This window comes from Cupriavidus sp. F041, assembly GCF_057814235.1.
The window spans coordinates 503597-731407 of sequence record NZ_JBVASY010000002.1; the positions used below are offsets into that span (position 1 = coordinate 503597).

Consider the following 227811-nt stretch of genomic DNA (forward strand, 5'->3'; position numbering starts at 1 on the left):
TCACCGGTTTCGGCGCGACCTGCGAGAGCTATTCGGTGTCGGGCAGCTTTGGCGGCTTCCTCGACCGGCAGCTTGGCCTGGCCTTCTACAAGGACTTGCTGAGCCGCACCAGCAGCATGGATTCGAAGACCGTGCTCGACCAGGCCATCAAGGCGGCGCGTCCGGACTCCGGCTTCGACCAGGAACTGTTGCGCTGGGCCGTCACCAGCAACTCGCTGATGCCTGCGGCCTCTTCGCCGGCGCGCTACGGCTACCCGGCCCGCGTCGACGGCGGCTTTACGCTGCCGCTGATCGATCCGGACCTGGCTAAGTACCGCTCGGTGCGCAAGCTGCCCAGCGCGGTCGCCGCCACGCTGCAGCCGTACGGCAGCTTCCCGGTAGTCCGCGGCAATGTGGGCGCGACGTACAGCGAAACGGTGCGCGTGCCGGCTGGCACCACGCTGTCCGTAGTGGTGTACTGATACTGAACGCGCAACGCGCGGACACGCCGGATCCGCTCCGGCGGCCCCCGGGCGGCGGCATCCGCCGCCCGGCCTGCCAAGCCATCGAACCTCATGCACCGAATCCTGATCCTGATTGCCGCACTGTCCGTTGTGCTTGCCGCGTGCGTGCATGCGGTGCCCGCCGGCAGGTCCATTGCGCTGACGGGCACGGTCATGGTCAAGGGCAGCGCGCTGTTCCAGCAGCCTGTGCTGGTTACCGCCGACGGCGAGGCATGGGTTCTCGAAAAATTCCCCGTGGAACAGGCCCAGGCCCTGGGAAGCCAGCGGGTGACCGTAACCGGCGTGGTGCTGCGCGCAAACCAGCCAGGCACCTGGGCGCCGGCCATTCGCGTCGAACATGTGGACGCCGCGCCGGGCGCGCCTTCGCGGTAGGCGGACGCCGGCAAGCTGCGAGATCCTGATGGCGCATATGAAGTCTTTTGACTGACTCGCACAAAGCACGTCTCCCCCGTGCCGGCGCGGCAACGCTATCCTTGCCGCTGTCTTTCCGCGCCTCCCAGCCTCATGCCCTTCGTCGTTACGGATGCCTGCATCCAGTGCCGCTACACCGACTGCGTCGAGGTCTGCCCCATGTCGTGCTTCCACGAAGGGCCGAATTTCCTTGTGATCAATCCCGACGAATGCATCGATTGCTCGATGTGCGTGCCTGAGTGCCCCGTGGGCGCGATTTACTCGGACGAGGATCTGCCAGCCGGCCAGCAGCATTTCCTGGCCCTCAACGCTGAACTCTCGCGCCAGGCTGGCTGGAAGCCGCTGCTCAAGGCCAAGGGCCCGCTGCCCGGGCACGAACAATGGGCCGGACAGGACAACAAGCTGCCCATGCTGCTCAAGGATGCCGCGCAGTCCTAGCCCTGGCGGCGTCCCCCGGCGTCCTCGGGAAAGGCTTCATCCAGCGTCAGTACCGTGCCGGTCAAGCTGCCGTCGTAGCCGGGCAGGGCATCTACTACCTGCCGGAAGCTGCCGCTCCTGAGCGCCGCCACGGCGCCGGCAAGCGCCGGGCTCTGCAGGCGCTCCCGCTCGATCGCAAAGAAATACCGCTCCTTGAGCACCGGCACGAAATCCAGCCCGAAGCGCCGCGCCGCCGTTTCCACGCCGAACCCCGCATCCGCCATGCCACTGCCGATATAGGCAGCCACCGCCGCATGGGTGAACTCGCCATTGCTGTAGCCCTCGATCCGGCTGCTGTCGATCCCGCGTGCTTCCAGGATCAGATCCAGCAACAGCCGTGTGCCGGAACCAGTCTGCCGGTTGACGAAGCGCACATCGGCGCGGCACAGGTCCTGCAGCGTGTTGACCTGCAGCGGATTGCCGGGGCGCACGAAGATGCCTTGCGAGCGCACCGCCAGGTGGATCAGCAGATGCGTCTCCGGGCGGATCCACGTGGCGAAGCGATCCAGCGTCTTTTGCTCGAATTCGCCGATCGGGACATGAAAGCCCGCAATATCGCAAGCGCCCTGCGCAAGTGCCGCTACCGCCTCAAGGCTGCCGCAATACTTCAGGTCGTGGCGAACCTGGTGCGCATCCAGGAAATCGTGCAACGCGGCCACCGCGAATCCATGACTGGCGTGCAGCCGCAGCGTGGGGCCTGACTGGTCGACCAGCTTCTTCAGCTCTATCTCCAGTTCCGACGCCAGGCTTTCCAGCGTGGGGGACAGCCGCGCGGCAATGCGTTTGCTGGCCCATACCAGTTGCTGGGCCAGTGGCGAGAGCGCGGTGCCGCGGCCCCGTGTCTTGGCAATCAGCGCGCCGCCGAACAGCGCCTCCGCATCGCGCAGGATGCCCCAGGCGTAGCGGTAGGACAGCCCGGTTGCCTGCGCCGACTGGCTGATGCTGCCGGTGCTTTCAATCAGGCCCAGCAAGGCCACCAGGCGGGACACGTCGAGTGCCGGGCCGGCGCCTTGCTGGTCGTCGCGAATTTGCAGATGGGGCAGGATCGAGATGCGAATCATATGAGAAAAATAGCATATTGCTCGAACGCGGCCAACTGCCTATAGTCCGCTGAAAGAGGCAGATCAACCGAAAAAAGCCAGCTGAAACAGCAAGGCGACATGGCTAATGCCCGTTTAGACCCCCGAGATATGAAAAAAATAGCATATATAGCGGCATCCGGAAACCGGTTTGCCGCGCCCCGCAGCAGTTCCTGGCCAGACGCGCAAGCCAATGCGCCACACCGTCTGCCCCCGGCCCCGGACTTTGGGTCCATTTTTAGCGCCGGGCAATGCTGCGTCACCAGGAGACCCGATGTCCTCACCAGCTGCTGAAGCCCGGCGCGACCGGATCGCGCACATCGTAGCCACGCGCCGCGACATGCCGGGCGCCTTGTTGCCGATCCTCCACGAGATCCAGGACGCGGTAGGCTATGTGCCCGCCGACGCCCTGCCCGAGATCGCCCGCGCGCTCAACCTGTCGCGCGCCGAGGTACACGGCGTGGTCACCTTCTACCATCACTTCCGCGACAGCAAGCCGGGCCGGCATGTGATCCAGGTCTGCCGTGCCGAGGCGTGCCAGTCGGTCGGCAGCGAGGCGCTTGCCGACCACGCCGAGCGCGTGCTGGGCTGCGGGTTTCATGAAACCACCGCCGATGGCGAGTTCACGCTGGAGCCGGTGTATTGCCTGGGCCAGTGCGCCTGCGGCCCGGCCATGATGGTCGGCGAGCAACTGGTGGGCCGCGTTACGCCGCAGCGTTTCGATGCTTTGGTCAAGGCTTGCGCGGATGCGTCGCAGGATCGGGCAGCGGAGGTGCAGGCATGAGCGTGACCGTCTTCGTTCCCCGGGATTCCAGCGCGCTCGCCATGGGCGCCGACGACGTGGCGCGCGCCATCGCGCGTGAAGCCGCGGCGCGCGGCGCCACCGTGGAGATGGTGCGCAACGGCTCGCGCGGCATGTTCTGGCTGGAACCGCTGGTCGAGGTGCAGACTGCCGCCGGACGCGTGGCCTATGGCCCGGTCACGCCGGACGATGTCGCCGCGTTGTTCGACGCCGGCTTCCTGACGGGCGGGGCGCACGCGCTGGCGCTCGGCCCCACCGGGGAGATCCCTTTCCTCAAGGGGCAGGAGCGCCTGACCTTCGCCCGCATGGGCATTACCGATCCGCTCTCGCTGAATGACTACATCGCGCATGAGGGCTACGCCGGCCTGACCCGCGCGCTGGCGCTGGACGGTGCGCAGATCGTGCGCGAAGTGACCGATTCCGGACTGCGCGGCCGCGGCGGCGCAGCCTTTCCCACCGGCATCAAGTGGCAGACCGTGCTGAACGCGCAGTCGCCCACCAAATACGTGGTTTGCAACGCCGACGAGGGCGATTCGGGCACCTTCTCCGACCGCATGGTGATGGAAGGCGACCCCTTCATGCTGATCGAGGGCATGACCATCGCCGGCCTCGCGGTGGGTGCGCAGCACGGCTATATCTACGTGCGCTCGGAATATCCGCACGCTATTGCCATGCTGGAAGCGGCCATCGGCATCGCCCATGCCGCCGGGTGGCTGGGCGACGATATCGGCGGCAGCGGCCGGCGTTTCCGCCTGGAGGTGCGCAAGGGCGCGGGCGCTTATGTGTGCGGCGAGGAAACGGCGCTGCTGGAGAGCATCGAAGGCAAGCGCGGCGTGGTGCGGGCCAAGCCGCCGCTGCCGGCGATCGAAGGCCTGTTCGGCAAGCCCACCATCATCAACAACGTGATCTCGCTGGCCACCGTGCCGCTGATCCTCGCACGCGGCGCGCAGTTCTACCGCGACTACGGCATGGGCCGCTCGCGCGGCACGCTGCCGTTCCAGATCGCGGGCAATGTGCGGCAGGGCGGGCTGGTGGAGAAGGCCTTCGGCGTGACCCTGCGCGAGCTGCTGGAGGATTACGGCCAGGGTACGCGCAGCGGGCGGGCGATCCGCGCGGTGCAGGTGGGCGGTCCGCTGGGCGCCTACCTGCCGGTTTCGCGGCTGGATACGCCGATGGACTACGAAGCGTTCGCGGCCTTTGGCGCGGTGTTGGGTCACGGCGGCATCGTGGTGTTCGACGACACCGTCGACATGGCGAAGCAGGCGCGCTACGCGATGGAATTTTGCGCCATCGAATCCTGCGGCAAATGCACGCCGTGCCGGATCGGCTCGACGCGCGGCGTCGAAGTGATCGACAAGATCATCGCGGGCGACCAGCCGGTCAGGCACGTAAAGCTGGTGCGCGACCTGTGCGACACCATGCTGGGCGGATCGCTGTGCGCCATGGGCGGCATGACGCCTTACCCGGTGCTGTCGGCGCTCGACGAATTTCCGGAAGACTTTGGCGTGGCCGTGCCAGCCAAGGCTGCCTGAACGCAGCGCTACGGCATACCGAACCGGCGCTGCCTCTGCGCCCTCTGAATCACCAGTACGCGGCCTGCGGCCGCAGCGGGAGTCCGCCTTGAATACACGAAACGAAATCGATTTCGGCACGCCGGCCAGCGATTCGCAACAGCAGGTCACCCTTGAGATCGACGGCGTCGACGTCACCGTGCCTGCCGGCACCTCGCTGATGCGGGCCGCCGTGCAGGCGGGCGTGAACGTGCCCAAGCTGTGCGCCACCGACAGCCTCAAGTCCTTCGGCTCGTGCCGCCTGTGCCTGGTCGAAATCGAAGGCCGGCGCGGTTTCCCGGCCTCGTGCACGACGCCGGCCGAAGCCGGCATGAAGGTGAAGACGCAGACCGACAAGCTGGCCGACCTGCGCCGTGGCGTGATGGAGCTGTATATCTCCGATCACCCGCTCGACTGCCTGACCTGCCCCACCAACGGCAACTGCGAACTGCAGGACATGGCCGGCGTGGTGGGCCTGCGGGAAGTGCGCTACGGCTACGACGGCGCCAACCACCGTGCCGAGTCCAAGGACGAATCCAATCCGTACTTCACCTACGATCCCTCCAAGTGCATCGTGTGCAACCGCTGCGTGCGCGCCTGCGAGGAGACCCAGGGCACCTTCGCGCTCACCATCAGCGGCCGCGGCTTCGACTCGCGCGTGACGGCGGGGCAGGGCGACAGCTTCATGGATTCCGACTGCGTGTCGTGCGGTGCCTGCGTGCAGGCCTGCCCCACCGCCACGCTGGCCGAAACCTCCATCATCCGCATGGGGCAGCCCGAGCACAGCAAGGTCACCACCTGCGCCTACTGCGGCGTGGGCTGCGCCTTCAAGGCGGAGATGAAGGGCAATGAAGTGGTGCGCATGGTGCCGTACAAGAACGGCCAGGCCAACGAGGGCCACTCGTGCGTGAAGGGCCGTTTCGCCTTTGGCTACGCGACCCACAAGGACCGCATCCTGAACCCGATGATCCGCGCCAGGATCACCGACCCGTGGCGCGAAGTGTCGTGGGAAGAGGCGATCAGCCATGCGGCCTCCGAGTTCAAGCGCATCCAGGCCAAGCATGGCCGCGACTCCATCGGCGGCATCGTGTCCTCGCGCTGTACCAACGAGGAGGGCTACCTGGTGCAAAAGCTGGTGCGCGCCGCCTTCGGCAACAACAACGTCGATACCTGCGCGCGGGTTTGCCACTCGCCCACCGGCTACGGCCTCAAGCAGACGCTGGGCGAATCGGCCGGCACGCAGACTTTCCGCTCGGTGGAGAAGGCCGACGTCATCATGGTGATGGGCGCCAACCCCACCGATGGCCATCCGGTGTTTGCCTCGCGCATGAAAAAACGCCTGCGCGCCGGCGCCAGGCTGATCGTGATCGATCCGCGCCGCATCGACCTGGTCGACTCGCCCCACGTGCGCGCCGACTTCCACCTGCAACTGCGCCCGGGCACCAATGTCGCCGTCGTGACCTCGATGGCGCACGTGATCGTAAGCGAAGGCCTGATGGCCGAATCGTTTATCGCCGAGCGTTGCGAGGACCGTGCCTTCCAGCAATGGCGCGACTTCGTCATGCTGCCGGAGAACTCGCCGGAAGCCATGGCCGGGATTACCGGCATCCCCGCCGAACAACTGCGCGGCGCGGCGCGCCTGTATGCCACCGGCGGCAACGCCGCGATCTATTACGGCTTGGGCGTGACCGAACACGCGCAGGGCTCCACTACCGTGATGGGCATCGCCAACCTGGCCATGTGCACCGGCAATATCGGCCGCGAAGGCGTGGGCGTGAATCCGCTGCGCGGCCAGAACAATGTGCAGGGCTCCTGCGATATCGGCTCCTTCCCGCACGAGCTGCCGGGCTACCGCCATGTATCGGACTCCACCACGCGCGGCCTGTTCGAGTCCGCGTGGAACGTGGAGATCAGCCCGGAGCCGGGCCTGCGCATTCCCAACATGTTCGAGGCCGCGCTGTCGGGCAGCTTCATGGGCCTGTACTGCCAGGGCGAGGACATCGTGCAGTCCGACCCGAATACGCAGCACGTGGCAGCCGCGCTGTCGTCGATGGAATGCATTGTGGTGCAGGACATCTTCCTCAACGAGACCGCCAAGTACGCGCACGTGTTCCTGCCGGGCTCGTCCTTCCTGGAAAAGGACGGCACCTTCACCAACGCCGAACGCCGCATCTCGCGCGTGCGCAAGGTGATGCCGCCCAAGGCGCGCTATGCCGACTGGGAAGCCACCGTGCTGCTGTCCAACGCGCTGGGCTATCCGATGGACTACAAGCATCCGTCCGAGATCATGGACGAGATCGCGCGGCTGACCCCCACCTTCAGTGGCGTCAGCTACCAGCGCCTGGAGGAACTCGGCAGCATCCAGTGGCCGTGCAACGACGCTGCGCCCGAGGGCACGCCCACCATGCATATCGACGCATTCGTGCGCGGCAAGGGCAAGTTCATCATCACGCGCTACGTGCCCACCGCCGAGCGGGTGAATCGCAAGTTCCCGCTGATCCTCACCACGGGCCGCATCCTGTCGCAGTACAACGTGGGCGCGCAGACGCGGCGCACCGACAACGTGATGTGGCACGACGAGGACCGGCTGGAGATCCATCCGCACGACGCCGAGGAACGCGGCATCAAGGACGGGGACTGGGTTGGCGTGCAAAGCCGCGCGGGCGAAACGGTGCTGCGTGCCATCGTGAGCGAGCGCATGCAGCCGGGCGTGGTCTATACCACCTTCCACTTCCCCGAGTCCGGCGCCAACGTGATCACCACCGACAACTCGGACTGGGCCACAAACTGCCCCGAGTACAAGGTCACCGCGGTGCAGGTGCTGCCGGTGGCGCAGCCGTCCGAATGGCAGCGGCAGTACCGTGACTTCCACGAGCAGCAGATGCAGTTGCTGCAGGCGGCCAGCGCCGAGGCGGGTTCGGCATGACGGCCTGCGAACTCGCCATGGCCAGGCCCGATGCGGTGGCGCCTTTCACCGATGCCGAGCCGCCTACTCACAGCACCTTCGCCGTCAATCGCTGCCGCCTGGGCGAGCTGGCGCTGGAGGACGACGAGATCGCCGAGGAGGTGCCGGTCGCGCTCGAGTACAACGGTATCTCGCATGCGGTCATGCTGGCCTCGCCGGCCGATCTCGAAGACTTCGCGTTGGGCTTCAGCCTGAGCGAAGGGCTGGTGGCCAGCCCGCGCGACGTTTATGAGATTGAGACTGAGGTCCGTCCCGAGGGTATCGCGGTGCAGTTGCGCATTGCGGCGGAAGCCTTCGCCGCGCTCAAGGATCGGCGCCGCGCGATGGCGGGCCGCACCGGCTGCGGGCTGTGCGGCACGGAATCGCTGCGGGAAGTCATGCGCGCGCCGGCGCCGGTCAGCAGCAGCGCGAGCTTCAGCGACGCGGTGCTGTACGCCGCGTTCGGGCAGTTGCAGACGCGCCAGGAACTGCTGCGCCATACCGGCTCCACGCACGCCGCCGCCTGGCTGCGCGCTGACGGCCAGGTAGCATTGGTCCGCGAAGACGTGGGCCGCCACAACGCGCTTGATAAACTGATCGGCGCGCTCGCACGCACCGGCGAGGACCGCTCGCGCGGCGCCGTGCTGGTCACCAGCCGCGCCAGCTACGAAATGGTGCTGAAGACCGCCAGTGCCGGCGTTGGCGTGCTGGCCGCCGTCTCAGGCCCGACCGCGCTGGCGGTGCGCCTGGCGCTCGATGCCGGCGTCACGCTGGCCGGCTTTGTGCGCGCCGGCCGCCACGTGGTCTACTCTCACCCCCAACGTTTGCACAGCAGGACGGAACAGGCATGAACTCCGACAACCTTGTCAAGATGGCGAACCAGATCGGCACCTTCTTCGAGGCCATGCCGGACCGCGAGGAGGCGGTGGCGGATATCGCCAGCCATATCAAGCGCTTCTGGGAGCCGCGTATGCGGCGCGCGTTGCTGGCGCGGATGGACAGTGGTGAAGACGCGGGATTGGACGAAATTGTTTTGCTGGCGGTGACGCGGCATCGGGGGGTGTTGGAGTGATGGGGGAGGTTGTTGGGGGGTGGTCGCTGTTTCTGTGATCGGCGATGGCATCTTGGACCCCAAAGCCATACGACATCGCCCTGCTGGGTTGGTCGCTGTTTGTTTGAGCGGTGGGTGCAACAACCATCGCCGCTCAAACAAACAGCGACCAATCCCACGCGAGCAGAGCAATAGGGCTCCCGGATATCGGGGGGTTCGTCGCACGCCCAGAGCGCATGCGCGCTTCCGCTGGTATCGGTTTGACCAGCCACGAACCAGCCCCAACCCAAAACACCAATCCATCACCTACTTCAACCTCAACGGCTCCAACAACGCCGCATCATATTCCCCTCTCCCAATTCTCCCCAACTCCATCATCCGCAACAAGATATAAGCCTGCCGCTGCCGCGCCCGCCGGGGATTCACCACCGGATTATTCGCCGAAGGCGCCTTGGGCAACCCGGCCAGCATCGCGCATTCAGCCAGCGTCAGCTTCGCCACCGGCTTGCCAAAGTAGGTCTCGGCCGCTTCGGCAAAACCATAAGCTCCCTGCCCAAGGTACACCTTGTTCATATAGACCTCGAGGATCTCGTCCTTGCTCAAGGCATGCTCGATGCGATAGGCCAGCAGCACCTCATACAGCTTGCGCGTGTAGGTCTTCTCCCGCGAGAGAAAGAAATTGCGCGCCACCTGCATGGTGATCGTGGAAGCGCCCTGCGAGAGTTCATCCGACAAATTGGCCACGCCGGCGCGTATCACGCCGACATAGTCGATGCCGTCATGCAGGTAGAAACGCTCGTCCTCGATGGCCACCACCGCCTGCGGGAGCTTGGGCGGTATCTCGCCGATGGGCACGTAGCCTGGCGACTGGCGGAAAGCGGTGAGCGCGTCCAGCGTGGGCAGCTGGCGCTGAGCGACGAGTACGGCGAGCGTGCCGAGCAGGGCTGTGCCTAGTGTCAGCAGCAGCACCAGCTTGAGAAAATTCGACCAGAGACGTTCCATGGGCAGTATTGTGCCAGCACCGGCCCGGCACCAGCCCGGTGCCGGAATCAGCCCGCCGGCGGCGTCACGCCCAGTTCCTTCGCCAGCGTCTCCAGGTTGCGCCAGATCGCCGGGTTGACCTCCAGGTGCGTGGTGGTGAGCGCCCGGTTGGCGGCTTCGAACTCGCCGGGATATTGCACGCCGCCGAAGCCGGGAGCGGGTGGCGTGTCGTGCAGGTAATTGACGAACGCCTCCACCTCGGCGCTCTGCCAGCTCAGCCCCAGGTCCAGTTCCGGATTCATCAGCAACGCGAACATATTGTTGGTGGCCACGCCGCCGCGCGGGTTTTCCGGCTGGATGGTGCCGCCGCCGGAGAGTACGCCAGCGAGCAGTTCGGCCACCACGCCCAGCGCATAGCCCTTGTGCCCGCCGAAGGGCAGCAGCGCGCCCGGATGCTCGCCGAACATGGTGGAGGCATCGGTGGTGGGGTTGCCGTCGGCATCGATGATGCTGTTCTCCGGCGCCGGCTCGCCCTTCTCCGCCAGCACGCGCGCCTTGTTGATGGCGATCGCGCTGGTGGCGATATCCACTACCAGCGGCGGGCGGCCGTTGGGCATGGGCCCGGCGAAGCACAGCGGGTTGGTGGTCAGCCGCGCCGCGCGGCCGCCATAGGGAGCCACCGCCGGCGCGCGGTTGATCACGTTGGTGAAGCTCAGCAGCACGAAGCGTTCCTTCGCCACCATCTCGCCGAAGTGGCCCATGCGGCCGAGATGGTGCGAGCGGCGCAGCGTGACGATGCAGTGGCCGTGCTGGCGCACCCGTTCGATCGCGGTCTCGATGACGGTCTTGCCCACGTGCTGGCCGAAGCCGCCGTTGCCGTCGAACACCAGCAGGCTGCCGCGGTCGAGCACGCATTCGGCGCGGCCGGCGGGGTTGACGTTGCCGCCGGCGAGCGAGCGCCGGTAGTTGGGCAGGATCGACAGGCCGTGGCTGGTATAGCCGCAGCGGTCGGCTTCGACCAGGTGTTCGGCCACGTCGTCGGCGATATCGGCCGGCACGCCTTGCGCTGCCAGCAGGTCGCGGGCGAGCTGTAGGGCGGATTGCAGTGTGATTTTCGTCATGCGTTCTGTCTCTTCAGATCCAGCCCAGCCAGCGCCAGTAGGTGGCGGCGAACAGCAGCATCATGGCGTAGCCGATCAGCGTGACGGGAATGCCGACCCTGGCGAACTGCTTGCCGTTGAAGGTGTCCGTGCCCAGGCACACCATGTTCTGCGGCGCGTTGATCGGAAGGATAAAGCCGAAGCTCACGGTGAAGCCGAGCAGCATCGTCAGCCCGATCTTGTTGATATCGCCCGGCAGCGTCTGCAGCACCGAGATCAGGATCGGCAGCAGGGCTGCGGTGAGCGCGGTGGCGCTGGCAAAGCCCAGGTGGATCAGGATCAGGAAGGCCGCAAGGATCGCGAACACCAGGATCGGCCCCTGCGTGGCGAGCCCGGAGTGCGTCACCACGAATTTGCCCAGCCACTGGCCGGCCTGCGTGGTGAGCAGCGCGGTGCCCAGGCTGATGCCCACGCCGAACACGATCAGCGTGCCCCACGGCGTGCGCTGCTGCATGGTCTTCCAGTCCATCACGCCGATGCGCGGCATCATCAGGATCACCAGACCGACGAAGGTGACGGTGGCGGTGTCGAACTGATGCAGCTTGCCTTCCGTGGCCCAGAACAGGAGCAGCCCGATGGACACCGCGGCGAGCCGCTTCTGCGGGCCGGTCATCGGGCCCAGCCCGGCTAGTTCCTTTTGCACGGCCTCCTTGCCGCCGGGGATGGCCTCGGTTTCGGCAGGCAGCAGGAAGCGCACCAGGAAATACAGCACCACCGACATCGCGACGGCCCACGGCGCGCCGGCGATCAGCCATTGCAGCCAGGTGATGCGCTCGCCCAGCAGCTTGTCCATGAAGCCGACCGTCAGCAGGTTCTGCGCGGCGGCGGTCTGGATGCCGACGTTCCAGATGCTGGTGGCCATGGCCACCGTGATCATGATGCCGGCGGCGATGTTCGATTTCTTGTCGACCCCGAAGGCCGCGATGATGCCCATCATGATCGGCACCACGCAGGCGCTGCGCGCGGTGGCGCTCGGCACCACCAGCGACAGCAGGATGGTCACCGCGATGCTGCCGATCAGGATGCGCCGGGTGCTGGTGCCGATGGCCGACAGCGTCACCAGCGCGATGCGCCGGTCAAGCCCGGTCACGGTCATGGCCGCCGAGATGAACAGCGCGGCGGCAACCAGCGCCAGCGCCGTATTGGAGAAGCCGGCCAGCGCCATGCCGAGGGCGCGCGATGTGCCATATTGCGTTGACGGGTCCGTCACCGTGGGCGCGAAGCCGATCAGCGCGGCCATCAGCGACGTGATCATGATGGCGCTGGCTTCATAGGAGACTGCTTCGGTGATCCACACCACGATGGCGAAGGCGAGGATGGCCAGCATGCGATGGCCCGCCACCGGCAGGTCCGCGGGCAGCGGCAGGGCAAGGATGCCGATCAGCACCACGGCGGCGGCGTAGAGCCCCCATGGTGTCTGCTTCTTCGGCGTGGCTTGCGGTGTGGCAGGCACGCCGGGCGCGGAGGGGACGGTCTGGGTCGGAGTGCGCGAGTCTGTCATCGCTTTCCCTTGGTTTGTCTTGTTGATCGTTGGCTCAACACGGGATGGCGGACGTCACGCGCGGGCAAGAATGCTAGCCGGTGACTGGCTTGATGGCGGCGTCGTTCGTTCGGTCTTCCGTGAAGACTGGCGGATGCGCAGGCCGGCTTTTGACCGGGCTGCAGCGTTCGACATGGGGAAATTATCGTGCCGGCCAACAGCGTATGTCGAGGCCGGATCACGGCGCGCATGATCAGGATCAAGGAGAGAGCTCGCGCCGGGAAATTACCGTGTGCCGTGGGGTCCTACTTTCAGATCGTTGCAGTGCAAGGGCGGGCAGGCGCAACGCCCGCCTGCGCGGTGATCTGAAAAATATGGAGCACATGATGAAGGTTTTAGTGAGAGGGCTACGTGCCGGAGTCGACGCAGCCAGGCTGCGTGAAGCGCTGGCCGCTTACGTGAGCGTCAAGGACGTCGAGCTGATCTGTGAGGGCGATGGCTCACATCCCTGGGCCTGGGTCGACCTGGACCTGGACGATGTGGACCCGATGAGCGTGTGGAAACTGGTGGCAATGCTCGATCGCCGTTATATTGCTGGCTGCCATACGCGCTGGCATGTGCCGGCCTATCGTGCGCGATGAGACGCGCGCAACCCAACCACAGGGCAGGGAAACAATGCAGGGATTGTTCGCGTGGCGCCGCCACGCCATCATGGCCGGCGCGCCATCACTAGGTGCCGGCGTGCCCGGCACCGCACCGCTGGTGCTGGAAAACGTTGTCAATATCCGCGATCTCGGCGGCCTTCCCACGCGGGACGGCCACCGCGTGCGCGCCGGCAAGCTGTTTCGCAGCGGCAACCCGGGCCTGGCCAGCGCCGCCGACATGGAGCGGCTGCGCGCCTTGCAACTGGACGCGGTGATCGATTTCCGTTCGCCCGGAGAAAAATCGGCCGCGGAAAGCCCCTTCGGCCAGGCCTTCCGCTGGGTGGCCACGCCGGTGCTGGAAGGCAGCATGTCGATGGCCGAACTGATGCCGCGCCTGCGCGAAGGCAGCGCGGCACAGACGGAGGCCTTCATGCTGGAAGTCTACGGTGATTTCCCGCGCAAGTACCAGGCTGCCTTCGGCGGCTTCCTGAAGCTCGCGGAGCAGGGCGGCAACCTGCTGTACCACTGCACCGCGGGCAAGGACCGCACCGGCTTTGCCTCGCTGTTGCTGCTGGCGGGCCTGGGCGTGGAGCGCGACACCATCATGGCCAACTACCTGGAGTCGAATCACCGGAACCAGGGCTTCAACCAGAAGATGAGCGCCGGCGCGGCGCAGTTCGGCGTCGATCCCGCGGTGATGTGGCCGTTGCTGGAGGTGAAGGCGTCTTACCTGGACGCGTCCATGCAGGCCATCGAGCAGGACTATGGCGGCATGGACGCGTACTTGGGCGAAGTGCTCAACGTGGATGCGGAGCGTTTGCGGCAGGCTTACCTGGTGCGGGCGTAGCGCATTCCCGGCGCGGAGGCGCTACGTCCCCGCGCCTTGCTCCTTCATGATCCGCGCGGTATTCAGCGCGATCATGCCCTCCTCGTCGGTGGGCAGCACCAGCACCGGCACACGGCTGTGATCGCGGCTGATGCGCTGCCGGTTCTCCCCGTTCGCGCCGGCGTCCAGGCCGATGCCGAACAGGTCCGCCAGCCGCGCGCAGATCTTCTCGCGCACCGGCGGTGAGTTCGCGCCGATGCCGGCAGTGAACACCAGCGCGTCGAGGCCGCCCAGCGTGGTGGCGAGCTTGCCGATCTCCTGCGCCGCGCGGTACGCATAGAAATCGATGGCCAGGCGCGCGCGCGGCGTGTCGCTGTCCAGCAGTGCGCGCATATCGCTGCTGACGCCCGACAAGCCCTTGAGCCCCGATTCCTGGTACAGCATGGTCTCGATGTCCTTGGTGCTCATGCCTTGCTGCGACAGCCACAGGATGGCGCCGGCATCGATGGCGCCGCAGCGCGTGCCCATCGGCAGGCCGTCGAGCGCGGTCAGGCCCATGGTGGATTCCACGCTGCGCCCCTCGCGCATGGCGCACAGGCTGGCGCCATTGCCCAGGTGCGCCACGATCACGCGGCCGGCGGCCAGGTCGGGCGCTATCTGCTGCAGGCGGCGCGCGATGTATTCGTAGGACAGGCCATGGAAGCCGTAGCGGCGGATGCCGCGCTCGAAGTATTCGTAGGGCAGCGCCAGCAGTTGCGCCAGCGTATCGTGCCCGGCGTGGAAGGCGGTGTCGAAGCAGGCCACCTGCAGCAGCGACGGCGCGGCGGCGCGCACCGCGCGGATCGCCGTCAGGTTGTGCGGCTGATGCAGCGGCGCCAGCGGCACCAGCGCTTCCAGCTTGCCGATCACTTCGTCATCGATCTTCACCGCCGCGGAAAAATCCGCGCCGCCATGCACCACCCGATGGCCGATCGCTACCGGCGGCGCGTCGCGCAGGCCGATGCTGAGCACCAGCCGGATCAGGCGGAAGGCAGCGTCGTGATCGGCGACCTGGTCCACCGGGAAGCGTTCGTCGGCCACCATGCGGCCGTCCGCCATCTTCGCGGTCAGGCGGGGCGAGACGCCGATGCCTTCGATCTGCCCGTGCGCGCTGAGCACCGGGTTGATGTCGGTGTTGGCGTGCGCCGCCTCGGGTACTGCATAGACGGAGACCTTGACGCTCGACGAGCCGGCGTTGACGACCAGGATGGTGGGGTGGGTGACACTCACGCGGGCATCTCCTGTGCAAAGGAATGGTTGGACGCTCAGATCGCCGTGGGCATCCCGACGGTGCGGCGCGCATGCGCCAGCAGCACGGCAATCGCGCAACTGGCGATGCGCGCGCGCACGGTGTCGGCGCGGCTGGTGAGGATGATCGGCACGCGCGCGCCCAGCACGATGCCGGCCGCCTCGGCGCCGGCCAGGAAGGTGAGCTGCTTGGCCAGCATATTGCCGGCTTCGAGATCGGGCACCAGAAGGATGTCGGGGTCGCCCGCCACCTCGGAGACGATGCCCTTGGTGGTGGCGGCTTCGCGGCTGATGGCATTGTCGAAGGCCAGCGGGCCATCGAGGATGCCGCCTTCGATCTGGCCGCGCCGGCTCATCATGCACAGCGCGGCGGCGTCGATGGTGGAGGGGATCTTGTCGGTCACGGTTTCCACCGCCGACAGGATCGCCACCTTGGGCCGCTCGATGTCCAGCACGCGCAGCAGGTCGATCGCGTTGCGGCAGATATCGGCCTTGTCGTTGAGGGTGGGAAAGATATTGACTGCGGCGTCGGTGATGAACAGCGGCTTGTGATAGGTCGGCACGTCCATCGCAAACACATGCGAGAGGCGGCGGCCGGTACGCAGCCCCGTTGCCGCGGCGGTGACTTCCTGCAGCAGTTCGTCGGTGTGCAGGCTGCCCTTCATCAGCAGTTCCGCCTCGCCGGCGCGTATTGCCGCGACGGCGCGCGCGGCGGCGGCGTGGCTGTGTGGTGCGTCGATCAGCACGGCGTTGCCAAGGTCCAGCGCGTTAGCGTCAGCTACCTGGCGGATGCGGGCCTGGGGCCCGACCAGCAGCGGCACGATCAGGCCGAGGCGCGCGGCCTCCAGCGCGCCGCCGAGCGACGAGGCGTCGCAGGGATGCGCCACCGCGGTGGGAATGGCTGGCAGGTCTTGGCAGCGGGACAGCAGGACGGCGTACTTGTCGAGAGTCTGGGTCATCGGCTTTCCAGTGCGTCGGGTTGCGGTGCGGCGGCGCGGCGGACATGCTGCGCCGCGCAAAAACAAAGCCAAGTATAGGCCATGTTTCCGGCAGCACGGTGACAGCTGCGCCGCGGCTTGTGTTGGGTCATGGCATTGCGGATCCGCCCATGCAGCGGGTTGTCAAGCGGGTTGAGGACTGGTAGATTGCGTCGTGCTGCAGGGCAGCAATTCCATGCCGCTGCGTGGAAATGCCCGCCTCCAACGCCACACCGTAGAGGGGAAGCCGAGTGAACGCACGTGTACCCGCCACCCAATCCGGCACCGCTGCCGCCAGTCAGTTGCCGTCCGCCAGCGACATGCCGCCGCTGTTGTCCGATGCGTTTTCCTACACGCTAGATGCCTGGCAGCGCGCCATCCTGTTGCTCGATATCCTGCGCGAGCGCGGCAACCAGACCTTCGAGCACGAACGCGAAGGCATGCCGCCGGTGCTGGTCTTCGAGCACGAGGTGGTGATCGACGGGCGCACGCTGGAGCAGCCCGCCAACTACGCCTTGCTGCGCATCCTGCCGCCCCCGGGCATGGCCACCGACGACACCAAGCGGCCCTTCGTGGTGATCGACCCGCGCGCCGGACATGGTCCCGGCATCGGCGGCTTCAAGATCGACAGCGAGATCGGCATCGCGCTGCGCAGCGGCCATCCCTGCTACTTTGTCACCTTCTTCCCCGTGCCTTGCCCCGGCCAGACCATCGAATGCGTGGCGCGCGCGGAGGCGGTGTTCCTGCTCACCGTGGCCGAGCGCCACCCGCAAGCGCAGGGCAAGCCGTTCGTGATCGGCAACTGCCAGGGCGGCTGGGCACTGATGATGCTCGCGGCCGCCGCGCCCGACCTGGTCGGGCCGATCCTGCTGGCGGGGTCGCCGCTGGCCTACTGGTCCGGCGTGCGCGGGCGCAACCCGATGCGCTACAGCGGCGGCCTGCTGGGCGGCTCCTGGCTGTCGTCCTTTACCGCCGATCTGGGCAACGGCCGTTTCGACGGGGCATGGCTGGTACAGAATTTCGAGCAGCTCAATCCGTCCAACACCTACTGGAAAAAGCTCTATGACGTCTACGCGCGGGTCGATACCGAGCGCGAGCGCTTCCTGGAGTTCGAGCGCTGGTGGGGCGGCCACTTCCTGCTCAACCGCGCCGAGATCGACTGGATCGTGCAGAACCTGTTCGTCGGCAATCATCTCACCGCCGGCGAGGTGCGCAGCGCGGACGGCAGCGTCGCGGTGGACCTGCGCAATGTGCGCTCGCCCATCGTGGTCTTTGCCTCCTGGGGAGACAACATCACGCCGCCGCAGCAGGCGCTGAACTGGATTCCCGATCTCTATGCCAGCGTCGACGAGGTCGTCGCCAACGACCAGGTCATCGTCTACTGCCTGCACGAGAAGGTTGGGCATCTCGGCATCTTTGTCTCGGCCGGCGTGGCCAACCGCGAGCACACGGAGTTGTTCTCCGCGCTCGACCTGATCGATGTGCTGCCGCCCGGCCTGTACGAAGCGCGCATCGAGGACATCGCGCCCGGCACCTCGCACCTGGATCTGATCGAAGGGCGCTACCTGATGCGCTTCGAGCGCCGTACCATCGACGATATCCTGGCGCTGGACGATGGGCGCGACGACGAGCGCCCCTTCGAGGTGGTGCGGCGCGTGGCCGAGATCAACCAGCGCCTTTACGACACGTTCGCCTCGCCGGCGGTGCAGGCCATGTCCAACGAACTGGGCGCATACGCCATGCGGCAGATGCATCCGGCCCGTCTCGAGCGCTCGCTGGCGTCGGACGCGAATCCGTGGATGGCGTGGCTCGCCGCCTTCGCCCCGGCGGTGCGCGAGGCTCGGCAGCCGGTGGCGCCGGACAATCCCTTCGTCACGCTGGAGCGCGCGGTCTCCGACACCATCGTGCGCACGCTCGACGCCTGGCGCGACCAGCGCGATGCCCTTTACGAGCAAACCTTCGAAGCGCTCTACCAATCGCCGTGGCTGTCCGCGCTGGTCGGCTTCTCGCCGGGCGCCGAAAAGCGCGGCCCGCCGCCACTGAGCGCGGCGCTGCGACAGGAACTGGCCGCGCGGCGCATCCATGAGGCGGAAGCCGGGATTGAGCAGGGCACTGCGCTGGACGCCTTCATGCGCATCCTGGCCTATGTGGCGGACGAAAACGCCAGTATCGAGGAGCGCCCGTTCAACCTCATGCGGCAGATGGCGCGCGAGCACCTGCAGCAGCAACCTGACATTGCCACGGTCAAGGCCGCGGTCAGGCGGCAGAGCTTTATCGTCGGCCTCGATGCCGGGCGCGCGGTGGCCGCGTTGCCGCTCCTGGTGCCGGACAGCACGCAGCGCCATCGCATCATGATGGCGATCCACCGCATCCTTACCATAGCCGGACCGCTCGATGGCGGCCGCCTGGCACGCTATCGCGAGGTGGCGGGCGTGATGGGCACCGACCATACGCTGCGGCAGGCGGCGGCGGAGGCCGCGCCCGCCGTGGTTCCCGTGGCGCCCGTTGTTCCGGTTTCGCCGGCTTTGCCGCTTGCGCCGGAGGATCCGCCAGCAGTTGCGGCCCCCCGCGCGGTGCGCAAGCCGGCATCGCCCGAAGCCGCGGCACGCACGCGCAAGGCAAGCGCCGGCCCGGCCGGCGCCGCCAGGCAGGCAAGAACCGTCAAGGCCTTGCCGCGGCGCGGCGGCAAAAAGGGAAGTTAAGCCAGCGCCAGCGGCGCGCATTGAACTGAGAGCGAGGGACATCATGGTGCAAGTACCCAATCCTCCATTGCTGGGCGCGCGCGTGCTGGTGGTCGGCGTGGCCAATGCCGAGTCCATCGCGTGGGGCTGCGCGCGGGCTTTTCGCGAACTCGGCGCCGAACTGGCGATCACCTATCTCAACGACAAGGCCTATCCGCATGTGGCGCCGCTTGCCGAAGCGGTGGGCGCGACGATCCTGATGCCGCTCGACGTGGAGGTCGCCGCGCAGGAGCAGGCACTGTTCGAGCGCATCGCGCAGCAATGGGGCCGGCTTGACGCAATGGTGCACTCGATCGCCTTCGCACCCAAGGCCGACCTGCGGGGCGGATTGCTGAACTCGTCCGCAGACGGCTTCGCGCGCGCCATGGATGTGTCCTGCCATTCCTTCGTGCGGCTGGCCCGGCGCGCGGTGCCGCTGATGAGCGCGGGCGGCAGCCTGTTCGCGATGAGCTACGAGGGCGCCAACCGGGTGGTGCCCAACTACAACCTGATGGGGCCGGTCAAGGCAGCGCTCGAGGCTTCGTGCCGCTACCTGGCGCACGAACTGGGTCCGGGCGGCATTCGCGTGCACGCCATCTCGCCGGGGCCGCTCAAGACCCGCGCGGCATCCGGCCTCAAGGATTTCGAGCAATTGCTGGCGGACGCCGCGGGCCGGGCCCCGGTGGGCGAGTTGGTCGACATCATGGATGTGGGCTTTGCCACCGCCTACCTCGCCACGCCCTACGCGCGGCGGATTTCCGGCAACACGGTCTACGTCGACGGCGGCATGCACATCATGGGCTGAGGCGCCGGGCCGGACCAATTGCCCATGGGCTGGCCACGACCCGCCACGGGCCGCCTACAATGAGCTAAACAACGGAGGCCTGTGCCGCCCGCCACGTGCGCGCTGCCTCATATCGGGAGCCAGACATGAAGGTACTCATCCGGGGCCTACACCGCGATGTGACCGAACAGATGCTGCGCGACAAGCTGGCACCCTACGCGCCGGTCAAGTCCGTGGAGCTGGTGCGCGAGGGCGATCCGGAACATCCGTGGGCCTGGGTCAACCTGGATGTCGATCCCTTTACCGCGTGGCGCCTGCTGCGCCAACTCGATCGCCAGTATTTTGCCGGCAGCATGATGCGCTGGTACATCCCCGCCCACCAGGGCTGACGCAGAACGCCGCCTGGCGCCGCCCGCGGGCCTTTGCATTAAGATAAGCGGCTTCTGCCACTCTGCTGCGCTCCTACAGGGTAGCGCCCTCCCGCATGCTCGAACTCGACGGCGCGATCTGGTTCCGCTCAGGCTCCCAGGACTGGGGTGGCCGCGAACGTATCGCCCTGCTGGCCGCGATCGGCGAGCATGGCTCGATCACGGCGGCGGCCAAGGCGGTCGGCCTGAGCTACAAGGCCGCCTGGGACGCCATCGACGCGATGAACAACAGCGCCGGCGAGCCGCTGGTGGTGCGCGCCGCCGGTGGCAAGGGCGGTGGCGGCACGGTGCTCACGGAGCGCGCCGCCAGCCTGATCCGCACCTACCGCGCGCTGGAGCAGGAGCACCAGCGCTTTATCGCCCACCTTGGCCACCTCGGCGAGACCGCGCAGGATGACCTGCACCTGATGCGGCGCTTCATGGTCAGGACGAGTGCCCGCAACAAGCTGTTCGGCACCGTCGCGGCGATCCGCGGCGGTGCCGTCAACGACGAGGTCACGCTGGCGCTCGCGGGCGGCCAGCAGGTGGTTGCCACCATCACCCATGAGAGCGTGGAAACGCTGGGCCTCGCGCCCGGCATCGAAGCCTTTGCCCTGATCAAGGCTTCATCGGTCCTGCTCGGGCTGCCCGACCCCACGCTGCGGCTGTCGGCGCGCAACCAGCTGCCGGGCACGGTGAGCCGGGTGCTGCCTGGCGCCGTCAATGCCGAGGTGGCGCTTGAACTGGACGGCGGCGGCACCGTGGTGGCCGTCGTCACCAACGAGAGCGTTGGCGCGCTGGGGCTGGCCGATGGCAGCCGCGCGCTTGCCATCTTCAAGGCGTCGAGCGTGATTCTCGGCATCATGGGCTGAGCCCTGCGCGCCTCAGGCGGGATCCAGCGGCTTGCCCAGCAGTACCGTGGTGAAGCCGCTGTGCCAGCTTTCGTCGGGGTAGAATTCCACCTCGGCATAGCCGTGGCGCTGGTAGAAGGCGCGGCTCCCCACGTTGAAGGTATCCGTCTCGAGCCTGGCCTGCCGATGACCTGCCGCTGCCATCGCGGCTTCCGCGTGCGCCAGCAGCGCGCTGCCCAGTCCGCGTGCCTGCCAGCGTGGCGACACGTGCAGCGCCCAGACGAAGTCGTTCTCCCAGTCCACCATGCCGGCCACCGTGCCGTCCACGCAGGCGAGGTGGAACTCTTCCAGCCGGCTGCGGACATAATCGCCGATCTTGTCGCCCTGGGCGAAGCGCATTGTCGCCTCGGGCGTGAGCTGCGGCTTCCACGTGGTGAGATAGGTTTCGGTGAGGATGGTGGCGACGGCCTGGGCATCGGACGGGCCGGCGCGCCGGATCTGCGGGCTTGAGTATGGTGTGTGCATGCCCGCAAGGATAGCCGGACCGCCGCGTGAAGACCACGGGCAGGCAGCCAACACAAGAAAACCAGAAACATCAAAAGCACAATAAACAAACCAACGATGCACAGGAATCTGCACGAAGCAAACCGGTTGTCGTGGAATGCCTCCTCGGTAGCCCACAACAGCCACAAGGGCGCCCAGGCGGCCTTCTTCCGCGCTGGCGGATGCACGCAGTTTCCGGAGGAACTGGCGCAGCTGATGTCCGGCCTGGTGGCCGCAGCGAGGGGTTGAGCATGGACGCCGCCATCGCGGGCTTTAGCCTCGGCCTGTCGCTGATCCTTGCCATCGGCTCGCAGAATGCCTTCGTGCTGCGCCAGGGCCTGCGCCGCGAGCATGTGTTCTGGGTTTGCCTGGTGTGCGCCATGTCGGATGCCGCGCTGATCCTGATGGGCGTATCGGGGTTTTCGGTGCTGATGCGCAAGCTGCCCTGGCTGGGCGACGCCATGCGCTACGGCGGCGCGGCTTTCCTGCTGTGGTACGGCGCGCGCAGCTTCTGGACGGCGTGGCGTACGTCCGGCGTACTCGCGCCCAGCGATGCCGAGCCCAGGCCGCTGGCCGCCACGCTGGCGGTATGCCTGGCGCTGACCTGGCTCAACCCCCATGTCTACCTCGACACGGTGATGCTGATCGGTTCTGTATCGACCCAGTTCGCGGGCCACACGCAAGCCTTCGCGGCGGGCGCCGTGGTGGCCTCCTTCATCTTCTTCTTCGCGCTCGGCTATGGCGCGGCCTTGCTCCGGCCGGTGTTCGCCAAGCCATCCGCATGGTGCGTGCTGGAGATTGTCATCGGCATTACCATGTGGGTGATTGCCGCCAGGCTGCTGTTGTCCTGAGCGGCATACAGCCTCTACACCGGAAATACCGCATGCCGAGAAACATAGAGATCAAAGCGCATATCGCCAGCGTGGACGCGCTGGTGCCCCTGGTGGCGCCGCTGGCCGACCATGGCCCCGAGCTGATCTTGCAGGACGACACCTTCTTTGCCTGTCCCAACGGCCGGCTCAAGCTGCGTGCCTTCCCGTCCGGCGAGGGCCAGCTGATCTTCTACGCGCGTGCCGACCAGGCCGGGCCCAAGGAGAGCCACTACATCATTTCGCCGGCCGGCGAGCCCGACACCCTGCGCGCGGCGCTGGCCGCGGCCTGGGGCGAGCAAGGGCGCGTGCGCAAGGCCCGCACCTTGTTCCTGGTGGGCCGCACGCGGGTGCATCTGGACCGCGTGGAGGGGCTGGGGGATTTTCTCGAACTGGAAGTGGTGCTGGCGGACGGGGAACCCGCCGAAGCCGGCGTGGCCGAGGCGCATGCGCTGCTGGGCAAGCTGGGCGTCGCGCAAGGGCAATTGATCGAGACGGCCTACGTGGATCTGCTGCGCACGGCCGCCGCGGGGAACTAGCCGGGCGCGCCGGCGCGTTCAGACGACGTGCGCGGAAGCCGGCGCGTACACCTGCGGATGCCCCTTGACCGGGGCGGCACCGAAGATCCGGCCTTCGCGCACTTCCAGCACGTGGTCGCCGAGCGCTTCCACGTCGTCGGGGTCGTGCGAGATCACCAGCATCGGTACTTCCAGGCTCGCCTGCAGCGCGCGCAGCTCGGCGCGCATGCGCACGCGCAGCGCCGGGTCCAGCGCGGAGAAGGGTTCATCGAGCAGCACGATATCCGGCTGCGCCACCAGCGCGCGCGCCAGCGCGGCACGCTGCTTCTGGCCGCCGGAGATTTCGCCGGGGTAGTTGCCCGTAATCGCGCCCAGGCCGAAGGCGTCGATCCAGCGCCGGGCTTCCGGATGGCTGGCACCGCGGCGCGGGTTGCGCCAGCCGCGCGCCAGCCCGAAGGCGATGTTCTGCGCGACAGTCAGATGCGGGAACAGGGCGTAGTCCTGGAACAGATAGGCCACGCGCCGCTCCTGCGGGCGCACATTGATGCGTGCCTCGCTGTCGAACAGCGTGCGGCCGTTCAGTACGATGCGGCCGCTGTCCGGTGTCAGCAACCCGGCGATGGCCCGCAGCGTCAGGCTCTTGCCGGCGCCCGAGGGCCCGAACAGGGCAATGCGCCGGCTGTCCGAGTCGAACGCGATATCCAGCGCGAAATGGCGGTCCGCTGAACCGAGCTGCTTGCGTACGGTGACTTGCATGGTCATGGCGGGTCTACCGGAACGCCTTGCGCGTGGGCGGCACGAGCCGGCCGGCAGCCACCAGCAGCACCACGCAGGTGACAGAGGTGACCAGCACCAGCAGGTTGGCGGTGTTGTCGTCGCCGGCCTGCACGGCCTCGTAGATAGCAACGGACAAGGTCTGCGTGCGGCCGGGCAGGTTGCCCGCCACCATCAGCGTTGCGCCGAATTCTCCCAGCGCGCGGGCGAAGGCCAGCAGCACCCCGGCAATGATGCCGCGCGATGCCAGCGGCAAGGTCACGCGAAAGAAGATGCCGGCCTCCGGCGTGCCGAGCACGCGCGCGGCGTCTTCAAGCTGGGCGTCCACGCCTTCGAAGGCGGCGCGCGCCGACTTCAGCACCAGCGGGAACGCCACGATGGTGGAGGCCACCACCGCGCCTTGCCAGGTAAAGACCAGTTCGATGCCGAGCCGGCCGAGCCATTCGCCGAAGACGCCACGGCGCCCGACCAGTACCAGCAGGTAGTAGCCGAGCACGGTGGGCGGCAGCACCAGCGGCAGCGTCAGCAGGGCGTCCACCACGTCGCGCGCGGCCGATTGCCAGCGCGACAACGCAAAGGCCGCGCCCACGCCGAGCACGGCATTGAGCACGGTCGCCCAGCCTGCCACCTTCAGCGACAGCGAGAGCGGTACCCAGACAGCTTCCAGGGTGGTCATCGGGATTGACGCCTGCCGGCGAGGCCGGGCAGGCGGTGCAGTGAGTTCGGGTTGACGGCGGCGCGCGAAGGTTCAGGGCCCAAGGTTCAAGGCTTGAGGAATCCGTACCTGGCCAGCACCGCCTGGCCTTCCGGCGACAGCACATAGCTGAGGAACGCCGCGGCTTCCGCTGGCTGCTTCGAATTCGCAGTGACGGCGATCGGATAGGTCACCGGCTGGCGCGTCGCCACCCGCAGCGCCACCTTGACCTTCTCCGGCATGATGGCCGCATCGGTGGCGAACACGAAGCCGGCATCGACCTCGCCGCGCGCCACGTAGTCCAGGCTCTGGCGCACGTTTTGCGCCATCACGCCCTTGGCCGACACGGCATCCCACACGCCCGCGGCTTCCAGCGCGCCCTTGGTATAGCGGCCCACCGGCACCGATGCCGGGTTGCCGAAAGCCACCCGCTTGAATTCGGGGCGGCCCAGGTCCTGCAGCTTGCCGACTTCCAGCTTGCTGTCCGCCGGCAGGATCAGCGCGAGCTGGTTGGCGGCGAAATCGCGGCGCGAGGCGGGCTGCACCACGCGCTCGGTCACGGCCTTGTTCATCGCGTCCTGGTCGGCCGAGGCAAACACATCGGCCGGCGCGCCATTGACGATCTGCTGCATCAATACGTCGGAAGCGCCGAAATTGAGCACCACCTTGGTCTGCGGGTGGGCGCGTTCGTAGGATTCGGCGAGCGACTTGAAGGCATTGGTCAGGCTGGCCGCGGCGGACACCACCAGGTCGGCGCCAAAGGCGGCCGGCGCGGACAGCGCCAGCGTGGCGGACAGCAGCAGGCCGGCCGCCAGCGAGGCGGTGCGGCGGGCGCCGCGCGGGAGGCGGGACTGGGCAGGCAGCGGAGTGGCGGGCAGTTGCATGGGCATGGTGGTGGCGGCGGTTGGATAGCAGGCCAGGCAAGCAAATGCCGTCTGCCAAAAGCGCAATATATGACGGTATATAACGCGGCGTCAATGACACGTTCTGTCAGGACTGGGCATCGTGAATGGTTCGCCCCGGTCCGCGCCCGCCGTCACAGCGGCGTAACGCGCGCGTCACTCTGCTGCCATTTGCGCTCGGGACAATGTCCGGCTCCAGGCACAACAAGAAAGAAGGGAGCCACAAATGACCAGCAGTCCGACCGTCGCCACGCGAGCGCGTGCCGTCATCGCTTCGTCCCGGATCTCCGGCGTCTCCAGGCTTTCCGCCATTGCCGCCGCCGTGGCCGCCACCGCGCTGCTGGCCGCCTGCGGCTCCGACGACAGCCCCGCCGGCACGGGCACCACGCCGCAGGGCGGCAGCGTCACGGCCGGCACCAAGGCCACGCTGGCCCTGCTGGAAACCACCGACCTGCACACCAATGTGCGCAGCTACGACTACTTCAAGCTGGCCGAGGACAAATCCTTCGGCTTCGAGCGCGTGGCGACCCTGATCAAGCAAGCCCGCACCGAATTTCCCAACACGCTGCTGCTGGACAACGGCGACACCATCCAGGGCACGGCGCTGGCGGACTACCAGGCCCAGGTCAATCCGCTCAAGTGCGGCGACACGCTGGCCATGTACAAGGTGATGAACGCCGCGAAGTTCGACGGCGGCGGCATCGGCAACCACGAATTCAATTACGGGTTGGGCTACCTGAACCAGGTCACGGGCAACCGCTTCAACGTCGACGGCTTGCCGGACCCGACCGTGCAGACGCCGTGCGCCGGCCCGGCCTTCCCGCAGGTGCTGGCCAACGTGTACAGCGTGCGCACGCGCGCGCCGCTGTTCCAGCCTTACACCATCATCACCCGCCAGATCACCGCCACGGGCCCCGACGGCAAGGCCGTCACGGTGCCGGTCAAGGTCGGCATCATCGGCTTCGCGCCGCCGGCCATCATGAGCTGGGACAAGCGCTGGCTCGACGGCAAGGTCTACACCGAAGGTGTGAAGGAAACCGCCGAGAAGTTCGTGCCGGAGATGCGCGCCAGGGGCGCCGACCTGGTGGTGGTGATTTCCCACGGCGGGCTCGATGCCTCGGCCTACTCGCCCGCGATGGAGAACGGCAGCTGGCATCTTGCCAGTGTCGCCGGCGTAGACGCCATGCTGATCGGCCACTCGCACCAGGTCTTCCCGGACGCCACCAGCACGGTGGCGCAGTTCAACCTGCCGGGCGTGGACAAGGTGCGTGGCACCGTCAACGGCGTGCCCACCGTGATGGCCGACTACTGGGGCCGCCGCCTTGGCGTGATCAAGCTGCAGCTGGCGCATGATGGCACCCGCTGGGTGGTCGACAAGAGCGCCACCACGGTGGAGGCGCGCTCGATCCAGAATGCCGACAAGAGCTATGTGGCGCCCGATGCCACCGTGGCGGCGGCGGTCGAGGCCGAGCACCAGGCCACCATCGCCTACGTGAAGACGCCGATCGGCACCACCGACTACCGCATGAGCACGTACTTCGCCGACGTGGGCGATCCCGGCGCGATCCAGATCGTCAACCAGGCGCAGGCCGCCTACGTGAAGGACTACATTGCCGCCAACCTGCCGGCGCTGGCCTCGCTGCCGGTGCTGTCGGTGTCGGCGCCGTTCAAGAGCGGCTTCGGCGGCGGGAATGACTTCACGGACGTGCAGTCCGGCAACCTCGCCATCAACAATGCCGCGGATCTCTACCTCTACCCCAACACCATCTACGCGGTGAAGGTCAGCGGCACCGATGTCAAGGCCTGGCTGGAGACGGCTGCCAAGCGCTTCAACCAGATCGATCCGGCGAAGACGGCGGACCAGCCACTGATCAGCAGCTTCCCCGGCTACAACTTCGACATGTTCACCTCGCCCGACCTGCAATACGAGATCGACGTGACGCAGCCCGCAGGCAGCCGCATCAAGAACCTCGCCTACAAGGGCGTGCCGCTGGATGCCAGCCAGCAGTTCATCGTCGCCACCAACAACTACCGCGCCAGCGGCGGCGGCAACTTCCCCGGCCTGGACGGCAGCAAGACGGTCTATGGCTCGCCCGACGCCAGCCGCGACGTGCTGATCGCGTACATCAAGAAGGCTGGCGCGATCACGCGCGCCGCCAACGGCGCCGCGCGCAGCTGGCGCTTCACCAAGGTAGCCACGGCCGGCAAGGTGGTGTTCGCTTCCGCCGCCAACCAGCTTGCGCAGGCGCAGGCAGCCGGGCTGGCCAATATCGCGCTGGAGCAGGCGGGCTACGACACCAACAAGAACCTGTCGCTGTACAGCGTCGACCTCAACCAGTAAGGCAACGATGACCACGATAGCGAATGGAACGATCACGCCGGCGCGCACGGCGCCCCGGCGCCGCCTGGGCCGTGTGCATCCGGTTATCGCCGCCGCGCTGGTGGCGGTGACGGTGGCGGCAGGTTGCGTGGGCGGGGCGTCGGCGTGGCGCGAGCACGCCAGCGCGCGGCGCCTGGAACTGGCCCAGTGGCAGACGCTGGCCGGCCCGGCCGGCGACGCGCAGGCGCTGGCGGCGTTGCGCCGCGCCGCGGCGGGCAAGGAGGCGGCGGCGCAGACTGCGCTGGGAGAGGCACTGCTGGCGCGAGCGGATGCGGCGCTGCGGGGGGAAGGCGTCGACTGGTTGCGGCAAGCGGCAGCGGCCGGGGACCCGCACGCGCATTTCCTGCTGGGCAAGGCGGCCTTCCTAGGGGACGGCGGTGGTGCCGGTGGCACGCCTGATGCCGCGGCTGCGTGGCAGCATTTCGCGTTCGCCGCCGCCGCTGGCAATGCCGGGGCCGCGTATTACCTGGGCCTGCTGCACCGCGGCGGCTACGGCCGCACGCCCGATGCGGCCGCGGCTGCCCGCTGGTTCGCAGTGGCCGCCGATGCTGGCGTGGCGCAGGCCATGTTCATGTTAGCCAATGCCTATCGCGAAGGGGCGGGCGTACCGCGTGACGAGGGGCGCGCGGTGGCATGGTATGAAGCTGCCGCCGAGCGGGAACATCCTGAATCGATTCAGGCGCTGGCCATGGCTTATCGGTATGGGGAGCTGGGGTTGAAGCGGGATGAGGGGAGTTTTCTCGCTCACCTGGGGGAGACTGCGCATGCGCTGAAGCATCCAGCGTTGAAGCCGTGAGTGGTCGTGGGGTGGGTACGCGGAGGGCTGTCGCGGTTTGCCGGTGTCGCATTCCTGGCCACGAACGCACCACAACCCCACCCCGATCTCACGCCGGGGGCGACCCATCCTTAAACGCGCTCTTCAGCATCTGCCGCAATTCAGGTCCGTCCTCATGCTTGTGCACCTGCACCGCATGCTGGGCAGCGACTTCAAGCAGTTCTTCCTCGCTGTCCGCACTGATAGCCACCGTGCACTTCGACTCACTCGGAAACTCGCGGCAATCGATATATTTGCGTCCCATGCTTTGCCTCCTGACGCGTAAGTCAATCAGGTCAATCAGGTCAATCGGGCAGGGTGCTTCTGGCACCCCGTGCAGGCGCTTACCCCGTGCGGCGCCCTGGCGCGGCGTTGTCCTCGATAGGCGGGGAAGGGTGGCGCCGCCGGGGTGGCGGGCGCCTGATTCAGTATAGGGCGCGCGGCGCGCCACGGAATGTCCGCGGCGCGCCAGCCGGATCGGTCCGTCAGAGTACCGGCGTGATCACTTTGCCGGTGCCGAGAAAGGCATCGAGATTCTCGAACACCAGCCCGGACATGGCGGCGCGGGTCTCGTGCGTGCCACTGGCCATGTGCGGCGCCAGCACGACATTGTCCAGCGCGAACAGCGCCTGCGGGGCCCGCGGCTCGTCGCGGAACACATCCAGCCCGGCGCCGCCCAGGCGGCCATCGCGCAATGCCGCCACCAGGGCGTCTTCGTCCACCACGCTGCCGCGCGAGACATTGACGAGAATGCCCTTGGGCCCCAGCGCCTCGATGATGCCGGCCGATACCAGCCCTTCGGTTTCCGGCCCGCCCACGCAGGTCACGGCCAGGAAATCGGCCCAGCCGGCCAGTGCCTTCAGGTCCGGCTCGTGGCGCCACGGCGCGCCCGCGCGCGGGCGGCGGTTGTGGTACGCGATGTCCATGCCGAAGCCGGCGGCGCGCTGCGCCACTTTTTCGCCGATGCGGCCAAGGCCCAGTATGCCCAGCTTCTTGCCCGACACGCGCGTGGTCAGCGGGAAGTTCTCTTGGCCCCACTTGCCGGCGCGCACGTAGCGGTCGCCGTGGGCAATGCCACGCGCGGCGTCGAGCAGCAGGCCGAAGGCGAGGTCGGCCACGCAGTCGTTGAGCACGTCGGGCGTGTTGCTGACCTGGATGCCGCGCGCGCGGGCCGCGTCCAGCGCGATCGAGTCATGGCCCACGCCGAAGCTGACGATGGCTTCGAGCCCGGGCATCGCGGCGATGGCTTCGGCCGTCATGCCGTGGCGGGCGGACGTCACCGCCACGCGCGCCTGCTGCGCATGCTCGCGCAGCCATGCCAGCGGGTCGGCCTGTTCCCACAGCGGGACGGCCTGGTATTGCTCCCGCAGGCGGGAGTTGATCTGCGGCGCAAGGGGGCCGATCTGGACGAGCGAGACTTGGGACATGGGAGGCTAGGCGAAGGAAAGGGTGCGGGATCCGGGAAGAGTGCGCGGAGCAGGGCGCAAGGCCGGTCGGCCGGGGGCGGTGCCTGTCCCCGCTCGTTGCGGTGTTCGATGCTAGCGCAATCATAACGTTTCCGGCAAGGCACTGCAGCGCCGGGCGCGGAGCGAGCCGGCTTCAGGCGCTGTCGCGCTGGATCACTTCGAAGCCGAGGTCGATGATGCGTTCGCCCACCTCGCGCCCGTCGATGCGCGCGAGCAGGCATTCGGCAGCGGTGCGGCCGATGGCCGGGCCGTCGATGCGCACCGTGGACAGCGCCGGGTAGGTGTGCGCGGCAAAGTTCAGATCGCCGAAGCCCATCACGGCGAGTTGCCCCGGCACCTGCAGGCCGCGCGCGCGGGCTTCCGACAGCGCGCCCTGCGCCAGCGTGTCGGAACTGCAGAACACCACATCGGGCTGCGCGCCGCCGTCGAGCAGCCGCGCCAGTCCCTCGCGGCCCAGCCCCAGGCTGGACGGCGCTGGCACGATGCTGCTCGGCACCTCGGTGATGCCGTGGCGGGCCAGCGCATCGATAAAGCCAAGCCGGCGCGACTCGGCGCGCTGGTCGCTGGCGGACAGGATGGCGGGCCGCCGGTAGCCGCGCGCATAAAGGAATTCGGCTACGGTCTGCCCCACCTTCTCGTGCGAGAAACCCACCAGCATGTCGATCGGCGTGGGCGTGATGTCCCAGGTCTCCACTACCGGCACGCGCGCGGCCAGCAGGCGGCGGCGCGTATCGGCGGTATGGGCGATGCCGGTCAGCACGATGCCGTCGGGGCGGCGCGAGAGGATGGCGGCCAGCAGGTCCTGCTCGCGCGTGGCGGCGTACCCCGACAGGCCCAGCATCATCTGGTAGCCCGCTTGCGAGAAACGGTCGGTGAGCGCCTGGATGGTATCGGCGAAGATCGAGTTGGCGATGGTCGGCACGATGGCCGCGATCAGGCGGCTGCGCCGCGAGGCGAGGCCGCCGGCCAGCAGGTTGGGCACATAGCCGGTGCGCTGGATGGCTTCCTGCACGCGCGCCACCGTGCGCGCCGAGACCAGCCCGGGCTGGTTGACCACGCGCGACACGGTGATCGGCGAGACGCCGGCGATCTTGGCCACGTCGGCCAATGTGACGCTGCCGGTGGCGCGGCCGGCAGCGGGGGCGGGCGCGGTGCGCGGGGTGGTTGGCTTGCGAGGCGGGGCCATTGAGCTCGAAGAAGGATGCGGGAATTGCCGGTCGGCCGCGCGGTGCGGCGGCGTGGGCGCCATGATAGCGCCGTCGCCCCTCGGCGGGCACCGGTGCCCGCCTGCGCGACGGGTTAACCCCGAGCACGCATGCGTTGTGAGAGACAAATGACAGCGCTATCATTTGTCTTCCCCGGGGACTGCGGGCACCGCTGCCGCACGCTCACGCAAAACAAAAAAAGACAGACGCCGCAACGGCGCCACCGATCAGAGGAGACAGCCCATGCCCACCGCCACCCCCGCGCCGGATGCGCGGCCCCGCAAGCGCCCCGAGGAACTGCGCAGCCACCGCTGGTACGGCGCCCACGACCTGCGCGCCTTCGGCCACCGTTCGCGCACTGCGCAGATGGGCTACAACCGCGCCGACTATGCCGGCAAGCCGGTCATCGCCATCATCAATACGTGGAGCGACATCAACCCCTGCCACAGCCATTTCCGCCAGCGCGCCGAAGAGGTCAAGCGCGGCATCTGGCAGGCCGGCGGCTTCCCGGTGGAGATGCCGGCGATGAGCCTGTCCGAACCGTTCCAGAAGCCCACCACCATGCTCTACCGCAACCTGCTGGCGATGGAGACCGAGGAGTTGCTGCGCTCCTACCCGGCCGATGGCTGCGTGCTGCTGGGCGGCTGCGACAAGACCACGCCCGCCTTGCTGATGGGCGCGCTGGCGATGGACCTGCCCACGATCTTCGTGCCGGCGGGGCCGATGCTGCGCGGCAACTGGAACGGCGTCACGCTGGGCTCCGGCTCGGATACGTGGAAGTACTGGGCCGAGTTGCGTGCGGGCAATATCACCGAGCAGGACTGGCAGGGCATTGAAGACGGCATCGCGCGATCGCCCGGCCACTGCATGACCATGGGCACGGCGTCGACCATGACGGCGGTGGTGGAAGCCATCGGCATGAGCTTGTCCGGCGCCTCGTCGATTCCCGCGCCCGATTCGCGCCACGCGCAGATGGCGTCGCTGTCGGGCCGGCGCATCGTCGAGATGGTGTGGCAGGACCTGAAGCCCTCCGAGATCGTCACGCCCGCCGCCATCGACAACGGCGTGCGCACCGCGCTGGCGCTGTCGGGCTCCACCAACGCCATCGTCCACCTGATCGCGCTGGCGCGCCGCGCCGGCTATGCGCTCTCGCTCGACCGCTATGACGAACTGGCGCGCTGCACGCCGGTGCTGGCCAACGTGCGTCCCTCGGGCCAGTACCTGATGGAAGATTTCTACTATGCCGGCGGCCTGCGTGCGATGCTCGCGCAGATGGGCGATCTGCTCGATACCGGCACGCTTACCGTCGACGGTCGCACCCTTGGCGAGAACCTTGAAGGCGCCCGCGTCTTCAACGACGACGTGATTCGCCCGCGCACCAATCCGCTGGTGGCTGGCGACGGCCTTGCCGTGCTGCGCGGCAATCTTGCCCCGGACGGCGCGGTCATCAAGCCGCCCGCCGCGCGGCAGGACCTGCTGCGGCACACCGGCCGCGCGGTGGTGTTCCGCGACTACAACGACATGGCGGCGCGCATCGACGACCCGCGGCTCGACATCGACGCCAGCTGCGTGATCGTGCTGCAGAACGCCGGCCCGCAAGGCGCGCCCGGCATGCCGGAATGGGGCCAGTTGCCGATTCCGCAGAAGCTGCTCAGGGAAGGCGTGCGCGACATGGTGCGCATTTCCGACGCCCGCATGAGCGGCACCAGCTATGGCGCCTGCGTGCTGCACGTAACGCCGGAATCGTATGTGGGTGGCCCGCTCGCCTTCGTGCGCGACGGCGACCTGGTCGAGCTGGATGTCCCTGCCCGCAAACTCAACCTGCTGATCGGCGACGACGAGCTGGCCCGCCGCCGCGCCGCGTGGGTGGCGCCAGAGCCAAAGTTCGAGCGCGGCTACGGCAAGCTTTACCTGCGCCACGTCAGCCAGGCGGACAAGGGTTGCGATTTCGATTTCCTGGAGCCTGTCGATGCCGCGGAGGGCGGCGAGCCGGAGATCCATTGAAGCACCGCACCCGTCTCGTAGCCGGGTGCGGACCCATCATCACAAGAACGACCGAGGAGACAACGACCCCATGAAACGCCAAGCCCTTGCGCTGCTGGCCGCCGCTGCCGCCGTAGCCGCAGCCGTACTCCCGCTGAACGCCTCCGCCCAGGCCAACTGGCCCAGCAAGCCGATCACCTACGTGGTGCCATTCCCGCCCGGCGGTACCACCGACACGCTGGCACGCCTGATCGGCCAGCGTCTCGGGCAGGCGCTTGGCACTACCGTGGTGGTGGAGAACCGCCCCGGCGCCGGCGGCAACATCGGCTCTGATTTCGCGGCCAAGGCGGCGCCCGATGGCTACACCATCCTCGGCGGCACCATCAGCTCGCACGCGATCAATGCCAGCCTGTATCCGAAGATGCCGTACGACGTGGTCAAGTCCTTCGCGCCCATCACCCTGATCGGCACCAATGCCAATGTGCTGGTGGTCAGTGCCGGCAGCCCGTTCAAGACGGTGAAGGACATCGTGGCGGAAGCCAAGGCCAGGCCGGATACGCTGGCGTTTGCCTCGGCCGGGAACGGGACTTCGCAGCATCTTGCAGGGGAATTGTTCAAGAGCCTGGCGGGCATCAAGCTGACCCACATTCCGTACAAGGGGAGCGGCCCGGCGATTCAGGATGTGATGGCGGGGCAGGTGCCGATGATGTTCGATACCACGGTGGTGGCTGCGCAGCATATCGATTCGGGCAAGCTGCGGGCGCTGGCCGTGACTTCGGCGAAGCGTATCAAGAGCATGCCGAATGTGCCGACGATGGCGGAAGCTGGGGTTGCCGGATATGAGCTGGAATCGTGGCAGGCGATCTTTGCGCCGGCCAATACGCCGAAGCCGATCGTGGATCGGTTGTATCGGGAGATCTCGGCGATTATCAAGACGCCGGATATGCAGGCTCGGCTGGAGAAGCTGGGGATGGAGCCTTCGGGGATGGCGCCGGAGCTGTTTGCGGGGTTTCAGCGTAGTGAGATTGGGAAGTGGGCGAGGGTGGTGAAGGCGGCGGATATCAGGATTGATTGAGGTGGGGGGCTTTGGTTGGGAGGGGTTGGTCGGTGTTTTTTTGAGCGGCGATGGTTGTTGCACCCAAGTGCATACGACATCCCCCTGCGGGGGATGCCGGTCACTTTTTGCGGTGTTGGCATCTTGGACCCAAGTGCGTACGACATCCCCCTGCGGGGGACGCCGTATTCCTTTGGGTGCAACATGCCACCACCGCTCAAAAAAAAACAGCGACCACCCCAGCAGGCCGATGTCAGTTCCACACGGCTACGGCGAATCGTTGCCCAAGCTGTTCACGTTGATCCCGAATCTTCAACTTAACCTCAAACCTTAACCTCGAACGGATAAGCTATGCGCCGCCAGCCACCAATCTCCGCCTGAAAATGAAAACCATTTACCTCGCCGGTTTCGACGTGTTTCGCAAGAACGCCATCGCCTATGGCGAGACGCTGAAGGCGCTTTGCACGCGGCACGGCTTCCACGGTTTGTATCCCCTCGACAAATCGGCTCCGGCCGGCTTGTCCGGCCCCGACACTGCCCGCTGGATCTACGAAGCCAACATCAACCTGATCCGCCGCGCCGACATGGTGATGGCTAACCTCGACGATTTCCGCGGGCCGGGTGAGCCGGATTCCGGCACGGCGTTTGAAGTGGGATTTGCTATCGCGCTGCAAAAGCCGGTCTGGGGCTACAGCAGCGATCCCGGTACCTTGCTCGACCGTGCCGCCGTGGCGTCAGGCGACAAGGGCGAGCGGCTCGATGCGCGCGGTTTCGTGGTGGAGGATTTCGGCCTGGGCAAGAACCTGATGCTGGCCTGTTCGGTGAAGCTGGTGGCAGGCGATGCCGAGGCTTGCCTGGCGGTAATGGCGGAAGCGGAGCGGCGGCGCAGTTGCCGGGGGAACGGCGCGCCGGCCGAGGACTGAGGGCGGTGAGGGCGGGACTGGCGTCCCGCCGCATCGCCTTGCGGCCGTTCAGCGGCGCAGCGATTCCACGCCGGCGGCGATGTCCCCCGCCGTGTTTGCCACGATCTGGCGATAAGCCGCCACGACGCCGTCGACCGCGCCCGGCGCCGGCAACTCGGCCTGCGTGCGGCCGGCGTTGACCTTGCCGTCAGGCAGGCGGCGCACGGTCCAGTTGATGACGGCGCCGGCGCGCTGGCCGACTTCGGCGTCCAGACGGACCACTTCGGTGGTGATGCGGTACACCGGTTCCACTTCCGACAGGCCTTGCTGGTAGGTATCGACCGCGCCCAGCCTGGCTTGCAGTTGCTGCGACAGTGCGTCGCGCAGCTCGTCGGGCAGGGGCGCGGACCAGCGCGACAGGTCCAGCAGCTTCAGTTCGCCGCCGTCCTTGCCGTCGCGCACGACCAGTTGCGGGCGGTTCAGGCGCTCGGGCACGCGCACCGGCGCAACCTCGATCCACACCGGTTGCGCCTGGGCCGCACGCGCCGGCGTGGCGGCCTGTCCGGCAGCGGGCACGGTGGCGTCGGGCCCCTGGGCCAGCGTGTAGTAGCGCGGATCGGGCGAGGCGCAGCCGGCCAGCAGCGCGGCGGCCAGGGCGAGCGGCGGCAACAGGGGCAGCATCAGGTTCGAGCGGGTCATGATTATTTCTCCGGCTTCCCGCGCACCAGCGCTTCGGGATGGCGTTCAAGGTATTCGGTCAGTGTGCGCAGCGACACCGCGGTGCGTGTCAGTTCCTGCATCATGCGGCGCGTGTCTTGCTGCAGCGGCGCATCGGAGGCGAGCGTGCCGTTGGCGGCGCCCAGCGTCTTGCGCGCGTCCTGCAGCGCGGCCAGCACCTGCGGCGCCACGTCGCCATTGAGCTGCGTCACCAGCTTGTCGGCGCTGGTCATCATGGTGTTGAGCGTCGCCATCGACGTGCGCAGGTCCTGGCCGATCTGTTCGAACGGCACCTTGTCGATCTTGTTGACGATGTCGCCAAGCTTGGCCTGCAATTCGTCGAAGGCACCTGGCGTGGTGGCCAGTTCAGGCAGCGCGCCATCCAGGTTGACGCTGGCCGGCGGCGCCTTGGGGAAGAAGTCGAGCGCCACGTAGAGCTGGCCCGTCAGCAGGTTGCCGGTGCGCAGCTGCGCGCGCATGCCGCGCTTGATCAGGGTCTGGACGATGTTGCGGGCCCGGTTGATGTCCTCTATGTCCTGCGGGCGGAAGCCCATGCGCGAGGGATACAGCTCCACCACGACCGGCAGGCGGAATGCTTTCTTCGCACTCTGGTATTCGATGCCGATCGAGCGCACTTGGCCCACCACCACCCCGCGGAAGTCCACCGGCGCGCCGGGCGACAAGCCGCGCACCGACTGATCGAAGTTGAGCACGGCGAGCGAGGGCACGAGTTCCTCGGGCTCCTTCATGGCCTCGGTCTGGTCGCTGGCCAGCAGGAACTGGGTGTTCTCGTTGGCGGCGTCGGCCGCCTTGGAATCGTCCGGCGCCTGGAAGGCAACCCCCCCCAGCATCACCGTGACCATCGATTGCGTATTGATCTTGAGGCCGCCGGCATCGAGCTTGATGTCCACGCCGCTGGCATGCCAGAAGCGGGAGTCGGCGGTGACCAGCTTGTCGTAAGGCTTGTTGATGAACACGCGCAGCGAGAGATCGCGCCCGTTGGGTTCAAGCTGGTAGGCCACCACCCGGCCCACCTGCACGCGGCGGTAGTAGACCGGCGAGCCGATATCGAGCGAGCCGAGATCGGCTGCGCGCAGCACGAACTGCTTGCCGGAGGCATCGGTAGTGACCGCGGGCGGTACTTCCAGGCCCGTGAACACGCGCACACGCTCTTCCGACTTGCCGGCGTCAACGCCGATGTAGGCGCCGGACAGCAGGGTTTCCAGCCCGGAGATGCCGCTGGTGGCAAAGCGCGGGCGTACCACCCAGAAGCGCGTGTCCTTGGTGGAGAAGCTCTCCGCATCCTGGGTCAGGTCGATCTTGGCGATCACGTGCGAGCGGTCCGACGCCAGCCGGACCGACTTCACCAGGCCGATGTCCACGTCCTTGTAGCGCACGGGCGTCTTGCCCGGGACCAGGCCCTCGGCGGTGCGGAATGTGACCGTGATTTCGGGGCCGCGCTCGGAGAGCGTGCGGATCAGCAGCGACAGGCCAACCACCGCCGCCACGATCGGAATCAGCCATACCAGCGAGGGCAGCCAGCGCGCGCGGCGCCGCCGCTCGGGCGCGGGCGGTGGGGAGGAGGAGGAGGACTGATCAAGGTCGGGCATCTTTTGTATCCAGCGAATCCCACAGCAGGCGGGGGTCGAAACTTAGCGAGGCCATCATGGTGAGCACCACCACGGAGCCGAAGGCGACGGCGCCGGCTCCGGGGATGATGGTGGCGAGCGCCCCGGCCCGCACCAGAGAAGCCAGCAGCGCCACCACGAAAATATCGAGCATCGACCAGCGGCCGATCACTTCCACCAGTCCGTACAGCCTGGTCTGCTGGCGGATCCGCCAGGTCGAGCGGAAGTGCACCGAGAGCAGCAGCATGGTGAGGATCATCATCTTCAGCAGCGGCACCACGATGCTGGCGATCAGGACCACGATGGCCAGCAGGTTGGAGCCGGACAGCCAGAGGTAGATCACGCCGGACAGGATGGTGTCCCGCTGCGTGCCGAGGATGGACTGCGTCACCATCACCGGCAGCAGGTTGGCGGGGATATACAGGATGTAGGCTGCCAGCAGGAATGCCCAGGTACGGGTCAGGCTTTGCGGCTTGCGATGATGCAGGGTGGCGCCGCAGCGCGGGCAGGGCTCGCCCTCCAGCGTGCGCGGGCTGAGCGCATCGCAGGCGTGGCACGACAGCAGGCCCATCGAGGTGGCCGTGGGCACCTGCGCCAGCGGCTTGCTTTCGTCGTCGTCGGTCAGTTCCGCCACCACGTTGGCCGCGAGCCGGCGCGAGCGGGCCAGGCGGGAGTCCCTGAGGCCGGCGCTCTTGTCATTCGGCGGGACGCTCATCTGGGCGGCTCCTCGTCCAGGTACTGCCAGAGGTCGCGCGGGTCGAACGACAGCATCGCGGCCAGTACGACGACCAGCGCGGCGAACGACCACAGCGCGACGCCAGGCAGCACCTGGGCCATGGTCGATAGCTTCACCAGCGTCACCAGCACGCCGATCATGAAGACTTCGATCATGCCCCACGGCCGGGTTTGCCGGATACCGCGCACGATGCGCTCGAAGCCGGGCGGCATGCGGCGCCACGCCATCGGCACCAACAGGTAAAGCATCATCACCATCTCGGACAGGGGAAACAGGATGGTGGTGGCGAACACCAGGATCGCCACCAACGTCATATGATCCGCGTAGAGCGCCTGCACCGCGCCCCAAAGCGTGGTTTGGGTGCGCACGCCCTTGAGATCCATCTCGACGATGGGATAGGCGTTGGACACCAGGAACAGGATCAGCGCGGTGATCACCAGCGGCAGCAGCCGGGTATAGGCGCGCGAGTTTTCGCGGTAGAGCTGGCCGCCGCAGCGCAGGCACAGCGCACGCTCGCCCGGATCGAGCTCTGCACGCTGGTAGACCGCATCGCAATATTCGCAGGCCACCAGCCGGCTGAGGTCGGCCGGCGGGGCGGGCTCTGCGTGGTGCGGGTCGGAACGGCAGGCGTCGCTCATGCCTTGCCGGAACCCGCCACGTCTTCGGCGGTAGTGAGGGGCTTGCCCTGGGCCAGCGCGGGCGGCGGGTTGAGCAGGTGCTCCGAGCCGATGGTCCAGTCGCGCAGCAGCGCGTAGGCCACCGCCAGCAGGGTCGGGCCGATAAATACACCGAGGAAGCCAAACGCCAGCGCACCGCCGAACACGCCCAGCATCACCCAGATCAATGGCATGTCGGTGCCCTTGCTGATCAGCAGGGGCTTGATGACGTTGTCGGCCATGCTGACCACGCCCACGCCCCATACCACCATGAAGATGGCCCAACCCAGCGAGCCGGTGTGATACAGCCACAGTGCGGCGGGAATCCACACCAGCGGCGGCCCCACCGGGATCACGGACAGGAAGAAGGTGACGAAGCCGAGGATGGCGGCGCCGGGCACGCCGGCGATCCAGAAGCCGATGCCGGCCAGCACGGCCTGCACGAAGGCCGTGCCAAGCACGCCGTAGACCACGCCCTTGACCGTGTTGCCGGCCAGCGCCAGCAGGTAGTCGGCGCGCTCTCCCGCAATGCGGCGCATGCCGGCGCGCAGCCAGGCCACCGCGAATTCGCCGCCGGTATAGAAGAAGAACGCCAGCACGATGGACAGCGCCAGCTGGCCCAGCCCGGCGCCGATCGACAGGCCCGCGCCCAGCACCACATGGCCCACGGGCGCGATCAGCTTGCGCAGGTTGGCCAGCATTTCCGAGTCGGCGTGGATCAGCTTGTCCCAGGAGCTCTGCAGGTAGCTGCCCACATAAGGCAGGCCGGTGATCCATTCCGGCAACGGCGGCAGGCCATGATCCATGATGCGGTCGGCCAGGCCGGACAGCTCGTCGATATGCGCGGAGATGCTGGTGCCGGCATAGACAAAGGGGCCCAGCACGATCACCGCGGCCAGCAGCACGCAGATCACGGCGGCCAGGCTGCGCCGGTTGCCCAGCCAGCGCGTCAGCACGGTATAGGGGTACCACGAGCTGAAGGCCAGGATGGAGCTCCACAGCAGCGCGGTGGTGAAGGGCGCGAGCACCAGCAGCGAGCCACCGATCAGGACGATCAGCGCGAAAATCGCAGCGAGTTTCTCAATCAGTTTGCCGGAATTCATCGGGTGCATCTCCTGGACTGCCGGTGTGACTTGAACGCCGACAATATATAGGAAAACGCACGGGGTGCCGGAGGCGGGCAGCCGGGCAGGGCGGGAAAATGTTGCGTTGCGGCACGCAAGCGGCCGCCACCGTGGCCGCGGGACCTCGCCGAACGCCTCACGATGCCATGCCACGGAGACATCTTCCAGCGATGCCAGAAAGCGGTCCGGCGCCGGCAGGCCGTGGCCGCGGCAGTGCGCTCAACGCCCACGTCCGCGCCGACCAGGCTCAGCAACCGTTCCATTCCACCGCCGGGTTACGGGTCTGGAACAGCCGCATGGTGCGGGGGGCAGGGGGGCCGAACATCACGGAATCGATGATGCCGAAGCGCAGATAGTCCTCCAGCCCGTCGGCCACGATGCCGCCTGCCAGCTTATCCTGCTACCTGCTCCGGTCCACGCTCCAGCAACGCAGCGATCAGGTCCGATTGCGTGACGATGCCCAACAGCCGCTGCTGCGCATCCACCACCGGCATCTGATGCAGCCCGCCATCCGAAAACGCTCGCGCCAGCTCCACCATGGGCTGCTCGGGCCGGGCCGTAGCCATGCCGGTGTGCATCAGGTCGTCGGCGGTGCCGGCGCGCAACTGGCCCGCCGCCCCGGCGCGCGCGGCCAGCAGATCCGCCAGGCCGAGCATCCCGAGCAAGCGTCGCTGCCCATCCACCACCGGCAATGCCTGGATGCCGTGCCTGAGCAGCAAGGCCCGCGCTTCGCTCCCACTCTGTCCCGGCAGCACGGTCACCATGTCGCGCGACATGATATCCGCGCAACGCACGTCGCCAAACCGCCGCCGATACGCCCGTAATTGCGCGGCCACCAGGATTTCTTCCAGATCGTCTTCCTCGATGTCGAGAAATTCGCCGCGTGCCTTCAGTACTTCGTCAAGGTCGCTCCGGTTGAAACCCACGCGCTCGCTCGGCAGCGGATCGGCGGTGCGGTGCGGGTTGGCGTGCTCGGCCGGCCGGTGCGGATAGCGCCGCCGCAGCAGGTTGTTGAACAGCAGTGCCACCAGCAGCAACAGCATCGAGTTGACCGCCACCGGCACCACCACGAAGCCAAAGCCAAGCTGCGTCACCGCGGGGCCGCCGAACACCGCGGTGATCGCCACCGCGCCGCTGGGCGGGTGCACGCAATGCAGCTGGAACATGACGACGATGGCCAGTGCTACCGCCACCGCGGCGGCCAGTCCCTGTCCGGGAATCCAGCGGGCGCAGGCTACGCCGATCAGCGCCGCCACCAGGTTGCCGCCGATGATGGACCACGGCTGCGCCAGCGGGCTCGCCGGCACCGCGAACAGGAGCACGGCGGAGGCGCCCATCGGTGCGACGAACCAGGGGTTGAAGCCGCCAAGCAGGTGATGGCTGATCCACTCCGTCACCAGCAGGCCAAGCAGGGCGCCAAGACAGCTTTTGACGCGCTCGCGCTTGCCGGCGGCGATCGGCGTGGGAACAAACGCGCGCAGCCACGCGCGTGTGCGCTCCGGCGGGAACTCGGCTAGGGAAGGGGCCTGGGATGGGGGCATCGGTTCTGGGCCTGGTGTTGGTGGGGGCGGAAAGCGGAAAAGGGCAAAAGAGGAAAAAGAAGCAAAAGTGCAGTCTTCCCGCCTTGCGATCACATCCCGTCATCCAGCGCGCAAATATATCATGGCGTGATACATTTCGTTTCCCGCGGAAAAAGATCCACAGCCGATCCGCGCTACGCCCCCGCCCTTTGCACGAGCCTCACCATGCACTTTGAAAAACGCGATTATTCGGTCAGCCGCCGTCTGCTCTTGCTGGCCGCGCTGGCACCCGTCATCGGCGCCATCAGCACGGCGGCGGCGGTGCTCTTGCTGAACCTGATCCGGTTCTTCACCAATCTGTTTTTCTACCAGACGCTGTCGCTGGCGGACCGCTCGCCGGCGCAGCATGCGCTGGGGCCCTGGGTGATCGCGGTGCCGGTGATCGGCGGTTTGCTGGTCGGGCTGATGGCACGCTACGGCAGCGACAAGATCCGCGGCCATGGCATTCCGGAGGCCATCGAGGCGGTGCTGTTCGGCAAGAGCAAGATGTCGCCGCGGGTGGCCGTGCTCAAGCCGCTGTCCTCGGGCATCGTGATCGGCAGCGGCGGGCCGTTCGGCGCGGAAGGGCCGATCATCATGACCGGCGGCTCGATCGCTTCGCTGCTGGCGCAGTATCTCCATCTCACGGCGGCCGAGCGCAAGACGCTGCTGGTGGCGGGCGCGTGCGCAGGGATGACGGCGATCTTCGGCACGCCGGTGGCGGCGGTGCTGCTGGCGGTGGAGTTGTTGCTGTTCGAACTGCGCCCGCGCAGCCTGCTGCCGGTCGCACTGGCGTGCGCGGTGGCGGGCTTCCTGCGTCCGTGGGTGTTCGAACCCGGCCCCTTGTTCGCCCTGCATACCGAGCCGGCCACAACGGCGGCGCTGGGCTCATGCGTGATCGCGGGTCTGCTTTGCGGCGTGCTGGGCGCCTTGCTGACGCTGGCGCTGTACCGCACCGAGGACCAGTTCTCGAAGCTCAGGCTGCACTGGATGTGGTGGCCGGCGATCGGCGGGCTGGCGGTAGGCATCGGCGGCTTTTTCGAGCCGCGCGCGCTGGGCGTGGGCTATGACGTGATTGCCGATCTGCTGCATAACAGGATGGCGATCGGCGTGGTGGTGGCGTTGCTGACGGTCAAGGCGATTATCTGGGTCGCCGCGCTGGGCTCGGGCACCTCCGGCGGCGTGCTGGCGCCGCTGCTGATGCTGGGCGCGGGCCTCGGTGTGGCGCTGGCGCCGCTGCTGCCCGGCGGCTCGCCCGAGCTATGGGCGCTGGTGTGCATGGCGGGCGTGCTGGGCAGCGTGCTTGGCGCGCCGCTGACCGCCATCGTCTTTGCCTTTGGCCTGACCCATGACAGCAATGCCTTGCTGCCGCTGTTGCTGACCACGGCCGTGGCGCACGGATTCACGGTGCTGACCATGAAGCGCTCGATCATGACGGAAAAGATCGCGCGCCGCGGCTTGCACATCTACCGTGAGTACGGCGTCGATCCGCTGGAGCGCCAGCACGTCGCCGACCTGATGACCACTGCCGTGCTGAGCGTGGATGGCGAGCAGCCGGTCAGCGCGCTGTGGCGGCAGCACTTCGGCGAGCACGCGCCGCATCGCGGCTATCCCGTGGTGTGCGGGGGGCGTGTGGTCGGCATGCTGGAGCGCAATGCCCTGCGCGGGCGCGAAGCATCCATGCAGACAGGCCGCGCGCTGATGGCGCCGCTGCAGCCGCACCAGGTGTTGCTGCCGGCGCAGACCGCGCGCATTGCGGCCGGGCGCATGGCTGAACTCGGCGTCAGCCGCCTGCCTGTGGTGGCGGACCCGGAATCCATGCGGCTGGTCGGCGTGGTCTCGCTGCGCGACCTGCTGCGCCCCAGCGGCCAGGTGCTGCATGAGGAGACCCGGCGCGAGCGCCTGCGCGGCGCCGCAGCATGAAGACGCTGAAGGCGCTGAAGGCGCGCCTTCACAGCTTGTAGCTGGACAGCAGGATGCTGGTCTCCGTCGCGGCGATGCCGTCAATCAGGCGAATGCGGTCCAGCGTGCGGTCGAACGCTTCCAGCGAATCCGCGCGCAATTCGGCAATGATGTCCCAGCGCCCGTTGGTGGTGTGCATGGTCTGCACGTTCGGTTCGCCGCGCAGCGCCTGCAGCACCGCACGGGCTTTGTTGCCTTCCACGGCGATGGTCATCCAGGCGCGGATGCGGTGCGCCTCGGCTTCCGGCTTCAGCCGCACCGTATAGCCAACGATCAGCCCTTCCTTTTCCAGCTTGTCGATGCGGTTCTGCACGGTGGCGCGCGAGACGCGCAGCGCCTTGGCGAGCGTGGTAGCCGGCATGCGGGCGTTGTCGCGCAGCAGGGCGAGCAACTGGCGGTCGGTGTCGTCCATGGGGTTCCTGTGCGTCGCTTTGACGAGGCACGCTTCGGGGTTGGCGATTTGCTAATTTTAGCTGGCGATTTGAGAGGTGCGGCAAGCAAATTGCACACTTTGCTGGCTTTTAGTTAGCACCGCACTGCACCAGAATGCAGTCATTCACTGACCCCGCTACCAACCATCCCAAAGGAGCCAGCGTGACCAACCAGCCCACCATCCTGCTTGTCGAGCCCACCTACTACGATGTGTCCTACAGCATCAACCCGTGGATGGACCCCGGCCTCTGGGCGCGCGACCCGCGTGGCATGCACCGCGACGCGGTGCGCTCCTTCGCGTCCTTGCACGCGGCCCTGCAGGCGGCTGGCTTCGCGGTGGAGACCGCGCCCGGCGCGCCCGGCCTGCCCGACATGGTGTTTCCCGCCAATGCGGCCGTGGTGCTGGATGGCCACGCCGTGCTGGCGCGCTTTCGTTATCCGCAACGCGCGGGCGAGGAAGCGCCCTTTGCCCGCATCTTCGAAGGCCTGCGCGAGCGCGGCCTGATCGACTCCATCAGCCTGCTGCCCGAGGGCTGCTACCAGGAAGGCGCCGGCGACTGTATCTGGGACGCGGTGCGTGGCCACTTCTGGGCCGGCTTCGGCCCGCGCTCGTCGCGCGCTGCGGCCGATGTGATGGGCAGGGAATTCGGGCGCGAAGTGGTGGCGCTGGAGCTGGCCACCGAGCAAAGCTATCACCTCGACGTGTGTTTCTGCCCGCTGTCCGGCGGGGAGATCCTCTATTATCCGCCCGCCTTTACCCAGGATGCGCTGCGCACGCTCCGCGAGCGCGTGCCGGCCAGTCTGCGCATCGAGGCGAGCGAGGACGACCTGCGCCACTTCAGCGTCAATGCGGTCAACCTGCACGACCAGGTGGTGATGACGCGCACCACACCGCACCTGCGCGCCGAGCTGGGGCAGCGCGGTTATCAGTTGCGCGAGGTGGACCTGTCGCCGTACATGCTCTCCGGCGGCGGCGCCTACTGCATGACGCTGCGACTCGATCGCACCAGTACGGCGGTCCAGGCGAGCGGTGTCGCCGACGGCGCCGCGCAGGCCGCGGTCGCCGCATGAGGCCCGACGCCCGGCAAGAAGAATGGAACAGGACCGAACCACACAGGGAGAACACCATGAAGGAGATCGCCATGACCCGCTTTCTGGACGCCGCCGATGTCGCGGCGCTGGTGCGCGAGACGGGCGTCGCCAACGCCATCGCGCAGATGGCGCACCATATCCGCCAAGACTTCGCGCGCTGGGACGCATTCGATAAGTCCGCGCGCCTGGCATCGCACTCGGTCGACGGCGTGATCGAGCTGATGCCGGTGAGCGACGGCGTGCAGTATGCGTTCAAGTACGTCAACGGCCATCCGCGCAACGCGCAGAATGCCATGCCAACGGTAATGGCCTTCGGCGTGCTGGCCGAGGTGGCGAGCGGCTTTCCCTTGCTGTTGTGCGACATGACCCTGGCGACCGCGCTGCGCACCGCCGCCACCTCCGCGCTGGCAGCGCAGGCGATGGCGCGGCCGGGCGCCGCCACGCTGGCGCTGATCGGCAATGGCGCGCAGGCGGAGTTCCAGGCACTCGCCTTCCACGGCATGGTGGGCATCCGCGAGATTCGCGCCTACGACATCGACCCTGCCGCGACAGCACGGCTGGCGCGCAACCTGGCCGGCGTGCATGGGCTGAAGGTAGTGCCGGTGGACTCCGTGCGTGCGGCGGTGCAGGGCGCGGATATCGTCAGCACGGTGACCGCGGACAAGACGCGCGCCACCATCCTCACGCCCGACCTGGTCCCGGCAGGCGCGCATATCAATGCGGTGGGCGGCGATTGCCCGGGCAAGACCGAACTGCACCCGGACATCCTGCGCCAGGCGCGCATCGTGGTGGAGTACGCGCCGCAGACCCGCATCGAAGGCGAGATCCAGCAGCTTCCGCCGGATACGCCGGTGACGGAGCTATGGGAGATCCTGTCGGGCCGCGCGCCGGGGCGCACCGAAACGGGGCAGGTGACGGTGTTCGACTCGGTGGGGTTTGCGCTGGAGGATTACTCCGCGCTGCGCTGGTTATACGCCGCGGCGCACGCACATCACCGGGGCGGCCACGTGGAACTGGTGGCGACGCCGCCGGACCCGCGTAATCTCTACGGCTGGATGATGGATGCGGCGGTACGCCAAGCCGAACGGGAACCGCTCGCGGCGCTGGCCTGAGAGCGCACACGCAAAAACGCCGCAGTCGTCCGGTCACGAAACTGCGGCGTAAAGGCGTGCGGCATGGGGCGGGGCCACGCCCGGGGGTAGCGGGCCAGGCAAGCCGGGCGGCCGGATGATGGCCGGGCCGCTGCGCCGGGGCAGCGGCCTGTGCGATGCCTGGGCGGATCAGCCCGCGGCGCCGCGGGTCATCATCAGCTGGGCGCGCAGGAAGCCTTTGACTTCTTCCAGCGAGGGCGTCTTCAGGAAAACCATGATGCCCCATTGCTGCAGTGCGTCGGCCACGCCGTCATAGGCTTGCCGGTTGGTGATCACGGCAAAGATGACATTCTGGCGGGCAAAGAAATTCTGCAGCTTCTCGATGGTGGCCGACTCGGCATCGCTGAGTTCTTCCACGTAGTACAGCACCACGCGCGGATGCTGGCTGACCGAAGTAATGATGGTATCCACCACGTCCTCCACCACCACGCTTTTGAGGGGCAACCCCCATTTGCCGAGTTGCGCATGGATGCGCTGCGCTTCCTGGTGATTCGGGTGGAACACCACCAGGTCGAGTTCGTGCACCGATGGCAGTTCCTGCCCCACGCGCGTGGCCAGCAGGCGATGCACCGTCTCCTTGTGTATGCGGCGGTGGCCGCCGTTAGTCTTCCAGGCTCCGAGTTCGCCGCGTTCCACCATCTTCTGCACCGTGCCCAATGAGACATTGAGCAGCTTCGCGGCGGTACGCGTGCTGTAGTAAGGCTTTTCAGCCAGTTCTGAATCCAGTTTCATCCGTTCACCCGTTAACTAATAACACCGCACTGCAAGATAAACACGCAGCGACGGCGCGAACCTCCCGCGCCGGTTTGGACCCTGGCTATGAGACAACGCATGCAACGACGACGTCTGTCTGCCGGCACCATTCAGCCTCTAGCATGGCTTGCCCCGATAAATCGGGCGGCGGGAGCGGAGGCGCTCCCCGACCTTGCAATGGCGTGATCTATGTCACAGGTGCCATCTTCTCCCAACGGAAGATGCCGGGTTCCAATCATATGCGCTAACGAACATAAGCTGCCAGACGGCTTGGCAAATATTTCGAAATCGCCTCGAACGCTCCCACTTCTGTTCTTAAACGCATATTGCCGCGTTTTGGCAGACACGTGCGCCCCGGAATTTATCGCAAACATTGCAGACATCCGAAGCGCAACAGCAAGACAGACAGGACCGCCAGCGGCGCGCGGCAGCAAGCCAGGCGTTGCCCAGCACCGACCGCGCCAGCCATCGCGAAGACAAGAAGGCGCGCGGGAAGGGGTGAGCCCATGTTGGCGCGGCGCACGCGCCGCTTCGGTGCGGCAAATCACATAGCGGAGTGACGGGAACGCCGAGGGAGGGCGGCGAAGAGCAGAGAGCCCAAGGGAGATGCAGGTGCAGGTGCAGGTGCAGCCAGCCCCGAGGCTGGCCAGCCTTCAGAGCTTGTACTTTCGCACCTTATCGAACAAGGTGGTCTTGGCAATCCCCAGCGCATCGCTGGCCCGGCTCAGATTCCCCTCGTGCCGGCGCATGGCCTCGGCAATCATGGCCCGCTCGAACTGCTCCACCGCTTGCGCCAGCGGCAGCGCCGCAGGTTCCGCCGTCCCCTGGTTCGGGTTGCATCCCAGCCCCAGCACATGCCGCTCGGCCAGGTTGCGCAGTTCCCGCACATTGCCCGGCCACGGATAAGCCATCAGCGCGGCCAGCTCCGTCGGTGTGGCGGGCAGGGCCTCGCGCTCGAACCGCAGCGCCGCCTGTGCGACGAAATGCTCGAACAGCGGCGGCACATCCTCGCGCCGCTCGCGCAGCGGCGGCAGTTCCAGCGTTACCACATTTAGGCGGTAATAAAGGTCGGCGCGAAACTGCCCGGCCTGGGACAGCGCCTTCAGGTCCGCCTTGGTGGCCGCCACCACGCGGGTATTGACCGGCACCGGCGTGTTGGACCCGAGCCGCTCCACCACGCGCTCCTGCAGCACGCGCAGCAGCTTGATCTGCATCTGCATCGGCATGCTCTCGATCTCGTCGAGGAAGAGCGTGCCGCCTTCGGCGTGTTCGATCTTGCCGATGCGGCGCCGCGCCGCGCCCGTAAACGACCCGGCTTCGTGGCCGAAGATCTCGCTCTCGAACAACTGCTCGGGCAGCCCGCCGCAATTGATGGCGACGAAGTGGCGCGCGCGGCGCGAGCTGGCTTCATGCAGGCAACGCGCCACCAGTTCCTTGCCGGTGCCGGTTTCGCCGTGGATCAGCACGTTGGCGGCGGTATCGGCCAGGTCGGCGATCAGCTTGCGCAGGCGTTCGATGGATGGCGAATGCCCGATCAGGCGCGCGTCCAGCGTGTCGCGCCCGGCCAGCTTGCGGCGCAGTTCGGCAACTTCCAGCACCAGCCGGCGCTTTTCCAGGGCACGCTGCGCGACTTCGACCAGCCGCTCCGGCGAAAACGGTTTCTCGAGAAAATGGTAGGCGCCCGCCTTCATCGCCTGCACGGCCAGGTTCACATCGCCGTGGCCCGTCACCATGACCACCGGCAACTCGTCGTCGCGCGCCCGGAGCGCGTTGAGCAGCGTCATGCCGTCGATGCCGGGCAGGCGGATATCGCTGATCACCACGCCGGGAAAACCGTCGCCGACTTCGCGCAGCGCGGCTTCGGCGCTGGCCACGGCGCGCGTGGGGATACCTTCAAGGCGCAGGGCCTGCTCGCAGCCCAGGCGCACATCGGGATCGTCCTCGACGATCAGTACGGTCAGGCCCGTCGGGCTAGCCGCCATGGCTGCTCTCCTTGTTCGTATGCGGCGTCTGCGGCGTTTGCGGCCTCGCCAGCGGCAGCACCAGCGTGAAGCAGGCGCCGCCGTCGGGGTGATTGCTGGCGTCGAGGCTGCCGCCGGACTCGTCCAGGATGCCGGCCGACAGCGTCAGGCCCAGGCCCAGTCCCTGTCCTGCCGGCTTGGTGGTGAAGAAGGGCTCGAACAGGCGTGCGAAGGCTTCCTCGGACAGCCCGGGGCCGTTGTCGCGAATGGTCAGGCGCAGCTTGCCGCCGGCCAGGTGGCTGCGCAGTTCCAGGCGCGGACCAGCGTTGCCGGCAAGCGCATCGAGCGCATTGCCGATCAGGTTGACCAGCACCTGCTCCAGCCGGTTGGGGTCGCACGCCACCACCAGGCCCGGCTCGATCTGCCGGACCAGCTCGGGATGCACCGCCTGCAGGCGCGAATCGAGCAGGAACAGGGCGTTGTCGACGGCGTCGTCCAACTGCGCCGCGCACCCGCCGTTGCCGGGCTTGCGCGCGAACGACTTGAGCGCGCCGGTGATGCGCCCCATGCGCTCCACCAGGCCGATGATGGTGCCGAGGTTGGCCTGCGCGGTGGCGGTGTCGCCGCGCTCCAGGAATTTCTGGGTATTGCCCGACAGTGTGCGCAGGGCTGCCAGCGGCTGGTTGAGTTCGTGGGCGATGCCGGTCGACATCTGCCCCACGGCGGCCAGCTTGCCGGCCTGCAGCAGCCCGTCCTGGGCCTGGCGCAGGGTTGCCTCGGCGCGGATGCGCTCGCCGACTTCCGCCTGCAACTGCTGGTTGGCGGTGGACAGGTCGGCGGTGCGTTCCGCCACCTTGCGTTCGAGTTCGCCGTTGGCGGCCTCCAGCGCGGCGCGTGCGGCCAGCCGCTCGCCGGCGATGCGCCGGCGCACATTCCACGCCGCGCCCAGCAGCAGCACGAAGGCAGTCAGCACGCCCGCCAGCGCGGCCGTGTTGAGCGCGGCAACGCGCGCCTGGGAGGTATTCGATAGCAGCGTCAGGTGCCAGTCGGTGCCGACCAGTTCGGCCTCCTGCGAGAGCATGGGCGGGCCGCGCCGCAGGCGCACCAGGGCGTCGCTGTCGGACAGCTTGCGCACCGGCGTCAGCTCCAGCGGGGGCAGCGTGGCGCGGTTGTATTGCAGGTTGCGCAACAGCCGCTCGCGCAGTTCGGCCGCGAGCGGTTTGATCGTGGTTAGTTTCAGGGACGGGTCGGAAGCCAGGATCACCACGCCGTTCTCATCGGTCAGCAGCATCTGGGTATCGGCGCCTTGCCAGCGGTTCTCCAGGGGCTCCAGGCCGACCTTGACCACCGCCACGCCGATCGGGCGGCTGCGGTCTCCCAGTGGCGCGGACAGGTAGTAGCCGGACTCGCTGCGGGTGGTGCCAACCCCGTAGAAACGGCCGAGCTGGCCGTCGACAGCGTCGCGGAAGTAGGGCCGGAAGCTCAGGTCTTCGCCGAGGTAGCTGTCGGGACGCTGCCAGTTACTGGTGGCTAGCACGCGGCCGCGCGCATCGAGCACGAACACCGCGCGGGTGCCGGCGCGGGCATTGATGGCGGCCAGGTAATGGTTGGCGGCATCGACCCGCGCCGCGTCGCCGGGGCGGGCCAGCAGGGCGTCGATCTTGTCGTCCAGCGAGAGCAGGCTGGGCACGTAGTCGTAGCGTGCCAGCTCGCTCGTCAAGGCCTGGCCGTACAGGCGCAGCTGCACCTGGCCGCGTTCGCTCTGGCGAGCCAGCGCGTTGCCATAGCTGTAGCGGTAGCCCAGCGAGCCGGCCAGCCCGACCAGCGCCGCCAGGGCCAGCATCGCCAGCAGCGGTATCCACTGACGCAGGCGGCCGGCGCGGGGCGGGGTGGCTTGCTGGGCACCTTGCGGTGGTGCGTGCGAGGGGAGTGGGCCGGTCATGGGGCGGGCGGAATGCGCAAAGCGAAGGCGAAGAATCTCGGGTGCGGATAAGCGGGCGATGAATCGCGGGCAATGAAATCCGACGGGTTAAGACTGGAGGCGCGGGAAAAAGCGCACTTGTGCAAAAGTGCAGTGGCGGCGCCCGCGGCAACCCCGTCTTTTACCACACCGCGCAATCCGGGCGCCCGAAAGCAAAAAGGCCCGGCCACCTGATCGGTGGCCGGGCCTTGGCGCGCTGGCAGTGTTACTTGCCGGCCAGGACCTGAACGGGTGTCAGGCCGCGGTTGCCGTCGGCAGCGGGTTCATCCGCTTCTTCGGGCACCGGCGCGCCGATGGCGCCTTCGCTTTTGGCGACGACGGTTGTGGCAATGGCATTGCCAAGCACATTGGTAACGGTGCGGCCCATGTCCAGCACATGGTCGATGCCCAGCACCAGCAGGATGCCCGCTTCAGGCAGGCCGAACATCGGCAGCACGGCTGCGACTACCACCAGCGAGGCGCGCGGCACGCCGGCGATGCCCTTGCTGGTGACCAGCAGCACCAGCAGCATGGTGATCTGCTGCGAGAGCGACAGGTGGATGCCGTACACCTGCGCCACGAACAGCGCGGCGAAGGAGGTGTACATGATCGAGCCGTCCAGGTTGAACGAGTAGCCCAGCGGCAGCACGAAGCCGGTGATGCGCTCCTTGACGCCAAAGCGGCCCAGTTGCTCGATCACCTTCGGGTAGGCCGATTCGCTGCTGGCGGTGGCGAAACCGATCATCAGCGGCGCGCGCACCATCTTGAGCAGGCGGAACACATCGCGGCCGAGGAAGTAGTAGCCCCCGGCGATCAGCGCCACCCAGAGGAGCGCCAGCGACAGGTAGACCGCGCCCAGCAGCTTGGCGTACACGACCAGCACGCCCAGGCCTTCGGCGGTGATCACAGCCGCGACCGCGCCGAACACGCCGACCGGGGCGAAGGCCATCACGTAGTTGGTGATCTTCAGCATCACGTGCGAGAGGCCCTCGATGCCGGCCAGCACGGGCTTGCCCACGCCGTCCTTGAGCGTGCCGAGCGCAAAGCCAAAGAACAGCGAGAACACCACGATCTGCAGGATCTCATTGGTGGCCATGGCCTCGACGAAGCTCTTGGGGAACATGTGCGAGATGAAATCGCGCAGGTTGAGCGCCCCGGTCTTCAGGTTGGAGGCGGCATCGGCCGCCGGCAGCGCCAGGTTCATCCCGTCGCCCGGGCGCAGCAGATTGGCCATCACCAGGCCCAGCAGCAGCGAGGTGATGGAGGCGGCGATAAACCATGCCATCGCCTTCATGCCGATGCGTCCGACAGCCCTGCCGTCGCCCATGCTGGCGATGCCGCTGACCAGGGTGGCGAACACCAGCGGCCCGATGATCATCTTGATCATGCGCAGGAATACATCGGTGAGGATGGACAGGTTGTTGGCGATGGATTTGGCCGCGGCAGGGTCCGGCGCCAAGTTGTGGGCCGCCGTGCCGGCCAGCACGCCGAGCAGCATCGCAATGAAAATCAGGGTGGGCAGTCGGTTCAGTTTCATCAAAATTCAGGCCGATGCGTCCAGCCAGTGGCCGGACGGCTATTTTGCGGGGGGTGGCTGGCAGCCTTCTGGCATGGCGCCGCGGTCCCTGGGGGGGGGGGCGCCATACGGCCTCAGCCGGGAAAATCACCGAATCGGGGCGTCCGGGAATCCAGGCAAGCCTGGCATCCGGGGGCCACCCGATCAGCGGGGCAGTGCGTGCCCGGTGCCCGCCGCGAGGGCGGGCAAGATTGGCAAGGCGGGGTCTGACATTGTTTCCTCCATTGTTTTTGGCTCGGGGCGGCGCGGGGGAGCCGACCGTCAACCTGTATCGCCGCTTGGGGCGGGCGCATACCTCGCACGAGGCGTGCCAGGCCAGCGGTGCTGCCGGCATCGGCTAAGCCACTGAAAAACAAGGGGAAATTAATGTGATCCCGGCGCACGGTTCGGTTTTCCGTGCGTGCTGGCGCAAATCGCGTTCGGAAATCCGAACGCGGTCACGGGTGATAAGTGGTGCAGGACGCATGTGGCGGCGTGGGAGCCGCCGGCAATCCATCCGCACGAGTGATTTAGCCGTTATCCACCGGGTGGGTCGGGCAGCTTTCCAGGAACTGTTCCAGCGGCATCGGCCGCCCGATCACATAGCCCTGGGCGTAGTCCACGCCGATGGCGCGCAAAGCCTGCAGGGTCAGTTCGTCTTCCACGGATTCGGCCACGGTGAGCATGCCCAGGCGATGGCCGATGTCGTTGATGGAGCTGACGATCTCGCGGTCCACCGCGCTGCCGGCGAGATGCCGGATGAAGCTGCCGTCGATCTTGAGGTAGTCGACCGGGAACTGCTTGAGATAGGAGAACGAGGACAGGCCTGCGCCGAAGTCGTCCAGCGCGACGGTGCAGCCGGCGGTGCGCATTTCGGTCACCAGGCGATTGGCCGCCGCCATGTTGTTGATCAGCGCGGTCTCGGTGATCTCCAGCTGGATCCGGGTGGCCGGCAGCACCGATTCGTGCAGCTCCGCATGCAGGAACGGCAGCAGGAACGGCTCGCCCAGCGAGTTGGCGGACAGGTTGATGGCCACCGTGAGCGAGGGCACCGCGGCCAGGCGCTCGCCGAATTCGCATAGCACGTGGTGGATCACCCAGCGGTCCACGTGGCCCATCAGGTCGTAGCGCTCGGCGGCGGGAATGAACGCCCCCGGCATGACCAGCTTGCCCTGTTCGTCGACCATCCGCACCAGTATCTCGATATGGCCGCCTGGCGCGCTGTCATCCTGCAGTGCGCGGATCTCCTGCGCGAACAGGCGGAAACGGTTGGCGTCCAGCGCGGAGTGGATGCCGGCCGCGACCTGCAGTTCCTGGTGGTGGCGCTGGGCATCGCTTTCGTCGCGGCGGTACACCGAGACGCGGCTGCGCCCGGCCGCCTTGGCGGCGTAGCAGGCGACGTCGGCGCGGCTCATCAGTTCGCCCATCGGTGGCGTCTCGTCGTCGATGGCGGTGATGCCGATGCTGGCCCCCACATCGTAGACGCGCCCTTCCCAGGGGAAGCGCTGGCCGCGGATGGCATCGATGATCTTCTGGCACACGTGCTCGGCCTGGTCCACGGTGCAGTCCTTGAGCAGCAGCGCGAATTCGTCGCCGCCCAGGCGCGCGAGCAGGTCGTCGGGCCGCACATGGTGGCGGATCACATGGCCGAGCTCGCGCAGCAGCACGTCGCCGGCCGCGTGGCCGGCGGTGTCGTTGACGATCTTGAAACGGTCCAGGTCGATAAAGCACAGCGCGTGATGGCGTTGCTGCATGCGCGCGACTTCGCAGGCCTCGCGCAGCCGTTTCTCGAACCAGATGCGGTTGGGCAGGCCGGTCAGCGCATCGTGCGAGGCCGAATGGGCCAGCTCGCGCTGCAGCGCGCGGGCGCTGGTGATGTCCTGGAACACCAGCACCGCGCCGATGACCTCGCCGGACGCGGTGCGCACGGGCGCGGCCGAGTCCTGCACGTCGTGGCGGTCGCCGGTCAGGCTTTGCAACACCGCGCCGTCCTGCAGGTAGACCGGGCGCAAGGTCTGCAGGCACTGCGCTACCGGGCTCGGGATCGGCAGGTTGCTGTGCTCGTCGACGATGCGGAAGATGGATTCGAGGGGCTGGCCGGCGGCGGACTGCATGGTCCAGCCGGTAAGCTGCTCGGCGATGGGGTTCATGAACGTCACGCCCATGGCGGCGTCGGTGCAGATCACCGCGTCGCCGATCGAGCGCAGCGTGATATGCAGGCGCTCCTTCTCCTCGAACAGCGCGTCGGTGAGCCGGTGCTGTTCGGTGATGTCCCAGTTGGTGCCGATCATGGTCAGCGCGGTGCCATCGTCCTCGCGCAATACCATCGCCATGGCGCGGATATGCCGCACCTCGCCGTCGGGGAGCAGGATGCGGTATTCGGTATCGAAGGAGCGCACGCCACGCACGGCGTCGCGCATTTCGCTGCGCGCCTGCTCGACGTCCTCCGGGTGCACCATGGCGATCCAGCGCTTGATGTCCGGCGCGCCGCGCGCGGGATCGACGCCGTGCAACGCATGCATGCGCGCATCCCACTCGATGGCGCCGCTGGCGATGTCCCACTCCCAGATCCCCACGCCGCCTGCTTCCACGGCCAGCTGGGTCCGGCGCGACAGCGCCTCGAGCTTTTCCTGCGCGGTTTTGCGTTCGTCGATGTCCTCCACCTGCGAGATGAAATGCAGCGGCTTGCCGCTGACCTCGTCATGCACCAGGGACACCGCCAGCAAGGTCCAGCGGTAGCTGCCGTCCTTGTGGCGGAAGCGCTTTTCTATCCGGTAGGACTCAATCTCGCCGGCCAGCAGCCGCTCGACCTGGTGCATGTCGGGGGCGAGGTCGTCCGGGTGGGTGATCATCGGGAAGGGCAGTTCGGCGAGTTCGCCGGCCTCGTAGCCGAACAGGTCGCAGATGGCGCGGTTGACCTGCAGCCAGCGGCCGTCCAGCCCGACCAGCGCCATGCCGATGGCCGAGTGCTCCATGGCCTGGCGAAAGCGCCGTTCGCTGCCGCGCAGCTCGCTGCGGTCGCGCCGGTTCTGCTCCAGCAAGAAGGCGATGCAGACCGGGAACACCATGATCAGCGCGGTCGACAGTTGCACCGACTGCAACAGGAAGGGCTCGTTCGGGCCCTGCCCCAGCGAGGCCGTCACCAGCCCCAGCGCCACCGTGGCGCAGATCGCCAGCAGCGTGAGCAGCGCGGTAGCGAAGGGATTGGTCAGCAGCGCCGCCAGCACCAGCGGCAGCGCCATCACCACGAAGGGCTCGTTGCTCTTGTATAGCGCCACGGTGCCGACCGCCAGGCACAGCGCCAGCAGCGCGGCGAAGCGGGGCAACCGCGCGCGGCGGAAGGTATCGCCGACGCGCTCGCGCGTGACCGACACCATCAGCGGTAACAGCATCACGATGCCCATCGAGTCCGCCGTCCACCAGGTCCACCACACCGAGGCGAAGCCGCTGCGGTAGGCGGTGCTGATGGTTGCGGCGCCGATCGTGGCGCCTACCGCCGGCCCCAGCGTGCCGGCGGCGCCGAGGGTCAGCCCGAAGCGCGCCAGCGGACCTGGCCGGGATAGCGTGGCCCCGCTGGTCATGGCGCGCACCAGCCAGGCCGAGAAGGCGATTTCGGCCACGTTGCCCAGCGCCAGCGCCACCGCAATGGCGGGGGAGTCGCCCATGGTCGCATTGGCCAGCACGCCGGCCACCAGCATGCCGGCCAGCAGCCAGGGCGCATCGCCGTGTCGCTGATGCAGCAGGATGCCGAGGCCGAACGCATTGGCCAGCCAGAGCATGGCCACATTGCCCGGATAACGAGACACGGCAAGGCCGGCCAGGGCGAGCAGGAAGAAGCCGAGGGCGGCCAGCAACACACGCTGCCAGCGCGGGCAGTGAGTGGGCAAGGGGCGGACTTCCAAATCTGGCGTCATGTCGCGTCAGCCTGCAGCTGCGTTCTGAAAAGGGGAGCGATGGCGGGGTGTTGCGGCAAGTTGCACGCGCGGCCCAGCCTAATCGACCAATATAGCGGCGATATGCCGGGAGCACGAGGCGATAAGCCCAGGTGTGTTCCCGCTGTTCGCACTAGCGCGCCGCGCGGTTTTGCGGTATGCAAGCCGGCGCAGTGGCTCCCGAACGGCGCCGGCGGCCAGGCTGGCGCCGTGATGCATTGACCGTATCGTCCACGTCCTGCGGCTATTCAGGTTAATGCCTCCCCCTGAGGAGGGGTATCGCGAAGACTTCGTCCACGATTACCTCGCGCGTAATCGCGCACGACGCTGCGCGCGCCGATGATATGGACAGCTTCCTCACTCAACCCAAGGAGAACGCCATGTCCGAATCGGAACGCACCGCCGCTGCTGCTGCCACTTTCGCCGCCACCGACCTTGCCGCGCTGGCCGACCGCTATCTCGCGGCCTGGAACGAAAACGATGCGGCGCGCCGGCGCGCGCTGATCGGCAGCACGTGGACCGAGTCCGCCAGCTACGTCGACCCGCTGATGCGCGGCGATGGCCACGCGGGCATCGACGCCATGATCGCCGCCGTGCAGCAGCGCTTTCCCGGCTTTCGCTTTACGCGCGTCACGCCGGTCGATGCGCACGGTGGCAACCTGCGTTTCACGTGGGAGCTGGCGCCGGCGGGGGCGGCCGCGGTGGTGGCCGGCACCGACTTTGCCACGGTGGCGGCCGATGGCCGGCTGCAGAGCATGACCGGCTTTATCGATCGCGCGCCGGAAGGCCTGGCGTGAGCCAGCCTGCGCTGTCGCTGTCTGTCACGCCCTCACGCGCCTGCCCTTGGGCGGCGCGTGGCGAAGCGGCCGGCGAGGCGCCTGCCTGTTGCCATCGCCGGCAATTCCACCCAGCGATGCAGCAGCATGGCAAGGCCGAGCGCCAGCGCCGCGTCGATGGCGAAACGCGTGAGTTGCAGGCCCATTTGTTCCGGCGCCAGCTCCGGCATCAGCCGCTTCACGGCTTCGATCACCGTGGGATGGGTCAGGTAGAGCGCGTACGATAGCTCGCCCAGCCATACCAGCGAGCGCGGCACGCGCAGCAGGCCCGCGTGCTCGGCCGCCACCGCGCCGAACAGCAGCGCGCCCGCGGGCAAGCCGCGTCCCGCCAGGCTGAACTCCGGCTCCACCAGCCACAGCGAAAGGGCGAAGCTGCCCACACCGATTGCCAGCAAGGCGATGACCACGCGGCGCGTGAATCGATGGCGCGCGCGCCCGTAGACCCAGGCCAGCGCGCAGCCGAGCGCGAATTCCAGCACCAGCGGATTTGCGATCATGGCCACCCACGTCGAGGTGAATGGGTAGAGATGCGCCGGGTCGGGGTCCACCGCGCCGAAGCGCCACCAGGGCAACAACAGCGTGGTGCATCCCAGCACCGCGGCCACCACCAGCAGCGCCCGGCGCCGCGCCACCAGCAGGCCGAGCGCGAAGATCGCATAGAAGGCCATCTCGTAGTTGAGCGACCAGCCCACGTACAGCGCCGGATAGCCGAAATAAGGCGCGTCCTCGTGCGCGACCGGCAGGAAGGCCAGCGAACCGGCGAACACCGCCAGGCTCACCGGATTGAGCGTGAGCGCGTGCAGTGCCGACATGATCCAGTACGGCGGCGCAAGCCGGCAGGCGCGGCGGATGGAGAAGACCAGCGCCGGTTCGGGCTCGGTGCGCCCGAGCACCGCCACCCAGGCGATGATGAATCCGCTGATGACGAAGAACACATCCACGCCGACATGGCCGCGCTTGATCACATGTTCGGTGAGCCACGCCAGCAGCGGGAACTGTTCGCCGCCCAGGCGCAGGCCCGAGTGATAGACCAGCACGTAGGCCGCGGCCAGCCCGCGCAATGCCTGGATGCTGTCGAGCGTGGCGGGCGCCGCATCCGCCAGCGGGCGGCTGGCGCGCCTGGACGCCGGGCGTGCTGCGGCCGGGGCGGGCTCAAGAGGGTGCGGTCCGGAAGGCGGCATGGTGGTGGATGATTCGGGCACGAGTCTGGGCGTCCGTGTGGCTGGCTGCCGATAAGAAGCAGACTGCCGGCCTTGCAGCGAAGTTCGCTGCGTCCCTCGGGCCGGTGCCCCGTACTGCACGCGTACGCCCTTTTTGCACTATTCTCAGAAAGTTGTATGGCGCCCGCACCGAGGCATGGGCGGACGCCGCTCACCGGCCGCCGGCGGCCCGGTGCGGCGGGATTGAACCCGTGCACCATGCCGGGGCGGACCAGGGCAAACAGATCCAAGGAGCTTCCCCCATGACCACGCTAGTGTAGTGTTGCACTCTTGAATGAACGTATAATATTCGCATGCCTCCAAGGTTCCACTATGAGGCAGAGTGGAGAGAGTGAATGCGAGTTGCCCCTGAGATTGTGCTGACCGACGAAGAGCGCGCCGAATTGACGAGACTGGTTCGTTCGAAGCTGACCAGTGTGAGGCTGGTACAGCGTGCGCACATCGTGCTGCTTGCGGCTGAGGGGATGCAGAGCAAGGACATTGCCGCGCAACTGAGCGTGGGCCGGGTGCAGGTCTCGCGCTGGCGCGAGCGCTATGCCCAATCGCGGCTGGCGGGCATTGAGCGCGACCGTCCACGTGGCGCGCCGCCGGTCAAGGTGGACGTCTCTCGCCTCGTGACGCTGACCACCCAGAGCCAGCCCGAAGCGGCCACGCACTGGAGCACGCGCAAGATGGCCGCCGAGTTGGGCGTGAGCGCCAGCACCGTCATGCGCCATTGGCACGCCCACGGGTTGAAGCCGCACATCGTGCGCGGCTTCAAGGTCTCGCGCGATCCGAAGTTCGTCGAGAAGCTTGAAGACATCGTGGGCCTCTACATGTCGCCACCCGAGCACGCGCTTGTGCTGTGCTGCGATGAGAAGAGCCAGGTGCAGGCGCTGGATCGCACACAGCCCGGGCTGCCGCTGAAGAATGGGCGCGCGGCCACCATGACTCACGACTACAAGCGCAACGGCACGACCACGCTGTTTGCCGCGCTCAACGTGCTCGATGGCCAGGTCATCGCCCAGTGCCAGCAGCGCCACCGCCATACCGAGTGGTTGACGTTCCTGCGCAAGATCGACCGCGAGACGCCCAAGGACAAAACGCTGCATCTGATCGCCGACAACTACGCCACGCACAAGCATCCTGCGGTGCAGGACTGGCTGGCCAAGCATCCGCGATTCAACATGCACTTCACGCCCACCTCGGCATCATGGCTGAACATGGTCGAGCGGTTCTTTCGCGACATCACAACCGAGCGACTTCGCCGCGGCGTATTCACCAGCGTGCCGGAACTGGTCGCCGCCATTAACGAGTACATCGCTCACCACAACACCAACCCCAAGCCGTTCATCTGGACCAAGAGCGCTCGCGACATCCTGCAGAAGGTCATTCGCGCCAACCGCCGCTTAAGTTCCAAACAGAATGCAACACTACACTAGTTATCAACGGCAAGCCCGTGCAGGTAGACGTTGATCCTTCCACGCCCCTGCTGTGGGCGCTGCGCGACAACCTCGGCATGACCGGCACCAAGTTCGGTTGCGGCATGGCCGCGTGCGGCGCATGCACGGTGCACGTGAACGGCCAGGCCACGCGCAGCTGCGTGACGCCCATCTCGGCCGCGCAGGGCGGGCGCATCACTACCATCGAAGGCGTTTCCGGCGACAAGGTCGGCCGCGCGGTGCTCGATGCCTGGATCAAGCATGACGTGGCCCAGTGCGGCTACTGCCAGAACGGCCAGGTCATGAGCGCGATAGGGCTGCTGCGCACCAAGAAGCACCCGAGCGACGCCGACATCGACCAGGCGATGGCCGGCAACCTGTGCCGCTGCGGCACCTACCAGCGCATCCGCGCGGCCATCAAGGACGCGGCGCGCGCGCTGGCTTGAGGGGACAAGGGGACGACACCATGCGAATCAGACAACTCGAAGCGCTGGCCGGCGGCAACCGCCGGGACGCCGAAGCTGCCGGGGCCGCCGCCACGCTGGACCGCCGCAGCTTTCTCAAGCTGACCGGCTTTGCCGGCGGCGGGCTGGCGCTGGGCGTGCTGCCCGTGCCGGCCGCGCTGGCGCAGGAAGGCGGGGCGCCCAAGGCGCCGCCTTCGCCGCCACAGGCTTTCCTGCTGATCGCGCCGGACAATACGGTCACGGTAGCGGTCAACCGGCTCGAATTCGGCCAGGGCGTGCATACCGCACTGCCGATGGCGCTGGCCGAGGAACTCGACGTGGACTGGAGCAATGTGCGCGCCACGCTGGCGCCCGCCGGCGACGCCTACAAGGATCCCGCTTTCGGCATGCAGATAACTGGCGGCTCCACCGCGCTCAATCACTCCTTCCAGCAATACCGGGAACTGGGCGCGCGCGCCCGCGCCATGCTGGTATCCGCCGCGGCAAAGCAATGGGCGGTCGATCCGTCGAGCTGCGAGGTGACGCTGGGCGTGGTCAGCTCCGGCAGCCATCGTGCCACCTTCGGCGAACTGGCAAAGGCGGCCATGGCGCTGCCGGTGCCGCAGCAGGTGACGCTCAAGGATCCGGCGCAGTTCAAGCTGATCGGCAAGCCCACGCGGCGCCTGGACGCGCGCGGCAAGCTGGATGCCAGCACCGCCTTCGGCATCGACGTGCGCCTCAAGGACATGGTCGTGGCCGTAGTGGCCCGTCCGCCGCGCTTTGGCGGCAAGGTGAAGTCTTTTAATGCCGACAAGGCGCGCGCGATCAAAGGCGTGGCCGATGTGATGCTGGTGCCCGTGGATCGCGGCGGCACCGGCGTGGCGGTGGTGGCGGACGGCTACTGGCCGGCCAAGCAGGGGCGCGATGCGCTGGAGCTCGTATGGGAGGACGCCGGCTCCCGCGCTTCCACCAAGGCGCTGTTCGCGCAATACAAGACGCTCGCCGCATCGCCCGGCACGGTCGCGCTGCGGGGCGATACGGGCGCCATGTCGGGCGCCGCGCGCACCATCGAGGCGGACTATGAGTTCCCCTACCTGGCGCATGCGCCGATGGAGCCGCTGAACTGCACCATGCAGGCGGAGCTGACCGGCAAGACAGTGCAAAGCGTCAAGGTATGGGTGGGGTCGCAGTTCCAGACCGTGGACCAGGCCGCCATCGGGCGCGTGCTCGGGCTGCCACCGGCCAAGGTCACGCTCAATACCATGATGGCGGGTGGCGGCTTCGGCCGGCGCGCCGTGCCCACCTCCGACTACCTGGTCGAAGCCGCCAACGTCCTGCTGGCCTGGGTCAAGAACGGCCATGACGAGCCGCTCAAGGTGATGTGGAGCCGCGAGGACGATATCCGCGGCGGCTACTACCGGCCGCTGCATGTGCATCGCGCGCGCATTGGCATGGACGCGAAAGGGCAGGTGCTCGGCTGGCAACACACCGTCGTTGGCCAGTCGATCCTCGCGGGCACGCCGTTCGAGTCCTTCATGGTCAAGGGCGGGGTGGACGCGACCATGGTCGAGGGCATCGTCGAGAACGACTACGGCTTCCCGCTGCAGTTGTCGGTGCACCATCCGCAGGTGGACGTGCCGGTGCTGTGGTGGCGCTCGGTAGGCAACACGCATACCGCCTTCGTCAAGGAAACGCTGGTCGACGAAATCGCGGTGAACGCCAGGCAGGATCCGGTGGCGTATCGCCTTTCCCGGCTGGACGCGGCAAAGCACGCGCGCCATCGCGCGGCGCTGGAGCTGGCGGTGCAGAAATCCGGCTACGGCAAGCGCAAGCTGCCCAAGGGCCAGGCCTGGGGCGTGGCGGTGCACGAGTCGTTCAATACGGTGGTGGCCTATGTGGTGGAAGTGTCGCTGGTGAAGAACGAGCCGCGCGTGCATCGCGTGACGGCCGGGGTGCATGCCAACCGCGTGGTCAATCCCATGTCCGCCGAGGCACAGGTGCAGGGCGCGTGCGTGTTCGGACTGGCGATGACGCGGCCGGGCTTTGCCATCGAGATCGAAAACGGCGCGGCGAAGAACAGCAATTTCCCCGACTATCCGCCGCCGCGCATCACCGACGCGCCGGTGGTCGACGTGTTCTTCGTGCCCTCCGGGGATCCGCCCACCGGGCTGGGCGAACCGGGCGTGCCGGCCATTGCGCCGGCAGTGGCGAACGCGTTGTTCACGCTGACCGGCAAGCGCCAGCGGCAGCTGCCTTTTGTGCTGAGCTGAGCGCGCGCGGGCTCAGGGCGCGTGGCTGTCGCCGGCCGCGCGCCAGGCCTGCGTGAAGCGCAGCAAGTCGTCGGCAGAGGCATCGGTGACGGCAGCGTAGCGCATGCCGTCCGCGTCCCAGGTGGCGAGCTGGTAGCCGTTGCGTGCCGCCATCTCGGGCGGCGCGCGGTTGCCGCGAGCGCCGGTGTTTGTCCTGTCCGGTTTGTCGTCAGCCTGCAAAGGCAGCACGAAGACATCGAGGGGGTGCTGGTTGCGGCGGTAGACCAGCACGGCGACCGCCCTTCCGTGCACGTAGTCAAGCCGGCCCCCGGCCAGCGGAAAGCCTTGCGCGGCCAGATCCCGCACCGTCGGCGCGTAGTCGATCCTGCCGTTGAACCAGGGCTTGACCGTGTGCCGGTCCGACGAGGCGACATCGATCGTGTGCCCCGAGAGCAGCGCGCGCACATGGCTGCTGACCGTCTCGCCTTGCACCGATTGCTCGGGCCTGTCGTTTACGTTTAGTGCGTACTGAACCATGCCGATGCCCAGCGTCGCCACCGTGAGCGCCGCCATGGCGGCATTGGCGGCCGGGCTCCATTCGAAATAGCGCCGTATCCGTTGCCACCAGGCGCTGGCGTTGCCGGAGGATGCGCTGCCACCGCTGCCGGCAAAACGCGGCGCCGGCCCCGCGTGGCTGGTGGCCTGCGCCTGGGCCAGCGCGGCGTTAAGGCTCGCGCGCAGTGCCGGGCCGGCGCGATGGTAGGCCGCATGCGCGCGCAAGGCAGTGCCCAGTTCGCGCAGTTGGGCTAGTTCGGCGGTACAGCCCGCGCATTGCGCCAGGTGCCGTTCCAGACGCAAGGCATCGCCCGCGCCGAGTTCGCCGTCGGCACAGGCGTGCAGCAGCAAGCGCGCGTCAGTGCAGTTCATGGCCTGTCTCCCCGGCAGGTTGCGGCGGCGTTCCGTGCATGCCGGTTGCCGCGGCTGTCCTGCCCGTTGCCGGCGCGGCGGACAGGGTGTTTGCCGCGCCGGTGATGCCGCTGGCGGTTCGCATCCCCTGCGCGCGCAAGGCGATCACCGTCACCGCCAGCAGCTTGCGCGCACGGGCCAGTCGCGACATCACGGTGCCCAGCGGGATATCCGCGATGGTGGCGATGTCGCGATAAGGCAGATCCTCCAGTTCGCGCAGCACCAGGACTTCGCGGAAGGCCAGCGGGAGTTGCTCCAGCGCGAGACGCAGCAGGCGGACATCCTCGGCGCGCAACAGCCCTTCCTCCGGGCCGTCGCCGTGGCCGTCCTGCCAGCCGGGCAGGGGCGTGCCATCGTAATGCGCGTCATCGTAGCCCGCGCCGTCGCCCTGGCCAGGCTGATGCCGCTTGCGCCAGGCGGTGAACCAAGTATTGCGCACGATTGCCAGCAACCATGCGCGCGGCTGGTCGCCCCGGAAACTGTCGAAAAAACAGAAGGCACGCAGGCAGGCTTCCTGCACCACGTCATCCGCCTCGGCGGGATTGCCCGACAGCCAGCGCGCCAGGTTGTAGGCGGCGTCGAGATGCGGAAGCACCAGATCGTCGAATCTGCGGCGCCGGTCGGCTGCGTTCACGTCACTCCTTCGGCCCGACGGCCGGGCGGGCACATCGGTGCCGCTCGTCCTGCGTGCCTGCTTGTCAGCGTATACCTGGGACGCCCCGAGTTTATTCCTGATTGCCGTGCCCCACCGCGGAAAAAAATAATGCGGGCGGCGGGAATAAACGCGGCTTCGCTTCGGTATGACAGACATCCCCCCAAGCCACGGATGGAGCCAACATGAAGCGAGCATGGAAACGGCGCGATTTCCTCGGGCTTGCCGCCTGCGCCGGCGGTGCGGTATTTGCGTCAGCCTTGCCCGGATGGGCAGCCGGGCGCGATGAAGCTTTTTACTTTGTCCAGTTGTCGGACGCGCACTGGGGCTTCCAGGGGCCGCCCAACCCGGATGCGCGCGGCACCTTGCCCAAGGCGGTCGCGGCGGTCAACGCGCTGGCGGAGCCGCCGGATTTCCTGATGTTCACTGGCGATCTCACGCATACCACCGACGATCCCGCCGAGCGCCGCCGGCGCATGCGCGAGTTCCAGTCCATCATCGCCGCGCTCAAGGTACCGGTTGTGCACCTGATGCCGGGCGAGCACGATGCCAGCCTGGACGAGGGCGCCGCCTACCGCGAACTGTTCGGGCCCACGCACTATGTGTTCGACCACAAGGGCGTGCATTTCATCGTGCTGGACAACGTGTCGGATCCCGCCGGCCGGGTCGGCGCGGCGCAACTCGACTGGCTCGCCGCCGATCTTGCGCGGCAGCCGCAGTCGGCCCGGATCGTGGTGTTCACCCATCGGCCTTTGTTCGACCTCTATCCGCAATGGGACTGGGCGACGCGCGATGGCGCGCAGGTGATCGAGCGGTTGATGCCGCATCCCAACGTGACGGTCTTCTATGGGCACATCCACCAGGAGCATCACCATATGACCGGGCATATCGCGCATCACGCGGCGCGTTCGCTGATGTTCCCGCTGCCGGTGGCGGGGTCGCAGGCGCAGCGCTTGCCGCTGCCGTGGGATCCGGCGCAGCCTTATCGCGGGCTGGGGTGGCGAGAGGTGGAGGCGCGCCGCGCGTCGGGCGATCTCGGGATTGAGGAGAAGCCTGTCATGGGCTGAGGCGCGCTGGTCCGTCCATCGTGCCGGGCAAGCAATCAGGAGTGGATCATGCCAGCAACACTGACACTACGGGAAGGAATCAGCCGCAGGCGGGCGCTGTGCTGCCTGCTTGCCCTGGCGGGCAGCGTGCCGCTATTGCATGGCGCGGCTGCCGAGCCGCGGGTGATCAAGGTGCACGCGCGGAAGTTTGTCTTCACGCCGGATCGGATTGCGCTGCGCGCCGGTGAGCCGGTGGTGTTCGAGTTGACGGCGCAGGATGTGATGATGGGGTTTAGCGTGCCGGATTTCGGTATTCGTGCCGACTTGCCTCCCGGCACGGTGGTACGGGTTCCGGCGTTGGCGAAGACGGCCGGGACTTTCGGGTTCCTGTGCGACATCTTCTGTGGGTCGGGGCACGAGACGATGAATGGGGTGATTGAGGTGACGTAGGGTGGGCGACTCAACGTCAAAGGCATAAAGTCAAAGACCTGAAGCGAAAGGCAGTTTCCCCCCTGTTTTCTCGTCTTGCCAGGAAAGCGGGCAAAAGAATGCGCCCCAATACGGCCTGGTGAGTTCCACACGGCCGCCGAAGATGGTGTCGGCCAGCGCCGCGCCCATTGACGACACGCGGCCTGGCAGCCCGGACCAGTTACGCAATATTGCCGATTTGTGCGGTGCGGTAGTTCCTCCCATGAGGGCAGTGACGATCGTTGCGCGACCACGCGCCGGATCGCTTGCGCTCATCCCTCAGCCGCGGTTTGTGCGAGCGGGCGCGGCCTGTTGTAATCTTGTGTAATTGTGCGCCGGCATGCCCTAGCTGGTTGCTTTTGCCGCTCCTGCCGCGTAGAAAGTAGATGTCAGTCGGTCGCGGCGGGCGAGCTGCAGCAATCCCGACGGCCGGCGACGCACAATAACGATATCTGGACGACGAGCGGGAAGACGTGGCCATGGAGACCGATCAAGAAAGCACACTGACCTACGCGCTGCTGGCGGTGCCGGCGCGCGCCGCCATCTGCCGCGCGCTGCTGGATGCGGGCGACGCTGGCATGCCGGCCTCCGAACTGGCCGTCGTGGCCGGGCTGAGCCTGCCGCGCGCCAGTCATCACTTCCAGGAACTGACGCAGGCCGACGTGCTGGCGCTCATCATCCGGGACCGGCAGGTGATCTATGCCCTCAAGGCACGGCGCGCGGTGAGCCTGGCGCTGGAGTATCTCGACAGTAGCGGACTCTAGTCCCTCCCGGCCCACACCAGTTGTTCAGCCGGCACCGGTGAAGCTGTCCGGTGCAGGTTGGGTGCCGGATTCGCGCGCCGTCTCGCCGGCAAGCGCGTGCGGCGCGCTTTGGTTTTTTGTCTCGTTGTTTGTGTTGTTCCGTATTGAAATCAGGTATCTATGTCCGCACTGGAAAGTCTGTTTGTCGCCCTCGAAGAGCGGGGCTGGGCTGTTTCCGACGACCTTATCGACAGCACGCTGGCCGCGCGGCTGCATGACGAGAGCCGCGCTGCGTGGGAGGCCGGCCTGTTCCACCCGGCCCGGATCGGGCGAGGCGACGAGACGGCACGCGACGCCGGCATTCGCGGCGATTCGATCCTGTGGCTCGACGATGTGCCTGCCGGCACGGCCAGGCAGGATTTCCAGGCGTGGGCGGCGGCCTTTCGCGCGGACCTGAACGCCAGGTACTTCCTGGGTTTGAAGCGCGAGGAATTTCACTTCTCGCACTATCCCGTGGGCACGGCCTACAAGAAGCACGTCGACCAGCATCGCGCGACCCTGCACCGCAAGATTTCGCTGGTGCTGTATCTCAATCCGCAATGGGACGAGCACGACGGCGGCGAACTCGCGCTCTACGCCCAGGACGGCGATGCCGCGGAGCTGCACCGCGTGCTGCCGAAACGCGCGCGGCTGGTGGTGTTTCGCAGTGACCTGGTCCCGCATGAGGTGCTGCCCTGCCACAAGACCCGCTGGGCGCTGACCGGCTGGTTTCGCACCGATCCCGCGTAGAGCGCGCCTTATATTCCAAGGGCTGCCGTCCCGCCAGCAAGTGTCCAATCCGAGCCCATGCACATGAGCACACACCCGCAGTCGCACGAAGGCGATGCCGCCGCCAGCGGGCAGTTTTCCGCCGGGCTGGAAGCCCTGCTCACGTCGCATGCCATGCGCCGCCAGTTGGTGAAGGGCGAGGTGCTGTTCACCTACGGCTCCAACCCGGATGCGCTCTTCTGCGTCGAGCGCGGCGCCATCAAGGTCAGCAGCACGGCGCAAAACGGGCGCGAGGCTGTCCTCAGCCTGCTCGAAGCGGGGCAGTGGTTCGGCGAGGTCTCGCTGTTTATCGATGCGCATCGCGTGTACGACACCCGCGCCGCCGAGGCGAGCGAAGTGCTGGTGATTCCCGCAGCCACCTTCCATGCGCTGATTGCACGGGAACCGCGCTTGTTGATGGAATTCACGCAACTGATCTGCCGGCGCTACCGTAGCGCGCTGGAATGGATCGATGAGGTGATCCTGATGCCGTTCCCGGTGCGCCTGGCGCGGCGCCTGCTTGCCGTCGAACACGCGCATGCGCTGTCGGCGCAAGGCATGCAAACGCAGGGCGGGCGCCCCGCGCTGAAGCTGTCCCAGGAGGAACTGAGCCACATGCTCGGCGTGTCTCGCCAGAGCGTCAACCGGCAACTCAAGGACTGGGAGAAGCAGGGGGTACTGCGCCTGGAATACGGGCGCCTGATCCTGTGCGACAAAGCGGCGCTGCAGGCCATCGGCTGCGAGGCCGCGCCGGCTCCATAGGCGTGCGCGGCATGTGCGGTGCGCATTCGCAACCGGCGTCGCGCTTCGTCGCAACATTGAAATAACCGGCGGCTAAGATCCGGCGGGGCCAGCAGATACTTCTCCCTCACGGGGATGGCAGGTTTTTTGACGAAATCCGTGTCTGCCTGGCCCCGCCCTCCTTGCGGCTGCGCGCTATTTCGAAGTTGGGAATTGCGCGCCGGCCTATGTTGATCGTCCGCGGTCCCGGGATTGTTGCGTTTTCTGACGGTTGTTTTATTGCACCGCAAGATGAATCCCGTAGGCCTTTATATAACGCGAGACGGCATCCAGCGCCTATAATTATTGTGCGTCGCAGCAGTTCGCATGCGACTCTCGGAAGCCAGGATGGACCGCGGCACGAAGCCACTGGCTTTCCGTCCGCCCGGCTTGTTCATGCATGAGCGCATGGCCACTGCGCGCCATGGCAGTGCCGGCGTCCTGCGTGTGCGGGTTTCCATTTCCCATCGCCGCAAAGTGACGCCTGCCGGTCTCCACAAGACCCGTTCCGCGGCCGTGGCCGACCATCCGGACCTTGGCCGTCCATCAGCAATTAGCGCTCAACAATCAGCAAGAGGTGTGCAATGTTGCCGTGTGAGCGATGCGAGCGCCAGGCCGGCAGGCCAGGACACCTGCCGCCCCACCCGGACCTGGAGGCCGCGCGGACAGACGCGCCGGCGGTGGGTGGCGCGGCCTATGTCTATCGATGCCGCCAGTGCGGCCATACCATGGTGCTGCGCAGCCCCAGCCCGGAAGTGCCGGACTATTGGGCGCTGGGCGGCGACGAGGCGCGCTCCGCCTGAGCGCCTGTCAGCAGGGCCGCCGCTCATCCTGTTGTTGGCGCTGCGGCGCCGTGCCATCATCGCGCAGCCGCGGGCGATGTCCTTGCCGCGCTGCATTCAACTGCCTCTCAACTTCAAGGCCCGCAAATTCCGCAGATGGATTGGAGCGATATCAAAGTCTTCCTGGCGATTGCCCGGGCCGGCACCCTCGGCGGCGCCGCGCGCATGACCGGGCAGACCCAACCGACCATGGGGCGCAGGCTCAAGGCGCTGGAGGAAGCCGTCGGGCACGCCTTGTTCCAGCGCACCAGCGAGGGTTTCGTGCTGACCGACGAGGGCGCTGCCGTGCTCGCCCACGCGGAGCGCATCGAGGAGGAGGCCATTGCCTTCGAGCGCCAGTTGTCGGGCCAGGCGCGGGAACTCGATGGCATGTTGCGGATTTCGTCGTCGGACTGGTTTGGCGTGCACATGCTGACGCCAGTGATCGCGGACTTTATCCGCGCCCATCCGCGCGTCGCGGTGGAACTGGTGACCGATGCGCGCCTGCTTAGCCTGGCACGCCGCGAGGCCGACCTGGTGTTCCGCATCCGCGCTTTCGACGAACCCGATGTCGTGCAGCGCAAGCTGATGCAGATGGACTACGCGCTCTACTCGGCGCCCGGCGTGGCGCCGCCGCGCCCCGGCGATGGCGAAGGCCATGCCCTGCTGACGCTGGATACCGGCCTGGCCGACCTGCCCGACGTGGCCTGGATGCGCAAGCTCCTGCCCAGGGCCAGGGTCGCGTTCGGAAGCAACAGCCGCGAGGCGCAGGCAAAGATGTGCGCGGCCGGCGCCGGGCTGGCGGTATTGCCATGCCTGCTGGCCGAGCGCCTCGGCGGCCTGCAGGCCATCGACATGGGCGAGCCGCCCCCGCGGCGCGATGTGTGGGTCGGCTATCACCGCGACCTTCGCCGGCTCGGACGGCTGCGTGCCTTCCTCGACGCCACCATCGAGCGCCTCGGCGGTGGTTAGCGCGGCGCGCGCTCAGTCCTTCGCAATTTCCACCACCGGCTTGCCGCTGGCCGTACCGTTTTCGATGGCGTGGTGCGCTTCGATCGCGTTGCCGAGATGGAACTGGCGCGGGTCGAGCCGCACGGTGAGCTTGCCGGCTTCGGCCAGCCGGGTGGCTTCGCGCAGGATTTCGCCATGATGGGCGCGGCCCTTGCCGGTCAGCAAAGGCATCAGTGTGAACACGCCCGAATACGTGGCGGCGCGGAACGATAGCGGCGCCAGCGAGTGCGTGCCCCAGCCCAGGCAACTGACCACATGGCCGCCATAGGTGCGCGCGGCCCGGAAGGCACTGTCCAGCACCGCGCCGCCCACGGTGTCGTAGACCACGTCGAAGCCTTCGCCGCCCGTATGCTGATCGACATACTGCTCGACCGATGTCGCCGCGAAGTCGATCGCCGTGGCGCCGTAGCCTTCGATGATCTCCCGATGGCGGGCCGATCCGGTGGCATGGACCTGCGCGCCGAGAGCGCGGGCGATCTGTACTGCGATGTGCCCGACGCCGCCCGCACCGCCGTGCACCAGCACCTTCTGCCCGGCCTGCACCCGCGCCCGGTCGACCAGGCCTTCCCACGCGGTGATGAACACCAGCGGCAGCGCGGCGGCTTCGCGCATCGATAAATTGACTGGCTTGGCCGCCAGCAGGTCGGCGTCCACCGCCGCGTACTGCGCGAGCGAGCCTTGCAGGCCGCCCACGCCGCCGGTCATGCCATAGACCTCGTCGCCGGGGGCAAAGGCCGTCACACCCGGGCCGACGGCCTCGACCACGCCAGCCATATCCAGCCCCAGCACGGCGGGCAAGGGGTGGCGGGCGTGCGCCGCATTGCCGGCGCGGATCTTGGTGTCGAGCGGGTTGACGCCACTGGCCAGGATGCGCACCAGCACCTGGCCGGGGCCGGCCTCCGGCCTGGGCAGCCGGACGGTCGAGAACGGCGAGCCGGCGGCTTCGACGACGAGGGCCTGCATGGAGGCTTGTGACATGGTGAACTCCCGGAAGGAATGTCATGGGTTGGTGTCACCATTCTTGGTTATGCGAAAATTTTCGTAAATCAACTAATTTGCACATGTTTCATGCGAATCTGAATGACCGTGGGTGCGGCTCGGGGCTGAATCAGGGCATTGCCGCTCAATCTCACGTCTCCGGGCATAGCCTTGTGTGCCGAGGCAATCAATCGGACTTGCACAGGCATGGCTGATGCATCACCCGCGTACGTCCTGTCATTCTGTTGATCCCAATCAACCTGTCCCGCGTGCTGCCACCTACTGTTATCTTGCGGCGCGTCATTTCCGTGTTGCCCGCGGTGTTTCGGGGTCTGCTGATTCGCATTACAGTATCCGGGGGCGTGAATGGAGCAATGAGTGCAATGAGGATGAGGTTAGCGATTTGGCTCGTCGTGATAGCCGTTCTGTTGCCGGAGGGTGCCGTCGCCGCCGACTTCGGCAGCAAGGGCGGGCCTGAGCCTGCCAACATCGACCAACTGACCGATCTCCTTCGCGAGGATCCCTATGATCTGGAGTTGCTGATCAGCTTCGGCACCTCCAAGGGCGGGTCGGCCGGCCATCTCGCCTTGGCGATCCGGGACGATGCGCCTGGCGACGATCTGGTCTACTCGGCCAACTTCTATGCCGACCGTACACGTAAGCACCAGAGCGGCTTCTACACCTCGGATCTGATGGTTGGCATCCCGAAGAAAGAGTACTTGTTCAAGACTGTCTCCTCACTCGCGGAAACGGCATCGTTTGGACTGGACTTTGGCGAGATCTACAAGCGCTCGGTCATCGGCGTGCGCGTCCGTGGCATACCGGCCAGCGACAAGGGGGCCTTGGTGGCTTACTTCAGGCGCATCAATGACGACTATCACCAGCGCGCCAGGAATACCGAGTATCACCGCGGCGAGATCAAGTACGACTACATGCGGCTCAACTGCGCCAAAACCGTCGGCGCTGCATTCAAGTTTGGGGCGGGCTACAAGGACCTGGAGGTCACCAGCGCCAAGGTTCTGTCCGGACGGCGGGTGGTGGCGGCCGCCACGGCCAACCTCCCCACCGAGATGGCGATGAAGCTCATCAAGGAGTGGGGCAAGCGCGGGTACGGCATGGACGTGGTGCTGTACAAGAAATACGGCGGCTCGACCTATGTGGATCCGCACGAGGACGAAAAGGTGGCCTTCAAGGACCTGCTCAATCGTTTCCCCTCGGTCCTGTCTATGGATTTCCGCAGGGAGCAAGGCGCCTACGAGGACTTCGACAACCTCTTGGCCATGTATCTCCTCTACAACCTGGGCAAGTACAGCGTGCGCGTAAACGAGCAGACGATGCTGCTTGAAATTGAGAAGGACAAGCGTCCAATGGCCTACCCGGAGGCAGCCAGCCTTGCCGCCCAGAGCGCCAGGTCGGACAGCGAGAATTTCCGCCGCCACATCCCGTTCAGCCAGAGAGGTACAAGGATTGGGGAAACGCCGGATAACACGCACCTCTACGATTTCACTGACAAGGATGCAAGGACGACGAAGCCCTAGAGATTGAAGCCACAGTCAGTTCCGACGGCACGCGCCGCTTCAGCGGCTTTCAGCGCCTGACCGAGCGGGCCGCTGCTCACACCTGGGCGGGAGGCAGCACACGGGCCGGGCGGAGGCTCCACCACACCGACAGCAGGCCACCCAGCGCGCGCAGTGCGCACATGGGATGAACGGCACATTGCCGCACCTGCTCGCTGCGGGCTTTGCCATACAGGCACCAGGTACAGAAGTGCTCGCAGTTATTGCTGAGCAGGCGATAACGGCTTTCGCCCAAGCGCGAGCGCGCCCTTCTGATCGCCTCGATGCCACCATAGCGCGACCGAGGCTCGGCTCTTACCTCGAAGCCGTGGCCGGCAGCAAAGCCCTCCAGGCTTAGCTCTTCCACCGGCCCGGCGTGCGCGCCGCTGCAAAGGCCTGCGTAGTGCACCACGCGGCCACCGCCCACATAGATGCCATGGTGACTGTAGCCACGGCGCTGCGTAACCAGATGCGCGCCAGGCGGCGGCTCGCCGTCCTCCGCGAGCCGTCGCGGCGGTGCCTGCCGGCTTACAATGGCACTTCGGATGATGTTCTCGCTCTTCATGACGCACACTCAGAAATCAGGGTCGGATGCTGGCAGGAGGGGTAACTGCCTCTGAGGTGCACTATGAGAAACGGGCTTCACGCCTGCTTCGCTCAAATCTCAAATTTTCATCACGGGGCCGACGGCTCGGCTGCTTCCGGAAGGCGCGACAGGTTGGCATATCGACCCTTCAACAGGGCCAGTGTGAGGATGGTGGGGAAATTCACTACCATGACAGAGCAGGCGCCAAGCGGCTCGAGCTCGCACACAAAGGCAGCCGACGGTTGGTCTGGCGCCAAAAAAGATGTCGTTGCAAGATCCCTTGCGTTGATTCAACGGGTCTTCGTCTTGCCCCAGGGCCGCATCAGTGTGGTCCGGTCGCAATGGATCCGGCAACTGAATCCGGATTGGGAGCGGGCCCTTCCACATTGCGCGGGACGCCTGACCGGGTCAGGCGGTCCAACACCGTCTTGCGCTCGATTTCGGCCGCCGCGCGTGCGGTGAAGATCTGGTAGACGTAGCCAATCAAGACCTCTTCCTCATGCATTTTCCGGGTGTCGAGAAATGCCATATGTCCGATCACGCGGCGTTCGCTGTTCAGGATCGGTACGCCGTAGTAGCTTTCGAAATCCTTCTCGCGGGGAAACTGCCGGCCCAGTCCCTCGGGGTGAAAGGTGGGCAGGCCTTCGTTGAACACGGCTTCACAGGGGGTCCCCGCCAACTCATACTCGAAGTTGTCGCGAAAGCCATTCACGAACCAGAACGCCAGCGTATGGACCCGCCGCGGCGGCCATCCCGTGCATTCGGTCACGAAGGCACATGGCACGTCCAGCGCCGCGGCAAAGTGGCGTACCAGTGCCCGGAAGAAGTCGTCCCCGCAGGTTCCCGTAGTGCCCTCCACGATGTGCTTGAGAATGTCCTCGACCCGTCTGATGCGCGTCACATCGGTGTCTAACCCGACCAGCCGGCCGGGCTTGCCGTTGGCGTGGCGAATGGCACTGGCTAGTGAATCCACCGAGCGGTAGCGGCCATCCTTGTGCAATAGCCTGATCTGCTGCTGGTAGCGTGGTGTCGCTCCCTCCAGGTGCTGTGCAATCGCGGCTTCCACGACGGGCAGGTCGTCCGGATGCACGCGTTGCCGCCAGGCTTGCATGGTGTCCGGCAACTCGTCCTCGTCGAAACCAAGCATGCTCTTCCAGCGCTGCGACAAGCGAACGTCGCCCGTCTGGATATTCCATTCCCACATGCCGTCGTCGGCCGTGCGCATCGCCAGCGCGTAGCGCTCCTCGCTGGAGCGCAGCGCTACCTCGATCTGGGTGCGTTTTTCCGTGGCCAAGTCGAGCGCTTGTTGCAGTGTCTGGACACGTACCTGGAGCTGCGCGAATGCATCCTTCAATTGCGCGATTTCATCCGTGGCAAGGGGAGAGGACGGCACGGGCGATTTTGCCGACGCCTGCGTGCCGGTATGCAACAGGGTGCCAAGCGGACGCCACAGGAAGAGGTGTAAAGCCGCTGCCGCGGAGGCTAGCATCAGAGCCACGCCGCCGGCGGCAACCAATGCCAGTTCAGCACGCGTACCAGGCGCCCAACCGAAGGCCAGCCAGGTAGTCAGCAGCAGGCCGGTCAGCGCTGCCGGCAGGAGTAGCTTCCATCTCAGTCCCATGGCGGATTTTCCTGCGCGATCGAGCCAGGTGTGGTCTGCCTGGCGGTTGTCGATGTAAGTGTACTAAGCATCATGTCAAGAGGGTTATGCGAACGGCGTGCGGCCAAGCGATCGCCGATGCCGCACGGGCCATTCCCAACATAGCGCATGCGCCCATACGCAACCAGTACGGCCTTGATGACGGGCAAGCCGCACCAATCAGGTGTACACCCCGGGTGAACTCCCGGTTGAAATTCACCAGGCGAAATCCATTAACTCCGCGTGAGGGTTTCGTGATCTTTTCCGACCAAAGTAGCAGGAAGCACAAGGCGGCGGTAGCGGAGGTGTTTCGTGATGCAAGGTGAGATGAAAAAGGTTCCTTTCTCGACGGCGACCAATGACCCGGCGCGGGTCGGATTGGGGCTTCGCGCGCCGCATTACAGGCAGGTCCTGGCGGAGCGGCCTGCCGTCGGGTGGTTTGAAGTCCATAGCGAGAATTACTTCGGCGATGGCGGCCAGCCGCTGTACTACCTGCAGCGGATACGGGAAGCCTATCCTCTGAGCCTGCATGGCGTCGGCCTCGGCCTAGGCTCGACCGAGTCGTTGGACCGGGCTCACCTGCGGCGCTTGCGCGCACTCGTCGATCGCTTCGAACCCGGACTGGTATCCGAGCATCTGAGTTGGGGCCGCGTCCCGGGCCGGGCCCTGAACGATCTGCTGCCCCTGCCGTACACGGAGGAAGCGCTTGCGGTGGTGCGTGAGCACGTACATGAGACCCAGGATTGCCTGCGCCGCCAGTTGCTGGTGGAGAATATCTCGAGCTATCTGCAGTTTGCGCATTCGACCATGCCCGAAGCGGAATTCATTGCCGCGCTCGCCCACAGCACGGGCTGCGGCATCCTACTCGATGTCAATAACGTCTACGTGAATGCGGTCAACAATGGCATCGATCCGCTGGCCTTTCTCGACGCCATTCCAGTGGCGGCGGTGAAGGAGATCCACCTGGCCGGCCATGACCGTGTGGGCCAACTGCTGATCGATACCCATGGCCAGCGGGTCGCCGACCCGGTGTGGGCGCTGTACCAGTACGCAGTGGAGCGCTTTGGTGCGGTGCCCGCCTTGATCGAATGGGATACCGGGATTCCCCAGCTTGCGGTCCTGCTTGATGAAGCCGACATCGCCGCCAGCATCATGGAGACGGCCAATGCCTTCGCTGCATGAACTTCAGCGCAACTTCGCCGGCGCGCTCCTGTCGCGGGACCCAGCGCGGCTCAGTGCGGATCTCGTCGCGGGCGGCGCCGCGGCGCACGAGCGGATCGATATCTACATCAACAACTTTCACCACAATGCTCACGAAGCCTTGCGCGCGGTGTATCCGGTGGTAGAGCAACTGGTGGGCGAGGCGTTCTTTAACTACGCGGCGGATCAATACCTGCTGGCTTACCCGTCGACAAGCGGGGACATCCAGCAATATGGCGGCAGCCTGGCAACATTCCTTGCGCAATTTGGTCCGGCGGCTTCACTGCGCTACTTGCCCGATGTGGCGAGGCTCGAATGGCTGGTGCATCAGGTGTTCCATGCCGCCGACCACGGACCACTTGCCATCGAACGCCTGGCGGCCGTCGCGCAAGCCGATTGCACGACGCTGCGCTTTATCCTGCATCCGGCCAGCCGCTTACTGGCGTCTGCGTTTCCAGTCTCGCGGATCTGGCAAGCCAACCAGCCAGGCGCGCAAGACAGCCAGGATATCGACGCCGGCAGCGGCGGCGTCCAGTTGCTGGTCCGGCGCAGTGGCTATACAGTGGAACTGCTGCCGCTTGACGCGGTGGAGTTCGCGATGCTGCAAGCGCTTGCCGGCGGCCAGACGGTCGAACAGGCCTATGAATGCGCGTTGAGGGTCGAGCCCGCCTTCGCACTGGCGGACTTCATCCGGCAGCACATCATGGATGCCACCATCATCGGCTTTGAGACGGAATCGCCTGGCGTGGAGCGCATCGGCTAGCGTGGCGAAATCACTCGGAATGCAAAGATCATGAAGCTGACTATCCTCGGCTGCAGCGGCGGCATCGGTGCTGGCCTGCGTACGACCGCCATGCTGCTCGACGATGACGTGCTCATCGACGCCGGGACGGGCGTGGGCGACCTGACCCTGGACGAAATGGCCCGCATCGATGCCGTGTTTCTGACGCATAGCCACGTGGACCATATCTGCTCGCTGCCGCTGCTTGCGGATGCGGTGGGTGGGCGCCGCCAGGCACCTGTCACGATCTATGCGCTGGAGGCGACAATCGATGCCTTGCGTATCCATCTCTTCAACAATTGTCTTTGGCCCGACTTCAGCGTGCTGCCGAGCGTGGACGCTCCCTACCTGCGCTACCAGGTGGTTAAGCCTGGCGTGACCGTGCAGATCGGAAAGCGGCGCATCACGCCGCTGCCGGCCAGCCATGCTGTGCCAACAGTCGGATATTGGATGGACAGTGGCGCCGCCAGCCTTGTCTTCACCGGCGATACGGGACCCTGCGATGCGCTGTGGGAGGCAGTCAACGCGATCGGCAACCTGCGTTATCTGATTATCGAAACTTCCTTCCCCGAACAGAATTGCCATATTGCCAAGGTTTCGCGGCACCTGTGCCCAAGCCTGCTCGCCGGAGAACTGGCCAGGCTGCGGTTGCCAGCCGAGATTTTCATCACCCACCTGAAGCCGCACGACAGCGCGGCCACCGTGGCCGAGATCGGCCGCCTCCTGCCCGATCTGCCGGCCGATCGTCCATTGCGCATGCTGTCGCGAAGGCAGGTCCTTGCATTCTGAGACCTGGTATTGGTATCCGGGTGCGAACGATGGGGCGGCGAGTCAGGCCGGGGCCAGGTCCACAGTGAAGGTAGTGCCGCGCCCCAACTCGCTCTCGACGCGTATTTCCCCGCCGTGCAACTCCACGATGCGGCGGCTGATGGCCAGCCCAAGGCCGGCGTTGCCGGTGTTGCCAAACTCGCCGCGATCCACGCGGAAGTAGCGATTGAAGATGTCGTGCAACTCGTCGTCACCGATCCCTTTGCCGGTATCGCGCACCTTCAGTTCCACGCGTTCCCCGACGGGCGCAACGTCGACGCTGATCTCACCCCCTGCCGGGGTATAGCGCATGGCATTCTCGATCAGGTTCTCCAGTACCCGCTCGATCATGCCGATATCTGCCCTCACGGGAGGGCAATCCGCCCGGCATCGCGCGATCAGTGCAAGCTCGCGCTTCTGCGCCGCCAGCGCGAATTTCTGCACCACGTCCTGGGCCAGTTCCGCGAGCGGGAAGGTTTCGATCTGCGGCTGGACTTCGCACGCCTCCAGCTTGGTCAGGTCGAACAGGTCCTGTACCAGCTTTCCGAGCCGCTCGCAGTGCTTGGCTGCCACCTGTAGGTAGCGGTCTCTCTCCTCGGCCGACAACTCGTCCGACCGGATCAGCAGCATCTCGAGGTAGCCTTGCATCGAGGCGAGCGGCGTACGCAGATCGTGGGACACATTGGCGAGCAGCTCGCGCCGCTGCTGGTCTACCTGGGATAGCTGTGCCAGTAGCGTCACAATGCGCTCCGACATCTCCTGGAAGGCGGCGCTGAGCCGATCGATTTCATCGACCGGCTGTTCCGACGACACCAGTCGGACCGGTTGCGAGAAGCCTCCCGCGCGAAAGGCGTCGATGGACTCGGACAGAACGCGCAGGCGGATTGTCAGGAGCCGGAACACGATCAATGCGGCCAGCAGGCTGAACGCGACGGTGCCGATGATCAGGTCGGTGGCCAGCTCGAGCAGCCGTTGCGTCTCGAGCATCTTTTGCGAGGCGAGAATCATCATCGCGCCGATGGTGATGAACACCACCATCAGCACGGCCGCCAGCTTGCCATACAGCGTGCGGAACATGGTCAGGGCAGCGCTTTCGACGCGCTGCGGAACTTGTAGCCCACGCCCCACACCGTCTGTATGTATTCGGGCTCATTGGGATTGATCTCGATTTTGGCGCGCAGGCGGTTGATGTGCGAGCTCACGGTGTGCTCGTAGCCGCTATGGGTATAGCCCCAGACCTGGTCGAGCAACTGGCTGCGGCTGAAGACGCGTCCCGGGTTCTGCGCGAAATGCAGCAGCAGTTGGAATTCCTTCGCAGTCAGCGTGATGGGCTGTCCGCGTACAGCCACTTCGCGCTTTTCAATGTCGATGCGCAAATCCATTGCTTCGATCATGGTCTGGCCATCCACCGCCGGGTTTACCAGCGTTTCGACCAGGCGGAAGATGGCCTTCACCCGCGCGACCAGTTCCAGCACGCTAAAGGGCTTGGTCAGGTAATCGTCCGCACCCATCTCCAGCCCGAGCACCCGGTCCAGCTCAGTGGAGCGCGCGGTGAGCATCAGGATCGGCGTATAGCGCTGCTCGCTGCGCAGGCGGCGGCATATCTCCAGCCCATCCATGCCCGGCAGCATCAGGTCCAGGATAACGAGGTCGTAAGGTTGGCGAAGCGCCTCTTCCAGGCCGGTCCGGCCTTGGCTGGCAACCTTCACCTCGCATGACAACCCGGCCAGTTGCAGCTTGACCAGCTGGGCGATATCGGCGTCATCCTCGATCACCAGCACATGGCGCGACATGGTTTCTCCTCATCGTGCGGGAAGCACCTGGATGCAGCGTCAGCCACTCCCGTTTGACTCAATCATTCTAGTGCGGCGCGCCCGGCTATCCAACCATGCCAGCGGTGCATCGCGAACCCATGCGTGCCCATCTTCGTCGTGAAGAAAATTTGAGAATTTGGCGAGAGCTGCGTGAGGTCCGCTTTGCATACTGCAGCTCAGAGACAGGCATGACTCCTGTCCGATTCCCAACCTGAATACGGAGTGTGCATCATGAAAAACGAACGGATCATCCGCGGCGCGATCGCCAGCCTGCTGGCACTGGGTGTGGTCGGAACCAGCACCCACGCCATGGCCGCCGCCGGCGACAACGAAAAATGCGCGGGCATTGCCAAGGCCGGCAAGAACGACTGCGGCACCAGCAAGGGCTCTTGCGCCGCTACGGTGAAGATCGACCGCGACGCCGAGGCGTGGGTCCTGGTGCCCAAGGGGACCTGCGAGAAGATCGCCGGCGGTCACTTGCAGATGTCCGAGTTTGCCAAGCCCGGCGGCAAGAGCGGCGTGCTCAGCCCGGCCGCCAAGGCAGCGGGCGCCGCCTGATCCAAGGCCGGCGCCGCCGTGACCATGAGCGCGGCGGCGCTGGATCCAGCCTGCATGGCATGCAACCAGTCGAGGTAGCTCAAATGAAAACGTCATCCAACCCGTGCTCGAAGCCATGGGGCGCCGGCAGCGGCTTGCAGGGCAGGGCGATTGCCGCCGGCACTACGGCCATTCACGCGCTGGAATTCATGACCCCCGTGCTTGATCTGGGCATCCGCATTTTCGTGGGCCTGGTGTTCTTCCAGTCGGGCCTGACCAAGATCGCCAGTTGGTCCACCACGCTGGCGCTGTTCGAGAGCGAGTATGCCGTGCCCCTGCTGCCACCGGAACTGGCGGCGTACCTCGGTACCGCGGCGGAACTCTGCCTGCCCGTGCTGCTGGTGCTGGGTCTTGGCACGCGGGCATCCGCGCTGGCGCTGTTCGTCTTCAACGCAATCGCGGTGATTTCCTATCCGGGCCTCGGCGAGGTTGGCTTGAAGGATCACCAGTACTGGGGCCTGCTATTGCTGGTGACGCTCTTCCATGGACCCGGCCGGCTCTCGTTGGACTACCTCATCGGGCGCTATGTGTTCCGCTCGATGCCCCGGAGCTGGCGTGGCGTCACTGACCGTCACTGAGCGCCACTGACCCTATTCCATAGCAAGGAGCCGCCATGCGCGCCGAACAGAGAATATTGTGATCATCGGGGGCGGATTCGCTGGCACCACCCTGGCCCGGTCGCTCGAGAAGCTCGTGGAGCCCTCCACCTGCATAACACTGCTGAGCGAGGAGAGCTACACCACGTTCAATCCGATGCTGGCCGAGGTGGTAGGGGCATCGGTGTTCCCCGAACAGGTGATCGTCCCGATCCGCCAGATGGTCAAGCGCGTGAGGTTCATCATGGGCAGCGTCCAGGACGTCAACTACGCCCAGGGAAAGGTCTCCTGCACGACGCTTGCGGGACCGCGCGAGATACCGTTCGACCATCTGGTATTTGCCCTCGGCACCCGCGCGAGTCTCGCGCTTGTGCCGGGCATGGCCGAACACGCGCTGCCCCTGAAGCTGGTCGGCGACGCGCTGTTTATCCGCAATCGTGTACTGCGCCAGCTGGCCAGGATCGAGCTGGAATCGGATCCTGTCCTGCGCCGGCGGCTCGGCCACTTCATCGTGATCGGCGGCGGCTTCTCCGGCGTTGAGGTGGCGGGCGAACTTGCCGATTACATCCGCAGCGTGCGGCGCTTCTACAAGCGGGTCAGGGATGACGAGGTGGAGGTCAGCATCCTCCACGATACCGGCCGGCTCCTGCCGGAACTACCTGAATCGCTCGGTGTGGCCGCGGCGCGGCTGATGTCCAGGCGCGGCATCAAGGTCAGGCTGACAACGCGCGCGGCGGGGGTGGATGCGGACGGGGTCACCCTGGATTCCGGCGAAAGGATCGATGGGGCGACGGTAGTCTGCACCATCGGTACCAAGTCGAATCCGCTTTCCGAGACACTGGCTCGCCATCTCGGGCTTGCAACCCAGCGCGGCCGCATCGAGACCAACGCCGATATGTCGGTGTGCGGCATGCCGGGACTGTGGGCCATCGGCGATTGCGCGCTGGTACGAAATGCCGCGACCGGACAGTATTCGCCACCGACTGCCCAGTTTGCCGTCGCGCAAGCGCGCCAGCTGGCTGCCAACGTGGCCGGACAGATCGGGCAGCGGGGCAGTGAACCGTTCTCATACCAGAGCAAGGGGTCGATGGCGACCATCGGGCACATGAAAGGGGTCGCCTGCGTCTATGGCGTCAATCTGACCGGCTTGCCTGCCTGGCTCATGTGGCGCGCGCTGTATCTGATGCGGGTGCCTACGTTTGGCCGCAAGGTGCGGATCCTGGTCGAGTGGACGTGGGCGATGTTTTTCCACACCGACATCACGCACCTGCGCTTTACCCGTACCGGTGACGCGGACGAAGCGTCAACGGGTCCGGCCAGCGTCGCACGGGAAGCCCCGCAAGCTGATTCCGGCCCGCGCCACGCTGCCGCCGCCACCACGTCCCAGCACCGCCCCACGCTTGACACCGGCGTGCGGCACGCTGCTATCGAGCTTTGACGAACGCCGACGAACGCCGACAGGAGAAAACCATGCAGAAAGGAAAATCAACCATCGTCACCGGTTCAAGCAGCGGCATCGGGCTGGGTATTGCCCGGGCGTTTGCCGCCCAGGGCGCCGCTCACGGCCTGGTCGCCTCGCCGTTCAAGACGCCATATGTTGCCGCCAGGCATGGGCTGATCGGCCTATCGGAAACGGTCGCGCTAGAGGTTGCGGAGCACGGTATCACCAGCAACACGCTCTGCCCGGGCTATGTCAAGACGCCACTGGTTGAGCAGCAGATAACCGACCAGGCTCGGGCGCGCAAGGCCTTTGTCCGCATCGAAGAGCTCGCCGCGCTCGCGGTCGTTCTTGCCTCGGAAAACGCGGCATCGATGACGGCCGCCGCGCTCGCGATGGACGGTGGCTGGACACAACACTAAGGGGCGGGACATGTCTGCGAAACCAAAGAGATCGCCGGGCGGGGCGCAAAAATCCGTTGCGCTGGCCTTGCAGGGCGGAGGCGCCCACGGCGCCTTTGCGTGGGGCGTGCTCGATCGCCTGCTGGAGGACGGCCGCCTGGCGGTGGAAGGTGTCAGCGCCACCAGCGCGGGCGCGATGAATGCGGCGGTACTTGCCTATGGCCTGCTGGAAGGAGGGCCGGAGCGCGCGCGGCTGGCGCTGCACGACTTCTGGCGCGATATCGCCAGCGTGGCTGAAATGAGCAACCCGTTTCGCCTGCTGCCGTGGGAGAAGCTGATGCATGAAGGGTTCGGGCTCGATCATTCGCCCATGTACCTGATGACGGACATGATGTTGCGCGTTCTGTCCCCATACCAGTTCAATCCGTTGAATCTCAACCCGCTGCGCGACGTGCTCGGCAGACATGTCGATTTCGGGGCATTGAACAAGCACTGCCCGATCCAACTCTACCTTTGCGCTACCAACGTCGAGACTGGCACGGTCCGGGTCTTCTCCCGGGAGGACATATGCATCAAGGCGGTACTGGCCTCGGCCTGCCTGCCATTCCTGTTCCAGGCGGTCGAGATCGACGGGGAGCATTTCTGGGACGGCGGGTATGTCGGTAACCCGGCCATTTTCCCGCTGATCTACAACTGCGGCACGCGGGACGTGGTGATCGTGCATATCAACCCGATCGAGCGAAAGGGCGTACCGACCACGGCGGCCGAGATCTTGAACCGCATCAACGAGGTGAGCTTCAACTCATCGCTGATCCGCGAGCTTCGCGCCATCGCCTTTGTCACCACGCTGATCCAGGACGGCAAGATCGACCGCGCCGATATGAAGGAGATGCTGATTCATTCCATCCGCTCCGACGAGACGATGGGAGAGCTCGGTGTGTCCAGCAAGCTGAATGCGGACTGGGGCTTCCTTTGCTTCCTGCGCGACAAGGGCCGGGCAGAGGCGGACGCCTGGCTCGGCAGGCACTACGAATCGATCGGCCAGCGTTCAAGCATCGATATTCACAAGGAGTTTCTCTAGGCAGGAGCGCCATGCACGCATGACGGCCCTGCCTGGCCATTCCCAACCCAAGGAGATCATCATGAAGGTCCAGCACCAGTATCAACGCGCTGCGTGGCAGCGTGCCGCCGCCGGGGGCATGCTCGTTGTCGCACTGTCGCTCACGGCGTTTGCCGTGTAGGCGGGCGAGTGCCCCGGTGGCCAGAGAGTCGCCGACGGCCAGGGCCAAAAGCCCGGCCCCATGGCTCCCAAGGATGTAAGCGATGCCGTCCGCGCTTCGACCGACCTGTCGAAGGAGCCGGTGGCCTTGCCGGGGCGGCTGCTTCGCCTGCGCCAGTTGGACGTCAAGCCGGGCGGGATCGTGCCATGGCATAGCCATAACAACCGGCCTGCGATCATCTACATCGTCTCCGGGGAGATTGTCGAGTACGCCAGCAACTGCGCGGTACCGATCGTTCACAAGGCGGGCGAAGCAACCACCGAGAGGAACGGCACGTCGCATTGGTGGAAGAACGAAAGCAGTGCGCCGGTCGTGCTGCTGTCTTCGGACCTGTTTCCGGTAGAAACCAAGTCGGATGCGCACATGATGTAGTTAGTGCACTGATGCCCTCCGACATTCACCTGCTCTGGTGCGCTGGAGTGATCCGATCATGAACGCCATGCTGCTCAGCCTTGCTTATGGCATTGCCTTCCTCTGTGCCGGCGTGATGGGATTCGCCATCCAGCGCGGGGGCACCTGCACGGTGGCGGCGATGAACGAAATCATCGATACGCGCGGTTTCAGCCGGCTGCTCGCCATGATCGAGGCATCGGTCTGGGTCTGTGGCGGACTGCTGGTCGCGCAAGTGCTCGATCTGCTGCCCATCATGCCGGGCGGGTACCGCGCCGATAGCGTGACAGTGGCCGGAGGTGCCTTGCTGGGGTTGGGCGCGCTGATCAACGGCGCCTGCGTTTTCGGTGCGATCGCGCGCCTGGGCTCCGGGCAATGGGCCTACCTTGCGACGCCGCTCGGCTTCTATGCCGGCTGCCTGGGCTTCGCCGCTTGGTGGCCGTCACCCGCGTACCGGGCGCTGGAGACTGGCTCACCGGTATTGCGTGCGTCTTCAGGGGTTGCTGCGCTATTCGTCCTGTTTGTTGCCTGGCGGGTGATTCGCCCGTTCCTGCCTGGGCGCTCGGCCGGGGCTGTGGCGGGGCTGGCCACCCGCATCTGGCAACCGCATACCGCGACCACGGTGATCGGCATCACTTTCCTGCTCATGATGTTGCTGGCAGGTGCGTGGTCATACACGGACGTGCTTGCCGAGTTGGCCCGGGGGATGGCCAGTGGCATCGTTCCGCGCGGCGTGTTGGGGCTGGCATTGCTCGGCGGGGCTATGTTGGGCGGCATGACGTCGGGCGGCCTCCGCGCTACCTCGGTGTCGCTCGGGCAGATGGCCCGGTGCTTCCTGGGCGGTGCCATGATGGGGTGGGGCAGCCTGCTGATTCCCGGCGGCAATGACGGTCTCCTGCTGGTGGGGATGCCGCTGCTCTGGCCTTATGCGTGGCTGGCGTTCGCGGCAATGTGCCTTGCCATCGGCGGCGGCCTGCTAATCCGGCGCCTGCTGGGCGAACCGGCTACCCGAGGCGATGGCGGGTGACGCCAATCCAGCCGGCAGCCGTATGTGCAACACAGCTAAGGGAGGCCGTATGGGCCACAAGGCGGGAAACGCAACGGTCGTCTGCACCGTGATCGGTGCGGTGCTGATTGCGATCCAGCAGAACACGCACCTGCTGCCGGGGTCGAGGGGGGCTTTTGCCCTCGACAGGGAGCGCTGCTTTGGCGTGGTGCGTGCGGGAAGGAACGATTGCGGCACCGCGACGCATGCCTGCACCGGCCAGGCGCGCCGGGATGCGGCGGGCGCCGAATGGCTCATGTTGCCGGCTGGCACGTGCGTGAAGATTTCCGGCGGCGAGTTGAAGCCGGTTGCATTGTGAGGCGCGCCCAGGCGCAGCGCTCAGTGGCGGCCCGGCGCCCACTTGCAGCACGCGTGAGGAGCGCGATGGCTACGTATGGGCAACGGATGGCGGCGTGGCTTGGTACGGGCCGCAAAGGCATGCAGTTTCCGCCGCGAGTGCGGCTGGAACTGGAGCGCGAGCAATGTCACAGCGAGCTGCTTGTGACATCCGTTCAGCTCCTGATCGCGGCGCTGCTTGCCTTTCTTTACGTTGGTACGCCAGCGGGATTCTCGCCGGATGCGCCAATCCGGGCAGTGCCCCTGGGCTTGACGTCGTTCGTGGTGCTGGCGCTGGTCCGACTCTATCTTGCCGTGACGGGGCAACTCGCCCGCTGGATGGTGGGGCTTACCGTCGTTGCGGAAATGGCGGTGCTGATCTTCGTCATCTGGGCCTACCATCTCCAGTATGAGCAGCCTCCCCAGATCTTTTTGAAGAGCACGGAGTTTGCGTACATCTTCATCCTGATTGCCCTGCGTGCCTTGCGTTTCGAACCTGCCTGGGTGGCGCTGTCCGGGTTGACGGCGGCACTGGGCTGGCTGGTACTGCTGCACTACGCGCTGGCGCATGCAACCGGGAACCCCGTTACCTGGGACTATGTGACGTCCCTGCGTTCAAGCCAGATCCACTACGGCGGCGAGTTTGACAGGCTGCTCTCGATCACGATGGTCACGGCGGTACTGGCCCTTGCGCTGGCACGCGCCCGCAGCTTTGTCGTGAAATCGCTGAGAGGGCAGCAAGCCGTTGCGGACCTGTCGCTGTTCTTCGATGACTCCGTCGCGCATCGCATCACGGATTCGGAGTCGGCCGTGATGGCCGGTCACGGCGAACTGCGCGAGGCAGCCATCCTGTTTCTGGATATGCGAGGCTTTACCCGAGCATCTTCCATGCTGACCCCGGCCGAGCTGATCAGGCTGCTCGGCGAGTACCAGGGCTTGCTGGTGCCGATCGTCAAGGCGTACCACGGCAGCATAGACAAATTCATGGGCGACGGGATCCTGGCGAGCTTCGGCGCCGTCAGCCAGGACGAGCATTACGCCGCCAACGCGCTGCGCGCGATCGACGCCATCATGGCGGCGGTGGGCGAGTGGCGCGCACGCCGGCAAGCCCGGGGGCAGATCGCGCCGGATGTCGGGGCAGGTACGGCCAGCGGCCAGGTTCTGTTTGGCATCATCGGCCACGGCACGCGGCTCGAATATACGGTGATTGGCGATGCGGTGAATCTTGCCGCCAAGCTGGAGAAGCAAAACAAAGCCGAGGGCACGCGGGGATTGACCACGCGCAGCATGTACGAACGGGCTCTGGAGCAGGGCTACAAGGGGCAAAAACCGGTACGGTGTGGTCGCGCGATCGGCGGCGTGGTGGCGCCGGTCGATCTGGTTGTGCTGTCCGAGGGGGCCAACTCGTAGAGCGAACTGGGTTTCGCCACAAAAAGCTGGGCTGCGTTCAGCAACCAGCCGAGCCGTGTTGCCAGATCTTCTTGCGATCGCGGTGTCTGGCGATCTCGCGCAGTGAAATCCGAGTGCCCGGATGCCGGCGTCGAGTGCCCTGCATTATGGAGCCTGAATCACTCTTGTCTTCCGCCCGTTCTAGCGTGGGGGTCTAGTTCTATACGTGGGCGAACATCAGTTGCAGATCAACAGGCAGGACCGTGCTTCCTTTCGTATAAGTCCATGTATTTCATAGGAAATCCTGAGAATTTGGCCGCGCCCGTGGCTTGCGGGAGTTCGAAGCCAAGCGGACAAAGTTCAAGGTTGAGTGAATCTCGATAGCCGGAGGAAGGGTAAACACGTATCAAGTCGCTGACTTGAAAACGTAAACCCCCGTCCCTATAATTAGCACTCGTCGGGCATGAGTGCTAACAGGCCTCGTCCGGCGCACCAATTCTGCTGGCCGTTAGTGCTGGCGGCCAATTTTGTGAACCTGAAATCACTTTTTGTACCAAGGAGTCCGTATGAATCTGCGTCCTTTGCACGACCGCGTGATCGTCAAGCGTCTGGACAATGAAACCAAGACCGCTTCCGGCATCGTGATTCCCGACAATGCTGCCGAAAAGCCTGATCAAGGTGAAGTGCTGGCCGTGGGCCCCGGCAAGAAGGATGACAAGGGCGCCTCGATCGCTCTCGACGTCAAGGTGGGTGACCGCGTGCTGTTCGGCAAGTATGCCGGCCAGGCCGTGAAGGTGGATGGCCAGGAACTGCTGGTCATGCGCGAAGAAGACATCATGGCTGTGGTGAACAAGTAATCCACGCGCCCCATTCGTACAGATTTAGGAGATTCAGAACATGGCAGCTAAAGACGTAGTATTCGGCGACGCCGCCCGTGCCAAGATGGTCGAAGGCGTGAACATTCTCGCCAACGCAGTCAAGGTTACCCTGGGCCCGAAGGGTCGTAACGTTGTGCTGGAGCGCAGCTTCGGCGGCCCGACCGTGACCAAGGACGGCGTGTCCGTGGCCAAGGAAATCGAGCTGAAGGACAAGCTGCAGAACATGGGCGCGCAAATGGTCAAGGAAGTGGCTTCCAAGACCAGCGACAACGCCGGTGACGGTACCACTACCGCAACCGTGCTGGCCCAGTCGATCGTGCGCGAAGGCATGAAGTACGTTGCCGCCGGCATGAACCCGATGGACCTGAAGCGCGGCATCGACAAGGCTGTGGTGAACGCGGTTGAAGAGCTGAAGAAGCTGACCAAGACCACCACCACCAGCAAGGAAATCGCCCAGGTTGGCTCGATCTCCGCCAACAGCGACGAAGTGATCGGCAAGCTGATCGCTGAAGCGATGGACAAGGTCGGCAAGGAAGGCGTAATCACGGTTGAAGACGGCAAGTCGCTGGCCGACGAGTTGGAAGTCGTGGAAGGCATGCAGTTCGACCGCGGCTACCTGTCGCCGTACTTCATCAACAACCCGGAAAAGCAAGTTGTCGCCCTGGACAACCCGTTCGTGCTGCTGTTCGACAAGAAGATCTCGAACATCCGCGACCTGCTGCCGGTGCTGGAGCAAGTGGCCAAGTCGGGCCGCCCGCTGCTGATCATCGCTGAAGACGTCGAAGGCGAAGCCCTGGCGACCCTGGTGGTGAACAACATCCGTGGCATCCTGAAGACCGCTGCTGTCAAGGCTCCGGGCTTCGGCGACCGCCGCAAGGCCATGCTGGAAGACATCGCCATCCTGACCGGCGGCGCAGTGATCGCCGAGGAAATCGGCCTGACGCTGGAAAAGGCAACCCTGCAAGAACTGGGTCAAGCCAAGCGCATCGAAATCGGCAAGGAAAACACCATCATCATCGACGGCGCCGGCGACGCAGGCTCGATCGAAGCACGCGTGAAGCAAATCCGTGCCCAGATCGAAGAAGCGACCTCGGACTACGACCGTGAAAAGCTGCAAGAACGCGTGGCCAAGCTGGCCGGCGGTGTTGCAGTGATCAAGGTCGGCGCAGCCACCGAAGTCGAAATGAAGGAAAAGAAGGCGCGCGTGGAAGATGCACTGCACGCAACCCGTGCAGCCGTGGAAGAAGGCATTGTCCCCGGCGGCGGTGTGGCCCTGCTGCGCGCTCGCGCTGCCATCGCCAACCTGACCGGCGACAACGCTGACCAGAACGCCGGCATCAAGATCGTGCTGCGCGCCATGGAAGAGCCGCTGCGCCAGATCGTGCTGAACGCTGGTGAAGAAGCTTCGGTCGTCGTGGCCAAGGTTATCGACGGCAAGGGCAACTACGGCTACAACGCCGCCACCGGCGAGTACGGTGACCTGGTGGAAATGGGCGTGCTGGACCCGACCAAGGTGACCCGCACCGCGCTGCAGAACGCTGCTTCGGTTGCTTCGCTGATGCTGACCACGGATTGCGCCGTGGCAGAACTGCCGAAGGACGAGTCGGCTCCGGCAATGCCGGGCGGCATGGGTGGCATGGGCGGCATGGACGGCATGATGTAAATCTGCCGGCCTGCCAACCTGGCAGCCTGCTTTACCCGCATTACCCGTAGTAACAAAAACCCCCGCTGGCGCGAGCCGGCGGGGGTTTTTGCTTGTGGCGGCGCCTCGTGCCCGAATATCCAGATATGCCTGGCGCATGCCCTGGACTGATTTCCACATCGCGGTAGCCAGCTGCGATCCCTCGATGTTTCAGTGACGAATCATCCCTCCGGGGGATTTCTGTTTGGCGCCGGCAAGACTAAAAATGCAAGTAAGAAACCAGCCGGCAGCGCGCGAGAGCGTGGTGCCCGCGTGGGGCTCCTTGCCGGCAAGGGTAGCAAGCCAGGCGATTGTAGTCCACAGGGAAGCTGGTCCGGATTGTGGCCGTTCCGCCTGATTCTCTGATGCGTGAGAGTCGACTGTCATGTGATTTCAACCAGTGGTCGATGTCCTATGTCCAAATCCAGAACACAGAAAGCACGCGGCGTCATTCTCCCCATGGTCGGCCTGACCCTTGCAGTTCTGCTTGGCATGGCTGGACTGGTTATCGACCTTGGCGGGCTGTTCGTGGCGAAAACCGAGTTGCAGTCGGCTCTAGACAGTTGTGCACTCGCAGCGGCAGAGGAGTTGGACGGCGCGTCCGATGCGCTGGCGCGAGCCGCCAGTGCGGGGATCACTGCGGGAAACGCCAACCGCGTGAGATACCAGAAAGCATCCGCATCCATCGCCTCGTCGGAAATCGCCTTTAGTGACACGCTGACTGGCGCCTTCAGCGCCGGATTCTCGCCAGCAGCCAATGCCCGCTATGCCAAATGCAGCCACACGACAAGCGGCATCGTGGCCTATCTTATCCAACTGATTGGTGGCGCTTCCAGCAATGCGGTAGCCGCAGTGGCCGTGGCGACGCGTTCCCATGCGCAAAGCTCGTGCCCGATCCCCGTTGGTTTGCGGCCCAAGGCTGGAGGCACAGCGCCGGATTACGGCTTCCAGGTTGGCGAATGGGTGACTGTGCTGTACGACGGCACCAAGACCGCAAGCCCGGGAGAGATGGGATGGTACAACCTCGACGGCTCGACGAACGCCAACGAGACCAAGTCGGAGATGAGTGTGGGTTACTGCGGCTCCAGTCTCAACGATAAGGTCGGCACCCCAGGAGCAAAAGTATCCGTTGACGATCAATGGAATGCGCGCTTTGGCATCTACAAGAACAATGGAGATATCAGCACCATGCCCCCGGACTTTACCGGCTACGCTTATACCTCGGCAAACTGGACAAATGCCGTTCCGCAGAACGCATTCAGTGGCACGAAAGCGGCAGGCTCGGATCCCACTGCCGCCAATTTCAAAGCGAAGCGGCTGGCATATGCCAACTATGCGGATAATGGCACCCAGGTCAATGCGGGAGACAATATCACTGGACTGAATATGAAAGGGGGCTACAAGACGCTGGCCACGAATGGGTCGGGCGGTGAGCTCCAGACGTATGGGATGAGCCGCCGCCTCGTATTGGTGCCCGTGATCTCCGCCGCTTCCACAATCCAGGATTTTTCCTGCATGCTGATGCTGCAGCCAATCAGCGGGCCGACCGCTTCGGTCCAGTTTGAATATCTGGGTAACGCGGGCAACCTGAACAGTCCCTGCACAAGCAATGGACTGGCGGGGGGGAGCGCGGGACCCTTGATTCCTGTTCTTGTCCAGTAGGAGCGGATAATGAAGACCCGACAAAAAGGCGTGGCGCTGGTCGAACTCGCCATCACGCTCTCGTTGCTGCTGGCGATCACGTTTGCGATCACCGAGTTCGGCCGCGCAATCTACACTTACAACACCCTGGCCAAGAGCACGCGCGATGCGGCGCGCTACCTGAGTACGCAAGCCGCGGGTAACGCGTCGGCACGGACCACGGCGACGAACCTCGCCGTATACGGCAAGCCTACGATCAGCGGATCGCCAACGCCCCTGGTGTCTGGCCTGACACCCAGCATGGTTTCCATCTGCGACGCTTCCATGTCGGCGTGTACCTCCAATAAATTCCAGGGCAGCAATCCGGCGATCAACACGGTGACAGTCGCGATCACTGGCTATACATTCTCGCCCATACTGGATCTGCTGGGCTTTACCCGCTTCTATACCGGTGGCAATTCATCCATTGCCTCGATCTCCTTCGGGAACATCTCCGTGACTATGAGGCAGTCCTATGAATAGGCGACAAAGCGGCACGACAGCGGTGGAATTCGCCATTTGCGCGGCACTCTTCTTCACCGTGATGTTGGGGATACTGGAATTCGGACGCGTGCTCTACAACTGGAACGCCGTTGCCGAGGCAACACGCTGGGGCGCCAGGCAGGCAGTGGTCTGCAATGCTGGCTCGTCGTCGGTGCTGAGCAAGATGCAGGCGATCATGCCGGGCCTTACTGCCTCGAACGTGTCGGTGGACTGGTACGGACCTGGCGGGACCGTCAGTACAACCTGTGACAGCAGCAACTGTACCGGTGTGGCAGTCAGCGTTACCGGCCTGACGATTTCGCCGGTATCTCCGGTAGCCTGGATTGGCTTCTCAAGCCTGGCGGTGCCTGGCTTCTCGACCTATCTCCCGCGGGAAATCATGGGGCAGGACGCGGGAAGCAGCAGCGTTTGCGGTGCCTAGCCCGTTGCCCTGGGGGCTTTGATGGGCGGCACGGCGTCCTCGCTCGGGGACTGCTTGCGGCACGCTGGTCAGATTGCGATAGGTCGGGGACCTCAGATTTCGACGGTGAAGCACCAGTCGAATGCAGGATTCTCGGGGGCGCAGGTCTTGCGCCGCACGTAGCCGCGAGGGTTACAAACCACGCGCGCGTTGTCCAGGCAGTAATCGAAGCCGGTATGGGTATGGCCGTGGATCCACAGATCGGCTTGCGCCACCAGGTCCGGGCGTCGCGAAATGAATCCGCCTGAAACCAGGTCATGTGAGAAGCGGGGGTCCAGGCTGCCGAGATCGGGAGCGTGGTGGGTGACGACCACTGTCTTTCCCGCAAAGGGCTCGGCCAGCTGCGCGCCCAGCCAGGCACTGGCAGACTGATGACGCTCCAGGGCGTCGGCCGGGGTGAAGTGGCGCCGCCGGCCGTCAGTACCGGTGATCTCGATCAGACGATGATCCAGCATGGCGCCGGCGCAGGCAAGCATCGAATCGTCGCGTCGGTCGATGCCAAACAGCGTGTAATCAGTCCACCAAGTGATGCCGATCACGCGTACGCGTTCGCCCCCGGGGCTGCCAAAATCTGCGGTGGCGCCGTTCAGCAAGTGAACATGCGGCGCTTCGCGTGCGGCCTGGGCCATCTCCGTATCGACCTGCTCGAAGGCGCTTTCGTAGTATTCGTGATTGCCGGGCACATAAACCACCGGATCGCTGAACGTGCGCGCAGCCCAGTCTATGCCGGCGCGGCCATTGGCGATGTCGCCCGCCAGCACCACCAGATCGGCCGGGCAGGCCGGAATGACGTCGGGCAGGTCATGTTCGAGATGCAGATCGCTGAGGATGCGGATTCTCATGGGAACTCCAGGCCGCCGGACATGGTTGCCGCGAGCAGATGCCTAGCGATTCTTCAGAAAAGCCAGCGTCCGGTCAAGAGCCAGGGCGCCAGGCGGCCCTGCCTGAGCGCACTCAGGCAACACGGCTGCCCAGTCGTAACCGGGAGGGCCGGGCGGCAAGGCAGGCACTGGCCGTGCCCGCTGATGCCGCAGGCCAGAGCCGGGGGCACCTTGCCAGGATGCCAGGCTTGCAGCCGTGGCGCTTTGCCAGTGCCGTCAGCCGCTGTGCTCGCCAGCCTGCGCGCCCGGTGCCGGATCGCTGTCCTTGCGGGACGCATGCGCCAGCTCTTCACGCAACGCATCGAGTTCCCGGGCCAGGACGAGCCTGACGGTCTTGAGGCGGCGGATCTCATCGTCGCGTCGTCTTAACACCTGCAGTGCCTGTGTCAGGCGCCGTTGTAGATAGGCAAGCTGTTCTTGCTCCTTTCTCTGGGCTTCCAGACCGCATTTGACCAGTGCGCGGATCCGCTCCGCAAGTTCCGGGTAACGATTGTGAATGGTGGAATTGGATAGTGCCGCTTCTTCCGCAACCGCGGCAATGCTGAGTTCCCGATCTGCCGGAATGCGCACCGGCTTGCCCTCTAGGATACGGGTAATCGCAGCTTCTATTTTGCTACTTGTGGCTTTCGTGCCCATTGCTTGACTCCCCCATGCAATTTGTCTGTAGCAACATCGGCGACGCAGCTTCGGATCATGCTGCCTGGCAGTGCGCGGGATTTTATTTCTTGCCTTCCGCCTCGCGCATGAAGCCGTGCCACCAATCGAGACCTCGACCGCAACCTCACACCATCGCGCCTCCTTCCGCAGCGATCCTGGCATGCACGAAAAAAACCCGGGACGCGGCCGGGTAACGGGCTGTGCTCCGGCCGGAGCCGGGCGACATCCCGGGGGTCTGGTTATCCCACGGGTGGCATCGCGCTGCGCACCTCAGCCTCCCTGGCCCGCCATGGTTGGCAGCAGCACGCGGTAGATCTGGATGAATGCTGGTCCAAGCAGAACCAGCAACAGCGTCGGGAAGATCAGGAAGATCAGCGGAAACAGGAGCTTCAGCGCGATTTTCGCCGCCTGTTCCTCTGCGCGCATGCGGCGCTTGGTGCGCAACGTATCCGACAGCACGCGCAGCGATTCGCCGAGGCTGGTGCCGTAGCGGTCCGCCTGGATCAACATGGACGCAAATTTGTCGACATCTTCGACGCCGGTCCGCAGTGCGAGATTGGCCAGGGCCTTGTCTTTGGCAAAGCCGGACCGCAGTTCGAGCAGCATGAGCTGGAGCTCGTCTGCCATCACCGGGCAGCGCAGCTGGAGTTCGTCAGCCACGCGCATCAGCGCTGCATCGAGGCCGAGCCCGGCTTCGACGCAGACCGTCAGCAGATCGATCGCGTCGGGAAACTCCTCGAATACTGTCCGCTTGCGAATTTCGGCCTTTCGCGCCAGGAACGCGTTGGGCAGGTAATAGCCGATTGCGCACACAACCGCCAGCGTTGCCACCATCTCATATTGGCCCTTGATCAACTGGGTGCTGCCAAGCAGGCTCAGCGCCAGCAGGGGCAGGACGATCGCCAGCACGGTCTTGGCGGCGAAGTACACCGTGCCGGCGGAGGCAGCGCGCCAGCCCGCATTCATGAAGCGCACGCGCAGTTGCGAATTTTCCCAGCCTTCCTTCGGCAGAGAGAGGCGCGAGACCGGCTTTGCCCATTGCTCCAGCTTTCCCACCCAGGCATTGGGCTGCCCGGCACCTGGCGCCGTTCCTGGCGCGCCGGCAATCTGGCCGACACGGCCTTGCGCCCGGCTCGGCGAGAACAGCAGCAGCAGTCCCAGCGCTGCGCCAAATGCTGCCGCGAAGATAAGGGCCAGCAGCAGGAACTCCGCTTGATTGATGCCTTGCATGATCATTTCCCCCAGTAAGAATCGCCGCTCTTGTGTGATGCGCGGTTCGCCCTCAGACCCGGATCCGGATGATCTTGCGCATCCAGATCACGCCGAGGACCATCGAAGTAAGCGCCACACCGATCATCTTCAGGCCGATAGGGTCTGTCCAAAGCACCGCCATAAAGCCCGGATTCACGACAAGGATCAGGCCGGCGGTGCCGAAGGGCAGCAGTCCCAGGATCCATGCCGAAAGGCGGCCCTCAGCCGACAACACGCGGATCTTGTCGAACAGCTTGAGACGCTCGCGCACCAGTGAGCTGATGGTGTCGAGGATTTCCGCAAGGTTGCCGCCGCTCTCTCGCTGGATCAGCACCGCGATCACGAAGTAACGAAGGTCGCCGATGGGAACGCGCATGGCCAGATTGGTCAATGCTTCATCAAGGCCGACGCCATAGTTGATTTCGTCGAACGTCGTGCGGAATTCAGGCCCCATCGGTTCTTTCAGCTCATGTCCCACCGTGCCGATCGCACTGGAGAAAGAATGTCCGGCTCGCAGCGCGCGGCTTAGCATGTCGACGGCATCCGGCAATTGCGACTCCAGGCGCTTCAAGCGCTTGCTGCGCAGCGATGCCACCCGCCAGAGTGGCAGCAGCGCGGCCAGCAATGCAATCAACATCACCAACGTGAACGGCAGCGGGAGAAGCGGGCCAAGGGAGAGCGTGCATAGGGCAGCGAAGCCGCAGTACGCAAACATTTGTCCAACCGACCAGGTTGTACCGGATTGCTCGAGCCAGCGGTCGAGCGTGCCAATGCGTGGCAGCTTCATCAGCCAGCGCTGGAACAGCGGAGAATTGCTGAGCATGCGCTCCTTGAGGATCGAGAGCTGTTCCGGCCGCAGCTGCCCGCCTGCAGACAGCGAGCGTATCCGCGCCTCGATCCGCTTGGCGGCGGGCCCGTGGTAGTTATTCCACCACAGATAGATGCCCTCGATGCTGAGGACGACCGCAGCGAAGACTAAGATAGCGAAAGCATAGAAGACGTAGTTCATTTTTGCCGCTCCCCGAAATGGCTATTGCAGCCGGGCATGGCGTGGTGGCGCCATGGGAGTCCTGGCGTGGCGGCGCAGTGCTGCCGCGCCACCGGCCAGTCTTGCAAGGCAAGCCAGGACCCTTGCATGCTCACCAATGTGCCCACGCATGTTCAGGCTTCGAAGCGCCTGGCCGGATCAAACGTTTCGTCCGGCAGCCCGACTCCGAATACGCGCAAGCGCTCGGCGAACTTCGGATACACGCCGGTCGCGCGGAAATGGCCGCTGACGGTGCCGTCCTGCGCGACGCCGGTGCGCTGGAAGGTGAAGATTTCCTGCATATTGATGATCTCCCCTTCCATACCGGTGATTTCCTGGATACTGACGATCTTCCTGCGGCCATCGGTCATGCGCGCTGCCTGGACGATGACGGTGATCGCCGACGAGATCTGTTGCCGTATCGCTTTCGGGGGCAGGTTGAGGCCAGCCATGCTGACCATGTTCTCCAGGCGGGTCAGTGCGTCGCGCGGCGTATTGGCGTGGATGGTCGTCAGCGACCCTTCATGGCCGGTATTCATCGCATTGAGCATGTCAAGTGCCTCGCCGCCGCGCACTTCGCCCAGGATGATGCGATCCGGCCGCATCCGCAGCGCATTGCGCACCAGTGCGCGCTGCGTGATCTCCCCTTTTCCCTCGATGTTCGGCGGACGTGTCTCCAGGCGCAGCACATGTGGCTGGCGCAGCTGGAGTTCGGCAGCGTCCTCGATGGTGACGACACGCTCGGTCTCTGGAATGAAGCCCGACAGGACATTCAGCAAAGTGGTCTTGCCGCTGCCGGTGCCGCCTGATACCAGGACATTGACCTTCGCATGCGCCAGCGCCTGCAGCAGTTGCGCCATCGGTCCGGTCAGGCTCTTGAGTGCGACCAGGTCGGACACCTGTAGCGGTGTGACAGCGAATCGCCGGATCGACAGCAGCGGGCCGTCGATCGCGGAAGGCGGAATGATGGCGTTGACGCGCGAGCCGTCGGGCAGCCGGGCGTCCACCATTGGACTCAGTTCATCGATACGGCGGCCGACGCGGGAGACGATCTTTTCGATCACCTTCATCAGGTGGACGTCATCGTAGAAGGCGATGTCGGTCAGCTCGAGCTTGCCGCGGCGCTCGACATAGGTCTGCCTGGCGGTGTTCACCAGGATGTCCGATACCGTCGGGTCGTTCAGCAAGGGCTCTAGCGGGCCGAAGCCAAACATCTCATCGAAGATGTCGCCGATCAACTGGCGGCGTTCGTTATCGTTCAGCAGGATGCGTTCCTCGTCGACAATGCTGTTGACCAGTGTGCCGATCTCGCGTCGAACCTGCTCCTGGGGATACCTGGTGAGCCGTTCCAGTTCAACCCTGTCCAGCACCATTTCATGGACGCTCTTCTTTACGTCCCGATAGGCGGCCTGGCTGGACACGGCATGCAATGCCGCGTGGCCGTTCATGGTGACGGGCGGGTGTGCCGGCAGTGACAGTTGTTCGCGGATCGACATGATGGACTCCAATTCGGTAGGCAAGTCAGGCAATGTTGGCGGGCGTTGCTTTTGCCCGCAGGAACAGTCTGCGTAGCGGCGAGGTGTCGGCTGCTTGTACCTTGCGCTCGCCAGGCGCGGCCATGAGGGCCGTCCCCAGCGAGAGCAAGGCACGCGCGATCGCGCTGCGCTTATGCTCCTTGGTAACCGGGACGCCGTGGCTGATTGCCTGGTCCGCTACCGCGGGGTCGTCGGGCAACATGTGGAAGATCTTCATGCCGAACACGTTCTCAAGCGTGGCTCTCGGAAGTTCGTCCCGGCGCCCGTGGCGATTGACCACGATGCGAATCTTTTCGTTGCCGTAGTGCAGTGCGTGGAAGATGTCGAGCAGGCGCCGGCCAGTTCGGGCATAGGCGATACTTGGCTGCACCAGCATGCAGATGCGGTCGCTGCGGTCAAGTGCGGCGATCGATAGCGGGTTGACCGATTGCCCGATGTCGATGAGGATGAAGTCGTAGCGTGGCGAGGCGACCGACAGGATGTACTCGAGCTGTTCCTTGCGGATCTCGCCGGCCTTGATTGGATCGCTGGCGCCGGCAAGGATATCGAAGCCGTCGTGCACGCGTGTGAGACAGGCTTCGAGGAAGGCGTCGTCCATCCGTTCGATTTGTGAGCACACCTCGGGTAAGGTGGACGGCGGCGTCTTATCGCTGACGAGGTAGCTGGTGTCGCTGAACTGATTGTTCAGGTCGATCAGCAAGACACGCTTTCCCTCGTGGGCGCTCAGGGCGTAGCCTAGGTTGCTGGCAACGAAACTCGTGCCCGTGCCGCCTTTGCACGATATGAAGGAAATGATGCGCGTGGCATTCTCCGCCTGCAGCACGTGATTGGCTTCCAGGCGCGACAGTGCGCTGTGGAGTTGCGCCTTGTCCAGCGGCCAGGCCAGCACATCGCGCACGCCGGTGCGCAGCGCCCGGAGCAGCAGGTCGGGATGCGGCACGGACGTGACAAGGATGCAGGGCAGGTCGGGGTGCTGCTCGCGCAGGCTCTCGATGCCGTGCATTTGGGCTGCCCCGCTGCTCCCCTGGTCGATGATCAGGGCATTGGCGCCACGGAGCCGGTTAGCCTGCATGACCAGGCTGGCCGGCGAGTCCTGGTGGCGCATAAGCTGAACGTGACCGCAAGCAGCAGTCAGACGCGAGATCTCCGCCAGTCGTTCTGCGTCTTCGGACGCGATCAGGATCTTGAGCATGGCAATGTCTCCGAAGTCAGTCGTCTATCTGTGCAACTTGCGCCTGCCCGCGAGTGCGGGCAGGGCGCGGCGGTATCGCGGCAAAAGAGCAGTGTGGTAAGGGCAAGGGCACCGCGCCAAAGGCGCGTCAGCCAAGTCATGACGGCGCAGTGCACGGAATTGGCCGATGGCACGACACCTTGCTCATGTTGCTTCGCAGCTCAGGGCAGGTCAGCGCATGCCGCCTCCGTTGAGGCCGATACCGCCCATGCCGCCAAGTCCTCCGACGCCGCCGAATCCTCCGTCGCTGGCGCCATAGCCGCCGGAACTGCCCATGGGCAGGAGGATGAGCGAGCGGTCGTATTTGTTCATGGCGGCCACGGCTGACTTGCCGTCTCCGCCCTGCATGGGCGGCAGGCCGGCAGGCGCCTGCGGATTGATGATCTGCGCGCGGGTGACGGCGCTCACAGCTTCACCAGCGTGCTTGTCCCAGACCGGCGTGGTTGATATGCAGGCCGTCAACATGATGCAGGCCAGTGCGCCAAGGCACGCTATTGCGGGGCGGCGCAAGTGCTTCAGATTCGTCTTCATGACTGTTCTCCACTAGAGATCGGACCGTTCAGTTTGCGGCAGGGACAGTGGCCGGCTCGGCCGGGGCGCCGGTCGCCGCCACACTGGCCGGCGCCCGTTCGGCCCTGGCCCGCGCCAGGCGTGCGGCTGTGGCTTCGATGCGGGCGATGCGGGCGGCGGCATCGTTGGCCGGCGGCGCGGCGGCGGTGGGGCCTGCCGGCGGCGCAGCCGGCGCGTCCCCTGTCGGCTTGGCCGCAGCCGCCGGGGCCGCTTCGGCGGGGGCCAGCAAAACGGCCTCGGCCGGCTTGGTGGCAGTGCTTGCCGGTCGCGCAGGCGTGGCCGGCGGGATGGGTGCCAGCGCGCTGGTGCGTTCGGCCGGGGCACGCTTGGCCGGCGCTTCAGGTGCAGCCGGTGCCATGGCAGCGGGCTGCCCGGGTGCCGCAGGTGAAGTCGGCGCGGTCGGTGCAGTCGGTGCGGCAGCCGGTGTTGCGGCAGGGGCGGCCGTGGCCGGTTTGCCGGAGCCTTCCATATTGCCGTTCAGATAGACCAGCGCCGGGTTCGGCGTCGAGAAGCTGTCGGTGGGCAGCGGATACGGACCCGATGGCAACGGCTGGACCAGGCGCGGCGTGATGATGAACACCAGTTCGGTCAGGTCATGCTGGAACGACGTGCTGCGGAAGAGCGAGCCAAGCACTGGCAATTCCCCCACGCCAGGCAGTGCCTTGAGTGACCCCAGTACGTTGTCCCGCATCAGTCCGCCGATGGCGAAGCTTTCGCCATCGCGCATCTGCACCGTGGTCGAGGCACGGCGGGTTGTGATCAGCGGCAGGACGGTCGAGCCAACCTGGCCGGTGCTGCTCACCGTTGCACCCGTTGGGGACAGCTCGGAGACTTCCGGCATGACCTTCAGGTTGATCCGGCCGTTGGCCATGACCGTCGGCGTGAACTTCAGGCCCACGCCGAATTCCTCTTGCTGCAAGGTGATGGTGGCTATGCCGCCCACGCTGCTTTGCGCGACCGGAATAAAGATCTTTCCGCCAGCCAGGAAGCTTGCCTCTTGTCCGCTGAGCGTGACGAGATTGGGCTCGGCGAGGATCTTCACCAGCGAGTCATTGGCCTGGGCATCGATCTGGAACTTGAAGGGCAGATTGTTCGCCTTGTTAACGAACAGGTTGCTGGCCCCGCCGGATAACAGGTTGCCGACCAGGGCGCCGGTCCAGGAACCGAATCCTCCTTGAAGATTGAACGCGGCGCCAAGTTGGTTGAGGAGGGTCTTGGAGACTTCGGCGACTTTGACCTCGAGCATCACTTGCTGCGGTGCGTCTACCGTCAGCATGTTCATCACGTTGCCGCCCTTCTTGTTCGGGTCGCCCTGGCCGCTCCCGGCATAGGCACGTGCGATCTCCATCGCTTGCTGCGCTGCCTGCGGATTCGATACATTGCCGGTCAGGACAAGATTGTCGGCTGCCGTCGTCACGCGGATCTGGCGTTCGCCGGGCATCAATTGCGCGAGTGAGGTTTGCAGTCCGCCGGCATCCGCATTCACAACCACATTGATGATGCTGCAAGCCCCGCTGCGCCCCTGCACGATCATGTTGGTCGAGCCGATGCTCAGGCCGACCACGTAGAGCGTCTGCGGCGATACCATCGTGGCCTGAGCCACCACGGGGTTGCCGAGCGTACGGTTGCGAACCGGTTCGCGCAGCGGGATCAAGGATGACTTGCCCAGTGGCACCACCACATTGGTCTCGCCGGTGATCGCGCCGGTGCAATTCGGCCCGTGGTTCGCGGCGGCCGCGGCGGCCGCTGCACCCGCAGGAACCGGCGTCATGCTGATGGTCATCTGCACCGGACTACCGGCGGGAGCGGTCGTCGTGCGCAGTGCTGTCGCCGGGCCGGTGGTGGCATTGGCGATGGCTCCGCCTTCGACCATTGCCTGGGCCGCGGCCGCGATCGGCGCGCAGATTAGTGCCCCGGTCATGCCGGCCAGGATGATGGCACGCGCGTTGACGCGCAGCTCGGTTGCTTTGTCTATCGTTTTCATTTCTTCCCCCCGGGAGAATCTTCACGACTTTTCAAGATGAGACGGATCATTCAAGGCTTAGAGGTATTGGTGGCTCATCGTTTTGCTGCGGGTTGTCAGAAGCACTCGACGCTGCCACGGATGCCGGCCAGCACGCCCACGCAATCGCCTTGCCTGGCCGGTGCGGCAGCCATTGTCCTGACCCGTGGCTGCACGCGTGGCGTGCTTTGCACAGGCTCCACTTTGGCGGGCTGGACTGGCGCCGTCTTGCCCAGCAGCGTGATCTTGGTGGCGCCGCCGGTCGAGACCTGTGCCACGTCGACCTGATTGCGCAGCACCAGGGATAGCGTGCCCACGCTGCGCGCCACGTCCAGCTTTTCGGCCTGGTCAGGCGTGACCTCGAGCGTGACCGCGTTGACGACCTTGGGTTGTGTATCGTCCCGGCTGACTTGCTGGGCAACGGCCAGCACAAGGATCTTTTCAAGCACGATCTTCGAGATGCTGCCGGTCGCTGCGTCTTTCGCGCCGGGCTCGTTGGTGTTGACGATGACGTCGACGAGATTGCCCGGCAAGGCGAACCCGGCCACGCCAACGACGTCGTTGACCCGGACCGTGATGGCCCGCTTGCCCTCGCCGATGACCGCGGAAAGGCCGCCCTTGGTGCCGAGAGGGGCCAGCTTGGCGTCTAGGATTGGCTCGCCGCGCAGCAGGCTGGTACGTACGACCCGTCCCTCGAGCACCTTGGGATCCTCGAAGGTCCCTGGCGGCACGCTCGCGGCGGGCCAACTCACCAGACGGACCTGGTCGGCGGTCAGCGGCTGGCCGAGGTTCAGGTCATTCGTCGCCACGGCAACCTGCTTGAGTGAGCCGGAGGACTGCTGCATCAACCACCTGGATGCGGAAGCCACGGCGGCAATGCCGGCGGCGAGGGCCACCACCAACATCAGAACAGCACGCATGTTTTTCATGATGAAACCTCCAACTGTTGTCTATCGATGCGCCTAAGAAGCGCTCAACGGGTTGCCAACGTTTTTCCCTGCCACCCCGTTGCTGCGGTGGTGGAGACTTTCGGGCTAGAGTCCGAATGGCTGCCGAAGTAGCTGTGCCAGGCGTGGCGCAATGCTGCTTCGGTGACAACCGGCACCTCGCCGTGGTAGTGCACCTGCGATGCCACGAGCCGGAGCAGGTCGCGCGGGATGCAGGCAAGCAAGGGCATGTTGCCGTCAGGGTGAAGGCTGTCGACCAGAAAGTCGGTTACCGGGGCTGGCGTATACAAGCCCAGATCCCGGCACGCGCGGGCGTATATCTCGCGATAGTCCTCCGGCGACAATGGCCCCACATGCAATTTGCTGCCCAGCCGGCGCAGGAAGGCGGCATCGCACAGTTGGCCAGGGTCGAGGTTGGTCGAGAACACGGGCCACACGTCGAACGGCACCGTGAAGCGCACGCCGGTCTGCAGCGTAAATACGTCGATCTGCCGATCGAGTGGCACGATCCAGCGGTTCAGCAGTTCGGTGACGCCGACCAGTTGGCGGCCGAGGTCGTCGATGATGTAGATGCCGTTGTTCGCCTTCATTTGGGGCGGGGCCTGGTAGAAGCCCGATGCCGGGTCGAAGCGCATATCCAGCATCGACAAGGTCAGCTCGCCGCCCGAGAGCACCGCCGGTCTGTGGCAAATCGTCCAGCGACGATCAAGCGGGCGCCTTGCCATCTGTGCTTCGCCGTCGAAAGGGACATGCACCAGCGGGTCGAAGACCTGGATGATTTCACCGGCGACCGTGATGGCGTGCGGAACGGGAACCGCACCCGGCAACAAGGAGCCGAGCCGCTGCGCGAGGTAGGTCTTGCCGCTGCCGGCGGGGCCATACATCATCAACGCCCTGTGTGCATTGAGGGCTACGCCTGCTTCGTCGAGCAGGTGCGGGGGAATCGTCAGGTCGCCCAGCGCTGCGGTGACGTCGGCCTTGGAGACGCTGGCGCGGCTGATCGAATGCTGCTGCACCGCGTCGATATAGGCTTCAAGTGTGACCGGGGCGGGACCCACATAGCTGCAGCGCGCTGCGAACTCCGCGGCGCGCGCATAGCCGCCGTCGGTGAGGCGGAAGCGCACGTCCAGGTCGTTGGCGCCGCGATGGGCCACTTCCATCATGCGCTCTCGCACCGCGAGCGCCGCGATCTCATTCAGCACCGAGGCGGGCAGCTTGAGGGTCTCGGCCAGTTGCACGAGCGTGACGTTGCGATGCAGGTACGCGGCCTTCATGGTCAGCGCCACCAGCATCGATGTGTCGACGCCGGTGTCGGCCACGGTCTTGGGGGCGGAGTGCCAGGCAAGAGTCGAACTGCGCTCTTGCGCATCGTCTTTGCCAGGCCCCGCGACCGGCGTGAGAATCCGGTGAGCCGGACTCACCGAGGTGTGCTCAGTCATCATTTCCCCCGTTTCTGACTTGAAGGTCCTGCGTGCAGAAATGCAGGCTGGTTACGTTCAGACCGACGCGAACAGAACGCCGATCGTGCCTGCAGCGATAGCCGCGCCATAAGGCAGTGTTCCCACCGACCACGACGATTGGATGCCGTCACCTGTTAACTGCTGCCCGTCTTCTATGCGGCCGCGACTGAACAGCATCAGCTGCAGGTTGCCGCGCAGGCGGGCGAGACGCCCCAGCCGGATAGTGGCTGCAAGTGCCCACATGCCGCCCAGGAGGAAAGTCAGCACTGCGATCTCAAATGCCATCGCCGCGCCCAGCAGGGCACCGACGGCGGCCATCAGCTTCACATCGCCGGCGGCCATGCCGCGCAGCAGATAAAAGGGGAGCAAGCAGGCAAAGCCGGCGAGCCAGCCGGTTGTCCAGGCAAGCGCACCGTGGGCCGGGCCATGCATGGCCATCTGCAGCGGCAGCGCCAGCAGCCACGTGCCGAAGGTCAGCCAGTTCGGGATGCGACGGCTCTTCAGGTCCAGCGCGGCGGCGGCTAGCACCAGCACGATGGCGAATGGGCCGATCCATGGGTGCAATGTGAGTTCGCTTGACATGATTTGCTCCGGATTAGCTCTGGCTCGTTCGGCTTGGAACAGTCGCTCAGGGAAAGTCCGCGGCAATGCTCTGGAACATGCCAAGCAAGCTCTGGCCGACCGAGCTGACCGCGGCGATGATGACCACCGCAATCAGGGACGCGATCAGTGCGTACTCGATTGCCGTCACGGCGCGATCCTCACGAAGGAAGGTGTTCACGAGTGTGATCAGGTTTTGCATAACGCCCCCTATTTATCCTTAGCTCACCAATCGTTGAGCTGAACCTCAAAGGTTGTTTCCGATGGTTCCGGCCGGTTTCTTGGCTATTGGATATTGATCCAGACCAGGCGGTGCGGTGGCGCGGACAGGCCCGCTTGCCAGCAGGCCTATCCGCGCGAACGTGTGCCGCTTAGAGGTCGGTTGCGATATTGTTGAAGACCCCGCTCAGACTGGTGCCGACGGCCTTGACCGCGGCGATGATGAAGACAGCAATGAGCGCGGCGATCAGGCCATACTCGATTGCGGTCACGCCGTTTTCGTCACGGATGAATTGCTTGGTCTTTGCGATGAGGTTTTGCATGACAAACTCCTTAGGTTGGCAACAAGAGTGAAGCGTGAAGCAGCGTGAGAAACACCGGGGCGGCGGCCCGCACGCGGCGCATGCGTGGAAGGGCCATTGGCCGCCTTGATCCTTGTGACAGATGCGGAGGTCTGCAAGGGCTTGAGGAGCGGTGGGACGCCCCCGGCGCAGCATATTGATTGCTGTCGGAGTGAATGCCGGCGCGCGGTGTGCTTGAGCGCGATGGCCTGCATTGGCGGGCGCGGCATTCCGATGGCCAGGCTCGCTGCGGCAAGCTGTCAAGACATGTTGTCGGGTGGATGGCATGACATTCCGTCGTTCTGCAAGTCTTTCGTAAGGAGCCACCGCGTCGTGTCTTGGCGCTGGTCCCACCATCTCGTTGCATTCGCTGTGAGAGCTTGTGCTCGGCGTGTCTGTGAGGCAATAGGCAAGAGCCGGGCCACCCCCGCGCATTGCCTTGAGTATCAAGGGATTGCCGCCGACCGCACCAAGATTCGCCAGCTGGCCTCGGCCTGCTTTCCAGGCGTTGTTGCTGGCCGGAAACGTGGGAAATTCTGCCCTTGCGGGCCCGATAGCCGTAAGGGCTAGATGAATGAATGCCTCCTCGGAAAAAAGGATGAGGACATATGGTTGATTCGCTTTGCACCGGAAAACGTCTATCAGGATCTGACCGGCGGCTCTTTTTAGAGGGATTCGGGTACGCCACTAGATAGATTGGATGAATCGTGTTCCCTGCCTGGTTCAGGGGGCGACGTTGCAAGGCGGAAACGTTGCTTCCGTCAATTTTTGCCTGTCCGTGCCGGCGCCGTCTCCGGATATCGAGTCGGGGTGGGGCGAAACGCCGGAAAAGGTGCGTGATTCAATTTGGAAACATTGCATCCGTTGGCGCCCGGAGCGGCCGCCGGAGCGGGGTTGCCCTCGCCTCGCTTGCTTGTTTCTCCGCCGGAAATTGATAAGAATCGATCGTAGATGGACAGGAGCCAACGCGGCGGGCTGACAGGTAAAGCAAGCCCCCCGTCGCAACGGCAGCCAGGCTGCGGGGCGCGCGCGAATGCATCGGAGAGCAAGTCATGGGACTAAACGAGAGAACATTGGACAGATCTGCCAGTGTGCCGTCGCCGCATTGGATTGGCCGCGAGCGCATCAAGGTCTACAGTATCGCGATGCTGATCGTCTATGCCGTAGTGATCGCGATCTGGGCCTGGATGACCGATGGCTTCACATCGGACCGGATGGTCCGCCCGGGATCGGATTTTTCGGTGTTCTGGAGCACATCCTATGTGACCCTGCACGAGGGCGCGATCAAAGCGTATGACTTTGCTTCGATCCAGCCGGTTATCGCGGCGCAAGGCTCACTACCGGCGGATAAGAGTTTCTTCTTGCCATGGTTATACCCGCCGACATTCCTGCTCTTCGTTATTCCGCTGTCGCTGCTTCCTTATGCGCTGAGCTATGTGCTTTTTATGGGCTTGACTGGTACGGCGTATGTCGTCTCGATTGTGCGCCTGATCGGGCTGCGCGCCGGGGCGGGTCGTGTCGTCTGGCTGCCAGTCGTTTCCTTTCCCGCCATCTACTTTGCCGTATCGTTCGGACAGAATTCCCTTCTTACTGCGGCGCTGGCCTGCAGCGCGCTCGTATCGCTGAAGGAGCGGCCAGTCCTGGCTGGTGTGCTGATTGGCTTGCTGAGCGTCAAGCCGCAGCTTGCCATCCTGTTTCCACTTGCGCTATTTGCAGCGAGAGCGTGGAAGCCATTTATGGTCGCTGCCGTCACAGCCGCGCTGTTGCTGCTTGCCGCTATAGCCATCTTTGGATGGGATACGGTGCCCGCTTTCGTCGCCAACACAAAGTTCGCCAGGCAATCGATGCTCGAAAATGGGGAAGTGCTCTGGTACGCCATGCCGACAGTGCTGTCAGCCATGTTGCTTGCCGGCGCATCTTTCATGATTGCGATGGTGGCGCACGCCATGGTTGCCTTGCTGGCTGCTCTTGCCTTGTACTTCGTCTGGCGTAGAGATGCTTCCACTGGGTTGCGCGCGGCCTCCCTGGCCGTGGCGACGCTCATGGCGAGTCCATACCTGTGGTTTTATGAAATTACCTGGCTCGGCATCGCGATTGCCGGCATGACATGCGACGGGCTGCGCCGGGGGTGGCTGCGCGGGGAGCGTGAACTGCTGGTTGTGGCATGGATTCTGCCGCTTTATATGGGCTTGAACCGGGTGACGCACTTTCCGCCGATTGGCCCCATCGTGCTGGCGTTGCTGATGCTTGCAATCTTGCGCCGTGTACACGTCATTACGCGGCGGAATCCGGACTGGCTGCCGTGAAGCTGTTGCCGTTGAGCTTCCGGTGCCATGGCCGAGCCCGCGCACGGGGCGGAGTGTGCGTGATGGCTGTGGTTGCCCCGGAGGGGGACGAGACAGCGGAAGACACTGGGCGGGATGATCTGCCCGCGTGCCTGGCAAAGAAGAAGGAGTGAATCATGTTGGGTCGACAGGATGTCAAACTGCTCTCAGTAGTCGTGCCGTGCTACAACGAGTTCGATGTCATCGGGCACTTCTTTGCGCGGGTGATTCCGATTCTTGAGTCCATGGAAACCATGCGCTTTGAGATCGTATGCGTGAATGACGGCAGCACCGACGGCACGCTGGGAAAATTGATTGAAATGTCCAGGCATGACGGACGCGTACGCGTCATTGATCTGACTCGCAATTTCGGCAAGGAGGCCGCGTTGACTGCGGGAATCGACGAGGCGCTGGGCGACGCGGTCGTGCCCATCGATGCCGACCTGCAGGACCCGCCGGAACTGATTCCCGTACTGGTGGCGCGCTGGCGCGAAGGGGCCGAAGTGGTGCTGGCCCAGCGCGCCAGTCGGGCGTGCGATTCGTTGCCGAAGCGCCTCGCCGCGGCGGCATACTATCGTGTGCACAACTACTTGTCGGAACTGAAGCTGCCGGAGAACGTCGGCGATTTTCGTCTGATGGATCGCCAGGTCGTCAACGCGCTTAAGCATCTGCCGGAGCGGCGCCGCTTCATGAAGGGCTTGTTCGCATGGGTTGGCTTCAAGGCAGTGATCGTGCAGTACGAGCGTGAGGCGCGCGGTGCGGGAAAGTCGAAGTTCTCGGGATGGCGGCTGTGGAACTTCGCGCTGGAGGGCATTACCAGCTTCAGTACCTTGCCATTGCGGAGTTGGACTTATATTGGCGGCACCGTGGCGTTCGGTGCATTTTGGTATGGTTCCTTCATCATCGCCAGGACGCTGATTTTTGGCATCGAGGTGCCTGGCTACGCTTCGCTTCTGTCCGTACTGCTCTTCTTCGGCGGTATTCAGCTGATCGGGATTGGGATGGTCGGCGAGTATGTCGGTCGCATCTATGATGAAGCCAAGGGCCGGCCCATCTATCTCGTGCGGCACCGGTATCAGGAGCGGCGTCCGGTCGGTGAGCTTTCGGCTGGCAGGCGGGTGATTGAGCTCCATGGCATGCCGCGTTCACTGAGAGGTGGGAAATAGTGTGCGGGGCCAGAAGCCCAGGCGAGGATACGATCGGACGCGGCACCGCTGTCAATTCGTGCGGTAGCCTGGCAGGCGCGGCTCGCTGGTTCCGGGTGAGCAAGCGGGCCGGCGGTGCTGAGAAGAGCGTTGGCTTTCCGTGCGCGATCTCCCGGTAGCTTGCCGCCACGGGGGGGCACGCCTGAATGGATGCCGGGCTTGCAATGTGGCCGTCATTGGTGACAGCGCTTCGATGCGTTGAAGGGCGACGCAACAGCGGCGCCGGAGCAGGCTGGCGCTAGCGGCTCCCGCGATTCTCATACAGCGCCCAGCTGCCGGCCGATTTCAGCAGGATCACATCGGAGCGCTCGTTATTGAGTAAGGCCGATGGTACTGGAGTGCCTCGTACGAAGAAGTATCTGTACTCGTATGCATGGTGCTGTTCCCAATCGAACGATTGCGGAAATCTCTTCGCCGAAGAGGGATTGAGAGGCGGAAGCGCTGGCAGATGGTCCGGTCGGTACCGCACGATTTGCGGTAGGAACCAGGCAAAGTTGAAGTCGACAAGTCCCCTTTTCTCGGCCTGGTACCAGGCCGCGTAATGAACATAAGCGCCAGGGTGGCTTGCCGCGATGCTGCCGCCGTCGAAGATGAGCATCATGGCACGCTGGGCCGGCTCCGTTGCCGCGAGCAGGGTATCGAACTCCGCGCTTTCCGCCGCGAAATTGATGAGTCGTCTGGTATGGGTCCCAAGGAAGGTGATGCAGATGAGTATCAGCACCGCCTGGCAGAGTATCGAGCGATGCCGGGACAACGGCACGGGCGATGCCTTGGGCTGCGGTTGATGGAACATCAGGGCATAGCAGGGGAAGATGAAGAGGCCAAAGCGCTGATAGAGAAATGCCGTTTTCATCGCGAACTGCGGCACTAGTAGCCAGACCGCCAGGACGGCCAGCATCGGCACGCAAGCGGATGGGTTCCGCCAGTTCGGGCGCAGTCCGAGCAGCCAGGGGACTGCCAGCACAAGCATGCTATCCACAATGGCAAGGAATGCCTGCTGTGGCCAGGAAGTCCAGGGCGTCAGCAGGAACATGGCCAGGCGGCTCCAGTCCCACCCCCACAGGATGCCGGCAGACGCGTAGACCATGGCCGACTCCGCCTCACGCGCATTCAGCGCATAGATCAGGCACAAGATTCCGAGCAGTGCATATGGCGTCAATGCCGGAAGCGGGCGTCGCAGGTTGCCGGCTCGGAGAACGAGAAAGGTTGCCCCAATCAGGTTGGCAAAGCCGAAGATCAGGCCATGTGAGAAGAATAGAACCACGCCTGCGGTGAGCAGTTTCGCGCCAGCCTTCAGTGTTGGCCCTTCGGCGTACCGGTCTGCAAGCACGAGGAATAGCAGGCCCAGCGGGGCGGCAATGAGAAAGGTGAAGAAGCCCCACTCATAGGCGAAGCCGAAGTATGCCGGAACGAACAGCCAGTCTAGCCGCCCGTCGCCTTTAAGTTGGCGGCGAAGCAGCAGGCAGGCGCCGACAAAGCCATAGTAGCCCAGTGTCAGCAGGAGTTTGAGCGCGGTCGCGATGGGCATCATGAACGACAATAGCAGCGCAAGCCCATAGCCGATCAGATAGGGCGTGAACAGATTGATGCGCAGGACTTGGCGCCATGGCGAGTTGCCGGTCACCAGATCGTGCAAGGCGGCGACCTGGCCGGCATGTTGGGGCAGGTCGACCATCGGCGGGTGGGGCGCGAGCCAGATCATGGCGCCGCCATAGAGCACCACGGAGACGAAGAGCAGCCGTATGCCATCCAGATGGCGGGACAGGGAGTGTTGAGCGACACAACCATTCGGGGACTGCGCTCGCATGGATGGCTCCTGTGGTCAGGCGGTTATATCGTTTCCTCGATGATGAACCTGGGCCGTTGCTTGGTCTCTGAGTAGATCTTGGAGACATAGCCGCCGATGACGCCCAGGAAGAGCATCTGCAACCCGCCGAGGAAGTACATGGGAACGACGGTGGAGGCCCAGCCAGGAACGGACATATCCGTGAAGAGACGGATCGCCAGCGCCCACAAGCCGATGGCCAGCGATACCAGCGAGATAGCGGCGCCCACATGGGTGCTCCACAGCAAAGGCTTTGACGAGAAGGACGCAATGCCGTCGAAAGCGAGTGCGAGCATCTTCGGCAGCGGATACTTGCTGCAGCCGGCGAAGCGTGCGTGCCGCTCGTACGTGACGATGGCAGTGCGGAAGCCGAGCAGGGGGATGATCCCTCGCAGAAAGAGGTTGACCTCGCGGAAATCCCGCAAGGCGTTAATCGCGCGCCGGCTCATCAGACGGAAGTCGGCATGGTGTGGAAGCACGTCAACGCCGAAGCGCTGCAAGAGGCGGTAGTAGGCGTGTGCCGTAGCGCGCTTGAACAGCGTATCGGTATCGCGGCAGGAGCGCACGCCGAACACGATTTCCGCACCTTCGCGGTAGGCCGTCAGCATCCTGGGTATGGCATCCAGGTCGTCCTGAAGATCGGCGTCAAGACTGACCAGGACGTCGCCGGGCGCTGTGAGAAGTCCTGCCAGCAGCGCGTTCTGGTGGCCCTGGTTGCGCGTGAGCTTGATGCCGCGCACACGGGCATCACGTGCATGCAAGCCTTCTATCAACGACCAGGTTCGGTCGCGCGAGCCATCATCGATGAATGTGACCGCGCTGTCCGGATGGATCTCCTTGCGCTGGGTGAGTTCGTCCAGCAAGGCCAGCAATTGGGTACCGGTTTCGGGGAGCACCTGCTCTTCGTCGAAACACGGAACCACAAGATTCAGCATCATCATGATCTTTCTCCCTATTCTTCGGCGATGCGGGCCTCGGTCTCCGGCCGCTGGTCATGGTTCGGGAAGGCGTAGATGCGCATGCCGGCGTAGGCAAGCGCGGTGTACGCCACGATGCCGCAAGCCTGGCCCAGGAGGCTGCCGTGGCCGACGCGTGAGCCCAGCCAGATCACGATGGCGAGGTTGGCCGCGTAGGCGATGCCGCAGACCAGTGCATAGCGGCGCAGGGCCGGACCGACTGCGCCGCGGTGCCGGAATGTCCAGGTGCGGTTGAGCATGAAGCCCCAGGCGAAGCCCGCCGCGTAGCCGGCCGCGTTGGCCGCGGCATCGCCAAGCCCGAAGCCCCGCAGCGCGAGCCAGATCACGCCGAAGCCGATAACGGAGTTGGAAGCACCGACCAGCAGGAACGGCAGCGAGCTTTGCCGGAATTCGTTCATGGCCGGCTTGCGGAGACAAAATACTGCGCCGCGAGCGGAATGCTTCCCATCAATCGTTCCAGCGGCCTGGCGAAGGCGAGCGCATGCGGAAAGAAGATGCGGAAGGTGACCTTGCTCTGCTGCCACCCGGCAGCGAGGGTGCGGCCTTGAAGCACTCTGGCGCCGATCAGCCGCGCATTGGCATCAAACGGACAATTGCGTACGGCGGAAACCGTCAGGAAATTGAGCGGGTTATGCTCGAACACGATCAATACACCCCGGGGGCTGGTGACGCGGCGCAATTCCGCGAGCCACGAGACATGCTCTTCCTCCGGGATATGGTGAAAGACGCAGGCGGAGAAGACCAGATCGAATTGTTCATCCGGAAACGGCAGCCGATTGCCTGAGATTTCCGCGTAGGTCGCGTCGGCATGCGGGAAGCGAAGGCGGCTGATCTCGAGGCTTCGACTGGAGATATCCGCGCAAGTCAGCTCAGCGAGCGGGAATCGTTCCAGGAAGAACGGTATGGAGTTGCCCACGCCGGAGCCGAAATCCAGGATGCTGGCGGGGTCAAGGCCGCGCGATCGGGTTTCCCGCAGGGCATCGGCTACCTTGTAGCTTCCGAAGAACTCCGGCGATTCTCCGGATGCACGGATATTCGCCGCATGTTGGGCAAGGTACTCGTTGGCGAACAGATCGAATTCTGCTTTGTCCATGGTCGCGGAATCCTGATGGCTTGGTTGGGGGGAAGCCGGCGCTCTTTTCCGCACCAGGCGGGGAGGTGGCTCCGATGCATGATCATCTGGATTGCCCTTCTCCCGGCCGCTTCCCGGCGAGGTGCGATTGCATCGCTGCGCGCCGTCACCCCTGCAGGCAAACCATGCCCAGTTCGCCTTTCCTGACCTGCAGCCGATGCTCGCGCATCATGCGAAACAGCGTGACGCGCGATATGCCGAGTTCTTCGGCGACGTCGATCAGCCGTTCGTGATGCCGTTGCAATGCCGCCTTGATGGCATGCAGTTCGGCAGCTTCCCTGATCTCCGCCAGCGTGAGCGGGCGGGTCTCGGCGGGCGGCTCCAGGTCCAGGTCGGCCGGGTTGACGACGCCGTTCTCGCACATCGCGGCGGCGTGCCGGATGCGATTGAGCAACTCGCGGACATTGCCGGGCCAACTATGCACATTGATCGCGCGGATGGCCGCCGGGGAGAAGCCCTTGATCCGGTCGGGCGACTGCTTCCGGATGTCGTTCAGGATGTGTTCCGCAAGCAGGATGATGTCTCCGTCGCGCTCGCGCAGCGGCGGCTGCTTGACGCGCAGCACGCACAGGCGATGGTATAGGTCACTGCGGAAGCGCTCCGCCGCCACCGCGGCTTCCAGGTCGACATGCGTGGCGGAGACAATGCGGGCGTCGATGCTGATGGACTCCGTGCCGCCCAGGCGTTCGATGCGACCGGTTTCCAGGAATCGCAGCAGGCTGGTCTGGCTTTCCAGCGGCATATCGCCGATTTCGTCGAGGAACAAGGTGCCACCGTGCGCCATTTCGATGCGCCCGGGCTTGCGCTTGAGGGCCCCGGTAAAGGCGCCTCGCTCATAGCCGAACAATTCGGATAGCAGGAGGGTCGGTGGTATGGCCGCGCAGTTGACAGCGACGAACGGGCCACTGCCGCGTCGCGACGCGCTGTGAATCGCTTGTGCAGCTAACTCCTTGCCGGAGCCCGACTCGCCTGCGATCAACACCGGCGCATCCCATTTCGCGACTTTACCGATTGCGCGAAACAGGTCTTGCATCGCGTCGCAGCGTCCGATCATGCCGTGCGGTGCGGAAGAACGGAGCCCGGCGGTGCTGGCGTTGCTGTGGCGCAGGTGCGCCATGCCAAAGGCGTGACCTAGCGAACGGGCTACCGCCTCCATATCGCAAGGCTGTGTGTGGTAGTCGGCGAAGTGCATCCCGAGGAGTCTGCGGGGGCCGGCCGGCACAGAGTCCAGACTCGATACAAGGCCGACCCAGCCGATATGGCCGAGGCCGAACCAGGGCTCAAAAGCATCCAGGTCGTCCTCGTCAAAGCCGTTGTGCAGGTCCCACAGGCCGGCCATCGGCTGGTGGCTGAGTGGCAGCCTGTCGAGTTCCTCTCGGCTGCGGGCAAACAGGAGCTTCCAGCCCTGTTGCGTCAGGAACCGGCATAGTGCGGCATCATGCTGCCGCGAAAGGTAGAGTAGCGGACGGCTCTCGTATGCATTCATGATTTCCCCGTTTTTTTTCTTATGATGCAAATGCGCGAGTGCTGCCTGATCGCACACACGCTTCCCCAAGTTGTAATCAGCACGACCAATGTGGGAAATCCGACATGCCCCGAGCGGGGCCGGAAGATAGATGCTGTCGGCTCAGAACCGACGCCCCCCCGGACGCCACTGCAAAGACGAACCTCCCAGTCCCGTCTGTTTTCCAGGAACGCGCAATCTCCATGGTGGCGCGCTCCCATCCGGCGCGTTGCCGCTTGTCGCGGCTTGCGCACTTTTGTAAGGTGCGGCGGATCGGTTTTCCTCCTCCCCGAGGACCGATCCGCGCAGTAAAGTACTGCAACATCCTTTTCTCGCCGGGCCGGCGTGCCTTGGCATGCCGAACCAGCGGTGAGCCATGTAAGACAACCCGGCTGGCCCAACACCGCTTCCCCCCCGTAACGCGTGATTCACCTCGCAAAGCGCCTGAAGCGCATTATTTTCCGGTCGTGGCGCATAGTGGGTTCTGACCCTTTGCCCGATGCACCCTGGCCTGCCTGAGGCCACTCGGTTTATGTTGTAACAGGCATAAGAGCGACGACCGTGCCAAGGCGTATAAGTCCATGATTTATATGGAGATGCTTTATTGGCACTTGTTACATACCCGGGATTCTGTAACAGAATGTTTCTTCGTTGTAACTCTTTCGGTCTTCCGTTCGTTGCGATGCAGCATTGAGCGAAGAATAAAAGTGATGGGAAAAGTATCTGAAAACGGGAAATGTGATCTGTAGGCGGCGTGTCTTCCATTGCGCTCCGGCGCGCACCTGGCACGATGCGGGTTAGTACGAATAAGGACACCGCTGGTGGAGTCGGCGTCCCACACTCGCCAGAATGGTTGCATGCATGATACAACCTCACTTTAATGGTGTGTGCATTAATAAGCACCTTCAGACGGGGGCAGTGGCATATTCGCCGGGGCAAGCGTGCATTGCCTGCGCTTGCCAGACCAAAGGCGTAGCCCAGGCGGGTGATGGATTACTAATGATCCACTTTCATGGCCCGTGCATCTCGCCCAGTTGGATGAGGGAGGCATTTTCTACAGTGCCGACGCCCTGGAGGTCAAAGGGTTGCAATATTGAATCATTGCTGGCGGCTGCGGCAGGTCGCTAGTGGTCATCTCTGCCTGGCAGCATTCCTGGACAGAGGCTCTGTGAGAAACATCGCCCCTTTACGATTTTCATGGGAAAAGAAGATGCAACAAGACGACGGATTTCATCCATCCTTATTTCGCGAATCGCCCGCACCCGATGCCAGGCCCCGCCCCCTGCAGTTCGAGTTCATCGGCTCGGGCTCCGAATATTTCCGTATCTGGATCGTCAATGCCTTGCTGACCATCGTCACGCTGGGCATCTATTCGGCCTGGGCCAAGGTACGGACGATGCAATACTTCTACCGCAACACGCGGCTGGACGGCGCCAGCTTCGACTACCACGGCCGTGCCTCTGCCATCCTCAAAGGCCGCGCCATCGTGTTTGGCCTTGCCGTGGTCTTCCAGCTCAGCAGTCATGTTTCCCCTTTCCTGGCCGTGGCGCTGGGCCTGGCGCTGGCAGCGGTGTTCCCGCTGCTGCTGGTGCGCTCGCTGCGCTTTCGCATGGCCAATTCCAGCTACCGTGGCCTGCGCTTTGCCTTCACCGGCGGCGACGCCCAGGCTTACAAGGTGTTCCTGCTCTGGCCCGTGCTCAGCGTGTTCACGCTGTATGCGCTGGCGCCGCTGGCGCATCAGCGCTTCAAGCAGTACCAGCATGACAACACCCGCTTCGGCACGGCGCCCTTTGCTATTGACGCCACCGCGGGCGAATTCTATGGCGTCTATCTGCGCACGTTTGGCATGATGCTGGCCGTGGTGGCGGTGACGTCGATCGCCGGCGCTTTGCTTGGCAACGCGATAGGCGTGGCACATGGCGCGCCGTTCCTGGCCATCGGCATGGCCGTGATCGGCTTCTACGTGGCGCTGACGGCGGTCGGCCCGTTCTTCATGGCCCGCCTGCAGAACCTGGTGTGGAACCGCACCACGCTGGCGCCGCACGCGTTTCGTAGCGAGGTCAAGGCGAGCCGGCTGTTCTTTATCTTCGCAACCAACATGATCGCCAATGTGCTGACGCTGGGACTGTTCATGCCGTTCGCGCGGGTGCGTTCGATGCGCTACCGTATCGAGTGCATGACCATGCTCGCAGCCGCGCCGCTGGACGCCTTCGTGGCCGGCGAAACCCAGCAGGTCGGGGCGCTGGGCGACGCCGCGGTGGACTGGTACGACATCGACATCGCACTCTGAGCGCGCCGGACACCTTGATACCCCCCGGCCGCCATGTTCATTCCTACCACCCGGTTCACTCCGATCCCAGGACCCTGATGCAGGATTCTGCCCAAGCACCGGCCGCCGCTGCGGTTGCGGCTACTTACTTCGACGGCCGCTCGTCGCGCGCCCATGCGGGCATGCTGTCGATCGAAGGGCGCGACGCGGTGTTGCGCGAAGCGGATGGCACGGTGCTGCGCCGCGCGCCGCTGGCGGCGTTGCGCGTTTCCGAACGGGTCAGGCGCGCGCCGCGCCTGGTGACGTTTGCCGACGGCGCCTTCTGCGAGGTCACGGACCACGCCGGCTTCGCCGCGCTGCTGGCGGCCAGCGGCCACCGGGAGGGCTGGGTGGTGAGGGCGCAGAACAGCTGGCGGGTGGCGGCGCTGTCCGTGCTGGGTCTGGCCGCGGTGCTGGTGGCGGGGTATTTCGTGGTGTTGCCGTGGGTCGCCGGCGTGGTGGCGCGCAGCGTGCCGGCTGCGCTGGAGGCGCGGATCGGCGAGGCCACGCTGGGCAGCATCGACGGCGGCCTGCTCAAGCCCTCGGCCCTGCCGGTGGCGGAGCAGGAGCGCATTCGCGCCGGCTTCGCCGCGCTCAGGCGCCCGCCCGATCCGGACCACCAGTACCGCATCCTCTTTCGCCGGGGCGGCCGGCTCGGGGCCAATGCGCTGGCCTTGCCGGGCGGCACCATCGTGGTGACCGACGAACTCGTGAAGCTGGCCGGCCCGGGCGCCGGCCTGATGGGCGTGCTGGCTCACGAGGCGGGCCACGTGGCCCAGCGCCATGGCCTGCAGCAGGTGCTCCAGGCCTCGGCGGTGGGTGCACTGGCGGCGTATTTCTTCGGCGACTATTCCAGCGTGCTGGCGGGGGTGCCCGCCGCCATCCTGACCCTGCGCTATTCGCGCGAGCACGAGCGCGCCGCGGACGCGTACGCGGTGGAGGTCATGCAGGAGAACCGGCTGCCCGTGTCGGCGTTCGCCGACGTGCTGCAAGCGCTGGAGTCCGCGCATGAGCAGCAGGCGGAAGACGAGGCCGCCAAGGCCGGGTCCGGAGGGCAGGGCGGCGCGTCGGCCGCCTCCGCCGAGCGGGAAACCAAGCGGGAGCGGCGCAGCCGCCGCGCCGCGGAGGATGCCGGCAACGACGACGATGGCGGCAGCTTCTTCTCCACCCATCCGCTGACGCGCGAACGGATCGAAGCGCTGCGCGCTGCGGGGCGCTAGTCCCCGGAAGAGGCCGCCACCTGGCCTTGCAGCCAGCTGTGAAACTGCAGGATCGCCTTCTCGCGCGGATTGCCTTCGCGCCAGGTGACCCAGTAGTGCAGGCTGGACGGGATGCGGGTGGTGCCAAGCTGCACCAGTTCGCCGCTGGCGAGGTAATCGTGGGCCAGTTGCAGGCGGGCGGTGGCCGCGCCAAGGCCCGCCACCGCTGATTGCAGCATCATGCCCGCGTCCTGGAAGATCGGCCCGCGCTCGGGTTCGGTTCCGGGCAGGCCGGCGCTTTCCAGCCATTCGCGCCAGGGCCGCAGGGCGAAGCGCAGCATCGGCAGGCGCGGCAGGTCGGCCAGCGTGAAGCCGGGATAGCGCGCCAGCAGCGCCGGACTGGCGACGGCGATCACATGGTCCTCGATCAGGTTGTGGCAGGCAAAGCCGGGCAGGTCCACGCGCTGGTGCCAGATGCCGACATCCACCGAGTACGGATCGGGCGGCGTGATCTCGGCGTGCAGCCGCAGGTGCAGGTCGAGTCCCGGCTGCGCCGCATGCAGGCTCGGCAAGCGGCGGATCAGCCAGGCGTTGGCGAGATCGGCCATGACGCTGACCTCCAGCCGCACTACCTGCGGGGTGCCGCCGTTACTGGCCTCGCGCAGCCCGTCTTCCAGTTCGCCAAGCCCGTCGCGCACGCGCTGCGCCAGCCGCGCGCCCACATTGGTGGGCATCATCAGGTGACCGGTGCGCTGGAACAGCTTGGTACCCAGGTTGTCTTCCAGCGCGCGGATATGATGGCTGATGGCGCTGTGGGTCAGCGCGAGCTCCTCCGCCGCGCGCGAGAAACTGCGGTGACGGGCCGCTGACTCGAGCGCGCGCAAGGCCTGCAGCGCGGGCAGGTGAGGCAGGCGCTGGGCGCGGTGCGGCTCGGGCGGCGGGGCCAGTCCGGCGGGTTCGGCGTGCCCGGCGGGCTGGTCCGGCAGGCCGGCCTGGGAGGCTTTTGGGTGTCTGGGGGTCATTGCCGTCAAATTCTACTCACAATTGCGGCGGGTATCTTTCGTTGGCGTTGCGCCGGGCGACTGGCGACAATGCAGACATGACTTCTGCTTCCTCATCCTCTTCATCCTCCTCTTCCGTCTCTTCCGTCTCTTCCGCCTCCATGCGGGCTAGCGATCCCCCGTTAGCCGCCGCACGCTGGCGCGTGCTGTGCATTTTTTCGCTCGGTTTCCTGGTTTCCTATATCTTCCGGGGCGTCAACCTGGGCTTTGCGCCGCACCTGACCCGCGAGATGGGCCTGGGTGCAGCCGATCTGGGCCTGCTGACCAGCTTCTATTTCCTGGGTTTCGCCTGTGCCCAGTTGCCGGCCGGGCTGCTGCTCGACCGATTCGGCCCGCGCCGTACCGAGGCCGTGCTGCTGCTGGCGGCAGTGGCGGGCGCGCTGATATTCGCCTCCGCGCCCAATATGGCGGCGCTGGCGGCAGGGCGCCTGATGATCGGGGTGGGCGTTTCGGTTTGCCTGGGCGCCGCCATCCAGGCCTTGTCGATCTGGTTCCCGCTGTCGCGCATGCCCTTGCTCAATGGCGTGGTGATGGCGATTGGCGGCCTCGGCGCCGTAGTGGTCGGCGCGCCGCTGGCATGGCTGCTGTCCTGGACCGACTGGCGCACGGTCAGCTACGGCCTGGCCGCGCTGACGCTGGCCATGGCGGCGCTGCTGTGGTTCGGCGCCCCCGACACCAGCCGCGCCGGCAAGCAGCGCCTGGCGGATCAGTTGCGCGGCACCTGGCAGGTGTTCCGCAATGAGCGCTTCCTGCGCGTGGTGCCGCTGGCATTGCTGAACCAGGGCGTTTTCCTCGCGGTGCAGACCCTGTGGGTGGGGGCGTTCCTGCGTGACGTGGCCGGCTATTCGCCGGAGCAGAGCGCGCGCCTGGTGTCGGTCATCGGCTTTGCCATGATGGGCGGCTGCGTGTGTGCCGGTTGGGCCGCACGGCATCTGGAGCGCGCCGGCGTGAGCCTGTACACCTTCGCCGGCGCCGGCATGAGCGGGTTTATCGCGATCCAGTGCCTGATCATCGCCGGCGTGCCGCTGCCCCCGGCACTGACATGGGCGGCCTACGGCGTATTCGGATCGAGCGGTATCCTCGCCTACGCCGTGCTGGCGCGCAGCTTTCCCGATGCGCTGATTGGCCGCGCCACCACGGCGCTGACCTTGACCGTGTTCCTGGCGACGTTTGCCTGCCAGGTCGGGGTGGGGCTGGTGCTAGACCTGTGGCCGGCAACGGGCGGCCAATATCCCCGGCAGGCCCATCTCGCGGTATGGTGCGGCCTGGTGGCGCTGCAGGTGGCAGCGGCAATCTGGTATGCGATGGGCCGCAAGCGCGCAGCCGCCGGCCGCGCGGCGCCGGCGCAATGACCTCTATATAGAGACAGGCACAGGCGCCCCGGCGTTGCGCGCTGAGCGGGATGCGCCGCGCGCTACAGCATCACCGGCCGGTCGTCGAGTTCGTTGGGATTGGGCCGGTCGCCCGCGGGAAAATGCGCAGCCAGCAGCTGATGGATCTTCTCCACCGCCGCCAGCACGGGCCTGACCGACAGTTCCCGCGCCAGCCCGCTCGCCAGTTCGTTGCAGATTGCGCGCCAGGTTTCCGGGCCCACACGGGCATCGATGCCGCGGTCGGCCAGCAGTTCGACCGCGTGATCGGCCAGGTTGATATACAGCAGCACGCCGGTATGGCCTTCGGTGTTCCATACTTCCAGCGCACCGAACAAGGCGCGTGCGCGCTCGCGCGGGCTGATGCCCGAGAAGGCCAGTCCCACGGGCAGGCTGGATTCGATTACCACCCGCACTTCGCCACGATGCTGGCGCTCGCCGGCGCGTACCGCCTGCTGCAACTGTTGCTGGGCTTCGGCGGGGAAGTGCTTGCTGGCCGCGCCGGGGCGCGTGCCCAGGTGGCGCAGTGCGCGTTTGAAATGGGGCATATGCCGTTACCAGTTGCCGGAGGCGCCGCCTCCGTCGAAGCCACCGCCGCCGCCGCCACCGAAGCCGCCGCCACCACCATCACCGCCGCCTCCGCCTCCGAATCCACCACCGCCGCCACGTCCCCAGCCGCCACCCCCGAGACCGCCAAGGGTGCCGCCCAGTCCGCCGGCCGCAGCGTCCCAGCCGCGCCCGCGCGTCACGATGCGCGAGCCGCCCGAGCGCCGTGCCGCGGAGATAAAGAAGAACAGGATGATGGCAAGCGGGAACAGCACCGGCAGCCAGTCGGTCCACGAGCCGCTCTGGGCCGGCTTGCGCGCGGCCTGCGGGCCCGGCAGGGCCTCCTTGTCGATGGTGGCCTGGATGGCCGATACGCCGGCCGCGATGCCGCCGTAGAAATCGTTCTGGCGGAAATGCGGCGCCATCACGTCTTGCAGGATGCGCTTGGACATCGCGTCGGTGAGCGAGCCCTGCACGCCGCGTCCCACCTCCAGGCGCATCTTGCGCAGGCCGGGCGGATTGTCCTTGGCGATCAGCAGGATCACGCCGTCGTCGATGCCTTTGCGCCCGGCGCGCCAGGCGTCGGCCACGCGGATGCTGTAGGCGTCGATCGGCTCGGGCTCGGTGGTCGGCACCATCAGCACGAAGATCTGGCTGCCGCGCTGCTGCTCATACTCGGCCAGCACGTTTTCCAGCGCGCCGCGCTGGCTGGCGCTCAGCGTGCCGGTGAGGTCGGTGACCCGCTGCGTGAGCGCCGGCACCGCCACGAAGCCGTCGCCGGCGGCCATGGCGGGCGGCGCCAGCAGCGCGCACAGCCACAGCATCAGCGCCAGCATGGCGGCCGGCCAGCCACTGCGCTCAGGGAGATGCGGCATAGCCATCGGTCCGTATCAGAACTTCACCGCCGGCGGCGCCGAGATGGCTTTCTCGTTTTCCACCGAGAACGACGGCTTGACCGGGTATTTGAAGACCATCGCGGTCAGGTTGGTGGGGAAGCTGCGCGCCAGGATGTTGTAGTCGCGCACCGCGGCGATGTAGCGCTGGCGTGCCACCGTGATGCGGTTCTCCGTTCCTTCGAGCTGCGACTGCAGGTCGCGGAAGGAGGCATCGGCCTTGAGCTGCGGATAGTTTTCCGACACCGCGAGCAGGCGCGACAAGGCACCGCTCAGCTCGCCCTGGGCCTGCTGGAAGCGCTTGAACGCTTCAGGATCGTTGAGGGTCTCGGGCGAGACCTGGATGCTGGTGGCCGCGGCGCGGGCCTTGGTGACGGCCTCGAGCGTCTCGCGCTCATGCGTGGCGTAGCCCTTGACGGTGTTGACCAGGTTGGGGATCAGGTCGGCGCGGCGCTGGTACTGGTTGATCACCTCGCCCCAGGCCGCCTTGACGGCCTCGTCCTTGGCCTGGAAGTCGTTGTAGCCGCAGGCGGACAACAGGCTCGCGCACAAGGCCAGCATGAGCCAGCGAACGACGGACTGCCCGGAGGACAGGGACAGGGGAAGGGATACGCGCATCGAAGACTCCGGAATTCGTGGAATTACCAGTGTAGCGCAGGGGCCGGCTGCGCAATCAAAATGACTTGGGGGTCGCTTGACGGCGGCATTGCCGGGCCGGTAGATTGTCGTCTCTGCCGTGGTTGCGACGGCGGTGCCCGCCGGGCGCCGTGCCGCATCACCATCCAGCCCGAACCCGCAATGCGCGCTTTTTTGATGATTTCCGCTCCTGCTTCCGCTGCCTCGCAGCGGCAGGTGCCGGCGCGCGCCAAAGCCAAAAAACAGCCGCTCGTCTGACCGGGGCGCTGTTCCGTCAGATGAGCGACGGAACGGCACCTGCGCACAGGCGTACAGGGGGCGAGGCCAGGTTCATGCTTTCCCACTGTCCACGCGGGCTCATCTGCCACCCGGCGCACTTCTGCACGGTTTTATTGACCGGTCGTACAGGAGTGATCCGATGCAAGCAGTTCAACAAGCACAGCAGCAAGCACAACAAGTATTTTCTGGAGTCTGGCTGCCGCTGGTGACGCCGTTTGCCGGCGGCGCCGTCGATCATGGCGCGCTGGCCCGGCTGGTCGCGCGCTATGCCGGCAGCGGCATCGCCGGCTTAGTGGTGTGTGGCAGCACTGGAGAGGCGGCTGCCCTCGACGAAGCGGAGCAACTGGCCGTGCTCGACACCGTGCTGTCCGGCGCCGGCGCCTTGCCGGTGATCATGGGCGTGGCCGGCAGCCAGTTGAAGCAGGTGCAGGCGCGCGTGCGCCGCCTTGCCGAGCGACCGCTGGCCGGGCTGCTCGCGCCCGCGCCTTACTACGTTCGTCCGTCGCAGGCGGGCCTGCTGGACTACTTCCATGCGCTGGCCGACAGCGCCGCCGCGCCGCTGGTCCTGTACGACATTCCCTACCGGACCGGCGTAAAGCTGGAGACGGAAACCATCCTGGCGTTGGCTGCCCATCCGAATATCCGTGCCATCAAGGACTGCGGTGGGGACTACCACGGCACGCAGGCCTTGATTGCGGACGGACGCCTCGCCGTGCTGGCGGGCGAGGATCACCAGTTGCTGGGTACGCTGTGCCTGGGCGGCAAGGGCGCGATCCTCGCGTCGGCCCACCTATATCCGGAACTGTTCGCGGCGCTGGCCAGGGCAGTGGCCGGGCAGCGGCTGGACCAGGCGCGCCGGATCTTCCATGCCTTGATGCCGATGATCCGTCTGCTGTTCACGGAGCCCAATCCGGGCCCGCTCAAGGCCATGCTGACGCGGGAGGGATGGCTGCGCGATGAGTTGCGCGCGCCGATGACACCCGCCAGCGCAGGGCTGCAGGCGGCGCTGGCGCGGGCCTGCGAGCAGATCGGGGCGGCTGCGCCCGATCTGCTCGGCTGAGCCGCGCCCCGCCCCAGGGCGGGGCGGTCGCGGCCGGCGAACCCTCAGGCCGCGAAGGCCTTGCGGGCGGCGTCGATGGTGGCGGCCAGGATGGCGTCGTCGTGCTGCGCCGAGACGAAGCCCGCCTCGTAGGCGGACGGCGCCAGGTAGACGCCGGCTTCCAGCATGGCGTGGAAGAAGCGGTTGAAGCGGGCCGTATCGCACTGCGTGACTTCGGCGAAGCTGCCCGGCACGCCCTCGCGGAAGTACAGGCCGAACATGCCGCCGATGGCGTCCGCGGCGAACGGCACGCCGGCTTCGCGGGCAGCCGCGGCCAGTCCGTCGGCCAGCTTGCGGGTTTGCGCGGCGAGCCGGTCATGGAAGCCCGGCGCCTGGATCAGCTTGAGCGTGGTCAGCCCGGCCGCCACCGCCAGCGGGTTGCCCGATAGCGTGCCGGCCTGGTACACGCCGCCCAGCGGCGCCAGGCAGGCCATGATGTCGCGCCGGCCGCCAAAGGCCGCCGCCGGCATGCCGCCGCCGATCACCTTGCCCAGGCAGGTCATGTCCGGCGTGATGCCGTAGTGCGCCTGCGCGCCGCCCAGCGCCACGCGGAAGCCGGTCATCACCTCGTCGAAGATCAGCACCGCGCCGTACTTGGTGCACAGCGAGCGCATGGCTTGCAGGAAGGCATCGCTGGCGCGCACCAGGTTCATATTGCCGGCCACCGGCTCCACGATCACCGCGGCGATCTCGTCGGCATGCTTGATAAAGGCTTGCTCCAGCTGCTCGACGTTGTTGTATTCCAGCACCATGGTGTGCTTGGTCACGTCGGCGGGCACGCCGGCCGAGGAGGGCGCGTTCTTGGTGGTGTCGGCAAAGGTCAGCAGGCCGGACCCCGCCTTGACCAGCAGGCTGTCGGCGTGCCCGTGGTAGCAGCCCTCGAACTTGACGATCAGGTCGCGCTTGGTAAAGCCGCGTGCCAGGCGCAGCGCGCTCATGGTGGCCTCGGTGCCGGAGGAAACCAGCCGCACCTGCTCGATCGACGGCACCAGCTTGCAGATTTCCTCGGCCATCTCGATTTCGGCTTCGGTCGGCGCGCCGAAGGAGAAGCTGAGGCCAGCGGTCTCCTGCACCGCGCGCACCACCTCAGGGTGGGCGTGGCCGACGATCATCGGACCCCAGGAGCCGATATAGTCAATGTAGCGCTGGCCATCGGCGTCCCACATGTAAGCGCCTTCAGCGCGCGTGATGAAGCGGGGGGTGCCGCCCACCGAGCGAAAGGCGCGCACGGGCGAATTGACGCCGCCCGGAATGGTTTGCTGTGCGCGGTCGAAGAGCTGCTGGTTACGAGACATGGCTTTGCGTGAAATCAAAAGCGGGAGAAACGCGTTCTATCAGGCAGCAAGTTACGTGGAAAATGCCGGCAAAAGAGCCGAAATGCGAGGCATTTGCCGGGTAACGTGCGCGAACACGGCGTATTTGGCCCGAATCGTACTTGCCCTGCTGGCGCCGGCGGCGCCGATTCGGTACCATCTGGCCCTGAATTTTAATGGAGAGTGACTGTACCGTTATGGAATACAAGACCTGGATGTGCCTGATCTGCGGGTGGATTTACGACGAGGCCACCGGCGCGCCCGAAGACGGCATTGCCCCCGGCACCAAATGGGAAGACGTGCCCATCAACTGGACCTGCCCGGAATGTGGCGCGCGCAAGGAAGATTTCGAGATGGTGGCCCTGTAAAGCTGCCGCATCGTACCGCGCAAGCCGTACGTCGCCCGCCAGGTCAGGCCGGCCGGCGTGATTTGGCATTGCGGGGCCATGACGCGGCCGTGACGAACGCCGCCGGCCCGCCGTGCCGCGTCGCGTCAATGCGACAGATCGAGCGGGGGTGCCCCGGTTTCCGGATTGACGGCCCCACGGCGACTTGTCACACTCTGTTTCAAATTTGAAAATCCATCCCTTAGGGGGGTGGACCTTGGCAGGTGCGGGTACCACGCGCCGCCGTTTGCCGCGTACCGGGTCACCGGGCCGGCGCGTTTTCGGGAATCAAATCGTTTTTGTTTCGGGGGTCCGTCGGGGCAGGCAGCCTGCCCCGCGCGGAAGTTCTCAAGTGAATGCCGGCGCTTTCCCCCTGGGAAGCACGCTGGTCGCGGGAACGAGATGCGGGTCGCTCAACTACAAGAAAGCATTCGGGTCAACGCCGAGGTCAGCGGCGCGGTCGGAGCTGGCGTCAGCGCCAGCGGCGTTGCTGCGCCTGCGCGCCGCAAGGTGCTCGTCATCGACGATTCCAGCACCATCCGCCGCACCGCGGAGATCTTCCTGTCCCAGGCAGGCTGCCAGGTGCTGCTGGCCGAAGACGGCTTCGAGGCACTCGCCAAGGTCGGCGACATGCATCCGGACCTGATCTTCTGCGACATCCTGATGCCGCGCCTGGACGGCTACCAGACCTGCGCCCTGATCAAGAAAAGCCCCCGGTTCCATGCCATCCCGGTGATCATGCTGTCCTCCCGCGACGGCGTGTTCGACCGCTCGCGCGGCCGCCTGGTCGGCGCGCAAGACCATCTCGCCAAACCATTTACCCGCGAGTCGCTGCTGTTGGCGGTCGATGCCTGCGTGCCGCGCGCCGCTGCCGTGGCCAGCCCCTTGCCGGCTTGAGCGCATATCAAGGCGCATATCAAGGAATACTCATGACTATCAGCAAAATCCTTATCGTTGACGACTCCCCGACCGAAGCCCTGTTCATGTCCGACCTGCTCGGCAAGAAGGGTTTCAAGGTGTCGGTGGCCGGCAATAGCGACCAGGCCTTCGCCCGGCTCGAGAAAGAAGCCTTCGACCTGATCCTGATGGACGTGGTGATGCCTGGCCAGAACGGCTACCAGGCGACCCGCGCGATCAAGCGCGACGACCGCTTCAAGGACATTCCCGTGATCATGTGCACCAGCAAGGGCCTGGACACCGACCGCATCTGGGGCATGCGCCAGGGCGCGGCCGACTACATCGTCAAGCCGGTCGACAGCGAAGAACTGCTCACCAAGATCGCCGCGCTGACCCACTGAGCCAGGCGCCGGTCCTGCACCCGCTTCCCTCCCTGCCACGCCTATCACCCGGACCTCGACCATGAACGCGCCGCGCCAGGACCTCCGTGCCCGCCAGACCCGGCTGCAGGACTACCAGGCCATGCTGGCCCGCCGCCTGCGCGAGGCGCGCAACCTGCCGGCGGTGGACAGCTACCTGGGTTTGCAGGTGGGCCAGCGGCACTGGCTGCTGCCGTTGCCGCAGACGGGCGAGGTGCTGGAGATGCGCCAGCCCAGCCGCGTGCCGCTGACGCAGTCCTGGTACACGGGGCTGGTGAATGCACGCGGCAGCCTGCTGGGCGTGATCGATTTCGGCCAGTTCTGCGGCGAGGGAGCCACCTCGCTGCAGCCGGGCAGCAAGATCGTGGTGCTGTCGCGCCAGGTGGAGCGCGCTTGCGGCATTCTTGCCACGCGCGTGATAGGACTGCGCCATGCGGGCGACCTGTCCTTGCCGGCTGAGTCCGCGGCCGGGGCGCCGGCACGGCAGGAGGCAGCGCCGGAATGGGAGGGCGCCCGTTTTGCCGACCGCGACGGGCGTGACTGGCAGGTGCTCGACGTGCGCAGGTTGCTGGCGTCTCCGGCCTTCCTGCAGGTGGGCCGGCAGGCTGCCTGAGCGTCGCGCGGGCATGCCCGCTGCAACAAATCAAAATCGAAAAATAACGGACAGAGGGTGCTATGGGTTTCAAGATGTTCAACCTGGGTCGCCAGGCACAGGTGGCCAGTGCCGCCGAACCGGCGGTGAATGCCGCCGCAGCGCCTGGCACGCGTAGCACCCCGGCCCGGCGCTTCTCAGACAGGCTTTCGCGCCTCCCGTTTTCCAGCCAGCAACGCGCGCTGACCGCAGGTGTGGTGCTGTCGCTGACCGCCCTGCTGGCCTCGGTGTATTTCGATAACCGCGTAGCCAATAACGGCGCCGCGCAGATCGAGATCGCGGGCGACATGCTGATGCACTCCCAGCGCCTGGCCAAGGCAGTGCCGGTGGCCCTGCTGGGCAATGCGCAGGCCTTCACGCAGCTGCGCCAGTCCAAGAGCGAACTCGCCGGCGACTTGCAGGCGTTGCAGAGCGGCAGCGACGCCAAGCACGTGCGCGCCACTGGCGAGGCGGCCGCGCCGTTGCTGGAAAAGGCCATGGAGTCCTGGCGGCGCACCGAGAAGAGCGCTGGCGACGTACTGGCCCAGCAGCCCACCCTGACCACCATCGGCCAGACCCTGCAGATCTTCAACGCCTCCAACCCGGAACTGCTGGAAAGCGCCGAGCAGGTGGCGGCGATCAAGCTGCAGAGCGGCGCCAACGCCCGCGAGGTGGCTGCCTCCGCGCAGATGGTGATGCTGACGCAGCGCCTGGGCAAGAACCTCAACGAGTTCCTGGCCGGCGAAGGCGTCAATCCGGAAACCGCGTTCCTGCTGGGCAAGGACACCAATACCTTCCGTGAAACCCTGGACGGGCTGCTGAACGGCAGCGAAGCGCTTCGCTTGTCCGCCGCCGGCGATGCCGAGACCCGCGGCTACCTGCAGCAGCTGTCGCAGCGGTTCGACGCGGTGCAGAAGACCACCCAGACCATCCTGCAGAACCTGCCCGGCCTGATCGCCGCCAAGCGCGCCCAGCAGCAGATATTCAATGACAACGAGGCACTGCGCGGCGAGCTGTCCGCGCTGCAGGCCGCCTATGCCGAAGGCGCGCGCGTGCGCCCGCTGACGCTGGGCGCCACCATCGTCTCGGCCTTGCTCACGCTGCTGTTCCTGGCTGGCCTCGCCGCGCTGTACCTGCGCGACTCCCGTGCCCGTACCCTCGAAGCGGAGGCCCGCGAACGCGAGGCCGAAGCCCGCCGCCTGGACGAAAAGCGCAACAACGACGCTACCCAAAAGGCCATTCTGCAGCTGATGAATGAACTGCAGGACATCGCCGACGGCGACCTGACCAAGCAAGCCACCGTGACCGAGGACATCACCGGCGCCATCGCCGACTCGGTGAACTACACGGTGGAGGAACTGCGCGAACTGGTGGGCCGCGTGCAGCAGACCGCCGGCGAGGTGACGCAGGCTTCGAGCCAGGTGCAGGACACCTCGACCGAGCTGGTCGCGGCGTCGGAAGAACAATCGCGCCAGATCCGCCAGACCGGCGAATCGGTGGTGGAGATGGCGGACCGCATCACGCAGGTGTCGCGCGGCGCGGCGGAATCCGCCAACGTGGCGCGCGCCTCGCTGGCCGCGGCCGAGCAGGGCCAGCACGCGGTGCAGAACGCTATCGTCGGCATGAACGACATCCGCGAGCAGATCCAGGACACCTCCAAACGTATCAAGCGCCTGGGCGAATCGTCGCAGGAGATCGGCGAAATCGTCGAGCTGATTTCCGACATTACCGAGCAGACCAACGTGCTGGCGCTGAACGCCGCCATTCAGGCCGCATCGGCCGGCGAAGCCGGGCGCGGCTTCTCGGTGGTGGCCGAGGAAGTGCAGCGCCTGGCCGAACGCTCGGGCGAGGCAACCAAGCAGATCGGCGCGCTGATCCGCACCATCCAGACCGATACGCAGGATGCCGTGCACGCCATGGAGCGCAGCACGCAAGGCGTGGTGGAAGGGGCCAAGCTGTCCGACAATGCCGGCGCCGCGCTGATGGAGATCGGCCGCGTGTCGCGCCAGCTCGCCGAGCTGATCGAACAGATCTCGCAGACCACCTCGCACGAGGCGGGACTCGCCACCGCGGTGGCACGCAATATCGAAGGCATCCTGCAGGTGACCGAGCAGACTTCCTCGGGCACGCGGCAGACCGCACTGTCGGTGCGCCAGCTGACTCTGCTGACCGAAGAGCTGCGCAACTCCGTGCTGCGATTCAAGATCGCCTGACGGATTACGCAAGGGCCGCGCGAGCGGGCCACGGGCCGGCGCCACCACATTGGACGCATTGGAAGCAGTCATGTCATTGAATTTCCCTGTTTCGCGCGAGGCCGCCGGCTCCGATCCGGCCGTGCAGGATCCGCTAGCGCCGATGCCCTCTGCGGCGCGGGACCTGTCCATCGCCCCGCCCGCCGCGCCGGTATCGCGCGACCTTTCCGTACTGGCCTGGCTGGCGCCGAGCCTGCGCGCCGCGCTGGACGATGCTGCGGCCGAACTGGGTCATTACGTCGATGAAGTGCAGCAGGCGCCAGAAGCGCTGGGCGCGCGCGACACCACCTCGCTGCGCCTGGCGGGCCAGCATCTGCACCAGGCCGCGGGTGCCGTGCATATCGTTGGCCTGCGCGGTGTCGATCCGTATTGCCAGGCGTTGCGCCGGCTGCTGGAAGGCATCGACGGCGGGGCAGTCGCCGCCGACGCCCGGACCCTGGCCGCCTTCCGCCTTGGCGTGCAGGCGCTGGCCGAGTACGTCGATGACCTGATGGTCGGCGACGACGAAGATCCGGTGCGGCTGTTCTGCTCCTATGCCGACGTGCTGGGCCGGCTCGGCGAGGATCGCGTGCACCCTGCCGACCTGTGGGTCGACGAACTGCAGATGCTGCCCGGCATCCTGCTGCCGACGCGCATGGCCTCCACCGTGACGCGCGCGCGCCAGCGTTTCGAGGGCGCCTTGCTCAAGGCGCTGCGCCTGCCGGTGCCGTGCCTCGAGCCGAGCCTGCTGCGTGAAGCGTATCTGCCGCTGGAATCCGCGCTGGAAGACGTGCGCGCGAGCGAACAGGAGCTGCGCCGCGCCACCGATCACCCGGACCGCGGCGTATGGCACGTGCTGGCGCTGGTGTTTGGCGCGCTGGCCCACGGCCTGCTGCCGTCGGACCTGCTGGCCAAGCGGCTGGCGGGGCGCGCGCACCTGCTGCTGCGCCAGTACCTGCAGGGCCAGGTGCGGGTGCCCCAGGCGCTGCTCAACGATGCCGTGTATTTGCTGGTCACCACGAGCAGGATGCCGGCTGCCAGCGAGCCGGAGAGCGCGGCCGTGCTGGTGCTGCGCTCCGCCATCCGCGAGTGCCTGCAAGCCTTCCGCATCGACGTGGCGCATGCGTCGGCGCATGCCGATTTCCGCGTGCGCTACTACGGCTGGCTCGACCCGATCGATACGCACAATCTGCAGCAGGCAGCCGCCGCGCTCGAACGGGCGGCGGGCGCCGGCGCACAACACGGTGAATGGCAAAACGCGCTGGCGGTGCTGGCCGAAGCCGCGCAGCCGCTGGCCCAGCCGGCCTTGCAGCGCTGCCTGGATGCCGCCGCGCACCCCGCGCTGCAGGTCCATTCCGGCGATGACAATCTTGGCGGTATCGGCGCCATCGCGCTGTTCCTGGGGCGTGCGCTTGCCTTGCCGTGGCGTGTGCATGGCAGCACCGGCCATGCCGCGGCGGCTGAATTCGCGCACCGTTGCGATGAACTGGCCTTGCATCTCGGCGAGCGCCAGCGCGGCGACCAGGCGACGCCGCCCCCGCGCTGGCTCGCACAGATGGTGGACCAGGCGCGCGCGCAACGCTTGCGCGAGGCCGCGGTCGCGCAGTTGCGCGGCCATCTCGACAGCGGCGAATCGTGGCTCGATGCCTATGACCGCGACGTCGCCCGCGCCGAGGCCGGCGCACACCTGCGCGATGCCGAGCGCGCGTTCGCGGCGCTGGCCGGCACGCTGGAGCAATTGCGCGACGCCGGCGCGCTGCCCGACGCGCTGCGCACCGACGCGCAGGCGGTAGCGGTGGCATTGGAGCGGGTGATGCCAGCCCTCGAGTGGCTCGCTGGCGCCCGCGCCACGCAAGTCCCGGGCGATGCCGCTACCGGTCCGGGCAACGAGGCCGACGCCGCGAGCGAGCGCGCCGCCCGGCTTGCCGCGATCGCCGGCGAGCTTGGCGCAGTGCATGCCTTTATCGATGCGCTGGCTTTTGGCCGGAGCCCGGCGGCGGAGGTGCGGGACGAGGCAGCCGAGGCTGATGGCCAGGCCGTCCACAGCGGCGCCGTCTCCCACGCGGCCCTGCTTGCCAGGGCGCGCGCGGCTGCCAACGATGCCGTGCGGCACCCGGCCGCCGCCGACGCGCCAGAGGTGATGACGCTGCGCGCTGCGCTGCAGGCCATGAACGAACAGGCCGCCATCGACGATGCTGCCGGTTTGCGCCGCCAGGCCACCGAAGCCACCACCCAGTTCAATGCCTGGCTGGCCGGTTCCCACGGCGCGGCGGAGCGGCTGGTGGTGGCGCTGGCCGATGCGCTGCCGGCCGGTGCACCGGGCGCATCCGCGATGCCGGCTGGGGCCGGGGATGCGGAGAAGAGCGAGAAGCCCGAGAAGGCAGATGCGGCCGGCATCGATGCTGAACTGCTCGACATTTTCCTGAGCGAAGCCGTCGAGGTGCTGGGCGAGGTCGCCAGCGATCTCGGTGGCGGTCTGCCGGCGCTGCAGGATGCCGATACCATCAGCCGCCTGCGGCGCGCCTTCCATACGCTGAAGGGTTCCAGCCGGATGGTGGGCCTGCACCGCTATGGCGAGGCGGCCTGGGCCATCGAGCAGGTGATGAATCTGTGGATTGCCGAGGCACGCGCCCCCGCGCAGGTCCTGCTGGACCTGTTGTTGCGCGCCCACCAGGAGCTTGCCGGCTGGGCCCAGGCGCTGCGCGGCGATGCCCAGGCGGTGCACGATGCCGCCGGCCTGCTGGCCGCGGCACAGTCCGTGCGCGCGGGCGAACAGCTGGAGCCGGCATCGGGCCATGAACTTGTGGCGCCACAGTCCCTGGGTGAGCAGGGGGGGCAGGTGCAGCAAGGGCAGGCGGAGCCGGAAACAGAGCCGGAACAGGAGGCGCAGGCCGGTCTTCCGGCGGCCGGGGCCGGCGAAGATGCCAACGCCGGGGCGGATGCCAAAGTCATTCCCTTCCGTTTCGCCAGCACGCCCGCGGAGGAAAACGATCACTACAAGCTGATCGGCCCGGTGCGTATCAGCCTGCCGCTCTACAACGTCTACCTGCAGGAAGCCGACGATCTGATCCGCCAGTTCGCCACCGATGTTTCCGAGTGGCGCCACGAAGGCCGGCCCTGCCCGAGCGAGCTGGCATTGCGCGTGGCGCACACGTTGCAAGGCAGCGCGTCCACGGTCGGACTGGAGCCGGTGCGCGCGATTGCCGAGGTGCTGGAGCGCCTGATGCTGCAACTCGGCGCGCACCCGGTGGCGATGCACCCTGGCGACTTCCGCCTGCTGGAGCAGGCGGTCGAGCGCGTGCGCGGCATGTTGCACCAGTTTGCCGCCGGCATCTGGCCGGCCGCCGACGAAGCGCTCTGCCGCAGTCTCGCCGAGTTGGGCGAGCGTGCCATGGTGCGGCCGCGGCTGGCGATGCCGGCGGCGCCGGAGTTGCCGCCCGAGGCGGAGGACGCGCCGGTTGCGCTGTTGTTCGGCAAGCTAGCGCCCGCGGCCAATGCTGGCGCGCTGTACGATGCTGCCATCACGGTATTGGATACGGCGGGCGTGGATGCCGGTCATACCGACGCGGCCAACACGGGCGAAGCTTCCTTCGCCGTGCATGCCGACACCGGCCGGATCCCGCCGGCGCCCGGTGCCGCGGATGTGCATGAGACCGCGGGCACTGCGCACCCGCTGGCCGATGAGGCGGCTGCGGAAGAATCCCTCGATCCGGCGCTCGTCGAGATCTTCCTGGAAGAGGCGCACGGCAGCCTCCCCGAACTGGGCAAGCTGCTGCGTGGCTGGGAGACGGCGTCCGGCGATGGCCAGCACGCCAGCCACGCTGGCCTGATCCTGCGCGCCTTGCACACGCTCAAGGGCAGTGCGCGCATGGCCGGCGCGATGGCGCTGGGCCAGGCAGCCCACGAGATGGAGACCCTGCTCGACGCCGCCGTGCGCGCGGATCGCGTCGGGCCGGTGTTGTTCGTGCGCCTGTATGCCTGGTACGACCGCATCCTCGCGCATAGCGAGGCGCTGCAGGCTGGCCGCCTGCTGCCGGTGGACGATGCCGACCTGATCAACGCCATGACCGGGCTGAACAGCGCGCCGGCGGCGCTGGTCCCGGCGGGCATGGCCGGCACGCCGGTACCCGCGCAAGATGCACCACAAGATGCCCCGCAAGGTGGCGGCGAGGGCGGCCCGGCGCCGTTGGCGCGTTCCGCCGTACAGCCCTGGCTGCAAGCCGGGCCGGTGCGCCCCGTGGCGCCTGCGCCGGGCGACGCGCTGGCGCCGGCAGCGGACGCCGGCGAACGCCAGCGCGCGCTGGTGCGAGTCCAGGCCCGCACGCTCGATACGCTGATCACCGACGCCGGCGAAGTCGGCGCAACGCGCGCGCGGCTGGAAAGCGAACTGGATGCGATGCGCAGCTACCTGGGCGAACTCAACGACAACGTGGCGCGCTTGCGCGGCCAGTTGCGCGAGATCGAGATCCAGGCCGAGTCGCAGATGGCCTCGCGCATCGCCGACGCCCAGCACAAGCAGGAATTCGATCCGCTCGAGTTCGACCGCTTCACGCGTTTCCAGGAACTGACGCGGATGATGGCCGAGTCGGTCAACGACGTGGCCACCGTCGAGCAGAACCTGCAGCGGGGCTTTGACCGCGCCACTGGCGACCTCGATACGCAGGCCCGCCTCACGCGCGGCTTGCAGCGCAGCCTGATGCAGGCGCGCATGGTGCAGTTCGACGCGCTGGCCGAACGCCTGTACCGCGTGGCACGGCAGGCCTCCAGCGAGACCGGCAAGGACGTGCGCCTGCTGATCAAGGGCGGCACCGTGGAAGTCGACCGCTCGGTGCTGGACCGCATGGCCGGCCCGATCGAACACCTGATCCGCAATGCGGTGGTGCATGGCATCGAGGCCGCCGAGGTCCGCCGCGCCGCGGGCAAGCCGGCCGCCGGCGCGCTGACGCTGGAAGTGCAGCAGGAAGGCAACGAGGTGGTGCTGCATTTCGTCGACGATGGCGGCGGGCTTGACCTCGCCCGCATCCGCGCGCGGGCCATCGAGCGAGAACTGCTGTCCCCGGACGACGAGGCGGGCGATGCGCGGCTCACGGAACTGATCTTCGCCCCCGGCTTCAGCACGGCCGATAGCGTGTCGGAACTCGCCGGGCGCGGCGTCGGCATGGACGTGGTGCGCGCCGAGACCGTGGCGCTGGGCGGGCGCATCGCGCTGGCCACGCAACCCGGGCAAGGCACCCGCTTTACCGTGCACCTGCCGCTGACAACCGCCATCACGCAGGTGCTGCTGGTCACGCTGGGCGGCCGGCCGTTCGCCATCCCGAGCGGCATGATCGACCAGGTCCAGCAATTGCGCTCGCAGGGGCTGCTCGAAGCCTACAACCAGGGCAGCCTCGACGTGCCCGGCGGCGCGGTGCCGTTCCATTACCTCGGGACGTTGCTGGAGGAAACGCCGGCGATTGCCGCGGGCAAGAAGTATTCGCCGGTGGTGGTGGTGCGCAGCGGCGCCGAACGCATCGCCGTGCACGTGGACGAAGTGATCGGCAACCGCGAAGTGGTGGTCAAGCACATCGGCCCGCACCTGGCGCGCCTGGAAGGCATTGCCGGCGCGACCACGCTGGGCGATGGCGAGATCGTGCTGATCTACAACCCGGTGGTGCTGGCGCAGCGCTTCGTGCGCGAACGCGGCGAACCGGCGCGTCCGCAGATCGCCGATCTCACCTACCTGGCGCAACAACTGGCGCAACCGGCGCAGCTGGGCGCGGTGGCTGAACTCTCACACGGCGAAGCCGCGCCGGTGCACGGCCTGGGCACGCAGCCTACCGTCATGGTGGTCGACGATTCGCTGACCGTGCGCAAGGTCACGCATCGCTTGCTGACACGCGCGGGTTATCAGGTGGCGCTCGCGCGGGACGGCGTGGATGCGTTGCGGCAGTTGCAGGAGATGATGCCGGATGCCATGCTGGTCGATATCGAGATGCCGCATATGGATGGCTTCGACCTGACTCGCAATGTGCGGGCGGATAGCCGTACCGCGCATATGCCGCTGGTGATGATTACCTCGCGCACGGCGGAGAAGCATCGCCGCTATGCCGCGGAGATCGGTGTCAATGTCTACCTGGGCAAGCCGTATAACGAAGATGAGCTGCTCACTATGTTGCATCAGTTGCTGGGTGAGCGCGCGGCGGGGACGGCGGGGTCGGTGGCGCAGATGTTGGGGGAGGATGCGGGGAATTGAGGGAGGGGGGCTTTGGCGTCAAAGACTAAAAAGCCTAAAAGCCCCAAAGTCAAAGGCAGTTTCACCACCCCTGCGGGGCGGCGACCTACTTTCTTGTCTTGCCAAGAAAGTAGGCAAAGAAGGCGCGCCGGATGGGGCGACTTCCCCTCGTGATTCGACAAAAAGAGCGGCCGGGACCCAAACTCGCATCGCCTTAAGGCGATACTCAGACATGGGTCCCTCTTTTCCGCTCCTTTCGCCGAATCACGAGGCGCCCCATACGGCCTGGTACACCTTCACGGCTCGCTTCGCATCGCGGGGCCGTGTGGCCCGCCCCTCGGGCGCTCCACACGGCTACCCCCATCGTGTTCCGGCTCCATCGCTCTTCCTTGCCGCCGGTTGGCTCTTCCGCTTGCCGGAGAGGGGACGATGGAGAGGGCGGCGCTCGATGTGGCGCCCCCTCTCAGATTCCTACTTGTTCACCATTCGAGCCGGCACCGACAGCGTCAGCGCCGCGCCTACCACCAGACACACCGCCAGCAGATACATCCCGGAATCCGTGCTTTGCGTCAGGTCCTTCAGCCAGCCCACCGCATACGGGCTGATAAAGCCTGCCAGGTTGCCCAGCGAGTTGATCAGCGCAATACCGGCCGCGGCGCCGGTGCCCGCGAGAAATGCCGTGGGCAGACTCCAGAACAGCGGCAGCGTGGTCAGGATGCCGATGGTGGCCAGCGTCAGTCCGAGCAGTGCCAGCACTGTGTTGCTGTGCCATTGCACCGACAGCACCAGCCCAAGCGCGCCCGCCAGCGCGGGAAGGGCGATATGCCAGCGGCGCTCGCGCGTGCGGTCGGCGCTGTAGGCCACCAGTATCATGCCGACCACCGCGCAGCCATAGGGAATGGCGGTGAGCAGGCCGATGTCCAGCGGGCTCTTCACGCCGGTCTGCTTGATGATCGTGGGCAGCCAGAAGCTGACGCCGTACAGGCCCATCACGAAGCAGAAGTAGATCGAGCTCATCAGCCAGACACGCGGGCTGGTCAGCACCTGGCCGACCGGCGCGTCTTCCTTGTGCATGTCCTCGTTGGCGATATTGCGCTGGAGCAGGGCCTTCTCTTCATCGTTCAACCACTTGGCATGGACGATGCGGTCGTCGAGGTAGGCCAGCACCACCAGCCCCACCAGTACCGACGGGATGCCTTCGAGCAGGAACATCCATTGCCAGCCGGACCAGCCGTTGTGGCCGTCGAAGGATTGCATCACCCAGCCCGACAGCGGCCCGCCGATCACGCCGGCAAGCGCAACCGCAGTCATGAAATAGGTGGTGGTGCGACCGCGACGGTGCGACGGATACCAGTAGGTGAGGTAGAGGATGATGCCGGGGAAGAAGCCAGCCTCGGCGATACCGAGCAGGAAGCGCAGCACGTAGAACATCGTTGGCGTGGTGACGAACATCATCGCCGCCGAGATCAGCCCCCAGGTGATCATGATCCGGGCGATCCAGATGCGCGCGCCCACCTTGTGCAGGATCACGTTGCTGGGCACCTCGAACAGGAAGTAGCCGATGAAGAAGATGCCCGCGCCCAGCCCGTAGACGGTCTCGCTGAACTGCAGGTCGTTAAGCATCTGCAGCTTGGCAAAGCCTACATTGACCCGGTCCAGGTAGGCCACCACGTAGCAAAGCAGCAGGAAGGGAACGAGACGCCAGCTCACCTTGCGGTAAGTGGCATCCTCGAAGGTGGGGTCGGCCGCGCCGCTTTGTACTGCGGTTGTTGTCATGCTGTCTCCTCTGGGATTTACTCTCTCTGATTGCACGATACCGCTGGATGAGGGGCGCCGCTTGCTACACGCGGCCCCCCCGCGTTGAATGCGATGCCCGCACCGGTGCCACCGCCTTGCGCGGCAACGGTGCCGGGCTCATGTTGGAGCGTCCTCCTAGTGCGCGAACGGGCCGCGGCCGCGCAGCGCGTTGGCGACCATCATCAGCGCGAGCAGGAAGGGCAGGGCCACATAGAGGCACCAGTGCACGCGGTCGCCCACGGTGTTGCCCCACTTGCGCTTGAAGACCTGCAGGCGCGGCATGGCCGAGGGGTTGGTGGCGCGTTTATTTCTGACGTGCCATGCCATCCAGAAGAAGAAAATGGCGAACGCGACCGACAGGAAGTTGATATTACCCATGTTGTATGGCGATGGTTTTCAGTGTGGTGAATCCGTACAGGGCTTCGAAGCCCTTCTCGCGGCCGTGGCCGGACTGCCCGCTACCGCCGAAAGGCAGTTCCACCCCGCCGCCGGCACCGTAGTTGTTGATAAAGACCTGGCCCGCGCGCAGCTTGTGCGCCAGCCGGAGCTGCCGTGCGCCGTCGCGGGTCCAGACGCCGGCGACCAGCCCGTAGGGGGTGCCGTTGGCGAGAGCGATGGCTTCGGCCTCGGTGTCGAAGGGCGTTGCCGCCAGCAGCGGTCCAAAGACTTCTTCCTGCGCCAGCCGGTGCGCCGGCGGCACGTCGCGGAACAGCATCGGCACCTGGTAGTAGCCGGATTCCGGCGCTTCCGCCACGATCTGTCCTTGCGCCATCGCGGTAATGCCGGCGTGCTGCGCGTCGGAAACGAAGTCCCATACACGCTGTTGCTGCTTGCGGTTGATCAGCGGGCCGCATTCAAGGTCCAGCTCCGATGGACCCACGCGCAGGGACTCGAACACCGTGGCAAGGCGGTCGAGCACGGCATTGTAGAGCGGGCGTTCCACCAGCACGCGGCTGCCCGCCGAGCAGGTCTGGCCGGCGTTCTGCACGATGCCGTTGACGATGACCGGCACCAGCGCATCGACATCGGCGTCGGCGAACACGATCTGGGGCGACTTGCCGCCCAGTTCCAGCGTGACCGGCACGTGGTTCTCGGCTGCCATCTGCGCGATCAGCTTGCCGGTCTGCGGCGAACCGGTGAAGGAGATGTGGTTGATGCCGGGGTGGCGCGCCAGTGCCGCGCCGGCTTCGTGGCCATAGCCGGTGACGATATTGAGCGCGCCCTCGGGCAGGCCGGCCCCGGCCGCCAGCTCCGCCACCCGCAGCAGCGACAGGCAGGCGTCCTCGGCGGGCTTGACCACGCAGGCATTGCCCGTGGCCAGCGCCGCGCCGACGCTGCGCCCGAAGATCTGCAGTGGGTAGTTCCACGGGATGATGTGGCCGGTCACGCCATGCGGCTCGCGCACGGTCAGCACGGTGAAGCCCGGCTGGTAGGGAATGGTCTGCCCGTGCAGCTTGTCGGCCGCGCCGGCGTAGAACTCAAAGTAGCGCGCCACGGCGCGCGCGTCGGCGGCAGCCTGGCGCAAGGGCTTGCCGGTGTCGCGCGCTTCCAGCGCGGCGAGTTCGGCTTCATGCTCGATCAGCGTCAGCGCCACGCGGTTGAGCAGGCGTGCGCGCTCGGCGGGCGCCATGGCGCCCCAGGCGCCTTCGACGGCCTGGCGGGCGGCGTAGACGGCCACATTGATGTCGACCGCGTTGCCGCGGGCGATTTCGGCGAAGGGCTCGCCACTGGAAGGGTCGAATACCTTGATGCGCATGCCGGAATCCGGCGCGATCAGGCGGTTGGCAACGAAGTGCTGGGCGTGCATTGGATTGGCTCCGGCTGGATGCGACCGTCAGCCTGTGGCTGTTAGTGCGCCTGTCGATGCGTCATTGGGACAATTCGCCATTATCACTCACCGCGCGAGGCGCGCAAGGCACGTGGCGTCAGGCCCGGGTCAGCTTCGAACCGCTATAATGCCCGCCATCCTCAAACACAGGCATCTGGAGAGCAAGCATGAGCTTCAACCTCGTTTCCCCCGGCAAGGACATCCCGAACGATTTCAACGTCATCATCGAGATCTCCGCCCAGAGCGATCCGGTGAAGTACGAAGCCGACAAGGAAACCGGCCTGCTCTTCGTCGACCGTTTCATCGGCACCGGCATGCGCTATCCCGCCAACTACGGTTTTGTTCCGCAGACCCTGTCGGGCGACGGCGACCCCGTCGACGTGCTGGTGCTCTCGCCGTTCCCGATCCTGGCCGGCGCCGTCGTGCGTTGCCGCGCGCTGGGCATGCTCAAGATGACCGACGAGTCGGGTGTGGATGCCAAGCTGATCGCCGTGCCCCTGGACAAGCTGTCGCCGGCCACCGCCTTCATGAAGGGCCTGTCCGACGTGCCGCAGAACCTGCTGGACCAGATCAAGCACTTCTTTGAGAACTACAAGGCACTCGAAGCGGGCAAGTGGGTCAAGGTGGAAGGCTGGGCCGGCATCGAGGAAGCCCACAAGGAAATCACCGACGGCGTGGCCAACTACACGAAGTAAGCCTTCGCCGCCCCGGGCGGCGCGCCGCAGGGTCGGTCATGGCCGTTTCCCGCGCCTGGCTGAACCGCAGCTGAACGAACCCCGCCACGGCGGGGTTTTTTGTTGCGTCGGGCTTGATCGAAGCCAAAGACACCATGAAGCCTGTGGGTTAAGCTCCAATCACAGAACAACTCGGCAGGAAGACTGCCAATCCCCATGTACGTTACCACTTCGAAGCCATCCGCCACGGTTCGCTATTCCGGTCTGGCGGTCTTCTTCCACTGGGCGGTTTTCCTGCTGATTGCCACCGCGTATGCCGCGATCGAACTCAAGGGCTTTACCGCAAAAGGCAGTGCCGCCCGAGCCCTGTCGATGTCGGTCCACGAGTGGGCCGGCGCGCTGGTGATTGTGTTGGCCGTGCCGCGCCTGCTGTGGCGCCTGTTGGGCGGGGCGCCGGCGCCCGAGCCCGGCCCGCGCTGGATGCATCTGCTAGGCGGCGCCATGCACCTCGTGCTTTATCTGTTTATCTTCATACAGCCCGTGCTGGGCCTGCTGGCCCTCAACGCGGGTGGGCACCTGATGACGCTGCCGGGGCTCGGCATCGAACTGCCCTCGCTGGTGGCGCAGAACGCGGACCTGAAGGATACCCTGAAGGAAATCCATGAAACGCTGGGTACCGCCTTCTACACGGTGATCGGGCTGCATGCGGTGGCCGCGCTGTTCCACCACTACATGCTGGGCGACAACACGCTGCGGCGCATGTGGCGCTGACGCGGTAAGCCGGCCAGCCATGGCCGGCTTCAGCTGCGGGCAAACGGCGTGCGGTCGTTGAGTTCGTCCAGGTAGGCGTCGATGCCCTGGCGCTCGCGCACGAGGAAGCGCTCGACGGCATCGGCGAAGGACGGATGCGCCAGCCAGTGGGCGGAGCGGGTCGCGACCGGCAGGAATCCGCGCGCCATCTTGTGTTCGCCCTGCGCGCCGCCTTCGAAGGTGCGGATACCCTGCGCGATGCAGAATTCCAGCGGCTGGTAGTAGGCGGTCTCGAAGTGCAGGCATGGGTGGTGCTCAAGCGCCCCCCAGTAGCGCCCGAACAATGTGCTGCGTGCGGGGTCGCCGTCGTAGACCACCAGGGAGGCGGCGATCGGCTGGCCGGCACGCACGGCCACCACCAGCAGCAGGTTCTCCGGCATGGCGGCGCCGATGCGCCGGAAGAAGTCCAGGTTCAGGTAGGGCGTGGAATGATGCTCGCGGTAGGTCTGGCGATAGCAGCGGTGGAAGAAGCGCCATTCGTCGTCGCCGATCTCCGCGCCCCGCAACTGGCGGAAGGTGATGCCAGCTTCCGCCACGCGGCGCCGTTCGGCGCGGATGTTCTTGCGCTTCTTTTGCGAGAGCGTGGCCAGGAACGCCTCGAAGCTCTCATAACCCGGGTTGGTCCAGTGGAACTGCACGCCATGCCGCATCAGCATGCCGGCGTCTGCCATCAACGCGGCCTCATGCTCGTCCGGGAAGAGCACATGCAGGGATGACAACTGGCTTTGCTCCGCCACCGCCAGCGCGGTTTGCAGCAGGACACGGCGCGCGCCCACGTCCTCGGCCAGCAGCCGCGCGCCCTGGACGGGCGTGAAGGGGATCGCGGACAGCAGCTTTGGGTAGTAGGGAAGGCGGTGCTGCGCATAGGCGTCGGCCCAGGCCCAGTCGAACACGTATTCGCCATACGAGTGCGATTTCGCGTACAGCGGCATGGCCGCCACCAGGCGCTCGCCGCCGCCTTCGTGCGGTGCCCACAGGGTCAGGTAGCGCGGGCTCCAGCCGGTTTCGTCGCAGGCGCTGCCGCTGGCGTGCAGGGCGTGCAGGAAGGCGTGGCGCAGGAACGGCGTGGCGCCGGGCTGCGCCGCCACCAGGGCATCCCATGTGGCCGCCGGCAGCTCGGACAGATCGAAAACGATCTGCGTGCGATAATTCTCCATCCGCTCGTGTTCCTGTCCGCCTTGTGCCGCGGCCGTCCCTGGGGGGCTCGCGTCAGGGTGGTCCGGTCCCGGCTTGCAAGATTCAGACTGCATTGCGCTAGATCCGCTCATCATTTGCCTGCTGCCGACGCCTCGGTGGCGCCGGCCAGGGCCTTGTTCCGCCATGGCTGTCCGCGCCGCGCGAGCTTTGCACAGGCGGCAGGGCGGGTTGAGTCTACCGGAAATGGCGCTGTGCGGCAGGCAACATCCGGCAACCCGCCGGGCAGGCTAAACTCTCTCACTAACCAACGACTATATAAGGGGCCAAAATGAAGCAGATTACCGCCATCATCAAACCGTTCAAGCTGGACGAAGTGCGCGAGGCGCTGGCTGACGTCGGCGTGACCGGGTTGACGGTAACCGAGGTGAAGGGCTTTGGCCGCCAGAAAGGGCATACCGAGCTGTACCGCGGCGCCGAGTATGTGGTCGATTTCCTGCCCAAGATCAAGATCGAGGTCGTGGTTGCCGAGAACCAGCTCGATACCGTGCTCGACGCCATCGTCAAGGCGGCGCACACCGGCAAGATCGGCGACGGCAAGATCTTCGTCACCGAGATCGAGCGAGTGATCCGCATCCGCACCGGCGAGCAGGACGAGGCCGCCGTCTAAGCGCTCCGCCCAGGCAATTCAGCGCCGGCGGGCAATCCTGGCGGTCCCGGGGGAGGGGCGCACGGATTGCCCTGATTGCCCGGCTAGCTCGGCAGCTTCCAGCCGAAGCGCACGCATAGCAGGCGCGCCGCCGTGATGGTGATCGCGCCCGCGAGCAGGGCCAGTTCCTGCTCGGCCCGCACCCAGGTCAGGCCGACATAGACCCAGCAACCGACAAAGGCACAGGTGGCATAAGGCGACCTGTCGCGCAGGATCATCGGCACCTCGTTGCACAGCACATCGCGCACCACGCCGCCGAACACCGAGGAAATGATGCCCATCATGACCGCCACGGTAGGCGTCATCTGCGCCACCAGCGCGAGCGACGTGCCGGTGACGGAAAACAGCCCGAGGCCGATCGCATCGGCCGTGATCATGGTGCGCTCGGACGCCACCCGGCTGACTACCCGCAGCACGAACGAGGCGCCGAGGGACATGACGAAGATCAGGGTCACATAGCCTTCGTGGTCGACCCAGTAGAAGGGCCGGCGATCCAGCAGCACGTCGCGCACCGTGCCGCCGCCGAAGGCGGTGGCGAACGCCACCACGAACGTGCCCACGGCATCGAAGCGCTGCTTGCGCGCATCGACCACGCCGGAGACGGCGAAGGCGAGCACGCCCACCACTTCCATGACATGCAGGATCAGGGGCAGCCGCCCCATCAGGAGATCGAGCGGCAAATGCATCGCGCGCGCTCTCAGGCGTGCGGCTGGCGCAGCAGCACCATCAGCGCGCCCGCGCCACCCTCGGCGCCGCGCGCCTGCACGAAGGCCAGCACTTCTTCCTTCTGTACCAGCCAGCTGCGCACCTTGCCCTTGAGCACCGGCGTCTTGTCTGGCGAGCCATTGCCCTTGCCGTGGATCACGCGCACGCAGCGCACGCCGCGCTTGACCGAGCGCCGCACGAACTCGGCCAGCGCCTCGCGCGCTTCGTCGCTGCGCAGGCCGTGCAGGTCGATCTTGTCCTGGGGCACCCATTCGCCGCGGCGCAGCTTCTTGACCACGTCCATGCCGATGCCCGGCCGGCGGAACGACAGGGTTTCATCGGTATCCAGCAGGTTCTCGACGTCGAATTCGTCGGAAAGCGATGCGGCCAGCACGGCCTTGTCGTCCAGCTGGGTTTGTACCGGTACCGGCGCGGGGTGGCGCGGCGTGGGCGTGATGCGGTTACGGTCGCGCAGGGCGCTGACGTTGCCCACGCTGCTGCGGAAGACGTCGGCCTCCTCGCGTGCGCGCTGGGCGGCCGCTTCCGCCTCGCGGCGTTCGGCTTCGCGCCGCTCGGTGTCGGCCTTGAGGGATTCGCGCAGGCCAGCCAGGTCGGTCAGGCCGAAGCGCTTGGGCGGGCTGGCAGGTTTCTTTGCGCCGTGCGTCATGGAATTCTCCGGGGTGCTCGGCGTGATTATAAAGTGGGGGAGGTAGTGCAGGCGGGCGGGACTGGCGTCGCGCCCAAGGGCCCGCGCGGCCATTTATCCGGGCGCCCGCGGCACGGTGATCGCTGTGCGCAGCGAATCACAGTGCGGCAGGTGCCGGGGGCAGGCGCTTACTGCAGCGCTTCCACGTAACGCTGGGCGTCCAGCGCTGCCATGCAGCCCGTGCCGGCGCTGGTGATGGCCTGGCGGTAGATGTGGTCCTGCACGTCGCCGGCGGCGAACACGCCGGGGATGCTGGTAGCCGTGGCATCGCCGGCCAGGCCGGTCTTGGTCACGATATAGCCGTTGTGCATGTCGAGCTGGCCCTCGAACAGGTCGGTATTGGGCTTGTGGCCGATGGCGATGAACACGCCCGCCAGCTTGAGTTCTTCGGTCTTGTCGCCCTGAGCATCGCGCAGCTTGATGCCGGTCACGCCGGAATCGTCGCCCACCACCTCGTCCAGCACGGTGTTGTAGCGGATTTCGATGCGGCCTTCCTTCTCGCGCTGGAGCAGGCGGTCGACCAGGATCGGCTCGGCGCGGAATTTGTCGCGGCGGTGGATCAGGGTGACCTTGCTGGCGATATGCGACAGGTAGAGTGCTTCTTCCACCGCGGTATTGCCGCCGCCGACAACCGCGACTTCCTGATTCTTGTAGAAAAATCCGTCGCAAGTGGCGCAGGCCGACACGCCGCGGCCCATGAACAGTTCTTCCGAGGGCAGGCCGAGGTACTGGGCCGAGGCGCCAGTGGCGATTATCAGCGAATCGCAGGTGTATTCACCGGCATCGCCGACCAGTCGGATCGGGCGTTCGGTCAGCTTGGCGGTATGGATGTGATCGAAGATGATTTCGGTGTTGAAGCGCTCGGCATGCTCCAGGAAGCGCTGCATCAGTTCCGGGCCTTGCACGCCGTTGGCATCGGCCGGCCAGTTTTCCACGTCGGTCGTGGTCATCAGCTGGCCACCCTGGGCCAGGCCGGTGATCAGCACCGGCTGGAGGTTGGCGCGGGCCGCGTAGACGGCAGCGGTATAGCCGGCGGGGCCGGAACCGAGAATCAGCACTTTTGCGTGTTTGGCCATGATGCTTTCCTATGGCTGGTGCGCCTTGGTGCGCGCCAGCGTGAATCGAAACCAGCATTATAAGTGGACGGGCGTTTGCTCACTGTTGCAAATTCCAATGGGAGCGATAGCCCCGGCCAAGGTTAAAATGGCGGGCAAACCAATCTTCACACGGTAACCCAGACCCAGGCATGGCCCGAGCTACTACCACAACACGTACTGATCCATCCGCGCTGCCCTCGCGCATCGGCAAGCTGCTGGGCGAAGTGCGCTGGTTCCTGTTGCTGGCTGTCACACTGGCCTTCGTCTGCATCCTGGCCAGCTACAGCAAGGCGGACCCCGGCTGGTCGCACGCCAACCAGGTGGCCGACATTCACAACCTGGGCGGCCGCGTGGGCGCCTGGATGGCCGACGTGCTGTTCTTTATCTTCGGCTTCTCCGCCTACTGGTGGGCGGTGCTGCTGGTACGGCGCTGCTGGCGCGGCTGGCGCGCGCTGACCGCCGAGCTGCCCGAGCGCAACGGCGAGGCGCGCCAGGGGCTGGTGGTGAGCTGGATCGGCTTTGGCCTGTCGCTGATCGCCAGCATGGGCCTGGAAGCCATCCGCATGTATCCGCTGCGTTCGGCGCTGCCGCGCGCCCCCGGCGGCGTGCTGGGCGACCTGCTGGGCGGCTGGATGCAGATGGCGCTGGGATTCACCGGCGCGACCCTGCTGCTGCTGCTGACGCTGGCCATCGGCCTGTCGCTGTTCTTCCATTTCTCGTGGCTGTCGGTGGCCGAGCACGTGGGCGGCTTTGTCGAGAACCTCTTCCTCGGCTTCAAGGCGCGCCGCGAGAGCAAGCAGGACCGCATCATCGGCGAGGCGGCCAAGGTCGTGCGCACCGAAACCGTGGAAGTGCAGCGGGTCAAGATCGAGGAGGCGGCGCCGGTGCAGATCGTGCGGCCGCAGGCGGTGCCCAAGCACGAGCGGGTGGAGCGCGAGAAGCAACAGCCGCTGTTCGCCGATATCCAGGACTCCGACCTGCCGCCACTGGCGTTGCTGGACCCCATCCCGACGCACCAGGAAACCGTCAGCGCCGAGACGCTGGAATTCACCTCGCGCCTGATCGAGAAGAAGCTCAAGGATTTCGGCGTCGAGGTCAAGGTGGTGGCGGCCTACCCGGGTCCGGTCATCACCCGCTACGAGATCGAGCCGGCCACCGGCGTCAAGGGCAGCCAGGTGGTCAACCTGGCGCGCGACCTGGCGCGGTCGTTGTCGCTGGTTTCCATCCGGGTGGTGGAAACCATTCCCGGCAAGGTCTACATGGGGCTGGAACTGCCCAACCCCAAGCGCCAGACGGTGCGGCTGTCCGAGATCCTCGGCTCGCAGGTCTACAACGAGAGCGCATCAAACCTCACCATGGCGCTGGGCAAGGACATTGCCGGCAAGCCGATGGTGGCGGACCTGGCCAAGATGCCGCACTGCATGGTGGCCGGCACCACCGGCTCCGGCAAGTCGGTGGGCATCAACGCCATGATCCTGTCGCTGCTGTACAAGGCCAAGGCAGAGCAGGTACGGCTGATCCTGATCGACCCGAAGATGCTCGAAATGAGCGTCTACGAAGGCATCCCGCACTTGCTGTGCCCGGTGGTGACGGATATGCGCCAGGCCGGCAATGCCCTCAACTGGGCGGTCGGAGAGATGGAGCGGCGCTACAAGCTGATGAGCAAGCTCGGCGTGCGCAACCTGGCCGGCTACAACAAGAAGATCGACGAAGCCGCCGCGCGCGAGGAAAAGATCCCCAACCCGTTCAGCTTGACCCCGGACGCGCCCGAACCGCTCGATAAAGTGCCGATGATCGTGATCGTCATCGACGAGCTGGCCGACCTGATGATGGTGGTGGGCAAGAAGGTGGAAGAGCTGATCGCGCGTATCGCGCAGAAGGCCCGCGCCGCCGGCATCCACCTGGTGCTGGCCACGCAGCGGCCGTCGGTCGATGTGATTACCGGCCTGATCAAGGCCAATGTGCCGACCCGCATCGCCTTCCAGGTCAGCAGCAAGATCGATTCGCGCACCATCCTGGACCAGCAGGGCGCGGAGGCGCTGCTGGGCATGGGCGACATGCTCTACCTGGCGCCCGGCACCGGCTTGCCGATCCGCGTCCACGGCGCCTTTGTTTCCGATGAGGAAGTGCATCGCGTGGTCGAGAAGCTCAAGGAAGGCGGCGAGACCAACTATATCGAGGGAATTCTCGAAGGCGGCGTGGCCGAGGGCGACCTGGGCGGCGACAGCATGGGCGGCGGCGCCGGCATCGGCGGTGGCGGCGGCGAGGCCGATCCGCTCTACGACCAGGCCGTCGACGTGGTGCTGAAGAACCGCCGCGCGTCGATCTCCCTGGTGCAGCGCCACCTGCGCATCGGCTACAACCGCGCCGCGCGGCTGCTCGAGGACATGGAAAAGGCCGGCCTGGTTTCCGCCATGTCCGGCAACGGCAATCGCGACATCCTGGCCCCGGCCGGCACCGCCCGCGAAGAAGAATGAGCCGCCGCGCGTAACATGCTGTTACGCGCGAAGCACATGGTTGCGGAATCCGCCATGCGCCCAGAGCTCTAACCGGACAGGCGGCGCTGCCGCATTGGCGCCGCCCCCCTCCACCAAGCAAGGACAAACCATGCGAATCCGCATTCTCGTGTCGGCATGTGCCGCGGTAGCCATGCTGTCGCTGGCAGCAAGCGCGGCCATGGCTGCCGGCACCGACCAGCTCCAGGCCTTCGTCGCGGGCGTCAAGAGCGCCAGGGGCGAATTCACCCAGCGCCAGGTCAAAGGGCAGGGCGACAGCCTCAAGGTGGCCAGCACCTCCAGCGGCACTTTCGCGTTTTCGCGTCCGGGCAAGTTCACCTGGCGCTATGTCAAGCCTTACGACCAGTTGCTGCAGGCCGATGGCCAGACGCTCTACATCTACGACAAGGACCTGAACCAGGTGACCGAGCGCAAGCTCGACGGCGCCCTGGGTTCGAGCCCCGCCGCGATCTTGTTCGGCAGCAATGACCTGGAAAAGAACTTCGCCGTGAAGAATGGTCCCACCCGTGACGGCGTAGAGTGGATCGAACTGACGCCCAGGTCCAAGGACACGCAGTTCGAGCGCATCGGCATCGGCTTCAAGGCCGGCAACCTGGAGGCGATGGAATTGCGCGATGCCTTCGGCAATACGACGCTGCTGACTTTCAGCGCGATGCAGAAGAACCCATCGCTGCCCGCCGACACCTTCCGGTTCACGGTGCCCAAGGGTGCCGATGTGTTGAAGCAATGAGGCCTGCCATGATCCGAGCTTCCCTCTCCCGGCTGGCCCGGTGCCGTAGCGGCGCTGTCGCCGGCATCGCCGCGGCCGTGCTGCTCGCCGCCTGCGCGGGCCAGAACGGCGCCAGCAAGCATTTCGATGTCGATGCCTTCCTGCGCGCCTCCGACACTGCCTTGCCTGAAGTGCTCGCCAATCCGGATTTCCTCTCCGCCACGCAGGCAAGCGCCACCGATTGCGCCACGTTGCTGCAATCGACCAGCAGTGGCGTGCTGGAAGACCTCCATCCGACCGGCAGCGGCCGAGGACCGGCCTGGCTGCTGCATCCGGCGGGCGCCCCGGCCAAGGTCTGGCTGGTTGTCAGCAAGGGCAGCGGAGAACGGACCTGCCATGGGCCGCTGCCTGCCGATGCCATGAAAGCGCTGGTGGAGCGCGCCGGCGCCTGAGTCCGGGTGGCGGGGCGAGACACAATGGTGATGCCGCGTAACGATCCGGCCTGAATTGCCCCGCCCGGGGCCGTCCAACATTACAACGTTGTAACTTGACCTCCGAAATAGGAATGATTATTGTTCCTTGTTCGTCTTGCGTGAGGATGCGTCCACTGCACCTCCAGGGCGAAGCAGAACATCATCCAGGGGGAGAGTCATGATCGTATTCCGTCACTTGTTGCCGCGCGCCGCCGCGCTTGCCGTGCTGGCGCTGCCGCTCGCCGCGAGCGCACAGGAAAAAGTGCTGAACCTTTACACGGCACGCCATTACCAGACCGACGAAGCGCTCTACGCCGATTTCACCAAGCAGACCGGCATCAAGATCAACCGCATCGAAGGCCAGGAAGACCCGCTGCTGGAGCGCATCAAGAGCGAGGGTGCCAACAGCCCCGCCGACGTGTTCATCACGGTCGACATCGGCCGCCTGTGGCGAGCCCAGCAGGCGGGCGTGTTCGCGCCGCTCAAATCGAGCGTGCTGGACTCGCGCATTCCCGCCAACTATCGCGACCCGAACGGCGACTGGTTCGGTTTCTCGGCGCGGGCCCGCGTGATCGCCTACAACAAGGCGGTGGTCAAGCCTGGCGACATCAAGAGCTATGAAGACCTGGCCGATCCCAAGTGGAAGGGCAAGCTGTGCATCCGGTCCAGCGGGCACGTCTATAACCTGTCGCTGATGTCCAGCCTGATTGCCCACGATGGCGAGGCCAAGACGGAGCAATGGACGCGCGGCGTGGTGGCCAACCTGGCGCGCGCGCCCAAGGGCGGCGATACCGATCAGCTCAAGGCGGTGGCCGCCGGCGAATGCGATATCGCGGTCGCCAATACCTACTACATCGCCCGCATCCTGAAGTCGGCCAAGCCCGAGGACAAGGCCGTGGCGGAGAAGCTTGGCGTGGTGTGGCCCAACCAGGGCAGCCAGGGCGTGCATATGAACATCTCTGGCGGCGGCATGCTCAAGCATGCGCCCAACAAGGCGTCGGCGCGCGCGTTCCTGGAGTACCTGGCAAGCGACGAGGCGCAGCGCTATTTTGCCGATGGCAATAACGAGTGGCCGGTGGTGGAAAGCGTGAAGATCAGCAATCCGGCACTCGAAGCCATGGGCAGCTTCAAGGCGGACAAGATTAATGTTGCGGAGTTGGGCAAGTACCAGCCGCAAGCACAGAAGGTGGCGGACAAGGCCGGTTACAAGTAAGCGCGGCCTGCCTGGGCGGGACGGGAATGGCGGCGCGAGCCGCCATTTTTCATGCCGGGGCTTTCTGCTTCTGCAAGGCGCCCGCGGCCTTGTTTTCCGCACTTTCCAGGCGCCGGAAGCGCAGCTTTGCGCCGCGCTCCCTGTGCTTCTCGAAGGTCAGTTTCAAGTGCTCGCGCCGCCGCGTTCGCGAGTGGCCCAAGGTGCCATCCGCGTACGGCAGCTTGGCCACCACGGCACCTGCGGTCTGGCGTGCCAGCAGCACGTCCAGTGCTTGCCGCGCGCGCACCTGGGCGTGCAGCATCGCGTCGGAGGGATTGGCGCGGGCGCGCGCCTGGTCGTAAGGCAGCATGACCGGGCCGGCTAGCTGGCGCAGTGCCGCGCGGATGTGCGGGCTGTCCAGCCCGGCCTCATGGAGGACCCACGCAGCGTCATGGCGCAGCCATGGCTCGGGGTCGCGGAGCTTGCGCAGCAGGGCAAGCGAGATATCGGTCTGCAGGTAGCCGTGCGCGCGCCTTACCGCGTTGAGCGCGATGCGCCTGACATGGGAATTCTCGTGATCGAACAGGTCCGCCACCAGGCGCTCGACCATGCCTGGCTTTTCCAGTTGCTCTGCCAGTTGGCCCGCCAGGGCGATTTCCTCGACGGCGCTGATCCGGTCTTGCGGGTTCAGCCGGTTCAGCTTGAACACGAGCATGCGGTAACGAAGCTGCATAACACTCTCTGAAGTCGCTGCGAACAAGTGCCGGGCAACGATTGCGGGTGGCACAGTCATGATGCGGCGCGAAGCACGCCAGCGGCGGGGGCAGGCCGCCCGGCACGCGCGGGAAGGGGGCGGCGAGCCGGAGCGCAGCTTCGGACTAGTGAGATATCGGCAATACGTTGAAGAAATTTAGGAGTATTCGCGGCCTGTTTCCGCAGGCGATCCCTGTGGGCTACTCCCGCGCATCCCGCCGTATCGAGCGCGACAGCAGGATCACCGGCAGCAGGCCCACCGCCACGATCACCAGCGACGCCGTGGCGGCTTCGGCCAGGCGCTCGTCGGATGCCAGGTTGTAGGCCTGCACTGCGAGCGTATCGAAATTGAACGGCCGCATCACAAAGGTGGCGGGCAACTCTTTCATGACATCGACGAAGACGATCAGGGCAGCGGTCAGCAGGCTGCCACGCAGCATTGGCAGGTGCACGCGCCGCAACGTGGCGCCGGGTCCGTGCCCCAGGCTGCGCGATGCCGCATCCATGCCTGGGGTGATCTTGACCAGGCCAGCGTTGACGGTTTGCAGGGCCACGCCAAGGAAGCGGACCAGGTAGGCATAGACCAGCGCGGCAATGCCGCCGGTCAGCAAGAGCCCGGCCGACCATCCGAGCTGCTGTTGCAGCCAGGACGACACGGCATTGTCCAGCCGCGCCACCGGTACCAGCACGCCCACCGCCACCACCGAGCCGGGCAGGGCATAGCCCATGCCGCACACCCGCGTGAGCGCGCGCAACAGCCAGCCCCGGCCGGCGGCAATGCCACGTCCCGCATAGCCGATCAACAGCGCAGCCAGCACGGCTACCAGCGCGGTGACGCTGGCCAGCAGGAAGCTGTTGCGCACCAGCCCGATAAAGCGCGGGCCGAACTGCGCGTCGCCCTCGGCCAGCGCCATCTTGCACAGCATCAGCGCCGGGATGGCAAAACCCAGCAGCACGGGCAACACGCACACTAGTAGCGCCAGCGCGGCCCGCCAGCCATGCAGCCGGTAGGCCGGAGCGCGGCGCTGGCCGCCGTGCACGCGGGCACGGCCGCGGCTGATGCGCTCGGCCAGCAGGATGCCGATCACGAACACCAGCATGAAGGCGGACAGCTGGGCCGCTGCGTTCTTGTCGCCCAGCGAGAACCACGCGCGGTAGATGCCGGTGGAAAAGGTCGGGATGCCGAAGTAGGCCACGGTGCCGAAATCGGCCAGCGTTTCCATCAGCGCGAGCGCGGTGCCGGCGACGATGCCGGGGCGCGCGAGCGGCAGCATGATGCGCCATACGCTGCCCCAGGTGCCATAGCCAAGCAGACGCGCCGCCTCCAGCGTGTTCAGGGTTTGCTGCAGGAAGGCCGCGCGCGCGGTCAGGTAGACATAAGGATAGAGCACCAGCGTGAACAGCACGATGGCGCCGCCCAGCGAGCGGATATCCGGAAACCAGTACTCGCGCGCGCGCCAACCGGTCAGCTCGCGCAGCCAGCTTTGCACCGGGCCCGCGAACTGCAGCGCATCGGTATAAGCGTAGGCGATGACATAGGCCGGCATCGCCAGCGGCAGCACCAGGGCCCATTCCAGCCATGCCCGTCCGGTAAAGCGGTAGGTGCTGACCAGCCAGGCGGTGGGTACGCCCAGCAGCAGCACGCCGGCACAGACCCCCGCCAGCAGCCACAAGGTATTGCCCACGTACTCGGCCAGTACCGTGTCGGCGAGGTGCCGCCAGGTGTCGCCGCCGGGCGCGAGCAGGCTGCTGGCCACCTGCGCGATCGGCAGCGCGATCAGCAGCGCGGCCAGGCCGGCGACAAGGGCGAGGGGGTGCAGGCGGCTGGTACGGCTGGAGAGAAGCAGGGTCATGCGGTGGCGGGTTGGCGTCGGAATTCGGGGTCCGGGATCGGTGGGCCGGTTGGCAATGCCGGCCGGCGGGTCCCGCATTCTAGCAACGGGACGCCGCCCGGGCGGCGCCGCGCGGCCTTCGTAGCCGCGACACGAGCAGGCCAGCCCCATATAATGCTGGGCATGCGAGGCCACCCCCTTTCCAGTCCATCCCAGCAAGCACGAGCCGACACCGTGATCGAGGTTGATCGCATCCATCATGGATTCGGCGGCCATGCCGTCGTCAACGGCCTGTCCTTTACCCTGGCGCGCGGCAGCATCGCCTGCCTGCTCGGGCCCAGCGGCTGCGGCAAGACCACCGCGCTGCGCGCGATCGCGGGGTTCGAGCCACTGCGCGAAGGGCGCATCCTGCTCCAGGGGACGGTGATGTCGTCGCCGGGTTTTGCCGTGGCGCCGGAGCACCGTCGCATCGGCATGGTGTTCCAGGACTACGCCTTGTTCCCGCACCTGAGCGTGGCCGACAACGTCGCCTTCGGGCTGCATGCCCTGCGCCGCGGCGAACGCGCCGTGAGGGTCGGGGAGATGCTGGCGCTGGTGGGACTGGCCGGCTCCGGCGGCAAGTTTCCGCATGAACTGTCGGGCGGCCAGCAGCAGCGGGTGGCACTGGCGCGGGCACTGGCGCCGCGTCCCGAATTGCTGCTGCTCGACGAGCCGTTCTCCAATCTGGATATCGAACTGCGCGAACGCCTGAGCCTGGAGGTGCACGACATTCTCAAGGCCCAGGGCACCACCGCCATCCTTGTCACGCACGACCAGCACGAGGCCTTCGCCATGGCTGATGAGATCGGCGTGATGCATGCCGGCGCGATCGAACAGTGGGACAGCGCGCACAACCTCTATCACCGGCCGGCCACGCGCGTGGTTGCGGACTTCATTGGCCAGGGCGTGCTGATGCCGGGCCGTCTCGCCAGTCCGCATGCGGTCACGCTGGAGCTGGGCACGCTGCAAAGCCGTGAACCGCTTGGCGTGCCGCCCGCCACCACCGAGGTGGACGTGCTGATCCGCCCCGACGATATCGTGCATGACGACGCCAGCCCGTTGCAGGCCGAAATCCTGCACAAAGCCTTTCGCGGTGCCGATATCCTGTACACGCTGCGCCTGGCCGGCGGCGCGCAGGTGTTGTCGCTGGTGCCGTCGCATCATGATCATGCGCTCGGCGAGCGCATCGGCATCCGTGTGGAGGTCGAGGATGTCGTGGCGTTCCGGCGCGGCTGAGCGTGCGCCGGCGGGCATTTGGCCGCTCGCTTGCCCTTTTTGTTGTTCCTTTTGGACACGACGGCTTCACTACTCCACCACCCCAGGACTCTCCACCATGTCTGTTTCCCTGAAGCGCGCGTCCCGACCGCTGCGCCGTCAACTGCTGCGCGGCGGCGTGCTGCTCGCCCTGCTTGCCTGTGGCGCCGGGCAGGGCTGGGCACAGCTTGCCGCTACCCCCACGGCGTGGCGCATGGCCACCGAATATCCGGCCAGCGCCATGCCGGGCGAAGGGCTGGCCACGTTCGCCGAAGAGGTGAAGACGCGCACGGCTGGTGCCATCGAGGTGACGCCCAGCTTCGATGCCAGCGCGGGCGTCAAATCCGCGCAAATGCCCGCAGCGGTGAAAGAAGGGCGGCTGGAGGGCGGGGATGCCTTCGGTGGCGCGCTGGGCGCGGTCGATTCGCTGTTCCTGCTGTCTTCGTTGCCTTTCGTCGCGACCTCGGTGGAGTCCGCCCAGCGCCTGGCCGAACTGGCCCGCGCGGATTACGCGCGGGCCTTCGAGGCGCAGGGGCAACATCTGCTGTATGTCACGCCGTGGCCGCCGACCGGGTTGTGGTCGCGCAATCCGGTCGCGACGCTGCCCGACCTGCGCGCGCTGTCGGTACGCACCTACGACGAGACTTCCACCGAGGTCATGCACGCTGCCGGCGCGCAGGCCACCAGCCTGTCCTTTGCCGACGCCATGCCGCGCCTGAAGGACGGTTCGGTCAACGCGGTGCTGTCCTCGGGCGACGGCGGCGCGGGGCGCAAGTTGTGGGATTACCTGCCCAACTTCACGGCCATCGGCTATGCCATGCCGCTGTCCTTTACCACGGTCAACGCGGCCACTTACGCGGCCCTGCCGGGCGCGTTGCGTGCCGCCGTGGATGCCGCCGCGCAGGCTACCGAGCAACGGCAGTGGGCGCGCCTGGGTACCCGGCTGGAAGAGAACACCGCGCGCATGCGCGCGAATGGCGTGACCATCCAGGCCAGCCCGGCCGCGGCCGTGCAGCAGGCGCTGCGCGAGGCCGGAGCGGGGGCGGTAACGGCGTGGCGTGCGCGCGTGGGCAGCGAGCGGGCCGGCGTGCTGGATGCCTTCATGCGCAACGAGCGCGCCGCGCGCTAAAGCGCTCGCCCGGGCGGGCCCGAGCGGGCCGCCACGCGCGATGGTCTACACTGTCAGGTTTCGAGGCGCAGCGGTTCGCACCGTGCGCGCCTGCCCCGACATAAAGGCCTGAATACCGTGGCGGACACGCTGTTTTCCGAAGCTCCCGATCGTTCTCAACAACCCCTGGCCGAGCGCCTGCGCCCACGCAATATCGACGAGGTGATCGGCCAGCAACACCTGCTTGGCGTCGGCAAGCCGTTGCGGGTGGCGTTCGCGTCCGGCGAGCCGCACTCCATGATCCTGTGGGGCCCGCCCGGTGTGGGCAAGACCACGCTGGCGCGGCTGATGGCCACGGCCTTCGACGCTGAATTCATCGCGCTGTCGGCGGTGCTCTCGGGCGTCAAGGACATCCGCGAGGCGGTCGAGCGCGCCGAGCAATACCGCGCCCACGGACGGCGCACGCTGGTCTTCGTGGACGAAGTCCACCGCTTCAACAAGAGCCAGCAGGATGCCTTCCTGCCGCACGTGGAAAGCGGGCTGTTCACCTTTATCGGCGCCACCACCGAGAACCCGTCTTTCGAGGTCAACGGCGCCTTGCTGTCGCGCGCCGCGGTGTATGTGCTCAAGAGCCTGGATGACGCGGAACTGACGCAGCTCGCGCGCCGCGCCAGCGAGGAGCTGGGCGGCCTGCAGTGGGAGGACGAGGCGCTGCAGCTGACCGTGGCCTCCGCCGATGGCGACGGCCGCAAGCTGCTCAACAATATCGAGATCGTGGCGCGGGCCGCGCGCAGCGCCGGCGCGGCCATCATCGACAAGGCGCTGCTGGGCAGCGCCCTGTCGGAGAACCTGCGGCGCTTCGACAAGGGCGGCGACGCCTTCTACGATCAGATCAGCGCACTGCATAAATCGGTGCGCGGCTCCGACCCGGACGCCACGCTGTACTGGTTCTGCCGCATGCTCGACGGCGGCGCCGATCCGCGCTACCTGGCGCGCCGCATCGTGCGCATGGCGTGGGAAGACATCGGCCTGGCGGATCCGCGTGCTGCCCGCATCACGCTTGATGCGGCCGAGACCTACGAGCGGCTGGGCTCGCCCGAAGGCGAGCTCGCGCTGGCGCAGGCGCTGATTTATCTCGCCGTGGCGCCCAAGTCCAACGCGGGCTACAACGCCTACAACGCCGCGCGCGCCTTCGTGGCGAAGGACAAGTCGCGCGGCGTGCCGGTCCACCTGCGCAACGCCCCGACCAAGCTGATGAAAGAGCTGGGCCACGGCCACGCCTACCGCTACGCGCACGACGAGCCGGAGGCCTATGCTGCCGGCGAGCATTACTTCCCCGATGACCTCAGGCGCCAGGGCTGGTACCAGCCCACCCCGCGCGGGCTGGAAGGCAAGATCGGCGACAAGCTGCGTCACCTGCGCGACCTCGATGCGCAGTGGCAGCGGCAGCAGGGCAAAGGCAAGGGCAGGGACGAAGGCGGCGAGGGCGGGGCGCAATAGCGCACATCGGCAGCGCCGGGCGGGCTGTCTTCGCGAACAGCGGCCGAAGCGCCCGCCTGTTCCCCGGCCGGTGGTTCGGCGCTTGCCCCGGCCAGTACAGTAAAATGGCGGGTCCGCCGGCATGCCGCTGGCCCATGCACCTCCCCTCATACGCAACATGCTAGACATCCAGCTGTTCCGCAAAGACATCGACGCCGTGGCGCAACGCCTTGCCACGCGCGGATTCCAACTCGACGTAGCGGCCTTCCAGGCACTCGAAGCCGAGCGCAAGCAACTGCAGACCCAGACCGAGGAACTGCAGGCGCGCCGCAACAGCCTCTCCAAGCAGATCGGCATGCTCAAGGGCAAGGGCGAAGACGCCTCGGCAGTGATGGCCGAAGTCGGCGGCATCGGCGATACCCTCAAGGCATCGGCCGCGCGCCTGGAAGAGATCCAGGCCCAGCTCTCCGAAATCCTGGAAGCCATCCCCAACCTGCCGCACGAGAGCGTGCCGGTGGGCCGCGACGAAACCCAGAACGTGGAAGTGCGCCGCGTCGGCACGCCGCGCAGCTTCGACTTCGAGGTCAAGGACCACGTCGACGTGGGCGAGCGGCTCGGGCTGGATTTCGATACCGCGGCCAAGGTCACGGGCTCGCGCTTCTCCATGCTGCGTGGCGGCGTCGCGCGCATGCACCGCGCGCTGGTGCAGCTGATGCTCGATACCCACACGCTGGAGCACGGTTATACCGAGATGTACGTGCCGTACATCGTCAATGCCGCATCGATGCGCGGCACCGGCCAGTTGCCCAAGTTCGAGGAAGACCTGTTCAAGGTGCCGCGCAAGGTTGGCAGCGAAGAGGGCGAGCGCCTCGAGAACTTCTACCTGATCCCCACCGCCGAGGTGCCGCTGACGAATATCGTGCGCGACGCCATCGTGGCCGGCGACAAGCTGCCGCTGCGTTTCGTCGCCCACACGCCTTGCTTCCGCTCGGAAGCCGGTTCCTACGGCAGGGACACGCGTGGCATGATCCGCCAGCACCAGTTCGACAAGGTCGAACTCGTGCAGGTGGTGCAGCCCGAGCATTCATTCGATGCGCTGGAACAGCTCACCGGCCATGCGGAAGCCATCCTGAAGAAGCTGGACCTGCCGTTCCGCACCGTCGCGCTTTGCACAGGCGATATGGGCTTCGGCAGCACCAAGACCTATGACCTCGAAGTCTGGATCCCCGCGCAGGGCACCTACCGCGAGATCAGCTCCTGCTCGAACATGGGCGACTTCCAGGCGCGCCGCATGCAGGCCCGCTTCCGCGCGGGACAGGGCAAGCCGGAGCTGCTGCACACGCTCAATGGCTCGGGCCTGGCCGTTGGCCGCACGCTGGTGGCGATCCTGGAGAACTACCAGAACGCCGATGGCTCGGTGACGGTGCCGGCCGCATTGCAGCCGTATCTGGGCGGCCTGACCCGCCTGGAACCCGAGGCATAATTTTTCGCCGCCGGGGGCTTGCGGCTGGAGCGGGATTTCCTCTATAATCTTCTTCTTCGCGACAAGCGACCCAGTTACCGGAGAGGTGGCAGAGTGGTCGAATGTACCTGACTCGAAATCAGGCGTAGGTGCGAGCCTACCGTGGGTTCGAATCCCACCCTCTCCGCCAGCAGCAAGCAAAGCCCCACGATTCTTCACGGAATCGTGGGGCTTTTGCATTGGACCTGCGGAACAAGTGGAACAAGTCGTGTGCGAACCAGCCTCGTTCCGCAAGCCCATCGCTGGCAACGGCGACGCAGAGCATCGGGCCTGCCAGCCCACGCGCTATACTCTGCTTATCGCTGCAACCACAGCGACCGGGATTGGCGTCCCGAACGAAAAGGCGGATCGCCGCCGCCAGGCGGCTTTTTTACGTCCGTTATGCCTTTGCGCGCCTTCATTGGGCGGGACTGGGGCAGGGGAGCCTTCGGGCTCGCCGGATCCTTTTCGCCGGTACGCCAACCTTGCCTTGCGCCCGCCCACCCCGATTGGCGTCGGGGTGCGGGATCGAAACCGCACGAAAAGGAGGCAGCACCATGCCCCGGCTTCACGTTGCCCATCACGGGCAACCGACACTCCCGAAAGTCCCGCCAAGCTCCTGCCGCGCGCACATCCGGCCCAAGGAGATGTGCCAAGGATAAACACAGCCGCTACGGGATCACCGCCGAACACACCGACTCAGCAATGCTTGTCACCACGCGCATCTCGCTTGAGGACACTTTGAGTCTTGCCGCCGAGCGAGCCGCGCAGCTCTATGGCTTGCTGTTCATGATCAGCGAATACGCAGCCTCCGGCGATGCCTTCGGCGCGCTCAAACAGGAGATCCAGGGCGGTATCCTCTCCTTGGCGGCCGGGTTGGCCCGGGAGACGCTGGTGTTGAGTGAGCTCGCCGCGCAGCATGGCGAGGGGGAGGGGCACATTCGTTGATGCCTGTGACGGGGCTGACCAGCCCTGCGACCCGCGCGGGGCCCCGCAAGCGGCCCCGCGTGGTCAATGCACTATCATGACGCTGCTCCGATTCCACCCGCTGCTCATGACACAGTCTACTTCCTTGCCTTTCCCGCACGCCTCGTCCGGCGCCGATTTGTCTTCCGACTATCTGCCGGGCATGCCCTACCGCCACTACAAGGGCGGCGCCTATGCCATCGTCGGCCTCGGCGTGTTCGAGTCGGACCTGTCGCAGGTGGTGGTGTACGAGTCGATGCGGGACCGCTCCCGGTTGTGGGTGCGTCCGCTGGATGTGTTCGCCGAAAACGTGGCTACGCCACAAGGCACGCAGCCGCGTTTCGCGCCGGACTGGCCGGCGGCGCTGGGCTGCCTGGACTTCCTGCCGCGTGCGACGGTGCTGCAGGTGCTGGGCGGCTACGACGCGCCTTACCGGCGCTACCATGATCGCCGGCATGTGCTGGAGATGTTTGAAGCCGCGCAGGCGCGCGGCGTGGCACTGACGCCCGCGCAAGCGCTGGCGGTGCTGTTTCACGACGCGGTCTATGTGCCGGGCTGCGAGCATAACGAAGCGGCCTCGGCCGCGCTGATCGAGACCATGGTCGTCGGCGTCGATGCCGCGGTGACATCGCTGGCCGCGCGCATCGTGATGGATACGTGCGGGCATCGCGCCTCGGTGCCCGAGTCGGAACTCGTGCTGGATCTCGATCTCTGCCGTCTGGCGGCATCACCGGCGGACTTCGATGCCTGGACCACCGCTGTGTTCGAGGAAAACCGTGCGCTGCTGGCTAATCGCACCGGCCTGGACGGCGATGCCCTGTTTGCTGCCTTCCTGCAGCGCAGGATCGCTTTCCTGCAAGGCCTGGCGCAGCGCGCGCAGCTCTTCCTCACGCCGGCGTTCGCCGATTGCGAAGCGCCGGCACGTGCCAATATCGCGCGCATGGCTGCGGGAGGCTGACCGATGCCTACCGCTTCCTGGCTCACACCGGCGACCGCGCTGGGCGTAGTGGGCCTGCTAGCCTTGTTTGCGCTATTGCTGCTGTGCCTGGTGCGCGGCTTGTTGCTGGTCATCCGCCCGCTCGTGCGCCGGCTCGATGCCGCGCGCCTGCGTGGCCGCGATGCGCTGCACGCGCGTGCCGGCCGGCAGTGGCCGCGCGTGGTCCGTATGCTGGAGCGCGACATCGCCGAGCTGCTCCTGCTGGCGCTGGGTGGGGTCTTGCTGCTGGCGTGCGCGGGCGCTTTATTGTGGCTGGGCGAGTCCATCGCCGAGGGCGCGCCGCTGGTGCAAGTGGATCAGGCCGTGTTCGCGCAACTACGCGCGTGGCAGCAAGGGTGGCTCGATACGGCCATGGTTGTGCTGACCGAACTGGGCGGAGCGCGAGTTTCCGTGGCGGTGGGCGTGGCCGTGTTTGGCTGGCTGGCGTGGCGCCGTGCCTGGGGGGCGGCGGCCTACTGGGTGGGGGCGCTGGTCGGTGCGCGCGCTTGCGTGATGGTGCTCAAACTGGCGCTCGAGCGCAGCCGTCCGGCCAGCATCTACGGCGGCCTGGAGTCCTTCTCCTTCCCCAGCGGGCACGCCACCAGCAGCATGGTGACCTATGGCTTTCTGGCCTTCCTGCTTTGCCTGCGCCAGCCGTGGCGCGTCCGGATCCCGGTGATTGCGCTGGCCGCGGTGACGGTGGCGCTGATCTGCCTGTCGCGGCTCTACCTTGGCATGCACTGGCTGTCCGACGTGCTGGCCGGTTGCGCGCTCGGCTTTGCCTGGATCGTGCTGCTGGGTACCGCCTACGCGACCCTGCATGCGCCGGAGCGCCTTGCACCGCTGCGCCTGGGCGTGGCCGCTGCCGCGGCGGTGGTGGTGGTTGGCGCCTGGATCGTGGCGTTCCAGTTGCCCACCACGGTGGAGCGTTATCGCCGCGCGCTTACGGCTGGTACGGTTCCTCCGGCGGCAGCCGCGAGACCAGCAACTGATCGATCTTGTGATGGTCGATATCCAGCACTTCGAAGCGGAAACCCGCCGCCTCGATGGCTTCTGACTTCTTCGGGATGCGCTTGAGCGTGTAGATCACCAGCCCGGCGGCGGTATCGACGTAATCCTCGCCGGGCAGTTCGTCCAGCTCCAGCGCCTTCTTCAGGTCCACCAGCGGCGTGAGGCCGTCGACCAGCCATGAGCTTTCGTCGCGCCGCACGATCTGTTCGTCTTCGGTGGAGTAGATGATGTTGCCCATCAGCGCGCCGACGATATCGTCGAGCGCGACGATGCCGACCACCAGCCCGTACTCGTTCATCACCACGGCAAAGTTCTGGTGCATTTCACGAAAACGCGTGAGCGACTCGGTGAGCGTGAGCGTGTCCGGGATCACCAGCACGTTCTTGTCGTGGTGCTTGCCGATATTGCCGATGTTGCCGATCACGCCGGTGGAATCGTCGGCGAGGAACATCTGCAGGATGTCCTTCGAATCGATATAGCCCAGCACGTCGTCGAGGTTGTGCCCGCACACCGGGTATTGCGCGTGCGGGTAGTTGACCAGCTTGCGGCGCAGGCTGTCGGCGGGCTCGTCCAGGCCGATGTAGACCACATCGTCGCGCGGCGTCATCACGGCGGTGACGTTCTTGGCGTCGAGCTCGAACACGTTCTCGATCAGGTGAATCTCGTGCTTGTGCAGCACGCCGGCTTCCGCCCCGGCGTCGACCATGGCGGCGATGTCCTCCGAGGTGATCTGGTCGATATGCTTGGTGGGCACGCCGAACAGGCGCAGCGTGGCATCGGCGGCGCCGTTGAACACATAGACGAGCGGCTTGAAGATCTTGATCAGGGTCAGCATCGGGCCGATCACCACCAGCGCGCACGCTTCGGGGTACGTCATGGCGATGCGCTTGGGGATCAGGTCGGCGAACTGGATGAAGAGCAGGGTGACGATCAGGAAGGAGCCGACATTGGCGATGCGCTGCGTCGTGACGGCGTCCAGGTAGGGCAGCAGCGCGGCCTGCACCAGGTCGGAGACATGCTTCTCGCCGACGATACCGGCCAGGATGGCCACGCTGTTGACGCCGATCTGCACGATGGTGAAGAAGTTGCCCGGCTCCTCCTTGAGCAGCATGATCTTGGTGGCGCGGCGGTCGCCACGCTCGGACAGGGTCTGCAGCTTGGTGCGGCGCGAAGCGGTCAGCGCGATCTCGGATATCGAGAAGAAGGCGCTTACCAGGATGAGGAGAAGCAGGGTCAGGGCGAACATAGGTTTGGGAAAGCACCGTTCAGGCGCTTTGATGATGGTGCACGGCGCACGGTACTGTCAAATTCCTCAGCTTCCATAGAGGACGGCAAAAGGGCTCATTTAGGGGCGTGCTCGAAACTGACCGCCGGCGCCTCCAGCCGCTGCGGCAGCGCAGCAGCCACCTCCCGCGCCGCGGCGGCAAACTGCTCGCGCATATCGTCGGCCAGGCTGGAGCTGCCGCGGTGGCTGGCGCGCAGCAACTGGATCTCGAACGACAGGGCGGGCTTTACCTCGTGGAGCGAAACGCGCTCGGGGTTCGCGCCCAGCGCGGTGTACTGGTCGAGCAAGGTCAGGCCGAGGCCGGCATCGACCAGGGCCAGCGCCAGCGAGTAAGTCTGGACTTCCAGCGTGGAGCGCGGCTCGAGCGCGTTGCGTGCCAGCGTCTGGCGCACCAGCAGGCCGAGCGAGCTGTTGTCGTCATAGGCGATGAAGGGGCGTTCCACCAGCCGGTGCATCGGCACGTCGGCCCGGCGCCCGCGCGACGAGAGAGGCTCGCCCCGAGGTACCGCCAGCAGCATCTGCCCGCCGGCCACCGGCTCGCTGGAGATGGCCTCGTGGCGCGGCGGCGAGAAGGCGAAACCCAGGTCGATCTGGTTGGCCAGCAGGCCCTGCACGATCTCGTCGGTGTGGTGGGTCAGCACCTGAACCTGGGTCTCGGGATGGCGCGCGCAGAAAGCGCGTACGGCACGCACCAGCAAGGGGCTGGCCAGGCTCGGCGTGGCCGCCACACGCAGGCGGCCGGCACCCTTGTGGCGCAGGCTTTCGGAGACGCGCCGCACCCGCTCGATCTCGCCATAGAGCCGCTCGACGTCGCCATAGAGCGCGCTGGCCTCCGGCGTGGCCTGCAGCCTGCCCTTGACCCGGTCGAACAGGCGAAAGCCGAGCGTGGCCTCGGCATGCTGCAGCACGCGGGTGACGACAGGCTGCGAGACATGCAGCAGGCGGGCCGCCTCGCTGACGGTGCCGGTCAGCATGACCGCACGAAAGACCTCGATCTGGCGCAATCGCATCGGGTAATGGAAGGTGCCCGGGGAGCACCTATAGCCTAAAGACATATTCTTGCACGTATTCGCATTGGGCAAGCCTGGCTGCTTGGTCTAACCTTCGTCGGATCGGATCGGATCGGATCGGATCGGATCGGATTGGATTGGATTGGATTGGATTGGATCGGGGCAGAGAGGCGGACGATGAAGGTTGTGATCGTGGGGGCGGGCGTGATCGGGATGAGCGCCGCGTGGCGGCTGGCAGGCGACGGGCACGAGGTGACCGTGCTGGAGCGGCATGACGGCCCCGGCGAGGAAACCAGCTTCGCCAACGGCGGGCAGCTCAGCTATAGCTATGTCGCCCCGCTGGCTGGCCCGGGGGTGCTGGGCAAAGTGCCTGGCTGGCTGCTGCGTCCCGATTCGCCGATGCGCTTCCGGCCCTCGGGGGACCCTGCGCAGTGGCGCTGGCTGGCCGCGTTTGCCCGTGCCTGCAACGCCGCCGCCAGCGAAGCCACCACGCGCAAGCTGCTGCGCCTTGCCTTTTACTCCCGCGACCTGATGCAGGCATTCGTCGACAGCCAGCCGGCGGAGTTCGGCTTCGCCCGGCGCGGCAAGCTTATTGTGCATCGCGATAAAGACAGTTTCGAGGCAGCCTGCCGCCTGCTCGACTACCAGGCCAGCCTGGGCTGCGAGCAACAGGCGCTGGACAGCGATGCGTGCGTGGCGCTGGAGCCGGCGCTGGCCGGCATGCGCGGCGAGATCGCCGGCGCCATTCATACCCCGAGCGAGGAAGTGGCCGATTGCCATCGCTTTTGCCTGGCACTGGCACAGTTGCTGCATGGACGGCCTGGCGTGTCGCTGCGCTTCGGCGCCAGCGTGCTGGGCATCGAGCGCGAAGGCGACCGTGTGACCGGCGTGCGCACCGCGTCCGGCATCGAGCGCGCCGATGCGGTGGTGGTGGCCGGCGGCTTCGGCAGCGTGGCGCTGCTCAAGCCGCTGGGCCTGCGGCCGCCCTTGTGGCCGCTCAAGGGCTACAGCATCACGGTGCCGATCGCGGATGGCGCCAGCGCGCCGCATATCAGCATCACCGACTTTGCGCGCAAGATCGTCTATGCCCGCATCGGCAACACCTTGCGTGTGGCCGGCATGGCCGATCTGGTGCGGGCGGACACCGTCATCGATCGCGCGCGGATCGCCACGCTGGCCGACGAGACGCGCGCGCTGTTTGGCGACATCGCGCCGCGCATGGAACCTGGGCAGTTGCAGCCATGGGCCGGCCTGCGTCCAGCTACACCGAGCGGCCTGCCGATGGTGGGGCCTTCGCGCCTGCGCGGCTTGTGGCTTGATATCGGCCACGGCGCGCTCGGCTTCACGCTGGCCATGGGCAGCGCGGGCTTGCTGGCGGATGGCCTGGCAGGGCGCAAGCCGGTCATCGAAGCCGGGGATTTCGCAGCGACGCTGGCGTGAGCCGTAGCGCCGGCGTTGCAGTTTTGTTTGCGTCAAGGCGCAGAGACGTCACCACCTCAACACTTCACGAGCCGTCACCAACCCAAGGAGAAAACGATATGCAATCCAATGTTCGTCCCCACCGATTCTCCCGCTGCCTGCTGGCTGCCGCCATGCTTGCGTGTGCCGCCGGCGCGGCCATCGCCGACGATGGCGAGACGCTGCGCAAGATCAAGGATACCGGCGTGATCTCGCTGGGCTATCGTGAGTCGTCGATCCCGTTCTCCTATACCAATGGCAAGGACGTGATGGGCTACTCGCACGAAATCCTGCTGCAGATCGTCGACAAGGTGAAGACGCAACTGCAGATGCCCAACCTGCAGGTCAAGCTGGTCCCAATCACCTCGCAGAACCGCATCACGCTGGTGCAGAACGGCACCATCGACATCGAGTGCGGCACCACCACCAACAACCTCGAGCGTCAGAAGCAGGTGGCGTTTTCCAACAGCCTCTTCGTCTACGGCCTGCGCATGCTGACGAAGAAGGACTCGGGCGTGAAGGACTTCCCGGACCTGAAGGACCGTAACGTGGTGACCACGGCGGGCACCACCGACGAACGCCTGCTGGTGAAGATGAACGGCGAGAAGGGCATGAACATGAACCTGATCAGCGCCAAGGACCACGGCCAGTCCTTCCTGATCCTGGAGACCGGCCGCGCGGTGGCCTTCGTGATGGACGAGCCGCTGCTGTACGGCGAGCTGACCAAGGCCAAGAACCACGGCGACTGGACGGTGGTAGGCACGCCGCTGCAGACGGAGAACTACGCGTGCATGTTCCGCAAGGACGATCCGTCCTTCAAGAAGCTGGCCGATGGCGTAATCGCCGGGCTGATGACCAGTGGCCGCGCCGAGCAGCTCTACAAGAAGTGGTTCCAGTCGCCGATCCCGCCGCGCGGCATCAATCTCAACTATCCGCTCTCGGCCGAGATGAAGGATCTTTACGCACAGCCTAACGACAAGGCATTCCAGTAGACGAGGCGCAAGCGAGGCCGGCGCGGGCAGGGCGAATCGTTATTGCTGTGCAACGGGAAGTTGCGGTAGGCTCAATGCCGGTCTACGCTCCTGGTGGGCCAACCCTTGGCGGCGCGAACGCGGTTCGCGCCGCTTGTGCTGACTGGAGAACATATGCGATCGCTTCGTACTGGGTGCCTCAGGGCACTGCTCGCTGTTTCGCTGCTGGCTACGGGTGCCGTCGCGCAGGCCGCCGACCTGCTCGACACCGTGAAGCAGGCCGGCGTGCTGAAGATTGGCCTGGAGGGTACCTATCCGCCGTTCAACTACCGCGGCGGCGGCAACCAGCTGGAAGGTTTCGACGTCGACGTGGCCAAGGGCGTGGCGGCCAGGCTCGGCGTCAAGCCGGAGTTCGTCACCACCGAGTGGAGCGGCATCATTGCGGGGCTGCAGGCCGGCAAGTTCGATGTGATCGTCAACCAGGTCGCGGTCACGCCGCAGCGCAAGCAGGTGCTGGATTTCTCCACGCCTTATGTCTATTCGGCAGCGCAGCTGATCCAGCGCAAGGACGACAAGCGCCAGTTCAAGTCGCTCGATGACCTGAAGGGCAAGAAGCTAGGGGTGAGCCTGGGCAGCAACTACAACGAGCTGGCCAAGTCGGTGGCCGGCATCGACGTCAAGACCTATCCCGGCGCACCGGAGTACCTGCGCGACCTGGCGGCGGAACGCGTGGACGCCGCGCTCAACGACCGCCTGATGATCGGCTACCTGATCAAGACGTCGAGCCTGCCGCTGCGGCCTGGCGCGATCGTCGAAGGTGGCAATGCCGAGGTGGCGATCCCCTTCCGCAAGGACAATCTGAAGTTCAGGCAGGCCATCGACCGCGCGCTCGACGAGATGCGCAAGGACGGCAGCCTCGGCAAGCTCTCGGTGAAGTGGTTCGGCGCGGACGTGACCAGGCCGGCCAAGTAAGCGCGGATTGCGCCTGCCAAGGCGCGAGCCCGTCAACCGGGCGTTGTGACGTTGTGATGCTGCCACGGCCGCCCTCGTTGCCGTGGCCGGCATGCTCCAGGGCCTACCATGTCCGCTCTCCAGCTTGTCGCCGATTCGCTGCCCGTGCTGTTGCAGGGCATGTTGCTCACCATCAAGTTTGCCCTGCTGTCGATGATCTTCGGACTGGTGATCGGCACCGTGGTCGCCCTGATGGGCATCAGCCACCGGCGTGTGCTGATGGCCATCGCGCGGGTCTACGTCAGCATCATGCGCGGCACGCCGCTGCTGGTGCAGATCTTCGTGGTGTACTACGGGTTGCCGGGCATCGGCATTGCACTGGAGCCCACGCCGGCCGGCGTGCTCACGCTGAGCCTGAACGTAGGGGCTTATCTTTCCGAAAGCATGCGCGGGGCCATCCTTGGCATCCCGCGCGGCCAGTGGCTGGCGGCTTATAGCCTGGGGCTGACCCAGGGCCAGACGCTGCGCTACGTGGTGGGGCCGCAGGCTTTGCGGCTGGCGGTTCCAAGCCTGTCGAACAGCCTGATCAGCCTGATCAAGGACACCTCGCTGGTATCAGTGATTACCGTGACCGAACTGCTGCGCACGGCGCAGGAGGTGATAGCGGCAACCTACCAGCCGCTGCCGCTTTATCTTGCGGTGGCTGCGATTTACTGGATGCTCAGTACGGCGTTGTCGCAGGTGCAGCGGCGGCTGGAGCGGCGGTTGTCGTTGCCGGGGAAGCATTAGGGGGTAAGGGGGTAGGGGGAGGTGGTTTTTGATTTGGGCTCAAAGAAGCAGCGCCGCGCCCCGCAGCAAGAAAGCAAGAAAGCCAGTCGATAAGGCTGGCTTTCTTGTTTACCGCGAGGCGACTCCCACCCTCACCCCTGGGCAATCCTCTGCTCGATATGCCCCAGCGCTTCCTCTACCTGATCCACCAGGATCAGGCAAAGATCGCCCGGCTGCAAATGCGACAGCGCGGTATCGATGGCGAGGAATTCCCCACGGATCTCCTCAATCGCGCTCGCGCGCTTGGCGCCTTCCAGGCCTTCGCGCAGCAGAGCCAGTACTTCGCCGTCTTCCCGGCCGCGCTGGCACTGGTCTTGATACAGGATCACCTCGTCAAATACACCGCCAAGAATCTCCGTCTGGCGGCGGATGTCGACATCGCGGCGGTCGCCGGCGCCACTGATCACCACCGAACGGCGCTTGGCCGGCATGCCTTCGATGGCGTTGCACAGCGCCTGGATCGCATCCGGGTTGTGGCCGTAGTCGGCGATCAGCGTCGCGCCCTTGTAGTCGAACACATTGAAGCGTCCGGGCGCATTGGCCGCGTCGTTGACGAAGGTGGCCAGGCCACGGCGGATCACATCCCAATCGATGCCGAGCGCCCAGGCCGCGGCCGTGGCGGACATGGCGTTCTCGACCTGGAAGCCGATGGTGCCGCCGCGCGTCAGCGGGATGCCGGACAGCGCGATGCGCACCTGGTTCTCGCCTTCGGCGGCCACGATATGGCCGTCCTCGACGTACACCACGCGCTTGCCCTGCGCGCAGTGCGTGGCCATCACCGGATTGTTCAGGTCGGCCGCGAAGAAGGTCACGGCGCCGGGGCAGGCGTCCGCCATGCGTACCACCATGGGGTCGGCTGCATTGAGCACCGCCATGCCATGCGGCGCCACGTTCTGCACGATGACGCTCTTGAGCACGGCGAGATCTTCCACGGTGCTGATGTAGGACAGCCCAAGGTGATCGCCTTCGCCCACATTGGTGACCACCGCCACGTCGCAGCGGTCGAAGGCCAGGCCTTCGCGCAGCAGGCCGCCGCGCGCGGTCTCGAACACGGCGGCGTCCACGTCGGGGTGCATCAGCACATTGCGGGCGCTGCGCGGGCCGCTGCAGTCGCCGGTATCGATGCGCTCGCCCTTGATGTAGACGCCGTCGGTGCCGGTCATGCCCATGCGCAGGCCGCTGCCGGCGAGCAGGTGGGTGATCAGGCGGACCGTGGTGGTCTTGCCATTGGTGCCGGAGACCGCTACCACGGGGATGCGGCCATCGTCGCCATCGGCGAACATGGTGGAGACGATGGCCTCGCCTACCGCGCGGCCCTTGCCGTAGGAAGGCTGCAGGTGCATGCGCAGGCCCGGTGCTGCGTTGACCTCGACAATGCCGCCTGCCTGTTCCTCGAACGGCTTGAGCACGGTCTCGCAGACCGCGTCGACGCCGCAGATGTCGAGGCCGACCATGCGCGCGGCGGCCACGGCGCGCGCAGCCATTTCGGGGTGGACGTCGTCGGTGACATCGGTGGCGCTGCCGCCGGTGGACAGGTTGGCGTTGTTACGCAGCACCACGCGGGTGCCCTTGGGCGGCACGGAGTCCGCCGTCAGGTTTTGCTTGGCCAGCGTAGCCAGCGCGATATCGTCGAAGCGGATCTTGGTCAGCGAGGTAGCGTGGCCCTCGCCGCGGCGCGGGTCGCGATTGACTTCCTCGACCAGCTCCCGCACGGTGTGCTTGCCGTCGCCGGTGACCTGGGGCGGGTCGCGGCGGGCAGCGGCGACCAGGTGATTGCCCACCACCAGCAGGCGGAAATCGTGACCGGGGATATAGCGCTCGACGATCACGTCGGAGCTGATGTCCGCGGCCACCTCATAGGCGGCGATGATTTCCTCGCGGGTGCGGATACGCACCGCCACGCCCTTGCCCTGGTTGCCGTCGCGCGGCTTGACCACCACCGGCGCATCGATTTCCTGCGCCACGGCCCAGGCTTCGTCGGGATCAGATACCGAGCGGCCCATCGGCACCGGCACGCCGGCCGCGTGCAGCAAGGTCTTGGTGAGTTCCTTGTCCTGCGCGATCGATTCCGCGACGGCACTGGTCATATCGGTTTCGGCGGCCTGGATGCGGCGCTGCTTGCTGCCCCAGCCGAATTGCACCATGCTGCCTTGTGTCAGGCGGCGGTAAGGAATGCCGCGTGCCACGCCCGCATAGACGATGGAGCCGGTGCTCGGTCCCAGGCGCAGGTCTTCGTCGAGCTCGCGCAGGCGATGCAGCGCGTCGGCCAGGTCGAAGGGCATGTCGTCGCGCGCGGCGCGGCACAGCGTGGCGGCCAGTTCCAGCGCGAGGCGTCCGACTTCCTCCTCGCTGTACTGCACCACCACCTGGTAGGTGCCGGGTTCGACGGTAGGCGCGGTGCGGCTGAAGCTGACCGGGCAGCCGGCCTCCGCCTGCAGGCGCATCGCCGCGCATTCCAGCGCGTGCGCCAGCGACACCACGCCTTCGTTGTCGTCGGGCCGCAGCGGGCCTACCTCGGGAAAGCGCGCGCGCAGGCGCTCTTCGAAACCGGGTAGGTCGGCCAGGGTGTGGGCCTCGTCGGAGCACGATACGATGGCTTCGATGGCAGTGTGGCGGCACCACAGGTTGGGGCCGCGCAGGGCCCGGATACGTGAGACTTCCATGAAATCAGTTTCCTTCCGGATCAGGCGCGGCGGCCCGGTTGGCCCATCCACTGGTGCACCAGATCGATGGTCGGCAGCGTCGAGGCCTCATCGCATTGCAGGACCAGCAGGTCGCCGGCCACGACTTGCGCCAGCGCGGCCTCGATGGCCTGGCGGCGCGTGCCTTCGTCGATGATCTTGGTCACGCGGCGGCCTTCGTAAAGGCCTTGCTTGAGCAGCGCGCGCGCTTCGGCATCGGGCAGGGCGCTCTTGACGGAGCGATCCTCGCACAGGAAGACGCGGTCGAAGGCGGCGCCCAGCACCTTGCCTTGCTTGACCATGTCTTCGTCGCGTCGCTGCACGCCGGCGCCATACACCACCACGCGCCGATCGCTCGGGAAGCGTTCCAGCGCGGCCACCAGCGCTTCCAGCGCGGGGGCATTGTGGGCGTCGTCGATCACCACGGTGGCGCCGTTGCGCTCGAACAGCGTGAAGCGGCCGGGCGCATCCACCTGGCCCACATCGAAGGTCACCACGCCAGCGCGGATCAGGTCGTTGGAGATGCCCAGCGCCCAGCCGGTGGCGACAGCCGCCAGCACGTTCTCGACCTGGAAGGCCACCCGGCCAGCATAAGTGAGAGGGATCGCCGCCACGTCGGTTAGCGGCGTCTCGCGGCTGCCGGTGGCGAGCACCACCTTGCCGTCGCGCAGATAGACCGCGCGGCGTCCGGCCGCGCGATGCGCGGCAATGGCGGGGAGGTCCGCGGACAGGCCGAAGAAGATCACGTCGCCGTCGCACAGCTCCGCCATCTCCACCACCAGCGGGTCGCGTGCATTAAGCACCGCCACGCCGCCGTCCAGCACCACGTCGACTTGCGTACGCAGCACGTTATACATCTTCTCGACTTCTTCGACGTAGTACTGGCCGAGATGGTCGGGCACATCGATATTGGTCACCACGCCGACCTGGCAGCGGTCGTAGGCGAGGCCCTCGGACAGGATGGCGCCGCTGTCGTTCTCGAGCACGGCGGCATCGACGGCGCGGTTCATCAGGATGCGATGGGCTGCGTCCCAGTTGGCGCGGTCGCCGCCCTGGACCTGGCGGCGGTCGAGATAGAGGCCGTCGCTGCAAGCCAGGCCGGTGTGCTTGCCGGAGAGTTGCAGCAGGCGCGCCACCAGCTTGGCCACCACGGTCTTGCCGTTGGTGCCGGTGATGCCGACCACCGGAATGCGGCCGTTGTCGTCGCCTTCGCCGGCCGGGAACAGGTGATCCACGACGGCACGGCCCACCGGGCGCGCTTCGCCGTTGGAGGGCTTCAGGTGCATCAGCAGGCCGGGGCCGGCATTGACCTCGACGATGGCACCGCGCTGCTCGGCGAGCGGGCGCGAGATATCCTGCGCCACCAGGTCGACCCCGGCGATATCCAGGCCGACTACGCGGGCGGCCAGGGAGGCATGCGCGGCCACGCTGGGATGCACGCGGTCAGTCACGTCGAAGGCGACGTTGCCGTTGCGCTGGATCAGCACGTGCTTGCCTTCGGGCGGCACGGATGTGGCGTCGAAGCCCTGGCGCTTGAGCTCCAGGCGCGCGGCCGAATCCAGCCGGACCTTGTTGAGCGGGTGATCTTCGGTGCTGCCGCGGCGCGGATCGGAATTGATCTGCGACTCGATCAGCTCGTCGATGGTCGACTTGCCATCGCCGGTCACGCTGGCGGTCTCGCCCATGGCGGCGGCCACCAGGCGGCCGCCCACCACCAGCAGGCGGTGTTCGTTGCCCGGCACGAAGCGTTCGACGATGACGCCGCTGCCTTCGTCGATGGCCACGCCGTAGGCGGTCTCGACTTCCTCGCGGGTGGTCAGGTTGGTGAACACGCCACGGCCATGGTTGCCGTCATAGGGCTTGACCACCACCGGCAGGCCGATGTCCTCGGCGGCGTCCCAGGCGTCGGCGGCACTTTCCACCAGCCGGCCTTCGGGCACGGGCACGCCGCACGACTCCAGCAGGCTCTTGGTCAGGTCCTTGTCGCGCGAGATGCTCTCGGCGATGGCGGCGGTGCGGTCGGTCTCGGCGGTCCAGATGCGGCGCTGGCGGCTGCCATAGCCGAGTTGCACCAGGTTGCCCTCCGACAGGCGCAAGGCAGGGATGTCGCGGTCGTCGGCAGCGTCGACGATGCAGGCGGTGCTCGGGCCCAGGCAGTGCTTGTCCACCAGGCGGCGCAGGTGGTCCACCGTCTCCTGGACGTCGTAGGGGCGGTCCTCGATGGCTGCCATCACGAGGTCGCGGGCGGCGAACAGGGCGGCACGGGTGACGTCCTCATGCCAGGCCCGCACGATCACCTTGTAGACGCCGCGGATCGGGGTCTCGCGCGCCTTGCCGAAGCCGCCGGGCATGCCGGCGAGGTTTTGCAACTCAAGCGTGACATGTTCCAGGATGTGGCCAGGCCACGTGCCTTCCTTGAGCCGCTGCAGGAAGCCGCCGCGCTCGCCGATACTGCAGCGATGCTCGATCAGCGAGGGCAGCCATACCGACAGGCGCTCGTTGAACCCCGGAATCGTGTTGGAGGGAAAATCCTCCAGTTCCCCGATATCGACCCACGCCTCCAGCACAGGCCGATATGTCCACATATTCGGGCCGCGCAGCGACATGACATCGAAAATCTCAATGTCCTTCTTTTTCATTGATTTAGCTTGAGGCAGTGGGCGAGTGCCCGAGAAATAGAAGCCTAACCTTTCAGTAACGTTACAACGGTCAGCCGGTTGACTTTCTTGATTAAAAAGCGATTGTGCAGTGCATCAGCGACGCCCGTGTGTTTGGCCTTATGTATACTGCGGGCAAATCGGCGGGCCGCCATGGTGCGCCCGCCTTAAATTGTTTCAAGTTATGTCCATAGCCCAGGGACGCAGCATGCCGTACCAACGATGACCCAACCTTCCTTGCCCGTGATTGACAGCGACGCCACGAACGAGCCGTGGCGTAACGAAATCGGCACCCGCCTGCAACCCGGCGAGGCCGTCCTGGCCTGGCTGGAAGTCGACCTAGACGCAAAGCTGCATTTTACCCAAGGCTGGGTACTTGTGACGGATCGTCGCTTGCTGGCGCGCATGCCAGGGCAAAAAGACTGGCAGGAATGGGCGATTCAGCCCGGATTATCGCTGCATCACGCCGATCACGCCGGGGTTGGCACGCTTGAGCTGCACGGCAGTGGGCGATTACTGGCCACCTGGCGCTACACGCTCGGCCACAACCCGGCCGCGCTACGCCTGATCGACCAGTTCCACGCGCAGTGCGACCTTTCCGGCTCGGGCCGGGGGGGGCTGGCCGAGGCCGACGTGGAGGCGGTCTGCCCGACCTGCAAGGCACCCCTGCCGCCGGACGACGACCAATGCCCGCAATGTAGCCGCGACCTGGAGACCCCGCCGTCGACCTGGGCGCTGCTGCGCCTGTGGCGCTTTGCCAGGCCGTACCGGTTCCAGTTGCTGGCCGGCTTCCTGCTGACGCTGCTGTCCACCGCCGCCACGCTGGTGCCGCCGTACCTGACCATGCCGTTGATGGACAATGTGCTGATCCCGTACCAGAACGGCCTGCCTATCGACTACAGCCGGGTCAAGCTCTACCTGGCCGGGCTGCTGGGCGCGGCGCTGGTGGCATGGAGCCTGGGCTGGGCGCGGACGTACCTGCTGGCGCGGGTGTCCGAGCGCATCGGTGCCGACCTGCGCACGACCACCTACGAACACTTGCTGCGCTTGTCGCTGGAGTACTTCGGCGGCAAGCGCACCGGCGACCTGATGGCCCGCATCGGCTCGGAAAGCGACCGCATCTGCGTGTTCCTGTCGCTGCATCTGCTGGATTTCGCCACCGATGTGCTGATGATCGTCATGACGGCGGCCATCCTGATCTCCATCAACCCGTGGCTGGCATTGGTCACCCTGGTGCCGCTGCCGTTCATCGCGTGGATGATCCATCTGGTGCGCGATCGTTTGCGCCACGGCTTCGAGAAGATCGACAGGATCTGGTCGGAGATCACCAACGTGCTGGCCGATACCATTCCCGGCATCCGCGTGGTCAAGGCCTTTGCCCAGGAGAAGCGCGAGGTTGAGCGTTTCCGCGAGGCCAACCGGCACAACCTGGCGATCAACGACCGCGTCAACGCCGTGTGGTCGCTGTTCACCCCGACCGTCACGCTGCTGACCGAGATCGGCCTGCTGGTGGTGTGGATCTTCGGCATCTGGCAGGTTTCGCACAACGCGATCACGGTCGGCGTGCTGGTGGCCTTCCTTACCTATATCAGCCGCTTCTACACCCGGCTGGATTCGATGAGCCGCATCGTCTCGGTCACGCAAAAGGCCGCCGCCGGCGCCAAGCGCATCTTCGATATCCTCGACCACGTATCGAGCGTGCCGGAGCCCGTGCGGCCGGCGCACCTGGAGCGCGTCGAAGGTGCCATCGAACTGCGCGACCTTGGTTTCCGCTATGGCAATCGCGCCGTGATCCGAGGGCTTAACCTGTCGATCAAGCCGGGCGAGATGATCGGCCTGGTGGGGCACAGCGGCTCCGGCAAGAGCACGCTGGTCAACCTGATCTGCCGCTTCTACGACGTCTCCGAGGGTGCTATCCGCCTCGACGGCGTCGATATCCGTTCGCTGCCGGTGTCGGAATTCCGCAGCCATATCGGGCTGGTGCTGCAAGAGCCGTTCCTGTTCTTCGGCACGATTGCCGAGAACATTGCCTATGGCAAGCCGGGCGCCAGCCGCGAGGAGATCATCGCCGCCGCGCGCGCCGCCCACGCGCATGAGTTCATCCTCCGGTTGCCGCATGGCTACGATTCGCTGGTGGGCGAGCGCGGCCAGGCGCTGTCAGGCGGTGAGCGCCAGCGCATCTCGATTGCCCGCGCGCTGCTGATCAATCCGCGCATCCTGATCATGGATGAGGCCACGTCCTCGGTCGATACCGCCACCGAGAAGGAAATCCAGAAGGCGCTGGACAACCTGGTGCAAGGCCGTACCACCATCGCCATCGCGCACCGCTTGTCCACGCTGCGCAAGGCGGATCGCCTGGTGGTGATGGACCGTGGACAGATCGTCGAAGTGGGCGGCCACGAGGAGTTGCTGGCGCGCGAAGGCGCCTACTACAAGCTCTACCAGGCGCAGGCCCGCAACGTTGACGCCGATGCCGAGGCGGATCTCGATGCCGCCGACGCGGTCACCGTGCAATAAGGAAGGGAGGCCCTATGCAACAAGTTGATTTCAAGCTCTCCCGCAATGCTTTTGGGCGACTGGTGATGACCACGGCGGATGGGACCGTGCATGAGGGCGTGGTGCCCGTGCGCGCTTTCCCGATCGCCGCGCCGGACGATGGCGTCGGCATGATCAGCGCCGACGGCCGCGAACTGGCGTGGCTGCCTCGCCTGGACACTTTGCCGGCCCCCGTGCGCGAGATGATCGAGGCCGAACTGGCCAGCCGGGAATTCATGCCGGAGATCCGCCGGATCCGCTCGGTGTCGACCTATGCCACCCCCAGCACCTGGGATGTGGAGACCGACCGTGGCCGCACCTCGCTGGTATTGCGCGGCGAGGAAGACATCCGCCGCCTGGCTGGTTCCACGCTGCTGATTTCCGACAGCCACGGCATCCACTATCTGGTGCGTAACCTGATGGGCCTGGACAAGGCCAGCCGCAAGCTGCTAGACCGTTTCCTCTGAGCCGCACGGGCGTGCCATTCAGGGCGCGATTGTCGCACCCTGGCATCAGTGCTTGCCGGTGAAGAGGAAGCCCACCTCGCGATCGGCCCGCATCGCGAACAGATAGAGCTTGCCGGGGGTGGGCAGGCTATGCGTGGTGGTCGGATCGTAATAGGCCACGCCGCTCATGACCGTATTCGGATTGCGGCAGGGTGGGCCGCCCAGCGTAATGCTGACGTTGTAGACCTTGCCCTGGCGGCGCGGCGTGGCGCTACCCGTAAAGCTGCAGCCCGTGCCGCCGTCGACGGTGAACTTGCCATTGGCGTCGATATCCAGCCGCGCGAATCCCGGGCCAAGCCCGGTGGTATCGATCACCTCCGTCGCGCCGTAGTACGTTCCCTTCAAACCATCGGCCGTGGCGATGTAGTTGTAGTCCGTGCTGTAGGTGGTGTTGACCGTCGCGATCTTGCCGTTGCGGTAGTTGAGTTGCGCCTGCAGTGCCGTGCTTGGCGTGTAGGAAGCGGCCAGGTTCGCTGCCGTGAGGCTGTAGCCCGTGTCCACCAGGTTGAAGTCCCGTCCGTTGCTGTTGGTGGTGAGCGCGCCATTGCCGGAACTATAGTTGCCGGTCACCACGCCGGACGGTACGTCCGGTACGCCTGCCTTGGCGTAGAACGCGTAATAGACATTCTCGTCGAGGACCAGGATGTTGAAGCGTTCGTTGGCGACGGTAGTGCCGGGGTAGATGCCTGTGCCCAGCGTATTGCTGTCCGGAGCCGGTGGAACCACCGGGACCACCGGTTCAGCCGGGACAGTGGCCGGTGGGGTCCGTATGATCGCCAGTCCGCCATCGTTATCCCCCGATCCGCCGCAGCCCGCGAGAACCAGCGCGAAGCTGGCTGCCCCAATCATTCTTTTCATTTATACGTTGCTTGTTCCGGTGAACCCGGGCGGCTCTGGCGCCGCCTTCCGGTCGTCAAAAAAGAAGTGGACTGTAACAGCTGATTACAAATTAATGCAGTAGGCGGCAGAGGGGTGCCGCGGTGCTTGCTCGCTCCGAAATCGCTGGCATCGGGTATATGCCTCGCGAAAAAGACGCCCGCACAGGAACTGGCGGGCGCTGGAGGGCAACTGATGGCAGATGATGCAGAGAATCATTGCTAATGTGAATCATACGGCTCTTAATTTCGCAAAGGAGGCGCAAAAATTCTGGGCGAATACCGCGCGGATTCGCAAGACATGGCGGCTGCGACAAGTTTGCGGCGGACAGTTGACACAGTTCCGAATGGCCATATAATCCGACGGATTACTCCGTTTATTAAAATCATGGCCAGGACGAAGGACGAACAGCTTCACGCTCAGCGCCGGGACGACATCTTGCAGGCGGCAGCGCGCACCTTCAAGACGAAGGGATTCCACTCCGCGCGCACCGAGGACATCTGCGCCGAGGCTGGACTGAGCGCCGGGACCGTGTTCAGGCATTTCGGCAGCAAGCAGGAAATGATCATGGAGATTGCCGCCCGCGAGTTCGCGCGTTACCAGGGCGAGGTTCGCCAACTGGCGAGCAGGGAAGGGCTCGAATGGCTCAGCCAGGTAGATGCGGCAGGGCTGGCGGCGGTCCTCGCGCCCTCAGAGTACGACCTGGGCGCGGACAGCTGGCTGGAACTACAGCGCGATCCACAATGGAACGAGAAGGTCCTGGCTTTTGACCGGGACTTGCGCCAGACCCTGACCGCGGAACTCGAGCGCGGCCAGCGCGAGGGCTGGGTGCGAGCCTCGCTCGATGCGCGCGGCGCTACCAACCTGATCCTGGCCATGTTTTCCGGCCTGGGGTTCGACCGCGACACGGGCATCGAAATCGATATGCAGGCCACGGCCACCGCGATGGCGGATTTCTGCCGCGTCTATATCTTTGCCTGATCCCGCGGGACGGTCCACGTAACGGCACCTGATTAAAGAGATATCACAGCATATGCAAGTCTTCCTGGCGCTTCTCAAAACCAGACGGATTACTCCGTTTATTATTGGATCACTCCTTCTCCTGGGTTGCGGTCACGCCAGGCCAGTGGGCATGGCGGGGCAGCGGACCTTCCTGGACGACGGCACGGTCATCGACATCCGGCCGTGCCCGGACGCGCCGGGAAATGCCTGCGGCATGATCGTGCAGCCGCCCCGGGCCGCTTACCGGCGCAGCGAGGCTGAGCTCAATAAGTTGTGCGGCGCGGTGCTGGTTGATGGCCCGGCGCCTCGTTGCGAGTGAGGCAGGCATGGTTTCCTTTGCTCGTGCCACCCTCGTCCATGAATGGCGGCGCTACCTCGCCGCCGTGCTCGCCATCACCTTCGCGGGCCTGCTGATCGTTGTGCAACTGGCGCTGCTGCTGGGGCTGTTTGGTTCGGTCGCGGGGGTAGTCGACAAATCCGGCGCCGAGCTGTGGATCGGCTTTCGCAACACGCAAAGTGTCGATCTCGGCCGGCCGCTAGGGCGTGGGAGCGATGCGCTTGCCTGGTCCCATCCCGGTGCCGGCAGGATCGAAGCCTATACCACCGCATACGGAGACCTGAGGCGCCCGGACGGGGTGCCGGTATCGGTGCTGCTTCACGCCATGGATGTGTCCGGTGCCGGGCTCGCTTGCGGCTGCTCACGCCAGCTGAGCGGGCGCTGCTGCGCGAGCCCAATGCCATCATCATCGACGTTGCCGACATGCGCAAACTGGGCGCGCAGGTAGGCACTGCGGTTGAGATCAATGGCCGGCGGGCGCGCATCGCCGGCGTCGTCGAAGGCATACGCTCCGTCGGCGGCGTCAATGTACTGGCCTCGTCCGCGACCGCGCGATACCTCGCTCCGGAAACCGCCGAGCAGGCTGCCTTCTACCTGGTGCGGCTCAAGCCGGGATTCGATGCGCACAAGGTGGCCGCCGAGATCTCGGACAAGGCGCGATTCCCACGCTACAGCGTCTGGACGGCAGATGCGCTTTCCACGCAGTCGCAGGCTTACTGGCTGCTCGAGTCGGGCTCGGGAATCGGCACCGGGTTTGCATCCCTGCTGGCCCTGGTGGTGGGCATGGTCATAACCAGCCAGACGCTTTCAGGCGCCATCCTGGCCTCGGTCAAGGAGTTCGCCGCGCTGCGCGCGCTGGGCGTACCGCACAAATCGTTGCGAGCCATCGTGGTTGAGCAGTCGCTCTGGGTCGGGGTGGCCGGCCTGTTCGCGACGGGGATATTCACGCTGCTGATCGCATGGCTGGGCGATGCCTTGCGGATTGCCATGCGGTTTCCCGCCTGGATGCTGGCAGGCGTCTGCGTGCTGCTGCTTGCGATCGCCATCGTTTCCGGGCTGCTCGCGCTAAGGCCGTTGGGCCGCGCCGAGCCTGCATCACTGCTTCGTTGAGGGGAACCCATGCCCATCCAACCTTCACTCGCCAGTCGCGGCATCGCCAAGGCGTTCACGGTCGGCAAGATCACGCAGCAGGTGATCAAGGACAGCAGCCTCGAGATTTATCCGGCGGCGTTGACGCTGATCGTCGGGCCTTCGGGATCGGGCAAGAGCACGATGCTGTCGATGATGTCCGGACTGCTCAGGCCGGACACCGGTCAGGTTTTTGCACTAGACACCGAACTGTGGACGCTGGATGAAGCGGCGCTGGACCGGTTCCGGATGGAGAACTGCGGCTTTGTCTTTCAGGGCTTCAACCTGTTCGGGGCGCTCACCGCGTTCGAGAACGTGCTGCTGGTCCTGCAGTACCTCGGCGCGCGTGGCGCAACGGCGGCTGCGCGAGCGCGGCGCGTGCTCGATGAAGTGGGCCTCGGTCGTCGCAGCCACCTGCGGCCCGCCGAGCTTTCAGGAGGGGAGGAGCAGCGCGAGGCCATTGCCAGGGCGCTGGTCAAGAACCCCCGGCTGATCTTTGCCGATGAACCGACGTCAGCGCTGGACAAGACCAACGGAGAGATCGTGATCGACCTGCTCAAGAGGATCGCCGCCGAGCATGGCGCAACGGTGCTGGGAGTCACCCATGACCCCCGCCTCCTGTCGCATGCCGACCGCGTCATCGAGCTCGAGGACGGCATCGTCATCCGTGATCGGCAGCAGCATGGGCAACCGTCTGCAAACAACCTCGCGCCAGAGGAGCGCAAACATGAATATGCATAGTCCGATTCGCCTGCCGAAGGCTTGCTGGCTCGTTGCCGCCGCGCTGTGGCTGAGCGCATGCGGCCATGAAACGCCAGGCGCGCCAACGTCCGCCCGGCATGGCGTCCCGGTGGGCGCGCTTGCCAGCGCCAAGGGGCGCGTGGACATCGAGGGCGGCCCGGTGCGCCTGGCCGCCAGGCGCGACGGCGTGATTGCCCGCGTCATGGTCGAGGAAGGCGATCGGGTGCGCGCTGGCCAGTTGCTGGCAACGCTGGACACGGAGATCGCGGTGCGCGGCCTCGCTTTGGCCCGTGCCGAAGTCGGGCAAGCCGTCCAGGAACGCAACAAGGCCCGCGTGGAACTCGCGGCTGCCGAGCGCGAGGCCAGGCGGCTGCAGCCGCTTGCCGATGACGAGACCATTCCGCGTCAGGAACTGGATCAGGCCAGGGACCGGTGCGCCAGCGCGGCGGTGGGCTTGCTTGCCGCCGAAGCCGCCATCGTCACGGCAGGCGCCAGGCTCGCCATCGCTGAGCGCGAAGTGCAGGAGCGGTCCATCACGGCACCGCTCGATGGCCAGATCATCCAGCGGCAGGCGCGGCCCGGCAATGGCGTCAGCACGCTCAATGTCACGCCGCTCTTCCTGTTCGCCCCGGATGTTGGCCGCATCGTTCGTGCCGAACTAGAAGAGCAATACATCCCGGGCATCAACACGGGAGGTGCGGCGGAAATCATCCTGGAGGCGGATCCCGTACGGCGGTGGCGCGGCAAGGTGCTGCGCGTTGGCAGGATCGTCGGGCAGCGAAGCGTGGGCGACGACCCTGCCGAGAAGCAGGACAACCGTGTCGTAGAGGTAGTCGTCGCGCTGGATGCGCAAGACTTGTTCATTGGCCAGCGCGTGGTGGTGCGCTTCCTGGCGAGCTGAGGAGGAACAGGATGCCCAGAACCTGCATTGCCATGCTGGCGCTCTCGTTCCTGTTGGGCGGATGCGTGTCCGGCACGGTCGCGCCAACGCGGCCCGCGCCGCCAACCCAACGGTGGTCCGGCCTCGTCACCGAAGCGAGCGGGTTGCCCGATGCCGCCGAAGCGGTGCTGCTCGCCGATTGGTGGACAAGCCTCGGCGATCCGGTTCTGAACGGCCTGGTGGATGTCGCGCTCGATGACAGCCTGGACGTGCGGGCAGCGGCCGCGCGGGTCAGGCAGGCGCACGCCTCGGTGGATGCCGCGCGTGCAAACAGGATGCCGCGCCTGGACCTGAACGTGAACGCGGAGCGGGGGCGTATCCAGCAATCCACGTTCCAGGATGGCGAGGGTGGTCACTTTCGCGTGCCACCGTACCGGAGTTCGCACTTTGGCACGCAACTCGCCGCCAGCTATGAAATCGATCTGTTTGGCCGCCTGGCGCTTGCGCAGGGCGAGGCCGGCGCCCACGCCGATGCGACGCAGGCGGATCGCCGCGCGGTGCGGCAGTGGCTGATTCATGACTTCGTACGCGCCTACGCCGATGTCCGTCTGGCCGACGCGCTACGCCAGGATTTCCTGCTGGATCTGCAGCTTGCCCGCAAGCTGACGGCGGACGAATCCGGTCGGCGCGAGGCTGGGCTCGCAACGCGGGCCGCCGTCCGGCATCGGGCCGATCTGGTGGCGCAGCGGCAGCAGTCGTTGGCGCAGATTGAAGAAGATCGCCACGAAGCCATCTCTCGCCTGGCGGTGCTGTTGGGCCGTGCGCCATCGGAACTGCAACTGGAGGCGCAGGACGGATATCTCGGCCGGATGGCGTTCACCGGGTCCCTGCGCGCCGACATGCCCGCTTCGGTGATCTCCAGCCGCCCCGATATCAATGCGGCATGGCACCGCGTAGTTGCCACCAGCATGGCCGCCTAGCGGATACGGCGCGAGCGCTATCCCACGCTCACGCTGACAGGCATGTCGGGGTTCCTGAGCGAGTCTCTGAGCCGGTGGCTCAGTGGCGATGCGCTTGGCTGGGCGCTCGGATCCGCGGCACAGATGCCCGTGCTCGACGGGGGCAGGCTGCGGGCCCATGCCGCCCACGCGACCGCGACTGCCGAAGAGCAGGAAGCAGCTTACCGCAGGACAGTGCTGGCCGCGCTGGGCGAGGTGGAAGTCGCGCTCGGGGCCGTGGCCACTGCCAGCAGGCAGCGTGAGATCGCGGCAGCCGGTCTCGCACGGCGCACGGCTGATCAGGCCGCGGCCAGGGCTTTGGTCGCGGCGGGGACAAGCGCGCGCGATGCCACCCTGCGGGCAGATATGGCATGGCTCGAAGCGCAGCGCGAACTCACCGCGCGCCAGCACGAGGTGCTTGTCAGCTGGGCGTCGGCGCTCAGGGCGCTGGGGCGGTAAGCGTCGCCCATTTCATTAGCGCGACGCGAGATTCGCACTAGCGCCATGGTTCCTGGTATCTCCCGGATTATGGCGGGCGATTATAGGCAGTCCACCAAAAAGAAAACCCCCGAAAGGCATCGAGCCTTCGGGGGTTTGGGTAGTCCCGGGATTATCCGGGACTGAATATTGGTGGAGCCGGCGGGAATCGAACCCGCGTCCGCAAGCCCTCCACAGAGAGTTCTACATACTTAGTTCTGTCATTTGATTTAACCGGTGCATCGCGGACGAACACGCTCTACAACGGCGAGTCACTAGATTTTCGTCCCTGGGTTCGTGACTCACTCAGGGCTTATCTGGCGTATATGACCTCGCGTAGTCTTGCGACTCTAGCCCGCCAGCGAGCCAGTGCGAGGACGGCCGCAATTAAGCGGCCAGTGCGTAACGTTCGTCGTTAGCAGTTATTGCATTCCCATTGATTAACGAGGTGACGGGTCCTCGGTATGCCCTCCACTGCTTTGTAACCCACGTCGAAACCAGGTCGGCCCCTGCGTGAACTGTGTGAACAGTGTCAAGAAGCAACATTGTACTCCGTTGGAGGCCCGAAGTGTTGGCGGGTTCCCCGGGAGCCTTTCTGACCTCAGCGCGCTCCTGCCGGTGTCAGCAGCGCGATCAGCTCGCTTGGGTGGCGCACCAGGTAGTCGGCGCCCCATGCCTCGGGCGGTTCGCCATCGCCACAGTAGCCATAGGCGGCGGTGATCGTGATCATGCCGGCGGCCTTGCCTGCCTGGATGTCGCGCAGGTCGTCGCCGACATACACGCAGCGTTCGGGCGCCACGCCGCTGACGTCGGCCGCGTGGAGCAGCGGTGCCGGGTGGGGCTTGGCGTGCGCCGTGGTATCGCCACTGACCACCGCCGAGGCGCGGGGCGCCAGGCCGATGGCGGCGACGAGCGGCGCGGTGAAGCGGGTGATCTTGTTGGTGACGATGCCCCAGCGGATGCCGGCGGTTTCCAGCGCGTCCAGGACCTCGGCCATGCCGTCGAACAGGCGCGTATGCACCGCGATGTCGGCCTCGTAATAGTCCAGGAACGTGTCTCGCAGGCCGGGAAACTCGGGATCGGCCGGGCTCTTGCCAAAGGCCGCGCCGATCAGACCACGCGCGCCGTGCGAAGCGACCGGGCGGAGTTGCTCGTACGCCACGGGAGGGCGGCCATGCTCGGTGACCAGCCGGTTGGCTGCCGCGGCCAGATCCGGGGCCGTGTCGGCAAGGGTGCCGTCGAGATCGAAGAAGACTGCGTCGTAGGTGCGCATATTCAGGCGGGGCGGCGGAACGCCATCAGGTAATTCACATCGGTGTCCCTTCCCAGCGAGTAGACCTGGGTCAGCGGGTTGTAGCTCATGCCGCGCATCTCGACGAGTTCAAGCCCGGCATTGCGCGCAAAGCGCGCGAGCTCCGACGGCGTGATGAACTTGTCGTAGTCGTGCGTGCCGCGCGGCAGCATCCTGAGTACGTACTCGGCGCCGACCACGGCCAGCATATAGGCCTTGAAATTGCGATTGATGGTGGAGCAGAACACATGCCCGCCTGGCCGTACCAGGGTTGCGCAGGCTCGCACGATCGACTGCGGGTCCGGCACGTGCTCCAGCATTTCCATGCAGGTCACTACGTCAAAACCGGCAGGCATGCGGGCAGCCAGCGCCTCGGCAGCGATTTCTTCATAGGTCACCGGGACGCCTGACTCCAGGCTGTGCAGGTCGGCGACCTTGAGGGCCTTGGTGGACAAGTCGATGCCCCGCACCGTGGCGCCGGTTCGCGCCATGCTTTCGGCGAGGATGCCGCCCCCGCAGCCAATGTCGACCACCTGCTTGCCCTCGAGCGCGGCAATGCCGTCGATCCAGCCGAGCCGCAAGGGATTGAGTTCATGCAGCGGCTTGAACTCGCTCTCCGGATCCCACCAGCGGTGGGCCAGCTCGCTGAATTTATCGATTTCGCGGGCATCGGCATTCTTGCCGAGCTGGGTGGTTTCAACGGTGGGATGGTGCGGAGGGGAGATCTGCGTCATGGATTTTGGCGCGCGGCCAGGCGGCGGCGCGAAAGCGGAAAGTATGCAGCCACTGTATCAAAAAAAAAGCCCAGCTCGCGCTGGGCCTTTTCTTCATCGGAAAGGATCCGATTAACGTGCGCTGCGGGTGCCGACCACTTCGACTTCCACGCGGCGGTTCGGCTGCTGGCAGGAGATCTGCGCTTTGCGGTTGCCCTTGCACGACTTCGGGTCAACCTTCAGCTGACGCTTGCCCTTGCCTTCCGTGTACACACGGTTGGCTTCAACGCCCTTGCTGACCAGATAGGCCTTGACGGCTTCAGCACGACGGATCGACAGGCGATCGTTGTACTTGTCCGAACCGAACGAGTCGGTATGGCCAACTGCGATAATCACTTCCAGGGTGATGCCGGACAGCTTGGAGGTCAGGTCGTCCAGCTTGGCCTTGCCTTCCGGCTTCAGGACAGCCTTGTCGAAGTCGAACAGGGTGTCAGCGGCGAAAGTGACCTTTTCGCTGGAAACAACCGGAGGAGCAACCGGTGCGGGCGGTGCCACCGGAGCGGCCGCCGGAGCCAGGGCGCCGTCGCACAGTGCGTTGGCGGTGGCCGGGGTCCACGAACTGTCGCGCCAGCAGAGCTCGTTCGTGCCGTTCTTCCACACGTACTCGCTCGTACCGTTGCCCCAGTTTTCGTTCACAGCCTTCTTTTCGTAGGGGACGGACTGGGCTTGAGCGGATGCAGCCATTACTGCGGTAGCTGCAACGAGCGCGAGCTTGGCAAATTTTTTCATATTTCTCCTCTCAGGATGAGATCACCGCAGGGTTACTGCGAGCAAATGGACGGAAACAAGTCATACATTCTTCGGAGTATAACATTCTCGATGCGGTGTATGCTCCACTTCGAACAATGTCTGGCTCTTCGCTGGGGAATTGTGCCACAAGGGTCGTTTCCTAAGAAGTAAATATATTCGATTCCACCAATGGGTTTTGGGCCTGTGGTGTTTGTGCAACATGGCTCTTGCGATGCCCGCAAACCCTTGTCTGGCCGGGCTTGCAGGATTTTCGCAGCGGCTTTTCTCGTCGTTTCCCGGCGTCGCCAAAGGCCCTTTGGAGGGGGGGGAGGCGGCTGCGGGGGAGGGCAGCCGCGCATGTTAGAATGCCACGTTGCCCTACTGCCGGACGCCGCTTGGCGAATGGTGATTCACCTGGGTGCCTTCTGTTTAAATTCGCCGGATAACCCACGCCGCAATGGATCAATTCGCCAAAGAAACCCTTCCGGTCTCCCTCGAAGAGGAAATGCGCCGCTCTTATCTCGATTACGCAATGAGCGTGATCGTAGGGCGCGCGCTTCCCGATGTCCGGGATGGCTTGAAGCCGGTACATCGGCGTGTGCTCTATGCGATGCATGAGCTTAACAACGACTGGAACCGGCCGTACAAGAAATCGGCGCGTATCGTAGGGGATGTGATCGGTAAGTATCACCCCCACGGCGACACTGCTGTATACGATACGATCGTGCGCATGGCGCAGAATTTCTCCCTGCGCTACATGCTGGTCGATGGCCAGGGTAATTTCGGATCGGTGGACGGGGATAACGCGGCAGCCATGCGTTATACCGAAATCCGCCTGTCCAAGATCGCCCACGAGATGTTGCTCGATATCGATAAGGAAACTGTCGATTTCGGGCCGAATTATGACGGCTCGGAGAATGAGCCGCTGATTCTGCCGGCGCGCATCCCTAATCTGCTGATTAATGGATCGTCGGGTATCGCGGTGGGCATGGCCACCAATATCCCGCCGCACAACCTCAACGAAGTGGTCGACGGCTGCCTGCACCTGCTGCGCAATCCGCAAGCCACGGTCGACGAGCTGATCGAGCTGATTCCGGCGCCGGATTTCCCGACCGCGGGCATTATCTATGGCATCCAGGGCGTGCGCGAAGGCTACCGCACCGGCCGTGGTCGCGTCGTCATGCGCGCCAAGACGCACTTCGAGGATATCGATCGTGGCCAGCGCCAGGCGATCATCGTCGACGAGCTGCCCTACCAGGTCAACAAGCGCACCTTGCTGGAGCGCATTGCCGAGCTGGTGACGGACAAGAAGGTCGAAGGCATCTCGGATATCCGCGACGAGTCCGACAAGTCCGGCATGCGCGTGGTGATCGAGCTCAAGCGCAACGAAGTGCCTGAGGTGGTGCTGAACAACCTCTACAAGCACACCCAGCTGCAGGACACCTTCGGCATGAACATGGTGGCGCTGGTCGACGGCCAGCCGCGCTTGCTGAACCTGCGGCAGATGCTAGAGTGCTTCCTGTCGCACCGGCGCGAAGTCGTCACCCGCCGCACCGTGTTCGAGCTGCGCAAGGCGCGCGAGCGTGGCCACGTGCTGGAAGGCCTGGCGGTCGCGCTGGCCAATATCGACGAGTTCATTGCCATCATCAAGGCAGCGCCGACCCCCCCCATCGCCAAGCAAGGGCTGATGGCGAAGGCGTGGGATTCGAGCTTGGTGCGCGAGATGCTGGCACGCGCCGAAGGCGACACGCCGGGCGGCCGCGCTTCCTACCGCCCCGACGGCCTGCCTGCCATCTTCGGCATGCAGGGCGACGGCCTGTACCGCCTGTCCGACTCGCAGGCCCAGGAAATCCTGCAGATGCGCCTGCAGCGCCTGACGGGCCTGGAGCAGGACAAGATCGTCCAGGAATACCGCGACGTCATGGCGGTCATCTCCGACCTGCTCGATATCCTGTCCCGGCCGGAGCGCATTAGCACCATCATCACCGACGAGCTGACCGCCATCCGCGCGGAGTTCGGCGACCTGCGCCGCTCGCATATCGAGCTCAATGCGACCGAGCTGGATACCGAGGACCTGATCACGCCGCAGGACATGGTGGTCACGCTGTCGCACAGCGGCTATATGAAGAGCCAGCCGATCTCCGAGTACCGGGCGCAGAAGCGCGGCGGGCGGGGCAAGCTGGCGACCGCCACCAAGGAAGACGACTGGATCGACACGCTGTTCGTCGCCAACACGCACGACTACATCCTGTGCTTCTCGAACCGCGGCCGGCTGTACTGGCTGAAGGTGTACGAGGTGCCGCAGGGGTCGCGCAACTCGCGCGGCAGGCCGATCGTCAATATGTTCCCGCTGTCTGACGGCGAGAAGATCAACGTCATCCTGCCGGTGCGCCAGTTTGACGCCGAGCACTTCATCTTCATGGGCACCGCGCGCGGCACCGTGAAGAAGACGGCGCTGACCGAGTTCTCCAACCCGCGCAAGGCCGGCATCATCGCTGTCGATCTCGACGAGGGCGACTACCTGATCGGCGCCGCCGTCACGGATGGCCAGCACGATGTGATGCTGTTCTCGGACTCCGGCAAGGCAGTGCGCTTCGATGAAAACGATGTGCGTCCGATGGGCCGGCAGGCGCGCGGCGTGCGCGGCATGAACCTGGAAGAAAGCCAGACCGTGATCGCCATGCTGGTCGCGCCGGCCGAGACCAGCGAGCAGGACGTAGCGGTGGGCAGTGTGCTGACCGCCACCGAAAATGGCTATGGCAAGCGTACCCCGATCGCCGAGTACACTCGACACGGCCGGGGCACCAAGGGCATGATTGCGATCCAGACCAGCGAGCGCAATGGCCGGGTGGTGGCTGCCGCGCTAGTGTCGCCGGAAGACGAGATCATGCTGATCACGACCGGCGGTGTGCTGATCCGTACGCGCGTATCTGAAATCCGCGAGATGGGCCGTGCCACGCAAGGGGTGACCCTGATCAACGTGGACGAAGGCACCAAGCTGTCCGGCCTGCAGCGAATCGTCGAAAGCGACGCCGACAACGGTGTGGCGGGTGATGAACTCGACGGGGCCGATGCTGCTGCCGAGGGAGAGCCGGGGGCAGGTGCGCAGGACGGCACCGAGGCTGGCACCCCTGACACGGGATCCAATTCGTAAGTTGTTGCAACATTGACCCGATGGCCGGAACTCGATTGCCGGCTGCGGGACTAAAACGGACATATTTACCAGGGAGTCACAATGTTCAAAACCTATCGACGTATCGCTGTTCTGGCTGCCATCGTGCCGGCCATGATGCTGGCCAACGCGGCGCATGCCCAGGATGCGGACAAGACCGCTGCCATCAAGGAGCTCCTGACCGTGATGCAGGCCGACCAGGCCGTCAAGGGCCAGGCCGAGAACTGGCAGCAGGGCGCCAAGCAGGAAGCGCCCATGGTTCTGGAGCAGGTACTGGTCGAGAACAAGACGCTCAACGACAAGCAGAAGCAAGCCGCCGTCGACAAGCTCAAGAAGAATGGCGCCGTGCAGCGCATGGTGGACGGCGCCGGTACGGCGTTCACCACCGATGGCTTCAAGAGCGACGCCATGAAGGCCCACTACGACGCCTTCGCCAAGTACTACAGCGCCCAGGAAATCAAGGATCTGACCACGTTCCTGAAGTCGCCCACGGGCCAGAAGTTCATGGCGAACCAAGGCAAGGCTACGCAGGAAATCTGGGGCTCGATGATGCAGAAGTACGGCCCGCAGGTTGGCAAGTCGATGCGCGACGCAGCCGAGAAGGAAATCGCCGCCGCTTCGAAGTAATTCACCCGCGGGCCGGTGGGGCGTGCGGGGCACTATCCCCGGCTCCCCTATCTGGCGCGGGTTTGATGGATAATGGCTGCTTGGGTAACACCGGCAGCCATTTTTCATTTCCATCCCGATCCATGAACGAACCCCAGAATCCAGCACTTGCCGCCATGATGCAGCGCGCCATGGCCGAGCGTGTCTATAACTTCTCGCCCGGTCCGGCGGCCCTGCCGACCGAAGTGTTGCTGCAGGCAGCCGACGAGATGCTGTCCTGGCACGGTACCGGGGTCTCGGTGATGGAGATGAGCCACCGCAGCCGCGAGTTCGAGGGGATCCAGGCGGAAGCGCTGGCGAACCTGCGCGAGTTGCTGCACGTGCCGAAAGACTTCCGCATCTTGTTCCTGCAGGGCGGTGCCATTGGCGAGAACGGCATCGTGCCGCTCAACCTGATGTCTCGCCTCAACGCGGAACGCCCCAAGGCGGATTTCGTTGTCACCGGCACGTGGTCGGTGAAGTCCGAGCAGGAGGCGCGCCGCTATGGCGAGGTCAATATCGCGGCCTCCAGCACCGCGCAAAAATTCGTGCGTATCCCGGACGTGTCCGACTGGAAGCTGTCGGACGATGCCGCCTATGTACACCTGTGCACCAACGAGACCATCGTCGGTGTCGAGTTCCAGGACGTGCCCGACATCGGCCAGCACCGCGACGGCGGGCCGGTGGTGGTGGCCGACGTCTCCAGCCACATCCTGTCGCGCCCGGTCGACTGGTCGCGCGTGCAGGTGGCCTACGGCGGCGCGCAGAAGAATATCGGGCCGGCCGGCCTGACCATCGTGATCGTGCGCGAAGACCTGCTGGGCCATGCGCATCCGCTTTGCCCCACCGCCTTCAACTGGCGCCTGGTGGCCGAGCATGACTCGATGTACAACACGCCGCCGACCTATTCCATCTACATCGCCGGGCTGGTCTTCAAGTGGCTCAAGGCGCAGGGCGGCGTGGATGCGATCGAGCAACGCAATATCGCCAAGGCGCACGCGTTTTATGAGTTCCTGGATCAAAGCGCGTTCTACCGCAATGATATCGATCCGAGCTGCCGCTCGCGCATGAATGTGCCGTTCTTCCTGGCTGACGAATCGCGCAACGATGCCTTCCTGGCCGGTGCGCGCGCCAGGGGGCTGGTACAGCTCAAGGGCCACAAGTCCGTCGGCGGCATGCGCGCCAGCTTCTACAATGCCATGCCGCTCGAGGGCGTCGCCGCCCTGATCGAGTACATGCGCGACTTCGAGCGCACCGCGGCCTGATCCTTCGTTTGCGGCGGCATCGCCTGGCGCTGCCGCCGCAGTGCCGATTCGGTTTTTTCCAGGGCCACATCGCAATGACGTGGCGTAGCGGATTCATACAATGACAAATCAAGACAAAGACATCGCGCAGGAGGAGGCGCAGCCGGACAATGGCGCCGCCGAGAAGGCGCTGGGCGTCGAACTGACGCCGTTGCGCGAGCAGATCGACAAGCTGGACCGCGAACTGCTGGCAATGTTGAATCGCCGTGCGCAACTCGCTCTCGATGTGGGCGAGGTCAAGAAGAAATATGGCGCGCCGGTGTTCCGTCCGGAACGCGAGCTGCAGGTGATCCGCAAGGTGCAGGGCGCCAATCCCGGCCCGCTGCTCGACGACAGTGTGGCGGCGATCTGGCGCGAGGTGATGTCCGCCTGCCGCGGCCTGGAAAAGCCCCTTGAAGTTGCTTTCCTGGGCCCCGCGGGCACGTTCTCCGAGCAGGCGCTGTACGCGCATTTCGGCCACGAGGTGAGCGGCGTGCCGTGCCCGAGCATCGACGAGGTGTTTCGCGCGGTGGAAGCCGGCACCGTGGAGTACGGCGTGGTGCCGGTGGAGAATTCCACCGAGGGCGCGGTGTCCCGCACGCTGGACCTGTTCCTGCAGACCTCGCTGAAAATCAGCGGCGAAATCGCGCTGAAGGTGCATCACAACCTGATGGCGTCGTCGCCGGACATGAAGGGCGTGACCGTGGTGCGCGCGCACGCGCAGGCGCTGGCGCAGTGCCAGCACTGGCTAACGGCCAACTACCCGCATCTGGAGCGCCAGGCCGTATCGAGCAATGCGGAAGCGGCGCGCATGGCCAGCGAAGATCCCACCGTGGCGGCCATCGCCGGCGAGTCCGCCGCCAATCGCTATCACCTGCATCTGGTGCGCACGCACATCCAGGACGATCCGCATAACCGCACGCGCTTCGCGGTGATCGGGCGCTACGAGACCGAGCCCTCGGGCAGCGACCAGACCTCGATGATCCTGTCGGTGCCCAACAAGGCTGGCGCGGTCTACCAGTTGCTCGCGCCGCTGGCCGACAACGGCGTGTCGATGTGCCGCTTCGAGTCGCGCCCGGCGCGCAGCGGCGCGTGGGAGTACTACTTCTACGTCGACGTGGAAGGGCACCAGCACGATGCCTCGGTGGCGCGGGCACTGGAAGAACTCCGCCGTAACGCGGCTTACTTCAAAGTGCTGGGTTCATACCCGTCCAGTCGATAGCAAGGCTTGCCGCCCGGGCGGCAGCCAGACCGAAGAGCGGATCGGCGATCGCGGATCGCGATCCGCGAAAGACGATCACCAAGGAGCCAGGATGGCAGAGCAAGGCAAGCAGTTCGGTCCCGAGTATGTGCGGGCGATCTCTCCGTACGTGGCGGGCAAGCCGATTTCCGAAGTGGCGCGCGAATTCGGCCTGGACGAGTCCGCCATCGTCAAGCTGGCCTCGAACGAGAACCCGCTCGGCATGCCCGAGTCGGCCAGGACGGCCATCGCCGCCGCTGTCGCCGACCTGGGCCGCTACCCCGATGCCAACGGTTTCGAACTGAAGGCTGTCTTGTCGGCCCGTTTCGACGTGCCGGCCGACTGGCTCACGCTGGGCAACGGCAGCAACGACATCCTGGAAATCGCCGCGCACGCGCTGGTGAAACCGAGCGAGTCGGTCATCTACGCCGAGCATTCCTTTGCGGTGTATGCGCTGGCTACGCAGGAAATCGGCGCGCGCGCCATTGAGGTCAAGGCGCGTGACTATGGGCACGATCTCGACGCCATGGCCGCCGCCATCGTGCCGGATACGCGCCTGATCTTTATCGCCAACCCGAACAACCCGACCGGCACCTTCCTGCCGGCGGCTGCCATCGAGGCTTTCCTGGCCAAGGTGCCGGCCGATGTCGTGGTGGTGCTGGACGAGGCTTACAACGAATACCTGGACGACGCGCAGCAGTACGATTCAGTGGCGTGGGTCCGCAAGTATCCGAACCTGCTGGTTTCGCGCACCTTCTCCAAGGCTTATGGCCTGGCCGGCCTGCGCATCGGCTACGCGGTCGCGCAGCCGGCGCTGACCGACCTGCTCAACCGCATCCGCCAGCCTTTCAACGTCAACAGCCTGGCGCAGGCCGCGGCGGTGGCGGCGCTGGCCGACACGGCCTTCCTGCAGCGCAGCGCGGAACTCAACCGGGCCGGCAAGGCGCAACTGGTGGCGGCCTTCGACCGGCTCGGCCTGCAGTACGTGCCATCTTCAGGCAATTTCGTGCTGGTGCGCGTGGGCCAGGACGACGGCGCCGGCGCGCGCGTCAACCTGGTGCTGCTCAGGCAGGGCGTGATCGTGCGTCCGGTGGGCAACTACAACCTGCCGCAATGGCTGCGTGTGACCATCGGCCTGCCTGAGGAAAACGCGGCCTTCATCGCCGCGCTGGAACGGGCGCTCAATTAGGCGCCGCGCCTTCGCCGGCGGGCGCCGCCGCAACTGGCGGCGCCGTTGCCCGGCGTAGACGAGATACAATGCCGGATTCCCGAACTTCCTTGCCTGGCAGCGTATCCCCGTGACCGTTCCTGCGTCCGCTCCTTATTTTTCCCGTGTCGTTATTGTCGGGGTCGGCCTGATCGGCGGCTCGCTGGCGCTCGCGCTCAAGCGCGCGGGGGCGGTCGGCACGGTGGTCGGCGTAGGCCGCTCGCAGGCCTCGCTGGAGCGTGCCCTCAAGCTCGGCGTGATCGACGAAGCCGCGACGCTGGAGGAGGCTGCCAAGGGCGCCAACGTTATCGTGCTTTGCGCTCCGGTGGCACAGACCTTTGCGCTGCTCCATGCACTTGAGCCGCATCTCGAGCCGGCCACCATTGTCACCGACGCCGGCAGCACCAAGTCCGACGTCATCATGGCTGCCAAGACCGCGCTGGGCGACAAGGCGGCGCAGTTCGTGCCCGCCCATCCCATCGCGGGCCGCGAGTTGAACGGCGTGGAAGCCGCGCTGGCCGATCTCTATGGCGGCAAGAAGGTCGTACTGTGCCCGCTGCAGGAAAACGTCCGCATCGACGTGGCTGCCGTGCGCGCCATGTGGGAGACCGCCGGTGCCGATTGCTTTGTGATGTCCGCCGTGCAGCACGATGCCGTGTTTGCCGCGGTCAGCCATCTGCCACACCTGCTGTCCTACGCGCTGGTGGCCCAGGTGGCCAATGCCGAGGACGCGGCGCTGAAGCTCGACTTCGCCGGCGGCGGCTTTCGCGATTTCACCCGTATCGCGGCGTCCTCGCCGGAGATGTGGCGTGATATCTGCGTTGGCAACCGGGAGGCGATGCTGAGCGAGTTGACCACTTACCAGGCGATGCTGGCGCATTTGAAGACGCTGATAGAAAACAGCAACGGCGAGGGGCTGGAGCGCATCTTCCAGCGCGCCAGCCAGGCGCGCCAGCAATGGGGCGCGCAGCGTGCACCCGCTGTCAACGTCGAGCCCTGAACGCTCGCGTCGCGAAGTCAACAAGTCACCAACGGAGCGGCCCGCCCTTCATAAAGAGCGGCCGGCCAACTAGCATGCAAACCATGGAACATCTCACGCTCGGTCCTTTCACTCGCGCCTCGGGCACCATTCGCCTGCCGGGCTCCAAGAGCATCTCCAACCGTGTGCTGCTGCTGGCGGCGCTCGCGGACGGCGAGACCCGCGTCTGCGACCTGCTCGACTCCGACGATACGCGTGTGATGTTGCGGGCGCTGCGTACGCTGGGCGTGGAGTGGCGCCAGGAGGATGGCGCTTGCGTGGTGCGCGGCGTGGGCGGCAACTTCCCGAACAAGGCGGCCGAACTGTTCATGGGCAATGCGGGCACCGCCATTCGCCCGCTGACCGCGGCACTGGCGCTGCAGGGCGGAAGTTACAAGCTGTCGGGCGTGCCCCGTATGCACGAGCGCCCGATCGGCGATCTTGTCGATGGCCTGCGGCAGATTGGCGCCCACGTCGACTACCTTGGTACCGAGGGCTATCCGCCCCTGCAGATATCGCCCGCGCAGATCCGCATCGACGCACCGATCCGCGTGCGCGGCGACGTTTCCAGCCAGTTCCTGACGGCGCTGCTGATGACCCTGCCGCTGGCCGATGCGCCGGGCGACACCATCGAGATCGAGGTCGTCGGGGAGTTGATCTCCAAGCCCTACGTCGAGATCACGCTGAACCTGCTGGGGCGCTTCGGCATCGAAGTCAGGCGCGAAGGCTGGTCGCGTTTCATCCTGCCGGCGCGTTCGGCCTACCGTTCGCCCGGTGAGATCTTCGTTGAAGGCGACGCCTCCTCGGCATCCTACTTCCTGGCAGCCGGCGCTATTGGCGGCGGTCCGTTGCGGGTGGAGGGCGTGGGCATGTCGAGCATCCAGGGCGACGTCAAGTTTGCCGAGGCGCTCAACCGCATGGGCGCCAACGTGATGGCGGGCGCCAACTGGATCGAGGTGCGCGGTACCGAGCGCGACGATGGCCGCCTGCACGGCATCGAACTGGATTGCAACCATATCCCGGACGCTGCCATGACGCTGGCGGTAGCGGCGTTGTTTGCCGAGGGCACGACCACGCTTACCAATATCGCGAGCTGGCGGGTCAAGGAAACCGACCGCATCAGCGCCATGGCCACGGAGTTGCGCAAGCTAGGTGTCGAGGTGGAGGAGGGGGCGGATTACCTGAAGGTGACGCCGCCGGCCCAAACCGCGTGGAAGACGCCGGCCGCTGGCATCGACACCTATGACGATCACCGCATGGCCATGTGCTTTTCGCTGGCCGCCTTCGGCCCGTTGCCGGTGCGCATCAACGATCCCGGCTGCGTGGCCAAGACGTTCCCGGATTACTTCGACGCGTTTGCAGCGGTGGTGCGCTGATCACACTGCCAGCATCGGGCGGGACTCCTCGCCGGGAATGGCGGGCGCGCCTTCGTCCCGGCGTTCGCGCCTGTCCCAGTAGCGGTCGAAGAAGTAATGCGCCACAGTATTGACTGCCGGTTCGATGAAGGTCACGGCGCCGCTGACGGCCAGGTTGCCGGTCAGCGCGTAAGTGACGCCAAAGGCAATGCCGACGTGCATGATGCCGAACGACAGGGTCTTAGCCATGGTAGATTGCCTCGCGGAGTTGTCTTGACTGCCCGGGGCGCCTGCCATTTGCAGGGCCGCCCGCCATGGATTGCATGGTAATGATTCTCAATTGATTTAAGAAATCAATATTCTTTTCTGTTTCAATAAACAATGACTATCGTCGACGTCATCACAATCGACGGGCCCACTGCCTCCGGTAAGGGCACCGTAGCGCACAAGGTGGCGGACGCACTCAGCTTCCATCTGCTGGATAGCGGTGCGCTGTACCGCCTGGTCGCGCTTGCCAGCGAGCGTGTGGGCATTGACGCACAAGATGTGGACGGGCTTGCAAAGCTGGCAGGCCGCCTCGATGTCAAGTTCGGCCCCGATCGGGTCTGGCTGAGCGGCGAAGAGGTCAGCTTGGCCATCCGCGCGGAAGCCACCGGCAACCGCGCGTCGGCCATTGCCGTCCACCAGTCGGTTCGCGACGCCCTGACGGCGCTGCAGCGTGGTTTTCGCAAGCTGCCGGGCTTGGTTGCCGACGGCCGCGACATGGGCACGGTGATTTTTCCCGATGCCCGCCTGAAGGTATTCCTGACCGCAAGTGTCGAAGCGCGCGCTCGTAGGCGCTATAAACAATTGATTGATAAGGGAATTTCTGCTAATATTGAAGACCTTTTGCGGGACCTTGAGTCGCGCGACCAGCGGGATCGTACCCGCACGGCCGCGCCGCTGCGTCCCGCACAGGATGCGCACTTGCTCGATACCTCCGACATGACGGTGGATCAGGCGGTGGCGCAGGTGCTGCAGTGGTACGCTGCGCCGGGTTCCTGACCCGCGCATCGTGCCCGCCGCACCGAAGTGCCGGTAGTGCCTGCATGCGCAGACCTGCCGGTGTTGTTCAACCTGACCCCGCTGCCCGGTGCAGACTGAGCGCGATCCTCGCGCCGGCCCGAGTACTGCGGATTGATACTCAAGTTTATGTCCGACCTGCAAACTAACGAATCCTTTGCCGCACTGTTCGAGGAATCCGTCGCCCGCTCCAATATGAAGGCTGGCGAAGTGATTTCCGCTGAAGTCGTGCGCATCGACCACAATTTCGTGGTCGTCAACGCCGGCCTCAAATCGGAAGCCTTTGTGCCGGTGGAGGAGTTCCTGAACGACCAGGGCGAACTCGAAGTGCAGGCCGGCGACTACGTCTCCGTGGCCATCGACGCGCTCGAGAACGGCTATGGCGACACCATCCTGTCCCGCGACAAGGCCAAGCGCCTGGCATCGTGGCTGAACCTCGAGAAGGCGCTGGAAGACGGCGAAATCATCTCGGGCACGGTCACGGGCAAGGTCAAGGGCGGCCTGACCGTCATGGTCAACGGCATCCGCGCGTTCCTGCCGGGCTCGCTGGTCGACGTGCGGCCGATCAAGGACACCACGCCGTACGAAGGCAAGACCCTGGAATTCAAGGTCATCAAGCTGGACCGCAAGCGCAACAACGTGGTGCTGTCGCGCCGCGCCGTTGTGGAAGCGACCCTGGGCGAAGAGCGCCAGAAGCTGATGGAAACCCTGAAGGAAGGCGCCATCGTCAACGGTATCGTCAAGAACATCACGGACTACGGCGCATTCGTGGACCTGGGTGGCATCGACGGCCTGCTGCACATCACCGACCTGGCATGGCGTCGTGTGCGTCACCCGAGCGAAGTGCTGTCGGTTGGCCAGGAAATCACCGCCAAGATCCTCAAGTTCGACCAAGAGAAGAACCGCGTCTCGCTGGGCGTGAAGCAACTGGGCGAAGATCCGTGGGTCGGCATCTCGCGTCGCTACCCGCAAAGCACCCGCCTGTTCGGCAAGGTGACCAACCTGACCGACTACGGCGCGTTCGTTGAAATCGAAGCCGGTATCGAAGGCCTGGTCCACGTTTCCGAAATGGATTGGACCAACAAGAACGTGGCCCCGTCGAAGGTTGTCCAGCTGGGCGACGAAGTCGAAGTCATGGTTCTGGATATCGACGAAGACAAGCGTCGTATCAGCCTGGGCATGAAGCAGTGCAAGGCCAATCCGTGGGACGATTTCAGCCGTAACCACAAGAAGGGCGACAAGCTGGGCGGCCAGATCAAGTCGATCACCGACTTCGGCGTGTTCATCGGCCTGCCCGGTGGCATCGACGGCCTGGTGCACCTGTCCGACCTGTCCTGGCAAGAAACTGGCGAAGAAGCCGTGCGCAAGTACAAGAAGGGCGACGAAGTGGAAGCCGTGGTTCTGGGCATCGACGTCGACAAGGAACGCATCTCGCTGGGTATCAAGCAGCTGTCGGGCGATCCGTTCAACAACTTCATCTCGGCCAACGACAAGGGTTCCCTGGTCAATGGCACGATCAAGTCGGTTGATGCCAAGGGCGCTGTTGTGCAACTGGCTGACGACGTCGAAGGCTACTTGCGTGCATCCGAAATCTCGGCTGACCGCGTGGAAGATGCCCGCAACGTGCTGAAGGAAGGCGAGCAGATCACCGCCCTGGTGGTGAATGTGGACCGCAAGTCGCGCAACATCAACCTGTCGATCAAGGCCAAGGACAACGTCGAGCAGCAAGAAGCGATGCAAAAGTTCGCCGCTGACACCGGCACGGCTGGCACGACCAACCTGGGCGCGCTGCTGAAGGCCAAGCTCGGCCAGGACAACCAGTAAGCATTGGTTCTTACGCCTGCTAGCGGATGCCCATGACCAAGTCCGAGCTTGTCGAAAAACTGGCTGCCCGGTTCCCGCAGTTGCTGCTGCGGGATGCGGACATCTCGGTGAAGACGATCCTCGATGCGATGTCCGAAGCGCTGGCCGATGGCCACCGCATCGAGATTCGTGGATTCGGCAGTTTTGGCCTGAACCGACGTCCGCCGCGCGTAGGACGCAATCCCAAGTCCGGCGAAAGAGTGCTGGTGCCCGAGAAACGGGTGCCGCACTTCAAGGCGGGCAAGGAGTTGCGTGAACGAGTTGATCGCAGCCCGGCGCTGCCGCAGGCCGTTGGCGGCGGCGGTGCGGGGGCCAGCGCCATCGGCAGTCACGGTGGCAATGGCAATGGCGGTGCCAACGGCAATAGCCATGGCGCCGCGGCAGGCGCGTCTCATCCGAGCGCGCCTGCCCAGGCGAAGCCGGCCGTTGTTGCCGGCAGCGCCTTGCATGACGATGGCGGGCTGAAACTGGCCCGTTCCTGAATCGCTGTGTTTGACTCGTGATGTGACTGGATAGTCGAAAAAGCGCCCCTGATCGGGGCGCTTTTTCATTATTGCAGCATGCTTGCGGCATACAAGCCGTTACCGTTAGTACGAGACGATTCCGCTACAATGCCGGGAATCCACCGAGGGGCGTCGCCCGCCGGCGTTCGCATCACCGGAGTCCGAACCATCCCATCTTCCGCATGAAGCCCGCATGAAACTTGTCGCCTGGATCATCCGTATCGTCCTGTTCGCGCTGCTGTTCGTGCTGGCGCTGCGTAATACCGCCGATGCTTCCCTGCAACTCTTCTTCGATGCCGTCTGGCGAGCGCCGCTGATCCTGATCCTGCTGGCCGCTTTCGGGCTGGGCATCGTCGCTGCGCTGGCGGCGGTAGCGCCCGCGCTGATGCGCCAGCGCATGGAAGCGAACCGGCTGCGGCGCGCGCTCGGCGAGGCGCGCAGCCAGGCTGCGGAAGGTGCCCGCGAACCACAGGCGGGCTCCGGCATCCCTTACAACGTAGTTGGCCCGAAAGTTTGACCAATGATTTTTGAAACCTGGTGGCTGCTCGCGCTGCCGCTCATTTTCGGCCTCGGCTGGATGGCTGCGCGCTTTGATGCGCGACAGCTCATGAGCGAACAGGGCGCGCTGCCGCGCTCCTATTTCAAGGGACTGAACTTCCTGCTCAATGAGCAGCCCGACCAAGCCATCGATGCGTTTATCGAGGTGGCGCGGCTGGACCCCGAGACCACCGAGCTGCACTTCGCGCTCGGCGCCCTGTTCCGCCGGCGCGGCGAAACCGAACGCGCAATTCGCGTGCACCAGAACCTGGCCAGCCGCGAGGATCTCCCCGATGCCGAGCGCGAGCACGCGCTCTATGAACTGGGCCAGGACTTCCTGCGCGCCGGCCTGCTTGACCGTGCCGAGGAATCGCTGCGGCGGCTGATGTCGGGCCCCTATGCGGCGCCGGCCAAGCATGTGCTGCTTGAACTCTACGAAGTCGAGAAGGAGTGGAAGAAGGCCATCGAGGCGGCACGCGAACTTCAGCCGCTGGAGCAAAAGGACTACAGTTTGCAGATCGCGCAATTCTGCTGCGAACTGGCGCAGGATGCGCTGCAGCGCAAGCAGCCTGCGGACGCGATCGGCTGGTTGGAGCAGGCAGTCAAGGAAAACCCCGCCAATGTGCGCGCGCCGATGCTGCTGGGCGACGTGGCCATGGCGGCAGGCGACGCGCAGGGCGCGCTTGGCCACTGGCTCGGTATCGAGCGGCAGGATGCCGCCTACCTGCCGCTGGTGGCGGATCGCGTCGTCAAGGCTTATCGCCAGCTCGGCGACGACGGGCAGGCGGTGGAATGGCTGCGCGGCCTGCTCAAGACCAATCTGGCGGCCGAGTTGCTGGATATTGCGTATCGCGCTGAACTCGAACTGCATGGCGCGCATGCCGCGGCCGTCTTGATGCGCGAGCAACTGCGCCGGCAGCCGTCGCTGCAAGCGTTGACCAAGTATTTCGAGGCGCAGGCCGCCGAGGTCGCCGCAGCCGTGGGCGAGGCCAACGGCGTGGCAGAAGCGGGCACCGCCGTGGCGCAGGCGCCTCAGGCGACCGCCCACGATATCGAACAGGAGCAGGAGGTGTCGGCGATTCGCGACCTGCTGCAGAATCGCACGCGTAACCTGGCGCGCTATACCTGCCGCGAATGCGGCTTCCGCGCGAGATTGTTCTATTGGCAGTGCCCCGGCTGCAACCGCTGGGAAACTTACGCGCCGCGCCGTAGCGAGGCACTCGGCTGACGCTGTTGCGCCGCACGCCAATCCCTATCTGGAGTACAAGCTATGAAAGTCACCATTATCGGCAGCGGCTACGTCGGTCTAGTGACCGGGGCCTGCCTGGCCGAACTGGGCAACGATGTGTTTTGCCTGGACGTCGATGAACGCAAGATCGCGCTGCTCAATGCGGGTGGCGTACCGATCTACGAGCCGGGCCTCAAGGAACTGATCCAGCGCAATCGCGAGGCCGGGCGGCTGACGTTCTCCACCGATGTGGCGGCCAGCGTTGAGCATGCCGATGTGCAGTTCATCGCGGTCGGCACGCCGCCCGACGAGGACGGCTCCGCCGATCTGCAATATGTGCTGGCGGCTGCCCGCAATATCGGCCGGCATATGACGGGCTTCAAGGTGGTGGTGGATAAATCGACGGTGCCGGTCGGCACCGGCGACCGTGTCACCGAAGCCATTCGTGCCGAACTGGGCGCGCGCGGCCTGGAGGACCTGCAGTTCTCGGTGGTGTCGAATCCCGAGTTCCTGAAGGAAGGCGCCGCGGTGGAGGACTTCATGCGTCCCGACCGCATCGTGCTGGGCTGCAATGCCGACGTGGCGGGCCGCCATGCCAAGGCGATCATGCGCCAGTTGTACGCACCCTTTAACCGCAACCACGAGCGCACCTTCTATATGGATGTGCGCTCGGCCGAGTTCACCAAGTACGCGGCCAACTCGATGCTGGCCACCCGGATTTCGTTCATGAACGAGCTGGCGAACCTGGCGGACGAGGTCGGTGCGGACATCGAACTGGTTCGCATGGGCATCGGTTCCGATCCGCGTATCGGCTATAGTTTCCTGTACGCCGGCGCCGGTTACGGCGGTTCGTGTTTTCCCAAGGATGTGCAGGCACTGATGCGCACCGCCAGCGCGCATGGCAAGCCCATGCGTGTGCTCGAAGCGGTGGAAGCGGTCAACGATGCGCAAAAGCAGGTGCTGGCCGACAAGGTCGTGCGGCGCTTCGGCGAGGATCTCGCGGGCCGTACCTTTGCGATCTGGGGGCTGGCTTTCAAGCCCAATACCGACGATATGCGCGAAGCGCCGTCGCGGGTGCTGGCGCGTGCGCTGATTTCGCGCGGTGCCGCGTTGCGCGTGCACGATCCCATTTCGATGGCCGAGGCCCGGCGCGCGCTGGAAATCGATCTCGCCGATATCGAAGGCGGCTTTGCGCGCGTGCATTTCAGCGATGCGCAAATGGATACGCTCGATGGCGCCGATGCGCTGGTGATCGTCACCGAGTGGAAGGTGTTCCGCAGCCCGGATTTCAACCAGATCAAGCGCCGCCTGAAGGCACCCGTCATCTTCGACGGACGCAATCTGTACGAGCCCGAGGCCATGCAGGAATCGGGCATCGAATATCATGCGATCGGGCGGCCGACCACGACGCGCTGAAACGCAACCCAACGGGAACGACAAGCCAACGCCCCGGGTGACGGACCGGGCAGTGTTGCCAAGGATGTCCATGAGCAAGAACCATATTCCGCAGCAACAGATCAATCAATCGCGCATCCTGGTGGCGGGCGACATGATGCTCGACCGCTATTGGTTCGGCGATGTCGAGCGCATCTCCCCGGAGGCACCGGTGCCGGTCGTGCAGGTAAAGCGTAGCGACGAGCGCCTTGGCGGCGCCGCCAACGTGGCGCGCAATGCTGCCGCGCTGGGCGCTCAGGTCGGCATGCTGGGTGTGGTCGGCGACGACGAACCCGGCCGTACCCTGGAGGCGCTCCTGAACGCCAGCCACGTGCAGCCCTACCTGCTGCGCGACGCCAGCGTCAACACCACCATCAAGCTGCGCGTGATGGCGCACCAGCAGCAGTTGCTGCGGGTCGATTTCGAGAATGCCCCGGCGCACGAAGTGCTGGCCTCCGTACTGGATAGTTTCCAGGCGTTGGTCAAGGAGTACAAGGTGCTGGTGCTCTCCGACTACGGCAAGGGCGGACTGGCCCACGTGGGCCGCATGGTCGAGACGGGCCGCGCAGCGGGTTGCATGGTGCTCGTCGATCCCAAGGGCGACGACTATTCGCGCTATCGCGGCGCCACGCTGATCACCCCCAACCGCGCCGAAATGCGTCATGTGGTGGGTGCCTGGAAAACCGAGTCCGATCTCACCATCCGGGCCCAGAACCTGCGGCGGGAGTTGCATCTCGAGGCGTTGCTGCTGACCCGTTCGGAGGAGGGCATGACGCTCTATACCGAAGCGGAGGTATTGCACGTTTCGGCGCAGGCGCGCGAAGTCTATGACGTGTCCGGTGCCGGCGATACCGTGATCGCCACGCTGGCGACCATGCTGGGGGCGGGCGTGCCACTCAAGGAAGCCGTGCAGCACGCCAATCGCGCCGGCAGCATCGTGGTGGGCAAGCTGGGCACCGCGGTTGTCACCTATCCTGAATTGTTCGGCACGCCGGCGTAATGTCCGCGCCGTCTTCTGGCTCGTTTGAGCCCACACGACCATGACCATCATCGTTACCGGCGCTGCCGGCTTTATCGGCAGCAACCTCGTCAAAGGCCTGAACGAGCGCGGCGAAGACAACGTCGTCGCCGTCGACAACCTGACGCGTGCCGACAAGTTCCACAATCTCGTCGACTGCGAGATCCGTGACTACCTGGACAAAGGCGAGTTTCTCGAACGCTTCACGCGCGGCGAGTTCGGCAAGGTACGCGCGGTCTTCCATGAAGGTGCCTGCTCGGACACCATGGAGACGGATGGCCGCTACATGATGGAGAACAACTTCCGCTACACCAAGGCGCTGATGGATGCCTGCCTGGAACAGGGCACGCAATTCCTCTACGCCTCGTCGGCCGCGACCTACGGTGCATCGCAGGTGTTCAAGGAAGAACGCGAATACGAGAAGCCGCTGAACGTCTACGGCTACTCCAAGTTCCTGTTCGACCAGGTGGTGCGCCGCACGCTGCCGACCGCGCTGTCGCAGATCGTGGGTTTTCGCTACTTCAACGTCTATGGTCCGCGCGAAGCGCACAAGGGGCGCATGGCGTCGGTGGCGTTCCACAATTTCAACCAGTTCCGTGCCGACGGCACCGTGAAGCTGTTCGGCGAGTACGGCGGCTACGCACCGGGTGGCCACACCCGCGATTTCATCTCGGTGGAGGACGTGGTCAAGGTCAACCTGTTCTTCCTGGATCACCCGGACAAGTCGGGCATCTTCAATCTTGGCACCGGCCGTGCGCAACCCTTCAACGATATCGCCGCGACCGTGGTCAACACGCTGCGCGAAGCCGATGGCCGTCCCCACCTGACGCTCGACGAGATGGTGCAGGAGGGCCTGGTGGAGTACATCAAGTTCCCCGATGCGTTGCGCGGCAAGTATCAGTGCTACACGCAATCCGATGTCTCGCGCCTGCGCGGCGCCGGGTACAAGGAGCCGTTCTACACAGTGGAAGAAGGCGTGTCGCGCTATTGCCGCTGGCTGCTTCAGAACAAGGCCTGAGGTCGCAAAGTGCGCTGTCCGCTTTGCCGCCCTTGACGGAAACACCTCGGTAGCGTTGAGGTGAACTTTTGTTGCAGGGCGCGCCAAGGTGGCCGGCCGCTCCTATCCTCCGTGTTGCCTCGTCCGGACCGGGCGAGGCGACCTTCATAAACGGATAGGAGTTCAAGCAAACTCTGACGGCTTCGAAGCAGGTATTGCTGGCGGCTGCCGTATGGTTTTCGCTGTCGGGCGCGGCGCTTGCGGCGGTCGATGTGAACACCGCCGATGAAGCCGCACTGGTTTCGCTCAAGGGCATTGGGCCGGCCACGGCCAGCACCATCATCACCGAGCGCACCAGGGGCGGGCCCTTCAAGGATGCTGCGGATCTCGCGGATCGCGTCAAGGGCCTCGGGCAGAAATCGGTCGTGCGTTTGCAGGAGGCCGGCATGACCATTGGCGCCGGCAGCACCGCCGCGCCAAAGGCCGCGGTGGCCGCGGCCCAGAAGGATGGCAAGGCGGAGAAGCCGCCGGTCAAGGCCGCCCGCTAAGACGCCGGCGGGCTCGCGGCCGCGACGCCCGCATCGTCCGTATTTGCGCATCGAAGCCCCGGCCTGGTCCGGGGCTTTTTGCCGCCCGTGCACCGGTACGGACGCCAGACACTGGTATGGCTCGTGCTAGTTCCGCGTGGCTTCGCACGATTGCGGTCGCGCGGTATCATGCGGACGCCGCGGCAGCCTGAGCCGGCTGCGCGGCCAACATAATCCAAATCGAGCCGGACCTGCTCACGCATGCGGGGGCCAGGCCAAAAAAACGGGAGCAGGACAATGGGAAGTAACGAGGATGCGGGATTCCTGCCCAAGTGGCGGCTAAAGACCCACGGCGTGATTGCGCCTGATGAGCGTCTGCCTGCCGGCCAGACGCTCCTGGCGGGGATCCAGCATGTGGTGGCGATGTTCGGCTCGACGGCGATCGCGCCGATCCTGATGGGTTTCAATCCCAATATCGCGATCCTGTTTTCGGGCATCGGTACGCTGATCTTCTTCCTGTGTGTGCGCGGCAGGGTGCCCAGCTACCTGGGCTCCAGCTTTGCCTTTATCGCCGTGGTGATCGCCGCGACCGGCTATGCCGGCAGCGGACCCAATCCCAATATCCCGGTGGCGCTGGGCGGCATCATCGCCGCCGGCGTGCTCTACCTGCTGATCGGGCTGGTGGTGCAGGCGGTGGGATATCGCTGGGTCGAGCGGCTGATGCCGCCTGTGGTGACGGGTGCCATTGTGGCGGCGATCGGCCTGAATCTTGCGCCGGTGGCAGTCAAGGCCGTCAGCGGCGCCGCGCTTGACACCTGGGTGGGGCTGGCCACGGTGCTGGCCGTGGGCACGGTGGCGGTGCATGCGCCAGGCATGTTGCGCCGGCTGCCGGTGCTGGTGGGCGGCTTGTTCGGCTACGTGCTTTACTACATCTGCACCAACGGGCTGGGCATGGGCAAGGCCATCGACTTCTCCGGCGTGGCCGCGGCCAGCTGGTTCGGCCTGCCGGTCTTCACGTCGCCGGTGTTCCAGGCCAGCGCCATGCTGCTGATCGCACCGGTGGCCATCGTGCTGGTGGCGGAAAACCTCGGGCACATCAAGGCGATCAGCGTGATGACCGGCCGCAATCTCGACCCGTACATCGGCCGCGCCTTTATCGGCGATGGCATCGCCACCATCATTTCCGCGGGCGGCGGCGGCACGGGCGTGACCACCTATGCCGAGAACATGGGCGTGATGGCCGTGACCAAGATCTACTCGACGCTGATCTTCGTGGTGGCGGCTGTGGTGGCCTTGGTGCTTGGCTTTTCGCCCAAGTTCGGTGCGCTGATCCTGACCATTCCGGGTCCGGTGATCGGCGGCCTGACCATTGTCGTGTTTGGCCTGATCGCCGCCACCGCGGGGCGCATCTGGGTTGAGAACAGGGTCGATTTCTCCAATTCGCGCAACCTGATCACGGTCGGCGCCACGCTGACCGTGGCGGCTGGCGACCTGACCCTGAAGCTGGGTGGCATGACGCTGGGCGGCATCGGTACCGCCACTTTCGGCGCCATTCTGCTCTACCACCTGCTGGGCAACAGCAGGAACGAAGCCGAGGCGAAGGCCTGAGTGGCCGCGGCGTGGCGGGCTGCGATGTCCGCCACGCCGGCAACGCGGGCTTTAGGACTGGATTACAATAGCCGCCGACATTGGAATCCCGCTCACCATGGCCTACAAGACGATTGAAGACACCATCGGCAATACGCCGCTGGTCCAACTGCAGCGCATCCCCGGTGCCGCCGGCGCTCCGCGCGGCAACGTGATCCTCGGCAAGCTCGAGGGCAACAACCCGGCGGGCTCGGTCAAGGACCGGCCTGCGGTGTCGATGATTGCCCGCGCCGAATCGCGCGGGCGCATCAAGCCGGGCGATACGCTGATCGAAGCTACCTCGGGCAATACCGGCATTGCGCTGGCCATGGCGGCCGCCATTCGCGGCTACAAGATGGTGCTGATCATGCCGGAAGACCTGAGCATGGAGCGGCGCCAGAGCATGGCAGCCTATGGCGCGGAGATTATCCTGACCCCGGTCAAGGGCGGCATGGAATACGCGCGGGACCTCGCCGATTCCATGGAGCGTGATGGCCGCGGCGTGATTCTCGACCAGTTCGCCAACCCCGACAATCCGCTGGCCCACTACGAGACCACCGGTCCGGAGATCTGGCGCGATACCGAAGGGCGCATCACTCACTTCGTTTCCGCCATGGGGACCACCGGCACCATCACCGGCGTGTCGCGCTACCTGAAAGAGCAAAGCGCGGCGGTGCAGATCGTTGGCGCGCAGCCGGCCGAAGGCTCACGCATCCCGGGCATTCGCAAGTGGCCCGAGGCATACATGCCGAAGATCTACGACTCGAAGTATATCGACCGCACTGAGGCGGTGAGTCAGGGCGATGCCGAACACATGGCCCGCCGCATGGCCCGCGAGGAAGGCATCTTTTGCGGGATTTCCGCTGCAGGTGCGTTGTGCGTGGCAGTGCGCATCGCCGAGGAAGTGGAAAACGCGACCATCGTGTTCGTGGTGTGCGATCGCGGCGACCGCTATCTTTCTACCGGGGTGTTCCCGGCCTGAGGCACGTTGTTTCGCGCACCAACAAAAAGGCCCCGCACATCGTTGCGGGGCTTTTTGCTTTTTTTGCGTTTGCGTTTGCGTCTGGCGGGCGGGGCGGCGAGGTCAGCCCATCGCTGCTTTCACGGCCTCGCCCAACTGGTAGACCGCCAGCGCGTAGAAGAAGCTGCGGTTATAGCGCGTCAGCACATAGAAATTGCGCAGGCCGAGCATATAGTCAGTGGTTTCGCCCGGTGTGGGCAGGTCAACCACCAGCACGCCGGTTTCGCCTTCGCGCGCCAGGTTGATCGGCTCGTCCACGCGCAGGCCGGCCTTGAGCAACTGATCGAGCGTGCGGGTGGGCCACGGCTCGCCGTCGGCGGCGGCGGCAGCGATGCCGCGGCTGCCCTCGTCGGCGGCAATGCGCCAGACCACCGGGCGGCCCGGTTCCCAGCCATGCAATTGCAGGAAGCGCGCAACGCTGCCGATCGCGTCGGTGGCGCTGTTGCGCAGGTCGATCTGGCCGTTGCCGTCGTAGTCGATGGCGTACTCGCGCAGGCTGGTCGGCATGAACTGCGGAATGCCGACGGCACCGGCGAAAGAGCCCAGCACCGAGAACACATCGGTATTGGTGTCCCGGCACCACAGCAGGTAATCGGCCAGCTGGTTGCGGAACAGCGTCGTGCGCGCTTCGCGGTTAGGCACGTCGGGATAGTCGAACGCCAGCGTGGAGAGCGAATCGATCACGCGGAAGGTGCCCATGTCGCGGCCATAGATGGTCTCGACGCCGATGATGCCGACGATCACCGAAGCCGGCACGCCGAACTCGGCCTCGGCGCGGCGCAGCGTGTCGCGGTTCTGCTGCCAGAAGCGCACCCCCGCGTTGATGCGGATCGGCTCGATGAAACGGGAGCGGTAGGCGCTCCAGCTTTTGCGCCCCGGCGTGGCGGGCGGCATGATCAGGCGCACTACCGTGGACGAATACACGGCCTGGCCGAACCAGGTTTCCAGGGTCGGGCGAGCAAAGCCGTGGCGCGCCACCATCTCGTCGATAAAGGCGCGGCTCTTGGGGTTGTCACGATAGCGGCCCGGCTCGATCTCTTCTTCGCGCATGCTCACGCGACGCTTGCCGGCGGCTAGCAGGGCGGGGGAGACGCCGCACAAGCTCAATGCGGCAGCGGAAAGTGCGGCGCCCAAAAGCGGGCGGCGCAGGGAGCGCTGGGTGTCGTTCATGGTGTCCTTTGCAAGTGGCCACGAGTATAGCGGATGGTGCCTGTGCGGCACCCCGCTGGGTGGCTGGCGCGGCATGTGCTAACGTAACGAATGGAGACCACGAATAAAGCAATAAGACATGCCCACAGGCTATTACACGCATCCCGAGTTCCTGCTGCATGAGATGGGGCCGTTCCATCCGGAATGCCCGGAACGCCTGCAGGCCATCGAAGACCATTTGATCTCGCACGGCATGGACGGCCTGCTCGACCGGCGCGAGGCGCCCGCCGCGAGCGCCGAGCAGATCGGGCGTGTGCATCGCCCCGAGTACATGGCCTCGCTGGCCGCAGCGAGTCCCGCCAGTGGCTATCACCCCATCGATCCCGATACCCTGATGAACTCGCATACGATGGCTGCCGCCACCCATGCGGCGGGCGCGGCGGTGGCCGCCACCGATGCGGTGATGGCCGGCGAGTTCGAGAGCGCTTTCTGCTGCGTGCGCCCGCCTGGCCACCATGCGGAGCCGGACCGGGCCATGGGTTTCTGCTTCTACAACAACGTGGCGATCGCGGCGCGCCACGCGCTTGCCGCGCATGGCCTCGAACGCGTGGCGATCGTCGATTTCGACGTGCACCACGGCAACGGCACCGAGGCCGCCTTCCGCGGCGAGGAGCGCGTGCTGATGTGCAGTTTCTTCCAGCATCCGTTCTATCCCTACAGCGGTACCGAGCACATTGCCACCAATATGTCCAACATCCCGCTGCCGGCCTATACCAGCGGTATGGCAGTGCGGGAGGTGGTGGAGACGATCTGGCTGCCGCGCCTGAACGAGTTCAAGCCGCAGATGCTCTTTATCTCGGCGGGCTTCGACGCCCATCGCGAGGACGACATGGGCCAGATGGGGCTGGTCGAGCAGGACTACGCCTGGATCACGACCCAACTGGTGGATGTCGCCCGCGCGCATGCGCAAGGCCGCATCGTCAGTTGCCTGGAGGGCGGCTATAACCTGAGCGCGCTCAGCCGCAGTGTGTGTGCGCACCTCAAGGTGCTGCTCGAACGATAGGAGGCCCTTGGATGGCTGAAACCGACAACCGCACTGCAACGCCACTGGTGAGCGAAAGCCTGGACGCACCGGGCGTGCTGCGCCTGACGATGAACCGCCCCGAGGCGTTCAACGCCTTGTCCGAAGACCTGCTGGATGCGCTGTCTGAAGCATTTGCCCGCGCCGGCGCCGACGCCTCGGTCCGGGTGGTGGTGCTGGCCGCCGCCGGCCGGGCATTTTGCGCCGGCCACGACCTGCGGGAGATGCGGGCTGCCCCTTCGCACGACTACTATCGCCGCCTGTTCGATCGCTGCACCCGCATGATGATGGCGATGCAGCAGATGCCGCAGCCGGTGATCGCGCGCGTGCAGGGGATCGCCACGGCTGCCGGCTGCCAGCTGGTGGCGATGTGTGATCTGGCGGTGGCGGCCGATGTGGCGCGCTTCGCGGTGTCCGGTGTCAATCTCGGCTTGTTCTGCGCGACGCCGGGCGTGGCCCTGTCGCGCAACCTGTCGCGCAAGCATGCGATGGAGATGCTGCTGACCGGAGACATGATCGATGCCATGGAGGCCCGGGACCGCGGGCTGGTCAACCGCGTGGTGCCCGCCGACGCCCTCGATGCGGAGGTTGCCCGCCTGGCCGCCAGCATCTGCGCCAAGCCGGCCGCCGCGGTGGCCGCCGGCAAGGGCTTGTTCTACCGCCAACTGGAGATGGGAATCGAGGCGGCCTACCAGCTGGCGGGGCAGACCATGGCGTGCAACATGATGGATCCGGCGGCGCTGGAGGGCGTCCAGGCCTTTATCGACAAGCGTCCGCCGTCCTGGCGTGGCGCATAAACGGCTTTTTTGTGGTCTTTATGCCGTGAGCATATAAAGACATCGGCAAAAAGTCGTTTCTGGTATGAAGCGGATCGCCTAAAATGCGAGCTTCGCCCAAAAAATAAAATGCGGCAGCAGCGCTAGAGAGACGTTCTCGCCTGTTGCCGTTTTCTTTTCACATGATCGAACTGCAAGGTCTTTCGCAACGCTTTCCCGGAGGGTCGGGGGAAGTGCATGCGCTGCGGGACGTCAGCCTGTCCATTGCGGCGGGTGAGGTCTTCGGCATCATCGGTCGTAGCGGCGCTGGCAAGAGCACGCTGGTGCGCGCCATCAACCTGCTCAATCGCCCCAGCGGCGGCCGCGTGATCGTGGCCGGACAGGAGCTGACCGCGCTCGACAGCGGCGCGCTGCGCAAGGCGCGCCGCGACATCGGCATGATCTTCCAGCATTTCAACCTGCTGTCGTCGCGTACCGTCTTTGACAACGTGGCGCTGCCGCTGGAGCTGGCAGGCAAGTCGCGGAGCGAGATCTCCGACACGGTGCTGCCGCTGCTGGAACTGGTTGGCCTGACGGCGCTCAAGGACCGTTATCCCGCCCAGATCAGCGGTGGTCAGAAGCAGCGCGTGGGGATTGCCCGCGCGCTGGCGAGCAAGCCCAAGGTGCTGCTGTCGGACGAGGCTACCTCCGCCCTCGACCCGGAAACCACCCGCGCCATTCTGGAACTGCTCAAGCAGATCAATCGCGAGCTCGGCCTGACCATTGTCATGATCACGCACCAGATGGAAGTGATCAAACAGGTCTGCGACCGCGTGGCCGTGCTCGAGGCCGGGGAGGTGGTGGAAACCGGCCGGGTGATCGATGTGTTCCTGCGTCCGCAACATGAGGTCACGCGCGCCATGATCGGCGACGTGATCGCTCAGGAATTGCCGCCCAGCGTGCTCAAGCGCGTGGAAAGCCGGCTCGGCAACGGGCGCGACCACGTCTACCGCCTGGCGTTCACGGGCGAGGGCGTGGACCAGCCAGTGCTGGCCCAGGCGATCCGCCGCTACGGGCTGGACTTCAATATCCTGCACGGGCATATCGACGAGATCCAGGGCCAAGCCTTCGGTTCGCTGGCCATCATGGCCACCGGCGAACTGGCTGACGTGAAGGCGGCGATGGAATACCTGCAACAGGAAGGCGTAGTGGTGGAGGAGTTCGAGCATGTGGTCTGAAATGTTTGACCTGTTTCTGACCTCATTCAACGAGACGCTGCTGATGGTGGCGATCTCGGGCGTGGTCGGCGCGTTGTTCGGGGTGCCGCTGGGCGTGCTGCTGCACCTGACCAACCGTGGCGGCGTGTTGTCGCATCCGCTGTTCAACCGCACCATCGGCGTGGTGGTCAATGCCGTGCGTTCGATTCCTTTCATCATCCTGCTTGTGGTGGTGATCCCGTTCACGCGCTTTATCGTCGGTTCATCGATCGGCACCACCGCGGCCGTGGTGCCGCTGACGATCGCCGCGATTCCGTTTATCGCGCGCCTGGTGGAAAGCGCGCTGCGCGAGGTGGACAAGGGCCTGGTCGAGGCCGCCCAGTCGATGGGCGCGACCACCGGTCAGATCGTGCTGAAGGTGCTGCTGCCGGAAGCCATGGCTGGCATTGTGGCTGGCCTGACGATCACCTTCGTCAGCCTGGTGGGCTATTCGGCCATGGCCGGCGCCATCGGCGGCGGCGGCCTGGGCGACCTCGGCATCCGCTACGGCTACCAGCGCTACATCACCGAGGTGATGGTGGCGGTGGTGGTGATCCTGATCGTCTTCGTGCAAGCGGTGCAAAGCTTCGGCGACTGGCTGGTGCGTCGCATCAGCCACAAGTAAGCCGGCGTTCCACCCGGCTACATACCAAAACTTAGAGAAATCGAGAAAAAGGAAGTCAATATGCAACGTCGTAACTTGCTGCAATGGATTGTCGGCGCCGCCCTGGGCGCCAGCCTGGCCACTGGCGCCGTGGCGCAGGAAAAGCCGATCAAGATCGGCGTCACCGGCGGCCCCCACGCCCAGATCATGGAGCAGGTGAAGAAGGTCGCGGCCAAGGACGGCCTGAATATCCAGGTGGTGGAATTCAGCGACTACATCCAGCCCAATGCGGCGCTGGCTTCGGGGGACCTGGATGCCAACAGCTACCAGCACCTGCCTTACCTGGAAGCGCAGATCAAGGACCGTGGCTACAAGTTCACCTACATTGCCTTCACGGTGACCTTCCCGATGGGCGTGTACTCCAAGAAGATCAAGTCGCTCGACCAGATCAAGGACGGCGCGCGCGTGGGTGTACCGAACGATCCCACCAACGGCGGCCGCGGCCTGCTGCTGCTGCAAAGCAAGGGGCTGATCAAGCTGCGCGCCGATGCCGGCCTGAAGGCCACGCCGCTGGACATCGTCGCCAACCCGAAAAAGATCAAGATCGTCGAGCTGGATGCCGCCCAGCTGCCGCGCTCGCTGGATGACCTCGACGCCGCCGCCATCAACGGCAATTACGCCGAGTCGGCGGGCCTGTCGCCCACCAAGGATGCCATTGCCATGGAAGGCCCCAAGGGCCCCTATGCCAACCTGATCGCCATCCGCGAAGCCGACAGGAACAAGCCCTGGGTGGCCAAGCTGGTCAAGGCCTACCACTCGCCGGAGATCAAGCAGTACGTCCATAGCACCTTCAAGGATTCGGTGATTACCGCGTGGTAAGTTGAAAAAAGCCTCGAAAATCGTGTAACGCAGGGCATCCTGCGGCACAATGCGGGCAGGTTTTCACATTGCCGGGCTATGCCCGGCAATTCTTTACCGATAAAATAGTACGACCGTTCGAAAAACAAGAGTGCCACCCAGCCGGTGGTTATAATGGCGAGCGAACCAAATTTCTGACTATCGACTATCAGTGGAGTGAGCGCATGAAAGTACTCGTCGCAGTCAAGCGCGTGGTGGATTACAACGTCAAGGTCCGGGTGAAGTCGGACGGCACGGGTGTGGATCTGGCCAACGTCAAGATGAGCATGAACCCGTTTGACGAAATCGCCGTGGAAGAAGCGGTGCGTCTGCGGGAAGCCGGGGTGGTCACCGAGGTGATCGCCGTGTCCTGCGGCGTGGCCCAGTGCCAGGAAACCCTGCGTACCGCGATGGCCATCGGCGCCGACCGCGGCATCCTGGTCGAATCGAACGAAGACCTGCAGCCGCTGGCCGTGGCCAAGCTGCTCAAGGCCCTGGTGGACAAGGAGCAGCCGCAACTGGTGATCCTGGGCAAGCAGGCCATCGACGACGACTCCAACCAGACCGGCCAGATGCTGGCTGCGCTGGCAGGCCTGCCGCAAGCTACCTTCGCCTCGAAGGTGGTGGTGGCTGATGGCAAGGCGTCGGTGACGCGTGAAGTGGACGGCGGTCTGGAGACCCTGTCGATCAAGCTGCCGGCGGTGGTGACCACCGACCTGCGCCTGAACGAGCCGCGCTACGTGACGCTGCCCAACATCATGAAGGCGAAGAAGAAACAGCTCGACATTGTCAAGCCGGAAGATCTCGGCGTGGACGTGGCGCCGCGTCTGAAGACCCTCAAGGTCGTCGAGCCGCCCAAGCGCAGCGCGGGTGTGATGGTGCCGGACGTTGCGACGCTGGTGCAAAAGCTGAAGAACGAAGCCAAGGTCATCTGAGCGCGCCAGGAGATAAAACATGACTGCACTCGTCATTGCTGAACACGACAACCAATCCATCAAGGCCGCCACGCTGAACACCGTGACCGCAGCCGCCCAGTGCGGCGGCGACGTCCACGTGCTGGTGGCTGGCGCCAACGCCGCCGCTGCCGCGGCCGCCGCCGCGAAGATCGCCGGCGTGTCCAAGGTACTGCTGGCCGACGCCCCGTATTTCGGCGACGGCCTGGCCGAGAACGTGGCCGAGCAAGCGCTGGCCATCGCCAACGACTACAGCCACATCCTGGCGCCCGCCACCCCGTACGGCAAGAACATCCTGCCGCGCGTGGCCGCAAGGCTGGACGTGGCCCAGCTGTCGGACATCACCAAGGTCGACAGCCCGGATACCTTCGAGCGCCCGATCTACGCCGGCAACGCGATCTCGACCGTCCAATCGGCGGACAAGGTCAAGGTCATCACCGTGCGCGGCACCGGCTTTGACGCCGCCGCCGCCGAAGGTGGTTCGGCCGCCGTGGAGAACCTGCCGGCCGTGGCCGATGTCGGCATCTCGCAATTCGTATCGCGCGAAGTCACCAAGAGCGACCGCCCCGAGCTGACCGCCGCCAAGATCATCGTGTCCGGTGGCCGTGGCGTGGGTTCCGGCGAGAACTACACCAAGGTGCTGACGCCGCTGGCCGACAAGCTGAACGCCGCGATGGGCGCTTCCCGCGCGGCTGTGGACGCCGGCTTCGTGCCCAACGATTATCAGGTCGGCCAGACCGGCAAGATCGTCGCGCCGCAGCTGTATATCGCCATCGGTATCTCCGGCGCGATCCAGCATCTGGCCGGCATGAAGGACTCCAAGGTGATCGTGGCGATCAACAAGGACGCCGAAGCACCGATCTTCTCGGTGGCCGACTACGGCCTGGTGGGCGATCTGAACACCGTGGTGCCCGAACTGGTGGCAGCGCTGGGCTGATCCCCGCAGCCCGGCGCGGCGTTCGACACGCCGGGTTCGATCAGGAAGTACTAGCCGTTCCGGGCCTGCCCGAGAACGGCTTTTTTATACATATCCGGAGACATCGATGACCTATCGTGCCCCGCTCAAGGACATGCTGTTCGTGATGAACGAACTGGCCGGCCTTGACGCTGTCAGCCAGTTGCCCGGCTTCGAGGACGCCACGCCCGAGACGGCGCAGGCGGTGCTCGATGAGGCCGCCAAGTTCAACGAACAGGTGCTGGCGCCGCTCAACCGCATCGGCGACACCGATCCCAGCAGCTGGAAGGACGGCGTGGTCACCACTACGCCCGGTTTCAAGGACGCCTTCCGCCAGTTCGGCGAAGGCGGCTGGCAGGGCGTGCTGCATCCGCAGGAATTCGGCGGCCAGGGCTTGCCCAAGCTGATCGCCACCGCCTGCAACGAGATGCTGAACTCGGCGAACCTGTCGTTCGCGCTGTGCCCTCTGCTGACTGACGGCGCCATCGAAGCCCTGCTGACCGCGGGCAGCGATGCGCAGAAGGCCACCTTCCTGCCCAGGCTGATCTCCGGCGAATGGACCGGCACCATGAACCTGACCGAGCCGCAGGCCGGCTCGGACCTGGCGGCCGTGCGCACGCGCGCCGAGCCGCAGGGTGACGGTACCTACAAGGTGTTCGGCACCAAGATCTTCATCACCTACGGCGAACACGACATGGCGAAGAACATCGTCCATCTCGTGCTGGCGCGCACGCCGACGGCACCCGAGGGCGTCAAGGGCATCTCGCTGTTCATAGTGCCCAAGTTCCTGGTGAACGAAGACGGCTCGCTGGGCGCGCGCAACGATGCGCACTGCGTGTCGATCGAACACAAGCTGGGCATCAAGGCCAGCCCCACCGCCGTGCTGCAGTTCGGCGACCACGGCGGCGCCATCGGCACGCTGGTGGGCGAGGAGAATCGCGGCCTGGAATACATGTTCATCATGATGAACTCGGCGCGTTTCTCGGTCGGCATGCAGGGTATCGCTGTCTCCGAACGCGCCTACCAGCAGGCGGTAGCCTTTGCGCGCGAACGCGTGCAAAGCCGGCCGGTCGACGGCTCGGCCCGCGAGGCGGTGGCCATCATCCATCACCCCGACGTCAAGCGCATGCTGATGACCATGCGCTCGCTGATCGAAGGCGCGCGCGCGGTGGCCTACGTGGCCGCGGCGGCATGCGATACGGCGCACCAGCATCCGGACGAAGCGGTGCGCAAGCAGAACCAGGCCTTCTACGAGTTCATGGTGCCCATCGTCAAGGGCTGGAGCACCGAGCTGTCGATCGACGTCACCAGCCTTGGCGTGCAGGTGCACGGCGGCATGGGCTTCATCGAGGAGACCGGCGCGGCGCAGCACTATCGCGATGCCCGCATCCTGCCGATCTACGAAGGCACGACCGCGATCCAGGCCAACGACCTGGTCGGCCGCAAGACGGTGCGCGACGGCGGCGCCGTGGCGCGCGGCATCTGCGCGCAGATCGCCGAAACCGAGGCGGCGCTGGGCAAGCATGGCGGCGCGGCTTTCTCCGCGGTGCAGGCGCAACTGGCCAAGGGGCGCGAGGCGCTGGAGGCGGTGGTGGCGTTCGTGGTGGCCAATGCCAAGTCGGATCCGAATGCCGTGTTCGCCGGCAGCGTGCCTTACCTGAAGCTCTGCGGCATCGTGTTCTCGGGCTGGCAGCTAGGGCGTGCGATGCTGGCCGCGGATGCGAAGCGTGGCGAGGATCCTTCCTTCAACGATGCCAAGATCGCGACCGCGCATTTCTTCGCGGAGCACATCCTGTCGCAGGCGTCGGCCTTGCGCGATGCCGTCGTGGCAGGCGCGGTGCCGGTCAATGCGTTGAGCGAAGCGCAGTTCTGAGATCGCACGGTGGCAGGCAAAAAAAGGGCGGCCCCGCGGGACCGCCCTTTTCAGTTCTGGCGGATCAGGCCACCGCAGGACGGTGCGCGGCGCGAGTACCCGGGCGCTTGAGATAACGCGCGACAGAGAGGTCGTCGGCGCGGATCGCCGGCGAAGTACCGGACACCAGGTCCGACAACAGCTGGCCAGAACCGCAAGCCATGGTCCAGCCCAGCGTGCCATGGCCGGTATTGAGCCAGAGACCCTTGAGCGGCGTGGGGCCGACGATGGGCGTGCCGTCCGGCGTCATCGGGCGCAAACCGGTCCAGAAGCTGGCGCGGCTGACGTCGCCGGCGCCGGGGAACAGGTCGGTCACCACATGTTCCAGGGTGCGGCGCTTGGCCGGGTCGAGCGTGCGGTCGTAGCCGACGATCTGGGCCATGCCGCCGACGCGAATGCGATCGTCGAAGCGCGTGATCGCAACCTTGTAGGTTTCGTCGAGTACCGTGGAGACGGGGCTGCGGTCCGCATCGGTCATCGGCACCGTCAGGGAGAAGCCCTTGAGCGGATAGACCGGCAGGTTCGACAGACCCGGCAGGAAGTTCTTCACGAACTGCGTCGACCAGCTGCCCAGGGCCACCACCACCAGGTCCGCCGTGACGGGCTCGCCGCCGATCATGGCGCCGGTGACGGCATCGCCCCGGGTCAGCAGGCCGTCGATGGAGCGGTTGTATTGGAACTGTACGCCCAGGCCTTCGGCCATCGCCGCCAGTTTCTGGGTGAACAGCTGGCAGTCGCCGGTTTCATCGTTGGGTAGCCGCAGGCCGCCGCTCAGCTTGTGGCTGACGGCGGCCAGGGCTGGCTCGCTGGCGGCGAGTTCTTCGCGCGATAGCAACTGGTAGGGCACGCCGGCTTGCTCCAGCACCGCAATGTCCTTGGCCGCGCCGTCGAGCTGCTCGTCGGTGCGGAAGATCTGCAGGGTGCCTTGCTGGCGGCCTTCGTAGGCGATGCCGGTATCGGCTCGCAGGGTGCGGATGCAGTCTCGGCTGTACTCGGCCAGCCGCACCATGCGTTCCTTGTTGACGGCATAGCGGTCGGCGGTACAGTTCATCAGCATCTGCCATATCCACTGCAGCTGGAACAGGGAGCCGTCCGGGCGAATGGTGAGCGGCGCGTGCTCCTGGAACATCCATTTGATGGCTTTGAGCGGTACGCCAGGCGCTGCCCACGGCGACGCGTAACCCGGCGAGATCTGGCCTGCGTTGGCAAAACTGGTGCCAAGCGCAGGCGCCGCCTCGCGGTCGATCACGGTGACATCATGGCCGGCACGGGCCAGGTACCAGGCGCTGGTCACGCCAATTACGCCACTGCCAAGAACGAGAACGCGCATAGTTGGGGGCTCACAACCAAGAAATAATGTGGATAGAGTATTTATCTCTATACTATTGAAATATGTGCAGTCATAGTTGTCGTAATTTTCAAGGAAACAGGAAGAACTAATGAGAACAAGTCGCCAGCCCGTGCGCAGCCTGGACCGGCTGGACCGCAAGATCCTGGCCTTGCTCCAGGCGGACGGCCGCATGTCGATGAAAGAGCTGGCGGAAGCGGTTGGCCTGACCATCACGCCGTGCATCGAGCGGGTCAAGCGCATGGAGCGCGACGGCGTCATCATGGGCTACTACGCCCGCCTGAATCCCGTGCTGCTTGGCAGTGGCCTGCTGGTGTTCGTGGAGATTTCACTTGGCAACAAGTCGGGCAATATGTTCGAGCAGTTCCGCCGCGAGGTGTTGCGTATTCCCGAGGTGCTGGAGTGTCACCTTGTATCGGGCGATTTCGACTATCTGATCAAGGCCCGCATCCGCGAGATCGGCGAGTATCGCCGGCTACTGGGCGACATCCTGCTGCAGTTGCCCGGTGCCGCGCAGTCCAAGAGCTACGTGGTGATGGAGGAGATCAAGGAGACGCTGGCGATCTCGGTCGACGATAAGGCGTCGCACGCCTGAGACCCTGCCGGCATCTGTCTAGAACAAAGACATCTGTGGCGTTGCGCCGGCCGTTGAGAAATGTTCGGTGGTCAGGGGGTGGCGTTCGGCGTTTAGCCCATGGCGCTGGCAGGCCAGCTTGAAACGTTTGCGCAGCAGTTCGGCAAAAATGCCGGTACCTGTCATGCGCGTGCCGAAGCTGGAGTCGTAGGCCTGGCCGCCCCGCATTTGCGCGATCAGGCTCTGGACATGCCGGGCGCGCAGCGGATGGTAGGTGGCCAGCCACTCGGAAAACAGATCCGCTACCTCGCGCGGCAGCCGCAGCAGGATATAGGCGGCTGTCGTCGCGCCAGCGTTGGCGCCCGCTTCCAGGATGGACTCCATTTCCGGGTCGGTCAGGCTTGGAATGACGGGCGCCACCATCACTCCCACGGGAATCCCGGCCTCACTCAGCGACGCGATGGCTGCGATGCGACGCGCCGGCGCGCTCGCCCTCGGTTCCAGCGTGCGGGCTATCTCATTGTTGAGCGATGTGACCGACATATGGACCCGGACCAGGTTCCTGGCCGCCATGCGCTGGAGGATGTCGATGTCGCGCGTGACAACCCCCGACTTGGTCGTGATGGCCACCGGATGGTTGAACCGTTCCAGCACTTCCAGTATGCCCCGTGTGATGCGGAGTTTGCGCTCGATGGGCTGGTAAGGGTCGGTATTGGCGCCCAGCGCGATGACCGATGGCGTGTAACTGCGGCTGCCTAGTTCGGCCTGGAGCAGCTCGGCCGCGTTCTCCTTCGCGTACAGGCGGGTTTCGAAGTCGAGGCCCGGCGAAAGTCCCAGATAGGCATGGCTGGGTCTGGCATAACAGTAGATGCAACCGTGCTCGCATCCTCGGTAGGGATTGATGGAAGCATCAAAGGGCAGGTCCGGCGACTGGTTGCGCGAGACGATGCGTTTCGCCTTCTCCGTGAAAACAATGGTCTGGATCTGGGGTATCTCTGGCTCATCGAGGGCTCGTGACTCATCGTCGACCCGTTCGCGGGTCCATGCATCGAAACGGCTGACGTTGTTCGAGCGCGCTGCCCGGCCTTTGAGCGGGCTGGAGGAGGGAGGTCGGGTCGTCACGTTGGCAGTCCTGCGGCTACGGTTGATACTGTATAAATATACAGTTCCCAACGGCTGACCGGCAAGGAGTAAAGGGTGGAAGTCCCTGGGAGAAGAAGATTTGGCGAATCGCGCACGACGGGGTCTGTGCGGGACGGCGGCTCGGCAATGGGTACTCCTGCTGCAGCACTTCGCAAAAACAGCCAAGGTGTGTTTTTGCCGTGCGGGAGCCAGGCCAGTCAGGCAGGCGGTGCTGCCGCGGGGCTATCCCAGTAGGGCGGGGAGCCGAAGCGCGCCGCAAAGAAATCGGTAAAGGCCCGGGTTTTTGCCGGCACCTGCCGGCGGCTCGGGTAGACCGCCCAGATCGATACCGACGGCAGTACCGGATAATCGGGCAGCACGTTGACTAGCGCGCCACTACGCAGGTAGGGGCCGACATCCCAGGTGGATTTGAGCGCGAGCCCCATGCCAGCCAGGATCGCATCCCGGATGACCTCGCCGTTGTCCGTGCGGAGATTGCCGCTGACGGCGATCACCGTCTTGCCCAGCGCCGTGTCGAACTGCCAGGTGGCCTGGTCGCCAAGCACGATGCAATTGTGGTCGCGCAGGTCCTCCGGGTGCCGTGGCGTGCCATGGGCGGCAAGGTAGGCGGGCGAGGCGCAAATGGCGCGATGGCTCGGGGCAAGCGGGCGGGCCACCAGCGATGAGTCGGGCAGGGCGCCCATGCGCAGCGCCACGTCCACCCCGGCCTCCACCAGGCCGATCACCTGATCCGTCAGCCGCAGGTCCAGCGTCAGGCCGGGGTAGGCGGCAAGGAAGGCTGGGATGGCCGGAGAGACGTGCTGGCGGCCGAAGGATGCGGGCACCGTGACGCGCAGTATTCCGTGTGGTGCTTCCGCCCCCCGGCCTACCGACTGCGCGGCCTGGTCGGCCGTGTCGAGCAATTGCCCGGCATGCTCAAGAAAGCGCTGGCCGTCTCCGGTCAGCGAAATGCGCCGCGTGGTCCGGTGCAGCAGCCGCGTGCCGAGCTTCTGTTCGAGTAGCGCCAGGCGGCTGCTGGCCGATGACGTGGACAGCCCGAGATCGCGCGCCGCCGCCGACAGGCTGCCCAGCGCCGCCGCGCGCACGAACACCGCGATATCCAGCAAGTCGAAGTGCATGGCGCCTGGGCCGCTGGGCCTTGGAGCTGCTAATTACTGCGAAAGGGCGCGAGCGGCTTCGACCTGGGATTCGAAGAAGGTCTGGAAACTGATGGCCAGGCCCGCCATCAGCAGGCCGGTACCGATCAGCAGCGACAGGATGACCAGGATCACGACCGGCCAGCCAGACCGAGTCGGCTTGCCCTGGGGATTGAAGCGGGCATCCCATTTATCGTCCGGGCGCAGGCCGTACACGATGGCCGCCAGGAAGGCGCTGATCACCGATGTGCCACCGGCGATGGCAAAGGTCCAGTTCAGGGCCGGCGTGCCGGCGCCAGTCTGTATCGAAATGACGCCGATGACCCCGGCCAGGGCCGCCAGCAGGTGAGCCCACGCAAACTTGTCGCGCAAACCACCCAGGTAGAAGCGATGCAAGCCCAAGCTGCCGAACAGGAAGGCAAGCGCGACCGTGAGCAGCTTGGACTTGCCCGGAAGCGGCTTGACGAGTGCGGTGGCGGCTGGAACTTGGGTAGCGGCAGGCATGAGGCGGCAACTAGGTTGATGGCGGGCCAGGGGGGGCGGCCAGCGCAAGATCAGGGCAATGCCAGTCAAGCTGGCGTCGGCGCTCATTGTACGCTGGCCTCAAGCGCCGGCGCGGGAAGGCCGGGAGCGATGCGGGTCGGACGGCGAAGGCGCACGGGAGTTCCGTGCGCGGCACATCCGGGAGGAAGGCGGGGCGGGCAAGAGAGGTGGATCCCGCCGTTTGGAGGGCAAACAAGCGGGGGAGGGAAATGCCGGTTTCAGGCGGACCTAACGGCCGCCGTCGCGTCCCCGCGCCTGCCAGCCGGGGCCGGCGCCGGGACCGCGCTGCTCGCCGCGCGCGTTGTCGCCTTGCGCGTTGCGATCGGGTGGGCGGCCGCGCTCATCATCGCGCTCCTGGGGTGGCAAGGGGCGACCGTTAAGGCGGTCATCAGCGCGGGCACGGGCTTCCATTCTTTCGATCTGGGCACGCACATGGTCTTGCCGTTCGGCGCGTACGCTAGCCATCTCCCAGCCGCCCTGGCCGCGAGCGTTACCATTGCCCGCAGTCCGGCCTTCGGGCCGGCTGTGTTGCCAAAACGCGACCTGCGCATGGCTGACAGCGTTGAGGCCGAGCACTGAAACGGCCAACAGGATGCCAGCCACCGAGTCGCGCAGGAAGGTGCGGGGGAGCATGCGGAATCCCAGTATCCTGTCGCGCGGTGAGTTGTTCGAGATATGGGTTCATGGTACGCACGGGCCTTCGGGACGCATATGCAAAAGCCGTTACTGGTGTAACGGATTGTTTCGCCCCCATCCGCTACGTTTCGCAGCTTGCCTGCGGGCTGCGCGGGGAGTGGCGTTCCAACGCCTCACGGCGCGTAGCGGATACGGTAAATGGCGCCCGCCGTGTCGTCGCTGATCAGCAACGAGCCATCCGGGGCCACCAGGACATCGGCCGGCCTGCCCCAGGCTTTGCCGTCTTGCAGCCAGCCTTGCGCGAAGACTTCCTGGCGCACTGCCTGGCCACTCTCGTTCAGCACTACCCGGACAATGCGGTAGCCGACCTTCGTGCTACGGTTCCAGCTGCCGTGCTCGGCGATGAAAATATTGTTCCGGTATTCCGCGGGAAACTGTGACCCGGTGTAGAAGCGCATCCCGAGCGAGGCGACATGCGCGCCCAGTTTTGCGGCTGGCTGCTCGAACTCCGAGCAGTTGCGCTGCTTGCCGAACTCCGGGTCGGCGATGCTGCCGGCGTGGCAGTATGGATAGCCAAAATGCTGGCCGGAACGGGTCAGGCGGTTGAGTTCGTCGTCTGGCACATCGTCTCCCAGCTGATCGCGCCCATTGTCCGTGAACCACAGCTGGCGCGTGACCGGGTGCCAGTCAAAGCCCACCGAATTGCGCACGCCCCTGGCTACTACCTGCAGGTCGGAGCCGTCGGGCTTCATCTTCATGATATTGGCGTAGCGGTTTTCGTCAGGCTTGCAGATATTGCAGGGTGCGCCAACCGGGATATACAGATAGCCATCCGGACCAAAGGCGATGAACTTCCAGCCGTGGTGCGTTTCGGAAGGGAAGCGATCGCTCACCACGACCGGTTTTGGCGGGGTGTCGAGCCGGGCTTCGATGTCATCGAGCCGGACGATGCGCGAGACCGAGGACGCATAAAGGGCGCCGTCGCGGAAGGCCACGCCTACCGGCATGGTCAGGCCGGTGGCGATTGTCCTTGCCCTCGGGTTAGGCGCCAGCGCGTTGCTGATTGCATAGATCTTGCCCTGGCCAAGGCTACCGATAAAGAGGGTGCCGGCCGGCGACATGGTCATGCCCCGTGCTTCCGGCACATCCTGGCTCAGCACGTCGATGCGGAACCCCGGCGGCAGCTGGATCTGCTCCAGCGGCAGGGCCGTGCCCGCACTTGCATTGGGACTGAACCAGGCAGTCACGGCGAAAGCGGCTGCAAGCAGGGCGCGAATGTGAAGGTAGGAACGCACGGCAAGATCTCCTGTCGGGGTTTTCGCCACGATGCCTGTAGCCAGGTGTCGAGTCAATCGCTCTAAGTGTTTGTTTGGGCTCGGGATTTGGTCTATACTCTTGCGTTTCGTGTTCGAACATCAAGTTTTCTGAGGAATCAAACCATGGTCGTAATCCGTCTGGCTCGCGGTGGCAGCAAGAAGCGCCCCTTCTTCAATATCGTCGCGGCAGACTCGCGCAATCGTCGCGATGGCCGCTTCATCGAGCGTATCGGCTTCTACAACCCCCTGGCTTCGGCAAGCGAAGAAGGCCTGCGTCTGGTGCAAGACCGCCTGACCTACTGGCAAGGCGTGGGCGCACAGCTGTCGCCGACGGTTGCCCGTCTGGTCAAGCAGAACGCCGCCAAGGCCGTAGCCTGATTGTTGTGACGCGCGTTTCGCGACGCGTGGCAAACGACACGTGACAGAACGCAAGCAAGGCGTCCCGGCGCGGCGGCCGCTCAATATGCCGCTCGAGCCCTCGGCCCGGCCCCAGGCCGGTGTGCAGGAAAAGGCGAGTCTCAAGCCGCGGGGCGTAGCTGGGTTTCCGGCTGCGCTGGCATATACCGATAAGCTGCCGGACGACCTGATCGAGGTTGGTTACATCAGTGCGGCTTACGGCATTCGGGGCTGGATCAAGGTCCAGCCGCATGCCGACGATGCGAGCGCGCTGTTGCATGCGCGCCGCTGGTGGCTGCTGAAAGCCCCGCCGACAGGCCTGGTGGGCGCGGCCGATGCCGTGGCATCGGAGGCATTATGCGTGAAGGTCGTGCAATCCCGTGAGCATAGCGGTACCGTGGTGGCCCAGGCGAACGGCGTGTCCGACCGCAACCACTCGGAAGCGCTCAAGGGTCGCCGTGTCTGGATTCGTCGCGAGGATTTCCCCGCGCCGGATGAAAACGAATTTTACTGGGTCGATCTGATCGGCTGCGCCGTGTTCAATGAGCAGGGCGAGTCGCTGGGCGAAGTGTCCGGCCTGATCGACAACGGCGCGCACCAGATCCTGCAGGTAGCGCATACCTTGCCTGACGGCAAGGCAGGCGAGCGCCTGATCCCCTTTGTCGACGCATTCCTGCGCTCGGTCGATATTTCGGCCAGACGCGTGGTGGTCGACTGGGGCCTGGACTACTGAGCGGTCCGGCAGCGGACGCTCGGCTGGCGGCGGCCGGGTGGGCAAGTATAGGGAGGGGCGGATGCAGTTCGATGTGATCACGCTATTTCCCGAGATGTTCCGTGCGCTGACCGACTGGGGTATCACCAGCCGGGCGGCCAAGCAGCAGCGTTATACGCTGCGCACCTGGAATCCGCGCGATTTCACCAGCGACAACTACCGTACGATCGACGATCGCCCGTACGGCGGCGGTCCTGGCATGGTAATGCTGGCCAAGCCACTGGAAGATGCGATCGGCGCGGCATGTTCGGCGCAACTGGCGGCGCAAGCCGCCACGGATGTGCCGGGCGAGACGGTGAAGCCGCATGTGGTGCTGATGTCGCCGCAAGGCGCGCCCCTGACGCATCAGAAGGTGATGTCGCTGGCGCAGCGTCCCGGCCTTGTGCTGCTTTGTGGCCGATACGAAGCCATCGACCAGCGATTGATCGAGCGGCGCGTGGATGAGGAAATCAGCCTCGGCGATTTCGTGCTGTCGGGTGGCGAGTTGCCGGCCATGGCCGTAATCGACGCGGTCGTCAGGCATTTGCCGGGCGTGCTGGGCGATGCCCAGTCGGCGGTTCAGGACAGCTTCGTCAATGGGCTGCTGGACTGTCCGCACTATACGCGGCCGGAAGAATACGAAGGTGTGCGGGTGCCCGAGATACTGCTCGGGGGCCATCATGCCGAGATCGAGAAGTGGCGGCGCCAGCAGGCGCTCGCGAATACTGCGAAGAAGCGCCCCGATCTGATCGAGGCAGCGCGCAGCCAAGGGTTGCTGAGCCGGGCCGACGAGAAATTCCTGTCGGCCTGGCTGGCGAAAGAAGGGCGGGAGTTCGCTCCCGCCAGGTGAAACCCCATCCTCTGCCGGGGCCCAGGCCATGCCTGGGGCATACAACGTCGGCATGATGGACAAGGAGAAAAAACGATGAACATCATCGAGCTGATCGAGAAAGACGAAATCGCGCGCCTGACCGCGAACAAGACCATCCCCGCATTCGCACCCGGCGACACCGTGATCGTCAGCGTGAATGTGGTGGAAGGTAGCCGCAAGCGCGTGCAGGCTTACGAAGGCGTGGTGATTGCCAAGCGCAACCGCGGCCTGAATTCGTCCTTCATCGTGCGCAAGATTTCGTCGGGTGAAGGCGTGGAGCGTACGTTCCAGCTGTACTCGCCGCTGATCGCAGCGATCGAAGTGAAGCGCCGTGGCGACGTCCGCCGCGCCAAGCTGTACTACCTGCGTCAGCGTTCGGGCAAGTCCGCGCGGATCAAGGAAAAGCTGGCATACAAGTCGGCACCGGCCAAGGCTGCTGCTGCGGAGTAAGCCGCTGTCGCCACGATCGGTTCTGCCGGTCGTGGCTACGCAAAAAGGGCACCTTCGGGTGCCCTTTTTGCGTCTGCGCGCGGTATTTTTGCTGCGGTGCATGAAGAACGGTTTGGCCGGCTTCTGTCATACTCGCAACGATTATGCGTCCTGCCTTCGATCCTGAATCCCTCCCCATCGTCGCAACCGATACCCGGCATCCGCCGCTTGAGGATGTGCGCCTGCAGCCCGAGTTCATCCGCCACCGGCTCCAGTCGCCACCGGCGTGGGCGCCCGAGCTGACTGACGAATCGCGTGCCTACGATCGCAGCCTCAAGCTGCGCGACGCGGCCGTGCTCGTGCCTCTGGTAGAGCGGGGCGATGGGCTGACCGTGCTGCTGACCGAGCGCAATGCCAACCTGAGTTCGCACGCCGGGCAGATCAGTTTCCCGGGCGGCCGGCACGAAGCCTTTGATATCGACCGTGTTGCCACGGCGTTGCGTGAAACCGAAGAAGAAGTTGGGCTGGTGCGCGACTATGTGGAGGTGCTGGGCGCTCTGCCCGACTACATCACGGGCACCGGTTTCCATGTCAGCCCGGTGGTGGGCCTGGTGCGCGACGGTTTCACGCTGCGCCCCGATGCGCGCGAGGTCGCCGATGTCTTCGAGGTTCCCCTGGAGTTCCTGATGGACCCTTCCCATCACCAGCAGCGTCTGTTCCGCTGGGTGGACGGCGAGCGCCTGTTCTACGCCATGCCCTTCCCGCGCGAAGACGGCGGCCACCGCTTTATCTGGGGCGCCACCGCCGGCATGCTCCGCAACCTCTACCATCTGCTGGCTGCCTGATTGCCATCGGGCAGCCGTACAGGGAGCGATCTCAGGCCGCGGCAGCCTGGTCTTGCCCGATGCAGTGCGGGCAGCTCTTGCCCACCACATAGTGCGGGCTTTGCTGCTCCTCGGCGGTGACCACGGCGCGGCAGGCGAAGCATTGCTTCGGTCCGGCGGGCTCCAGGCTCGGGTTGAGCGCGGTGCGGTAATCGAAGACGAAGCAGTCGCCCTGATAGTGGCTGCCGCCCACTTCCTCGAAATACTTCAGGATACCGCCTTCGAGCTGGTAGACGTGCTCGATGCCGGCCTCCTGCATGTGGATGGCGGCTTTCTCGCAGCGGATGCCACCGGTGCAGAACGACACGATGGTCTTGCCCTCGAACTCCGCCTTGTGTGCCGCGATGGCCGGCGGGAAGTCGCTGAACTTGGTAATGTCGTAGTCGACCGCCTGCTCGAAGGTGCCGACCGCGACCTCGAAGGCATTGCGTGTATCGAGCATCACCACCGGGCGGCCGGCGTCGTCATGGCCCTGGTCCAGCCAGCGCTTGAGCTCCACGGGCCGTACCGCAGGTGCGCGCCCTGCCTCGGGGCGGATCAGCGGCATCTTCATGGTGATGATTTCCTTCTTCTCGCGCACCAGCATGCGCTTGAAGGGCTGGTTCTCCGACAGGCTCTCCTTGGGCTCGATGTCGGCAAAACGCGGGTTGGCGTGGAGCCATCCCAGGAAGCCGTCTATGGCTTCGCGCACGCCGGCCAGGAACAGGTTGATGCCTTCCGGTGCGAGCAGGATGGTGCCCTTGAGCCCGTGGGCTTCGCAGCGCGCGCGCATTTCCGGGCGCAAAGCCGGGATATCGTCCAGCGTGACGAATTTGTAAGCGGAGATGTTTACGATCTGCATAGGTGGCGCACGCCCGGCCCGCGCATTGTGACCGCGCGGTAACTGCCTGATTGGAAAGGCGAAATTATAGCGCCTTGAAGGCCTCGTGCCGGTCTTTTCCGAGCAGCCGGGTTGGTCTTGCCGTGCGGTCCGTGGTGCAAAGAAGGCGGGCGAGGGCATGCCGAGCCGGTACAATTACGCCCATGTCTGCACCTCGCTTCGTTCATCTCCGTCTCCATTCCGAATACTCCGTCGTCGATGGCATCGTGCGTCTTGAGGACGCCGTCGAGGCCGCCGCCGCCGATGGCATGGGCGCGCTCGCCCTGACCGACCTGGCCAACGCCTTCGGCCTGATCCGCTTCTACAAGGAAGCGCGCGGCGGCGGCGTCAAGCCCGTGATCGGCGCCGACGTCTGGCTGACCAACGCCGACGATCGCGACAAGCCCACGCGGCTGCTGCTGCTGGTCCAGGACCGGCGCGGCTACCTCAACCTGTGCGTGCTGCTGTCGCGCGCATGGCTGTCGAACCAGTACCGCGGCCGCGCCGAGATCGATCCGGCCTGGTTTGACGAGGCGGGTGAAGAGGGCCTGCCGCTGGCCACTGGCATGATCGCCCTTTCCGGGGCCATGGGCGGTGATATCGGCGTGGCGCTGGCCAATGGCAATGAGGCGGGAGCGGCACAAGCCGCGGCGCACTGGGCCAAGGTCTTCCCGCAGCGTTTCTACATTGAACTGCAGCGTGCCGGCCAGCCCGGCACCGATGCCTATGTGCAGCAGGCGGTGCAGTTGGCGGCCAAAATGCACCTGCCGGTGGTGGCAACGCATCCGGTGCAGTTCATGACCGCCGACGACTTCACCGCGCACGAGGCCCGTACCTGCATCGCCGAAGGCGAACTGCTGGCCAATCCCCGCCGCACGCGGCGCTTCACCACCGACCAGTATTTCAAGTCCCAGGACGAGATGTGCGCGCTGTTCGCCGACATCCCGTCCGCGCTGGAAAACGCGGTACAGATCGCGCGCCGCTGCAACCTCACGCTGGAACTGGGCAAGCCGCGCCTGCCGCTGTTCCCCACGCCCGACGGCATGTCGCTCGACGACTACCTCGTGCACCTGGCCAAGGAAGGCCTGGAAAAGCGCATGGCGGTACTGTTCCCCGACGAGGCAGTACGCGAGGCCAAGCGCCCCGAGTACTACGCCCGGCTGGAGTTCGAGACCGGCACCATCATCAAGATGGGCTTCCCCGGCTACTTCCTGATCGTGGCGGACTTTATCAACTGGGCCAAGAACAATGGCGTGCCGGTAGGACCGGGGCGCGGCTCCGGCGCCGGTTCGCTGGTGGCGTATGCGCTGGGCATCACCGAC

Annotated in this window: 210 protein-coding genes, 1 tRNA gene, 1 other RNA gene and 2 pseudogenes (2 of these 214 only partly in view); 129 read left to right on the forward strand and 85 right to left on the reverse strand. The window is 65.7% G+C overall.

The features are described from left to right. From ACZY0R_RS19385 to fdxA, 3 genes are all read left to right on the forward strand, one after another. Positions 1-461, forward strand: partial view of a M30 family zinc metallopeptidase gene (locus tag ACZY0R_RS19385; protein ID WP_488860442.1) — the 3' portion only. It extends 1237 nt beyond the left edge of the window; 461 of the gene's 1698 nt are visible here — the last part of the coding sequence; the start codon falls outside the window, past its left edge; it ends in the stop codon at positions 459-461. 93 nt (positions 462-554) lie between these two features. Then, positions 555-875: a hypothetical protein gene (locus ACZY0R_RS19390; RefSeq protein ID WP_488860444.1), complete on the forward strand. Its 321-nt coding sequence runs from the start codon at positions 555-557 to the stop codon at positions 873-875. Between the two features lie 132 nt (positions 876-1007). After that, a complete protein-coding gene (gene fdxA / locus ACZY0R_RS19395; RefSeq protein ID WP_488860446.1) occupies positions 1008-1352 on the forward strand; it encodes a ferredoxin FdxA in 345 nt (114 codons plus the stop codon). Here the strand turns inward: fdxA and ACZY0R_RS19400 are convergent. Continuing rightward, positions 1349-2452 carry a substrate-binding domain-containing protein gene (locus ACZY0R_RS19400; RefSeq protein ID WP_488860448.1) on the reverse strand — a complete coding sequence of 368 codons (1104 nt, stop codon included), beginning with the start codon at positions 2450-2452 and terminating at the stop codon, positions 1349-1351. The two genes, fdxA and ACZY0R_RS19400, sit on opposite strands and share 4 nt — an antisense overlap. A 292-nt stretch (positions 2453-2744) precedes the next feature. Here ACZY0R_RS19400 and ACZY0R_RS19405 point away from each other — a divergent pair, with 292 nt between their 5' ends. The 5 genes from ACZY0R_RS19405 (at position 2745) to ACZY0R_RS19425 (ending at position 8838) form a co-directional block, all read left to right on the forward strand. Continuing rightward, positions 2745-3254, forward strand: a complete 510-nt coding sequence (locus tag ACZY0R_RS19405; RefSeq protein ID WP_488860450.1) for a formate dehydrogenase subunit gamma — start codon at positions 2745-2747, stop codon at positions 3252-3254. After that, positions 3251-4804, forward strand: coding sequence for a formate dehydrogenase beta subunit (locus ACZY0R_RS19410; protein ID WP_488860452.1), 1554 nt, complete (start codon positions 3251-3253; stop codon positions 4802-4804). Before ACZY0R_RS19405 ends, ACZY0R_RS19410 begins: the two co-directional genes overlap by 4 nt. Before the next feature lie 88 nt (positions 4805-4892). Further along, positions 4893-7748: a formate dehydrogenase subunit alpha gene (fdhF, locus tag ACZY0R_RS19415; protein ID WP_488860454.1), complete on the forward strand. Its 2856-nt coding sequence runs from the start codon at positions 4893-4895 to the stop codon at positions 7746-7748. Next, positions 7745-8617: a formate dehydrogenase accessory sulfurtransferase FdhD gene (gene fdhD, locus ACZY0R_RS19420; RefSeq protein ID WP_488860456.1), complete on the forward strand. Its 873-nt coding sequence runs from the start codon at positions 7745-7747 to the stop codon at positions 8615-8617. The genes fdhF and fdhD overlap by 4 nt, the downstream gene beginning before the upstream one ends. Further along, entirely contained in the window at positions 8614-8838 is a 225-nt protein-coding gene (locus ACZY0R_RS19425) for a formate dehydrogenase subunit delta (RefSeq protein ID WP_441626536.1), read from the forward strand. The genes fdhD and ACZY0R_RS19425 overlap by 4 nt, the downstream gene beginning before the upstream one ends. Positions 8839-9123: 285 nt before the next feature. Here the strand turns inward: ACZY0R_RS19425 and ACZY0R_RS19430 are convergent, their stop codons facing one another. From ACZY0R_RS19430 to ACZY0R_RS19440, 3 genes are read right to left on the reverse strand one after another with little or no spacing between them, the layout of a single operon-like run. After that, positions 9124-9819, reverse strand: a complete 696-nt coding sequence (locus ACZY0R_RS19430; protein WP_488860458.1) for a transglycosylase domain-containing protein — start codon at positions 9817-9819, stop codon at positions 9124-9126. A 47-nt stretch (positions 9820-9866) separates the two neighbouring features. Continuing rightward, positions 9867-10919: an Ldh family oxidoreductase gene (locus ACZY0R_RS19435; RefSeq protein WP_488860460.1), complete on the reverse strand. Its 1053-nt coding sequence runs from the start codon at positions 10917-10919 to the stop codon at positions 9867-9869. 13 nt (positions 10920-10932) lie between these two features. Next, positions 10933-12459: a DASS family sodium-coupled anion symporter gene (locus tag ACZY0R_RS19440; RefSeq protein ID WP_035869618.1), complete on the reverse strand. Its 1527-nt coding sequence runs from the start codon at positions 12457-12459 to the stop codon at positions 10933-10935. Positions 12460-12824: 365 nt separating this feature from the next. On the opposite strand from ACZY0R_RS19440, the gene ACZY0R_RS19445 reads away from it, so the two are divergent. Both ACZY0R_RS19445 and ACZY0R_RS19450 read left to right on the forward strand, forming a co-directional pair. Beyond that, positions 12825-13079, forward strand: a complete 255-nt coding sequence (locus ACZY0R_RS19445) for a hypothetical protein (RefSeq protein ID WP_035869670.1) — start codon at positions 12825-12827, stop codon at positions 13077-13079. A 34-nt stretch (positions 13080-13113) separates the two neighbouring features. Then, positions 13114-13929 (forward strand): tyrosine-protein phosphatase, encoded by an 816-nt coding sequence (locus tag ACZY0R_RS19450; protein ID WP_488860463.1) that lies wholly within the window; start codon positions 13114-13116, stop codon positions 13927-13929. Positions 13930-13950: 21 nt separating this feature from the next. Here the strand turns inward: ACZY0R_RS19450 and ACZY0R_RS19455 are convergent, their stop codons facing one another. Together ACZY0R_RS19455 and ACZY0R_RS19460 are read right to left on the reverse strand one after the other, a co-directional pair. Beyond that, positions 13951-15177: an acetate/propionate family kinase gene (locus tag ACZY0R_RS19455; RefSeq protein WP_488860465.1), complete on the reverse strand. Its 1227-nt coding sequence runs from the start codon at positions 15175-15177 to the stop codon at positions 13951-13953. A 35-nt stretch (positions 15178-15212) separates the two neighbouring features. Beyond that, on the reverse strand, positions 15213-16214 hold the full coding sequence (locus ACZY0R_RS19460) for a phosphate acetyltransferase (protein ID WP_488866054.1): 1002 nt from the start codon (positions 16212-16214) through the stop codon (positions 15213-15215). Between the two features lie 209 nt (positions 16215-16423). On the opposite strand from ACZY0R_RS19460, the gene ACZY0R_RS19465 reads away from it, so the two are divergent. The 4 genes from ACZY0R_RS19465 to ACZY0R_RS19480 all read left to right on the forward strand — a co-directional run bounded on the left by ACZY0R_RS19465 (position 16424) and on the right by ACZY0R_RS19480 (position 20955). Then, positions 16424-18874, forward strand: coding sequence for a DUF3141 domain-containing protein (locus ACZY0R_RS19465; protein WP_488860467.1), 2451 nt, complete (start codon positions 16424-16426; stop codon positions 18872-18874). Positions 18875-18917: 43 nt separating this feature from the next. After that, positions 18918-19697, forward strand: a complete 780-nt coding sequence (gene fabI, locus ACZY0R_RS19470) for an enoyl-ACP reductase FabI (RefSeq protein WP_488860469.1) — start codon at positions 18918-18920, stop codon at positions 19695-19697. Between the two features lie 125 nt (positions 19698-19822). Continuing rightward, a complete protein-coding gene (locus ACZY0R_RS19475) occupies positions 19823-20065 on the forward strand; it encodes an RNA recognition motif domain-containing protein (RefSeq protein ID WP_035869636.1) in 243 nt (80 codons plus the stop codon). Between the two features lie 95 nt (positions 20066-20160). Then, positions 20161-20955, forward strand: a complete 795-nt coding sequence (locus tag ACZY0R_RS19480; RefSeq protein WP_488860471.1) for a TOBE domain-containing protein — start codon at positions 20161-20163, stop codon at positions 20953-20955. A 12-nt stretch (positions 20956-20967) separates the two neighbouring features. Here ACZY0R_RS19480 and ACZY0R_RS19485 read toward each other — a convergent pair whose 3' ends face one another. Further along, positions 20968-21459 carry a GNAT family N-acetyltransferase gene (locus ACZY0R_RS19485; protein WP_488860473.1) on the reverse strand — a complete coding sequence of 164 codons (492 nt, stop codon included), beginning with the start codon at positions 21457-21459 and terminating at the stop codon, positions 20968-20970. A gap of 96 nt (positions 21460-21555) precedes the next feature. On the opposite strand from ACZY0R_RS19485, the pseudogene ACZY0R_RS19490 reads away from it, so the two are divergent. The 3 genes and pseudogenes from ACZY0R_RS19490 to ACZY0R_RS19500 all read left to right on the forward strand — a co-directional run. Then, positions 21556-21681: pseudogene (locus tag ACZY0R_RS19490) on the forward strand (SAM-dependent methyltransferase); the annotation flags it as partial. A 47-nt stretch (positions 21682-21728) separates the two neighbouring features. Then, a complete protein-coding gene (locus tag ACZY0R_RS19495; protein ID WP_488860475.1) occupies positions 21729-22328 on the forward strand; it encodes a LysE/ArgO family amino acid transporter in 600 nt (199 codons plus the stop codon). 32 nt (positions 22329-22360) lie between these two features. Then, positions 22361-22885 carry a class IV adenylate cyclase gene (locus ACZY0R_RS19500; RefSeq protein ID WP_488860477.1) on the forward strand — a complete coding sequence of 175 codons (525 nt, stop codon included), beginning with the start codon at positions 22361-22363 and terminating at the stop codon, positions 22883-22885. A gap of 18 nt (positions 22886-22903) precedes the next feature. Here ACZY0R_RS19500 and ACZY0R_RS19505 read toward each other — a convergent pair whose 3' ends face one another. The 3 genes from ACZY0R_RS19505 to modA form a co-directional block, all read right to left on the reverse strand. After that, the gene (locus ACZY0R_RS19505) at positions 22904-23626 is read right to left on the reverse strand and encodes an ATP-binding cassette domain-containing protein (RefSeq protein WP_045236692.1); all 723 of its coding nucleotides are present in this window, start codon (positions 23624-23626) and stop codon (positions 22904-22906) included. Positions 23627-23633: 7 nt separating this feature from the next. Next, positions 23634-24305 carry a molybdate ABC transporter permease subunit gene (gene modB / locus ACZY0R_RS19510; RefSeq protein WP_441626577.1) on the reverse strand — a complete coding sequence of 224 codons (672 nt, stop codon included), beginning with the start codon at positions 24303-24305 and terminating at the stop codon, positions 23634-23636. A 95-nt stretch (positions 24306-24400) separates the two neighbouring features. Continuing rightward, the gene (modA, locus tag ACZY0R_RS19515; RefSeq protein ID WP_488866057.1) at positions 24401-25216 is read right to left on the reverse strand and encodes a molybdate ABC transporter substrate-binding protein; all 816 of its coding nucleotides are present in this window, start codon (positions 25214-25216) and stop codon (positions 24401-24403) included. A gap of 244 nt (positions 25217-25460) precedes the next feature. On the opposite strand from modA, the gene ACZY0R_RS19520 reads away from it, so the two are divergent. Further along, positions 25461-27575, forward strand: coding sequence for a bifunctional 2',3'-cyclic-nucleotide 2'-phosphodiesterase/3'-nucleotidase (locus tag ACZY0R_RS19520; RefSeq protein WP_488860480.1), 2115 nt, complete (start codon positions 25461-25463; stop codon positions 27573-27575). A gap of 7 nt (positions 27576-27582) precedes the next feature. Continuing rightward, on the forward strand, positions 27583-28410 hold the full coding sequence (locus tag ACZY0R_RS19525; protein ID WP_488860482.1) for a tetratricopeptide repeat protein: 828 nt from the start codon (positions 27583-27585) through the stop codon (positions 28408-28410). 88 nt (positions 28411-28498) lie between these two features. On the opposite strand, the gene ACZY0R_RS19530 is transcribed toward ACZY0R_RS19525, so the two are convergent. From ACZY0R_RS19530 to ACZY0R_RS19540, 3 genes are all read right to left on the reverse strand, one after another. Beyond that, entirely contained in the window at positions 28499-28693 is a 195-nt protein-coding gene (locus ACZY0R_RS19530; protein WP_035864656.1) for a DUF1059 domain-containing protein, read from the reverse strand. Between the two features lie 220 nt (positions 28694-28913). Next, entirely contained in the window at positions 28914-29855 is a 942-nt protein-coding gene (locus ACZY0R_RS19535) for a 2-hydroxyacid dehydrogenase (protein WP_488860484.1), read from the reverse strand. A gap of 172 nt (positions 29856-30027) precedes the next feature. After that, positions 30028-31080 (reverse strand): LacI family DNA-binding transcriptional regulator, encoded by a 1053-nt coding sequence (locus ACZY0R_RS19540; protein ID WP_488860486.1) that lies wholly within the window; start codon positions 31078-31080, stop codon positions 30028-30030. Positions 31081-31342: 262 nt separating this feature from the next. Here ACZY0R_RS19540 and araD point away from each other — a divergent pair, with 262 nt between their 5' ends. The 3 genes from araD to ACZY0R_RS19555 all read left to right on the forward strand — a co-directional run bounded on the left by araD (position 31343) and on the right by ACZY0R_RS19555 (position 35059). Next, positions 31343-33103 carry an L-arabinonate dehydratase gene (gene araD / locus ACZY0R_RS19545; protein WP_488860488.1) on the forward strand — a complete coding sequence of 587 codons (1761 nt, stop codon included), beginning with the start codon at positions 31343-31345 and terminating at the stop codon, positions 33101-33103. 70 nt (positions 33104-33173) lie between these two features. After that, positions 33174-34157: a tripartite tricarboxylate transporter substrate binding protein gene (locus tag ACZY0R_RS19550; protein WP_488860490.1), complete on the forward strand. Its 984-nt coding sequence runs from the start codon at positions 33174-33176 to the stop codon at positions 34155-34157. 362 nt (positions 34158-34519) lie between these two features. Further along, positions 34520-35059: a nucleoside 2-deoxyribosyltransferase gene (locus tag ACZY0R_RS19555; RefSeq protein WP_488860492.1), complete on the forward strand. Its 540-nt coding sequence runs from the start codon at positions 34520-34522 to the stop codon at positions 35057-35059. A 48-nt stretch (positions 35060-35107) separates the two neighbouring features. Here the strand turns inward: ACZY0R_RS19555 and ACZY0R_RS19560 are convergent, their stop codons facing one another. The 7 genes from ACZY0R_RS19560 to ACZY0R_RS19590 form a co-directional block, all read right to left on the reverse strand. Further along, positions 35108-35737, reverse strand: coding sequence for a PqiC family protein (locus tag ACZY0R_RS19560; RefSeq protein ID WP_488860494.1), 630 nt, complete (start codon positions 35735-35737; stop codon positions 35108-35110). Positions 35738-35739: 2 nt separating this feature from the next. Next, positions 35740-37365 (reverse strand): PqiB family protein, encoded by a 1626-nt coding sequence (locus ACZY0R_RS19565; protein ID WP_488860496.1) that lies wholly within the window; start codon positions 37363-37365, stop codon positions 35740-35742. After that, positions 37352-38098, reverse strand: a complete 747-nt coding sequence (locus tag ACZY0R_RS19570; protein WP_428180003.1) for a paraquat-inducible protein A — start codon at positions 38096-38098, stop codon at positions 37352-37354. Before ACZY0R_RS19570 ends, ACZY0R_RS19565 begins: the two co-directional genes overlap by 14 nt. Beyond that, positions 38095-38757 (reverse strand): paraquat-inducible protein A, encoded by a 663-nt coding sequence (locus ACZY0R_RS19575; RefSeq protein WP_488860498.1) that lies wholly within the window; start codon positions 38755-38757, stop codon positions 38095-38097. Before ACZY0R_RS19575 ends, ACZY0R_RS19570 begins: the two co-directional genes overlap by 4 nt. After that, positions 38754-39878 (reverse strand): AI-2E family transporter, encoded by a 1125-nt coding sequence (locus tag ACZY0R_RS19580; protein ID WP_488860500.1) that lies wholly within the window; start codon positions 39876-39878, stop codon positions 38754-38756. The genes ACZY0R_RS19575 and ACZY0R_RS19580 overlap by 4 nt, the downstream gene beginning before the upstream one ends. A 268-nt stretch (positions 39879-40146) precedes the next feature. After that, complete coding sequence (locus ACZY0R_RS19585; RefSeq protein WP_488860502.1) at positions 40147-40275, reverse strand: hypothetical protein; 129 nt, start codon at positions 40273-40275, stop codon at positions 40147-40149. Positions 40276-40291: 16 nt separating this feature from the next. Further along, positions 40292-41440: an HPP family protein gene (locus ACZY0R_RS19590; protein ID WP_488860504.1), complete on the reverse strand. Its 1149-nt coding sequence runs from the start codon at positions 41438-41440 to the stop codon at positions 40292-40294. A gap of 204 nt (positions 41441-41644) precedes the next feature. Here ACZY0R_RS19590 and ACZY0R_RS19595 point away from each other — a divergent pair, with 204 nt between their 5' ends. Next, positions 41645-43381: a chloride channel protein gene (locus tag ACZY0R_RS19595; RefSeq protein ID WP_488860506.1), complete on the forward strand. Its 1737-nt coding sequence runs from the start codon at positions 41645-41647 to the stop codon at positions 43379-43381. Between the two features lie 28 nt (positions 43382-43409). On the opposite strand, the gene ACZY0R_RS19600 is transcribed toward ACZY0R_RS19595, so the two are convergent. Beyond that, on the reverse strand, positions 43410-43832 hold the full coding sequence (locus ACZY0R_RS19600; RefSeq protein WP_488860508.1) for an Lrp/AsnC family transcriptional regulator: 423 nt from the start codon (positions 43830-43832) through the stop codon (positions 43410-43412). 182 nt (positions 43833-44014) lie between these two features. Between ACZY0R_RS19600 and ACZY0R_RS19605 the strand changes: the two genes are divergently transcribed. Both ACZY0R_RS19605 and ocd read left to right on the forward strand, forming a co-directional pair. Next, complete coding sequence (locus tag ACZY0R_RS19605; RefSeq protein WP_045239248.1) at positions 44015-44923, forward strand: dimethylarginine dimethylaminohydrolase family protein; 909 nt, start codon at positions 44015-44017, stop codon at positions 44921-44923. Positions 44924-44979: 56 nt separating this feature from the next. Next, on the forward strand, positions 44980-46056 hold the full coding sequence (ocd, locus tag ACZY0R_RS19610) for an ornithine cyclodeaminase (protein WP_045239224.1): 1077 nt from the start codon (positions 44980-44982) through the stop codon (positions 46054-46056). Between the two features lie 168 nt (positions 46057-46224). Here ocd and ACZY0R_RS19615 read toward each other — a convergent pair whose 3' ends face one another. The 5 genes from ACZY0R_RS19615 to ACZY0R_RS19635 form a co-directional block, all read right to left on the reverse strand. Then, positions 46225-46827, reverse strand: coding sequence for a helix-turn-helix domain-containing protein (locus ACZY0R_RS19615; protein ID WP_045239223.1), 603 nt, complete (start codon positions 46825-46827; stop codon positions 46225-46227). A gap of 674 nt (positions 46828-47501) precedes the next feature. Beyond that, positions 47502-48830, reverse strand: a complete 1329-nt coding sequence (locus ACZY0R_RS19620) for a sigma-54-dependent transcriptional regulator (protein WP_488860511.1) — start codon at positions 48828-48830, stop codon at positions 47502-47504. Further along, positions 48820-50751 carry a sensor histidine kinase gene (locus tag ACZY0R_RS19625; RefSeq protein WP_488860513.1) on the reverse strand — a complete coding sequence of 644 codons (1932 nt, stop codon included), beginning with the start codon at positions 50749-50751 and terminating at the stop codon, positions 48820-48822. The genes ACZY0R_RS19620 and ACZY0R_RS19625 overlap by 11 nt, the downstream gene beginning before the upstream one ends. Before the next feature lie 244 nt (positions 50752-50995). Continuing rightward, positions 50996-52306: a dicarboxylate/amino acid:cation symporter gene (locus ACZY0R_RS19630; RefSeq protein ID WP_488860515.1), complete on the reverse strand. Its 1311-nt coding sequence runs from the start codon at positions 52304-52306 to the stop codon at positions 50996-50998. Positions 52307-52854: 548 nt separating this feature from the next. Further along, positions 52855-56238: a diguanylate cyclase gene (locus tag ACZY0R_RS19635; RefSeq protein WP_488860517.1), complete on the reverse strand. Its 3384-nt coding sequence runs from the start codon at positions 56236-56238 to the stop codon at positions 52855-52857. A gap of 398 nt (positions 56239-56636) precedes the next feature. On the opposite strand from ACZY0R_RS19635, the gene ACZY0R_RS19640 reads away from it, so the two are divergent. After that, positions 56637-57053 carry a nuclear transport factor 2 family protein gene (locus tag ACZY0R_RS19640; RefSeq protein ID WP_488860519.1) on the forward strand — a complete coding sequence of 139 codons (417 nt, stop codon included), beginning with the start codon at positions 56637-56639 and terminating at the stop codon, positions 57051-57053. Positions 57054-57085: 32 nt separating this feature from the next. On the opposite strand, the gene ACZY0R_RS19645 is transcribed toward ACZY0R_RS19640, so the two are convergent. Beyond that, a complete protein-coding gene (locus ACZY0R_RS19645) occupies positions 57086-58294 on the reverse strand; it encodes an acyltransferase family protein (protein ID WP_488860521.1) in 1209 nt (402 codons plus the stop codon). 353 nt (positions 58295-58647) lie between these two features. Here ACZY0R_RS19645 and ACZY0R_RS19650 point away from each other — a divergent pair, with 353 nt between their 5' ends. Genes ACZY0R_RS19650 through ACZY0R_RS19660 form a run of 3 tightly spaced genes read left to right on the forward strand, consistent with a single transcriptional unit; the run spans position 58648 to position 62446 of the window. Next, entirely contained in the window at positions 58648-59733 is a 1086-nt protein-coding gene (locus ACZY0R_RS19650) for an IS630 family transposase (protein ID WP_488857529.1), read from the forward strand. Positions 59734-59750: 17 nt separating this feature from the next. Further along, a complete protein-coding gene (locus ACZY0R_RS19655; protein WP_488860523.1) occupies positions 59751-60179 on the forward strand; it encodes a (2Fe-2S)-binding protein in 429 nt (142 codons plus the stop codon). A 20-nt stretch (positions 60180-60199) separates the two neighbouring features. After that, positions 60200-62446, forward strand: a complete 2247-nt coding sequence (locus ACZY0R_RS19660; protein WP_488860525.1) for a xanthine dehydrogenase family protein molybdopterin-binding subunit — start codon at positions 60200-60202, stop codon at positions 62444-62446. A 12-nt stretch (positions 62447-62458) separates the two neighbouring features. Here the strand turns inward: ACZY0R_RS19660 and ACZY0R_RS19665 are convergent, their stop codons facing one another. Both ACZY0R_RS19665 and ACZY0R_RS19670 read right to left on the reverse strand, forming a co-directional pair. Continuing rightward, positions 62459-63352, reverse strand: coding sequence for an anti-sigma factor family protein (locus tag ACZY0R_RS19665; protein ID WP_488860527.1), 894 nt, complete (start codon positions 63350-63352; stop codon positions 62459-62461). Beyond that, positions 63339-64025: an RNA polymerase sigma factor gene (locus ACZY0R_RS19670; RefSeq protein WP_488860529.1), complete on the reverse strand. Its 687-nt coding sequence runs from the start codon at positions 64023-64025 to the stop codon at positions 63339-63341. The genes ACZY0R_RS19665 and ACZY0R_RS19670 overlap by 14 nt, the downstream gene beginning before the upstream one ends. A 203-nt stretch (positions 64026-64228) precedes the next feature. On the opposite strand from ACZY0R_RS19670, the gene ACZY0R_RS19675 reads away from it, so the two are divergent. From ACZY0R_RS19675 to ACZY0R_RS19705, 7 genes are all read left to right on the forward strand, one after another. Beyond that, entirely contained in the window at positions 64229-65110 is an 882-nt protein-coding gene (locus ACZY0R_RS19675) for a metallophosphoesterase family protein (protein WP_045239212.1), read from the forward strand. 48 nt (positions 65111-65158) lie between these two features. After that, positions 65159-65539 (forward strand): cupredoxin domain-containing protein, encoded by a 381-nt coding sequence (locus ACZY0R_RS19680; protein WP_488860531.1) that lies wholly within the window; start codon positions 65159-65161, stop codon positions 65537-65539. A gap of 497 nt (positions 65540-66036) precedes the next feature. Further along, positions 66037-66321, forward strand: a complete 285-nt coding sequence (locus ACZY0R_RS19685) for an ArsR/SmtB family transcription factor (RefSeq protein ID WP_045239210.1) — start codon at positions 66037-66039, stop codon at positions 66319-66321. Positions 66322-66480: 159 nt separating this feature from the next. Then, on the forward strand, positions 66481-67089 hold the full coding sequence (locus ACZY0R_RS19690; protein ID WP_488860533.1) for a 2OG-Fe(II) oxygenase: 609 nt from the start codon (positions 66481-66483) through the stop codon (positions 67087-67089). 63 nt (positions 67090-67152) lie between these two features. Continuing rightward, the gene (locus ACZY0R_RS19695) at positions 67153-67869 is read left to right on the forward strand and encodes a Crp/Fnr family transcriptional regulator (protein ID WP_488860535.1); all 717 of its coding nucleotides are present in this window, start codon (positions 67153-67155) and stop codon (positions 67867-67869) included. 602 nt (positions 67870-68471) lie between these two features. Continuing rightward, positions 68472-68690, forward strand: a complete 219-nt coding sequence (locus ACZY0R_RS19700) for a hypothetical protein (RefSeq protein WP_045239208.1) — start codon at positions 68472-68474, stop codon at positions 68688-68690. 135 nt (positions 68691-68825) lie between these two features. After that, a complete protein-coding gene (locus ACZY0R_RS19705) occupies positions 68826-69680 on the forward strand; it encodes a LysR family transcriptional regulator (RefSeq protein ID WP_045239207.1) in 855 nt (284 codons plus the stop codon). 12 nt (positions 69681-69692) lie between these two features. Here the strand turns inward: ACZY0R_RS19705 and ACZY0R_RS19710 are convergent, their stop codons facing one another. Continuing rightward, positions 69693-70697 (reverse strand): zinc-dependent alcohol dehydrogenase family protein, encoded by a 1005-nt coding sequence (locus ACZY0R_RS19710; protein WP_488860538.1) that lies wholly within the window; start codon positions 70695-70697, stop codon positions 69693-69695. A 374-nt stretch (positions 70698-71071) separates the two neighbouring features. Between ACZY0R_RS19710 and ACZY0R_RS19715 the strand changes: the two genes are divergently transcribed. Then, on the forward strand, positions 71072-72235 hold the full coding sequence (locus ACZY0R_RS19715; RefSeq protein WP_488860539.1) for a YebO family protein: 1164 nt from the start codon (positions 71072-71074) through the stop codon (positions 72233-72235). A gap of 76 nt (positions 72236-72311) precedes the next feature. Here the strand turns inward: ACZY0R_RS19715 and ACZY0R_RS19720 are convergent, their stop codons facing one another. Both ACZY0R_RS19720 and ACZY0R_RS19725 read right to left on the reverse strand, forming a co-directional pair. Then, on the reverse strand, positions 72312-72818 hold the full coding sequence (locus ACZY0R_RS19720) for a lecithin retinol acyltransferase family protein (RefSeq protein WP_488860541.1): 507 nt from the start codon (positions 72816-72818) through the stop codon (positions 72312-72314). A 343-nt stretch (positions 72819-73161) separates the two neighbouring features. After that, the gene (locus ACZY0R_RS19725; protein ID WP_488860543.1) at positions 73162-74460 is read right to left on the reverse strand and encodes a PAS domain-containing protein; all 1299 of its coding nucleotides are present in this window, start codon (positions 74458-74460) and stop codon (positions 73162-73164) included. 345 nt (positions 74461-74805) lie between these two features. Between ACZY0R_RS19725 and bufB the strand changes: the two genes are divergently transcribed. Genes bufB through ACZY0R_RS19740 form a run of 3 tightly spaced genes read left to right on the forward strand, consistent with a single transcriptional unit; the run spans position 74806 to position 77248 of the window. Further along, a complete protein-coding gene (bufB, locus tag ACZY0R_RS19730; RefSeq protein ID WP_488860545.1) occupies positions 74806-75660 on the forward strand; it encodes an MNIO family bufferin maturase in 855 nt (284 codons plus the stop codon). After that, the gene (locus tag ACZY0R_RS19735; protein ID WP_488860547.1) at positions 75644-76441 is read left to right on the forward strand and encodes an HvfC/BufC N-terminal domain-containing protein; all 798 of its coding nucleotides are present in this window, start codon (positions 75644-75646) and stop codon (positions 76439-76441) included. The genes bufB and ACZY0R_RS19735 overlap by 17 nt, the downstream gene beginning before the upstream one ends. Before the next feature lie 30 nt (positions 76442-76471). Further along, complete coding sequence (locus ACZY0R_RS19740; protein ID WP_488860549.1) at positions 76472-77248, forward strand: 3',5'-cyclic-nucleotide phosphodiesterase; 777 nt, start codon at positions 76472-76474, stop codon at positions 77246-77248. A gap of 42 nt (positions 77249-77290) precedes the next feature. Here ACZY0R_RS19740 and ACZY0R_RS19745 read toward each other — a convergent pair whose 3' ends face one another. Together ACZY0R_RS19745 and ACZY0R_RS19750 are read right to left on the reverse strand one after the other, a co-directional pair. Then, positions 77291-78343: a sensor histidine kinase gene (locus tag ACZY0R_RS19745; RefSeq protein ID WP_488860551.1), complete on the reverse strand. Its 1053-nt coding sequence runs from the start codon at positions 78341-78343 to the stop codon at positions 77291-77293. 2 nt (positions 78344-78345) lie between these two features. Further along, entirely contained in the window at positions 78346-79059 is a 714-nt protein-coding gene (locus ACZY0R_RS19750; protein ID WP_045239199.1) for a response regulator transcription factor, read from the reverse strand. Between the two features lie 252 nt (positions 79060-79311). Here ACZY0R_RS19750 and ACZY0R_RS19755 point away from each other — a divergent pair, with 252 nt between their 5' ends. The 15 genes from ACZY0R_RS19755 (at position 79312) to ACZY0R_RS19825 (ending at position 91716) form a co-directional block, all read left to right on the forward strand. Next, positions 79312-79638 carry a BufA1 family periplasmic bufferin-type metallophore gene (locus tag ACZY0R_RS19755; RefSeq protein WP_488860554.1) on the forward strand — a complete coding sequence of 109 codons (327 nt, stop codon included), beginning with the start codon at positions 79312-79314 and terminating at the stop codon, positions 79636-79638. Positions 79639-79721: 83 nt separating this feature from the next. Next, complete coding sequence (locus ACZY0R_RS19760; protein ID WP_488860556.1) at positions 79722-80255, forward strand: DoxX family protein; 534 nt, start codon at positions 79722-79724, stop codon at positions 80253-80255. A gap of 58 nt (positions 80256-80313) precedes the next feature. Continuing rightward, on the forward strand, positions 80314-81711 hold the full coding sequence (locus tag ACZY0R_RS19765) for an NAD(P)/FAD-dependent oxidoreductase (RefSeq protein ID WP_488860558.1): 1398 nt from the start codon (positions 80314-80316) through the stop codon (positions 81709-81711). A 32-nt stretch (positions 81712-81743) separates the two neighbouring features. Continuing rightward, entirely contained in the window at positions 81744-82133 is a 390-nt protein-coding gene (locus ACZY0R_RS19770) for an SDR family oxidoreductase (protein WP_488860560.1), read from the forward strand. A gap of 10 nt (positions 82134-82143) precedes the next feature. Beyond that, positions 82144-83193 carry a patatin-like phospholipase family protein gene (locus ACZY0R_RS19775; RefSeq protein ID WP_488860562.1) on the forward strand — a complete coding sequence of 350 codons (1050 nt, stop codon included), beginning with the start codon at positions 82144-82146 and terminating at the stop codon, positions 83191-83193. 19 nt (positions 83194-83212) lie between these two features. After that, positions 83213-83353, forward strand: a complete 141-nt coding sequence (locus tag ACZY0R_RS19780; RefSeq protein WP_488860564.1) for a hypothetical protein — start codon at positions 83213-83215, stop codon at positions 83351-83353. A gap of 60 nt (positions 83354-83413) precedes the next feature. Beyond that, entirely contained in the window at positions 83414-83764 is a 351-nt protein-coding gene (locus ACZY0R_RS19785) for a cupin domain-containing protein (RefSeq protein WP_488860566.1), read from the forward strand. Between the two features lie 58 nt (positions 83765-83822). Next, a complete protein-coding gene (locus tag ACZY0R_RS19790) occupies positions 83823-84809 on the forward strand; it encodes a YeeE/YedE thiosulfate transporter family protein (RefSeq protein WP_488860568.1) in 987 nt (328 codons plus the stop codon). Positions 84810-84858: 49 nt separating this feature from the next. After that, positions 84859-85146 carry a BufA1 family periplasmic bufferin-type metallophore gene (locus ACZY0R_RS19795; protein ID WP_488860570.1) on the forward strand — a complete coding sequence of 96 codons (288 nt, stop codon included), beginning with the start codon at positions 84859-84861 and terminating at the stop codon, positions 85144-85146. 299 nt (positions 85147-85445) lie between these two features. Beyond that, a complete protein-coding gene (locus ACZY0R_RS19800; protein ID WP_488860572.1) occupies positions 85446-86573 on the forward strand; it encodes an adenylate/guanylate cyclase domain-containing protein in 1128 nt (375 codons plus the stop codon). A 545-nt stretch (positions 86574-87118) separates the two neighbouring features. Continuing rightward, complete coding sequence (gene groES / locus ACZY0R_RS19805) at positions 87119-87409, forward strand: co-chaperone GroES (RefSeq protein WP_017225479.1); 291 nt, start codon at positions 87119-87121, stop codon at positions 87407-87409. Positions 87410-87449: 40 nt separating this feature from the next. Further along, positions 87450-89093 (forward strand): chaperonin GroEL, encoded by a 1644-nt coding sequence (gene groL / locus ACZY0R_RS19810; RefSeq protein ID WP_488860574.1) that lies wholly within the window; start codon positions 87450-87452, stop codon positions 89091-89093. 432 nt (positions 89094-89525) lie between these two features. Beyond that, the gene (locus ACZY0R_RS19815; protein ID WP_488860576.1) at positions 89526-90773 is read left to right on the forward strand and encodes a pilus assembly protein TadG-related protein; all 1248 of its coding nucleotides are present in this window, start codon (positions 89526-89528) and stop codon (positions 90771-90773) included. Positions 90774-90782: 9 nt separating this feature from the next. Beyond that, a complete protein-coding gene (locus ACZY0R_RS19820; RefSeq protein WP_488860578.1) occupies positions 90783-91274 on the forward strand; it encodes a TadE/TadG family type IV pilus assembly protein in 492 nt (163 codons plus the stop codon). Then, positions 91267-91716: a TadE/TadG family type IV pilus assembly protein gene (locus ACZY0R_RS19825; protein WP_447429284.1), complete on the forward strand. Its 450-nt coding sequence runs from the start codon at positions 91267-91269 to the stop codon at positions 91714-91716. The genes ACZY0R_RS19820 and ACZY0R_RS19825 overlap by 8 nt, the downstream gene beginning before the upstream one ends. Before the next feature lie 92 nt (positions 91717-91808). Here ACZY0R_RS19825 and ACZY0R_RS19830 read toward each other — a convergent pair whose 3' ends face one another. The 13 genes from ACZY0R_RS19830 to ACZY0R_RS19890 all read right to left on the reverse strand — a co-directional run bounded on the left by ACZY0R_RS19830 (position 91809) and on the right by ACZY0R_RS19890 (position 104458). Beyond that, positions 91809-92597: a metallophosphoesterase gene (locus tag ACZY0R_RS19830; protein WP_488860580.1), complete on the reverse strand. Its 789-nt coding sequence runs from the start codon at positions 92595-92597 to the stop codon at positions 91809-91811. Between the two features lie 255 nt (positions 92598-92852). Continuing rightward, positions 92853-93272, reverse strand: coding sequence for a hypothetical protein (locus ACZY0R_RS19835; RefSeq protein WP_488860582.1), 420 nt, complete (start codon positions 93270-93272; stop codon positions 92853-92855). Positions 93273-93563: 291 nt separating this feature from the next. Next, positions 93564-94523 carry a type II secretion system F family protein gene (locus tag ACZY0R_RS19840; RefSeq protein ID WP_488860584.1) on the reverse strand — a complete coding sequence of 320 codons (960 nt, stop codon included), beginning with the start codon at positions 94521-94523 and terminating at the stop codon, positions 93564-93566. 52 nt (positions 94524-94575) lie between these two features. Further along, positions 94576-95553: a type II secretion system F family protein gene (locus ACZY0R_RS19845; RefSeq protein WP_488860586.1), complete on the reverse strand. Its 978-nt coding sequence runs from the start codon at positions 95551-95553 to the stop codon at positions 94576-94578. Positions 95554-95705: 152 nt separating this feature from the next. After that, positions 95706-97067, reverse strand: coding sequence for a TadA family conjugal transfer-associated ATPase (locus tag ACZY0R_RS19850; RefSeq protein ID WP_488860588.1), 1362 nt, complete (start codon positions 97065-97067; stop codon positions 95706-95708). Between the two features lie 25 nt (positions 97068-97092). Next, positions 97093-98298 (reverse strand): CpaE/TadZ family protein, encoded by a 1206-nt coding sequence (locus ACZY0R_RS19855; RefSeq protein WP_488860590.1) that lies wholly within the window; start codon positions 98296-98298, stop codon positions 97093-97095. Positions 98299-98508: 210 nt separating this feature from the next. Continuing rightward, positions 98509-98868 (reverse strand): hypothetical protein, encoded by a 360-nt coding sequence (locus ACZY0R_RS19860; protein WP_488860592.1) that lies wholly within the window; start codon positions 98866-98868, stop codon positions 98509-98511. 28 nt (positions 98869-98896) lie between these two features. Further along, complete coding sequence (locus ACZY0R_RS19865) at positions 98897-100891, reverse strand: type II and III secretion system protein family protein (protein WP_488860594.1); 1995 nt, start codon at positions 100889-100891, stop codon at positions 98897-98899. 95 nt (positions 100892-100986) lie between these two features. Continuing rightward, the gene (gene cpaB, locus ACZY0R_RS19870; protein WP_488860596.1) at positions 100987-101838 is read right to left on the reverse strand and encodes a Flp pilus assembly protein CpaB; all 852 of its coding nucleotides are present in this window, start codon (positions 101836-101838) and stop codon (positions 100987-100989) included. Between the two features lie 44 nt (positions 101839-101882). Beyond that, positions 101883-103295, reverse strand: a complete 1413-nt coding sequence (locus ACZY0R_RS19875; RefSeq protein ID WP_488866059.1) for a DUF8689 domain-containing protein — start codon at positions 103293-103295, stop codon at positions 101883-101885. Positions 103296-103352: 57 nt separating this feature from the next. Beyond that, positions 103353-103898, reverse strand: a complete 546-nt coding sequence (locus ACZY0R_RS19880; protein ID WP_488860598.1) for an A24 family peptidase — start codon at positions 103896-103898, stop codon at positions 103353-103355. A 46-nt stretch (positions 103899-103944) separates the two neighbouring features. Next, on the reverse strand, positions 103945-104118 hold the full coding sequence (locus tag ACZY0R_RS19885; RefSeq protein WP_488860600.1) for a Flp family type IVb pilin: 174 nt from the start codon (positions 104116-104118) through the stop codon (positions 103945-103947). 169 nt (positions 104119-104287) lie between these two features. Next, the gene (locus ACZY0R_RS19890) at positions 104288-104458 is read right to left on the reverse strand and encodes a Flp family type IVb pilin (RefSeq protein WP_488860602.1); all 171 of its coding nucleotides are present in this window, start codon (positions 104456-104458) and stop codon (positions 104288-104290) included. A gap of 1070 nt (positions 104459-105528) precedes the next feature. Here ACZY0R_RS19890 and ACZY0R_RS19895 point away from each other — a divergent pair. Then, on the forward strand, positions 105529-106782 hold the full coding sequence (locus ACZY0R_RS19895; RefSeq protein ID WP_488860604.1) for a glycosyltransferase family 87 protein: 1254 nt from the start codon (positions 105529-105531) through the stop codon (positions 106780-106782). A gap of 155 nt (positions 106783-106937) precedes the next feature. Continuing rightward, positions 106938-107966, forward strand: a complete 1029-nt coding sequence (locus ACZY0R_RS19900) for a glycosyltransferase family 2 protein (protein ID WP_488860606.1) — start codon at positions 106938-106940, stop codon at positions 107964-107966. 277 nt (positions 107967-108243) lie between these two features. On the opposite strand, the gene ACZY0R_RS19905 is transcribed toward ACZY0R_RS19900, so the two are convergent. The 5 genes from ACZY0R_RS19905 to ACZY0R_RS19925 form a co-directional block, all read right to left on the reverse strand. Continuing rightward, on the reverse strand, positions 108244-109812 hold the full coding sequence (locus tag ACZY0R_RS19905) for a hypothetical protein (RefSeq protein WP_488860608.1): 1569 nt from the start codon (positions 109810-109812) through the stop codon (positions 108244-108246). A 23-nt stretch (positions 109813-109835) separates the two neighbouring features. Beyond that, positions 109836-110771: a glycosyltransferase family 2 protein gene (locus ACZY0R_RS19910; RefSeq protein ID WP_488860609.1), complete on the reverse strand. Its 936-nt coding sequence runs from the start codon at positions 110769-110771 to the stop codon at positions 109836-109838. Positions 110772-110782: 11 nt separating this feature from the next. Continuing rightward, positions 110783-111205, reverse strand: a complete 423-nt coding sequence (locus ACZY0R_RS19915) for a GtrA family protein (protein WP_488860611.1) — start codon at positions 111203-111205, stop codon at positions 110783-110785. Continuing rightward, positions 111202-111900 carry a class I SAM-dependent methyltransferase gene (locus ACZY0R_RS19920; protein ID WP_488860613.1) on the reverse strand — a complete coding sequence of 233 codons (699 nt, stop codon included), beginning with the start codon at positions 111898-111900 and terminating at the stop codon, positions 111202-111204. The genes ACZY0R_RS19915 and ACZY0R_RS19920 overlap by 4 nt, the downstream gene beginning before the upstream one ends. A gap of 145 nt (positions 111901-112045) precedes the next feature. Further along, complete coding sequence (locus ACZY0R_RS19925; RefSeq protein WP_488860615.1) at positions 112046-113425, reverse strand: sigma-54 dependent transcriptional regulator; 1380 nt, start codon at positions 113423-113425, stop codon at positions 112046-112048. A 1228-nt stretch (positions 113426-114653) separates the two neighbouring features. Between ACZY0R_RS19925 and ACZY0R_RS19930 the strand changes: the two genes are divergently transcribed. Both ACZY0R_RS19930 and ACZY0R_RS19935 read left to right on the forward strand, forming a co-directional pair. After that, on the forward strand, positions 114654-115733 hold the full coding sequence (locus tag ACZY0R_RS19930) for a YjgN family protein (protein WP_488860617.1): 1080 nt from the start codon (positions 114654-114656) through the stop codon (positions 115731-115733). A 77-nt stretch (positions 115734-115810) separates the two neighbouring features. Further along, a complete protein-coding gene (locus ACZY0R_RS19935; protein WP_488860619.1) occupies positions 115811-116971 on the forward strand; it encodes a M48 family metallopeptidase in 1161 nt (386 codons plus the stop codon). Here ACZY0R_RS19935 and ACZY0R_RS19940 read toward each other — a convergent pair. Both ACZY0R_RS19940 and ACZY0R_RS19945 read right to left on the reverse strand, forming a co-directional pair. Continuing rightward, on the reverse strand, positions 116968-117972 hold the full coding sequence (locus ACZY0R_RS19940) for a LysR substrate-binding domain-containing protein (RefSeq protein WP_488860621.1): 1005 nt from the start codon (positions 117970-117972) through the stop codon (positions 116968-116970). The two genes, ACZY0R_RS19935 and ACZY0R_RS19940, sit on opposite strands and share 4 nt — an antisense overlap. A gap of 16 nt (positions 117973-117988) precedes the next feature. Then, positions 117989-118114 (reverse strand): hypothetical protein, encoded by a 126-nt coding sequence (locus ACZY0R_RS19945; RefSeq protein ID WP_488860623.1) that lies wholly within the window; start codon positions 118112-118114, stop codon positions 117989-117991. Between ACZY0R_RS19945 and ACZY0R_RS19950 the strand changes: the two genes are divergently transcribed. Then, positions 118113-119363: an MFS transporter gene (locus ACZY0R_RS19950; protein ID WP_488860625.1), complete on the forward strand. Its 1251-nt coding sequence runs from the start codon at positions 118113-118115 to the stop codon at positions 119361-119363. The genes ACZY0R_RS19945 and ACZY0R_RS19950 overlap by 2 nt on opposite strands. Before the next feature lie 62 nt (positions 119364-119425). On the opposite strand, the gene ACZY0R_RS19955 is transcribed toward ACZY0R_RS19950, so the two are convergent. From ACZY0R_RS19955 to ACZY0R_RS19965, 3 genes are read right to left on the reverse strand one after another with little or no spacing between them, the layout of a single operon-like run. Continuing rightward, positions 119426-119929: a TPM domain-containing protein gene (locus ACZY0R_RS19955; RefSeq protein WP_488860627.1), complete on the reverse strand. Its 504-nt coding sequence runs from the start codon at positions 119927-119929 to the stop codon at positions 119426-119428. Positions 119930-119935: 6 nt separating this feature from the next. Next, positions 119936-120802: a TPM domain-containing protein gene (locus ACZY0R_RS19960; RefSeq protein WP_488860629.1), complete on the reverse strand. Its 867-nt coding sequence runs from the start codon at positions 120800-120802 to the stop codon at positions 119936-119938. Between the two features lie 15 nt (positions 120803-120817). Further along, entirely contained in the window at positions 120818-121438 is a 621-nt protein-coding gene (locus tag ACZY0R_RS19965) for a LemA family protein (RefSeq protein WP_488860631.1), read from the reverse strand. Positions 121439-121874: 436 nt separating this feature from the next. Between ACZY0R_RS19965 and dapA the strand changes: the two genes are divergently transcribed. Further along, complete coding sequence (gene dapA / locus ACZY0R_RS19970; RefSeq protein WP_488860632.1) at positions 121875-122795, forward strand: 4-hydroxy-tetrahydrodipicolinate synthase; 921 nt, start codon at positions 121875-121877, stop codon at positions 122793-122795. A gap of 44 nt (positions 122796-122839) precedes the next feature. Here dapA and hemL read toward each other — a convergent pair whose 3' ends face one another. After that, complete coding sequence (gene hemL / locus ACZY0R_RS19975) at positions 122840-124129, reverse strand: glutamate-1-semialdehyde 2,1-aminomutase (protein ID WP_488860634.1); 1290 nt, start codon at positions 124127-124129, stop codon at positions 122840-122842. A 215-nt stretch (positions 124130-124344) separates the two neighbouring features. Here hemL and ACZY0R_RS19980 point away from each other — a divergent pair, with 215 nt between their 5' ends. From ACZY0R_RS19980 to ACZY0R_RS20005, 6 genes are all read left to right on the forward strand, one after another. Next, positions 124345-124515, forward strand: a complete 171-nt coding sequence (locus tag ACZY0R_RS19980) for a rubredoxin (protein WP_006159034.1) — start codon at positions 124345-124347, stop codon at positions 124513-124515. 420 nt (positions 124516-124935) lie between these two features. Next, a complete protein-coding gene (locus ACZY0R_RS19985; protein WP_488860636.1) occupies positions 124936-125430 on the forward strand; it encodes a response regulator in 495 nt (164 codons plus the stop codon). A gap of 32 nt (positions 125431-125462) precedes the next feature. Continuing rightward, a complete protein-coding gene (locus tag ACZY0R_RS19990; protein WP_045239173.1) occupies positions 125463-125831 on the forward strand; it encodes a response regulator in 369 nt (122 codons plus the stop codon). A 61-nt stretch (positions 125832-125892) separates the two neighbouring features. Beyond that, on the forward strand, positions 125893-126462 hold the full coding sequence (locus ACZY0R_RS19995) for a chemotaxis protein CheW (RefSeq protein ID WP_488860638.1): 570 nt from the start codon (positions 125893-125895) through the stop codon (positions 126460-126462). A gap of 62 nt (positions 126463-126524) precedes the next feature. Continuing rightward, the gene (locus tag ACZY0R_RS20000) at positions 126525-128693 is read left to right on the forward strand and encodes a methyl-accepting chemotaxis protein (protein WP_488860640.1); all 2169 of its coding nucleotides are present in this window, start codon (positions 126525-126527) and stop codon (positions 128691-128693) included. Positions 128694-128763: 70 nt separating this feature from the next. Next, positions 128764-134943 (forward strand): hybrid sensor histidine kinase/response regulator, encoded by a 6180-nt coding sequence (locus tag ACZY0R_RS20005; protein ID WP_488860642.1) that lies wholly within the window; start codon positions 128764-128766, stop codon positions 134941-134943. A 450-nt stretch (positions 134944-135393) separates the two neighbouring features. On the opposite strand, the gene ACZY0R_RS20010 is transcribed toward ACZY0R_RS20005, so the two are convergent. The 3 genes from ACZY0R_RS20010 to ACZY0R_RS20020 form a co-directional block, all read right to left on the reverse strand. Further along, a complete protein-coding gene (locus ACZY0R_RS20010) occupies positions 135394-136698 on the reverse strand; it encodes an MFS transporter (RefSeq protein ID WP_488860644.1) in 1305 nt (434 codons plus the stop codon). Between the two features lie 156 nt (positions 136699-136854). Continuing rightward, complete coding sequence (locus ACZY0R_RS20015; RefSeq protein WP_488860646.1) at positions 136855-137097, reverse strand: hypothetical protein; 243 nt, start codon at positions 137095-137097, stop codon at positions 136855-136857. Then, on the reverse strand, positions 137090-138526 hold the full coding sequence (locus ACZY0R_RS20020) for an aldehyde dehydrogenase family protein (protein WP_488860648.1): 1437 nt from the start codon (positions 138524-138526) through the stop codon (positions 137090-137092). The genes ACZY0R_RS20015 and ACZY0R_RS20020 overlap by 8 nt, the downstream gene beginning before the upstream one ends. Before the next feature lie 188 nt (positions 138527-138714). On the opposite strand from ACZY0R_RS20020, the gene ppa reads away from it, so the two are divergent. Both ppa and ACZY0R_RS20030 read left to right on the forward strand, forming a co-directional pair. Continuing rightward, the gene (gene ppa, locus ACZY0R_RS20025; RefSeq protein ID WP_035859760.1) at positions 138715-139242 is read left to right on the forward strand and encodes an inorganic diphosphatase; all 528 of its coding nucleotides are present in this window, start codon (positions 138715-138717) and stop codon (positions 139240-139242) included. A gap of 195 nt (positions 139243-139437) precedes the next feature. Further along, entirely contained in the window at positions 139438-139992 is a 555-nt protein-coding gene (locus ACZY0R_RS20030) for a cytochrome b (protein ID WP_488860650.1), read from the forward strand. 29 nt (positions 139993-140021) lie between these two features. Here the strand turns inward: ACZY0R_RS20030 and ACZY0R_RS20035 are convergent, their stop codons facing one another. Then, a complete protein-coding gene (locus ACZY0R_RS20035; protein WP_488860652.1) occupies positions 140022-141188 on the reverse strand; it encodes a GNAT family N-acetyltransferase in 1167 nt (388 codons plus the stop codon). Positions 141189-141496: 308 nt separating this feature from the next. Here ACZY0R_RS20035 and glnK point away from each other — a divergent pair, with 308 nt between their 5' ends. Further along, positions 141497-141835 carry a P-II family nitrogen regulator gene (gene glnK / locus ACZY0R_RS20040; RefSeq protein WP_006162803.1) on the forward strand — a complete coding sequence of 113 codons (339 nt, stop codon included), beginning with the start codon at positions 141497-141499 and terminating at the stop codon, positions 141833-141835. Between the two features lie 83 nt (positions 141836-141918). Here glnK and ACZY0R_RS20045 read toward each other — a convergent pair whose 3' ends face one another. The 3 genes from ACZY0R_RS20045 to trxB form a co-directional block, all read right to left on the reverse strand. Continuing rightward, positions 141919-142560: a trimeric intracellular cation channel family protein gene (locus tag ACZY0R_RS20045; protein WP_045237960.1), complete on the reverse strand. Its 642-nt coding sequence runs from the start codon at positions 142558-142560 to the stop codon at positions 141919-141921. Between the two features lie 11 nt (positions 142561-142571). Next, complete coding sequence (locus tag ACZY0R_RS20050; RefSeq protein ID WP_035859767.1) at positions 142572-143246, reverse strand: Smr/MutS family protein; 675 nt, start codon at positions 143244-143246, stop codon at positions 142572-142574. A gap of 167 nt (positions 143247-143413) precedes the next feature. After that, the gene (gene trxB, locus ACZY0R_RS20055) at positions 143414-144361 is read right to left on the reverse strand and encodes a thioredoxin-disulfide reductase (protein WP_045237961.1); all 948 of its coding nucleotides are present in this window, start codon (positions 144359-144361) and stop codon (positions 143414-143416) included. A 170-nt stretch (positions 144362-144531) separates the two neighbouring features. Between trxB and ACZY0R_RS20060 the strand changes: the two genes are divergently transcribed. The 4 genes from ACZY0R_RS20060 to ACZY0R_RS20075 all read left to right on the forward strand — a co-directional run bounded on the left by ACZY0R_RS20060 (position 144532) and on the right by ACZY0R_RS20075 (position 149293). Further along, complete coding sequence (locus tag ACZY0R_RS20060; RefSeq protein ID WP_488860659.1) at positions 144532-146859, forward strand: DNA translocase FtsK; 2328 nt, start codon at positions 144532-144534, stop codon at positions 146857-146859. A 130-nt stretch (positions 146860-146989) separates the two neighbouring features. Then, positions 146990-147628 carry an outer membrane lipoprotein chaperone LolA gene (gene lolA / locus ACZY0R_RS20065; RefSeq protein WP_488860661.1) on the forward strand — a complete coding sequence of 213 codons (639 nt, stop codon included), beginning with the start codon at positions 146990-146992 and terminating at the stop codon, positions 147626-147628. A gap of 8 nt (positions 147629-147636) precedes the next feature. After that, positions 147637-148059 carry a hypothetical protein gene (locus ACZY0R_RS20070; protein ID WP_488860663.1) on the forward strand — a complete coding sequence of 141 codons (423 nt, stop codon included), beginning with the start codon at positions 147637-147639 and terminating at the stop codon, positions 148057-148059. A 199-nt stretch (positions 148060-148258) separates the two neighbouring features. Continuing rightward, positions 148259-149293: a Fe(3+) ABC transporter substrate-binding protein gene (locus tag ACZY0R_RS20075; protein ID WP_488860665.1), complete on the forward strand. Its 1035-nt coding sequence runs from the start codon at positions 148259-148261 to the stop codon at positions 149291-149293. Positions 149294-149342: 49 nt separating this feature from the next. Here the strand turns inward: ACZY0R_RS20075 and ACZY0R_RS20080 are convergent, their stop codons facing one another. Together ACZY0R_RS20080 and ACZY0R_RS20085 are read right to left on the reverse strand one after the other, a co-directional pair. Continuing rightward, complete coding sequence (locus ACZY0R_RS20080) at positions 149343-150005, reverse strand: hypothetical protein (RefSeq protein WP_488860667.1); 663 nt, start codon at positions 150003-150005, stop codon at positions 149343-149345. A gap of 220 nt (positions 150006-150225) precedes the next feature. Then, a complete protein-coding gene (locus ACZY0R_RS20085) occupies positions 150226-151878 on the reverse strand; it encodes an ABC transporter permease (protein ID WP_488860669.1) in 1653 nt (550 codons plus the stop codon). Between the two features lie 153 nt (positions 151879-152031). On the opposite strand from ACZY0R_RS20085, the gene ACZY0R_RS20090 reads away from it, so the two are divergent. The 8 genes and pseudogenes from ACZY0R_RS20090 to ACZY0R_RS20125 all read left to right on the forward strand — a co-directional run. Then, complete coding sequence (locus ACZY0R_RS20090) at positions 152032-153132, forward strand: ABC transporter ATP-binding protein (protein ID WP_488860671.1); 1101 nt, start codon at positions 152032-152034, stop codon at positions 153130-153132. Between the two features lie 97 nt (positions 153133-153229). Next, positions 153230-154279: a TRAP transporter substrate-binding protein gene (locus ACZY0R_RS20095; protein ID WP_488860673.1), complete on the forward strand. Its 1050-nt coding sequence runs from the start codon at positions 153230-153232 to the stop codon at positions 154277-154279. A gap of 117 nt (positions 154280-154396) precedes the next feature. Beyond that, complete coding sequence (locus ACZY0R_RS20100) at positions 154397-155758, forward strand: replication-associated recombination protein A (protein ID WP_428178800.1); 1362 nt, start codon at positions 154397-154399, stop codon at positions 155756-155758. Positions 155759-155915: 157 nt separating this feature from the next. After that, positions 155916-157220: a serine--tRNA ligase gene (serS, locus tag ACZY0R_RS20105; protein WP_035859820.1), complete on the forward strand. Its 1305-nt coding sequence runs from the start codon at positions 155916-155918 to the stop codon at positions 157218-157220. 79 nt (positions 157221-157299) lie between these two features. After that, a tRNA-Ser gene (locus tag ACZY0R_RS20110) sits at positions 157300-157389 on the forward strand. 554 nt (positions 157390-157943) lie between these two features. Next, on the forward strand, positions 157944-158186 hold the full coding sequence (locus ACZY0R_RS20115) for a hypothetical protein (RefSeq protein WP_488860675.1): 243 nt from the start codon (positions 157944-157946) through the stop codon (positions 158184-158186). Between the two features lie 106 nt (positions 158187-158292). Further along, on the forward strand, positions 158293-159162 hold the full coding sequence (locus ACZY0R_RS20120) for a DUF1653 domain-containing protein (protein ID WP_488866061.1): 870 nt from the start codon (positions 158293-158295) through the stop codon (positions 159160-159162). Between the two features lie 390 nt (positions 159163-159552). Then, positions 159553-159966, forward strand: a pseudogene (locus tag ACZY0R_RS20125) (phosphatase PAP2 family protein); the annotation flags it as partial. Between the two features lie 157 nt (positions 159967-160123). On the opposite strand, the gene paeA reads toward ACZY0R_RS20125, so the two are convergent. Together paeA and ACZY0R_RS20135 are read right to left on the reverse strand one after the other, a co-directional pair. Next, positions 160124-161437 (reverse strand): polyamine export protein PaeA, encoded by a 1314-nt coding sequence (gene paeA / locus ACZY0R_RS20130; RefSeq protein ID WP_488860677.1) that lies wholly within the window; start codon positions 161435-161437, stop codon positions 160124-160126. 95 nt (positions 161438-161532) lie between these two features. Continuing rightward, positions 161533-162486, reverse strand: a complete 954-nt coding sequence (locus tag ACZY0R_RS20135) for a LysR family transcriptional regulator (RefSeq protein WP_488860679.1) — start codon at positions 162484-162486, stop codon at positions 161533-161535. 177 nt (positions 162487-162663) lie between these two features. Here ACZY0R_RS20135 and ACZY0R_RS20140 point away from each other — a divergent pair, with 177 nt between their 5' ends. The 4 genes from ACZY0R_RS20140 (at position 162664) to ACZY0R_RS20155 (ending at position 166655) form a co-directional block, all read left to right on the forward strand. Next, a complete protein-coding gene (locus tag ACZY0R_RS20140; protein WP_488860681.1) occupies positions 162664-163926 on the forward strand; it encodes a D-amino acid dehydrogenase in 1263 nt (420 codons plus the stop codon). A 98-nt stretch (positions 163927-164024) separates the two neighbouring features. Then, a complete protein-coding gene (locus tag ACZY0R_RS20145; RefSeq protein WP_045237972.1) occupies positions 164025-164936 on the forward strand; it encodes a glutamate/aspartate ABC transporter substrate-binding protein in 912 nt (303 codons plus the stop codon). 153 nt (positions 164937-165089) lie between these two features. Beyond that, positions 165090-165887 (forward strand): transporter substrate-binding domain-containing protein, encoded by a 798-nt coding sequence (locus ACZY0R_RS20150; protein WP_488860683.1) that lies wholly within the window; start codon positions 165090-165092, stop codon positions 165885-165887. A 108-nt stretch (positions 165888-165995) separates the two neighbouring features. Continuing rightward, positions 165996-166655 carry an amino acid ABC transporter permease gene (locus ACZY0R_RS20155; protein ID WP_488860685.1) on the forward strand — a complete coding sequence of 220 codons (660 nt, stop codon included), beginning with the start codon at positions 165996-165998 and terminating at the stop codon, positions 166653-166655. Between the two features lie 131 nt (positions 166656-166786). Here the strand turns inward: ACZY0R_RS20155 and cphA (ACZY0R_RS20160) are convergent, their stop codons facing one another. Further along, positions 166787-169357, reverse strand: coding sequence for a cyanophycin synthetase (cphA, locus tag ACZY0R_RS20160; protein WP_045237975.1), 2571 nt, complete (start codon positions 169355-169357; stop codon positions 166787-166789). A 20-nt stretch (positions 169358-169377) separates the two neighbouring features. After that, complete coding sequence (gene cphA / locus ACZY0R_RS20165; RefSeq protein WP_488860687.1) at positions 169378-172014, reverse strand: cyanophycin synthetase; 2637 nt, start codon at positions 172012-172014, stop codon at positions 169378-169380. 240 nt (positions 172015-172254) lie between these two features. Between cphA (ACZY0R_RS20165) and ACZY0R_RS20170 the strand changes: the two genes are divergently transcribed. Both ACZY0R_RS20170 and ACZY0R_RS20175 read left to right on the forward strand, forming a co-directional pair. After that, a complete protein-coding gene (locus tag ACZY0R_RS20170) occupies positions 172255-174549 on the forward strand; it encodes a cyanophycin metabolism-associated ABC transporter (protein ID WP_488860689.1) in 2295 nt (764 codons plus the stop codon). A 14-nt stretch (positions 174550-174563) separates the two neighbouring features. Then, positions 174564-175034 carry a cyanophycin metabolism-associated DUF1854 family protein gene (locus ACZY0R_RS20175; protein ID WP_488860691.1) on the forward strand — a complete coding sequence of 157 codons (471 nt, stop codon included), beginning with the start codon at positions 174564-174566 and terminating at the stop codon, positions 175032-175034. Positions 175035-175079: 45 nt separating this feature from the next. Here ACZY0R_RS20175 and ACZY0R_RS20180 read toward each other — a convergent pair whose 3' ends face one another. Continuing rightward, positions 175080-175931, reverse strand: a complete 852-nt coding sequence (locus ACZY0R_RS20180) for a hypothetical protein (RefSeq protein ID WP_488860693.1) — start codon at positions 175929-175931, stop codon at positions 175080-175082. Between the two features lie 405 nt (positions 175932-176336). Here ACZY0R_RS20180 and ACZY0R_RS20185 point away from each other — a divergent pair, with 405 nt between their 5' ends. Genes ACZY0R_RS20185 through ACZY0R_RS20220 form a run of 8 tightly spaced genes read left to right on the forward strand, consistent with a single transcriptional unit; the run spans position 176337 to position 181494 of the window. Next, positions 176337-176930: a TetR/AcrR family transcriptional regulator gene (locus ACZY0R_RS20185; RefSeq protein ID WP_488860695.1), complete on the forward strand. Its 594-nt coding sequence runs from the start codon at positions 176337-176339 to the stop codon at positions 176928-176930. Between the two features lie 52 nt (positions 176931-176982). Then, complete coding sequence (locus ACZY0R_RS20190; RefSeq protein ID WP_488860697.1) at positions 176983-177270, forward strand: hypothetical protein; 288 nt, start codon at positions 176983-176985, stop codon at positions 177268-177270. Positions 177271-177277: 7 nt separating this feature from the next. After that, the gene (locus tag ACZY0R_RS20195; RefSeq protein ID WP_488860699.1) at positions 177278-177736 is read left to right on the forward strand and encodes a hypothetical protein; all 459 of its coding nucleotides are present in this window, start codon (positions 177278-177280) and stop codon (positions 177734-177736) included. After that, positions 177640-178398, forward strand: a complete 759-nt coding sequence (locus tag ACZY0R_RS20200) for an ABC transporter permease (RefSeq protein WP_488860701.1) — start codon at positions 177640-177642, stop codon at positions 178396-178398. The genes ACZY0R_RS20195 and ACZY0R_RS20200 overlap by 97 nt, the downstream gene beginning before the upstream one ends. Before the next feature lie 9 nt (positions 178399-178407). Continuing rightward, entirely contained in the window at positions 178408-179157 is a 750-nt protein-coding gene (locus tag ACZY0R_RS20205) for an ABC transporter ATP-binding protein (RefSeq protein ID WP_488860703.1), read from the forward strand. Continuing rightward, entirely contained in the window at positions 179144-180058 is a 915-nt protein-coding gene (locus ACZY0R_RS20210; RefSeq protein WP_488860705.1) for an HlyD family secretion protein, read from the forward strand. The genes ACZY0R_RS20205 and ACZY0R_RS20210 overlap by 14 nt, the downstream gene beginning before the upstream one ends. A gap of 11 nt (positions 180059-180069) precedes the next feature. Further along, entirely contained in the window at positions 180070-181017 is a 948-nt protein-coding gene (locus ACZY0R_RS20215) for a TolC family protein (protein ID WP_488860707.1), read from the forward strand. Positions 181018-181020: 3 nt separating this feature from the next. Continuing rightward, entirely contained in the window at positions 181021-181494 is a 474-nt protein-coding gene (locus ACZY0R_RS20220; protein ID WP_488866063.1) for a TolC family protein, read from the forward strand. A 169-nt stretch (positions 181495-181663) separates the two neighbouring features. Here the strand turns inward: ACZY0R_RS20220 and ssrA are convergent. The 4 genes from ssrA to ompA all read right to left on the reverse strand — a co-directional run bounded on the left by ssrA (position 181664) and on the right by ompA (position 184305). Continuing rightward, positions 181664-182022: a transfer-messenger RNA gene (gene ssrA / locus ACZY0R_RS20225) on the reverse strand. Between the two features lie 91 nt (positions 182023-182113). After that, positions 182114-182785, reverse strand: coding sequence for a phosphoglycolate phosphatase (gene gph, locus ACZY0R_RS20230; RefSeq protein WP_488860709.1), 672 nt, complete (start codon positions 182783-182785; stop codon positions 182114-182116). A 2-nt stretch (positions 182786-182787) separates the two neighbouring features. Then, positions 182788-183537, reverse strand: coding sequence for a bifunctional 2-polyprenyl-6-hydroxyphenol methylase/3-demethylubiquinol 3-O-methyltransferase UbiG (gene ubiG / locus ACZY0R_RS20235; RefSeq protein WP_045237986.1), 750 nt, complete (start codon positions 183535-183537; stop codon positions 182788-182790). Positions 183538-183648: 111 nt separating this feature from the next. Further along, positions 183649-184305, reverse strand: coding sequence for an outer membrane protein OmpA (ompA, locus tag ACZY0R_RS20240; RefSeq protein WP_488860711.1), 657 nt, complete (start codon positions 184303-184305; stop codon positions 183649-183651). A gap of 457 nt (positions 184306-184762) precedes the next feature. Here ompA and gyrA point away from each other — a divergent pair, with 457 nt between their 5' ends. The 7 genes from gyrA (at position 184763) to aroA (ending at position 194246) form a co-directional block, all read left to right on the forward strand. After that, complete coding sequence (gene gyrA / locus ACZY0R_RS20245; RefSeq protein ID WP_488860713.1) at positions 184763-187459, forward strand: DNA gyrase subunit A; 2697 nt, start codon at positions 184763-184765, stop codon at positions 187457-187459. An 81-nt stretch (positions 187460-187540) separates the two neighbouring features. Beyond that, positions 187541-188104, forward strand: coding sequence for a DUF2059 domain-containing protein (locus ACZY0R_RS20250; protein ID WP_488860715.1), 564 nt, complete (start codon positions 187541-187543; stop codon positions 188102-188104). A 122-nt stretch (positions 188105-188226) separates the two neighbouring features. Next, on the forward strand, positions 188227-189387 hold the full coding sequence (serC, locus tag ACZY0R_RS20255; protein ID WP_488860717.1) for a 3-phosphoserine/phosphohydroxythreonine transaminase: 1161 nt from the start codon (positions 188227-188229) through the stop codon (positions 189385-189387). A 100-nt stretch (positions 189388-189487) separates the two neighbouring features. Then, a complete protein-coding gene (gene pheA, locus ACZY0R_RS20260) occupies positions 189488-190627 on the forward strand; it encodes a prephenate dehydratase (protein WP_035860282.1) in 1140 nt (379 codons plus the stop codon). Positions 190628-190718: 91 nt separating this feature from the next. Continuing rightward, a complete protein-coding gene (gene hisC / locus ACZY0R_RS20265) occupies positions 190719-191834 on the forward strand; it encodes a histidinol-phosphate transaminase (protein WP_488860719.1) in 1116 nt (371 codons plus the stop codon). Positions 191835-191943: 109 nt separating this feature from the next. Continuing rightward, positions 191944-192852, forward strand: coding sequence for a prephenate dehydrogenase (locus tag ACZY0R_RS20270; protein ID WP_488860721.1), 909 nt, complete (start codon positions 191944-191946; stop codon positions 192850-192852). A gap of 83 nt (positions 192853-192935) precedes the next feature. Beyond that, complete coding sequence (gene aroA, locus ACZY0R_RS20275; RefSeq protein ID WP_488866065.1) at positions 192936-194246, forward strand: 3-phosphoshikimate 1-carboxyvinyltransferase; 1311 nt, start codon at positions 192936-192938, stop codon at positions 194244-194246. Here aroA and ACZY0R_RS20280 read toward each other — a convergent pair whose 3' ends face one another. Then, positions 194247-194474 (reverse strand): DUF2061 domain-containing protein, encoded by a 228-nt coding sequence (locus ACZY0R_RS20280; protein ID WP_488860723.1) that lies wholly within the window; start codon positions 194472-194474, stop codon positions 194247-194249. A 132-nt stretch (positions 194475-194606) separates the two neighbouring features. On the opposite strand from ACZY0R_RS20280, the gene cmk reads away from it, so the two are divergent. The 11 genes from cmk to cysM all read left to right on the forward strand — a co-directional run bounded on the left by cmk (position 194607) and on the right by cysM (position 206002). After that, positions 194607-195269, forward strand: a complete 663-nt coding sequence (cmk, locus tag ACZY0R_RS20285; RefSeq protein ID WP_488860725.1) for a (d)CMP kinase — start codon at positions 194607-194609, stop codon at positions 195267-195269. A gap of 147 nt (positions 195270-195416) precedes the next feature. Further along, on the forward strand, positions 195417-197111 hold the full coding sequence (rpsA, locus tag ACZY0R_RS20290; RefSeq protein WP_035860300.1) for a 30S ribosomal protein S1: 1695 nt from the start codon (positions 195417-195419) through the stop codon (positions 197109-197111). A 32-nt stretch (positions 197112-197143) separates the two neighbouring features. Beyond that, entirely contained in the window at positions 197144-197632 is a 489-nt protein-coding gene (locus ACZY0R_RS20295) for an integration host factor subunit beta (protein ID WP_488860727.1), read from the forward strand. 214 nt (positions 197633-197846) lie between these two features. After that, positions 197847-198170, forward strand: a complete 324-nt coding sequence (locus ACZY0R_RS20300) for a lipopolysaccharide assembly protein LapA domain-containing protein (protein WP_035858787.1) — start codon at positions 197847-197849, stop codon at positions 198168-198170. A gap of 3 nt (positions 198171-198173) precedes the next feature. Next, entirely contained in the window at positions 198174-199418 is a 1245-nt protein-coding gene (gene lapB, locus ACZY0R_RS20305; protein WP_488860729.1) for a lipopolysaccharide assembly protein LapB, read from the forward strand. Between the two features lie 42 nt (positions 199419-199460). After that, complete coding sequence (locus ACZY0R_RS20310) at positions 199461-200834, forward strand: UDP-glucose dehydrogenase family protein (RefSeq protein WP_045237997.1); 1374 nt, start codon at positions 199461-199463, stop codon at positions 200832-200834. A gap of 70 nt (positions 200835-200904) precedes the next feature. Then, entirely contained in the window at positions 200905-201852 is a 948-nt protein-coding gene (gene rfaE1 / locus ACZY0R_RS20315) for a D-glycero-beta-D-manno-heptose-7-phosphate kinase (protein ID WP_052685961.1), read from the forward strand. A 40-nt stretch (positions 201853-201892) separates the two neighbouring features. Further along, positions 201893-202888: an ADP-glyceromanno-heptose 6-epimerase gene (gene rfaD, locus ACZY0R_RS20320; RefSeq protein ID WP_488860732.1), complete on the forward strand. Its 996-nt coding sequence runs from the start codon at positions 201893-201895 to the stop codon at positions 202886-202888. 194 nt (positions 202889-203082) lie between these two features. Continuing rightward, positions 203083-203415 carry a ComEA family DNA-binding protein gene (locus ACZY0R_RS20325; protein WP_488860734.1) on the forward strand — a complete coding sequence of 111 codons (333 nt, stop codon included), beginning with the start codon at positions 203083-203085 and terminating at the stop codon, positions 203413-203415. Positions 203416-203691: 276 nt separating this feature from the next. Further along, the gene (locus ACZY0R_RS20330) at positions 203692-205002 is read left to right on the forward strand and encodes a solute carrier family 23 protein (protein WP_488860736.1); all 1311 of its coding nucleotides are present in this window, start codon (positions 203692-203694) and stop codon (positions 205000-205002) included. Between the two features lie 97 nt (positions 205003-205099). Further along, on the forward strand, positions 205100-206002 hold the full coding sequence (gene cysM, locus ACZY0R_RS20335) for a cysteine synthase CysM (RefSeq protein ID WP_035858835.1): 903 nt from the start codon (positions 205100-205102) through the stop codon (positions 206000-206002). Positions 206003-206104: 102 nt separating this feature from the next. Here the strand turns inward: cysM and mltB are convergent, their stop codons facing one another. After that, entirely contained in the window at positions 206105-207211 is a 1107-nt protein-coding gene (gene mltB, locus ACZY0R_RS20340; protein ID WP_488860738.1) for a lytic murein transglycosylase B, read from the reverse strand. Positions 207212-207329: 118 nt separating this feature from the next. On the opposite strand from mltB, the gene ACZY0R_RS20345 reads away from it, so the two are divergent. The 8 genes from ACZY0R_RS20345 to ACZY0R_RS20380 all read left to right on the forward strand — a co-directional run bounded on the left by ACZY0R_RS20345 (position 207330) and on the right by ACZY0R_RS20380 (position 215564). Further along, positions 207330-208253 carry a histone deacetylase family protein gene (locus ACZY0R_RS20345; RefSeq protein WP_276287265.1) on the forward strand — a complete coding sequence of 308 codons (924 nt, stop codon included), beginning with the start codon at positions 207330-207332 and terminating at the stop codon, positions 208251-208253. A gap of 11 nt (positions 208254-208264) precedes the next feature. Further along, positions 208265-209068 (forward strand): enoyl-CoA hydratase, encoded by an 804-nt coding sequence (locus tag ACZY0R_RS20350; RefSeq protein WP_488860740.1) that lies wholly within the window; start codon positions 208265-208267, stop codon positions 209066-209068. 161 nt (positions 209069-209229) lie between these two features. After that, positions 209230-210264, forward strand: a complete 1035-nt coding sequence (locus ACZY0R_RS20355; protein ID WP_488860742.1) for a methionine ABC transporter ATP-binding protein — start codon at positions 209230-209232, stop codon at positions 210262-210264. Further along, positions 210254-210907 (forward strand): methionine ABC transporter permease, encoded by a 654-nt coding sequence (locus ACZY0R_RS20360; protein WP_488860743.1) that lies wholly within the window; start codon positions 210254-210256, stop codon positions 210905-210907. Before ACZY0R_RS20355 ends, ACZY0R_RS20360 begins: the two co-directional genes overlap by 11 nt. A gap of 60 nt (positions 210908-210967) precedes the next feature. Continuing rightward, the gene (locus ACZY0R_RS20365) at positions 210968-211765 is read left to right on the forward strand and encodes a MetQ/NlpA family ABC transporter substrate-binding protein (RefSeq protein WP_488860745.1); all 798 of its coding nucleotides are present in this window, start codon (positions 210968-210970) and stop codon (positions 211763-211765) included. Between the two features lie 203 nt (positions 211766-211968). After that, positions 211969-212718, forward strand: coding sequence for an electron transfer flavoprotein subunit beta/FixA family protein (locus tag ACZY0R_RS20370; protein WP_045238007.1), 750 nt, complete (start codon positions 211969-211971; stop codon positions 212716-212718). Between the two features lie 19 nt (positions 212719-212737). After that, complete coding sequence (locus ACZY0R_RS20375; protein ID WP_035858830.1) at positions 212738-213673, forward strand: electron transfer flavoprotein subunit alpha/FixB family protein; 936 nt, start codon at positions 212738-212740, stop codon at positions 213671-213673. A gap of 106 nt (positions 213674-213779) precedes the next feature. Continuing rightward, positions 213780-215564 (forward strand): acyl-CoA dehydrogenase, encoded by a 1785-nt coding sequence (locus ACZY0R_RS20380; protein WP_488860748.1) that lies wholly within the window; start codon positions 213780-213782, stop codon positions 215562-215564. A gap of 64 nt (positions 215565-215628) precedes the next feature. On the opposite strand, the gene ACZY0R_RS20385 is transcribed toward ACZY0R_RS20380, so the two are convergent. Beyond that, positions 215629-216933 carry a D-amino acid dehydrogenase gene (locus ACZY0R_RS20385; RefSeq protein WP_488860750.1) on the reverse strand — a complete coding sequence of 435 codons (1305 nt, stop codon included), beginning with the start codon at positions 216931-216933 and terminating at the stop codon, positions 215629-215631. 109 nt (positions 216934-217042) lie between these two features. On the opposite strand from ACZY0R_RS20385, the gene ACZY0R_RS20390 reads away from it, so the two are divergent. Further along, positions 217043-217546: an Lrp/AsnC ligand binding domain-containing protein gene (locus tag ACZY0R_RS20390; RefSeq protein ID WP_488860752.1), complete on the forward strand. Its 504-nt coding sequence runs from the start codon at positions 217043-217045 to the stop codon at positions 217544-217546. A gap of 18 nt (positions 217547-217564) precedes the next feature. Here ACZY0R_RS20390 and ACZY0R_RS20395 read toward each other — a convergent pair whose 3' ends face one another. The 5 genes from ACZY0R_RS20395 to ACZY0R_RS20415 all read right to left on the reverse strand — a co-directional run bounded on the left by ACZY0R_RS20395 (position 217565) and on the right by ACZY0R_RS20415 (position 222230). Beyond that, entirely contained in the window at positions 217565-218647 is a 1083-nt protein-coding gene (locus ACZY0R_RS20395; protein WP_488860754.1) for a PA0069 family radical SAM protein, read from the reverse strand. Positions 218648-218865: 218 nt separating this feature from the next. After that, on the reverse strand, positions 218866-219786 hold the full coding sequence (locus ACZY0R_RS20400) for a LysR family transcriptional regulator (RefSeq protein WP_488860756.1): 921 nt from the start codon (positions 219784-219786) through the stop codon (positions 218866-218868). 33 nt (positions 219787-219819) lie between these two features. Next, a complete protein-coding gene (locus ACZY0R_RS20405; protein WP_488860758.1) occupies positions 219820-220308 on the reverse strand; it encodes an NINE protein in 489 nt (162 codons plus the stop codon). A 267-nt stretch (positions 220309-220575) separates the two neighbouring features. Beyond that, positions 220576-220980 carry a hypothetical protein gene (locus ACZY0R_RS20410; protein ID WP_488860760.1) on the reverse strand — a complete coding sequence of 135 codons (405 nt, stop codon included), beginning with the start codon at positions 220978-220980 and terminating at the stop codon, positions 220576-220578. 176 nt (positions 220981-221156) lie between these two features. Further along, the gene (locus tag ACZY0R_RS20415) at positions 221157-222230 is read right to left on the reverse strand and encodes a PQQ-dependent sugar dehydrogenase (RefSeq protein ID WP_488866066.1); all 1074 of its coding nucleotides are present in this window, start codon (positions 222228-222230) and stop codon (positions 221157-221159) included. A gap of 192 nt (positions 222231-222422) precedes the next feature. Here ACZY0R_RS20415 and rpsP point away from each other — a divergent pair, with 192 nt between their 5' ends. The 5 genes from rpsP (at position 222423) to ACZY0R_RS20440 (ending at position 225591) form a co-directional block, all read left to right on the forward strand. Continuing rightward, complete coding sequence (gene rpsP / locus ACZY0R_RS20420) at positions 222423-222677, forward strand: 30S ribosomal protein S16 (RefSeq protein ID WP_035859381.1); 255 nt, start codon at positions 222423-222425, stop codon at positions 222675-222677. A gap of 85 nt (positions 222678-222762) precedes the next feature. After that, complete coding sequence (rimM, locus tag ACZY0R_RS20425; protein ID WP_488866068.1) at positions 222763-223428, forward strand: ribosome maturation factor RimM; 666 nt, start codon at positions 222763-222765, stop codon at positions 223426-223428. 61 nt (positions 223429-223489) lie between these two features. Next, the gene (gene trmD, locus ACZY0R_RS20430; RefSeq protein ID WP_045238664.1) at positions 223490-224296 is read left to right on the forward strand and encodes a tRNA (guanosine(37)-N1)-methyltransferase TrmD; all 807 of its coding nucleotides are present in this window, start codon (positions 223490-223492) and stop codon (positions 224294-224296) included. Between the two features lie 75 nt (positions 224297-224371). Then, positions 224372-224767, forward strand: a complete 396-nt coding sequence (rplS, locus tag ACZY0R_RS20435; RefSeq protein ID WP_035859392.1) for a 50S ribosomal protein L19 — start codon at positions 224372-224374, stop codon at positions 224765-224767. 143 nt (positions 224768-224910) lie between these two features. Then, positions 224911-225591, forward strand: a complete 681-nt coding sequence (locus ACZY0R_RS20440; RefSeq protein WP_488860763.1) for a CoA pyrophosphatase — start codon at positions 224911-224913, stop codon at positions 225589-225591. Positions 225592-225622: 31 nt separating this feature from the next. On the opposite strand, the gene ACZY0R_RS20445 is transcribed toward ACZY0R_RS20440, so the two are convergent. Then, a complete protein-coding gene (locus ACZY0R_RS20445) occupies positions 225623-226471 on the reverse strand; it encodes a sulfurtransferase (protein WP_488860765.1) in 849 nt (282 codons plus the stop codon). A 182-nt stretch (positions 226472-226653) separates the two neighbouring features. Here ACZY0R_RS20445 and dnaE point away from each other — a divergent pair, with 182 nt between their 5' ends. Beyond that, positions 226654-227811, forward strand: partial view of a DNA polymerase III subunit alpha gene (gene dnaE / locus ACZY0R_RS20450; RefSeq protein WP_488860767.1) — the 5' end (the start) only. The gene runs 2355 nt beyond the window's last position; only the first 1158 of its 3513 coding nucleotides appear in the window; the start codon lies at positions 226654-226656; its stop codon lies beyond the right edge, outside the window.

Coding starts and splice junctions, on each gene's coding strand:
- ACZY0R_RS19390 (WP_488860444.1), top strand. CDS start 555: ATGCACCGAATCCTGATCCTGATTGCCGCACTGTCCGTTGTGCTTGCC.
- fdxA (WP_488860446.1), top strand. CDS start 1,008: ATGCCCTTCGTCGTTACGGATGCCTGCATCCAGTGCCGCTACACCGAC.
- ACZY0R_RS19400 (WP_488860448.1), bottom strand. CDS start 2,452: ATGATTCGCATCTCGATCCTGCCCCATCTGCAAATTCGCGACGACCAG.
- ACZY0R_RS19405 (WP_488860450.1), top strand. CDS start 2,745: ATGTCCTCACCAGCTGCTGAAGCCCGGCGCGACCGGATCGCGCACATC.
- ACZY0R_RS19410 (WP_488860452.1), top strand. CDS start 3,251: ATGAGCGTGACCGTCTTCGTTCCCCGGGATTCCAGCGCGCTCGCCATG.
- fdhD (WP_488860456.1), top strand. CDS start 7,745: ATGACGGCCTGCGAACTCGCCATGGCCAGGCCCGATGCGGTGGCGCCT.
- ACZY0R_RS19425 (WP_441626536.1), top strand. CDS start 8,614: ATGAACTCCGACAACCTTGTCAAGATGGCGAACCAGATCGGCACCTTC.
- ACZY0R_RS19430 (WP_488860458.1), bottom strand. CDS start 9,819: ATGGAACGTCTCTGGTCGAATTTTCTCAAGCTGGTGCTGCTGCTGACA.
- ACZY0R_RS19435 (WP_488860460.1), bottom strand. CDS start 10,919: ATGACGAAAATCACACTGCAATCCGCCCTACAGCTCGCCCGCGACCTG.
- ACZY0R_RS19440 (WP_035869618.1), bottom strand. CDS start 12,459: ATGACAGACTCGCGCACTCCGACCCAGACCGTCCCCTCCGCGCCCGGC.
- ACZY0R_RS19445 (WP_035869670.1), top strand. CDS start 12,825: ATGAAGGTTTTAGTGAGAGGGCTACGTGCCGGAGTCGACGCAGCCAGG.
- ACZY0R_RS19450 (WP_488860463.1), top strand. CDS start 13,114: ATGCAGGGATTGTTCGCGTGGCGCCGCCACGCCATCATGGCCGGCGCG.
- fabI (WP_488860469.1), top strand. CDS start 18,918: ATGGTGCAAGTACCCAATCCTCCATTGCTGGGCGCGCGCGTGCTGGTG.
- ACZY0R_RS19475 (WP_035869636.1), top strand. CDS start 19,823: ATGAAGGTACTCATCCGGGGCCTACACCGCGATGTGACCGAACAGATG.
- ACZY0R_RS19480 (WP_488860471.1), top strand. CDS start 20,161: ATGCTCGAACTCGACGGCGCGATCTGGTTCCGCTCAGGCTCCCAGGAC.
- ACZY0R_RS19485 (WP_488860473.1), bottom strand. CDS start 21,459: ATGCACACACCATACTCAAGCCCGCAGATCCGGCGCGCCGGCCCGTCC.
- ACZY0R_RS19495 (WP_488860475.1), top strand. CDS start 21,729: ATGGACGCCGCCATCGCGGGCTTTAGCCTCGGCCTGTCGCTGATCCTT.
- ACZY0R_RS19500 (WP_488860477.1), top strand. CDS start 22,361: ATGCCGAGAAACATAGAGATCAAAGCGCATATCGCCAGCGTGGACGCG.
- ACZY0R_RS19505 (WP_045236692.1), bottom strand. CDS start 23,626: ATGACCATGCAAGTCACCGTACGCAAGCAGCTCGGTTCAGCGGACCGC.
- modA (WP_488866057.1), bottom strand. CDS start 25,216: ATGCAACTGCCCGCCACTCCGCTGCCTGCCCAGTCCCGCCTCCCGCGC.
- ACZY0R_RS19520 (WP_488860480.1), top strand. CDS start 25,461: ATGACCAGCAGTCCGACCGTCGCCACGCGAGCGCGTGCCGTCATCGCT.
- ACZY0R_RS19525 (WP_488860482.1), top strand. CDS start 27,583: ATGACCACGATAGCGAATGGAACGATCACGCCGGCGCGCACGGCGCCC.
- ACZY0R_RS19530 (WP_035864656.1), bottom strand. CDS start 28,693: ATGGGACGCAAATATATCGATTGCCGCGAGTTTCCGAGTGAGTCGAAG.
- ACZY0R_RS19535 (WP_488860484.1), bottom strand. CDS start 29,855: ATGTCCCAAGTCTCGCTCGTCCAGATCGGCCCCCTTGCGCCGCAGATC.
- ACZY0R_RS19540 (WP_488860486.1), bottom strand. CDS start 31,080: ATGGCCCCGCCTCGCAAGCCAACCACCCCGCGCACCGCGCCCGCCCCC.
- araD (WP_488860488.1), top strand. CDS start 31,343: ATGCCCACCGCCACCCCCGCGCCGGATGCGCGGCCCCGCAAGCGCCCC.
- ACZY0R_RS19550 (WP_488860490.1), top strand. CDS start 33,174: ATGAAACGCCAAGCCCTTGCGCTGCTGGCCGCCGCTGCCGCCGTAGCC.
- ACZY0R_RS19555 (WP_488860492.1), top strand. CDS start 34,520: ATGAAAACCATTTACCTCGCCGGTTTCGACGTGTTTCGCAAGAACGCC.
- ACZY0R_RS19560 (WP_488860494.1), bottom strand. CDS start 35,737: ATGACCCGCTCGAACCTGATGCTGCCCCTGTTGCCGCCGCTCGCCCTG.
- ACZY0R_RS19565 (WP_488860496.1), bottom strand. CDS start 37,365: ATGCCCGACCTTGATCAGTCCTCCTCCTCCTCCCCACCGCCCGCGCCC.
- ACZY0R_RS19570 (WP_428180003.1), bottom strand. CDS start 38,098: ATGAGCGTCCCGCCGAATGACAAGAGCGCCGGCCTCAGGGACTCCCGC.
- ACZY0R_RS19575 (WP_488860498.1), bottom strand. CDS start 38,757: ATGAGCGACGCCTGCCGTTCCGACCCGCACCACGCAGAGCCCGCCCCG.
- ACZY0R_RS19580 (WP_488860500.1), bottom strand. CDS start 39,878: ATGAATTCCGGCAAACTGATTGAGAAACTCGCTGCGATTTTCGCGCTG.
- ACZY0R_RS19590 (WP_488860504.1), bottom strand. CDS start 41,440: ATGCCCCCATCCCAGGCCCCTTCCCTAGCCGAGTTCCCGCCGGAGCGC.
- ACZY0R_RS19595 (WP_488860506.1), top strand. CDS start 41,645: ATGCACTTTGAAAAACGCGATTATTCGGTCAGCCGCCGTCTGCTCTTG.
- ACZY0R_RS19600 (WP_488860508.1), bottom strand. CDS start 43,832: ATGGACGACACCGACCGCCAGTTGCTCGCCCTGCTGCGCGACAACGCC.
- ocd (WP_045239224.1), top strand. CDS start 44,980: ATGAAGGAGATCGCCATGACCCGCTTTCTGGACGCCGCCGATGTCGCG.
- ACZY0R_RS19615 (WP_045239223.1), bottom strand. CDS start 46,827: ATGAAACTGGATTCAGAACTGGCTGAAAAGCCTTACTACAGCACGCGT.
- ACZY0R_RS19620 (WP_488860511.1), bottom strand. CDS start 48,830: ATGGCGGCTAGCCCGACGGGCCTGACCGTACTGATCGTCGAGGACGAT.
- ACZY0R_RS19625 (WP_488860513.1), bottom strand. CDS start 50,751: ATGACCGGCCCACTCCCCTCGCACGCACCACCGCAAGGTGCCCAGCAA.
- ACZY0R_RS19630 (WP_488860515.1), bottom strand. CDS start 52,306: ATGAAACTGAACCGACTGCCCACCCTGATTTTCATTGCGATGCTGCTC.
- ACZY0R_RS19635 (WP_488860517.1), bottom strand. CDS start 56,238: ATGACGCCAGATTTGGAAGTCCGCCCCTTGCCCACTCACTGCCCGCGC.
- ACZY0R_RS19640 (WP_488860519.1), top strand. CDS start 56,637: ATGTCCGAATCGGAACGCACCGCCGCTGCTGCTGCCACTTTCGCCGCC.
- ACZY0R_RS19650 (WP_488857529.1), top strand. CDS start 58,648: ATGCGAGTTGCCCCTGAGATTGTGCTGACCGACGAAGAGCGCGCCGAA.
- ACZY0R_RS19660 (WP_488860525.1), top strand. CDS start 60,200: ATGCGAATCAGACAACTCGAAGCGCTGGCCGGCGGCAACCGCCGGGAC.
- ACZY0R_RS19665 (WP_488860527.1), bottom strand. CDS start 63,352: ATGAACTGCACTGACGCGCGCTTGCTGCTGCACGCCTGTGCCGACGGC.
- ACZY0R_RS19675 (WP_045239212.1), top strand. CDS start 64,229: ATGAAGCGAGCATGGAAACGGCGCGATTTCCTCGGGCTTGCCGCCTGC.
- ACZY0R_RS19680 (WP_488860531.1), top strand. CDS start 65,159: ATGCCAGCAACACTGACACTACGGGAAGGAATCAGCCGCAGGCGGGCG.
- ACZY0R_RS19685 (WP_045239210.1), top strand. CDS start 66,037: ATGGAGACCGATCAAGAAAGCACACTGACCTACGCGCTGCTGGCGGTG.
- ACZY0R_RS19690 (WP_488860533.1), top strand. CDS start 66,481: ATGTCCGCACTGGAAAGTCTGTTTGTCGCCCTCGAAGAGCGGGGCTGG.
- ACZY0R_RS19695 (WP_488860535.1), top strand. CDS start 67,153: ATGAGCACACACCCGCAGTCGCACGAAGGCGATGCCGCCGCCAGCGGG.
- ACZY0R_RS19700 (WP_045239208.1), top strand. CDS start 68,472: ATGTTGCCGTGTGAGCGATGCGAGCGCCAGGCCGGCAGGCCAGGACAC.
- ACZY0R_RS19705 (WP_045239207.1), top strand. CDS start 68,826: ATGGATTGGAGCGATATCAAAGTCTTCCTGGCGATTGCCCGGGCCGGC.
- ACZY0R_RS19710 (WP_488860538.1), bottom strand. CDS start 70,697: ATGTCACAAGCCTCCATGCAGGCCCTCGTCGTCGAAGCCGCCGGCTCG.
- ACZY0R_RS19715 (WP_488860539.1), top strand. CDS start 71,072: ATGAGTGCAATGAGGATGAGGTTAGCGATTTGGCTCGTCGTGATAGCC.
- ACZY0R_RS19720 (WP_488860541.1), bottom strand. CDS start 72,818: ATGAAGAGCGAGAACATCATCCGAAGTGCCATTGTAAGCCGGCAGGCA.
- ACZY0R_RS19725 (WP_488860543.1), bottom strand. CDS start 74,460: ATGGGACTGAGATGGAAGCTACTCCTGCCGGCAGCGCTGACCGGCCTG.
- bufB (WP_488860545.1), top strand. CDS start 74,806: ATGAAAAAGGTTCCTTTCTCGACGGCGACCAATGACCCGGCGCGGGTC.
- ACZY0R_RS19735 (WP_488860547.1), top strand. CDS start 75,644: ATGCCTTCGCTGCATGAACTTCAGCGCAACTTCGCCGGCGCGCTCCTG.
- ACZY0R_RS19740 (WP_488860549.1), top strand. CDS start 76,472: ATGAAGCTGACTATCCTCGGCTGCAGCGGCGGCATCGGTGCTGGCCTG.
- ACZY0R_RS19745 (WP_488860551.1), bottom strand. CDS start 78,343: ATGTTCCGCACGCTGTATGGCAAGCTGGCGGCCGTGCTGATGGTGGTG.
- ACZY0R_RS19750 (WP_045239199.1), bottom strand. CDS start 79,059: ATGTCGCGCCATGTGCTGGTGATCGAGGATGACGCCGATATCGCCCAG.
- ACZY0R_RS19755 (WP_488860554.1), top strand. CDS start 79,312: ATGAAAAACGAACGGATCATCCGCGGCGCGATCGCCAGCCTGCTGGCA.
- ACZY0R_RS19760 (WP_488860556.1), top strand. CDS start 79,722: ATGAAAACGTCATCCAACCCGTGCTCGAAGCCATGGGGCGCCGGCAGC.
- ACZY0R_RS19770 (WP_488860560.1), top strand. CDS start 81,744: ATGCAGAAAGGAAAATCAACCATCGTCACCGGTTCAAGCAGCGGCATC.
- ACZY0R_RS19775 (WP_488860562.1), top strand. CDS start 82,144: ATGTCTGCGAAACCAAAGAGATCGCCGGGCGGGGCGCAAAAATCCGTT.
- ACZY0R_RS19780 (WP_488860564.1), top strand. CDS start 83,213: ATGACGGCCCTGCCTGGCCATTCCCAACCCAAGGAGATCATCATGAAG.
- ACZY0R_RS19785 (WP_488860566.1), top strand. CDS start 83,414: ATGGCTCCCAAGGATGTAAGCGATGCCGTCCGCGCTTCGACCGACCTG.
- ACZY0R_RS19790 (WP_488860568.1), top strand. CDS start 83,823: ATGAACGCCATGCTGCTCAGCCTTGCTTATGGCATTGCCTTCCTCTGT.
- ACZY0R_RS19795 (WP_488860570.1), top strand. CDS start 84,859: ATGGGCCACAAGGCGGGAAACGCAACGGTCGTCTGCACCGTGATCGGT.
- groES (WP_017225479.1), top strand. CDS start 87,119: ATGAATCTGCGTCCTTTGCACGACCGCGTGATCGTCAAGCGTCTGGAC.
- groL (WP_488860574.1), top strand. CDS start 87,450: ATGGCAGCTAAAGACGTAGTATTCGGCGACGCCGCCCGTGCCAAGATG.
- ACZY0R_RS19815 (WP_488860576.1), top strand. CDS start 89,526: ATGTCCAAATCCAGAACACAGAAAGCACGCGGCGTCATTCTCCCCATG.
- ACZY0R_RS19820 (WP_488860578.1), top strand. CDS start 90,783: ATGAAGACCCGACAAAAAGGCGTGGCGCTGGTCGAACTCGCCATCACG.
- ACZY0R_RS19825 (WP_447429284.1), top strand. CDS start 91,267: ATGAATAGGCGACAAAGCGGCACGACAGCGGTGGAATTCGCCATTTGC.
- ACZY0R_RS19830 (WP_488860580.1), bottom strand. CDS start 92,597: ATGAGAATCCGCATCCTCAGCGATCTGCATCTCGAACATGACCTGCCC.
- ACZY0R_RS19835 (WP_488860582.1), bottom strand. CDS start 93,272: ATGGGCACGAAAGCCACAAGTAGCAAAATAGAAGCTGCGATTACCCGT.
- ACZY0R_RS19840 (WP_488860584.1), bottom strand. CDS start 94,523: ATGCAAGGCATCAATCAAGCGGAGTTCCTGCTGCTGGCCCTTATCTTC.
- ACZY0R_RS19845 (WP_488860586.1), bottom strand. CDS start 95,553: ATGAACTACGTCTTCTATGCTTTCGCTATCTTAGTCTTCGCTGCGGTC.
- ACZY0R_RS19850 (WP_488860588.1), bottom strand. CDS start 97,067: ATGTCGATCCGCGAACAACTGTCACTGCCGGCACACCCGCCCGTCACC.
- ACZY0R_RS19855 (WP_488860590.1), bottom strand. CDS start 98,298: ATGCTCAAGATCCTGATCGCGTCCGAAGACGCAGAACGACTGGCGGAG.
- ACZY0R_RS19860 (WP_488860592.1), bottom strand. CDS start 98,868: ATGAAGACGAATCTGAAGCACTTGCGCCGCCCCGCAATAGCGTGCCTT.
- ACZY0R_RS19865 (WP_488860594.1), bottom strand. CDS start 100,891: ATGAAAACGATAGACAAAGCAACCGAGCTGCGCGTCAACGCGCGTGCC.
- cpaB (WP_488860596.1), bottom strand. CDS start 101,838: ATGAAAAACATGCGTGCTGTTCTGATGTTGGTGGTGGCCCTCGCCGCC.
- ACZY0R_RS19875 (WP_488866059.1), bottom strand. CDS start 103,295: ATGACTGAGCACACCTCGGTGAGTCCGGCTCACCGGATTCTCACGCCG.
- ACZY0R_RS19880 (WP_488860598.1), bottom strand. CDS start 103,898: ATGTCAAGCGAACTCACATTGCACCCATGGATCGGCCCATTCGCCATC.
- ACZY0R_RS19885 (WP_488860600.1), bottom strand. CDS start 104,118: ATGCAAAACCTGATCACACTCGTGAACACCTTCCTTCGTGAGGATCGC.
- ACZY0R_RS19890 (WP_488860602.1), bottom strand. CDS start 104,458: ATGCAAAACCTCATCGCAAAGACCAAGCAATTCATCCGTGACGAAAAC.
- ACZY0R_RS19895 (WP_488860604.1), top strand. CDS start 105,529: ATGGGACTAAACGAGAGAACATTGGACAGATCTGCCAGTGTGCCGTCG.
- ACZY0R_RS19900 (WP_488860606.1), top strand. CDS start 106,938: ATGTTGGGTCGACAGGATGTCAAACTGCTCTCAGTAGTCGTGCCGTGC.
- ACZY0R_RS19905 (WP_488860608.1), bottom strand. CDS start 109,812: ATGCGAGCGCAGTCCCCGAATGGTTGTGTCGCTCAACACTCCCTGTCC.
- ACZY0R_RS19910 (WP_488860609.1), bottom strand. CDS start 110,771: ATGATGATGCTGAATCTTGTGGTTCCGTGTTTCGACGAAGAGCAGGTG.
- ACZY0R_RS19915 (WP_488860611.1), bottom strand. CDS start 111,205: ATGAACGAATTCCGGCAAAGCTCGCTGCCGTTCCTGCTGGTCGGTGCT.
- ACZY0R_RS19920 (WP_488860613.1), bottom strand. CDS start 111,900: ATGGACAAAGCAGAATTCGATCTGTTCGCCAACGAGTACCTTGCCCAA.
- ACZY0R_RS19925 (WP_488860615.1), bottom strand. CDS start 113,425: ATGAATGCATACGAGAGCCGTCCGCTACTCTACCTTTCGCGGCAGCAT.
- ACZY0R_RS19930 (WP_488860617.1), top strand. CDS start 114,654: ATGCAACAAGACGACGGATTTCATCCATCCTTATTTCGCGAATCGCCC.
- ACZY0R_RS19935 (WP_488860619.1), top strand. CDS start 115,811: ATGCAGGATTCTGCCCAAGCACCGGCCGCCGCTGCGGTTGCGGCTACT.
- ACZY0R_RS19940 (WP_488860621.1), bottom strand. CDS start 117,972: ATGACCCCCAGACACCCAAAAGCCTCCCAGGCCGGCCTGCCGGACCAG.
- ACZY0R_RS19950 (WP_488860625.1), top strand. CDS start 118,113: ATGCGGGCTAGCGATCCCCCGTTAGCCGCCGCACGCTGGCGCGTGCTG.
- ACZY0R_RS19945 (WP_488860623.1), bottom strand. CDS start 118,114: ATGGAGGCGGAAGAGACGGAAGAGACGGAAGAGGAGGATGAAGAGGAT.
- ACZY0R_RS19955 (WP_488860627.1), bottom strand. CDS start 119,929: ATGCCCCATTTCAAACGCGCACTGCGCCACCTGGGCACGCGCCCCGGC.
- ACZY0R_RS19960 (WP_488860629.1), bottom strand. CDS start 120,802: ATGCCGCATCTCCCTGAGCGCAGTGGCTGGCCGGCCGCCATGCTGGCG.
- ACZY0R_RS19965 (WP_488860631.1), bottom strand. CDS start 121,438: ATGCGCGTATCCCTTCCCCTGTCCCTGTCCTCCGGGCAGTCCGTCGTT.
- dapA (WP_488860632.1), top strand. CDS start 121,875: ATGCAAGCAGTTCAACAAGCACAGCAGCAAGCACAACAAGTATTTTCT.
- hemL (WP_488860634.1), bottom strand. CDS start 124,129: ATGTCTCGTAACCAGCAGCTCTTCGACCGCGCACAGCAAACCATTCCG.
- ACZY0R_RS19980 (WP_006159034.1), top strand. CDS start 124,345: ATGGAATACAAGACCTGGATGTGCCTGATCTGCGGGTGGATTTACGAC.
- ACZY0R_RS19985 (WP_488860636.1), top strand. CDS start 124,936: ATGCGGGTCGCTCAACTACAAGAAAGCATTCGGGTCAACGCCGAGGTC.
- ACZY0R_RS19990 (WP_045239173.1), top strand. CDS start 125,463: ATGACTATCAGCAAAATCCTTATCGTTGACGACTCCCCGACCGAAGCC.
- ACZY0R_RS19995 (WP_488860638.1), top strand. CDS start 125,893: ATGAACGCGCCGCGCCAGGACCTCCGTGCCCGCCAGACCCGGCTGCAG.
- ACZY0R_RS20000 (WP_488860640.1), top strand. CDS start 126,525: ATGGGTTTCAAGATGTTCAACCTGGGTCGCCAGGCACAGGTGGCCAGT.
- ACZY0R_RS20005 (WP_488860642.1), top strand. CDS start 128,764: ATGTCATTGAATTTCCCTGTTTCGCGCGAGGCCGCCGGCTCCGATCCG.
- ACZY0R_RS20010 (WP_488860644.1), bottom strand. CDS start 136,698: ATGACAACAACCGCAGTACAAAGCGGCGCGGCCGACCCCACCTTCGAG.
- ACZY0R_RS20015 (WP_488860646.1), bottom strand. CDS start 137,097: ATGGGTAATATCAACTTCCTGTCGGTCGCGTTCGCCATTTTCTTCTTC.
- ACZY0R_RS20020 (WP_488860648.1), bottom strand. CDS start 138,526: ATGCACGCCCAGCACTTCGTTGCCAACCGCCTGATCGCGCCGGATTCC.
- ppa (WP_035859760.1), top strand. CDS start 138,715: ATGAGCTTCAACCTCGTTTCCCCCGGCAAGGACATCCCGAACGATTTC.
- ACZY0R_RS20030 (WP_488860650.1), top strand. CDS start 139,438: ATGTACGTTACCACTTCGAAGCCATCCGCCACGGTTCGCTATTCCGGT.
- ACZY0R_RS20035 (WP_488860652.1), bottom strand. CDS start 141,188: ATGGAGAATTATCGCACGCAGATCGTTTTCGATCTGTCCGAGCTGCCG.
- glnK (WP_006162803.1), top strand. CDS start 141,497: ATGAAGCAGATTACCGCCATCATCAAACCGTTCAAGCTGGACGAAGTG.
- ACZY0R_RS20045 (WP_045237960.1), bottom strand. CDS start 142,560: ATGCATTTGCCGCTCGATCTCCTGATGGGGCGGCTGCCCCTGATCCTG.
- ACZY0R_RS20050 (WP_035859767.1), bottom strand. CDS start 143,246: ATGACGCACGGCGCAAAGAAACCTGCCAGCCCGCCCAAGCGCTTCGGC.
- trxB (WP_045237961.1), bottom strand. CDS start 144,361: ATGGCCAAACACGCAAAAGTGCTGATTCTCGGTTCCGGCCCCGCCGGC.
- ACZY0R_RS20060 (WP_488860659.1), top strand. CDS start 144,532: ATGGCCCGAGCTACTACCACAACACGTACTGATCCATCCGCGCTGCCC.
- lolA (WP_488860661.1), top strand. CDS start 146,990: ATGCGAATCCGCATTCTCGTGTCGGCATGTGCCGCGGTAGCCATGCTG.
- ACZY0R_RS20070 (WP_488860663.1), top strand. CDS start 147,637: ATGATCCGAGCTTCCCTCTCCCGGCTGGCCCGGTGCCGTAGCGGCGCT.
- ACZY0R_RS20075 (WP_488860665.1), top strand. CDS start 148,259: ATGATCGTATTCCGTCACTTGTTGCCGCGCGCCGCCGCGCTTGCCGTG.
- ACZY0R_RS20080 (WP_488860667.1), bottom strand. CDS start 150,005: ATGCAGCTTCGTTACCGCATGCTCGTGTTCAAGCTGAACCGGCTGAAC.
- ACZY0R_RS20085 (WP_488860669.1), bottom strand. CDS start 151,878: ATGACCCTGCTTCTCTCCAGCCGTACCAGCCGCCTGCACCCCCTCGCC.
- ACZY0R_RS20090 (WP_488860671.1), top strand. CDS start 152,032: ATGCTGGGCATGCGAGGCCACCCCCTTTCCAGTCCATCCCAGCAAGCA.
- ACZY0R_RS20095 (WP_488860673.1), top strand. CDS start 153,230: ATGTCTGTTTCCCTGAAGCGCGCGTCCCGACCGCTGCGCCGTCAACTG.
- serS (WP_035859820.1), top strand. CDS start 155,916: ATGCTAGACATCCAGCTGTTCCGCAAAGACATCGACGCCGTGGCGCAA.
- ACZY0R_RS20115 (WP_488860675.1), top strand. CDS start 157,944: ATGCTTGTCACCACGCGCATCTCGCTTGAGGACACTTTGAGTCTTGCC.
- ACZY0R_RS20120 (WP_488866061.1), top strand. CDS start 158,293: ATGACACAGTCTACTTCCTTGCCTTTCCCGCACGCCTCGTCCGGCGCC.
- paeA (WP_488860677.1), bottom strand. CDS start 161,437: ATGTTCGCCCTGACCCTGCTTCTCCTCATCCTGGTAAGCGCCTTCTTC.
- ACZY0R_RS20135 (WP_488860679.1), bottom strand. CDS start 162,486: ATGCGATTGCGCCAGATCGAGGTCTTTCGTGCGGTCATGCTGACCGGC.
- ACZY0R_RS20140 (WP_488860681.1), top strand. CDS start 162,664: ATGAAGGTTGTGATCGTGGGGGCGGGCGTGATCGGGATGAGCGCCGCG.
- ACZY0R_RS20145 (WP_045237972.1), top strand. CDS start 164,025: ATGCAATCCAATGTTCGTCCCCACCGATTCTCCCGCTGCCTGCTGGCT.
- ACZY0R_RS20150 (WP_488860683.1), top strand. CDS start 165,090: ATGCGATCGCTTCGTACTGGGTGCCTCAGGGCACTGCTCGCTGTTTCG.
- ACZY0R_RS20155 (WP_488860685.1), top strand. CDS start 165,996: ATGTCCGCTCTCCAGCTTGTCGCCGATTCGCTGCCCGTGCTGTTGCAG.
- cphA (WP_045237975.1), bottom strand. CDS start 169,357: ATGGAAGTCTCACGTATCCGGGCCCTGCGCGGCCCCAACCTGTGGTGC.
- cphA (WP_488860687.1), bottom strand. CDS start 172,014: ATGAAAAAGAAGGACATTGAGATTTTCGATGTCATGTCGCTGCGCGGC.
- ACZY0R_RS20170 (WP_488860689.1), top strand. CDS start 172,255: ATGACCCAACCTTCCTTGCCCGTGATTGACAGCGACGCCACGAACGAG.
- ACZY0R_RS20175 (WP_488860691.1), top strand. CDS start 174,564: ATGCAACAAGTTGATTTCAAGCTCTCCCGCAATGCTTTTGGGCGACTG.
- ACZY0R_RS20180 (WP_488860693.1), bottom strand. CDS start 175,931: ATGAAAAGAATGATTGGGGCAGCCAGCTTCGCGCTGGTTCTCGCGGGC.
- ACZY0R_RS20185 (WP_488860695.1), top strand. CDS start 176,337: ATGGCCAGGACGAAGGACGAACAGCTTCACGCTCAGCGCCGGGACGAC.
- ACZY0R_RS20190 (WP_488860697.1), top strand. CDS start 176,983: ATGCAAGTCTTCCTGGCGCTTCTCAAAACCAGACGGATTACTCCGTTT.
- ACZY0R_RS20195 (WP_488860699.1), top strand. CDS start 177,278: ATGGTTTCCTTTGCTCGTGCCACCCTCGTCCATGAATGGCGGCGCTAC.
- ACZY0R_RS20205 (WP_488860703.1), top strand. CDS start 178,408: ATGCCCATCCAACCTTCACTCGCCAGTCGCGGCATCGCCAAGGCGTTC.
- ACZY0R_RS20210 (WP_488860705.1), top strand. CDS start 179,144: ATGAATATGCATAGTCCGATTCGCCTGCCGAAGGCTTGCTGGCTCGTT.
- ACZY0R_RS20215 (WP_488860707.1), top strand. CDS start 180,070: ATGCCCAGAACCTGCATTGCCATGCTGGCGCTCTCGTTCCTGTTGGGC.
- gph (WP_488860709.1), bottom strand. CDS start 182,785: ATGCGCACCTACGACGCAGTCTTCTTCGATCTCGACGGCACCCTTGCC.
- ubiG (WP_045237986.1), bottom strand. CDS start 183,537: ATGACGCAGATCTCCCCTCCGCACCATCCCACCGTTGAAACCACCCAG.
- ompA (WP_488860711.1), bottom strand. CDS start 184,305: ATGAAAAAATTTGCCAAGCTCGCGCTCGTTGCAGCTACCGCAGTAATG.
- gyrA (WP_488860713.1), top strand. CDS start 184,763: ATGGATCAATTCGCCAAAGAAACCCTTCCGGTCTCCCTCGAAGAGGAA.
- ACZY0R_RS20250 (WP_488860715.1), top strand. CDS start 187,541: ATGTTCAAAACCTATCGACGTATCGCTGTTCTGGCTGCCATCGTGCCG.
- serC (WP_488860717.1), top strand. CDS start 188,227: ATGAACGAACCCCAGAATCCAGCACTTGCCGCCATGATGCAGCGCGCC.
- pheA (WP_035860282.1), top strand. CDS start 189,488: ATGACAAATCAAGACAAAGACATCGCGCAGGAGGAGGCGCAGCCGGAC.
- hisC (WP_488860719.1), top strand. CDS start 190,719: ATGGCAGAGCAAGGCAAGCAGTTCGGTCCCGAGTATGTGCGGGCGATC.
- aroA (WP_488866065.1), top strand. CDS start 192,936: ATGGAACATCTCACGCTCGGTCCTTTCACTCGCGCCTCGGGCACCATT.
- ACZY0R_RS20280 (WP_488860723.1), bottom strand. CDS start 194,474: ATGGCTAAGACCCTGTCGTTCGGCATCATGCACGTCGGCATTGCCTTT.
- cmk (WP_488860725.1), top strand. CDS start 194,607: ATGACTATCGTCGACGTCATCACAATCGACGGGCCCACTGCCTCCGGT.
- rpsA (WP_035860300.1), top strand. CDS start 195,417: ATGTCCGACCTGCAAACTAACGAATCCTTTGCCGCACTGTTCGAGGAA.
- ACZY0R_RS20295 (WP_488860727.1), top strand. CDS start 197,144: ATGACCAAGTCCGAGCTTGTCGAAAAACTGGCTGCCCGGTTCCCGCAG.
- ACZY0R_RS20300 (WP_035858787.1), top strand. CDS start 197,847: ATGAAACTTGTCGCCTGGATCATCCGTATCGTCCTGTTCGCGCTGCTG.
- lapB (WP_488860729.1), top strand. CDS start 198,174: ATGATTTTTGAAACCTGGTGGCTGCTCGCGCTGCCGCTCATTTTCGGC.
- ACZY0R_RS20310 (WP_045237997.1), top strand. CDS start 199,461: ATGAAAGTCACCATTATCGGCAGCGGCTACGTCGGTCTAGTGACCGGG.
- rfaE1 (WP_052685961.1), top strand. CDS start 200,905: ATGAGCAAGAACCATATTCCGCAGCAACAGATCAATCAATCGCGCATC.
- rfaD (WP_488860732.1), top strand. CDS start 201,893: ATGACCATCATCGTTACCGGCGCTGCCGGCTTTATCGGCAGCAACCTC.
- ACZY0R_RS20330 (WP_488860736.1), top strand. CDS start 203,692: ATGGGAAGTAACGAGGATGCGGGATTCCTGCCCAAGTGGCGGCTAAAG.
- cysM (WP_035858835.1), top strand. CDS start 205,100: ATGGCCTACAAGACGATTGAAGACACCATCGGCAATACGCCGCTGGTC.
- mltB (WP_488860738.1), bottom strand. CDS start 207,211: ATGAACGACACCCAGCGCTCCCTGCGCCGCCCGCTTTTGGGCGCCGCA.
- ACZY0R_RS20345 (WP_276287265.1), top strand. CDS start 207,330: ATGCCCACAGGCTATTACACGCATCCCGAGTTCCTGCTGCATGAGATG.
- ACZY0R_RS20350 (WP_488860740.1), top strand. CDS start 208,265: ATGGCTGAAACCGACAACCGCACTGCAACGCCACTGGTGAGCGAAAGC.
- ACZY0R_RS20355 (WP_488860742.1), top strand. CDS start 209,230: ATGATCGAACTGCAAGGTCTTTCGCAACGCTTTCCCGGAGGGTCGGGG.
- ACZY0R_RS20360 (WP_488860743.1), top strand. CDS start 210,254: ATGTGGTCTGAAATGTTTGACCTGTTTCTGACCTCATTCAACGAGACG.
- ACZY0R_RS20365 (WP_488860745.1), top strand. CDS start 210,968: ATGCAACGTCGTAACTTGCTGCAATGGATTGTCGGCGCCGCCCTGGGC.
- ACZY0R_RS20370 (WP_045238007.1), top strand. CDS start 211,969: ATGAAAGTACTCGTCGCAGTCAAGCGCGTGGTGGATTACAACGTCAAG.
- ACZY0R_RS20375 (WP_035858830.1), top strand. CDS start 212,738: ATGACTGCACTCGTCATTGCTGAACACGACAACCAATCCATCAAGGCC.
- ACZY0R_RS20380 (WP_488860748.1), top strand. CDS start 213,780: ATGACCTATCGTGCCCCGCTCAAGGACATGCTGTTCGTGATGAACGAA.
- ACZY0R_RS20385 (WP_488860750.1), bottom strand. CDS start 216,933: ATGCGCGTTCTCGTTCTTGGCAGTGGCGTAATTGGCGTGACCAGCGCC.
- ACZY0R_RS20390 (WP_488860752.1), top strand. CDS start 217,043: ATGAGAACAAGTCGCCAGCCCGTGCGCAGCCTGGACCGGCTGGACCGC.
- ACZY0R_RS20400 (WP_488860756.1), bottom strand. CDS start 219,786: ATGCACTTCGACTTGCTGGATATCGCGGTGTTCGTGCGCGCGGCGGCG.
- ACZY0R_RS20405 (WP_488860758.1), bottom strand. CDS start 220,308: ATGCCTGCCGCTACCCAAGTTCCAGCCGCCACCGCACTCGTCAAGCCG.
- ACZY0R_RS20410 (WP_488860760.1), bottom strand. CDS start 220,980: ATGCTCCCCCGCACCTTCCTGCGCGACTCGGTGGCTGGCATCCTGTTG.
- rpsP (WP_035859381.1), top strand. CDS start 222,423: ATGGTCGTAATCCGTCTGGCTCGCGGTGGCAGCAAGAAGCGCCCCTTC.
- rimM (WP_488866068.1), top strand. CDS start 222,763: ATGCCGCTCGAGCCCTCGGCCCGGCCCCAGGCCGGTGTGCAGGAAAAG.
- trmD (WP_045238664.1), top strand. CDS start 223,490: ATGCAGTTCGATGTGATCACGCTATTTCCCGAGATGTTCCGTGCGCTG.
- rplS (WP_035859392.1), top strand. CDS start 224,372: ATGAACATCATCGAGCTGATCGAGAAAGACGAAATCGCGCGCCTGACC.
- ACZY0R_RS20440 (WP_488860763.1), top strand. CDS start 224,911: ATGCGTCCTGCCTTCGATCCTGAATCCCTCCCCATCGTCGCAACCGAT.
- ACZY0R_RS20445 (WP_488860765.1), bottom strand. CDS start 226,471: ATGCAGATCGTAAACATCTCCGCTTACAAATTCGTCACGCTGGACGAT.